The organism is Acinetobacter sp. 231_lipA, from assembly GCF_058243005.1.
The window spans coordinates 634387-865072 of the sequence record NZ_JBZAYU010000001.1 but is presented as its reverse complement, the minus strand read 5'-3'; the positions used below and the strand labels follow the sequence as shown (position 1 = coordinate 865072).

The window sequence follows — 230686 nt, the reverse complement described above, 5'->3', positions numbered from 1 at the left end:
TCATGTGCCTGCGCTGCACTTTCAACCGCACGTGTCGCTGTCGTTCCGACAGAAATGACTTTATTACCACGCGCTTTGGTTTGACGAATAAGCTCAACTGAATGCTCAGGAACATCACACCATTCACTGTGCATAATGTGATTGGCAATGTCATCGGTACGTACAGGCAGAAAGGTACCAGCACCCACGTGTAAAGTGACAAAGGTTTTCTGAATACCTTTGGCTTCAAGTTGATCCAACAGCTTTTGGTCGAAGTGTAAGCTTGCGGTAGGTGCAGCGACACTGGCTAACTTGGTTGGATCATTAAATACTGTTTGATAACGCTCGGTATCAATGGCTTCAGCTTCACGGTTGAAGTAGGGAGGGATCGGAAGTTGTCCGTATAATTCCAGCACCGTTAAAATTGGCTGGGAAAACTCCACAATAAATAAATTTTCATGACGACCTAGTATAGTGATTTTAACGGCATCTGGGCCAATAAAGAGCTCAGCGCCTGCTTTGGGTGTGTTACTAGCTTTGATGTGGCAGTGTGCAATAAATGCATCTTGCATGCGTTCTACCAGAACCTCGACAGCTCCACCGCTGGCACGTTTGCCTTTGAGGCGTGCTTTCATCACTTTGGTGTCATTTAAGACCAGTAAATCACCTGCATTGAGCAAATCTAAAATGTCGGTGAATTGAAAGTCATGATGCTGACCTTGAGCATCGAGGTGTAACAGTCGAGAAGCACTACGCGTGTCTAAAGGGTAACGGGCAATGAGTTCATCAGGGAGGTCGAAATTAAAATCAGAAAGTTGCATGATCGGAAAGCAGCGTCAAAATAAGGGAGGTCAAAATTGCGCTTAGTATATGCGTTTTTGCAGAAAAACGCTGAAATTGCACAAATATAAAGCTAAAAAATCAAATATGACTTAAAAATAGCCAATCACTATCAACTTGCGTTGACAAGTTTTTCAAAAAGTTTAATATACGCATCAACACCTTCCCGAGGTGGTGAAATTGGTAGACGCGGCGGACTCAAAATCCGCTGTCAGAGATGACGTGTCGGTTCGAGTCCGACCCTCGGGACCAAGATATTAAAAAACCCAAGCATATTCAGTCTTGGGTTTTTTATTGCCTGAAATTTAAGATTTGAATCAAATCGCCATAAAACATTACAGATGACTTAAAGCAATTGAATGTTTGTTGCGGGTTTGCTTAATTATGTCCTCATATGATGGACTCACAATTTTGTTTTAATCCTTCTGATAAATAACGAGTTTTCTAAAAAGAGAAAGTAGTCACAATATAAAATTCTGAAATAATTAATTTTTTTTTTAAATGCCACGCTTGTATTGTTGTATTTTTATATTGTTTTAATGTTGAAAATTTGCTAATAAATACAAGTAAATAATAGGTTTGTGCCGAAAATCACAAAAGATGAGGCAGAAATGGGTATTCAATTGCTAGATATCGGGTCTGATACAGAACAGTTAAGTGCTTGTCACTTATCTTTATTGTTGGGCGTGAACAGTAATGACAATAAAATTAAGAGCTTTCTCAAATTTGCGCGAAAAATTTTAGGTGCAGATGCCGCAATTTTAACGTTTAGCAATGAACCTTATAGTTGGTATGCGGGCAAACACGCATTCAATGCTTTTCAGTTACCCGCTGCAGCCAATTTTGCTACTCATTTTGAAGGGGAGATTGCGATTGATAGCCTGCATTCCCATTATCATCATCTTTCTCAGCAGGTGAGTGCTTTAGGGTTTAAACATCAGCGGATCATCGCATTGGATTTAAAGGTATCGGATAAATCTGTAGGGCAAGTGATTTTCTTTGATGAACAGTTGGACGCTTTTACGCAAGATGCTGTAGAAAATGTCTATGAACTGGCCTCTGGGTTTCTTAATCTGCTGCATTTACGCATGGAAAATGCGGAGCTCAAAGAGTTATATGAACAACAGGTGGCTATGAATGTCAGTAAAACCAAATTTTTCCAAATTATTGCACATGACTTAAGGGCGCCTTTTCATGGCTTAATTGGTTTCTCAGAAGTGTTGGCTGAAGAGCGCGAAAGTTTGGATGAGTCTGGTGTGCAAAGCATTGCAGATTATTTGCATGATACCGCGCAATCGACTTATAGCTTGTTAGAGAGCCTACTGAATTGGGCGATGGCAGAGGGCGGACGTTTTGTTTATCACCCCATCCATTACAAATTTAAGCAGTCCTCTCAAATTGTTTTTGATGTGTTGCATGCGTTGGCTATCAATAAAAATATTCAACTGATTGACCGTGTCCCCGATGATTTAAAAATTTTTGCAGATATCAATATGGTGACTTCAGTGATCCAAAACTTGGTCTCAAATGCACTGAAATTTACCCATATGCATGGCGAAGGTGTTGTGACGATTGATGCCAAACAGCGTGATGATTTTATCGATATCTACATTCAAGATACAGGTTTAGGTATGACCTTAGGGCAAATTGAATCTTTGTTTGAACCGAAACTAACCGTTAGTTTTAAGGGGACAGCTGGGGAGAAAGGTACGGGGCTAGGTCTGGTGTTGTGTAAGCGTTTTGTTGATTTGAATAAAGGTGAAATTTCAGTCACATCGAAAGAAGGTGTAGGTTCAACTTTTATCGTCAGCCTGCCCCGTTCGAACAGCGCACATTAAGCATTGTCACTCGAGACATCCCAGCAAGAATTTAGTGAATAATCATACTAGGACTTACGCAGTATTATTTATAGATTCTCTGTGGTAGCAGATGATTTTTATCGAGAATAAAGTCATCAATGAAGTCTTTGATGATTGGTCTAAATAATTTCTTCTGCCAACGATATACATTTTCAAAGATCCGCTCAAACTGGTTCTTTTGTATCTCGACGTAGGCCATCAAGGCTGAAAAAATATGATTCAAAATCAGTTTAGATCGTCTTACTTGAAACTTTTCAATATGACAAACCTGTTTAATCACTCGGTGATATTGTTCTATTTTCCAATGACTTGAATGTAATTCATGAAAACCCTCAAAGGACAATAAATCATCTTCATCTTGATGCACAATATAAAACCTCTGCTGTTCTTTTAACTGAGTCTTAAATAATTGTACAAAGCCAAAATCTTTGAGCCAGACCACTTGACCCTGATGGAAATTCGGCAATAAACGCAGTTGAAACCATTGTCCTTTTTCTGGGGAAACCTTACGGTTACAGTCGATACCAAACATAAATCGAATACCATGTTTTCTTATGGTTTTTAGATTTGCAATCGATGAATACCAACTATCACCTGTAATGAATTGAATCTTTGCACCCCAACTGAGTACTTCACTTAACATATCCATAAAGTAATCATTCTTGGTTTTACTTTCAGATTTGTCATAAATTCGGAAATTAATTGGAATATTTTGACCATTTTGATCTGTCGCATACAAGGTAATGAGATTAATACCCTTGACGGATCGGTGGTGTTTGCCTGACCAAAAATAGCTAACTAAGTCCATATGCTGACTATACGGTTTATCTAAAACAGTATCATCAATACTGACTATAAGTTTATTATTATCAATATGTTGAATTGCTTCCTGATATAGGTCGTGAGGTGTGTAGTCTTCACGCTCTAGAAAGCGATTTACACTATCATGCGAGATATTATAAGTCTCGGCAAGTTGTGTGCAGCTAATAGAGTTCGGTTCTGTCATGAGAAAGCCCATATAAATGGGTAGAGTACAAGTTGCTGTAGAAGCATGTTTAATTCGTCTGATCACAGATACTTTATAAAGTATTTTAATACTTTTTTGAATCCGTCAATGCGTAAGTCCTACATACTTTTCTTATAAAATAATTCACCTAATCTCATGATCTGCTGTTATAAATAACCAAAACAATGCGAAAGAGTCGATCATGAATGCTGAGCAATTGCAAAAGACATTGCGCGCAAGTCAATATGCGGAACAAGTCCTATCTATACATCAGGTTTATCTTGAACAAGATTATGCAATTGATCAATTTTCTCAGCCATTGACCACCGAACAAATTTTCGATGTCGTTCAAAACACCTTAAAAGACATCAGTGATGAAATCACGTGGATGCGCACCATCCGAATTTTACGTGCGCGTTTAATGTTTCGCTGGATTTGGCAGGATGCCAATCAATTGATCGATGTGATGACGCTAACGCGTGAGTTATCTGATTTTGCCGATGCAGCCATTTGTGTGGCAAAAGCGTTTGCCTTAGCACCATTGGTGGCTAAACATGGTCAGCCTGTGGGTTATAACCATAAAATTCAAGATTTAATTGTGGTCGCGATGGGGAAGCTCGGTGCACAAGAGCTGAATCTGTCCAGTGATATTGACTTGATTTTTGCTTTTGATGAACAAGGTGAAACTGATGGTCGTAAATGCATAGATGTACAACAGTTTTGCATTTTGTGGGGTCAGAAACTCATTTACTTGTTGGACCATATCACGGCTGATGGTTTTGTCTTCCGTGTGGATATGCGCTTACGTCCTTGGGGTGATGGTTCTGCACTGGCGATTAGTCATGCGGCGCTGGAGAAGTATTTAAGCCAGCATGGTCGCGAGTGGGAGCGCTATGCGTGGATCAAGGCGCGGATTGTAACAGGGGGCAAAGAGGGGGATGAGTTGTTGGACATGACTCGTCCTTTCGTGTTCCGTAAGTATGTCGATTACACCGCTTTTGAAGCCATGCGCGAAATGAAAGCCATGATTGAGCGTGAAGTATTACGCCGCAATATCGAAGATGATATTAAGCTGGGTGCGGGCGGTATTCGTGAAGTCGAATTTATTGTGCAGGTTTTTCAGCTAATTTATGGTGGGGCAAAATTAGAATTACAAGACCGTCAATGTTTAGTGAGCTTACATCATTTGGGCGAAGTGGGTTTGCTGGATGGGCAAGCGGTCAGTGAGCTGGAAGATGCCTACTTATTTCTGCGCCGTGTAGAGCATGCCATTCAAGCTCTGAATGATCAACAAACCCAGTCTTTGCCAACGGAACCAGAACTTAGACAAAGGATGATTGACACCTTGGGTTTTGTAAGCTGGGATGCATTTATTGAACATTTAAATCAAAAGCGCGCCAAAGTCATTTACCAGTTTGAGCATTTAATTAAAGAAAAAGAGCATGACCCTTTCGTAGAAAGTTTTAGTCAGTTAGAAGCGCGGTTAAATGAAGTCTTAGATGCGAATGCAAAAAATCTCATCCATGAATTTTGGAATGGTCATGCGCTAAAAAAGCTGCCTGCAAAAGCGGTGCAGCGTTTAAAAATGTTTTGGCCGCATTTGATTGAAGCGATTTTACAGTCAGATAAGCCGCAAGCCGCGCTGCTTCGCCTCATGCCTTTGGTTGAGTCGGTGATGCGACGCACCGTATATTTGGTCATGTTGATTGAGAGTAAAGGGGCTTTACAGCGCTTAGTGAAAATGGCAACCGTAAGTCCATGGATTTGTGAAGAATTGACCCATTATCCAGTGCTCTTGGATGAATTTTTGTCCATGGACTTTGAGCTGCCGCGCCGTCAAGATTTGGAAGATTCACTGCGTCAACAGTTGCTTCGCATTGAGCTTGATGACGTTGAGGATTTGATGCGTGTGCTGCGCCTATTTAAAAAATCCAATGTTTTGGCAGTTGCGGCTAGTGATGTCTTGGCTGAAAGTCCATTGATGAAAGTATCCGATGCTTTGACCGATATTGCAGAAGTTTCGGTCAGTACGACTTTAAATTTAGCCTATCAAATGACGGCAAAGAAACATGGTTATCCGCTCGATGTAGAAGGGCAGCGTTGTTCGATTGATCATTTGGCATTTGCTGTGGTGGGCTATGGCAAGGTTGGTGGGATTGAGCTGGGTTATGGCTCGGACTTAGATCTGGTCTTTATTCATTATATGGATGAGCAAGCCGATACCGATGGGCTGAAGTCGATCAGTGGATTCGAGTTTGCAATGCGTGTTGCGCAGAAATTTATGTCATTGATGACCACGCAGACCCTCGATGGTCGGGTTTATGAAATCGATACGCGTTTACGCCCATCGGGTGAAGCGGGGGTCTTGGTCACCAGTTTAAAAGCCTTTGAGCAATATCAGTTGAAAAATGCATGGGTCTGGGAGCATCAAGCATTGGTACGTGCTCGCTCGATTGCAGGTGAGCCAAGTTTGCGTGATAAATTTGAAGCATTGCGCTGTCGGATTTTGACGCAGCCACGAGATGAGGAAAATGTACGCGCAGAAGTGCTGAAGATGCGTCAAAAAATGAAAGACCATTTGGGTTCTTCTAAAGAACAACAAAAAGATGGAATTTTTCATTTAAAACAAGACGCAGGTGGTATCGTCGATATCGAATTTATGGCACAGTATGCTGTGTTGGCATGGAGCGGATCTCATCCAGATCTTGCCCATTATTCCGACAATGTACGAATCCTTGAAGACGCCGCAAAAGCCAGTTGCTTATCCAGTGACGATGCGACTGCATTGATTCAAGCTTATCTCAGTGAACGAGCCGAGAGCCACCGTTTAGCCCTTGCGAATCAATCCATGCAAGTAAATGCTGCGGACTGGCGCGATACCCGAGTGATCGTTTGCAAATTATGGCAAAGATTAATTGATCCAAGCTCAATCGTGAGCATTGGGTAACATGACTGTGTATATAAATTTGGAGTGTGTGTCATGAATTTGGCTGATCGTGATGGTTTTATTTGGCAAGATGGACAATTGGTTGACTGGCGTGAGGCAAAAACTCACGTATTAACACATACCTTGCACTACAGCATGGGTGTGTTTGAAGGTGTCCGTGCCTATGAAACACCGAATGGCACGGCTATTTTCCGTCTAAAAGAACACACTAAGCGTTTATTGAACTCTGCAAAAATTTATCAAATGAAAGTCCCATTTGATCAAGCAACACTAGAGCAAGCTCAAATTGATGTGGTTCGTGAAAATAAATTAGCGTCTTGCTACTTGCGTCCAATTATCTTTATTGGCTCGGAAAAATTAGGTATTGCTGCAACAGACAATACGATTCATGCAGTAGTAGCGGCATGGAGCTGGGGTGCATACCTCGGTGATGAAGCAATGGCGAAAGGTATTCGTGTGAAAACCTCATCATTTACCCATCACCATCCAAACGTGACGATGTGTAAAGCGAAAGCGTCAGGTAACTATACCTTGTCGATTTTGGCTCACCAAGAAGTAGCGCACTCAGGTTATGACGAAGCAATGTTGCTCGACCCTCAAGGTTATGTATGCCAAGGTTCTGGCGAAAACGTATTCTTGGTAAAAGATGGTGTTTTACATACGCCAGATATCGCGGGCGGTGCACTTGATGGCATTACGCGCCAGACCATTATTACGATTGCAAAAGACTTGGGCTATGACGTAGTTGAGCGTCGTATTACACGTGATGAATTCTACATTGCGGATGAAGCATTCTTTACAGGTACTGCTGCTGAAGTGACGCCTATTCGTGAATATGATGACCGTGAAATTGGTTCGGGTACACGTGGTCCAATCACTGAACAAATTCAAACCACATTCTTTAATGCAGTACAGGGTAAAGACCCGAAATATGCACACTGGCTAACTTATGTAAAATAAGTGGTTCGATGAAAAAAAAGGGCTCTTTGGAGCCCTTTTTTGTTTTCATTATTTAAAAAGATATATGGATTATATTTTATAGCATTTAATTGTTTATAAAGGATAGAATATTTTGAACTTTTAGTAAAAATAATATTCTTAAAGCATACATAATATAATTTAATTTGTTATTATTTGGTAAAAATGAGATGTATTTAAAATTCTTACCCATGATTAACAGTCTTATATATAAAGCAAAAGTATTTAGAACATTGTTTGTTTCTGATGAGAGATATTTAAAAAAGAGGTTTATTAATAAATTAGGGTATATGCCAAATTTTAATCAACCTGAAAGTTTTAATGAGAAAGTTACTGCACGAATGATTTTTGAAAGGAGTGCATTACATACCAAATTAGCTGATAAATCGGCAGTAAGAGAGTTGATTATAGATCGGATTGGAGAAAAACATCTGGTCCCACTTATAGGCACATATTGTGACTTTAAGAATATTGATTTTGATCAATTTCCAAGCCAGTTTGTTTTGAAATGTACCCACGACAGTGGAAGCGCTATTGTTTGTCGCGATAAAGGTACATTTGATGTTAATAGAGCGGAAAGTAAACTAAATAACAGTTTAAAAATGAATATGTACTACCGCAAGCGAGAGTGGCACTATAAAAATATTTCGCCGCTCATTTTGGCAGAGCATTATGTTGATTTATACCGTGATGCTAACACGCATGCCACCATTACAACATGTCGTGTTCATTGTTTTGAAGGGCAGCCTAAGTATGTTGAAGTTGATGTCCAAGGGCGTGATGGTACAGAATATTCAAATATTTATGATACCTCGTGGGTGTTACAGCCTTTCACCGTCGATTGTAAAGAGAATACACCAGAAGCGGTAGTAGAACCGTGCAAGATGCATAAAATGGTTGAGCTGTCTGAGCAGTTGTGTTTGGAATATGGTTATAGCCGAATTGACTTCCTGTTGTCACAAGATGAAGTGCTGTTTAGTGAAATTACATTGACCCCAAATGCTGGACGTATGGTTATTTCTCCTGTTGAGTGGGATGTAAAACTTGGAGAATTGTGGCGCTCTTAATCATATATTGATAAATATATGAAAAAAGTAGAATAAATAAATTATTTTTATAAGTGTAGAGTCATCATAGGATTATTTATGATGGCTCGGGTTGTTTTTGATTTAGTATTTCCCTTGAGTAATTTAAGCCAATGTTTTGTATGGGCTTAATAGTTTTTTGATATGTAATTTTTTAATAAAAGCCATTTCATAAACCTCATCGAGTATATATAAAAGTTATCCTATTGCTAAGATGTTACTATTTAAAAATAAGCTTCGTTTATTTAGTTGAAAATATTCAACCGAAGGATAGGTTTTTTCTACCTCAAAGAATTTGTATAGGTATAGGAGACAGTTTTGTGTTGGATGACGGTTTAGTAAGAAAAATTTTATGGTGTAACGATCTACAATTTAATTTAAATACATCTGTATTTAAAAACCCTAATTACACAGTAATTAGGGTTTTAATTTAGATTAGTTTAATTAGCGAGTGGCTTTTATTTAAATCTGATAAAAGTCACGATACCAATCTACAAATTGTTTCACACCATCTTCAACTGAAACAGAGGGTTTATACCCTACACTTTTTTCTAAAGCGCTGCTATCAGCGAAGGTATCAGGTACATCGCCTGCTTGAAGTGGGAGTAATTCTAAAATGGCTTCTTGGCCAACGGCTTTTTCAATTGCTTGAATATATTCGATGAGTCTCACAGGATTGTTATTGCCGATGTTGAATATACGGAAAGGCGCATTGCTGGTCGCTGGATCTGGGTGATTGCTGTCCCAATTTGGGTTGGCTTTAGCAATTTGATCACTTGAGCGAATCACGCCTTCAGCAATGTCTTCAATAAAGGTGAAATCGCGGGTGTGGTTCCCATGGTTAAATACAGGAATTGATTGACCCGCAATGATGTTTTTGGTGAACTTAAACAGCGCCATATCGGGACGTCCCCAAGGTCCATAGACCGTAAAGAAACGTAAGCCTGTGGTTGGCAATTGAAATAGGTGACTATAGCTATGCGCCATCAATTCATTTGCACGTTTTGTTGCTGCATAAAACTGAATAGGATGGTCTACGCCATGCTGTTCACTAAAAGGCATGGTGGTATTTGCACCATATACACTGCTGGTGCTGGCATAAGTCAGATGTGGTGTTTTCGCATAGCGGCAAGCTTCAATAATATTGGTAAAGCCAATAATATTGCTTTCTACATAACTCATTGGATTTTCAAGTGAGTAGCGCACGCCTGCTTGTGCAGCCAAGTGAATCACACGGTCAAACTGGTGTTGTTGAAAGCATTGATCAACTGCTGTTTTATCGGCAAGATTGGCTTGAATGAAGTCAAATTGGCCAGCACTTTGCTGAGCGGTTTGATGTAATAAGTCGATACGTGCTTGCTTAGAGGTGGATCAGGAAATTTGAACAACACTTATAAGTGATATTTTGCTCCCCAAATGATGTTATAAACATCAATATATGGAGTATTTTATGGCACGTAGACCAAGAAGAAATCATTCAAATGATTTTAAAGCTAAGGTAGCACTTGCTGCGATTAAAGCAGAAAAAACACTTGCTGAATTGAGTGCTGAATTTGATGTTCATCAAAACCAAATTATCGACTGGAAAAATCAACTGATTTCAGCTTCCTCGCAAGCTTTCGATCAATCAAAAGCTCCAACAGAACCACCCATCGATCTAAAAAAACTACATGCAAAAATCGGTGAGCAGGCATTAGAAATTGATTTTTTAGAAGGTGTGTTGAAGAAACTGGGCCGCTTCAACCACAAAAGTTAATCGATGACTCACTTCAGATTTCAGTATCTAAGCAAGCTCAGCTGCTGAAAGTCTCCCGTGGTTGTTATTACTATCGCCCAAAACCTGTGAGTGCATCAGATCTGAAGCTGATGCGCTGTATTGATGAATTACATATGCAATACCCTTTTGCAGGTAGCCGTATGATGCGTGATTTGTTGAATCGTCAAGGACATCATATAGGACGACGTCATACACGTACTTTAATGAAGAAAATGGGCATTAATGCGTTATATTGCAAACCAAATTTAAGCCAGGCTAATCAAGCTCACCGCAAATATCCATATCTGCTCAAAGGATTGGCTATTCAGCGCAGTAATCAAGTGTGGTCTACGGATATAACGTATATCCCTATGGCAAAAGGCTTTGTTTATTTATGTGCTGTGATTGATTGGCATAGCCGCAAGGTACTTGCGCATAGAGTATCGATTAGTATGGAGGTTACATTTTGCATAGAAACATTAAATGAAGCTATTGAAAAATATGGTCGACCTGAAATATTTAATACAGACCAAGGCAGTCAGTTTACCAGTGATGCATTTATTGATGTATTGAAATCAAATGACATCCAAATCAGCATGGATGGTAAAGGTCGATGGGTTGATAATGTGATGGTTGAACGATTATGGCGGAGCGTTAAATATGAAGAGGTGTATCTCAAAGCCTACAGCAATGTTTTGGATGCGAAGAAGCAATTAAACGCATATTTTGAATTTTATAATTTGAAACGACCTCATTCGAGTCTGGACAAAATGACTCCAGATGAGTTTTACTATGACCAGCTACCACAACAAAATAAGGTAGCTTAACTAGAGCAGAGTATCACTTATAAATAAGCTTTTAGTTGTTCAAACATGTGGGACCACCTCTCTTTAAAGCAGGATCATAATAATCATTCATATTGTCAAAACCGACAACATTATCACCACGTTCAAGTAGTTTTTTAGAGACATGAAAGCCGATAAAGCCTGCTGCGCCTGTTACTAAAACGTTCATTCATCGCCTCCAAAAATATCCCGGGTATAGATTTTATCCTCAACATCACTTAAATCTTGCGACTTGCGATTGGCGATGATGACATCACTTTGTTGTTTAAATTGTTCTAAATCATTAATCACTTTGGATTTGAAAAATTCATCTTCATTTAAGGTTGGTTCATAAACAATCACATCAATGCCTTTTGCTTTGATGCGTTTCATGACACCTTGAATCGCGGAGGCACGGAAGTTATCGGAGCCGCTTTTCATTACTAAACGATAAATACCGACAGTATTGGGATTTTTTGCAATGATAGAGTCTGCAATAAAGTCTTTACGGGTACTGTTAGAATCTACAATAGCCTGAATCAGGTTACTTGGCACTTGATTGTAGTTGGCAAGAAGTTGTTTTGTATCCTTTGGTAGACAATAGCCACCATAGCCAAACGATGGGTTGTTATAATGATTGCCAATGCGTTGATCTAAACATACGCCTTCAATAATTTGACGAGTGTCTAGACCGAAAGACTGGGCATAAGTATCGAGTTCATTAAAGTAAGCGACACGCATCGCGAGATAGGTGTTGGCAAATAACTTGATCGCTTCGGCTTCAGTTGAGTCAGTAAACAATACAGGACTGTCTTTTTTGATTGCACCTTCGATCAGCATATCTGCAAACAATTGAGCACGTTCTGACTTTTCACCAACAATAATCCGAGAGGGATAAAGGTTGTCATGCAGAGCCTTGCCTTCACGTAAGAACTCTGGGGAGAAGATCACATTGGCAGTGTTGTACTGGCTTTTGACTTTTTGCGTAAAGCCCACTGGCACGGTTGATTTGATAATCATCGTTGCCTGAGGATTAATCTCGACGACATCTCGAATAACACTTTCCACACTCTGCGTGTTGAAATAATTAGTTTGCACATCATAGTCGGTGGGTGTTGCAATGATGACAAAATCAGCGCCTCGATAGGCTTCATATTTGTCAGTTGTGGCACGAAAATTGAGCGGTTTTTCGCTTAAAAATGTTGATATATCTGTATCTTGAATCGGGGAGATTTTTTGATTCAACATGTCAACTTTCGTGTCGATGATGTCTAGTGCAATCACTTCATGGTGTTGTGAGAAGATCATGGCATTAGAAAGGCCGACGTAACCTGTGCCTGCAACTGCTATTTTCATATCAACCTGATTATATATTCTTCATATGAGGGCTTATGTGAATCCTGTAAAGGATTTATCTAAGCGATTTCGTATCATAGCACAAACTATTTTTGAGTATTATGAGGGCTTTGAAAAAGCCATACACTAACTTATTGCAAGAAATGTTATGATACAACGCAGAATGCTGGTGGATGATAGAACATGCAGGAAAACGTAAACGACTCGTTGTCAAAACAGGCTGAAACACAAACAGAACAAAACATTGTGTTATGCATGAAATGGGGCACCAAATATGGGGCCGAGTACGTCAATCGTTTATATAACATGGTGAAGCGTCACACCACGGTTGATTTTAAAATGGTTTGTCTAACAGATCGTACGGAAGGAATTGACCCTGCAATCGAATGTTTCCCCATTCCACCTTTAGCTCTTCCAGAGGGAAGTCCTGAACGAGGTTGGAATAAATTGTCTACATTCGAGCCAGACTTGTACGGTTTACAAGGTAATGCGCTCTTTTTAGATTTGGATGTGGTGATTGTTGACAATATTGACAGTTTTTTTACCCATCCTGGGGACTTCCTAATTATTCATGATTGGAAACGTCCTTGGCGGATTACAGGCAACAGCTCGGTTTACCGTTTTAAACTGGGCGCTTTCCCTGGGCTGATGCCTTATTTTCGGGAGCATTTTGATGAAATTCGTCAAAAATTCCGCAATGAGCAAGCTTATTTGTCTTGGTATGTCGATCAAGAGAAAAAACTTTCTTACTGGCCTGATAGTTGGTGTAAGAGCTACAAATATCACTGTTTGCAAAAAATTCCGTTGGCATACTTTAAACCGCCTGTAAAACCTGAAGGGGTTAAGGTCATTATTTTCCATGGTGAAATCAATCCACCTGATGCGATTAATGGTGGTGGTGGGAAATGGTATCGTTATGTATTGCCATCACAGTGGATTAAGGATGCGTGGCAATAAATGCCTATTAGACTCAGATTTTGAAGTGATCAAGTGAATGCAAAATATTGATATCGTGATTGCCTGGGTAGATGGCAATGATCTTGAATTAAAAAAGAAACGTCATAAATATCTGACTGGTGAAGATGCATCTGACGCAGTCAGTGCGACGCGCTTTGCCAGTAATAACGAAATTTATTATAACATCGCTTCCATTTTGAAATATGTACCGTTCTGTCGACATATCTATGTGGTGGCAGATAGTCAGCGTCCTGAGTTTATCGATGAATTTGCAGCGCAAGGTTTGTGCGCTGCCGATAAAATTCGTGTGGTTGATCACCGAGAAATTTTTAGAGGTTTTGAAGAGCATTTACCGACCTTCAATACCCGTTCCATTGAAAGTATGCTTTGGAATATTGAAGGCTTATCAGATTATTTTATTTATCTGAATGATGATTTCTTTTTTAATGCGCCTGCACAACTCGAAGACTTTTTAAAAGCGGAAAACTTGGTGATCTATGGGCATTGGCAGAATAGTTTTGCACTCAAGGCAAAGCTCAAATATCGTCAGCTGATGAGTCGCCAATTTGGAAAGTCAATTCAGCCGAAACATATGATTGCGCAGATGCTTGGTGCGGATGTTTTGGGATTCAATAAATTTTTTGAAATCCATCATTATCCACATATTGTAGATCGTCATGCATTAAAAGATTATTTGCTTGAGCATCCACAGCTTTTAGAAACACAGATCAAGTTTAAATTTCGTAGTGTAGAGCAGTTGAATCCAATTTCATTAATGAACCACATTAAGATTCAAAAACAGCAGGCGGAGTTGAAACCAGACCTAGAATTGGCCTATCTTAAAAATCAGGACAGTTTGAATAGTTTTATACAAGCGCTACATAATCCTGAGATTAAGTATGGCTGCATACAGAGTTTAGATCAGCTCGATAGTGATGCTGCGAATAAAATCAGTACTGCTATGCAGGAAAAATTAGCAGGCTATTTGCCCCATTCAGTTTTAGTTTAAAGGTTCATGATGAAAGTTGTTACTTATTTGATTAATTTGGACGGCAGTCAGGAACGACTTGAAAGAGCAACTCAGCAGCTGAATCAAGTCAACTGGCCTTTTGAACGTTTTTCTGCAGTCGATGGACGTGGTAAAGAGTTAACTGAATTTGCAAACTACGATGACCAAGGGGCGAACGACGTACTTGGCCGTAAACTGATGAATTCGGAGTTGGGCTGCTATTTAAGTCATTATGGCTGTGCACAAAAATTTTTAAGTACAGATGCTGATTATTTGGTGGTGCTTGAAGACGATATGAAGATTGATCAAGACTTTAAAAACAAGCTTGATGGTGTGATTGAGTATCTCGATCAGCATAAAGAGCTGGATTGGTATTTGATTAACATTGCAACCAAAAAGAAAAAGCTAGCTAAAGATATTACGAATGTTGAGGGTATGAGCTTATGGCATGCTTTTTATTTTCCTATTCGTGGTTTAGGTTTAGTGTGGTCACGTCAAGGTGCAGAAGCATTTATGCAAGCTGGGAGAAAAATGACCATGCCTGTCGATATTTTCTTTCAAACATGGCTCAGTAAAAATGGGAAGGGTTTAGGCGTGTGGCCTGCTTTAGTGAAACCTGCTGGCTTGGATAGTGATATCTTGGGCACTGTGGCAGCACAAGGTATTTCCCGTAAAGAAAAAGAAGGGCGTAGTCTTTCTCACGGCATCAAAAAACAAAAGCGGATGTGGCGTGATAAGTTTTATGCTGTGAAGCATTTGGTTGCATCGAAATAAGTAGTATCGATATGAAAAATATAGTCATTAGCTTAAAAACAGCCACAGCGCGTCGTGAGCACATCGTACAAGAGTTCGGCAAACAGAATGTGGGGTTTGAGTTTTTCGATGCGCTGACGCCTGATTTAGCACGTCCTTTAGCAGAAAAAATGCAGCTCAATATTCAGGATGAGTTTTTAAGTCCTGGTGAGTTGGCTTGTTTTATGAGTCATGTCTTGATTTGGCAAAAAATGGTAGATGAGCATATTCCTCATTTGGCTATTTTTGAAGATGATGTGTATTTGGGACAGGATGCTGACTATTTTCTCAGTAGCGACACTTGGATTCAGTCCAATTGGCAGATCATTAAACTTGAAGCATTTGCAAAAAAAATTCTACACGAACGCCAAGGCTTAGATTTAGGAAAACAGCGTCGTTTGTTTAAGCTAAAGGGAAGACATGTTGGGGCAGCAGGCTATATTCTCAGCTTAAATGCCGCACAATATTTGATGGCATTATTAAGAAAGGCTGAAATTAAAGAGCCGCTGGATCATCTGTTATTTGATCCGCAATATCATACGCAGGATATGAGTCTGTATCAGATGAAACCTGCTTTATGTATCCAGAGCTATTTATATGACCAAGCTCAAGAGCAGCAGTTTGGTAGTATACTGGAAAATGAGCGTGTGGAGCGTCGTCTAACTGAAAGTAAAGCACGTACTTTTGGTGAGAAATTAGCACGTGAATGGAAGCGATTAAATCAGCAATTACAGACTTCACGCTACAAGAAAACGATTGAGTTTAAATAATTTTAACCGCAGTCATGTACTGCGGCTAAATCATTTTATACTTATTTATAATACAACCAATTAACTGATTCAGCTTTGGTTTTTTGAATGCAATCTTTCATTGCATTCCATTTGTCCTTTCGTGACTGGTATTTTTTGATGTTGCTCAGCGCAATTACGCCATAGAGTCGTGCTTTGACCGTAGCTTTTTTTTCTAACTGATTCAAAATTTCATTAAATAAATCAGTCGGGTAGTGTTTATATGCGAACAGAATTTTAGATTTAAACCAGCGATGATAAAACGCATAATCTTTAAGTGGTTCACTTGAACCGCCTTTATGATAAATTTCTAATTCATTGATTTTGATTAAAGGATAATTTAGTTTTTTTACACGTAGACACAGGTCTTCATCTTCACAATACATAAAAAAGTCAGGATCAAAACCCGAGACCTGATCAAAGATGGACTTTGATATCAATACAGCTGCACCACAGAACCAAGTGGTTTGATTTTCATAACCCAAGTTTTGTTCAAACTCGTATCTTTTATATTCAGATGTATCTTTTTTATCATCATTGATTTGTCGAGTGGTGATGATGCCATAATTTTCATGTTGTTTTGAGTGTTCAAGCAATTGCTCTAAATAGCTTGTGCTTAACATTCTAAGGTCAGGATTCCCTATGAGTAGCTCTTTACCTTCGGCATGTGCGGCTGCGAGGTTCATTGCACGGCCAAAGCCAATATTGCGCTCAGAACCAATAATCTTAATATTGAGTCCCTGTAGTGTTGCATTTTTTCCAATCACTTCATTTAGTTGTGTATTTTGAACATTGTTTACAATAACGATTTCAAAGGCCTGACTATTAATAGATTGTTCTTTTAAATCAACCAGTAGGCTTTCTATGAAGGTCTCAGTATTATAATTAACAATAAGAATGGATAGTTGGATCATGATTAATCTATTTGAGAGGGAAGCAGTCATCGCCTGACTAGTATACAAGGGTTATTCGAAAAATCATGGTTCGGCTTTTGAAATTTTAAATACAGACAAATCTAAGTTGCATGAACACGATGTGTGTTGCATCAAAACTACATCTTCATGCACTAAAAGACTGTGTCCAAGTAACGTAGAGGAAATCAAAAAAACATCAATTGAAAGCCTGAAAAGAAAATAATACGTGAAACCATTTTGACAAGGATAGGTCGGGATTGAACATATGTTAGAATCGCGAAAATTTAATATTGAATAAGAAATTGAGGAGGGTGTGTGAGAATTCTCGTGACTGGCGGAGCAGGATTTATTGGATCTGCTGTAATTCGTCATATAATCCAAAACACCAATCATACTGTGTTGAATGTCGATAAGTTGACATATGCGGGTAACCTTGAGTCGCTTGCACTTGTTGAAAATAATGAAAGATATCAATTCAGCCATACAGATATTTGTAATCGTGAAGCATTAGATCATTTGTTCTGTGAGTTTATTCCTGATGCTGTTATGCATCTTGCAGCTGAGTCGCATGTGGACCGCTCTATTTCAGGCCCATTGGATTTTATTGAAACCAATATCATTGGTACATATCAGCTTTTGGAAGCGACGCGTAAGTACTGGCTCAGTTTGAGTAATGATGCAAAACAAAAATTTAGATTTCATCATATTTCGACCGATGAGGTTTATGGTGATTTAGAAGGGACTACGGATTTATTTACGGAAAAGACTTCTTACTCTCCAAGCTCACCTTATTCGGCATCTAAAGCGAGTTCAGATCATTTGGTACGTGCATGGCACCGTACCTATGGTTTGCCTGTGATTGTAACGAATTGCTCCAACAACTATGGCCCTTACCATTTCCCAGAAAAACTTATTCCCCTGATGATTTTAAATGCACTACAGGCTAAAGCTTTGCCTGTGTATGGCAATGGTCAGCAAATCCGTGACTGGCTCTTTGTTGAAGATCATGCACGTGCACTTTATAAAGTCGTTACAGAGGGCGTTGTGGGGGAAACCTATAATATTGGTGGTCACAATGAAAAAGCCAATATTGATGTGGTCCATAGTATTTGTGATTTACTTGAAGAGTTGGCGCCAAATAAACCTGAAGGGATTCAGCACTATAAAGACTTGATCACCTATGTTACAGATCGACCTGGTCATGATGTTCGATACGCGATTGATGCATCTAAAATTCAAAATGAATTAGGTTGGGTGCCAGAAGAATCATTTGAAACGGGTTTGCGTAAAACCGTTGAGTGGTATTTGAATAATCAGGAATGGGTCTCACACGTACAAAGTGGAGAGTATACATCTTGGTTAGAAAAACATTATCACGGTTAACGCATGAAAATTTTATTATTGGGTAAGAATGGTCAAGTAGGCTGGGAGTTGCAACGTTCCTTAGCACCGTTGGGGGAGCTGATAGCGCTTGATCGACATGGCTTAAATGAGTGGTCTGGGGATTTAAGTCTACCAGAAGATGTTGTTCAAACAATTTTAGCAATGCGACCTGATATTGTTGTGAATGCCAGCGCATATACAGCTGTTGATTTGGCAGAGACAGATCAGGTCACTGCTGATATCGTAAACCATATTGCGGTTCAAAAAATTGCCGAGGCATGTACCCAAATTAATGCATTATTTGTTCATTACTCGACCGATTATGTTTTTCATGGTGATGGGATTAGTGCCTTTACTGAGGATGATAATACGCAACCGATCAATACTTATGGTCAAACCAAAGTACTGGGCGAGCAAGCGATTGTAAATTCAGGTTGCAGACATTTAATTTTTAGAACATCTTGGGTATATGCAGCTAAAGGAAAAAACTTCCTTAAAACGATGTTGATGCTTGCTCAAAATAGAGAAGAACTCTCGGTGATTAATGATCAGATTGGTGCGCCGACATCGGCTGAACTGATTGCAGATGTCACTGCACAGATCATACCGCAAGTTCAATCCTCGCAAGCTAAGACTGGGATTTATCATTTGGTTGCAAGTGGAGAAACAAGCTGGTTTGGTTATGCCAAGTTTATTTTCAAACAGGCACAATTGTTGGGTGAAAACTTAGTGGTCAAACAGGTTCATCCTATTCCGACATCATCTTATCCGACACCAGCCAAACGACCACATAATTCAAGATTGAATAATCAAAAAATTCAAAATACATTTAACCTATATTTGCCTGATTGGCAGTTAGGTGTAGAAAGAACATTAGTGGAGATACTCAAGAAATGAGTTTAAAACGTAAAGGTATTATTCTTGCTGGAGGCTCAGGAACTCGTCTGCACCCTATTACGAAAGGGGTATCGAAGCAACTGTTGCCTATTTATGATAAGCCGATGATTTATTATCCTTTATCAGTGCTGATGTTGGCGGGGATAAAAGAGATTTTGATTATCTCAACACCAGAGGATTTACCAAACTTTGAGAAACTTTTAGGCGATGGTTCTCAATTTGGTATTGAGCTGAGTTATAAAGTTCAACCCTCTCCAGATGGCTTGGCTCAGGCATTCCTGATTGGGGAAGAGTTTATTGGTGATGATCATGTTTGCCTGATTTTAGGAGACAATATTTATTATGGTCAAAACTTTAGTAAACAGTTAAAAGCAGCGAGTGATCTTGATCATGGGGCAACAGTATTTGGCTACCATGTGACAGACCCAGAGCGCTTTGGTGTGGTTGAATTTGACCCTTCTGGTAAAGTTTTGAGTATCGAAGAAAAACCAACGCAGCCGAAATCGCCATATGCTGTAACTGGATTATATTTTTACGATAACCGCGTGGTTGAGTTTGCGAAACAAGTCAAACCCTCACATCGTGGAGAGTTAGAAATTACTGACATTAATAATGCCTACTTAAAAGATGGCTCCTTAAATGTTGAGCTGTTGGGGCGCGGTTTTGCATGGTTAGATACCGGTACACATGAATCGTTGTTAGAGGCTGGACAGTTTGTATACACGATTGAAAAACGTCAGTCGTTGAAAGTGGCTTGTCTCGAAGAAATTGGTTTTCAGCAAGGTTGGATTTCTCGAGAAAAGCTAACTGAAAGTGCTGAAGCGTTGAAAAAAACAGAATATGGGCAATATTTGTTTAAATTGTTGGAAGAGTCGAAGTGAAAGTAGAAACCACCAAAATTGAAGGTCTTTTGATTCTACATCCAAGTGTTTTTGGGGATGATCGTGGTTGGTTTATGGAAAGCTTCAACCAACAGCGATTTGAAACTGCATTAAAAGAGTTAAATTTACCCATTCCTACTTTTGTACAGGATAATCACTCGCTTTCGCAAAAAGGAGTGTTACGTGGGTTGCATTTTCAACGTGAACCCTATGCACAAGGCAAACTTGTACGTGTGGTACAAGGCAAAGTGTGGGATGTTGCGGTTGACATTCGACCTGAGTCAAAGACTTATGGTGAATGGGTTGGTGTAGAGCTGAGTGCAGAAAATAAAACTATGTTCTGGATTCCTGAAGGTTTTGCGCATGGATTTGTCGCACTGGAAGATAATACTCAATTTTTGTATAAAACCACGAACTATTATCATAAAGAAAGTGAAGGTGCGATCCTTTGGAAGGATCCTACTTTAGCAATTGGTTGGCCTTTAGAGGGCATAGAAGAAGTTTTGGTGAGTGATAAAGATAAAGAAGCTGATTATTTATTTAATTTTTTGGATATATAAGTGGTGGTTCTAGTTCGTAGAAAAATTGGAATCAAACTAAGAGAGAGGCTCTAACCATTAGTTAGAGCTTTTTTATAATAATTGTTTATGTACTTGAAAGGCTATTTGACGTAATGAATTTTTTAGTTGTTGGTGCAGGGTTTAGTGGGGCTATTGTTGCACGAGCTTTAGCACAAAAGGATTGCTATGTAACGGTAATAGATCAGCGTTCACATATTGCAGGTAATTGTTTTACAAGGCGTGATAGTGCTACTCAGGTGATGGAGCATGTTTATGGTCCTCATATTTTTCATACAAATAATGAAAGGGGGCATATTTAAATCAGCATGGAAGTTTTAAACAATATGTTAATCGCGTAAAAACAACATATAAAAATCAAGTTTATTCTTTACCTATAAATTTACATACTATTAATCAGTTTTATAACCAATCTTTTTCCCCATTGGAGGCTGTGGAATGGATAAAGTCTATTGCTGATAAAAGCATAGATGAGCCAAAAAACTTTGAAGAGCAAGCACTAAAATTTATAGGTAAAGATTTATATGCAGCTTTTTTTAAGGGCTATACCAAAAAGCAATGGGGATGTGATCCAATTCAGCTTCCAGCAAGTATATTAAAACGATTACCTGTAAGATTTAATTACGATGATAATTATTTTTCTCATAAATATCAGGGGATCCCGGAAGATGGATATACACCAATTGTTCAATCTATTTTAGATCACGAAAATATTAAAGTTCGGTTAAACACTCATTTTAAAAAAGAGCTTGTATCCGGATTTGACCATATTATTTGGACTGGACAGTTGGATCAGTGGTTTAATTTTAGTGAAGGTCGTTTGGGTTACAGAACATTAGACTTTAAAAAGTATGAGTCTGAAGGTGATTTTCAAGGAGTAGCTGTAATGAATTATGGTGATGAAGAAATACCATATACTCGGATTTCTGAACATAAGCATTTTACACCTTGGGAATCACATCATAAAACCATATATTTTAAAGAATTTAGTAGGAATTGTGAGGAAGGGGATATTCCATATTATCCAATTCGATTAGTAAATGATAAGCAGCTTTTAAAAAAATATATAGAAAAAGCACATCAAGAACAGGGTGTAACTTTTGTTGGTCGGTTGGGAACTTATCGTTATATGGATATGGATGTTACTATTGAAGAGGCACTAAATGTTTCAGATAGTATTTTGAATGATATTATGAATAAAAAAGCCATCTCTAGTTTTTATCACGACGAAGTTTTCTAATATGAAAAAAATAGAAGTTTATGTGGCTACTCACAAGGAGTATATATTCTCTGAAAATCATATATATAAACCAATTCATGTGGGTAAAGAATTAAGTAGCATAGAGTTGAATATTCTTTCTGATAATGTGGGGGATAATATTTCTAGATTAAATAAAAGTTTTTGTGAGTTAACTGCATTGTATTGGATGTGGAAAAATAGTGATGCAGATATATTAGGTTTAGTTCATTATAGACGATATTTTTATGGAACATTTAGGTTTAACAAAGAATATATTTTTGATGCTACAGATCTGAAATTTTTTAATGGAATTAATGTTATTGTTGCGATTAAAGAAAAGTTTTATAAAAAGACAACAGGCTTTGTTGCACAAACCTAGCCTATAAGGTTTATTCAGTCCTATAATTTCAAAATGAATAAACCTACTCCTAAAACTTATCGTACAACCAACTGGTCTTCCTATAATCGCGCTCTCATTAATTGGGGCAACATTTCCATTTGGTTTGATCCAAACACTCAGTGGTATGCACAACCACAAAACAAGCAAGGTCGAAATCAAACTTACTCCGATACGGCTATTCAATGCTGTTTAATGATCAAATCTTTATTTAGACTCTCTTTACGCATGGTCACAGGTTTTGTTCAAAGTCTGATTAAACTTTGTGGATTAAATTGGACCGCACCAGATTACAGTACGCTTTGTCGAAGACAAAAACATATTGATATTGCGATTAGCTATCAAAAAAGTAGTGATGGGCTACATCTACTCGTCGACTCAACTGGCTTAAAGTTTCTAGGTGAAGGTGAGTGGAAACGTAAGAAACATGGACCTGAATATCGTCGCCAATGGCGTAAGCTTCATATTGGCATCGATGCTGAAACCTTGCAAATACGTGCAGTACAGCTTACTACAAATAATGTGAGCGATTCGCAAGTACTCGGTGATTTACTTGCTCAAATTCCCTTAGATGAACGAATTGATTCGGTCTATACCGATGGTGCTTATGACACGAAGCACTGCAGACAAGTCATTCTAGATCGAGATGCACATGCGCTCATTCCGCCAAGAAAAAATGCAAAACCATGGAAAGATCAGAAATTGAGATCTTTAGAGCGGAATGAGTTACTGAAAACAGTTAAACGTTTAGGAAGAACGCTTTGGAAAAAATGGTCTGGTTATCATCGTCGAAGTTTAGTTGAAACCAAGATGCATTGCATCAAACTATTAGGTGATAAATTAACAGCAAGGAGTTTTTCTAGTCAGGTGAATGAGATTCATGCACGCATAGCCGTATTGAACAAATTTACAGAATTAGGTCGTCCTCATACCCAAGTTGTCACTTGAATTCTGTTCAAATGAGCAGAGTGTTATCTTTTAAATCTTTGTGCAACAAAGCCTGTTGAAATTACTTCTTCATGATTATTTTTCGTAAAGGAGCATCAATACAAATTGAAAAAAATAACTTCAATAATAGTTTTATGGAGACGGCTAGTTTTAGATGAGCTGGGCATGCTTTCATAGTGCGTAATGTTGTTGGTATAATATCTTTATAGTGACGTTTTCTAATAGCTAAAGAAGAGTTTCTACTAATTTCTTTAAATAGATGTTTTTGATTATTTTTTCGGATAGAGCGATACTCTTTAATTTGAGGTAGAGTATCCCAGTAATTAGCCATTTCCAACCTAAATTCAATTACTTGATTTCGAATGCTGGTATTACCTTGATGTTTTTTTGCTTTGGCAATTACGCTTAATTCATGATATCTAAAAAAATTAAGCTCTTTGGCATAGAAGAATATATCTCCTTGAGCAGCTATTTTGCTCCAAATAGCCCAATCACCAATTAATTTAAGATTTGGATTGGCACCATTAACTGATAAATATGTCTCTTTCTTAAAAACCACTGCACTTGCATTAGGTATGGTGTTTTTCACGATTAGAAATTCATTAATATAATCTAAACCATTAATTATAAAGTCTTTCTCAAACTTTTTAGAATTGAGGTTGTCTGTATAATCTTTCCATGTGCCAGTAATATTACCCTGACTATCCATCCGATGGGATTGGCTATACGCTAAAACAAGATTTGGATTCTGTTGAAAAGGTTCAACTAAGGTTTCTAAAAAGCTAAGATCTGCAGCATCATCAGATTCAGCAATCCAAATCAGTTCACCTTGAGCCAATGCCATACCTTTATTCCATTGATGAAAGGTAGAGCCTGAGTTTTTTTCATTGATGATGCAGTGCGATACTTTGGGATGGTCTTTATATGAGAGTAGGATTTCCGCACTTTCATCTGGAGAAACGTCATCCAATAAAATAAGTTCAAAATTTTGATAGGTTTGATTTAATATGCTCTCTATGCGTTGTTTTAAATACGGAGCATGGTTATAACAGGGAACAATAACACTAACAAACATATAGATATTCAACCAAATCGTCTAAAAATAGGAAATTATTCTTTATCCGCATTTCCTTTCAAGACCATATAAATTAAGCCGACAAAAATGACAAAAGCACCCGCAAGGCTACTTACACAGAAAAAGACAATGCGGTCATAGGTTGTTAAATTAAATAATTGATTGTCTAAAATATAGCGCATGAAAAACCACTGTACGATTGCAAAAACAATTAGCACAATACCACGACGACGGACTTCAGGACGCATAGCCATTTGGTTGCTCACAACTTATCTAAAACAGTGCGCTATTATGCCACTGCTGAGAATTGATCTCAAATGAATAAAAGTATTCTATTCAGGCCGTTAGGAAATAGCATACATTATTGCTTTCAAACTGCTTGAGATCACGTGTTTGTTTGTGAAGCCTACTTAGGTGGCTGTATCCGATAAGCATTGATATTGCCATAACAATTTCTAAAACGTCTATAGGACCAAATATATTGTTCAGGTGCTTGGTTAATCATGTCTTGCATGGCAAGATTTAAACTGTCCACCGACAGCTGTAAATCTGTCGATAAAATATCTTGAGCTAATTCTGTACAGTACACATCAAAACTCGCTGCGTCAGTATTACGAATACAACTTAATCCAATCACATTGCATTGTGTTTTAGCCGCCATTTTAGAGACCAGTGTCGTGGACAAAGTATTCTGCTGGAAAAAATATGAATAAATACCCCCACTCGGTTTTGGCAAATGATCTGGTAAAACAACAGTTAACCCACCTTGCTTGAGGTGTTTAAAAATCTGACGAATCCCTGTTTCATCAGTGGGGACAAGGGTGGCATTAAACTTCTGACGCGCCTCTAAAATATAGCGGTTCACCCCTTTAGTTTTATAGGGTTTATACATAATCATTGGTTGCGTATAGACATTTAACCATGCATTTAATAGCTCCCAACAGCCAAAATGCGGAATGACCACAATCACGCCTTTTTTATTGGCTAAAGCCTCGGTTAGAACAGATTGACCATGAATATTTTTCAATAAATCTAAGTTGTATTGTGGTGGCATTCCCCAACATTTTAAAAATTCAATATAGGTCTGACACTGGCTTTGAATACTGAGATGAACGCGTTTCTGGAGTGTTATTGGGTCGAGTTCAGGGTAGGCCAACTGCAGATTAATAGTGGTGATACGCTTGATTGAAGAGTCACTATAGTAAAGCAGGTGTGCAATTCCGCGTGCGATGCATTGTAAAAAGGACAATGGAAAAAGTGAGATGACTTTAAGTAGATAATAAATAGCCATATTTTGACTCAGAAATCTTTTGAAAAGATGAGATGAGAGAAAATTTTGCAAAGAGACTTAAAAATCTAAGATAGATAGAATCAAAAAAAAGATGAGCGTCTTAAGAACAAAATAAATGAATAAATCAACAGAATGATTTAGTGCAAGAACTGCTGCAATAAAATATAGACTATCGTGACCAACTGTAAGTGTGATAGATCAAAAGTTCAAAGGAAATTTTGGAAAATTTGAAGCGAAAAATTGGATCTACGGGGGAGACCTTTTTGCCTTAAATAAAAAAACCCTGCGCATGGCAGGGTTTCTTTAATCAAAATTTAAAGATTATTTCGTTTCTTCAGCTTTTGGTTTTTCACGTAAGCGAATACCTAAATCACGTAGTTGATTTGATTCAACTGGTGCAGGTGCTTGCGTTAATGGACATTCAGCAGTTTTGGTTTTCGGGAATGCAATCACATCACGAATAGACGCACCACCCGTCATGAGCATGACTAAACGGTCTAGACCGAATGCTAAACCACCATGCGGAGGAGCACCGTAACGTAATGCATTGAGTAAGAAGCTGAATTTCTCTTCTGCTTCTTCTTCACCAATACCTAAAGCTTCAAAAATTGCTTTTTGCATTTCTAGGTTATGAATACGCAGTGAACCACCACCAATTTCAGTACCGTTTAACACCATGTCATAAGCCACAGAAAGCGCAGCACCTGGGTTATTTTTCACATCTTCAACGCTTGATTTAGGCAGTGTGAATGGGTGGTGAACAGAAGTCCATTTGCCATCATCTGTTTCTTCAAACATTGGGAAGTCAACCACCCAAAGCGGTGCCCATTCGCAAGTCGACATTTTCAAGTCATGACCGACTTTAATACGTAAAGCACCCATGGCATCGTTCACAACTTTAGCTTTGTCTGCACCAAAGAACACGATATCGCCATTTTCTGCGCCAACACGTTTCAAGAGATCAAGCACGATTGGCTCGATGAATTTCACGATTGGAGATTGTAAACCTTCGATACCTTTTTCAAGCTCGTTTACTTTAATGTACGCTAAACCTTTTGCACCGTAGATGCCGACAAATTTCGTGTATTCATCAATTTGGCTACGTGGTAAAGAACCTGCACCTGGAACACGTAATGCAACGATACGGCCCTTAGGATCTTTAGCTGGACCCGCGAATACTTTGAATTCAACTTCTTGCATCAGGTCTGCGACGTCAACCAATTTCAAAGGAATACGTAAGTCTGGTTTGTCCGATGCATAGTCACGCATAGCATCTGTATAGGTCATGCGTGGGAATTTATCGAATTGAACATCAAGAAGTTCTTTGAACATCTTAACGGTCAAGGTTTCCATTAAATCCATGATGTCATCGTCACTCATGAACGATGTTTCAACGTCGATTTGGGTGAATTCAGGTTGACGGTCTGCACGTAAGTCTTCATCACGGAAACATTTTGCGATTTGGTAGTAACGATCGATACCACCCACCATCAACAATTGTTTGAATAATTGTGGTGATTGTGGAAGTGCGTAGAAGCTACCATTTGAAACACGGCTTGGCACTAAGTAGTCACGTGCACCTTCAGGCGTTGCACGGGTTAAAATCGGGGTTTCGACGTCTAAGAAACCATTGTCTTCGAAATAGTTACGAATGAGGTTGGTTAGTTTTGAACGGAAACGTAAACGATCTAGCATTTCAGGACGACGGATGTCCAAGAAACGGTATTTCAAACGAATTTCTTCAGAAATATTGGTGTTGTCGTCATTCAATGGGAACGGCGGAGTTTCTGATGCAGCAAGAACTTCGATTTCTTTACCTAAAACTTCGATTTGACCGCTCACCATATTGGCATTTTCTGTGCCTGCATAGCGGCGACGTACACGACCTGTAATTTTTAATACGAATTCTGAACGTACTTTGTCTGCAGTTGCGAATGCTTCAGGAGTGTCTGGGTCAATAACCACTTGCACAAGACCATCACGGTCACGCATATCAAGGAAGATGACACCACCGTGGTCACGGCGACGGTGTACCCAACCGCAGAGGGTTACTGTTTCATCAATTTGAGCTTCGGTTAAAGAACCGCAGTAATGAGTTCGCATCATGGCGTTAAAAATCCAACTATATGGCTAAAGGTAGCGAATACGTAAACAGCGTACCGCCAGAAATAAAGGTAGGATTATGCCTCTTTGGGCATTGACTCTCAAGGTATAGCTTAAAAAAGGCATGAAATAGCATTTAAGCGTTGGTCTAAATTCAGCCTAAACGATAGTCTCGATCTAAAAATAAAAACAGAATGCAGCCAAAGATTAGAATTAGCAAAGCGACTTGGCTAAACTCATTAATACTTCGCCCCGTAAAATAATACAGGTCTGACTGCCACACTTGCGTGGGGATATAACGTGCATAGTCCCAAACACTGACTAAACCGCCCAAAAGGCTCAGTATGAACAGCCCCAGCGCAAAGCGTTTGATTTTTAAACTCACTGGAAAATGTTGCTGATAGGTTTGGTAATAGCGCCAACCCATCCACGCCAACAAGGGCAAAGCCAGTGCCGATGTGCCAATTTGTAAAATGCGGTGTAGCGGATAGCCGTGCCCTAACAAAGAGATCTTTTGGCTTAAAAATGCATGTCCAAACAAGGTGCGGAAGTCAGCATGGGTGAGTCCGTCCCATAACAGATGCGTTGCTGTACCCAGCAGGATCGCGAGAATAACGGCCACAGAAAATTTAAAAAAACGTAGCATACTGCTGAGCCTTAATTCATGCTGAATGCCTAAAAAACGATAAAAACAGGGCCGTAATAGCACGTACCACAAGACACAAAAACTGAGTCCAATCCAAAGATCAGGATGAATCAGTGAAGTCCAGTAGTGGGTAGTATTTGAATTGGCTTGTGTAAACAGTCGATAAAGATCAGGGGTCATACTGCCAATAGCAATGGCAGCAATCGGTAAACGGTCACCACTGAGTTTGGCTAAAGGGGGCGCGAGAACGGCATGTGAAATGGTAAAGGGCATTGATCTGTTGGCGTTGGCATCGACTTAGATGGATAGGGCAGTTTATCTTTTTTCTAGGATTGGAATGTTTTTTATTGCAATGAATTTGAAATGTTATATTATAACAATATTAAAAAATTGTACGCTTGAGTGAGTTCCATGGCTTTCCATAAAAATTTGATAACGCTCTCTATTTTGGCGGTGGTCACACCTGCCGTTTTTGCAGATGATACAACAACACAACAACTTGAAACGTTGACCAGCCAAGCACATCCACTCGTTCAGACCGCTGCTGATTTTGCAGTAGCTGATCAGGTTATCGAGCAAAAAAGCTTAAAAGAACGTGCACCGACCATCGGGGATGCTTTGGCAGATGAGTTGGGGGTGTATTCAAATCAATATGGTTCAGGTTCAAGCCGCCCCGTGATTCGTGGTCAAGATGGCCCTCGCGTGAAGGTCTTACAACATGCTTCAGAAACAGCCGATGTCTCGACTTTATCGCCAGACCATGCCGTGACGGTCGATCCGATTTTGGCCAAGCAAATTGAAATCATCCGTGGTCCTTCAACCCTTTTATACAGTGCAGGCACCGTGGGCGGTTTGGTCAATGTCACCGATCAAAAAATTCCAACCAGCATGCCTGAAAAAGGTCTAGAAGGTACGGCGGGATTACGCTACAACTCTGGCAGTGATGAAAAGTTGGCCAGTGCTGGGGCGACGGTTGCTTTGGGCAGTCAGTTTGCTCTACGGGTTTGTAACTGCTAATTGAAATCTACTTATTTCTATACTATTATATACAACATGAGTAAATATGTAAGCATTAGCGTTGCAGCTAAAACATTAGGTGTTTCCATTCAAACATTAAGGCGTTGGGATGAAGAAGGCACTTTGGTTGCAGATCGAACCCCTAAAAATCATAGACGATATGATCTGAGTAAGATCACGCCTGAGCAAATACACAAGCCCGATAGTCAACTTCAAAGGAAAACCATTGCATACGCAAGGGTATCGAGTCATGACCAAAAAGAAGATTTAATTCGACAGCAACAAGTTCTTGAAATGTACTGTGCAAATCAAGGTTGGACGTTTGAATTAATCTCCGATCTTGGTTCGGGTATGAACTATAGAAAAAAAGGCTTAAATAAGCTGCTAGAAGCAATCATGAATGATGAAATCGGACGTTTGGTTTTAACGCATAAAGATCGCTTATTGCGGTTTGGTGCTGAGTTGGTTTTTGCCTTATGTGAAGCTAAAAGCGTGGAGATCGTCATTCTTAATAAGGGTGAAAATTTGTCTTTTGAGGAAGAACTTGCTCAAGATGTTTTGGAAATCATTACAGTGTTTTCGGCAAGATTATATGGTAGTCGTAGTAAGAAAAACCAAAAGTTAATACAGGCAGTCAAAGACGCACTATGAGCCGATTCATACGAGGGCATGTAATTCAATTACTGCCAAATAATAAGCAAGCAAGTCATTTCGATCAATGAGCCGATTCATACGAGGGCATGTAATCCAATTACTGCCAAATAATAAGCAAGCAAGTCATTTCGCTCAAGCGAGTGGTGTTGCTCGTTTGTCGTATAATTGGGCTTTAAAAGAATGGCAACGTCAATATAAAGCAGATAAGGAATATAGAGATCAGTGTGACTATTATGGCGTTCAGGTGGATAAAAAACTTCTAAATAAACCATCCGAAGCTAAAATAAGAAAGCACTTAAACTCGTTCAAGCGTGAGAAATACCCTTTCATGCTTAAAGTGACCAAATGTGCGCCACAACTTGCGATTAAGCAATTGGGTAGTTCATTTGATCGTTTTTTTAATGGTCAATCCAAATATCCAAAGCCTAGAAAAAAAGGCGTAGATGATCGCTTCTCATTATCAAATGACCAATTCAGCATTAAAGATAGAAAAATTAGTATCCCAAACTTGGGTTGGGTAAAAATGACTGAGGATTTGCGTTATCAAGGAAAAATATTATCAGCGAAAATATTTAAACAGGGTGGTAAGTGGTTTGCTTCGATTGCTGTTGAATTAAATCAGCCTGAGAAACTTCACCCCAAAACAGGTTTATCTGTTGGTATTGATTTAGGTGTTTCCAGTCTTGCCACTTTATCTAATGGCGAGGTTGTTCCATCAAGTGCGCCACTAAAGAAACAGCTTGCCAAGTTAAGACGACTTGCTAAGTCTTTTAGCCGTAAAAAGAAAGGTAGTCAAAACAGAGAAAAAGCGAAAACCAAGCTCTCTCGTTTGCACTACAAAATATCATGCTTGAGAAAAAACAATCTTCATCAAGTCACATCTGATTTAGTTAAGCGATTCGATCTGATTGCGATTGAGGATTTAAATGTGAAAGGTATGGTACAAAACCGTAAGCTCTCAAGAGCCATATCGGATATGGGCTTTTATGAGTTCAAGCGACAGTTGATTTACAAGGCTAAACAGCATGGCAAATCAATACTTTCTGTTGGACGATTCTTTCCAAGCAGCAAGATGTGTTCGAATTGTGGTGAATTAAACCAAAACCTGACACTTGCAATGCGTGAGTGGCGATGTTCATGTAACACCCTGCATCACAGGGATATTAATGCTGCCATCAATATTCTAAAACATGCAGATAAAGAATTGGTGGCTACATAAGCCACCAATGGCGGTGAGTTACACCGTGACAGCCTATGGAATTGAGGTAATCCCAAGCGCAATAGCAATTGGTTCTTGATGATGAAGTAGGAATTAAACATTAAACCCACGTAAGTAGGTTTAAGTAGGTTTTAAATAACGGTTGAAGGTTCAAAGCGTGAAGCGAATGACTATATTGCACCGAACTATTTCCATGAGCATGAAGGTGAACTCGAAAAAGAACGTCGTGTCGGAAATACCTTTGCCAAAGGCGAAACTGTCAGCGTTGGTGGTTCATGGATTGGTGAGCGTGGTTTTGCGGGTATTGCCTATACCAACCGTCAAGATCAATACGGTTTACCTGGGCACAGCCATGAATATGAGAGCTGTCATCCGCATGAGGATCATTTGCACTGTGACGGGAGCGATAATCATGGACATACGGATGAACATGATCACTCAGGACACGAACATGCGCATGACGAACATGAGACAGGGCCTTGGGTTGACTTAAAGTCGGAGCGTTATGACTTCCGTACAGAAATTTTAAATCCGATTGCAGGATTTGAGAAGTTACGTGCCCATGCCAGTTATACCGACTACCAACATGATGAAATTGAAGGTGATAGCGTTGCAACTACCTTTAAAAGTAAAGGTTATGATGCGCGTCTAGAAATGGTGCATCAGCCGATTGCGGATTGGGAAGGTGTGGTTGGCGTACAGTACAATCAACAAAAACTAGATATCACGGGTGAAGAGTCTATTTTAGAACCGACCAAGACGCAAAAGTGGAGCGTGTTTGGTTTAGAACACAAGCAGTGGAATGACTTCCATTTTGAGTTAGGGGCACGTGTCGATCAGCAGACCATTGATATTGAGTCAGATCGAAAAGACTATGATGATTATGCCGTGTCTTATTCGGGTGCTGTGAATTGGATGTTTGCACCGAACTATAAACTGTCTTTGGTCGGGTCACATCAAGAGCGTTTACCTTTGGCGCAAGAGCTTTATGCCGATGGTAAGCATCTTGCAACCAATACCTATGAGCGTGGCAATGAAAATCTCGATGTCGAAAAGTCTAATAACCTAGAGTTAGGTTTCCATTACGATACGGATAAAATTGATTATCACGTTCATATTTACCACAACTGGTATGACAACTACATTTATGCTCAAACTGCCTACCTTTACGAAAACTTCCGTCTAGTGGACTACACCCAAGACAAAGCGCGTTTTTATGGGACTGAAGCAGAAGCCTCTTATGCCATCAATGATGTTTATAAAATGAGTGTCTTTGGTGACTATGTACGTGGCAAAATTGACAATGAAAATGCTCCACGGGTGCCTGCTGGCCGTTTAGGAACAAAAGTGAATGCGAACTTTAGTGGCACGTGGTCAGGAACAGCAGAGTACTACCATGTGTTTGAGCAAGATCGAATTGCAAGCTATGAGACCGAAACCGAGGGCTATAACATGGTGAATCTGGGCTTGGCGTATAATGGTCAGTATATGCAGGGCAATGATTATCGCGTGTATTTCAAAGTCAATAACCTCTTAGATGAGACGGTTTATTCGCATACTTCTTTCTTATCGACCATTCCACAAGTGGGGCGTAACTTCACGGTCGGACTCGACTTTAGTTTCTAAGGTGCTATTTCAAGCTTCAACCCAACCTCTCCTTAAATGAGAGTTTAGGGAGAGGTTGCCAAAACATTGACAACAGAAATCCTCTTGAAAAATCAAACAATAAAACCTAGTCTGAGTATATTGGATTAGGTTTTTTGTTATGCGTATCTTTCGAAAATTACATCAAAAGCTCAACTGGACATCGACCCGTTATGTCGGTGTCGTGGTGGGTTTATTGGCTCTGACTTATTTAACGTCTGCAGTTTACCATAGCGTTAAACCACTGCCTGATGGGCTGGACTATACTGGCAAGTTACGTCATGCCGATGTCAAATTTATTGCAGATCAAACCTACATCGATGTACAAGGCAAACAGCAACAAGATCATCATATTTTCAACGCAGTGTTTAAACTGATTGAAGATGCACAAACCACGATTGTGTTGGATATGTTCTTGTTTAATGATGAAGTGGGGACATCTCAAGCATCACAACGTGCTTTGACTCGTCAGCTAACCGATGCGTTGATTGTCAAGCGAAGCTTGCATCCGAATATTGGAATCAAAGTCATTACTGACCCGATTAACTCGGTATATGGTGGGCTATTACCTGAGCATTACCGTAAGTTACGTCAGGCAGGCGTGGATGTAATTGAAACCGATTTACGTCCGCTCCGCGCATCGAATCCCATTTGGTCTGGTTTTTGGTATATCTGTTGTCAAAACGCAGGCAATAATCCCGACGGTGGGTGGTTAAGAAACCCGTTTGGGGATGAAAAAATCACTCTACGTAGTTATCTCAACTTATTTAACTTTAAAGCCAATCACCGCAAAACTTTGGTGGTCGATACCGTTGAAGGTTGGAAAACCTTGGTCACATCGGCGAATCCACATGATGGAAGTTCGCGACATTCCAATGTAGCGCTGTTGGTGACAGGCAATACCGCAATTGATGTGTTGAAAACAGAGCAAACTGTGGCTCACATGTCTCAGGGCGATGTACCGATGGTGATTTTGGGCGAAATTGCAGGAAATCCATCGCAGCCTCAGGTGCAGGTGCTGACTGAAAAAGCAATCCTAGATGCAACCCTCAATTTGTTGAATACAGCAAAAGCCAATGATCAGATTGATTTGGCGATGTTCTATTTATCTGAGCGTCAAATTATCAATGCTTTAAAAGATGCGCAGAATCGCGGTGTTAAACTTCGGATTTTACTCGACCCAAATAAAGATGCATTTGGTCGTCAAAAGAATGGAATCCCCAACCGTCAAGTTGCGTCTGAGCTTAACGATGCCGGTATTACAGTGCGGTGGTGTAATACTCAAGGAGAGCAGTGTCATAGCAAAATGATTTTAAAACGCCATGCACAAGAAGCAGAGCTCATTTTAGGTTCAGCGAATTTTACCGCACGGAATTTGAAGAATTATAACTTAGAGACCAATTTGCGTGTGATTGGCCAGTCTAATGCAGCGGTGTTTACAGATGCACAGCAATATTTTGATGGGGCATGGTCGAACTTAAATGGTCGTCAAATGAGTGTGGGCTATGAGCAATATAAAGATGAGTCAAAACTCAAATATGGGCTATACCGCTTTATGGAGTGGAGTGGTTTATCGACGTTTTAGAGATTTTTTTCCTTGTTAGAAAAGGCGTAGCACAGCTAGGTAAGAGAAAAACTAAAATAGAAAAAGCGCAATATGCGCTTTTTTTATTTGGACTTACTGTTCAGGATTCGGCGGGATGATTTGATCCAAATCTTTATCGGTCATCTTATCGAGTTCATGTAGATCGGTTTTGATTTTCCATTTTTCGGCATCATCCACTGGGCTCGGTAGACGTGCTTCTAACCAGTCACAAATGACATCGGGTGGAAAATCAGGATGGTTACACTGAATGACCCATGCCAAGAATTGCTTGGCTTCACCATTCATATACGGCGGTGGTGACACAGGTAAAAACTGCGTCGGTAGGCGCTCATTTCTAGAAATATAGTTCAGTACATGTCCCAGCTCTTGTACCGTTTGCCATGCCAAAGGATGATCTACATCAATTTGAAACTTAAACCACCATGCACTTTTTCCATCTGTGCCATAAGCATCAATCAGATTTTTTTGAATACTGGGCACTTTTGCAAAATATTCATAGAGTCGATCAAAACTTAATTCAGCCACGATTGTTCATCCAATACATTTATAAACAAAGATTAATTATAAACTGAAAACTCATGCATTTTTTGCTTTTCAAAGAAATCCTGCTTCAAACCTTATAGCGGTGATAATGGCTAGTGATCTAAAATTGATAACTTGTACATTTTTTATCCATAAAATAGGTTTAAAATAATAATATTCACCTCAGTGGAGGAAGAAGATGATGAAATATTTAAAAATAATCTATGGAATAAGTTTACTCAGCTTATTTCCTGCACTGAGTTTTGCTCAACCAGCGACGCGTTATTATGGAAAACCGCTGACTTCGCAAACGCAGCGTTTCCCAACCTATGCTGGGCCGTATCAAGGAGCAATGCCCAGACCTACATCACCGCCTCAAATTGAGCCCCCTCATCACAGACCACCTCCGCACCATCCACCACATGGCGGATATCCGATGCGACCAGGTGTGAGTATTATTTACCGAGCACCCAGCTACTCAACCTATAGTCAGGAAACCAATAGCTATGTGTATGGGGATGGCGACTCCAGTATTGAAAGCCGTGATTATGTGTTGATTACCGATTGGCGACGTTTGGGATTGCCAGACCCACCTGAAGGCATGCACTGGATCTATGAAAATGGACGTTACGCTTTAGAACCTGATTCAAAATAAATGAATCTTTGGCTGATACAAAAAACCCTCCTTTGTTTAGACGGAGGGTTTTTTAGTGGTCAATAAAGAATTAAGCGAGTTCATCATCTTGTGGGCGTGGTGTTTTCCCTTCAGGTAAAGGCTTGTCGGCATGTTTATCCCGAATTACTGAAGGATAATTCCACGATGCATAACGCACCACCAAAATTGCAATCGCCATAATTAAAATTGAACCCGTAATAATCACCAAATCCATATCCGCTTTGTGGTCATGCTGGATATCGGAAATTAAAAGTCGGGTGAGCGCAGTGATGGCGATATAAATTAAAAAGCGGACAGGCATGTGGTTGGTTTTAAAATAGATACCGACCATTGCACCCAGTTCGAGGTAGATGAATAACAATAAAATATCATCAATCGAGGCATATTGTTTAATGGTCAGGATCTCATAAACGGTATGTCCTGCCGACCAAATCACCATACAGCCAATAATAAATAAAGCCACATAGTGAAAGCTTTCTACTGCAGTATTGCCCAGTTTATCGAGGAGGGTTTCTATTTTCTCTATTTTAGGGTCACGGTTAGTCATGGCTGCCTCCTGATATGTTGATGGTGGTTTATTGCATCATAAGCAAATTTCATGCACATGACGTATAAAAGCAAAAATAAAGCTGAGTAATAAAAAAACGCCTGATGAAGCAGGCGTTTTTTTATTCAGTCATTAAGCGATTAAGCTTGGCTGGTGAAGTAGTCTTCAGAGAAGTTCATTACCACTTCTGCACCCGCTTTCACTTTGGTAATGCGTAAAGCCAATTCTGGCAAAATACGTTGTACAAAATACAGTGCCAATGACAATTTGTTTTGATAGAACTCGCCCTCTTTTTGCTTAGCGGCATTGGCAATGCGCGCAAACATATAGGCAAAGCTGAGTAGGCCGACTGCATGTAAGTAATCTACTGCTGCAGCATTCGGGAACTCTGCACTTTCAGCAGCACGTTCAAGGATATACTTGGTCACTTCTTCCACTTCAGTTGCCGCATCGAGTGTTGCATCTTTAATGAAGTTTAGGTCCGCATCTAAGCTGTTAGCAAAATCGCGGATTTCAGTAATGTAGTCTGCGATGAATGCACCACCACATTTAATGGTTTTACGACCAATTAAATCTTGAGACTGAACGCCGTTGGTGCCTTCATAGATTTGTGCAATACGTAAGTCACGTACACATTGCTCCATGCCCCATTCACGAATATAACCATGTCCACCGAAGACCATTTGTGCATCTAAAGTTGCTTGGAATGCTGTGTCGGTTAAATACGCTTTTGCAATAGGGGTTAACAATGCAACACGGTCATTGGCTGCTTTCACCGCTTCAGGGTCTGTTGAGAACTTAGTGATATCCAGTTGCTGACCCACGTAAACTGCAAATGCACGAGATGCTTCATTGTTCGCACGTGCATTCAGCAACATACGACGCACATCACCATGAACTAAAATGCTGTCCGCAGGTTTAGCTGGCGATTGAACACCCGACGCGCTACGACCTTGTAGACGGTCTGTCGCGTACTGTGCCGCATTTTGGTAAGCAAATTCAGATGCGCCTAAACCTTGAATACCCATCGACAAACGTTCGTAGTTCATCATCACGAACATAGCCGCAAGGCCTTCATTTTCTTTACCCACCAAGTAACCTTTGGCACCGTCAAAGTTCATTACACAAGTCGCAGACGCTTTGATCCCCATTTTGTGTTCAATTGAACCTGGACCTGCCGCATTACGCTCGCCTACAGAACCATCTGCATTCACTAGGAATTTAGGCACGATGAATAATGAAATACCACGAGAACCCGCAGGTGCATCAGGAGTTTTTGCCAAAACCAAGTGAATGATATTTTCAGCTAAGTCGTGGTCACCGCCAGTAATAAAGATTTTGGTCCCTGTAATGTTATAGGTGCCGTCTTCGTTACGTTCAGCTTTAGTTTTGATAATGCCTAAATCTGTACCTGCATGTGGCTCGGTTAAACACATGGTCCCAGACCATTCGCCTGAGTAAATTTTAGGCAAATAGGTTTCTTTTTGTTCTTGTGATGCATAGCTGTTTAGTGCCATACCTGCACCGACAGAAAGAAGCGGGTAGAGCATGAATGATGGGTTGGTTGCGAACAGCATTTCATCTGCAAGAACCGTCAGCATTTTTGGCATGCCTTGACCGCCCCATTCTTCATCAGCCGCTAAGCCAATCCATCCGCCTTCAGCATATTGCTTAAACGCTTCTTTAAAACCAGCAGGTGTAGTCACTGCGCCGTTGCTAAAAGTTGCGCCTTCTTCATCACCTGTACGGTTTAAAGGCAGGGTTACGTTTTGCGCAAATTTAGCCATTTCTTCGAGGATCGCTTCAGCCGTCGCACTGTCTACATGAGTTAGATTTTCATTAGACTGCCAGAACTGATCTGCATTGAAAACTTCATTGAGGATAAATTTCATATCCGCAAGTGGGGCATTATAAATTGGCATGTTCGTTCACCTGTTTATTGTTTGAATCTCTGTAGACTTAGGACAGCTTAATTAACAACGGAGAGTGTTGTTAAATGACCCAAGCGAAATAACGCTCTATTTATAAAGAAAAAGGACCGCCAAAGCTATGACTGTCCTTTTTCATTTCTGTACTCAAGAGTACAACTATTTCGAATATCGAATTAGTTATTAATTACTTAGAATGCAAAGTGCTCTGCATCTAATGCGAGTAATGGTTCTACGCCACCAGCAATCACATCAACGTGTGAGCGAATACGTGGCAAGATCTTCTTGAAGTAGAAGCGAGCAGTCGTTACTTTTGCATTGTAGAAGTCAACGTCAGTGGTGCCTTCAGCTAGTTTCTCCTGAGCAACCAATGCCATACGAGCCCATAGGTAAGCAAGCGTTACATAGCCAGAGAAATACATGTAATCAACTGCAGCTGCACCAACTTCATCAGGGTTTTGCATTGCGCGCATACCGATTTGCATCGTGATATCGCCCCACTCTTTGTTTGCAGCAGCTAAAGGTGCAACAAATTCTTGCATTGCTGCGTTGTCTTTGTTCGCTTCAACAAATTTATGGATGATCTTAGTGAAGTCTTTTAACATTGCACCTTGAGTTTGCAATACTTTACGACCTAACAAGTCAAGTGCTTGGATTTCAGTAGTACCTTCGTATAAGCAAGCAATACGTGTATCACGTACGATTTGCTCCATACCGTGCTCAGAAATAAAGCCATGGCCACCAAAGATTTGAACCCCATGATTTGCAGATTCGTAACCAGTTTCAGTTAAGAATGCTTTTGCAATAGGGGTGAGTAAAGACAAGATGTTGTCAGAGAATTTACGATCTTCTTCAGTTGCACCTTGTTCAACGATATCTGCGTGTAGACACAACAGATACACTAGTGCGCGACCACCTTCTGCAAATGCTTTCTGGGTCAACAGCATGTTACGTACCGCAGGATGCACAATGATTGGATCGGCTTCTTTTTCAGGCGCTTTAGGACCAGAAAGTGAACGCATTGCTAAACGATCTTTCGCATATGCTAAAGCACCTTGGAAAGAACCTTCAGATGCAGCAAGACCTTGAACAGCAGTACCAATACGTGCGGTGTTCATGAAAGTGAACATGCAGTTTAAGCCACGGTTTTCTGGTCCGATCAAGTAACCTTTTGCTTTATCAAAGTTGATCACACAAGTTGCGTTACCATGGATACCCATTTTGTGTTCGATCGAACCACAACGTACAGCATTGCGCTCGCCAACTGAACCGTCAGCATTTACAAGGAACTTAGGTACGATGAAGAGCGAAATACCTTTAGTGCCTTTAGGCGCCCCAGGCAAACGCGCCAATACGATATGGATAATGTTATCCGCCATGTCGTGTTCACCGGCAGAAATAAAGATTTTCTCGCCAGTGATTGCATAGCTGCCATCTGCTTGAGGTTCTGCTTTAGAACGGATAATCCCTAAGTCTGAACCTGCGTGCGATTCGGTTAAACACATGGTACCTGTCCAAACACCAGATACTAGGTTGGGTAAATAAGTTGCTTTTTGTTCATCTGAACCGTGATGTTCTAAAGTACGTACCGCACCATGAGAAAGACCAGGGTACATACCCCAAGCCCAGTTGGCAGTACCAACCATTTCAGAAATCACGTTTCCTAAAGAAACAGGTAGACCTTGACCGCCATATTGCTCTTCAGCAGAAAGAGACGGGAAGCCAAGTTCGATGTATTTTTGATACGCTTCTTTAAAACCAGTAGGAGTCGTTACAACACCGTCATTCCAAGTACAACCTTCGCGGTCGCCACTTTGGTTGATTGGAGACAATTCGTTTTCACAGAAATCTGCCGCAGCTTCTAAATATTGGTCAACCAATTCACGGCTTACGGTTTCCTGAAATGCAGGCAATTTAGAATAGTGTTCTTCTGCATTCAATAGCTCATGCAGTACGAATTGCATATCACGTAAGGGCGCTTTGTATTGTGGCATATCGGTTTCCTCAATACTGGTTTAACCAGCTTATAATCCTAATAAACATAAAAACGTGTCTTCTTTGACACGGATTGGAATAACTTAATCGTGCAACATCTTCTAATTTGGTACAAGCGGTTCGGGTGCTTTTCTTGGTGACTGTAAAGTCAAATAAATATTATTCAAAATCGCTAAGTGCACTGAGTGTAAACAGTTTTGCTGCTTTTGGCATGACATAAATAGTCAAAAAGCGTAAAAAGTTATGTCCAATAAAAAAGGCGCAATTTGCGCCTTTTTTATCTATTTATGCTTTTTAGAGTGGCTTAAGCGGCCTTATTCGGTGCTGAAACAGGGGATTTAGGCTGGAAGTGAACGATACATTTGCCATCTACTGTTTGTGTGCCGACTTTTAACTGCACGGCTTTACCATCAGTTTGACCTTGGCAGGCTTTGGTCGCAGTTTGTTGACGCGCTTGACGTTCAGCTAAACGTTGATCGTATTGCTGGGTTAACTCAGCACGTTTCGCATCGGTTAGTGGTTCGCCGCGTTGCATATGCATGCCACGGAATTCACCACGATCGGCTTGATCACCACGCATTGGGCGATGTTCACCACGTTTCATTTCATCACGGTTCGGTTTAAATGAAATCGCACATGTGCCTTCTAGTGTTTGCTCACCTGCTTTGACTTGGACTGCTGAACCAACTGCTTTGCCATCGCAGGCTTTTTTAATGTCTTGCATTACCTGTTTGCGTTCAGTACGCATTTTTTCAAACTGTTCGCGTTGTTCAGGTGTCATGTGACGGTCTTTTTGATAATGACCATGCATATGTTGCGACTGCTCCATATCTTTTGGTGCTTGGGTGGATTGACAGGCAGTCAACGCACCTACAGATAAAACGCTGGCAGTGGCTAAAGCAATTTTTGTCATCTTATTCATTCTACAATTCCCCCATACAAGAGCATGTGATTTTGGATGATTAAAGATTAAATAATAAAGATGTAGAAACAATGGAGAGTTTTTTGATGCAGTGTTCTATACAATAACAAGGCAAAAGAATGACCGAGAGATTGCTTTTGAAGATTCGCCGCGTACCGATTGCTTTACGCTTATTCCTCACTGTATTGCTGACCACTTTGGTGATTACCACGGTGAGTTTAGGTGTGCTGCATTGGACGATGCAAAAGAATTTTGCCAAATATGTGGCGGACGTGGAAATGCAAAAGCTCGATCATCTGATTGATAACTTAGCAGGCGTTTATAGCACTTATCATGACTGGGGTAATGCCATTCAAGCACAAATTTTGCAGATTGAAGGACATGCCGCGCCAGATGATTATGACCGTCTCTCTCGTTGGTGGTTACGTCGCCAGTACGACATTGCTCTGCAACAGCGTTATTTTAAAGAGAATACCAAAACCTTACTCAGTGATGTCTCTACCACTGAATTCAAACATGAAAAACAGATTTTAACCGAACAAGAACTGCAAGCTTTGGAGGAAAATTTACCTTCTGAGTTTCAACCCTTTGAAGGTTTAAAGTTCCCGCTCAGCGCCAATCAAAATGTTTTTCGTCCAGATCGTAAAAAAGAAGAGATTGAACAAGAGAGCAAACAAAACACAGGCAAAAAACAGTTTATTTCCACGCCTGACCGTTTAGGTCTTAGCTCGCGTTTGTCTTTATACGATACGCAGCGTCAGTTTGTGGTCGGTGAACCTTCGGATGATCAAGTTTCTTTCCGTCCTATTGTAGTGAATAACCAAGTGGTGGGCTACTTGGGGCTGAAACCAGTTCTCGATCAAGATGATGCGTTGAGTATCAACTTCTTTAGTAACCAAAAACGTTATTTATTGCTGGTCTATGGTTTAACCGTTTTTGCTAGTTTAATTGCTGCACTGTTACTTGCGACTTATTTTAAGACGCCAATTCAACGTTTATTGAATGGTACGCGTGAATTAACCAAGGGTAATTTTCAGCATCAAGTTAAAGTGAATCGAAACGATGAGCTGGGTGATTTATCCAATGAACTGAACCAACTGGCCGTGATTTTAGATCAACATGAAATTTCACGTCGTCAATGGGTATCGGATACTTCGCATGAGTTGAAAACCCCGCTGGCTGTGTTGCAAGCGCAAATTGAAGCGATGCAAGATGGAATTCGAAAACCAACGCCTGAACATTTTGAGGCCATGTTACGCCAAGTGACCAGTTTGAAAAAACTCACGCATGACTTGGCCGATTTGGCACAAGCGGAAGCACAGCAATTAAACTGTTACTTTGCAACCGTGAACCCGTGGGCGGTGATTGAGCAAGAAGTGGAAAACTTTAAGCCCAAATTTGAACAAGCCCTTTTAAGCATTAGTGTCGAAGGTGAGGGCGCCGAGTTACAACTTGATATTGACCGCTTTAAGCAAATCATGGTCAATTTGTTGGGTAATAGCATTCGTTATACTGAAGCCGGTGGACAGGTTCGTATTCATACTGAACAGTCCGCAACAGATTGGACGGTCTATGTCGATGACAGTCCATATGGTTTAACTGATGAGCAACTGGCACGACTCGGTGAGCGTTTCTATCGAGTCGATGACTCGCGTACGCGGAGCACAGGTGGTACAGGTTTAGGTTTGGCTTTATCGGCTAAACTGGCTCAGGCTTTGGGCGGCGAATTGAGTTTTGATCATTCGCCTTTGGGTGGTTTACGTTGCAAGTTAACGTTCCCAAAAAAATGAAACACAAAAGGAAGTATGTATGAAACATATTATGCTGGTTGAAGATGAAGTAGAACTTGCACAATTGGTCCGCGATTATCTTGAAGCAGCGGGCTTTGAAGTCAGTATGTTTCACGATGGTCAGGACGCATTTGATAGCTTTACGCAGCGTAAACCGAGTCTGATGATTTTAGACTTAATGGTGCCTCGTATGGATGGCTTGACCATTTGCCGTAAAGTCCGTGAACAGTCGGATTTGCCGATTATTATGGTCACTGCACGTACGGAAGAAATCGACCGCGTGCTTGGCTTGAACATGGGTGCAGACGACTATGTGTGTAAACCCTTTAGCCCAAAAGAATTGGTAGCGCGTGTCCAAGCCGTGTTACGTCGTTTAGAGCGTAAAGCTGAGCCTGAAGATCAGTCTTTGTTCCGTATGGATAAAGCGCAACAACGCATTTGGTATCAACAAAAGCCTTTAAACTTAACGCCGACCGAGTTTCGTTTACTGGAGTTGTTTTTAGAGCATGTGGGTCAAGTCTATTCACGTGCACAGCTACTGGATCATATCAACCCAGACAGCTTTGAAGTAGCTGACCGTGTGATTGATAGCCATATTAAGAACTTACGTCGTAAGATTTCGGATGCAGCTGAAACAGGCAACCGTCATGAATGGGTTCAGGCGGTATATGGGGTAGGCTACCGTTTTGAATATCCTGAAGATTAATTCAGTTTTCTGAACGATAAAAAAGCGGATAAGCTGAGGTTTATCCGCTTTTTTTATGGGATTCAAGCAAAGGCGGCAATCAAAATCAGCAGTTCACTTAAATCTCCAACTGGTGAAATGAAACCGAGTAATCTGCGATTTTAAAGGGCAAGACTGGTTGATCGTCTGTGCAAGCGGTACAATTCATTTTTTTATCAGATGAGCATGTGTTTTGAGCAGCGAGACGCCTAAACTTCAGCGCCGTTTAAAGAACCGCCATATTCAATTGATCGCCATGGGTGGTGCAATTGGCACAGGGTTGTTCTTAGGTTCAGCACATATTATTGAGTCTGCTGGCCCATCGATTATTTTGGGTTATATGATTGGCGGTTTGATTGCATTTTTAATTATGCGTCAGCTCGGTGAGATGATTGTGCATGAGCCAGTGACAGGTTCATTCAGCTACTTTGCCTTTAAATATTGGGGGCGGTTTTCAGGCTTTTTAACGGGCTGGAACTACTGGGTACTGTATATCTTGGTGGTGATGACTGAACTGACCGCGATTGGCAAGTATGTGAATTACTGGTGGCCACATATTCCTGCGTGGGTCTCGGTGCTGGTGTTTTTTGTGGTGATCACACTGGCCAATCTTGCCAATGTCAAACTGTATGCGGAGTCTGAGTTTTGGCTGTCGATGATTAAAGTTGTGGCGATTATCGCCATGATCATCTTCGGGGTTTATCTGTTGTTGACGGCTGATGTCGGTTCAACCGCATCTGTCACGAACTTATGGGCACATGGCGGGTTTTTCCCACATGGTTTTGAAGGCTTGTTTTATATGCTGGCCTTTATGATGTTTGCCTTTGGCGGCATTGAGCTGATCAGTATGGCGGCTGCGGAAACCGAAGATCCTGAAAAGAACATTCCAAAAGCCGTCAATCAAACGGTGATTCGGGTTTTCCTGTTCTATATTTGCTCGCTGGCGATTCTTTTGTCTTTAGTGCCTTGGAATCAATTGGATTTGGGTGGCTTAGATAAAAGTCCATTTGTGCTTATTTTTAAGCAAATTGGCATTGATTGGGCAGCGCATTTACTGAATTTTATTATTCTGACTGCATCGGTTTCTGTTTGTAATAGTGGGATGTATGCCAATAGTCGCATGCTTTTAGGTCTGGCAGAACAAGGCAATGCCCCGCAAGTTTTTAAGCAGGTTAATCGACAAGGGACACCGATTGCGGCTGTTTTATTTTCAGCATTACTGATTTTTGGTTGCGTGCTGTTGAATTACTTTTTGCCTGAAAAAGCGCTCAGTTATCTGATTTATATTGTGGTCAGCGCGGCGGTGTTGAATTGGATGATGATCAGTTTGATCCATCTTAAATTTAGACAGAGTATGAAAAAGCAGGGCATTCAAACTAAGTTTCCAGCGTTATTTGCACCGTTTAGCAATTATTTTGTTTTAGTGTTTATGCTGATGATTTTATATATCATGTGGAATCAAGGTTTTATGCTTTCCGTGTTGATGCTTCCTGTGTGGATCCTCGTGTTATTTGTTTTATTTAAAACATTGAAAGCGAAGAAGAGTTAAAGCGCAGGTGATGATGTTGAAAAGGACTCAATATGAGTCCTTTTTTTATAGGATTTTTGATATTTTAGGATTTAGCTTGATATATAAATGATAAATATTTCCAGTCAGCTTTTAGTTTGTTTTTTAACTTTTTCTTTGGTCAAAATAAACAAGTCATCATTCAAATAAGCGAAGCGCTCTGCTAACCATTCATGGGTGTCAGTTAGGGCTTGATTGTAAAAGTGAGGCCCAAATTCCTCGACAATAAAGTCAAATAAAAATTGAGCGGGGAAATTTCCAAGATCTAACTCAAGCTCTTTCATCGCGTATTTCTTTAATGCATAAATCAATTGTTCACGTGTAAATTCATCAAACTGAACGATCTGCTTATTAGTCATGGGGGGAATCTCAAAATATAATCTGAAAGAATTACATCTGTTATAAAGTATTTATTCAATCCGAGAGCGTCCTAGTATGACGTTCATCATCATTTTTAGTTAGGTTGTGTGGAGAGTGAGCGACTTGCATACTCCATCTTTTCGGATTGATATGTATAGATAATTAAATAGGCAAAATCGAGAAAGAGTGATTGTATTTCCAACAGATTGAAGTACTGAGCTATAAAGTTGCTTTTAAATCACGCAAAAAGTAATTTTTAGGAGTAAGGCTCAGTTTTAGTCATCCTGAAAACTATCCACAATTTCTGCGGATAATTTTGGGGGTAAGTCTAATTAAGCTTATTTTTCTATGTACGTTTTGGCTTACACTAATTCAAGCGGATTGCGTCTAGGTCAGCTCTGAAATATTTTATATGATGCAGTCATAGAGAACAGGAAGTTCCAAAACATAAAACAAAAATGATAAGTTCAACACTAGGATGTGAGGTACGACAGGAGTTATACCTAGCTAACCAATACGAAAAAGCCCGACAGGATGTTGGGCTTTTTTTTATCATCTATAAATGTCTCATTTCACTTTTCGTTTCGAATTTTGGGTTCCAAATGGGCAATACGTAGAAAACGTCGAAAAGCTGCTCAGCAGAGACAATATACGTTCAAATCCATGACCTGTTTGATGTGGTGATAGGGTTGAGCTTTAGGAAATGTAATAGGAATAATTAAAATTTTTTTTCATTCAATAAATATTTAGGTGATGGCTTTAAGCGCAGCGATTCGCTGTCTTTGTAGTTTATTCAGCTTGGATACCACGAGCTCATAAGAGCTGTGTACTAGATCAATGGCTAAATCAGGATCTAAGTCTTCATCCTCATAAATTGAAATCCAATGTTTTTTATTCATATGCCAACCTGCATGAATATACGGATAAATATCACGTAACATCGCGCCGTGGTCAGGCGTGACTTTTAAGTTACTTAAAGCTGTCCCACTTAAAGATGAATTGAGCAAAAACATTTTATCCATGACTTTATAGACATCACAGCCTTCACCAAAGGGCTGACTACACGTCACTTCAGGTAGGGCAAGTGCAGCTTTTGCAGCAATAAGGTGTAAGGACATGGTGATCATCACTCAGTGGGCGAAGCCCTATAGATATTGTTCAATTTATCCACAGTTTAAGCCAAATGCTTAAGAGGAACAACTCACTATCACCTCTGGAACATCGGTTGGTAAAGGTGCTAAATCCTCAGCCTTCTCTAGTGCTACATTCCGCTCAAACGGGTGGCTGAGGAGGTCAAATAAGCGTTCGACTTCTGAGTAATCATTGCGCTCAGCCAGTTCAATCGCTTTTTGTGCCATGTGATTGCGTAGGATATAAACTGGATTGGCTTGTTGCATGGCTGCATCGAGTTCTGCCGTGTCTTGATTTGCACGAATTTGTTCATACTGAGCGAGGAAAATTTCAAACTGACGACGGTCAAGGCAGTCATCTTTAATCATTTCATATTGTTGATTCTGCAAACGCGTAAAGCTTTGTGTGTAGTCGAGCTGTTCGGTTTGTAGAATCCGTAAGAAAGTCATGGCACAGTCAAAACTCTCAGTGTGAAAATGAGGTAAGCCCATTTTCTGACTTAAACCCAGTTTGTAGTGCTCCAAGAACGTGGGTTCATAGTGCTCTAAGCAATCTGCAAGGTCCTGCTTCCATTGTTCTTTGTCATAGTCTTGCGGACAAAGCGGAATCAGGTTGTTCAACCATGTCCATAAGTTCCAGTGTCCAATGCTCGGCTGCTGCTGATAGGTATAGCGGCCTTGATAGTCAGAGTGATTGTTAATCCAATTCGGGCGGAAGCGTTCCATAAAGCCATAAGGGCCAAAATCGAGGGTTAAGCCTGTAATGTTTAAATTATCGGTATTCATCACCCCATGTGCGAAGCCGACCAGTTGCCATTTGGCAATCATTACTGCTGTCCGTTGAATCACTTGGGTTGCAAATGCCAAAACAGGTTGCTCTGCCTCTAAACACTCAGGGTAATGCCATGCGATGCATTTTTGGGTAAATTCGTCGAGTAAATCAGGTTGGTACTGGTTGATCCACTCAAAATGTCCCAAGCGAATATGACAGTCTGAGGTACGTAACATCATTGCACCGAGTTCCAATTTTTCCCGCTGCACGCCTTGAGCCGACGAGGTAAAGCCCACCGCGTTGCTTGAAGCCACGCCTAAACTATTCAGCGCATGTCCAGCCAAGTACTCTCGAATGACGGAACGAAGTACCGCACGACCATCTCCCATTCGCGAGTAAGGAGTAGAGCCTGCGCCCTTTAAATGCAGGTCAATGGTTTGCCCATGTTGATCGAGAATCTGTGCGATCAATAAACCCCGACCGTCACCGAGCTGTCCTGCCCACTGACCAAATTGATGTCCTGCATAGACCATTGCCAATGGTTCAAACTCACTAAAGGTTTTTTGTCCGCTACAAATCTCTACCCAAGACTGTTTGTCGGCTTCAGACCATTGCAACTGTTCTGCTAAAGCGGCATTGAAATGACCTGCTTTTGCCCCTTTTAGTGGCAAGGGCTGTTGATGGTGATAAAGCTTTGATGGAAGAAGGGAGTAGCGTGAATTGAACTGCATAGTGAAGGATCACAAGGGATAAGCCATGACCCCATCAATATAGCAAAGTTTTAGTGTTAAGACATATATCCAACTGTTTTAGTCAACTATAAACAGCTTGGCACCCTTTGAGGTGGACGAGCGATGGGCTTCAGCTTGATCTGCAACTTGGTAACTCATGCCAGCTGTGAGGGTAAAAGTTCGACCATCATCTAGTTCGGTGTGTAGTTCGCCTTCTAAGCACAACAGAATATGCCCTTTAGAACACCAGTGGTCGGCCAAATAGTTCTCAGAATACTCGACCATACGCACGCGAATCGCGTCAAATTGCTGAGTATGCCATAGGGCATAACCCTGATCACCTGTGTGGCGGGTGGTTGGTATCTCGGCCCAGTTGGTGATACCGAAAGGAATGTTGTTAATATCCATGCTGTTATCCTTTATGAACTGCTAAAAAAAGCCCCTTGCGGAGCTTTCTTTTGAAATGGTGAATCAGAGATCAATTATTGTGAAACAGGCGCTTTTTTAATGCTACGCATCAAGGTGGTCAAGGTTTGACGGTGATGACCTAAGCGCTGTTCGACTAACTGAAACTCAATTTTGAGCTTTTCATCCATTTGATGGATTTTTTCAGCCACTGCTGTTTTCTTGGCTTGAATTTCTTGTTCTTTCAATTTTGCCCAGTCATTCAAGGTTTGGGTAAAAGCATCATATTCCTGTGCAATACGAGCTTTCGCAGAGCTGATGTCATCACTGACATTGAGACCATGAACTTCTAAGTCTTGCTCAGCATATTTAAACTTCATCGCAAGTTCAGCTTTTTTAATATTGAAGCTCGGAATACGACGTAAGTTTTTAGCTAAACCCAGTTTTGAGCATGACCAAATCAACCATTTAGTTGGGTCATATTGCCACCATTTCACACCATTACGGTAGTCGTATTGGAAAATGTGGTGGTAGTTATGATAACCCTCACCCCAAGTCGCAATAGCTAACCAGAAGTTGTCACGTGCGGTATTTTCGTCGGTATACGGACGTTTGCCCCACATGTGGCATAAAGAGTTAATGAAGAACGTGACGTGGTGGCTGAGGATTAAACGCATTAATCCGCCCAACAATAACACGCCCCATAAGTCGCCTACAGCCCAACCGATTGGTAATAAAATACCCATGTGGACGCTAATCACTAAAGGAACATAGTATTTGTGTTGGAACATCACCAATTTGTCATTGAGCAAATCGGGTGCATTTTTAAAGTCCGGTTCTGCTGATGGATAGTCTCGAAGCATCCAACCCATGTGGGCATACCAAAAACCATTGTTAATCGAGTAGGGATCTTTCTCGATATCATCGACATGGCGGTGGTGGGTACGGTGACCTGAACTCCAAAATAAAATACTGTTTTGCACGGCAAAGGTACCCATAATCATCAAAATGATTTTTAAAGGTAAGCTTGCTTCATAAGCACGGTGTGCCCATAAGCGGTGATAGCCAGCGGTAATACCTAAGCTACTAACACCCAGTAATACAAACATACTGATCCAAGCGGCTAAGCTGAAATCATGCTGAAAGGCATATAAGGGAATTGCAATCACAGCCACAATCGGAAGAAAAACCAATGCAAAAATTGCAACCCAGTTAAATGGGGCTTTGGGTAGGGGAGCATTCATCTCCAACAGCACTCCTGAAACCTTGGGAGGTATAAATGGAAGGTCAATCCATTACTTTTTGCATGGATTAAGCTACAGCATATTAGCATGAGCGAACCTTGGTTCACTAGCATTATTGTACAGATGTATTGTACTAAACAGTAACAGAATACGAATGTTTAGATATCGAAATTACCGAAGCATTTCTAGGCTTTATCGTAGCAGAGCGATCAATATGAAAAATCAATATTTTCAGTGTCACTACTCATGTAAAACTCAAGTCAGTCGTTGGCTTGTTCAATGTGCATCTGCCAAATGTTGTAGCATCATTTTAGGAAAATCGGTAATTAATCCATCAATGCCACAGTCACGTAAATGTTTGGCGCGTTCGATGTCATTCACTGTCCAAACACTAATGGCTAAATTCGCTTGTTGTGTGGCTTTTAACAAGTCATCGGTTGCCAGTTGGTTCATCCAGCCGATTTGGCAACAGTCGTATTTGAGCGCTTGTTCAATCGCAAGATGTTGAATATCGTCTTCAATCAATAAGCCACGTTTAAATGTTGAGTGTTGATCTTGGAGTGCTTGTAGGATTTTAAGATCAAAACTGGTGATGACCGCACTGTGTTCAAAGCCTCTAAGTTGCTGTGTGAGATGTTGTGTTAGTCGTTCCGCTTCAGCTTGTGTTTGCACGGCTTTGACTTCAACTTCAAGATGTTCGAAGTCCTGCATAATCTGGAGTGCTTGTCGTAGTGTTGGGGTACTTTGCTTTTCCCAGTCTAGCCAAATATGTGCTTGGTTATAGCTATCAAGTTCTGTGCTATTTAATGGGTAGAGCGCTTGGTCGATACCGGTAGTTCGGAGCATGTTGTCATCATGCATAATGATCAGCTCATGGTCTTTGAGCTGACGAACATCAAATTCAACCGCACGTATGCCCAGATCATGAATATATTGAAAACCGCCGAGTGTATTTTCTGGGGCTTCGCCACGTGCACCACGATGTCCGATGATTCTCATATTGAACCTGATCTATATACGTCTTTTGAGTGATTGTAGCGCTAAAAATATCTGATTGGGATAGATTCTAAGGCAGAGATATTAGATATGCGTAAATGCGATTCGTAATGGTTTTTGGCAGAATTGAATTTGAATGAAATGCTTCTGTGATATTCACGATCAGAGATGGCTGTGGGCGAGTTTTACGATTGGCAAATGGTTTGGGATACTTTTCCTGAAAGAAATGTAAGCTAAGAAAGCCTTCCAGTGAATTGATCACTGCAAGACTCCGAAAAAATCTATTTCGTTCTAAAAACTTAGAAACATTTAAATAGTTTCATTGATATTTTTTTGCCAAAGTACTTCTGAGCCACCTTCAGCACGCTGCAAAGCACGGGATGCAACAAAAAGCCAGTCGGATAAACGATTGAGCAACTGTAGTGCGGTGCTTTGAATATTTTGATCACGAGTGTGCACTGACATTAAGCTACGTTCAGCTCGGCGGCATACTGAACGAGCTTGGTGTGCATAGCTACATGCTAAAGAACCCGAAGGTAAGATAAATTCTTTCAGCATGGGTAAGTCTTCATTCATACAGTCAATTTCTTGTTCAAGAAACTCAATAGAAACAGGTTGGAGCAAATGATAGTTTGGAATACACACTTCACCGCCTAAGTCGAAAAGCCAATGTTGAATGAGGCTTAAGCTTTTATCCCATCTCGCTTTGTCTGTGATTTGGCTTGCGGTAATTTGAGCACGAAGCACACCAATGGTTGAATTGAGCTCATCGACATCACCAAGTGCGGTAATTCTTAGATCATCTTTAGTTACACGTGATCCATCGCCCAGACCTGTGGTGCCTGAGTCGCCAGTACGGGTATAAATTTTACTTAAACGGTGGCCCATAATATTTCCTAGGTTTAAATGAAAAAAAGGATAATGCCGGTCAAAACATTATCCATAAACTGCGCTGTTTTTAAATTTTTTTGAGTCTTTAAGTTAAATTAATAACGGAAAGTGACTCCTGCGGAAGCTAGGCGGCCACCGTTGATGTACCAATCTGTTGCAGATCGAGATACTTGGTGGTACTGATTATCCCAAAGGTTTTGAATGTTGGTAAAGACTTTTACATTTGGATTAATATTCCAAAAGGCGTTGAAATCCATCGTCGCATAGCCAGGTACTTGAATAGGATTTGCAGTATTTGATGCGTTTGATTTTGAACGAGCAATCGCTGAAATATTGATACCGTAGATAGAGTTCTCTAAACCAGTTGTTAGGGTAACAGTATTTTTTGGTCTGTAAGCTATTTCTAACCCAGTTTCTTTATTTTCAGTTTTTACATAGGCATATTGAGTTGAAATGAAGTAATCATCTTGTTGCCATTTTAGACCTAATTCACCACCTTTAAATGTGGCTTTATTAACGTTTAAGTTTTGATAAACAGGAAAAGTTGTTACCCAATCACCATCACAGGTTGCGATACATTGAGATGAAATTAAATTCTTAACTTCATTTTGATAAAGTGAAACATTTGCAAGTAAATTTTGATTCAATTGATAGTCAGCACCAACTTCATAAGAAGTACTTTCCTCTGGTTTTAAATCAATATTCCCCCCCCATTGTGAGTACATTTCATTTAGGGTTGGTGCGCGAAATGCACTCCCAATATTCGCATAAACACTTGCATTTGTTAAGAAGTGATAGCGAACAGCAGCTTGTCCAACAGTATGATTGCCAAAGCGCTCATTGTCTTCTAAACGGACACCAAATTGCGTATCAAATTGTTCATTTTTAAATTGGTGTTGTAGGTAATAGCCCATGCTATCAACACTCTGATCACCTTTTAAAATTGTATTGGTTTGATAATTTGCATCCGTATATGTTGCACCAACTAAGATATTTTGATTTGGAGTGAATTTCCATTTTAGGTTTAAATCAGATTCATTATTTTCTGTATCATAACGTGAACCATAAGAGGGTACATTTTGCTTATCTTGCGCATTTGAATAACGTGCATTTACGATTAAATCAGGCAAAATATTGTAGGCAAGCTTTGCATTAATGACACGATTCTCAAATTGGCGTTGAGCTGTATTGCTAATATAATTATTAGTGAAAATATTGGTTCCCTTATTTTCACTAATCGAAGCAGAAGCATCTATTGTATTTTCTTGATAAAAACCGACTTTGGCGTGATAGCCCTTTTGGTCATAACTAGCTTTTTCATTTTTAGGTTGGCTTTCTAGAATGCGTGTGCCATCACTTTCTAAGCGTTGACCACCGATTTTTGCATAAAAACCTTGATCGGTAACTAAATTGGCATTTGCAATTGTTTTATAAGTATTATTTTCCCCATAAATTCCAGTTAAATCTGCACCTGTTTTCTCAGGTTTTTTTGAAATTAATTGGACTACACCACCAATCGCATCACTACCATATTGTACAGATGCAGGCCCTTTTAAGATTTCAACTTGTTGAACATCAGTTGTATCTAAAAATGCAGGATAGAGTGGGGCAAGTTCATTTTGACTGTTTAAGCGGGCACCATCTTTAAGAACCAAAGTATGAACTGATTTGGCGCCGCGAAGTGAAATCTCAGAAATTTGTCCTAAGCCACCGCTTTGTTTTATATAAATCGATGGATCTCTTTGAATTACATCAGATATATTTAATAAGGGGTTTTGTTCAATGGTTTTTTCATCAATCACAGAAATACGTGCAGGAACATTTTCAATCTTTTCTTCAGAACGTGATGCAGTAACAACCAATGTTTCTAAAGAGGCATTCACAATATTCGTGTTGTCTTGTGCAGATACAGACGTAGAGAAACCCATCGCAATAGCGATTGCGCCCACTAAAGCTGTAGGCTGACATAAATTTGACATGCTGGCTCCATACATTCACCCCCCGTGAATGATTGAGTTAAATGGCGCAATAAGCAGGTCTCCGGACTTAAATATAAATATTGCGAACAATATTGGTATATCCATCTTCCCACACGAGTGCAGTGATGTAAGTGCAAATACTTATAAAGATATACGTTTCGTTTTACCGTTGCGGGGGCAGTGTTGGATTTGCACCAACTTCCCTAAAGCATAAATGCTCAGACTTATTGCATTTGGGCGCAGTATACGGTTTGTATGCGAATTAAACAATCGATGTAAAGATTTTTCAGGATGAACTTTACGCAAGGTGAAAAAATTGCATTACAATGATTCGCCCAGATATTTATAGATCAGCTATAAATAGGGCTGAGCCAGAGTCATAACCTATGCGAACCCGTGCCAAAATTTGTGGAATTACCCGTAGCCAAGATATTCAAGCTGTGGTCAATGCTGGGGCTGATGCGATTGGTTTTGTATTTTTCAGGCCTAGTCCACGCAATGTAAGTGCAGATCAAGCTAAAGAATTGATTCAACACGTGCCTGCCTATGTGCAAACTGTTGGGCTTTTTGTGAATGCCACTGCGGATGACATTGCCGATGTGTTAAAACAAGTGGCGCTGGATATCATTCAGTTTCATGGTGATGAAACACCAGAAGACTGTCAGGCGATTGCGGCACAAGTGGAACGTCGTTGGTATAAAGCCATTCAAGTGAAACCTGAACTGGATGTGGTGGCAGAAGTTCAACGCTTTCAACAGGCAGGGGCAAGTGCAGTATTGTTAGATGCATGGCATCCTGAACTGAAAGGGGGAACAGGACATAGTTTTGACTGGTCGCAATTCCCCAAACTGGATATTCCTTTAATTTTAGCTGGCGGTTTAACCCCAGATAATGTTGAAGACGCTATAAAGACGACTGGGGCTTATGCTGTAGATGTCAGCGGAGGCGTCGAATCCGCTAAAGGTATAAAAGACCAACAACTTATAGAAAACTTCATGCAAGGAGTCCATCGTGGATCAGCAAAGTAATGTGATTGACTATACCCAATACCCAGATGAACGTGGGCATTTTGGTATCCATGGCGGACGTTTTGTGTCAGAAACTCTAATGGCTGCATTAGAAGACTTAGAAAAGCTCTATTTCCGTATGAAGGATGATGAGCAGTTTCTGGCAGAATTCGACCGTGACCTCGCCTACTATGTAGGTCGTCCTAGTCCTTTATATTATGCTGAGCGATGGTCGAAAGAGTTGGGTGGTGCGCAAATTTATTTAAAGCGTGAAGACCTGAATCATACAGGTTCACATAAAGTGAACAACACCATTGGTCAGGCTTTATTGGCAAAACTGTCAGGTAAAAAACGCATTATTGCTGAAACTGGCGCAGGTCAGCACGGTGTCGCAACGGCAACCATCGCAGCGCGTTTAGGTCTTGAGTGTGTGGTGTTCATGGGTGCTGAAGACGTGAAACGTCAAGCCATGAATGTGTATCGTATGCGTTTGTTAGGTGCAACAGTTGTGCCTGTAGAAAGCGGTTCAAAGACATTGAAAGATGCTATGAACGAAGCGATGCGTGACTGGGTAACTAATGTTGACTCAACTTACTATGTGATTGGTACAGTTGCAGGCCCGCACCCATATCCACAATTGGTTCGTGACTTCCAGTCAATTATTGGTCGTGAAGCTCGTAAACAAATTCAAGAGCAAGCAGGACGTTTACCTGATGCTTTAGTGGCATGTGTGGGTGGTGGTTCAAATGCAATGGGCTTGTTCTATCCATTTTTGAATGATGCTGATGTGAAAATGTATGGTGTTGAAGCTGCGGGTTATGGTATTGAAACTGGTAAACACTCTGCACCATTGAATGCAGGTCATGTAGGAGTTTTACACGGTAACCGTACTTATTTGATGTCGGATGAACAAGGTCAAATCATTGAAACGCATTCGATTTCAGCAGGCTTGGATTATCCAGGTGTAGGCCCTGAGCATAGTTTCCTTAAAGATATGCATCGTGTTGAATATGTGCCGATCAATGACAATGAAGCTTTACAAGGTTTCCGTGATTTGACTCATATTGAAGGGATTATTCCGGCATTGGAAAGTTCTCATGCGATGGCTTATGTCACTAAACTTGCGCCAACGATGTCTAAGGATCAAATTATTATTGCGACAGTTTCTGGTCGTGGGGATAAAGATTTGATGACTGTGGCACGTATTGATGGCGTGGAAATGGTTGAGATGTAATTCACAATGACTATTGAATAAAGCTCCTTTTGGGGCTTTATTTTTGTTGATTAATTGATGGAGAGGATATGGAAATTAAGGAGGGATTTGGTTTTAAAGAAATCATTTTAGAAAATGTGGATGAATTTATTGAACTCATTAGACCAGACAAAAAAAATATCAATCAATACTTAGAAAGTGTGAATGGTAAATTTATTTATCGCGGTCAAGCAGATTCAAATTGGGAATTAGAGCCTAGTTTATTCCGACATTCACCTGCAGACCAAATTTTATCAAACACATTTGATGGACTTTGTTTTATGTATTGGGTACGTTTAAAGGAATTTATAAACGGCTGTGATTTAAATTCATCAAAAATTCCTTTCGATTCCAAAGCTTTAAGAGATAATCATTTTAACGAGTTCGATAGTGCAGTTGTCTTTAAAACTAAGGCATGGCCGCATGCTGAATTGTATGAGTTAATCGCTTTTGCCCAGCATTATGGTGTATGGACAGAGTTTTTAGATTGGACAAAAAGTCCGTTGGTTGCATGTTACTTCGCTGCTTCTCAAGCTATCAAACAACCATCATTTGATGATCTATTGTCGGTTTGGATATTTGATACCGAAAAGGAAAATTTACTGAGCAATGGTACTGAAAAAAACTTTGAAATTATTGAAGTTCCTAAAAGTGCTAATCAAAATATATCTTCTCAACTGGGTTGTTTTACTTTAGTTCGTCAAAACTTGGTTAGAGGAACAGCATTAACTTTTGAACAGAAACCTAAAAGAATTAAACAGCTTAAATTATTAAATGAGCTGGTTGCTGATAAAAAGATACAAGCATTATTAAAAATTTCTTTACCCCAAAAATATGCTGCTGAACTTTTACAATATTGTTCAGTTTATTCAATCAATGCCGCTACTATTTTTAGAGGAATTGAGGGGGCGGCAATTTATGCTAAAGAAAGCTTTGATATTGAAGCATTTAGAAGAAAAGTAACTTCATCAATTTAAAGGAAATAGAATGCCCAACCTATTTATGGTTATGCTAGGTGGTCGTCATGCACGTGCCAATACCGAAGTCCATGATGTTGTGTTTGCTGTCGCTGACAGTTTAGAAGACAGTTACCCGCAACTTAAACATGCATGGTTTGGTGAACAAAAAGGCTTACATATAGATGCTTGGGCAAGGCTAAATGGTGTTGAAAGTCGAGGGAAAAAATACCAAATACAGTTTAGTGATGCTCAGCCTCAAGTCACAGATGAAAAATTGTGGCTCATAAATTTAGGTGGCTATGACACACGTGAATTTGGGGAGTTGCATCGTTATGTACTCGTTGTTGCTCCACATGCAGCGGAAGCCAAACAACTTGGCAAACAACATTTTGATCAAAAGTGGAAAAAGCAACATACAGATCGTGTTTTAGACGTCGATGACTGTATTGCGATTGATTGCATACATGGACGTTATGTGGCTTTGGTTGAAGCTGAGTTTGATGCAAACATCTGGCAAAATACATATCTGATGTTAAATTAAGTTTGGATCATTCTTAATTTTTAAGTGGTGTCTTCAAACGAAAGAGAGTAGGTTTAGCGAACAATTTGATGAAAAAACAAACTAAATACTTTTCACCTTTAAAATTATAGGCATAATATGCTTAGGGATATTAATTAACTTTTGCTTAAGGATAAAGCATCAATGGATTTGATTCAGTCCAACGGACAACCACATTATGGTCGGTTTAGCGAACTTCCAAAAACCATTGATTTAAATAAGTATCAGTATAAAACCCCATATGGTGAAGTGCTCACTGGCTGGCGGAAAAAGCTAAAATATAAGAAATTTAAGTTTTGTAGCATTCAACATGAACACTACACCATTGGTTTAGCGATTGCTGATATTGCTTGGGCTGGACACGGTTTCGTTTATATTTACGATCATCTTAAAAATGAAGTACTTGAATGGAACGCCGTGAATTTTCTGGCGCGTAAAACCGTTTTAGATGAACAGCCTTTGTATAACCAGAGTGTGTTTGCAAATTCACCGTTTCAAATTGAAATTCAGCATGCCAATGGGGTGCGCTATGTTCAAGTCACCAAGTATGGTGAGATTAAGCTGAGTGCCCGAATTTTCTGCGCAGGCACTGATCCATTGAGTATGTGTAGTCCAACAGGGATTAATGGTTGGACTTATACCCATAAACTGACCACCTTAGCGTGTGAGGGTTTTTTTACCAATAAAGCGGGGCAGATCATTCAGTTTAATGAGCGGACCTTGGCTGCGCTAGATGACACCTGTGGCTTCCTCCGACCGGAAACAGCTTGGTTTTGGCTCTCTTGTAGTTTTTGGGATGCACAGGGTAAGCGTATTGGTCTGAACTTAGCCTCTGGTGTGAATGAAAGTTTTGGCAATGAAAACTGTCTGTGGATGAATGGAAAGCTCTATACCGTGAGTGATGTTCTATTCCAAATGGAAGAAGAAGGGCGTTGGAGCATTCGCTCGTTAGATGAACGCTTAAATTTAACTGTGACCACGGGTTGGCGCCGTTTTGAAAACCTAAATTTGCGTCTTGTGGGCAGTCAGTTTAGTCAATGGCAAGCCAAGATTAGCGGTACGATTCAGCAGGGTGATCAAGAGATTGTATTGCTAAATGAATATGGATTGCTCGAACAGCACTATGCAAAGTGGTAAAAGACCTGTGATAAAAAACCGGCATCATGCCGGTTTTTCTTTTGCCTTTATTTATTAAAACGACTAATTTGCTCCAATGCTGCTTGAACATGAGCATAGTTTGGCTCTTGATCTGACATTGGCTGATTCTTTTTATCTAAGATTTCGAACTGCCCAACAGCCCCCACTTCTAAGATGTTTTTAGGGGTAACAATGCCATATTTACTATAGCTTGAGGTTAAAATCCAATCACGTTGAATTTGTGGTCCCAACAAATCTTCACCCACTGAATAGTCGTGAATTTTTGTGGTTACACCCAAATAGTTTTTCATGAGTGTAGGAACAATATCTTGATGGCTAGTTAAAACGTGGTTATTCCATAGCGCATCAGTTTGTATCTTCGGACCAATGATTGCAAAGGGAACTTTGACTTGAGGGTCGGTAAAGTTACCATTATGTCCCCAGAAGTTTTGAAGATTATCATTCACTTCTTGCCCGTGGTCGCCAGTAATGATGACCAACGTGTTCTCTGCATCACCTGTTTCTTTGAGTTTATCTAAAACTTGTTTCACAATGCTGTCGACGTAGTGCACACTAGTTTTATAACGATTCATCATTAATGAACGATCAGAATCATTACTTAACTTGAGATAATTGACTTCATCCAGCATTGGTTTGTACTGGTGTGGATAGTCTTTAGGAAAGCTGTATCCGTGTGGAGAGTCATAAAATAAAAATGAAAAGGTTGGTTTGTTTCGATCTCTTTTTTCATACCATTTTAACCAATCTTGCGTTAATTCTTCATCAAGACCACCTGCCACTTTGCCAGAAGAACCAATACGTAAATTTGGCACTTTTGAAAACGCGGTTTCATGGAATTCAGGGTTGGTTAATTTGGCAGCAGCAAATAAACCCAGTTGATAATTCAGTGCTTGCAAACGGTCAATAAATACTGGACTTTGGCGGTTCACAATCATGCCATGCCAGTAAGTACCAGGAATACCATAGAACATCCCAAAAATACCTGTGCGTGTGGCATTTCCTGTTGAATAGTGTTGATTAAAAATCTTTCCGTTCTGCGCATAATTCCACAAGTTTGGTGAGTTGTCTGCATTAAATGTGTCTGCACGCCAAGAATCAATCACGATAAACATAATATTGGTGGGTTGCTTTGGAGCTTCTCCAACAATCGGCGTCAGCGGATAATTCAGGTCACTTTTACGTTCTAAAGACATAGCCTTTTGTTTTTCTAAGGCTTCTTCATCAATCCAGCCGTACTTTTTCATGGTTTTATTCGAGGTCATCGGATAAAACATCGGTAAATAGCGTTGTGTCATGGTTACTGGTTGATACACATGTGCTGCAGCCCAAACGTGAATACCATTACTTAAAAGTAAAGCAACAAACACTAAGCCTGTAAACTTTTTACCAATGCTCCATGAAAAAGTGGGTAATTTTTTCTCTAAGAATCGGATCAAGTAAAATTGTGCTGCAAAAATACAGGCAATCGCAGCAATGACCATCAGCCATGTTGAGATTGAGAAACTCACAACCTGACCTGACATCACCAGTTCCAGCATGACGGTATTGATATGGAAACGGTACTGTGCGTAAACAAAGGTATCTATGATCAGTGCAATGAGTGCCAAGCTAGCAATACTTGCTTGCGTAATATGACGTAGCGTATTGGGTAGAAATAAGCTCGGAATCAAGATCAAGCCAATCAATGAAGCAAGCACAGTCATGTGCGAGAATGTTCCAGTAAATAAGAAACTGAATCCCAATAAATCTGTTGGAAACTCAGATAAATACAGGAAATATCTGCAAGCAATAAGCATCGAGATCACTGCATTGACCATGATCAAATAACCAAGAACGCGGAGTTTGAATTTAAACGACATTTTTAACTTCGGATGTAATCGGACATACAAATTCAACTTCATATACCCATGTTTTAAGATGGCGTATGATACCTAAACTCATCCAAAGTGTATATTTGTTGCGCTTACTGAATTATTTCCCAGCTTGCCAAAAAGCTTCACCCGCTAAAATCGGATCATGACTTTCTGCTAGGGTGTCGATCCAAACTTTATACTGAGCAATCACAGGATGTTGATTGGGATGAAAGTCTTTCTTAAACCAATCGAGATATTGACCACGCATCCGAGACAGTATCCCTTTTTCCCCAAAGAACCATGGCAGCCCTTTACGCATCATTTGCAAGCGCTGAATACGGTTAAAGCCATCATGTTTGAGCATGACATCTGCACGATAGGTGGTGAAACCAAACATCATCACCGTGGTAAAGGCCAATGCAAATAGACGCGTCGCTTCAGGCACATGTCCGACTTGTTTCATCACATCAAACGCGACATCGCGGTGTTCCATTTCTTCAATTGCATGCCATGCAAATAAAGCACGTACATAGGGGTGGGCCTCAGCCAACGTGGCTTTATGGCTATAAAAAGTTTCGGCCATCAGTGCGGTTAAATGTTCTGCCGCAGCCGTCATGGCAATGTTGTATTGCGGCGAGCGTTTGCTTAATTCGAACTTGAAGATTTTATTTAAACGCTGAATAAACTGATCGACAGGCATGCCTTGTTCTCGCATGACCTGATTCATTTTGTCATGGGCAATGCCATGCTGTGCTTCCTGCTTAATAAAATCGCTTACACGAGCCGCTAAGCTTGGGTCTGTAATTTGGTCCCGAAACAAACGCACGCTTTGAATAAAATAGCGTTCTCCATCGGGGAAAGTGAGGCTGAGTGCATCGAACATGCGCGTAAGGAATGGGTCGCCGCCAAACCAAAAACGGGGCACTTCATCGAGCTTAAAATTAAGTTGAGTTCGCACAATCGGTTCAACAGGGGTTGTAACAATGGCATTCATTTTGTTTTACTTCATTTGCCTTGGATGATTGCAGTATGTCGGAGAAAATGCAGTTTGTTTTGACAGATATTGCCATTTTTTATACATTTTACGCCAATGTGAAAATATCGCATGTCAAATAGTGGGTGGGCTATCATGCAAGAGTTACAAATCCCCAATGGTTATTTTCAGCTCTGGAATATGTATCTCATAGAGCAAGGAATTGATTTTCATCAACTCGGTTTTTTAGCGCAATATCAGTATGAATTAGAGCATGTATTACAACTGCCAATCGATACCCAATCACCATTTTCGTTCTTTCAAACGATTTTACAACTGACGCGAGAGCAATTGGATTGTCCTCAGTTGATTATGGAGATGGCAAAATTTATTCAACCTGAGCATTTTGGTGTTTTGGGCTATATGGCCACACGCAGTAATAGCGTGGCTGAAGCACTGAGTTATGTGATGCGTTTTAGTCGTTTGGTGATTGATGGTGCAGAAGTTAGTCCCATGCAGATGCAGCAAAGGGGCAATGAAATTTGGCTGACTTGGCCTTTTCTCAATGAGAAATATGCTTCACTGAATGAAATGACCATGGCATCTATTGTGCATTTGGCCAAGAAAATTTTCCCCGATCAATTACAAATCTTAAAAATCCAAATGGCGCATCCAGCCCAGATGGCACAGTATCATTATCTAAAATTTTATGGTTGTGAAGTGAGCTTTAATCAAGCCTGCTATGCCTATGTGATGAGTGTGGACAGTTTGACTTTAAAATCGGGTTTTGCTGATCCTTCCTTAACGCAGCTTTTACTGAAACAAGCAGAGGTAGCAATTGCCCTCAAGCCTCGTTATGAGAGCGTATTACAACAGATTCATAGCGCCGTGGCTGATTATCTTAAAGCACATGCGGAAGCTCCTAAAATTGAACAGATTGCTAATGAATTACACCTGTCAACGCGGACCTTACAACGCCAGTTGCAAGACTGGGATAGTTCATTTAAGCGGGTACTTGAGTCAGAGCGCATGAAACGATGTGAATATCTCTTACAACAAGGTTTGAGTTTAACTGAAATCGCCTTACAACTCGGCTATTCGGGACAGTCTGCTTTAGCGCGTGCCTATAAACAGCACAGTGGACAGACATTATTACAGTTGAAACGACAACTGAAATAACAGCTGGCATAAAAAAAGCGCCTTTGGGGAGGCGCTGAAATGTATGCAATGATCAGACTGATTTCAGTCGTGGAAAACGGAATGCAATCGCAAGGATGGCAAAAATTGCCAGTATCCAACAGTAGTAAATGCTGCCGATGAGTTCAACTGGCGAAAGCTTTGCAATTGAGCAGGCCAATAGAAGCTGTGCACCATAGGGAATAAGCCCTTGTACAACACATGAAAAGATGTCGAGCAAAGCGGCTGCACGTTTGGGGTCTACGCCATATTCTTTCGCGACTTCACGTGCCATATCTCCCGATAAAATAATCGCTACAGTATTGTTGGCCACAAAAATGTTGGAGAAAACCACCAAAAAGCTCAATCCGATTTCACCTGCGCGCTCACGATCCACTTTAAATAAACGGGTGAGGCTGTAAATGCGTTGAATAAGCCAGTCGAGACCACCTTCTTTTTGCATAATGGTCGAAAGACCGCCCAAGAACATCGACAGTAAAGCGACTTCAAACATACCGACAAAACCATCATAGATGGCTGTGTTGAGTTGAATGACCGTAAATTCTGGCTGTGTAATCAGTCCCATCACCCCAGAGAGCACTACACCGACTGTAAGTACCGCAAGCACGTGTAAACGACTGAATGCGAGGAAAAATACCACCACATAGGGTAATACTAGCCAAGGATTAAAGTCTTTCGACTGAACGGTTTCGGTTTGGTGAATACTAAAGACATAAATCGCGATTGTGATTAAAGCCGCAGGTACTGCAATCCAGACATTGACGCGAAACTTGTCTCGAAGTTGAACTTTTTGACTGGTGGTGGCTGCAATGGTGGTATCCGAAATCATCGATAGGTTATCACCAAACATCGCACCGCCCACGACCGCACCTATGGCATAGACAGCAGCAATATCGGTGGCTTGAGAGAAACCAAAGGCAATCGGTGCACAGGCCGCAATGGTGCCCATCGAGGTGCCCATTGCTGTTGCAATGAACGCTGAAATAATAAATAGCATCGGTAACACAAAGGCGGGTGGAATTGCAGACAAGCCCATTTGTACTGTGGCTTCAACACTACCAATGGCGTTGGTGGTACTGGCAAATGCACCTGCCAGCATGAACACCATAAACATTAAGATGAGGTTCGGGTGACTTGCACCGCGCAGAAAGGTTTCGATGCCTTGATTCAGCTCACCGCGGTAAATCAACACCGCCAAGATAATGGCAGGAATGGCCGCAACAGGCGCTTTCATTTGATAGAACGCAAACTCGGTTCCAATCACAGAATGGTAAATACCACTGCCTAAGAAAATGGCTAAAAAAACAATAAGCGGTAACAGCGCAAGCGCACGTGCTTGCACTAAACCTGAGTTATCGGTGGTCATAGGAGATAGGGAAATGAAAGAATGTGCGTAGTATAATGCAGGTTTTGCTATTTCATAAAACTTTAAATGTAAAAGCTAAACCGCCTATTTTTATCATTTTTTTTCAAATAAAAATAAGTTTATCTAAAACTTAGACATTTTGGTATTTCCTAAAATTAGGCATCTTTGATCATTGAGAAAAAAACCGAAATATCAGTAAATGGTGCTTTACGGTTGTTCTGAAAATATTTGACGAAAAATGAATTGGAATGCGAACGCGATGTGCTCTATTCAATGAGTAAAAAATAGCGTTACAATGCAGCGTCTTGTATTTTTACAAAGCCAACTCCTCAGTAGTTTTAATTTTAAACAAGTTAAGGAAAGCACAACCCTATGTCACGTTTAGCCACTCGTTTTGGACAGCTTAAATCTCAACAGCGTAAAGCTTTGGTTTCTTATGTTATGGCTGGTGACCCTCATCCACAGGTAACAGTTCCTTTGTTACATCAGATGGTCGAGGCGGGTGTAGATGTGATTGAACTCGGTCTTCCATTTTCAGACCCTATGGCAGATGGTCCTGTGATTGCCCTTGCAGCAGAACGCGCATTGGCAGGTGGCACCAATACCTTAGACGCTTTGAATATGGTCAAAGAGTTCCGTCAAAAGGATCAAGAGACCCCAGTCGTATTAATGGGTTATCTGAATCCTGTTGAAGTCATTGGTTATGAAAAGTTTGTATCGACTGCGCATGCATGTGGTGTCGATGGCATTCTACTGGTGGACTTACCACCAGAAGAAGCAGCAGAGCTTGATGTTGTATTGAAGCAATTTGATATGGATCAAATCTTTTTACTAGCGCCAACGTCAACGGACGAACGCATTAAACATGTGGTGAAACAGGCGAGTGGTTTCATCTATTACGTGTCTTTAAAAGGGGTCACAGGTGCAGCAACTTTAGACGTTGCTGAAGCTGCAAACCGAATTGCGAAAATTAAAGCAGAAACAGATATTCCTGTCGGTGTTGGTTTTGGGATCAGTGATGCGACATCTGCCAAAGCAATGGGCGGAGTGGCTGATGCTGTGATTGTTGGTAGTGCTTTTGTTAAGCAATTTGCAAGCTTAGCACCAGAACAAGCCGTGGTTGAAACGGTTAATAAAGTCAAGGAGCTTCGAGCAGCGCTCGATGAGTTAGTATGAGTCAAGATGTTAAATCAGGGAAAATCCTAAGCCCATCGACGCCATGGACTGAACGTGGTGTACCCGGTATTCAAGTACCTGATGAGCAAACCTCACTCAAGGCGACGTTTACAGAACCAACGATTGAATGCCCTGAGTGCCATGCACTTGTTACACGTACTGCAATGTCATTTAACGCGTATGTTTGCCCACAGTGTGATGAACATTTGCGTATGAAAGCCCGTGATCGTTTGAATTGGTTCTTTGATCAAGTGCAAACAGAATTGGGACAAGAATTTAAAGCCAAAGATCCGTTGAAATTTGTCGACTCAAAGCCATATCCAGCGCGTATGAGTGAAGCACAGACCAAAACAGGTGAAACTGAAGCCTTGGTCGTGATGCAAGGTTTACTCAAAGGTATTCCTTTGGTTGCCTGTGCCTTTGAATTTGACTTCATGGGTGGTTCAATGGGTACGGTTGTTGGTGACCGTTTTGTGCAAGCGGCTGAAAAAGCCATTGCGGACAAGCAACCTCTGATTTGCTTTGCTGCTTCAGGCGGTGCGCGTATGCAAGAAGGCATGTTGTCTTTGATGCAAATGGCGCGTACTTCAGCGGCCATCCAAAAAATGAAAGATGCTGGCTTACCTTATTTGGTGGTGTTGACCCATCCTGTTTATGGTGGTGTAACCGCATCTTTAGCAATGCTCGGTGATGTACATATTGCAGAGCCGAAAGCGATGATTGGTTTTGCGGGTAAACGTGTCATTGAACAAACTGTGCGTGAAAAGCTGGAAGAGCCGTTCCAACGTGCGGAATACTTGCTTGATCATGGTGTAATCGATCAAATTGTTCACCGTCACGCATTACGTGATACAGTTTATCGTATTGTCGCGAAACTGATGAATTTGTCTTGAACACAGCACCACTTGCAACAGACTCTTTAGAAACATGGCTCGATTATTGGGGCCATGTTCATGTTACGGGGATTGATTTAGGATTGGAACGGGTCATTCCTGTAGCTGAAAAGCTCGGTGTAACGCGTCCCGATGCCAAAGTTTTAACTGTAGCGGGAACCAATGGAAAAGGTTCGACCACCACCACACTGGCTGCCATTTTAAATGCGCAAGGCTATAAGGTGGGACTGTATCAGTCACCACATATTTACCGTTTTAATGAACGGGTTAAATTGCGTGGTGTAGAGGTCGATAACCAAAGCTTGGTCGATGCTTTTGTACAAGTGGATCAAGCGCGCCGTGATTGTAGTTTAAGCCTCTCGTTCTTTGAGGCGACCACACTCGCGGCTTTTGTCATTTTTAAAGACCAAGCATGTGATGTTTGGGTCCTTGAAGTCGGTCTGGGCGGTCGCTTAGATGTGGTCAACGTGATTGAACCCGATGTTGCGGTGATCACCAATATTGGTTTAGACCATACTGACTGGCTGGGCGATACCATTGAAAAGATTGCCTTTGAAAAGGCAGGCATTATCCGTCCCAATATTCCTGTGGTGTTTGGCGGCTTACAACAAATCCCTCAAGCGATTATCGATAAAGCGGATGCTTGTGCTGCAAAACTTTATGCAGTGAATCGTGACTATTTTTATCAACGCAGTGAGCATGGTCAGTCATGGATGTTTGCATCCAGCGGCACCACTTTAAATTTACCTCTCGGCACATTGGCGGTTGAGAATATTTCAACAGCTGTTGCTGCTGTTTTATTGAGTGGTTTAACTGTCACTCAAGCGGCTATTTCTGAAGGAATTCAAAATGCAAAATTGCAAGGTCGTTTTGAAATTCGCCAAATACAGAACAAAACGGTAATTTTTGATGCAGGGCATAACCCGCATGGTGTTGCTTTTTTATTAAATCAATTGCGAAATTTCCTAAAATACAATAAACAGTACACTGAAGTAGTCAGTGTTTTCTCGATGTTGGCAGATAAAGATGTGAAATCTGTCACAGAGTTATTGAAAGATTCCATACAAATGTGGAAAATTGCGGCATTAACTGTCCCGCGTGCAGCTCCAATTGAACAATTGGATCAAGCGCTGCAAGGGCAACATGTGCAGCACTTTGACAGTGTGAAATTGGCTTTTAAATCAGCGCTCGACGAAACAAAGAATAATCAGCTGATTTTGGTATGTGGTTCATTTCATACCTTAGAAGCGGTATGGGAGTATTTGGAAGAATGTCAATGAATAGCAAACAACGTTGGATGGGTGGCGTTGTTTTATTAGGTGGTGGTGTCCTTTTGGCGGCATTACTGCTTAAAGGCAAAGAAGAAATACATCAAAATAATATTAAAGCACCAGAGCTAGTCACACAAAATGTGCAACGCAATGCTGAAGGTGAGTTGGTTCAACTTCAGCCGTTAACGGTTGATGTTGAAACAGAAAAGCGTTTACTGGAACAACAACGTGTAGCACGTGAAAAATCGGTTGCTGAACAAGAAGCTCGTGCGGCGGAATTTTTAGCAATGCAACAGCAAGCCGAAGCAGATGCTGCACGTAAAGCAGCAGAAGAATATGCTGCGTTGAATGCGCACCGTAATGCTGCACAGCAAAGCTCGGACAACATTCCACCAGAATTGGTTGAAGATGAAAAAGCCAAGCAACTGCGAATTGCTGCGGACAAAGCGGCTGAAGTAAAGAAGTTGGAACAGCAAAAGCTGCAAGCGCGTACTGAAGCTGAAAAAGCAGCGGCTACAAAAAAACTGGCTGAGCAAAAAGCCTTAGCAGAAAAGCAAGCACTTGAAGATAAAGCTAAGCGAGAAGCTGAGGCTAAACGTAAAGCAGAAGACGAGCGTAAGGCTGAAGCGAAAAAAGAAGCCGAACGTAAAGCAGATGCTGAGAAAAAAGCGGAAGACAAACGTAAGGCAGATGAAAAGCGTAAAGCTGATGAAGCCAAGAAAAAGGCGGAAGCTGAAAAAGCACGTGATTTGCTTGAACATGGCGATAAGCAGTGGATGGTACAGGTGGCATTGGCTGCCAATGAAGCCAATGCGGATGCACTGGCGGCTAAGCTTCGTGCCAAGGGCTATAAGGTCACTAAAAGTCCAACCTCTAAAGGCGTACGGATTATGGTGGGGCCATCCAAAGACCGTGATACTGCCGATGCAGCCCGCAAGAAGATTACTTCAGATGCGAGCCTCGGCATGAAGTCCGCATGGGTGATTGACTGGGTTCCACTCGACAAACGCTAAAATTGGGTTCAACCTAATTGCCTTCACTAAGATGGATTCAACAGTTGCTGTTGAATCCATTTTATATTTGCAGGGCTGAATAATGGCTCGATATTTTGCCAAATTGGATGAAAACCATAACCGCCATGTTTCATCTCAGCCAAGGCATCAGCGGTAGACCAGTTTTGAAAAATAATGCGATACATAGCCACACTGGCGCCTGTACGGTCTGAGCCATGGTAGCAATGCAGTAAAACTTTTTGCTGGTTTTGCTCCGCATGTTGAATTTGTTGCATCACCTTTAACAAATCGTCTCGGTCAATCGCCCATGTATGAATCGGGATATGCACCAGTTTAAACCCTTGGTTGGACAGTTTTTTCAGGTCTTGATTACGTGAGCGTAAATTAATAATCACATCAATTTCTTGTGCCTTTAAACTCTGAACTAAATCTTGATCGGGTTGCTCACTACGAAAAACGGTTTCACTGATTTGATAGAAATTATGCGCAGGTTGGATAGACTGTCCCCAGTGTTGTGGACGCTCTGTCTCGGGCAGCGCAGGCGTAGTCATACAGCCAGAAACACTGATACACAGAGAAAGCATAACAAGATATTTGGTCATAGGATCAGGCTCTGATGGTGTGAAAGTTCAACCGGATCATGCGCGCAAAAGATTTCGATACGTGGTTCCGACTGTGCCAATTGTTGAATTTTATGCAGGTTGCTTAAACGTTGTGCATTATCTTCGGCAAAAAATACTTCCAAGGCATTTAAGCTGCGAAGTTTGTTTTGGGGATTGAGTTCTAGGTGGGAGTAGTAGGCATCTCCGCAGAAGAGTTTCCAACCCTGTTGGGTTTTAATGGCAATGCCACAGTGACCTTCAGTATGCCCAAACAGTGGAATCAAAAGAATCTCATTATGAAATAAGTCAAACCCTTGCACTTGAGTCAAATTAAACCATGCGTCGCCGTGAATCGGCTCAATAAAGTGCCAATGGCGATGCTGCTGAAATTGTTGTGTTTTATAACGGGCTTTATTTTTGAATGATTTCAGGTTTTGTGCCGCATTATATTCGTTAGACAGGATATGTACTGTTGCATTGGGAAAGTCGGAAATACCCCCCGCATGGTCAAAATCCAGATGTGAAACCAAAATGTGTTTGACATCCTTTGGGCTAAAGCCAAGTTTTTGGATTTGTGCAATGGCTGTTAATTCTAAGTTTTGTTCAATTTTTCCAATTCGAGCCACCAACTGCCCCAAACGCTGTTTGGTGTGTAGATAGTCCTGTATGCCTAAGCCCGTATCAATCAGCACCAGCCCTTGATCTGTTTCAACCAAAAGACAATGGCACACGACCTTAGCTTGAAAACCTTTTTGACCAAAGAGTGGGGCACACACTGGACACATGGTGCCGCAATGTAAATGGTGAATGTTATAGATCATAAAGTCATTTTTATCGTATTGTTTTGACTGTTATAGCGGAAGATTTTAGTTTTAACAGTTTGATTTTGTTAAAGAGTCATGCATGCCTGCTTTAAGCGGAAAAAAGCCTGTCGATTGACAGGCTTTCAAAAGTTCAAACCCGGCTCGTCATTGGAGTTTGAAACGATCATACAAGGTGACTCAGAGCGTATTTTTATGGGTTAGTCTCCTCTTTTGATTGCTTGAAGTTCGGGCCCCATTTTGTTTTCAATGGAGCTGCTCGGTCAAAACCTCGGGCTTCACTTGTCTGCTGCCACAGCAGAATATTTTATCTTTGCTCAGGCTGTGGAGTCAGGCGTAAATACGGGGTAACTGCTTTATAACCTTTCGGAAAGCGCTGTGCGATTTCAGCTTCATCTTTGAGTGACGGCACAATCACCACATCTTCGCCTTGTTGCCAGTTCGCAGGAGTTGCAACTTTGTGGTGATCGGTCAGTTGCAGTGAGTCAATCACGCGTAAGATTTCATGGAAATTACGACCAGTCGATGCAGGATAAGTGATAATCAAACGGACTTTTTTGTTTGGATCGATAATCACTAAAGAGCGAACTGTTAATGTTTCACTGGCATTAGGATGGATAAAACCATATAGCTCAGACACTTTACGGTCTTGGTCGGCAATGATCGGGAAATTCACCGTGGTATTTTGGGTTGCATTGATGTCTTTAATCCAACCTAGATGTGACTCAACATCATCGACCGAGAGAGCAATGGCTTTTACCCCACGTTTTTCAAATTCATCTTTGAGTTTTGCGGTAAAGCCAAGCTCGGTGGTACATACTGGCGTGTAGTCAGCAGGATGTGAAAACAGTACTCCCCAGCTATCGCCTAAAAATTGATAAAAATCGATTTTGCCTTCGCTCGAAGCCTGTTGAAAGTTGGGTGCGATGTCGCCTAAACGTAAACTCATGTTGAACCTCAAATTATCTTTATGTCTATGGGATGAACATCACTATGGCGCAATTTCTTTTGCATGAAAAATAGTGTTTTATTATTTATTTATACAAAATATTCATAATTGGTCGGATAGCTGTTATGTATTTGGGGATGCCAAAGATGACCTCATTGTTGCTCTAGAGACCGTTTATTTGCATATTTGGTAACGGTGTTTAGACGAGATTTTTTCTGCTTCTGTGAAGTGTATCGCTCTATAGAATTGATTGCGCATTCGATCGGTTTATGATTGGATATAATTCTTTTCATCATTGATTTATAGTTGTTTTTTAAAGCAATTTCACAAAGTATAAAAAACTTGAGTATTAGAACAATGAAAAAAATAGGGATAGCCCTGACTTTAGTGTTATGGGGACTGGAAGTAACCCATGCGCAGAATGGTGGGCAATTGAAACAAGCCCAAGTCAGTACTGCTCGTCAAACGCCACAACAAATTACAGATCAATATCTAGCGTCTCAAAAAAGCCTCAAACAGCGTAAAGCCACCCTTTCACAGGCTCTCGAGCGAGAGTTAGCTCAAGGTCAGAATACGAATAATATTTATCAAGTTGCTTGTGTACAGCTTGTTCCGATTCTTACCGCAATGCGAGTCAATGATGAACAACTCTTGGGTTTTCTACAGAGCATGAATCCAAGTCAGTCCAATAATGGGGTGAAAGCCTCGCTGCGGAAAAATCAAGCGCTTGAAAGCAAAACCTTGAATAACTGCAAACAATTAAAGTCGCTACTTTAAAAAGACTGTTGAATCCTGATGAGTTCGGATGAAATCTCTATGTCGGCTGTTTAAAATTTGTTACATTAGTTTGCCTTAGATTCGACGGGCTAGAAACAATGAATAGATTTTTTAAATGGTTTTGTGTAAAGCCCTTGTACTTCAAATTTCTAGCACCATAATAACGACTAAGAAAACATATTCATTTGACAAGCAAGATTTAGAGAGTCTATTCATGTTGGCAAGTCTGATCGGAGGAATCTTCGGTACCAAAAATGAGCGCGAACTCAAACGCATGCGTAAAATCGTAGACAAGATTAATGCGCTCGAGCCGACGATATCCGCTCTTGGCGATGCAGACTTATCTGCAAAAACTGAAGAATTTAAACAACGATATAACAAGGGCGAAAGCCTCGATAAATTACTCCCGGAAGCATTTGCCGTCTGCCGTGAAGCAGCTAAGCGTGTCATGGGCATGCGTCATTATGATGTACAGTTGATTGGTGGTATTACCTTACACGAAGGTAAAATTGCAGAGATGCGTACAGGTGAAGGTAAAACCCTAATGGGTACCTTGGCGTGTTATTTAAACGCGATTAGTGCTCAAGGTGTTCACGTCATTACCGTGAATGACTATTTGGCACAGCGTGATGCTGAATTAAACCGTCCGCTCTTTGAATTTTTGGGTTTAAGCATCGGGATTATCTATTCCATGCAAGATCCAACAGAGAAAGCTGAAGCCTATCGTGCCGATATTACCTACGGTACCAACAACGAATTTGGCTTTGACTATCTACGTGACAACATGGTGTTCTCGCTTGCTGAGAAAAAACAACGTGGTTTGATCTATGCCATCATAGATGAAGTCGATTCGATCTTAATTGATGAAGCACGTACGCCGTTGATTATTTCAGGTCAAAGTGATGACTCTTCACAGTTGTATGCTGCAATCAATAGCATTCCACCCAAACTGCATGCGCAGAAAGAAGAAAAAGTCGCGGATGGCGGGCATTTCTGGATTGATGAAAAACAACGTTCTGTTGAAATGACAGAAATTGGTTTTGAAACGGTTGAAAATGAACTGATTGAGATGGGCTTGTTGGCTGAAGGTGAAAGTCTATATTCATCGACCAACCTGAACTTGGTTCACCATGTGACTGCTGCCATTCGTGCGCATTACTTATATCAACGCAATGTGCACTACATCATCAATGATGGTGAAGTGATCATTGTCGATGAAAACACAGGACGTACCATGCCAGGTCGTCGCTGGTCAGAAGGTTTACACCAAGCAGTTGAAGCAAAAGAAGGCTTAGAAATCCAGCCTGAAAACCAAACGCTTGCAACCACAACCTTCCAAAACTATTTCCGTCTATACAAAAAGCTTTCGGGTATGACCGGTACTGCCGATACTGAAGCTGCGGAAATGAAAGAAATTTATGGTCTAGACGTGGTGATCATTCCGACGCATCGTCCAATGATTCGTCTCGACCAAAACGATTTAATCTATTTAAATCGTAATGGTAAATACAACGCGATTATTCAAGAAATTCAACGCGTGCATGAGTCTGGTGTAGCCCCAATTTTGATTGGTACTGCAACGATTGAAGCGTCTGAGATTCTTTCTGATAAATTGCGTGATGCAGGCATTCAGCATGAAGTGTTGAACGCAAAACAACACGAACGTGAAGCGGATATTATTGCGCAAGCGGGTGCACCGCGAGCAGTAACCATTGCAACCAACATGGCAGGTCGTGGTACAGACATTCTGCTCGGTGGTAACTGGAAAGCTTTACTGGCAAAAATTGAAAACCCAACTGCTGAAGACGAAGCGCGCTTAAAAGCCGAATGGGAACAAAACCATGAAATGGTATTGAGTTCGGGTGGCTTACACATCATTGGTTCTGAGCGTCATGAATCACGTCGTATTGATAACCAGCTTCGTGGTCGTGCAGGTCGTCAGGGTGACCCAGGTGTGTCACGTTTCTACTTGTCACTTGAAGATGACTTAATGCGTATCTTTGCGGGTGATCGTGTTGTGGGCATGATGCGTGCGATGGGCTTACAAGAAGACGAAGCCATTGAGCATAAAATGGTGTCACGTTCGATTGAAAATGCGCAGCGTAAAGTTGAAGCACGTAACTTCGATATTCGTAAGAACTTATTGAAATACGATGACGTCAACAACGAACAGCGTAAAATTATTTACTCTCAACGTGATGAGGTTTTGGCCGAAAGCACATTGCAAGATTATATCGAAGAGATGCAACGTGATGTGATGCAAGGCGTGATTTCTAACTATATTCCACCTGAGTCAATTCATGATCAATGGGATATTGACGGGCTTGAAAAAGCGTTACGTGAAGACCTCGCGATTGATTTGCCAATCAATCAATGGTTGGAAGATGACCGTCGTTTAGATGAAGAATCTTTGGTTGAACGTATTACTGATGAAGTGGTACAGCGCTACCGTAGCCGCCGTGAGCAAATGGGCGATGAAACAGCAGTTATGCTGGAGCGTCACTTCATGTTGAACTCGCTGGATCGTCACTGGAAAGATCACTTGGCAGCGATGGATTATTTACGTCAAGGCATTCACTTACGTGGTTATGCACAGAAAAATCCTGAGCAAGAATACAAAAAAGAAGCGTATAACTTATTTGTAAATATGTTGGCGATTATCAAATCGGATGTTGTAACTGACTTATCTCGCGTACATGTACCAATGGCTGAAGAGCTGGCTGAAATGGAAGCTCAAAAGCAAGCTCAAGCTGAAGCGATGCAATTGAACTTGTCGCATGCCGACTTTGATGGTTTGTTGACCGATGATCAAAGCCAATTCGCAGAAGTAGATGCACAGTACGAGCCAGTCGAAGAGTTTGCGGCACCTGCGAGTCGTAACGCGCCTTGCCCATGTGGTTCAGGTCTAAAATATAAACAGTGCCACGGTAAAATCTAAACTGTGAACGAGTGAAAAAGCAGAACTTCGGTTCTGCTTTTTATTGATATGACTAAAAAATTGACGTTAAGATCAGTCCAAATACGATTCTGATTACAGTTAAAGCGTTGCATAATGTGAATAGCATTTGCAGTGTTAGGCATTAAATGCTATTTAGTTGCTCATCATCTAAACCTCTAAAGTGGAAAGACAATGAAAAAAGTATTAAAACCAATCATGATTGCAGCTTTAGCGCTTCCAACTTTTGCATTTGCAGATACCACTACCGCAGCTAAAGTTCAACAAGCACGCGGTGCAACCACAGCACCTGCGGCACAAGCCAATGGTAATATTACGGTACAAAGTCCGCGTACAGGTATTCGCTATACCTTTGCCAATCCAAATCAACGCCCAGTGGTTCTGCAAACGGCTGCTATTGCTCCTGTAAATGCAGCAACGGTGAACCGTATTGTGGCTTCAAACCCAGCGCTTTCTCCTGTAAGTCAAGAAAATGCTAAACAAGCGCTTTTGTCTAGCTCAGCACAGCTTGCTTCAAATTAATCAAATGCTGCTGCATAAAACCAATCTTCGGATTGGTTTTTTTATCCATTGGAGCGTAAAACCTCGGGGTTTAGCCCATAGGTATCTACACAATTTCCGAGCTTTGCGTTAAATTGAAGAGCATGCTCTTCAATTTAACATCTCTGGTCTGGATCAGCGTCTTGTCAAACGTTATAACAGCCTTGTAAAACTCAATATGAATCCTCTTGCTTCACTTGCTCCCGCAATCAAAGACCTGGCCTCTACCCAAAAGTCGAGTTTCTCAACTACACAGGCTGTTTGGCGATTCCTGAATAATAATAAAATCTCTTTTAGTCAATTAAACCAGCTGATTAAGCTTCTTGCATGCGAACAGATCAAGACATCACCGCATCAGTATGCATTAATCGTTCATGACTAGTCTCAACTGCAGTATGTGAAGCACAGTCATAAGGTTCAGCGTCTTCAAAGAACAGAGGCGAATTCAGGCTATGAATTGCAAAGCAGTTTACTTGTCGATGCGTCATCAGGGCTCCCAATTGCGCCATTAGCTCAGACGCTAACAGATGCATCCGGCTGTTATTCCACATTCAGTGAACAATACAGCGAGCGCAAGTCCCATTTGGACTCACTCGCAGAACAAATCAAAACGATTGAACAGTATCCGATTGAGAAAACAAAAGTCCATATCATTGACCGTGAAGGAGACTCGATTGCCCACTTGAGGGAAATCAGCAGCCATGGTTTCAAATGGTTGATTCGGGCCAAAGAAAGCCATCGGATTGAGCATCAAACGGAAACCTACAAAGTTGCAGAAGTCGCAGAAAAAGTAGTAACTCAGCAAGTTAAGCCGATTGCTTATAAAGGAAACAGGCATATGCTGCATGTTGGAGAAACCGATATTCGGATAACGCGTGCAGCAAAGCCGAAGAGAAAAGATGATTTAGGCCAACGGGTTGCTCCCCAGCCAGGCAAGGCAGTTACAGCCAGATTAATTGTTGCTGTGGTGAAAGATGCTCAAGGTAAAACAGTCGCGAGATGGTCGCTGATCAGCAATGTTTCTTCAGAGATTGATGCGGTAGAATTAACCACCTGGTATTACTGGCGCTGGACAATTGAGTGCTATTTCAAGCTTCTGAAGCAGGCAGGCCATGACGTTGAATCATGGCTTCAGACCACACCTGCAGCGATTTTAAGACGGCTCCTCTTTCAGGCCGACAGCAGAAGAGAGGTAAGTTGGAAAGTGCACCTGCAATATTGGCAGGACTTTCGATTTTACTGAACACTCTTCAACTGCTCTCAGAATATTCAATAGATGAACTGAATGAAATCGCAACAATTGCATTAGGTACATCAAGATGTGTAGATACCTATGGGTTTAGCCCGAGGATATAAGCGAGTGGCGTAAGCCATTAATGCGGTGTTTGCTGTTGTTGAATATATTGTTTAACAATTCCAATTGGCGCACCGCCACATGAAGCAGCGAAGTAACTAGGCGACCACAAAGCACTGCCCCATAGCTTGTTTTTAATTTCAGGGTGTTTGGTTCTTACAATGCGACTTGAAGCACCCTTTAAACTATTCACTAAGCTAGAAATTGCTATTTTAGGTGGATAATTCACAAGCAAATGAACATGATCGTGTTCACCATCAAACTCTACCAACTCGGCTTCAAAGTCTAAGCAGATACGCTCAAACACTTCACGCATTGTTTCAAGCATTGCTTTGGTAAAAACATCTCTACGGTATTTAGCCACAAAGACTAAATGTACATGCATATTAAAAACACAGTGGCGACCTGTTCTAATCTCTTGACTATTGCTCATAGACCAAATATATTTTAATCATGAAAACACTTAAATTACGCATAAAAGACAAACATTACAAGGTACTAGACCAACTCGCATCGGAAGTAAATTTTGTTTGGAATTATGTGAATGATTTAGGATTTAAACATCTAAAAAGAAAAGGTGAATTTCTTTCAGCTTACGATATTGCTAAATACACGAAAGGCACATCTAAAGAATGCAATCTGCATAGTCAAACTGTTCAAGCGATAACAGAAGAATTGGTTACTCGAAGAAAGCAGTTTAAAAAAGCAAAGCTAAAATGGCGGGTGAGTAATAAGAAGTCTGCAAGACGTTCTTTGGGTTGGATACCGTTCAAAAAGGTTGCAATCAAATATGCTGATGGCTACGTGCAGTATGGCAAGCATCAATTCAAGCTATGGGATAGCTATGGACTATCAAAATACAACGTCAAAACAGGCTCATTTGTAGAAGACAGTCGTGGACGTTGGTATGTTTGTTTAGTTGTTGATAAGACAAAACAAGTTAAATCAAAGGGTAATACCTCAATCGGTATAGATTTGGGCTTAAAAGACCTTGCAACCTGTTCAGATGGCGTAAAGCTCAAAGCCCCTCAAATCTATCGGCAATACGAACAAAAACTTGGCATTGCTCAACGTGCTAGAAATAAAAAGCGTGTTAAAGCGATTCATGCCAAGATTAGAAACATACGTCAAAATACGCTACATCAATTCAGTCATAAATTGGTGAATAAACATGCAGCCATCTTCGTTGGTAATGTGAATGCAAAGGCATTAGCACGGACTAAACTAGCGAAGTCTGTATTAGATGCAAGTTGGACAACACTTAGAACCATGCTCAAGTATAAATGCGAGAACGCAAGTGTATGGTATAAAGAAGTCAATGAAGCCTATACCACCCAAACTTGTTCGAGCTGTGGCTCACGCTGTAGTAGTCCGAAAGGTAGAACGGGACTTGGAATAAGAGAATGGCAGTGCATGGAATGCGGTACATTCCATGATAGGGATATAAATTCCGCACTGAATATTCTTGCGCTCGGACATGAGCGTCTAGCAGTAGGAATCCCCGTCCTTTAGGTCGCGGAGGATGTCAAGTCAAAAATGAGTGTGCATTGAAAAGTTAAAGCAAACAAAGTCTTCTGCTCGATTTTTTCTGAAAATTCTAATAAGCTGTGTTTTTTCTAACAAATGAATTGGACGTTTAAAATGCCAGTAGGTGACGTATCAATGCCACAAATGCACGTGGTGAAAGGGGTAAGAATCGGAACGGCTGAAGCTTATGTGCGCTATCAGAACCGACGTGATCTTGTCATTTTCGAATTTGCTGAAGGAACGAATGTTGCGGGTGTTTTCACTCAAAATGCGTTCTGTGCAGCGCCCGTGCATGTGTCTAAAGCGCACTTACAAGTGGCGAATCCGCGCTACCTCATTATTAACACTGGCAATGCCAATGCAGGTACAGGCAAGACAGGCATGCTGAATGCTGAGCGTACTTGTGCAAAATTGGCTGAGCTTGCCGGTGTGCAAGCAACGGAAGTGTTACCGTTTTCAACAGGGGTGATTGGTGAACAATTGCCGTTGGAGCGTTTGTTAAATGGTTTACAGCCTGCATTAAATAGTTTGCGTGCTGATGCTTGGGGTGCTGCTGCTACTGGGATTATGACCACAGACACCACACCAAAAGGTGCATCTGAGCAATTCGAATTGGATGGCATCACGTATACCATGACGGGTATTTCTAAGGGTGCAGGCATGATTCGTCCCAATATGGCAACGATGTTGGGCTATGTAGCAACCGATGCACCTATCAGCCACGAGTTGGTTCAGCAACTGTTGAGCGAAACGGTCAATGTTTCTTTCAACCGAATTACCATTGATGGTGATACTTCAACCAATGACTCCTGTATCTTTGCAGCTACGGGTCAAGCGGGTGGTGTTGAAATTAGCTCAACCCAAGATCCACGCTATACCGTAGTGCTAGATGTACTCACGCGTATGATGAAACGTCTTGCACAACTGATTGTACGTGATGGTGAAGGTGCAACTAAGTTTATTACGGTTGCTGTTGAAGGTGGGTATGACACGCAAGAATGCTGTGATATTGCTTATAGTATTGCACATTCACCTTTGGTTAAAACTGCGATTTTTGCGTCAGATCCGAACTGGGGACGTATCTTGGCTGCGATTGGTTATGCTGGGGTTAAGAATTTAGATGTTGAAAAAATTCAAGTTTGGTTAGATGATGTGCAAATCTGTAAGGATGGTGGTGCGGCTGCCGATTACACGGAAGCGGAAGGTGCTCGTGTAATGTCACAAGCTGAAATGACCATTCGTGTAGATCTAGGACGCGGGGCAGCGAAAGACACAGTGTATACCTGTGACTTATCTTATGACTATGTGAAGATTAATGCGGATTATCGCTCTTAATCTTAACGAGTTTAAAAAAAGCCTCCTTTGGAGGCTTTTTTAGCATAAGAACTTTTGAATGATTGGTCAAAAGCCGAGAAGCCATTTGACCAATAAATTAAGTGCGGGACTTGCTTGCCGACAAGCATGAAGGGATGAATGAATGATGAACAATGCGACCAATTTAATTGCCAATGACGCAAAATCAATTGTACAGGCGCATTTGGACCGTTTGGGTGAAACCAAAGACTCCAAGCTCAGTGAAGAAGTGAAGCAAGAAAAATTTGCTTTAATTTTAGCCGAGTTGAAAAAGCGTGATGCAGTATTGGTAGCGCACTACTATTGCGATCCTGAAGTGCAGGAATTGGCCGAGTTAAGTGGTGGCTGTGTTTCTGATTCATTGGAAATGGCCCGTTTTGGTCGTGATCATCCAGCATCGACCTTGGTGGTGGCGGGCGTTAAATTTATGGGGGAAACCTCAAAAATTTTATCACCGAATAAAACCATTCTGATGCCCACTTTAGAGGCTACATGTTCTTTAGATTTGGGTTGCCCTGTTGAAGAATTTAGTCAGTTTTGTGATGCCCATCCAGACCATACAGTAGTGGTCTATGCCAACACTTCAGCAGCCGTTAAAGCCCGTGCCGATTGGGTGGTGACCTCAAGCTGTGCAGTCGAAATTATTGAGCATTTAGACAGTTTGGGTGAAAAAATTATTTGGGCACCTGATCAGCATTTAGGCCGTTATATCCAAAAGAAAACAGGCGCTGACATGTTGCTTTGGGATGGTGCATGTATTGTGCATGAAGAATTCCGTGCACGTGGCATCGCGCAAATGAAGGCGCTGTATCCTGATGCTGCGGTACTGGTACATCCTGAGTCGCCTGAGTCAGTGGTGGATGTTGCTGATGCTGTTGGAAGTACTTCACAGCTGATTAAAGCTGCACAAGCCTTACCCAATGAGCGACTGATTGTGGCAACCGATCGGGGTATTTTCTACAAAATGCAACAAGCGGTGCCCAACAAAATTTTGGTTGAAGCACCAACAGCCGGAGAGGGTGCAACCTGTCGTTCTTGTGCACACTGCCCGTGGATGGCAATGAATGAGCTGGATGGTATTTTAGAGGTATTACAGCGTGGCGATCAGGAAATATTCGTAGATCCTGCACTTGCTGAGCGTGCGAAATTACCTTTAGATCGCATGTTGGATTTTAGTGCATCGCTAAAACGTTAAAATTTGTATAAAAAATGCCTGAAACGCTTGATTAATATACATTTGACGTGATTTTTTTATTTTTTTTAAATATAGGTGTTGACGTTATCAAGCGTCACGCCTAGAATGCACACCGTACCGAACGAGATGTTCGATACAAAAGCTGAGATGAATCGGAGCATAGCACAGCCTGGTAGTGCACCTGGTTTGGGACCAGGGGGTCGTAGGTTCGAATCCTACTGCTCCGACCAATTCTTCAAGGCAAGGTTATCCATAATACCTCGTATTATTGGTCATGCGCCTGTAGCTCAGTTGGATAGAGCATCCGCCTTCTAAGCGGATGGTCACAGGTTCGAATCCTGTCAGGCGCGCCATTAGGTAGCTTGGTATTAAGAACCGACACGTTATGGTGGATGTAGCTCAGTTGGTAGAGCCCTGGATTGTGATTCCAGTTGTCGCGGGTTCGAATCCCGTCATTCACCCCAACTTTAAAAAGTTGAAATCGGAGCATAGCACAGCCTGGTAGTGCACCTGGTTTGGGACCAGGGGGTCGTAGGTTCGAATCCTACTGCTCCGACCATTTCTTGAAATGGTCAAGATAAAGATGCCGCGTTGAGCGGTTTTTTTATGCCTGAAATTTAGTAAAGTGCATAAAAAAGCCTTCGTGACGAAGGCTAAAGGTAAGCGTCCGCTGAACACACCTTATGAATTCGTCCTATAAGCCTTAATTTAGTCCTCACTTAAAAACAAGTGGGAACTTAAATTTATGACTACAAATAACCAGACATCCATCGCATCTCTTACGATAAAACGAAGAACATATAGTGCTGAATTTAAACAGCAGATCGTTCAGGCGTGTAAAGCATCGGAGGTTTCAATTGCTTCGGTCGCTTTGCAACATGGATTGAATACACATCTTGTATCCAAATGGATTCGCTTAATTGATGCTAAGCCAGGGAATGATCGCTCACTACTACCGAATAAACCTGCATTTATTGCCTTATCTTGCTCTGCACCATTAGATCCTACTCCTACTGACATGTTAACGGTTCAAATTACTTTACCCCACTCAAAAGCAGAAATTGGCTTGAAATGGCAAGTATCAGAAATATCTGCTTTAGCAGAATTACTCAAGGCACTTACAACATGATCCGTATCGATGAAATCTGGTTGTCTACTCAGCCCATGGACATGCGTGCAGGTATGGATACGGCCATGGCTCAGGTGGTGAGAGCCTTTGGCTACATCAAACCGCATTGTGCTTACCTGTTCTGTAATAAACGTGGCCATCGCATGAAAGTGCTGGTACATGATGGACTGGGCATCTGGCTGTGTGCCCGGCGGTTGGAACAGGGAAAATTTCACTGGGCTAAAGTTCACCAGGGTGAAAGTGTAGCCCTCAGCCCAGAACAGTTACAGGCACTGATCCAGGGTTTGCCTTGGCAGCGCATTGGACGACAGCAGGTGGTGACGATGCTCTAAACTAGCTTGGTCCATTCTGCTATAGTCAAACTACTTTATTATTCATACAAGATTCGAAAAAAACTCGAAATAACTCATCGACTGAGTCGATCAACCATTCTTTACGCTTACGTTTAACCCATGCCCACATGTGTTCTATAGGATTTAAATCAGGGCTGTATGCAGGAAGCCAAAGAATTTTATGCCCTTGTTGTTCCAATAACTCCTGAATATCTGCTCTTTTATGAAATGCTGCATTATCCATAACCACTACACTATTTTCTGGTAATGCCGGTATGAGGAATTGCTCAATCCAAAAATGAAAAACATCTGAATTGATTTTGCAGTCAAATAAACCGACTGAAAATAACTTACCCTCATGGATTGCTCCAATGGCATTGGTCTGATTCTTTAATTGCCAATTATATTGCCATAAACAGGGTACTCCTTTTCGTGAGTAGCCATGAGGTCTATAATCATGTGACTTAAAACCACTTTCATCCAGATAAATAATCGGATGGTTTTTTTCTAATTCATTCACTTGCAGAATAAATTTATCCCTAAGCTTTGTATCTGCTTTAGGATGGCTTAACGTCTTTTTTTAACTGTAATATTTAAGCGCTTTAATGCAGCACCAATAGATGAAACACCACAATTAAAACGTGCAGCACGTTCATATTGATAAGCATCAGGATACTTTTCAACATCTTCACGTAAAGCATCATCGTTAATTTTAGAAGGTTTACGTACACGAGTTTTTTTAATCTCTATACGTTTCTTCCATTCAACAATGGTATTTTTATTAATTTCAAATTGTGCAGCTACCGCTCGAATAGAATAACCTTCCTCAAGCTTAGCTAAAATTTTACGTCTAAAATGTTCTGAATAACTCATTGCACCATTGTATTGGTTTTATAATGATTTGACTATATTCTCCAAACGTTCTATTTCCTCTGCGTCATGACCTCAGGCATACTGCGGTCATGAATACGCTGCCTGATTTAAGCCAACTGACCCATGAACAACTGCTGGAATTTACCCGGCAGTTGGCAATGCAGCATCAGTCTTTGGCACAATCAAATCAAGAATTAGAAAAATCAAACCAGCAATTGGATGCCAAAGTTCAACATCTTTCCATTCTCACGCAAAAATACGAGCATGAGCTCGCACTATTTAAACAGCACAAATTTGGCAGTAAAAACGAACATCTCACCGCAAAACAAATCCATCTGTGGGATGAAGCGGTCGAAGAAGATATTGCCGCTGTTGATCTGGAACTGGAACGGCTGAATGCAGATAAAACTGATGCAGCGACACACAAAGCCACAGTCAACAAACCTAAACGTCGACTGCTGCCCGATCATCTACACACCATCCGTATCGAGCATGAACCAACATCAACCCAATGTGCTTGTGGCTGCACCTTGCGTCGTATCGGCGAAGATATCAGTGAAAAACTACATTTCAGACCGGCACAGTTCTATAAGGAACAGCATGTGCGTGGCAAATGGGTCTGTGATCAGTGTGACACACTGACTCAGCAAGCGATGCCCGCCTATGTGATTGATAAAGGCATTGCCAGTCCTGAACTGCTTAGCCATGTGTTGGTCTCGAAATACGCAGATCATTTACCGCTGTACCGTCAACGTCTGATCTATCAGCGGGCGGGAATCGAGCTTTCTAGATCAACTTTATCTGACTGGATAGGTCGCTGCGGTGTAGAACTGGAACCTCTGGCCAATGCTTTAAAAGAGGTGGTGCTGCAACAGCGGGTGATCCATGCCGATGAAACACCAGTCACCATCATGCGGATGAGTGATGATGAGAAAAAACCGAAGAAAGGTTATGTCTGGGCCTATGCAACAACCCAATATAATCCAATTCAAGCCGTGATTTATGACTTTCAGGATAGTCGTTCAGGCCAGCATGCTGAAGCGTTCCTGAAAGACTGGCAGGGCCATCTGGTCTGTGATGATTACAGTGGTTATAAAGCACGCTTTAAATCAGGCCAAGTCATTGAGGTGGGCTGCATGGCGCATGCTCGTCGTAAATTCCATGAACTGCATGTGACCAAGAAAAGTCAGGTCGCTGAACAGGCCTTAGTGCTGATTCAGAAACTGTATGCCATAGAAGCAGAACTCAGGAGAAAGACCGATGGTACAGCAGAACAGCGCCGCGAATACCGACAACAGCATAGTCAACCGGTGATGCAACAACTGTATGAATGGCTCAACCAGCATCAACTGACGGTGCCATCGAGTTCTCCAACCGCCAAGGCCATCAATTACACTCTGAAGCGTTGGCCAGCTTTAAGCCGCTATCTGGATGATGGCAATCTACCGATTTGCAATAATTGGGTGGAAGTGCGACACGAAGTCGCTTAATGAAGTTGTTCCCCCCTGCGGGAACCACCCGTGTCACCGGGTGAATCTAGAAGGCTGAATAAAGAGCGCCTTCAACAATGTAACGAGGCACCGCAAGGTGCGGGGTATCAATCGTGAGAGGCGTACCCTTCTGGCAGCCATAGCCGGACAAGGGCTAGATAATCGGTATGGTGAACACATGTGAATCTGCGTAACGATCGTTAAGTTGAACGAGCGGAAATGGCTGATACGCTCGAACCAAAACGGTAATGGAGGTGGGAATTGCGTCTTTCGACTACGCATTCGTGACCCATACGCCTCCCGGTCGATAGCAGGCACCTAAGCCGATGTACTTCAGTAAGCGGAACGTGGAAATCCCGTATTACTCCCATTGGGAAAGCAGTTTGCAAAAACTGCCCATGGTGATGCGGGCGAAGGAACGAGGAAAAAGCGAATGCCAGTCTGTAATGGGTTGGATAGAGGTTGAAACATTACCCCACGCGAAAGCGGGCTGACGTCCTTATGGTCTCTCATCACAAGAGAGTGTGTAGAACCCTTTTAATGGAGGGAGAGCAAATGAATGCAGCAGTATCAGCGTGTGCACCTTCCAGCACATCGTGGGACAGCATCGATTGGATTGCTGTACAGCGTCATGTCAGAGGGCTGCAAGCGCGTATTGTGAAGGCGGTACAAGACGGCAGGCATAACAAGGCGAAAGCTTTGCAATGGCTGCTGACTCACTCGTTTAGTGGCAAAGCATTGGCCGTCAAACGAGTGTCTGAAAACAAAGGCAAAAACACGGCTGGGGTCGACAAGGTGACTTGGAATACACCCAAGGCCAAGACCGGTGCGATGATGTCGTTGAAGAGGCGAGGTTACACGCCCCTTCCGCTTCGGAGAGTCCTTATTCCGAAGAAAAATGGCAAGATGAGACCTCTTGGGATACCCACGATGAAATGCCGGGCCATGCAGGCGCTCCATCTGCTGGCTTTGGAACCCATCGCGGAGACCATCGCTGATCGGAACTCTTATGGGTTCAGACCGCAACGCTCAACCGCGGATGCTGCAGCACAGTGCTTTGGTGTGCTGTCAAGAAAAGTAAGTGCGGAGTGGGTGCTAGAGGGTGACATTCAAGGCTGTTTCGACAATATCAGCCATGACTGGATGATCGCCAACCTTCCAATGGACAAGGTGATTCTACGGAAATGGCTCAAAGCCGGTTACGTCTACCAAAGCAAGCTGTTTCCCAGTCTTTCCGGAACACCGCAAGGAGGTATTATCTCCCCGGTGCTGGCCAACATGACCTTGGACGGACTGGAAACGATGCTGGCGAAGAGGTTCTCTAACGCCAAATGGACAGGCAAAAAGCTGCAACTGGTACGGTATGCGGATGATTTCATCATCACGGGGTATTCTAAAGAGTGGCTCGAAAATGAAGTTCGTCCTGCCGTGGTTGAATTTCTGGCGCAGCGCGGTCTCGTGCTCTCTCAGGAAAAGACCAAAATCACGCACATAGGGAACGGGTTCGATTTTCTTGGCTGGAACGTACGTAAGTACAACGGCAAGCTACTGATCAAGCCGTCAAAGGCAAACATCAGCGCTCATCTTGACAAGCTGCGAGCATTAATCAATGCAAACAAAGCGACACGACAGGCCACTTTGATCGGTTTGCTCAACCCGATTCTAAGGGGTTGGGCCAACTATCACAGTCATGTCGTTGCCAAGAAGGTTTTCAACCAGGTAGACAACGCAGTGTGGGAAATGCTCTGGCGATGGGCTGTACGTCGCCACCCTCGCAAGACACTCCGATGGGTCAAAGATCGGTATTTCAAAGTACAAGGAGCGCGTCGATGGGTGTTCTCATGTGATGAACAGTCCGCCGATGGTCGGAAGCGACAATACACATTAGTGTCTGCCTCGGACACGCCAATTGTGCGACATATCAAGATCAAGGCTGCTGCTAACCCTCATGACCCCGCATGGGATGAGTACTTCGAATCCCGATGGGGTAAAAGAATGCTGGTCTCCGCAAAGGGGCGAGCCAAGCTGTATCGGGTGTGGCTAAAACAAGGTGGTCGCTGCTGCGCCTGTCTTAAACCAGTCACCAAAGATACACCATGGCACAGCCGTCATATTGTGAAGCTAAGTCATGGTGGAACGGATGCAGTTGCTAATCTTGAGATTTACCATCTGTATTGTCCGAGGAGTGTTCAGTTTGCCAATGTCAACGATGTATAACCGGGTGCCGAATGGCGCCTTAGCAGAGGCTTGAGCCGTGTGCTGGGAAACTCGCATGCACGGTTCTTAGGGGGTTGGACGTAGGTAACTGCGTCTGACTACCCGACAACCAGGTGCGGCCTTGGGCGTTGGGACGTAAGAACTGGTTATTTGCAGGTTCGCTGCGTAGTGGTCAGCGAGCGGCAAACATCATGACTTTAATCCAGTCAGCAAAGCTGAATGGGTTGGATCCGTATGCCTATTTAAGTGATGTGCTGAAAAGATTGCCGACCCATAAAGTGACCCAAATAGAAGAATTGCTACCACACCGCTGGAAATCCAACTCAAATTAAAAAATAGACATGGGGTTCAGCGGACGCTTACGGCTAAAGATAAAACATAAATGCTTAAGGAATAATAATAATATTCACACGACGATTCAGCGCTCGATTTTCCTTGCTGCTATTTTCTACCAGAGGTTGTGATGCACCGCGACCCATGCTCTGAATATTTTGAGTTTTAAACCCTGTTTCGATAAAAATCTGGCTAACTGTTGATGCGCGTTTCTTCGAGAGTATTTGGTTGTAGCTTGGGTCACCAATATTGTCTGTATGTCCAACCACTTTAATTTTATTTAAATTGTATTGCTGTAGCTGTTTAGAAAGCGCTTCGAGTGCGGATTTTTGAGAGGCTTGAATATAGTCAAACCGCTTATTTACCCATACACTCGTTAAAGAAACGACTAAAAAGCTTATCTATTGAGTTAACCAACCATTTTTTCCTTTTTGCTTTCACCCATGCCCACATTTTTTCAATAGGATTAAGGTCAGGACTATAAGGTGGTAACCAAAGTATTTGATGCCCATGTTGGCTTAATAGATCTTGTATATCTTGTCATTTATGGAAGGCTGCATTGTCCATGACAATTACACTATTCGAGGGTAATTCTGGTAATAAAAACTTATCTACCCAAAAATGAAATACATCCGAATTTACTTTGCTATCAAATAAACCCACTGCAAATAATTTACCCTCATGGATTGCTCCTATTGCATTGGTTTGATTTTTTAATTGCCAATTATATGTTCCATAACAAGGAGTTCCCTGTTTTGAATAACCATGAGGTCTATGTTCATGAGATTTAAATCCACTTTCATCAAGATAGATGATCGGATGTTGACATCTTAATCGGTTTAAATCTTTTAAATACTGCTCTCTGAGTTCTGTTTTTGCTTTCGGGTGCCGTAAGGTCTTTTTTTAACTGTAATATTTAGACGCTTGAGCGCATCTCCAATTGTAGAAGTACCACAACCAAAACGAGCAGCGCGTTCATATTGATAATCATCAGGATATTGCTCAACATCTGCACGTAAGGCATCATCATCAACTTTAGATGGTTTTCTTGGTCGAGTTCTTTTTATTTCGATTCGCTTTTTCCATTCGACAATTGTATTTTTATTAAGGCTCTAGACTAACATATCTATTCTGCTAGTCTAGAGCCTTATTAATTTCGAAGTGCTGAGCAACCGCTCGGATAGATTGACCTTCTTCAAGCTTGGCTAATATTTTCTTTCTAAAATGTATTGGATAACTCATATCAGTATTGTATTGGTTTTTTGGCGTGCGGACTATATCGGATTGCTCAAATCCAAACAATAATTTTCAGGCAGTCTCAGCGTCCAGCCTTCTTCGTTCAGGGTAAAGCCTTGTTTCTTCAGCATGCGTGTTTGCTTATAGTTGAGGTACCCTAAACTCAGGCAGTCAGATAAAGCAGTGATAAGCATAAATTTGCAAACATGTTTTAACATGAGGGTTCCTGATCAGGATTTATGCAAGGTGTGATATACCACCCTTGAGCTAAGTTTTTGGCTTTATACATGGCATTGTCTGCTTCAGCAATCAAATCTTCAGGCGTTGTTGCACATTTTGAGAAAGCAACGCCAATACTGAAACTAAAATGAATCTGTTGTTGATCAAAAGACAACGGGGCTTTACTGCATTCGATTAAATGCTTGCAAATTAGTTCTAAATGATCATAGTGTTTGATATTACGAAGCAGAATTGCAAACTCATCACCACCTAATCGTGCTACCACATCGTGGCTTCTGACATTCTTTTTTAAGCGTTGAGCCATTTCTTTGAGCACGGCATCACCTGCTAAGTGCCCATAAACATCATTAATGTTTTTAAAGTTATAGGACTTACGCAGTATTATTTATAGATTCTCTGTGGTAGCAGATGATTTTTATCGAGAATAAAGTCATCAATGAAGTTTTTGATCATTGGTCTAAATAACTTCTTCTGCCAACGATATACATTTTCAAAGATCCGCTCAAACTGGTTCTTTTGTATCTCAACGTAGGCCATCAAGGCTGAAAAAATATGATTCGAAATCAGTTTAGATCGTCTTACTTGAAACTTTTCAATATGACAAACCTGTTTAATCACTCGGTGATATTGTTCTATTTTCCAATGACTTGAATGTAATTCATGAAAACCCTCAAAGGACAATAAATCATCTTCATCTTGATGCACAATATAAAACCTCTGCTGTTCTTTTAACTGAGTCTTAAATAATTGTACAAAGCCAAAATCTTTGAGCCAGACCACTTGACCCTGATGGAAATTTGGCAATAAACGCAGTTGAAACCATTGTCCTTTTTCTGGGGAAACCTTACGGTTACAGTCGATACCAAACATAAATCGAATACCATATTTTCTTATGGTTTTTAGATTTGCAGTCGATGAATACCAACTATCACCTGTAATAAATTGAATCTTTGCACCCCAACTGAGTACTTCACTTAACATATCCATAAAGTAATCATTCTTGGTTTTACTTTCAGATTTGTCATAAATTCGGAAATTAATTGGAATATTTTGACCATTTTGATCTGTCGCATACAAGGTAATGAGATTAATACCCTTGACGGATCGGTGGTGTTTGCCTGACCAAAAATAGCTAACTAAGTCCATATGTTGACTATATGGTTTATCTAAAACAGTATCATCAATACTGACTATAAGTTTATTATTATCAATATGTTGAATTGCTTCTTGATATAGGTCGTGAGGTGTGTAGTCTTCACGCTCTAGAAAGCGATTTACACTATCATGCGAGATGTTATAAGTCTCGGCAAGTTGTGTGCAGCTAATAGAGTTCGGTTCTGTCATGAGAAAGCCCATATAAATGGGTAGTGTACAAGTTGCTGTAGAAGCATGTTTAATTCGTCTGATCACAGATACTTTATAAAGTATTTTAATACTTTTTTGAATCCGTCAATGCGTAAGTCCTAAGTTATTGTTGTCGATAAAAAAGAGAGCTGTCTGGTTTTTCTCGGGGTGCTCAAATTGATTGAACAAAATATTGTAAAAATAATGACGATTCGGGAGTTTAGTTAACTGATCATGCAACGCTTGATGTGATAACTGAGAGTTTTCGCTTTGTAGTTTTTCATTGGTACGCTGCACTTTATCTAATAAATTATTAAATGCACCACTGATGACGCGAAATTCATAAATGGGAGATGATGGAAGACGTGCTTGATATTGAGTATCAAGATTAAGGCTTTCAACGGTATTGACCATGGGTTGAATCGAGTGCATCAGTTTTTGATAGGTTGAATGTACCAACCACAACATAATCAACAGGATGACAAAAATTCCAACGGAGAGACAAATCAAAAGCTGAAAGAAAAAGCTCATGAGTTGGGTAGCACTTCCGTAAATGATCAATGTCCCGTACTGGTTGTTTTGATGTTTAATGGTGCGTGTCACAGGGTGTTTAAAGAAGACCTTATCAAACAGATTTTCCATCCAGGCAAACTCAGGTGTTGGTTTGTATGCTTCGGCCAGTGGTTTCCCTTGTAGGTTGATAACTTTAATAACGCGAATTGGATATTGCTGAATATGATTGTTCAGTGTTTGCTGTAGCGTAATACGATCATTGAAAATGACAGCAGGTTGAATTTGCTCACTTAAGGTTGCGCTAAAAATATTGAGGCTTTGTTTGGCATAGGTATTGATGGTGTAGATGGAAATTACCACGAAAATTAAACTACAAATTCCAAGAGTAAGAGCAAAAATCAGCAATTGAGACTGACTAAAAATTTTTTGTAGGGAGGTATTAGAGCTTTTACGAAACACTGACTTAAGGCTCCGTAGATTTTGCTAATAAGACACGTGGATCTACACGCGCTTGGGATTGGGACAGGTTGGCCAAGTTTACCTTAAAGGAAGTTCGTGTTTTGTTTTGATATAAGCAAAATGCGCTGCCTAATTCGCATTCAGTATTGTTGGAGCTGAAAGTCAGTGGAGCATCTTTTAAGCTATTTCTCTGTACACGACAAAAATAGATAACTCATTGAAATAATGTCATAATAATTGTTTTCTAACGACGAATACTATGACACATCTCAATGAGTTATATCTTATCTTAAACAAATATCTAAAATGGAACAAGTCACATTTAAAGTGCTTTGCGCTCATCATGCTTGTGATTATTTTAAAGCAAACATGTAATCTTTCTTCTGCATCTAAAGCCTTGCCCATCAAGTGCTTACCACAATCATTTTATCGACGTATGCAGCGCTTCTTTGCAGGTCAGTATTTTGATTATCGTCAAATTTCTCAGTTGATTTTCAATATGTTTTCATTCGACCAAGTGCAACTGACTTTAGATAGAACCAATTGGAAATGGGGAAAACGAAATATTAATATCCTGATGCTCGCAATCGTTTATCGTGGAATAGCGATACCTATCCTTTGGACATTGCTTAATAAACGTGGAAATTCAGATACGAAAGAGCGCATTGCTTTGATTCAACGCTTTATAGCCATTTTTGGTAAAGACCGTATTGTGAATGTGTTCGCAGACAGAGAGTTTATCGGTGAGCAGTGGTTTACATGGTTAATTGAACAAGACATCAACTTCTGCATTCGTGTTAAAAAAACTTCATTGTCACCAATCATTTAGGAAAGAATCATAAAATTAGTGATTTATTTCGCCATCTTAAAGTTGGTCAAATTGAATGTCGTAAACGACGGATTTTGGTTGGTCGGGTGAAACTATATATAAGTGCACTACAGTTAGAAAATGGAGAGCTTTTACTCGTCGTTTCTCCTCAGTTTAATGCCAATGCTATTCAGGATTATGCATTACGCTGGGAAATTGAAACCTTATTCAGTTGTCTCAAAGGACGCGGGTTTAATCTTGAAAATACGCGCTTGACAGACCCTAGACGAGTGAAAAAATTGATTGCGGTGTTAGCTATAAGCTTCTGTTGGTGTTACTTAACGGGTGAATGGCAACATGATCAAAAAAAAGTGATAAAAATAAAGAAGCATGGACGACTCTCAATGAGTTTATTTCGCTATGGTTTAGACTATGTTCAAATGGCGATTCAGCGTTTAATTGGTTTTGGGAAAAAAGAAGAGTTTAAGGAAATTTTGGCAATTTTAAGAAGGCAGAACCCTGATAGGATAAGGGTTCTGTGAAATTTGTCGTGTACAGAGAAGCTATTTATAATATTTTGCTCTTGACGTGGCGTGTAGGTTGAGAAAAAAACAGCATTACACATAACCTTATTCAATTCAGACAAACTGACCGCTTGAATTTGATACGCACTTTCGAGTTGCTGATTCACTTGAATGAACTGATTGGATAATTGGTTGTTATTTAAAATGCATAAAGAAATGGGATTGGGGGTATTCCAACGTACATAGCTCAAAATCGTCAATGTGGTTGCAGGGAGATTTAATTGTGGTTGTGCCTGCACCTGAGAAATCATTAAGCAGGACAAGAGGGTTAAATAAATTTTGTATTTAAAAGCTGTCATTATTCATTTTGCTTGGCAGCGAAAGTGAGCTTATTTTAACGAAAAATAAACAGTGATGGTTAAAATTGCTTTAATAATCGACAAAAATCACATTTTTGACCAAAAAATATGCGCTTGAAATAAAATAATAGAAAAAGTTGTTGCAAGGGATTAGAAATGCTGTAGAATGCACATCCATCGGCGGTGATGTTGATTAAAACTTGTTAAGAAACAAGGATTTAGCCCAAGTGGTAGAATCTGAGAGTCTTGAATAAGTTTAAAAATAATTAACAAAACCAGTTGACTTCTTCTTGAAAGAGAGTAGTATAGCCGACCTAGCTTGCTGATGACGAATCAGCAAGAAGATCATTAAGAGATTATGAAGAACAACTTGTGTGGATTTTTACTAATTGATCGATCGAAAATATTTCATTGATTGATGGTAAAAATTACTCGAAGTTTATTTGAGAAATATTTGTCAGAAAATTGATGAGCCAAGATTTGTAGCCATAAGCTACTAATGATTTTTAACTGAAGAGTTTGATCATGGCTCAGATTGAACGCTGGCGGCAGGCTTAACACATGCAAGTCGAGCGGGGAAGTATAGCTTGCTATACGACCTAGCGGCGGACGGGTGAGTAATGCTTAGGAATCTGCCTATTAGTGGGGGACAACATTCCGAAAGGAATGCTAATACCGCATACGCCCTACGGGGGAAAGCAGGGGATCTTCGGACCTTGCGCTAATAGATGAGCCTAAGTCAGATTAGCTAGTTGGTGGGGTAAAGGCCTACCAAGGCGACGATCTGTAGCGGGTCTGAGAGGATGATCCGCCACACTGGGACTGAGACACGGCCCAGACTCCTACGGGAGGCAGCAGTGGGGAATATTGGACAATGGGCGAAAGCCTGATCCAGCCATGCCGCGTGTGTGAAGAAGGCCTTTTGGTTGTAAAGCACTTTAAGCGAGGAGGAGGCTACTTGGATTAATACTCTAGGATAGTGGACGTTACTCGCAGAATAAGCACCGGCTAACTCTGTGCCAGCAGCCGCGGTAATACAGAGGGTGCGAGCGTTAATCGGATTTACTGGGCGTAAAGCGTGCGTAGGCGGCTTTTTAAGTCGGATGTGAAATCCCTGAGCTTAACTTAGGAATTGCATTCGATACTGGGAAGCTAGAGTATGGGAGAGGATGGTAGAATTCCAGGTGTAGCGGTGAAATGCGTAGAGATCTGGAGGAATACCGATGGCGAAGGCAGCCATCTGGCCTAATACTGACGCTGAGGTACGAAAGCATGGGGAGCAAACAGGATTAGATACCCTGGTAGTCCATGCCGTAAACGATGTCTACTAGCCGTTGGGGCCTTTGAGGCTTTAGTGGCGCAGCTAACGCGATAAGTAGACCGCCTGGGGAGTACGGTCGCAAGACTAAAACTCAAATGAATTGACGGGGGCCCGCACAAGCGGTGGAGCATGTGGTTTAATTCGATGCAACGCGAAGAACCTTACCTGGTCTTGACATAGTAAGAACTTTCCAGAGATGGATTGGTGCCTTCGGGAACTTACATACAGGTGCTGCATGGCTGTCGTCAGCTCGTGTCGTGAGATGTTGGGTTAAGTCCCGCAACGAGCGCAACCCTTTTCCTTATTTGCCAGCGGGTTAAGCCGGGAACTTTAAGGATACTGCCAGTGACAAACTGGAGGAAGGCGGGGACGACGTCAAGTCATCATGGCCCTTACGACCAGGGCTACACACGTGCTACAATGGTCGGTACAAAGGGTTGCTACCTAGCGATAGGATGCTAATCTCAAAAAGCCGATCGTAGTCCGGATTGGAGTCTGCAACTCGACTCCATGAAGTCGGAATCGCTAGTAATCGCGGATCAGAATGCCGCGGTGAATACGTTCCCGGGCCTTGTACACACCGCCCGTCACACCATGGGAATTTGTTGCACCAGAAGTAGGTAGTCTAACCGCAAGGAGGACGCTTACCACGGTGTGGCCGATGACTGGGGTGAAGTCGTAACAAGGTAGCCGTAGGGGAACCTGCGGCTGGATCACCTCCTTAACGAAAGATTGACGATTGGTAAGAATCCACAACAAGTTGTTCTTCATGACGATGTATCTGAGGGTCTGTAGCTCAGTTGGTTAGAGCACACGCTTGATAAGCGTGGGGTCACAAGTTCAAGTCTTGTCAGACCCACCAAATCTGACTAACAAGCATTGTTAAATGCTGAATACAGAAAAACAGAGACATTGACTTATTGATAAGCTGGGGACTTAGCTTAGTTGGTAGAGCGCCTGCTTTGCACGCAGGAGGTCAGGAGTTCGACTCTCCTAGTCTCCACCATATATTGTTCATCAATATATAAGCTAAGTAGTTAGATTATAGAAATTAGTAAGAAGTAGACATTAGTTTGCATTTTATTAACTTCTGTGATTTATCACAGTTTCCTGACCTGACGAAGGCTGGAAAAATCATTAACAGAATATATTTGAGTTGAAATAATTTGTTCATACTCGTTTTTAAGATCGACATTAACAGTGATTTATTACTGATTGATGAAGATTGAAGAAATGAGTTACTAGCGAAATTAACTGAATCAAGCGTTTTGGTATGTGAATTGAATTGAAGCTGTACAGTGTTTAAGTACACAGAACAACAAACTGTAAGGAAGTGATGAGAAATCATCATAGACTGTCTTAATCCTACTTGTAGGGATTAACGACTGTTTGGGGTTGTATAGTCAAGTAATTAAGTGCATGTGGTGGATGCCTTGGCAGTCAGAGGCGATGAAAGACGTAATAGCCTGCGATAAGCTCCGGGGAGGCGGCAAATATCCTGTGATCCGGAGATTTCTGAATGGGGAAACCCACCTGTCATAAGGCAGGTATCGTATGATGAATACATAGTCATACGAGGCGAACGAGGGGAAGTGAAACATCTCAGTACCCTTAGGAAAAGAAATCAATTGAGATTCCCTCAGTAGCGGCGAGCGAACGGGGAAAAGCCCATTAAGTCATATCAGTTTTAGTGGAATGCTCTGGGAAGTGCAACCATAGTGGGTGATAGTCCTGTACACGAAAGGGCTGATATGATGATGTCGAGTAGGGCGGGGCACGTGAAACCTTGTCTGAATATGGGGGGACCATCCTCCAAGGCTAAATACTCCTGACTGACCGATAGTGAACCAGTACCGTGAGGGAAAGGCGAAAAGAACCCCTGTGAGGGGAGTGAAATAGATCCTGAAACCGCATGCATACAAGCAGTGGGAGCCGACATGTTCGGTGACTGCGTACCTTTTGTATAATGGGTCAGCGACTTACATTCAGTAGCGAGGTTAACCGCATAGGGGAGCCGTAGAGAAATCGAGTCTTAATAGGGCGTTTAGTTGCTGGGTGTAGACCCGAAACCGGGTGATCTATCCATGAGCAGGTTGAAGGTTGGGTAACACTAACTGGAGGACCGAACCCACTGTCGTTGAAAAGCCAGGGGATGACTTGTGGATAGGGGTGAAAGGCTAATCAAACTCGGTGATAGCTGGTTCTCCCCGAAAGCTATTTAGGTAGCGCCTCGGACGAATACCATTGGGGGTAGAGCACTGTTTCGGCTAGGGGGTCATCCCGACTTACCAAACCGATGCAAACTCCGAATACCAATGAGTACTATCCGGGAGACAGACTGCGGGTGCTAACGTCCGTAGTCAAGAGGAAAACAATCCAGACCGCCAGCTAAGGCCCCAAAATTATAGTTAAGTGGGAAACGATGTGGGAAGGCATAGACAGCTAGGAGGTTGGCTTAGAAGCAGCCACCCTTTAAAGAAAGCGTAATAGCTCACTAGTCGAGTCGGCCTGCGCGGAAGATGTAACGGGGCTAAAACTATATGCCGAAGCTGCGGATTTGCAATTTATTGCAAGTGGTAGGGGAGCGTTCTGTAAGCCGATGAAGGTGTATTGAGAAGTATGCTGGAGGTATCAGAAGTGCGAATGCTGACGTGAGTAACGACAATGCGAGTGAAAAACTCGCACGCTGAAAGACCAAGGGTTCCAGTCCAACGTTAATCGGGGCTGGGTGAGTCGACCCCTAAGGCGAGGCCGAGAGGCGTAGTCGATGGGAAATTGGTTAATATTCCAATACTTCTATGTAATGCGATGAGAGGACGGAGAAGGTTAAGTCAGCCTGGCGTTGGTTGTCCAGGTGGAAGGTTGTAGGCATGTATCTTAGGCAAATCCGGGGTACTGTATGCTGAGAACTGATAGCAAGCTGTACTTGTACAGTGAAGTGGCTGATACCATGCTTCCAGGAAAAGTCTCTAAGCTTCAGTTACATAGGAATCGTACCCGAAACCGACACAGGTGGTCAGGTCGAGTAGACCAAAGCGCTTGAGAGAACTCTGCTGAAGGAACTAGGCAAAATGGTACCGTAACTTCGGGAGAAGGTACGCTGCCGACGGTGATAGGATTTACTCCTTGAGCTATTGGCAGCCACAGAAACCAGGCCCCTGCAACTGTTTATTAAAAACATAGCACTCTGCAAACACGAAAGTGGACGTATAGGGTGTGATGCCTGCCCGGTGCTGGAAGGTTAATTGATGGGGTTAGCGTAAGCGAAGCTCTTGATCGAAGCCCCAGTAAACGGCGGCCGTAACTATAACGGTCCTAAGGTAGCGAAATTCCTTGTCGGGTAAGTTCCGACCTGCACGAATGGCATAATGATGGGGGCGCTGTCTCCAGCAGAGACTCAGTGAAATCGAATTCGCCGTGAAGATGCGGTGTACCCGCGGCTAGACGGAAAGACCCCGTGAACCTTTACTGCAGCTTGACATTGAACTTTGATCTTACTTGTGTAGGATAGGTGGGAGGCTTTGAAACCGAGACGCTAGTTTCGGTGGAGCCAATCTTGAAATACCACCCTGGTAATATTGAGGTTCTAACTCTGTCCCGTTATCCGGGACGAGGACCATGTCTGGTGGGTAGTTTGACTGGGGCGGTCTCCTCCTAAAGAGTAACGGAGGAGTACGAAGGTGCGCTCAGCGTGGTCGGAAATCACGCGTAGAGTATAAAGGCAAAAGCGCGCTTAACTGCGAGACCCACAAGTCGAGCAGGTACGAAAGTAGGTCTTAGTGATCCGGTGGTTCTGTATGGAAGGGCCATCGCTCAACGGATAAAAGGTACTCTGGGGATAACAGGCTGATACCGCCCAAGAGTTCATATCGACGGCGGTGTTTGGCACCTCGATGTCGGCTCATCTCATCCTGGGGCTGAAGCAGGTCCCAAGGGTATGGCTGTTCGCCATTTAAAGAGGTACGCGAGCTGGGTTTAGAACGTCGTGAGACAGTTCGGTCCCTATCTACCGTGGGCGTTGGAAATTTGAGAGGATCTGCTCCTAGTACGAGAGGACCAGAGTGGACGAACCTCTGGTGTACCGGTTGTGACGCCAGTCGCATCGCCGGGTAGCTATGTTCGGAAGGGATAACCGCTGAAAGCATCTAAGCGGGAAGCCTACCTCAAGATAAGATTTCCCTAGGACTTTATGTCCTCTAAAGAGCCGTTGAAGACTACGACGTTGATAGGTTGGATGTGGAAGCATAGTGATATGTGAAGCTGACCAATACTAATTGCTCGTGAGGCTTGACTATACAACACCCAAACAGTTGGTGTTGTGGTTCAAATCACTGCAAACAACTTGATTTAGTTATAAAGCTAGATAAAATATCCAACTCAAATATACCTGTTAATAACTCATTTGATGAAAGTTAGGCACGAAGAGCACTGCTCTGAGGTTAGACCCAACGAATAGTCATAAACAGTTGTGCTGGCGACAATAGCAAGAGTGAACCACCTGATCCCTTCCCGAACTCAGAAGTGAAACCTCTTAGCGCTGATGGTAGTGTGGAGTTATCCATGTGAGAGTAAGTCATCGCCAGCTCATTAATTCAAATCCCCCTAACTTAATAGTTAGGGGGATTTTTTTATGCAAGGAATGGTAAATAATAAAAAATAAACGAATCAATCGTCTAATTGAGATATATAGTCAAATCATTATAAAACCAATACAATGGTGCAATGAGTTATTCAGAACATTTTAGACGTAAAATTTTAGCTAAGCTTGAGGAAGGTTATTCTATTCGAGCGGTAGCTGCACAATTTGAAATTAATAAAAATACCATTGTTGAATGGAAGAAACGTATAGAGATTAAAAAAACTCGTGTACGTAAACCTTCTAAAATTAACGATGATGCTTTACGTGAAGATGTTGAAAAGTATCCTGATGCTTATCAATATGAACGTGCTGCACGTTTTAATTGTGGTGTTTCATCTATTGGTGCTGCATTAAAGCGCTTAAATATTACAGTTAAAAAAAGACGTTAAGCCATCCTAAAGCAGATACAAAGCTTAGGGATAAATTTATTCTGCAAGTGAATGAATTAGAAAAAAACCATCCGATTATTTATCTGGATGAAAGTGGTTTTAAGTCACATGATTATAGACCTCATGGCTACTCACGAAAAGGAGTACCCTGTTTATGGCAATATAATTGGCAATTAAAGAATCAGACCAATGCCATTGGAGCAATCCATGAGGGTAAGTTATTTTCAGTCGGTTTATTTGACTGCAAAATCAATTCAGATGTTTTTCATTTTTGGATTGAGCAATTCCTCATACCGGCATTACCAGAAAATAGTGTAGTGGTTATGGATAATGCAGCATTTCATAAAAGAGCAGATATTCAGGAGTTATTGGAACAACAAGGGCATAAAATTCTTTGGCTTCCTGCATACAGCCCTGATTTAAATCCTATAGAACACATGTGGGCATGGGTTAAACGTAAGCGTAAAGAATGGTTAATCGACTCAGTCGATGAGTTATTTCGATTTTTTTTCGAATCCTGTATGAATAATAAAGTAGTTTGACTATAACTTGTTGTTTAACAAGTGGGTTTAATTATATGGACGTCGTCAAAAAATTATCAATATAAATAAATGTAACAAAAAAAGATGAATAAATGTACGACTGAATCCGAGGCTTTTAGTCAGTTTTCGCTACAGATTATGTGATTAATTTTGTGTATTTTAAAAGGAGTGTGATAAAGTTCATTGTTATTTGAAAAAGTGTTTAATTTATTTACTATTGTAACGAAATGTAAATTTTACCATTTGGACAAATAAAAGCAAAAAATAAATTGATTTTTTTGATTTATAACGATGAAATATATAATTATTTTTCATTAAAAAATAAAGGGATGCGTAAAATGAGTGCATCCCTTGGGAATTAGAAAAACATTTGACTTGCTGCGCAATAAAGTCCCCATAAAATAACAATAGCCACAGCAGGCTCAATCAGTTTTGCCCATGTTGGCGTTGGATTTTGCTCTACTACCTGTGTGTGTAGCTGATCTGAGTGGTCTGTTGTGTGTTGATTAACCATTTGATTAAACTCCTTCATCGTCTCTTCTAATGATAGCTCTTCTTCAGGCTTTGGTTTAGAGCCAATCAGTTCTGTTAGCTCACTTGTTGTCCAAACCCAGTCATCAGCCAGACCTGAGAGGTGCTCAATTTGACCGACAAGCAGCTCACGAATTCCATGTTCACCAAAGTTCCCCGTGACATCAAGTTGTTTGAGTTCAGCAAGCTGAAGATCTAACATGGTGGTCAGGCTATGCTCTAAGTCTGGCTTCGCTAACAGTGATTGATTTTGCGGAGACGTGGTGAGGTGTCTTGCAAGTTCTTGAATATAGAGATGATCTTGGGTTTGAATCTCATGATAGAGCTTGGTGCCATCTTGACGCATCAAGGTGATGAGTTTTCCAAGCGAGAGAGTGTTGGCCTCAGAAATATATTGAAGTCGCTCCTCGTCTGAATATTGAATCAGAAGCTCAGGCTTTTGAATTTTAATCTGCTCTGCAAAATATTGTACTAAATCAAAAGCCATATAATTACTCCATTTTATTAATCTAATAATCTTAAACTTGGTTTTTTCTTAGCGGGTTCAGTTTTTTCTTGATTGTCTGATTTTAAAGCATTTTGCTCACTTTGGGTATGATTGTCATACTCACTTGGATCGAAGAATAAGCCCTGTCCATTTTCACGGGCATAAATGCCTATCACAGCATTAAGTGGGACATAAATATCACGAGATACGCCACCAAAACGTGCTGAGAATGTAATCGCATCGTTGCTCATATGTAGCGCATGTACGGCATGAGGGACAATGTTTAAGACAATTTGGCCATCTTGAATAAACTGTTCAGGAACGAGAGTATTGGGCTGGGTTGCATCGACCAATAAATGCGGTGTTAATTGGTTATCACAAATCCATTCATAAATGGCGCGAGCTAAATATGGACGAGTCGGCGTAAGGTTTAATTCTTGATCAGACATAATGTTCTCTACGGCTGTTTAAATTCAGATTGATAATGGTTTTTCTCCTGCAAAGTTAAAGACTTTAAAAATGCAGGACGACTAAAAATACGTTGACAATATAAATAGATTGGGCGGCATTGCTGTTTCGGTAAATGCACGCCCATGCTGTTTAAGCGTAGAAAGATAGGCGCAAGCATGCAATCTAAAATACTAAAGCTTTCCGACATGAAATAGGGGAAATGCTGGAACAATGGTGTTAAGGAAATGAGCGTATCTTTCAGTTTTTTTTGTGCTTTCAGTTTTGCTTGTTCATCGAGTGTATCTGGATGTCGCAGCATCATATCGGCAAGCTTTAACCAATCTTGTTCAAAGCGCCAAATATACTGCCGCTGTTCCGCACGAGGCATAGGTGCATCGGCATAGAGCTTGTTTTGACGATAACGATCGTCTAAATACTCAGAGATGATATTGGCATTAAATAGTTTTAAATCATTTTCAATCAACGTCGGTAGCTGATTATAAGGGTTTAAGCTAGCGAGATCTTCATCATCTGCATCACTTAAAACCAAATGGTATTTGATTTGCTTCTCTGCAAGTACATAACGAATCCAATGGGAGCGAAAATCATCTGCATGGCTATACAGCGTAATTCCTTGAAGCGGAGTAGTTTCGACAGACATATTTCAAGAAACTAGGTGAAGTGAATCGGTTAGAATACTAAAAATAGCCAATAAAATCATCTTAACTTTAATATGCTTATACAATAGAACAACTTGGAATAAATGAAAAAGAAGGATAGAACCATGCAGCTTTGGCTCAGAACCACCCAGTCGATCGCAGTTATTATACTAATGACTTCCATTTCAAGTAGTTATGCTCAAAATCAAGATGCAGCCGAACAAGTAGATGTAGCGCAGCAGAATGCTGAATATGCAGCTTGTATTGCCGATGAAGCCTGTGATGTTGCTACTTCTGTATCTGAGGATTAGATGTATGGCGGCATTCAGCAACAATATACAGTAAAAGGCTGTAAGGTCACTGTTTATAATGATGGGCCTGTGAAAATGGTCGATGAGAAAACCGACGAGCCGTGTAATGCACCACTTCCCAAAGATCATCAATTATCAAAATAAGCTGGAATATGCAACTAGAGGCATGTATAGTCAAATCATTATAAAACTAATACAAATAAGTCGATGAATTATTTCGAGTTTTTTTCGAATCCTGTATGAATAATAAAGTAGTTTGACTATAGTAAGAATAGAGCAGGAAACTTATACTTAAAACTTGAAAATGACGCATAAAAAAAGCCTTGGATAAACCAAGGCTTTTTTGTCCGATTCGGTAAACGAATTAACGTTTAGAGAATTGAGGACGTTTACGAGCTTTACGCAAACCAAGTTTCTTACGTTCAACTTCACGAGCATCACGAGTAACGAAACCAGCTTGACGAAGAGCAGGTTTAAGTGTTTCGTCAGAAGCGATCAACGCACGAGTAATACCGTGACGGATAGCGCCAGCTTGACCACCGATACCACCACCAGCAACAGTGATGTAAAGGTCATACTTTTCAGTAACTTCAAGAAGCTCTAAAGGTTGACGAACAACCATACGAGCAGTTTCACGACCGAAGTATTGCTCAAGAGTACGGTTGTTAATTACGAGCTTGCCTGTACCAGCTGACAAGAAAACACGTGCAGTTGCGGTCTTACGGCGACCTGTACCATAATTAGTAGCCATGTGCTGTATCCCTTAGATGTCCAAAACTTGTGGCTGTTGAGCAGCGTGTGGATGCTCTGTACCTGCATACACTTTCATTTTCTTGATCATTGCATAACCAAGAGGACCTTTTGGTAACATACCTTTAACAGCTTTTTCTAAAACTGCTTCAGGTTTGTGAGCGATTAACTTTTCAAAGTTAGTCTCACGGATACCACCAGGGAAGCCAGTGTGGCGATAGTATTTTTTATCAAGCGCTTTTTTACCAGTCACTTGAATTTCTTCAGCATTGATTACAACGATATAATCGCCAGTGTCAACGTGAGGAGTATAAGAAGTCTTGTGCTTACCACGTAGACGACGAGCGATTTCAGTCGCAAGGCGACCTAAAGTTTTGCCAGAAGCATCAACAACGTACCAGTCGTGTTGAACTTCAGCAGGCTTAGCGCTGAGAGTTTTCATTAAACCACTACCTATTATAGTTGGTTTGGACTATGGAATCTGTCCAAACAAAAGGAGACGCGATTCTAAACGAAGTTGCTCAGAATCACAAATGAAAATATAAAATTTCAAGAGCAGTATTTTAAGATATTTCCCAGTATAAAGGAAGAGATCAAAGTTTATTCTTTTTAAAAAAAACACAAAAGAGTTCAAATTTTAAAATGAGGAAACAGCGATATTGAACTTGATGACTTCACTGAATGAAATGCGGGATCATCAGCATAGAACCATTTTAAAATAACGGATAATACAGGAGTTACGACTCGCAATTTCTTTGCTCATGTTTTATATGTTTAAGGCTTTATTTTTTCTTTGAAAGTCGGTGGAATGTGAAAACAGGATAAGTGAGGATTTAAATATAAAAGAATAGGTTCAAGTTGAGTACGGTGAATGCGGAGATACTGGGTGAGACGTTGTATAATAGTCAAAACGCATTTTACTTGAGTTGATTATGCTGCCTTTATATGTCACCAGTGGTGAACCTGCTGGGATTGGTCCAGATATTTGTTTAAGCCTTGCTGCTCGTATAGATGAGCGTCCGATCGTGGTCCTTGGTGATATGAACTTGCTACGTACACGTGCAGCATGTTTGGGATTAGACATTGAACTGATTGAATATTCAGGGCAAGAAGCATCATCAACTCAGGGGCAACTTTATGTTGAGCATGTACCGTTAAGCGAAGCTGTTGTAATGGGTAAGCTCAATTCTCAAAATGCGCCTTATGTCTTAGAGCAGCTACGACGTTCGGCCGATTATGCCATGGCAGGTAAAAGTGTAGGTGTTGCAACTGCACCTGTACAAAAGTCAGTTATCAATGATGCTGGGATTCACTTTAGTGGACACACCGAATACTACCAAGAGTTTGCTGGAGTTGAACGTGTGGTGATGATGCTCGCAACCAAGACGTTGCGTGTCGCGCTGGCTACTACACATTTGCCATTAAGAGCTGTACCTGATGCGATTACCAAAAAACGATTGCATCAAGTGATTGATATTTTAATTCAGGACTTAAAAAGCAAATTCAAAAAAGAGCATCCCCACATTTTAGTGTGTGGCTTAAACCCACATGCAGGGGAGGATGGTTATTTGGGTATGGAAGAAATTGAGGTGATTAACCCTGTGCTGGAAAGCTACCGTACTCAAGGCATAAATATCAGCCTGAGCCTACCTGCCGACACCTTATTTACCCCAGAAAACTTAAAAGATGCCGATGCTGTTTTGGCGATGTATCACGATCAGGGCTTACCTGTGTTAAAATCGCAAGGGTTTGGTGAAGCTATTAATATTACTTTGGGCTTACCGTTTATTCGTACCTCAGTTGATCATGGCACAGCTCTGTCCCTCGCAGGCACAGGTCTTGCGAAAAGCTCAAGCTTACAGGTCGCTGTTGATTTAGCATTAGAATTAGCTCGTCATTAAATAGCACAATCATAATTTTATAGGACTTACGCATTGACGGATTCAAAAAAGTATTAAAATACTAGACTTCCGTCATAAATCAAAAAATGTACAATTTGTTTGATCTTAAATTAATCAGTAAAATTATTTAATTCAATGGATAATCCTTGGATGAAATTCAAAGATATTCAAAAATTATCAGACGTTAATTTTCGTAGGCTTACCGGTGTTAGTTGGGCTACATTTAACCTCATGTTGGCCGAGCTAAATAAGCATTTACCTGGTCATATTGGTAAAGGACGACCGCATAAATTACCGTTGGAAGATCGTTTGCTCTTATGTATAGAATATTGGAGAGAATATCGAACATTTTTCCATCTTGGTATGAGTTACGGTGTATCTGAAACGAGTGCAATTCGTATCACACGTGTTATTGAAGATACCTTAATCGGTTCTGGAAAATTTAACTTGCCAAAACAACTTCCTAATCGAGATGAAGTGGATTGGGAAGTTGTTGTGATTGATGCCACTGAAATATTAGTTCAACGTCCAAAAAAAACAGAAGAAATGGTATAGCGGTAAAAAAAAGCGACATACCTTTAAATTTCAGCTATCTATGCACTATACAACAGGTGAAATACTGAGTGTATGTGGAAGTCATGGAAGCATGCATGATTTTAAAATATTTAAAAAAAGCATGAGGAAATTAAAATTTAAGCCCTTTTTTATCGTTGATAAGGGGTATTTAGGGATAAAGAAATTGGGTTTTGGATGCCTCATGCCATCTAAAGCAAAGAAAACTGAAAAACTAGATTCTGAATTAAAAAAGTTAAATAGAGAGATTGGTCGTAGACGAATTCAAGTAGAGCATGTATTTGGAAGGATGAAATGTTTTAAGATTTTATCTTGTGTATATAGAAATCGTCGTAAAAGATTAAACCTGCGGTTTAATTTACTTGCTGGCATATACAATTTAGATTGGGTGAAAGATAAACAATTAAATTGATTGAAAAATGATTTATGAAGGAAGTCTACTTTATAAAGTATCTGTGATCAGACGAATTAAAAATGCTTCTACAGCAACTTGTACACTACCCATTTATATGGGCTTTCTCATGACAGAACCGAACTCTATTAGCTGCACACAACTTGCCGAGACTTATAACATCTCGCATGATAGTGTAAATCGCTTTCTAGAGCGTGAAGACTACACACCTCACGACCTATATCAAGAAGCAATTCAACATATTGATAATAATAAACTTATAGTCAGTATTGATGATACTGTTTTAGATAAACCATATAGTCAGCATATGGACTTAGTTAGCTATTTTTGGTCAGGCAAACACCACCGATCCGTCAAGGGTATTAATCTCATTACCTTGTATGCGACAGATCAAAATGGTCAAAATATTCCAATTAATTTCCGAATTTATGACAAATCTGAAAGTAAAACCAAGAATGATTACTTTATGGATATGTTAAGTGAAGTACTCAGTTGGGGTGCAAAGATTCAATTCATTACAGGTGATAGTTGGTATTCATCGATTGCAAATCTAAAAACCATAAGAAAACATGGTATTCGATTTATGTTTGGTATAGTCAAACTACTTTATTATCCATACAGGATTCGAAAAAAAAACTCGAAATAATTCATCGACTTATTTGTATTAGTTTTATAATGATTTGACTATATCGACTGTAACCGTAAGGTTTCCCTTGAAAAAGGACAATGGTTTCAACTGCGTTTATTGCCGAATTTCCATCAGGGTCAAGTGGTCTGGCTCAAAGATTTTGGCTTTGTACAATTATTTAAGACTCAGTTAAAAGAACAGCAGAGGTTTTATATTGTGCATCAAGATGAAGATGATTTATTGTCCTTTGAGGGTTTTCATGAATTACATTCAAGTCATTGGAAAATAGAACAATATCACCGAGTGATTAAACAGGTTTGTCATATTGAAAAGTTTCAAGTAAGACGATCTAAACTGATTTCGAATCATATTTTTTCAGCCTTGATGGCCTACGTTGAGATACAAAAGAACCAGTTTGAGCGGATCTTTGAAAATGTATATTATTGGCAGAAGAAATTATTTAGACCAATGATCAAAAACTTCATTGATGACTTTATAATGTGGTTCTAGGATTTTAGACCACGCCTATAAGTGATAATCTACTCCCCAATAAGCATGGGAAATGCTTGTTTTTGGAGTCAACCATGACACGAAGAAAACGTCGTAATCATTCAGCAGAGTTTAAAGTTAAAGTTGCTCTCGCAGCAATTAAAGGCGACCACACACTCGCTGAACTTTCTACTCAATTCGATTTACATCAAAACCAAATCATCGATTGGAAAAATCAACTGCTTGAGCAATCAGTCAATATTTTTTCACGACCAACAGCACAACAAGAACCAGAGATTGACCTCAAAGCTCTACATGCCAAGATAGGACATCAGGCATTGCAAATTGATTTTTTAGAAGGTGCGCTCAGAAAAATAGGGCAGCTGAGCGGCAAAAAATGATCGATAAGACCCATCAACTTTCGGTACGACAACAATCGCAATTGATTCAAATCAATCGCAGTACGTTGTATTACAAGCCCAAAGAGATTTCATCAACTGATTTGAGTTGGATGCGTCTAATCGATGAAATTCATCTCGACTACCCATTTATGGGCAGTCGAATGATACGAGATATGCTACAGCGTCAAGGACATCAAATAGGTCGGCGTAAAGTCCGACGTTTAATGCGCTTGATGGGAATACATGCCTTGTATCCAAAACCCAATACCAGTAAGCCTAATCTTGCACACCGTATTTTCCCATATCTGTTGAAAAACATGGTCATCGATCACTCTAATCAAGTCTGGTGTACAGATATAAGTGTGCCGCAGCAAGCGGCGTAAGAGATGAGGGTATGGCCCCTCGCTATCGGCTTGCAGGAGCAGGTAGCAAACCACCATAAGCGGCTTGGATCAAAAGTCCCGGTCTTGAGCGTTATGGAAAAGGCGTTGTAAAGGCGTCAGGTAAGAATTAGGAAGGCGAACACCAGTGAACTGCCGTTCAAGTGTCGAAAGTACTCAAATGACATCAAAACCGGGGATGGATGTTGCCCCGCGATCAGTTTGGCCGTTACCTGCTTACGGGCCATTCGGTGTCCGGCGTAGAGGCAGCGCGATCCTAATTCAGGCTTTTACGTTGAACTGCGGGAACCTTCGGTTGCGATGTCAAGCGAAAGGTACAAGCTCAAAAGGCAAGGCCGATAATAGCAATGCGTCACCAAGGGGCGGAGCAGCTCGTAGTAGTGTTGAAGTTACTGTAATGGTAATGGAGCGAAGGGGCTGCATTATCCAGGTCTGCGGTCTTGTCAACTGCACAAGCAGGAGGAACAAGGCTTTATGACCAAACCATTTAACATTCCTAAAGCGTTAATTTGGGAGGCATTCAAGAAAGTCAAAGAGAATGGCGGTGCTGCAGGCATCGATCATGAATCTATTGAGCAATTCGAACACCACTTAAAAGGCAACCTGTATAAACTATGGAATCGACTTTGTTCAGGCAGTTATTTTCCACCGCCAGTCAAAGGTGTTCCGATTCCAAAGAAATCAGGTGGGGTACGTATGTTAGGCATTCCAACAGTAGCGGATCGAGTAGCACAAACAGCTGTCAAGCTTATATTGGAGCCACAGATTGATCCTCTATTTTCATCCAAACTCTTATGGATATCGTCCAGGGCGTTCTGCCCATGATGCGATAGCTGTGGTGAGACGACGAAGTTGGGAGTATGACTGGGTTGTGGAATTTGATATCAAAGGTCTATTTGATAACATTGACCATAATCTACTCATGCGTGCACTTAAGAAACACTGCGAAATTCCATGGATTCTTCTCTATGTAGAACGCTGGTTAAAAGCACCTATGCAAAATGTAGATGGTCAAGTTTTAGAAAGGAATCACGGCACACCGCAAGGTGGAGTTATCAGTCCTCTATTGGCTAATTTATTTATGCATTATGCTTTTGACATGTGGATTACCAAGAATCTTGTGAGTGTAAGATTCTGCCGCTATGCGGATGATGGAGTAATTCATTGCCGAAGTTTATCTCAAGCCAAACTTGTTTTACAAAAGATTGGTGCACGATTTCGTGAATGTGGACTCGAATTGCATCCAGATAAGACAAAGATTGTTTATTGCCAAGATGTGAATCGTCGCCAAGCATATCCAGATGTTCAATTTACTTTTCTCGGATACACGTTTAGGCCCCGTAAGGCTGTGGACAAGTATAAAAGAGTTTATGTAAATTTCTCTCCTGCAGTCAGTCGTGATGCACTTAAAACAATGCGACAGACTATTCGGAAATGGCATCTACATCTGATGTGTAATCGCGAATTAAGTGATTTATCTGCAATATTTAATCCAATTCTTCAAGGTTGGCAGCAGTACTATGGTCGATTCCATGGTTCAGCAATGTCAGCGATCTGGCAACACATGAATGCTTATCTTATACGCTGGATGAGGCGTAAGTATAAAAACTTGGCCCGTCATAAAAGACGGGCTAGATATGCCTTAGGGCGACTTGCGCGTGATTTTCCAAATGCCTTTGTGCACTGGAAAATGGGATGTTTACCATCGGTTGGATAATGGGAGCCGGATGAGCTGAGAGGTTCACGTCCGGTTCTGCGAGGGGCTAAGGGTGAGATTCCCTTGGTCTACTCACCCGTACATTCCTATGGCTAAAGGCTTTGTCTATCTGTGTGCAATTATAGATTGGCATAGTCGTAAAGTACTGGCTCATCGTGTATCGATCAGTATGGAAACAGGCTTTTGCATAGATGCGTTGCAAGAAGCAATTGTGAAATATGGTTGTCCTGAGGTGTTTAATACAGACCAAGGCAGTCAATTCACAAGCGAGGCATTTTTGAATGAGTTAAAATTGCGAAATATCCGTATCAGTATGGATGGGAAAGGACGATGGATGGATAATGTAATGATTGAGCGTTTATGGCGCAGCGTGAAGCATGAGGAAGTCTATTTGAAGGCTTACGATACGGTTAAACAAGCGAAACAATCAATTGCTGAATATTTGGATTTTTATAACATGATACGTCCTCATTCAAGTTTGAATAAGGCAACACCGGATGAATTTTATGATCAACATTTACTAAAAGTAATGGCAGCATAATTTAAATATTTAGAGCGGATTTATCACTTATAAAACTGAATTGAGTGGTCTAATTAACGGAACCACATTATTATTCTCGATAAAAATCATCTGCTACCACAGAGAGTCTATAAATAACAGTGCGTAAGTCCTATTTTAATAAATTTTATATCAATAAGAGGTTTATCATGTCGATGCTTCTTCACAAGAAGCAGCAGATAAAAACGCCATCGGTGATGAGGAACATAAGCATTGTATCTGTTGTGTGTATGACAAGTATTTTATCGGCTTGTACGAGTATGGCTACAGACAAAAGTCTTTGTGAATTAAAAGTCTTATCACTGTTAATTCCGAGGCAGTCTGAAGAAGCTGTTCAATCGGGTTATATGGAATCAATACGTGCCTTAAAGCAGAGCCAAGAAAAATTAAATCAAACGATGGCTTTAGTACGGCGGATTCAAGCGGCAAGTGCAACAGTATAAAAACCAGCCATAACTTCACTCGGTGTATACCAACCTAGTGTTTTTCTAGGACGATGGTTGAGTGCAAATTCTATCTGCTCTATTTGTTCGTTTGACACGCCATCAAACGATGATGATTTTGGCAGATATTGACGGATTAAACCATTCGTATTTTCATTTCTAGCTCGCTGAATAGACTTGTAAGGATCAGCAAAATACGTCTCTATGCCAGCATCAGTAATTCTTTTGTGTTCGGAAAATTCTTTGCCATTATCAAATGTCACACTATAAGCATGGCTCATTTGTAAACGATCTAATGCACAAGTAATCGTTTGAGAGGATGCTCTTGTTGGCCCTAAATGAACAATATGTACATACAGGCTCTTTCGATCAACGAGAGTCAATAAAGCACCTTTATGATGTTTACCAATCACCGTGTCACCTTCGAAATCTCCTAAACGTTGTCGTTGATCAATGACCTGGTGTCGGCAGTGAATACTTGTTTTATCAATGATTTGACCCCTACGATCCGTGTTTTTGTAACCGCGTTTTCGATATTTCTTCTGATGCCTTAAATGTAGATGAAGTTTACCGCCTTTTGATTTATCTTGATAAATGTACTGGTAAATCCACTCATGTGAAGGTACATCCAGCCAACCGCGTTGTGTTAAAGCACCTGAAATTTGTTCGGGTGACCAGTCCAAACCAATCAAATAATCAATATAGTCAAACTACTTTATTATTCATACAAGATTCGAAAAAAATCGAAATAACTCATCGACTGAGTCGATTAACCATTCTTTACGCTTACGTTTAACCCATGCCCACATGTGTTCTATAGGATTTAAATCAGGGCTGTATGCAGGAAGCCAAAGAATTTTATGCCCTTGTTGTTCCAATAACTCCTGAATATCTGCTCTTTTATGAAATGCTGCATTATCCATAACCACTACACTATTTTCTGGTAATGCCGGTATGAGGAATTGCTCAATCCAAAAATGAAAAACATCTGAATTGATTTTGCAGTCAAATAAACCGACTGAAAATAACTTACCCTCATGGATTGCTCCAATGGCATTGGTCTGATTCTTTAATTGCCAATTATATTGCCATAAACAGGGTACTCCTTTTCGTGAGTAGCCATGAGGTCTATAATCATGTGACTTAAAACCACTTTCATCCAGATAAATAATCGGATGGTTTTTTTCTAATTCATTCACTTGCAGAATAAATTTATCCCTAAGCTTTGTATCTGCTTTAGGATGGCTTAACGTCTTTTTTTAACTGTAATATTTAAGCGCTTTAATGCAGCACCAATAGATGAAACACCACAATTAAAACGTGCAGCACGTTCATATTGATAAGCATCAGGATACTTTTCAACATCTTCACGTAAAGCATCATCGTTAATTTTAGAAGGTTTACGTACACGAGTTTTTTTAATCTCTATACGTTTCTTCCATTCAACAATGGTATTTTTATTAATTTCAAATTGTGCAGCTACCGCTCGAATAGAATAACCTTCCTCAAGCTTAGCTAAAATTTTACGTCTAAAATGTTCTGAATAACTCATTGCACCATTGTATTGGTTTTATAATGATTTGACTATATAAGCGAAGGCAAATGCTGTCATTGATGATGAAGGACGGTACCGTCTTTGACTTGCAAATTTAGCTGCCTGTTGAGCTCTATATCCACGTTGCCCAGTATTTCTTTTTAATTCACGGTAGATGGTTGATCGTGAACGTCCTAATTCCCGAGCAAGGGTAGCGATTGAACTTTTACTTTTCAAAGTAGCATAAATTTCGTATCTTTCATCTTGAGAAAGTTGGGTGTATTTCTTCATTGTGTGCTTTCCAATTACGAGTTGAAAAAGTCTAATGATTCTATGAATATACCTAACTTTTTCAACTAACTACAAATGTGTTGCACTTGGGATTTGAATCTGCGTACAAAAAAATGAACCGAATGATAGCGCTTTAGCTAATCTGCTTAAGGATGGTCAAATGATCAATAAGAACATTGATATTATTGCGAATAACCAACGTCATTTGAATAGTTTATATGATTACAAACTCGTTGTTTTTGAAAAGATTCCAGGTATTCAGGCTGAATATAATTTATTGACCGATATGATGGCACGCCAAAATTATCCTTCAGATCAAGTGATCATCGCAAAAAATCAAGTTTTCATAGCTGAAAGAATATTACGTTCAATCAATAGTTTATCTGAAATTAATGAGTTTTCTTCAGACAGTATGGAAGATTTTTTAGCTGATTTTGATGTATTCAATACTTATCTTCAGGCACAGCTTAATGGTAATGCTGAATTGGGTGTTAAGCGTGTCAATGATGCAAAAATGCGTGAAGGCCTGCTTTCAATTCAAGAAGATATTCAGATAATTTTAGAATCGAAAGCATTTAATTTACTGCAAAAACGTGAGCCTTTAGAGAGTACATATCAAGCAGCAAGAGAAAATGCAAAAATCTCTGATGACATGTTTATCAAATTGAATCGATTAGAAAGAACTCGACAATAGCGTGTATAGATTTGCTAAATTGATATCTAGGTTGAAAATGATTGGGGCGAAGGTCTTAGATTTTACTTCAAGTATTTTTAAAAGATTCATTTAAGGTCTAAAAAATGAAAACATACAGACGCTGTTTTGGCGATGTATCACGATCAGGGCTTACCTGTGTTAAAATCGCAAGGGTTTGGTGAAGCCATTAATATTACTTTGGGCTTACCGTTTATTCGTACCTCAGTCGATCATCGCACAGCTCTCTCCCTCGCAGGCACTGGTCTTGCGAAAAGCTCAAGCTTACAGGTCGCTGTTGATTTAGCGTTAGAATTAGCTCGTCACTAATGTTCAGTGATTAACTCACGTTGGAAAATTTTATGTATCAAATTAATGCCTTAAACCCTAAAGATGAAGGGCACCATACGCGGAAGCGTTTTGGGCAAAACTTCTTACATGACCAACGTGTGATTGCCAAGATTGTACGTTCAGTTGCACCACGTTCAGGTGATAACATTGTGGAAATTGGGCCGGGTTTGGCAGCCTTAACCTCTCCGTTGATTGGCGAGTGTGACGCACTCACGGTGGTCGAATTAGACCGTGATTTGGCGGCAGGTTTGCCAGGGCGTGTGCCACATCCTGAACGTTTAACCATTATTGAAACTGATGCACTGAAGTACGACTTCACCAATTTATTTGAAGATGGTCGTCCTTTACGGGTTGTGGGTAATTTGCCGTATAACATTTCGACGCCACTTTTGTTTCACCTCTTGGAGTTTGGTGACAAAGTTAAAGACATGCACTTTATGCTACAAAAAGAAGTGGTTGACCGTATTACGGCTTCTCCAAATAGCAAAGAATATGGTCGTTTGTCGGTGATGATTCAGTATTTCTGTAAACCTACGTTCTTGTTTGAAGTACCACCGGGTTCATTTAACCCGCCACCAAAAGTGACTTCTGCGGTGTTCCGTCTAGAGCCGTATGCTGTTAAGCCTATTGTGGCAAAAAATGAAAAAGCCTTGGCACGTTTGGTCTCGCACGTCTTTACCCAGCGTCGTAAAACTTTGCGTAATAGCTTAAAAGGCATGTTGGTTGAAGATGGTTTTGAACAAGCGGGTGTTGATCCGATGGCACGTCCAGAGACTTTAACACTGGCTCAATTTGTGGCATTAGCAGATCAAATGGTGACTTAAGGTGACAGGTGCAGAGATTCGATACAATTATGTCATTGGTGATGTGCAGGGTTGTTTTGAAGCACTAAAAGCCTTGCTAAAGACTATTCAGTTTGATCCTGACCAAGATTTTATTTGGTTTGCTGGGGATTTGGTTGCCCGTGGTGAAAACTCATTGGGTGCTTTACGCTTTATTAAAAAATTAGTAGAGCGTAATGCGGCTGCAATAGTTTTAGGCAATCATGATTTAACTTTGCTGGCGGCTGCACGTGGCATTAAAGCAATTAAAGACAAAGATAACATTCGTGATGTAATTGATGCGATTGATAGTGATGATTTGATTGATTGGCTACGGAAACAACCCCTGTGTGTGTTTCCAAATGCAACCACGGTTCTGACGCATGCGGGCATTCCAACCAATTGGACAGCGGAACAAACTGCTGCTTTAGCCGCAGAAGTTGAGGCGGTCATTGCAGCGGATGATTTTGATGTTGTGGATGCCTTTTTAAAAGAAATGTATGGTAAAGAGCCCACGTTGTGGTCGGATGAACTAACGGGACACGCACGTTTACGTTGTATCGTGAATTATTTGACCCGTATGCGTTTAACCGATAGTACAGGGCGTTTGGAGTTTAGTTTTAAAGACTCACTCAGTGACCCAATGCCAGAAGGCTTCAAACCATGGTTTGAATTTGCTTCACAAGCAGCGCAAACCCATAAAGTTGTGTTTGGTCACTGGGCAGCTTTACAAGGTAAAACCATTTCGGATTCGATTCAAAATGTAGATGGCGGTTGTGTTTGGGGGCATCAATTAATGGCTTACCGTTTAGAAGATGAGGCCTTATTTGCAGTTGATAATCCAGTTCAATAGCACATGCATTAAAAAAGCCACGAACTTCGTGGCTTTTTTATTCTTAGTCGATTCTTAACCAGGTTTGGTTACGACCTAAAGCAGAAACACCGATGTATGCACGTAGAGAAAGACGCTTTCCTGTGGCATTCAGTTTCATTTTCGCATCATAAAGTTTGCCAGACAAAGGATCAATCACACGACCTTTTTCATAATTATTGGTGCCGTCGACATGCTTTAAGCCTTTAATAATGTCCATACCTAAAATTGGTTTATTGGTATATGGCGTAGGGCAATTCACACAAGTTTCTTTTGGGGTATAACCTGGGCGTGGTGTAATTTTTACAATTTTTCCAGTATAAGTATTATTCGATTCTTTACGAATTTCGATAATGGCTTTTGGCGAGCCTGACTTATCATCAATTTGTTGCCATGTCCCTGTTAAGTCCTGTGCAAATGCTCCCCCGCAAAGCATGGACAATGTTAATCCCGCGATAAAAAACTTACTTTTCATATAAGGTTCTCTATAGTTTCACAAAAAGATATCCAAGACACAAAAAAATAAACAGTTTGCACAAGGCAAACTGTTTTGTGTTTAGATATGAGTTAGACAGTTGCCTTTAAAAATTGAAAAATCATACATGTTTAGCTGAAACTCTTTTATTCATTGAATTTGAAACAATCAGACTAAGTTTGATGCAATGTATGAGTGACTCAGGTGGTCTACAAAATCTAAAATGAATCGATCAAATGATTGCGTAGACCAAGCCTGTTCAGTAATAGAACTTAGATTATTCTCGAATCCACGTTTGACTACGACCTAGAGCCGATATGCCCACGTATCCTCGCAAGGTTAAGCGTTTGCCATTCGAACTGAGTTTTGCTTTACAGCTATAAATATTACCAGACAGTGGATCAATGATTTTTCCACCCGCGTAATTGGTATCACCGCTGTGTTTCAAACCTTTCATCACATCAATGCCTAAAATAGGCTTATTGGTATACGGCGCAGGGCAATTAATACACGTTTCTTTTGGTGTGTAACCCGGACGAGGCGTCACTTTAACGATCTTAGCGGTATAGGTCCCATTTGATTCTTGGCGAATCTCAAGGATGGCTTTTGACGCCCCAGTTTTGTCATCAATATTTTTCCAAGTGCCGCTAATATCTTCAGCGAAAGCTGTACTACCCATAACGGTTGTAGCGAATGCGATTGCAAGTGTCAATTTGCTCATGAACAAAATCCTTTTATCATTTAATCAACGACAAACTCATCTTAAGTCGATTTTTTAAACAATACAATTGTTTATGTGAGGAACGTATCACATTTTTTGCAAGTATAGAATAAACAACGGTAACCAGATTGCTGTAAATACCGCATTGACAGCCATTCCAAAGGCTGCATAACGTCCAGCAATACTTCCCCGTTGCCATGCTTGAGCTGTACCGATGGCATGAGCTGCAAGACCTAGCGCTAAGCCCGATGCTCGTTCGTCATTAATGTGTTTGAGGATCACTGGCGAAAATGCAGCACCAATCACACCGGATAAAATCACGATTAAAATTGCCAGACTCACAGGGGCTTGCAGCAGTGTTGCAATGTTAATCGCAATTGGTGTTGTGACTGCGCGCGTGGCAAATGCCATAATGGTAGGGTCAGACAAATGTAATAGATAAGCCAGTCCCATCGGCAGTCCGACCGCACTGATACTGGCAAAGACTAAGATGCCCACCACTGCTTTGAGGGGGAGGTCATCATAGCGCATAGCAGCCAATGGAATAGCTAATGCGACCGTCACATAACCGAGCAGATGGTTAAACACTGGATTTACCTGTGCCATATATTGCTCATACGGAATGTTTAAAAACAACAGCAGGGCAATCACAAAGCACATGCCAAAAACAATCACGGGAATTTGTGGCAGTTTTTTGTTGAGTGGCTTTGCCAGTAAGTAGGCAACGAGGGTTAGGAAAAAACCGAAAATAATGGGAATCATGTGCACACTCCTAAAGCCATTTCTTAGACATTTTTGCGTAAACCCACAGTGGAATTAGTGTGCTGACAAATAGCACCACCAAAAACATTGGGATTTCACTGCCTAAATGGGTCATCATCAGCAGGGAGCCTGCACTGATAGGTAGAAAAGCAAAGGCACTTTCTTTCATGATTTTATTGTTGGTATCCACCAAACGTGCTGGAATTTTATGAAATTTTCTCCAACCCAAAAGGACGATTAATAAACTAATCAGTCCAATTAAATTGCCCAGTTCAGGATGTCCAAAACGTCCAGTGATCCACACAGCCGCTTCACGAAAGATGATGATCAGGGCAACCGTGCCGATCCATGCTTTCCAATCAACAGTTTTTATCCATTCCATTTTGTTCTGTCATTAACATTTTACTTATCACGTTTTAACCGATTTAGCTTTTGATTTCAAATTCTTCGAGTTCACGATGAAATTGTTTTGCTTTCAAACCTAAAATTTCATTAATCGGTAAATGTGCTTGTTTAATCAATTGTTCAAGTTTATGTGGTGCAATATACACTTGTAGGTGTAGGTTGCCCTCATCATCATAATTTTCAGATTGAATCACATTTAGGGCGTACAGTTGATTACGCAATTTTCCATAGGCAGGTTTGAGCAGGACATCAAAATTTTGAATTTGGCCCATCAAGCACTCTTGGACCGCTTGGCGTAGTAGATCAAATCCTTCGCCTGTATGTGCTGAGACATAGACACGCTCAGGTACATTGGGTTTAGCGTAAATGATTTTGGCTTGTTCGCCACTTTGATCGATCTTGTTATACACCCGTAGGATTGGAATATCTGCGCCAATTTCTTTGAGCACTTTTTCAACAGCTTCAATTTGTTCCATATGGTCTGGACTGCTCGAATCAATCACATGCAACAGCAAACTGGCTTCTAATGTTTCCTCTAGCGTCGCTTTAAACGATTCCACTAAAGCATGCGCAAGATTACGCACAAAACCAACCGTGTCTGCTAGGACAAGCGGGCCAATACCGTCCCATTCCAAACGTCTTAAGGTTGGATCTAAGGTTGCAAATAATTGATCTGCGGCATAAACATCAGATTTGGCAAGGGTGTTAAACAGGGTCGATTTGCCCGCATTGGTATAACCAACCAAAGAAACGGTTGGAATCGCGGCTTTTTGACGTGCAGCACGCCCTTGGATACGGGTCTGACGGACTTTTTCTAATTTATCTTTAAGTTGTCCAACACGGACACGAAGTAAACGACGGTCAGTTTCGAGTTGCGTTTCACCTGGACCACGGAGTCCAATCCCGCCTTTTTGGCTATCGAGGCTAATGCCTGTACCGACCAGTCGAGAAGACAAGTGATCCAATTGAGCCAATTCGACTTGAAGTTTCCCTTCATGGGTACGGGCACGTTGTGCAAAGATATCTAGAATAAGGCGTGTACGGTCAATGACGCGGCACTTGATAATGCGACTCAGATTACGTTCCTGACTAGGGGTTAGGGCATGGTCAATAATCACCAGTGTGGCTTCAAGCTCCTCAACACGAGCAGCAATTTCTTCTGCTTTGCCTGAACCAATGAAATATTTAGCATCGGGTTTGAATCTTTGAGCGTGAACATGCTCCAGAATTTCTGCACCTGCCGACTTAGCAAGCAAGCGAAATTCTTCTGCATCAAGGTCTTCCAGAATATGGATGGCAACACTGACTAAAATGGTTTTTTCGCCACCTTGCTTCTGCTCAAAATATTCCACTAAATTCGATCTCACATTGAAAACTCTAGTGTAGATGAATTTGTTGAGATTGAGCGAAATAGTTATGCTGTTGCCTTACATTGAGCGAAATAAGTGAACCAAAAGCAGCAAGGTGCCAAAGTATAAAATACTGAGCCCTATAATAAATTTCAGTGCCTGAACAGGATTTAACGGCGGAGCTGGAGGATTCATTTGATCGTTCATGTGCGCACCATGTTTTGTTATTTCGATTGATTTATTTTAATTAATTTGTTTAAACGATTAAAATTGAAAATAATCATCTGGTCCTTCGGTTTTTATGATCAATGCAAGTTAGTTAAGATCAGTATAGAATGAGCCGAAATCAATGATTAAATGTTGAATGAAGCTGTGCCAAGTGAACCGTCTATGCAATCGAATACTGAAATAAAAACAACATCAATAAAAGGTGTCTCTAAGCTTTTTCTGTATGGTAAAAAGCTGGCTTCAGGGCTTGGCGCCGTGTCCGAAGGGTTTTATTTGGTCTATCGACATGGCTTGTATAAAGACGTTAACAATCCACAAAATACCCGTTACGTGCAGTATTTCTGTCGTCGACTGTGCAAGGTTTTTAACATTGATGTTCATGTCCACGGGGATATTCCACGTAAGCCTGCCCTTTGGGTCAGCAATCATATTTCATGGTTAGATGTCGCGGTTTTAGGCTCAGGCGCACGAGTTTTCTTTTTGGCCAAGGCTGAAATTGAAAAATGGCCTGTGTTTGGCAAATTGGCAAAAAGTGGTGGAACCTTGTTTATTCAACGTGGTTCAGGCGATTCCATCAAAATTCGAGAGCAAATTACAGCGTTTTTAAAACAAGATATTCCTGTGTTGTTTTTCCCTGAAGCGACCACGACCGATGGTTCTAAAGTGAAAAAAGTTCATGGACGTATATTAGGCGCAGCAATTGAGGCCCAGCGTGATGTGCAAATTTGTTTGATTTGCTATGTGAATCAACAAGGCGGACTTGACCAAGTCTCTCCGTTTATCGGTAACATTAGTTTTGCCGAGCATGTTAAAAAAGTACTAGAAATGCCACAAGTCACGGCACATTTAGTTGCGCTCCCGGCCATTTGTACCGCAGGACATACGGTTGAGAGTTTAACGGCATTGGTCCAACAAAAAATGGTGCAAGGTTTGGCTGATTTACATCAGAAAGTTTTGAAGTCCCAGCCCAACATGCAACAAGCTTGAAGGCTTACATAAAGCCTTCAATCGGGAGCCAAGAGACGACTTTGAGACCAGCACGTTTGAACCAATTCATTTTGGGTTCAGTGGTATAGGTTTTGGTAGAGCCATCAGCTTGTTTGATTTGCCAGTTAATGTTTTTGTTTGCATCTAGGACCAGCTTATAGGCATATTTACTGAGGTTTTGGTCCATGGTGTAGTGTACCGCTTTGGCCAGCGGTGGACTGTTCAGTAAAACCCCAATTTCTGTATTTAAGTTGGCAGAGCGGGGATCAAAATTAAATGAACCAATAAAAACCTGTTTCTCATCAATGGCCATGAGTTTGGCATGCAGACTCGAGCGGCTTAATCCTTTGATGCTGACTTTGGCTTTTTTCGAAATTTCTTCATTGTTTTCGTTTAGGGCTTCGGCCGCAGGCGTGGCTAAAAACTCATAGAGTTGAACACCGCTTTCCAGCAAGTCTTCACGATATTTTCCATAGAAAGCATGCACCAGCGGCACATCATTGGCTTTAAATGAGTTGGTCAGTACGCGAACTTGAATGTCACTCTGTGCTAGGTTGGCCAGATGTTTTTTGCCTTTACGCTCAGGTACAAAATAGGCTGAAATAATGTCGATGCTTTCTAGTGGCTTTTCTAAATGGGTTTGCAACTGGAAGTTTAAATGTTCTTCTTTTTTTGCCCGTGATTTGATTTTACTCGGTGAGTCTTTGACCACTTCGGCTTTGACCCAATCGAATTGGATACTATCATTTAACCAGTGTTCAAAGGCTTGCGAACGATTGGCTAGATCGAGATAATTTTGGACGGTCACTTCCTGATAGTGCTGCGCTAACTGGGTTTTTAAACCTTCATAACGTAAGCTGTAATGGTTGGCGTTGACAATTTGACGCACTGGAAAGGCATAATCGTCATTCCAGTATTCATCGAAAGAATGCACAATTTCATCTGAGGCAGAGCCGACCAACATTACATCAACATCGGAAAACTGATAACTGTCGCTGACGTTATAATATTGATTGCTCATGTTGCGCCCACCAATCAACGAAATTTGATTATCGGCAATGAAGCTTTTGTTGTGCATACGACGGTTGATGCGTTTTAGATTTAAGACCATATCCATCGCACGATAGTGACGGAAGCGGTAGGGGTTATACAGTTTGATGTCGATATTGGCGTGTTGATCGAGCGCCAAATAAATGCCTTCCATTTTCTTGGCATTGTTATCATCGATTAGTAAACGAACTTTCACCCCGCGATCAGCGGCTTTCAAAATAGAATAAAGCGCTAAAGAACCAATACGATCGTTGTCCCAAATATAGTATTGTAGATCTAAGGTCTTTTCTGCCTTATCAATGAGATGGATACGTGCGGCCAATGCTTCGAGTGGATTATAGAGAACATGGAAACCTGTAAGGCCTGGATTTTGTTCACGTAAAGGCAGTACGATTTTGCCTAAACTGGTTTGATCGGTTGGCAAATCAAAGGCATAGACGGGCGTCTGCGGTATCTGTTTAGGTAAGGTATTACACGCGGGAACAGTCAAAACCATACAGCTCAGCAACAACAATTTGGCATTTTGCTGAGTCGAAGATGAACGGAATGAAGTTTGTTTTGCTAAGCCGTGAGGTTTTTCCATCATCATAAAGTCTATAAATTTGGTTTGAGTATAATTCTGAGCTGTGAAAAGATAAACAGAAGATTATGTGTTCTTGATGAACAAATTGTGAGTAAAAGTCTATGATCAATACACACTCCGTCGTGTTCTATTTTTATATTGCGATGGCCTTGCTTGCAGGGTGGGCGGTGTATCAGGCATGGATCAGTCAAACCAATACGGAGACGATTCATCCGTTTAAAGCCTTTGTGCATTTATTGGCTTTTTATCTTTCGTATTTACTCATTCCTTTGTTTTTCTTTAGCATATACGCAGGTTTTCAGGGCTATTATTCATGGCATGAAGCTATTTTTGTATTTTTGGTCAGTGGTATATTGTGCTATGCACGTTTCATTGAACCACATTTTGTGCATGTCAAAACCACTCAATATCAAATTCAAAAAGATTATAAATTACTCAAACCCGTCCGTATCGCCTTAATTGCCGATTTACATATTGGTCTATTTTCAGGGCATGAGCGGCAGCTGAAAACCATTGTCAAACGAGTCAATGAGCAAAAGCCTGATTTGGTGGTGGTTGCAGGGGATTGGACTTATGAACCCGAAAATAAACTGGCAAAAGAGTTAGAGGTGTTAAAGCAAATCAATGCACCTGTCTATTCAGTGAATGGTAACCATGACGAACAATATCCTGGACCACCAATTCAAAATTTATTAAGACATGCTTTGAAGGTCAACAATGTCATTGATATTGAAGGTCAGATTGTGGAATTCGAAGAATTTCGTCTGATGGGTGTTGGGGATTTGTGGGCAGGTAAGGCAGATATGCGTTTTATGCCGCATTTACCGCGAGACAAACCTTGGGTGATTTTGTCGCATAATCCTGACACGGTCGATATGGTACCTGCTTTACCCAGTCGTCCTTTAATGCTTTCAGGTCATACGCATGGTGGTCAAGTTGAGCTGCCATGGCTTACAGATTATGTGATGAAGAAGGTGTCTATATTAGGACACAAAAAAGGTTTGTACCGACATGAACATGCGGATGTGTTTGTCACGGTTGGAACAGGCATGGTGGGTGTGCCGTTTCGTTTTCGTGTACCACCGACCATCGATATTATTGAACTGATTTAAGTTGGGCTTAGAACCAATAAAAAATAAAGCTTAAAACCAAAATGACCACAGCCAAGATAATCCAAAGGTTGTGGTTTTTTGTATGGAGCTCTTGTAGGTCTTGCATAGTATCGAGGTTATTCACTGCTGGGCTATGCGGGCTTTGTGGCTGTTGTTGTGTAAAGCTCCGTCCTTCAGACACAAGGGAGCTGTGGTGTCTTAATTCAGCGGTTGATATGCGTTGTTGTTGGTGTCGTTTATGGCGATACATGCTTTTTAGTGCAGCATCATGCCGCTTCGTGAGTTCAGTCACGATCTCTTGTGCATCATCGTATTGAAAAGCGGTATGTGTGGCGATGTATTGAATGGCTTGAATAATTTTATTTTCTTCAACTAATACGATGACATCAAGGAGTTGTTCATTGGTGAGTTGTTGTATTTTTTCATCCATTTTTCGATCCTATTCATCTGTATCTCTCTCTATTTATGAAGTAAAACGACAGATTTTAAATATGGTTTTTGTAGCGTTTGTTAAAGCATTGGTATAAAAAAACCAGCATCACTGTGCTGGTTTTTAGACATCAAATTCAGGGTTAAATTTGATTATTTACATCATCATTTTTAGTTTCACGAATCATTAAGAACGCACATAAAGACAGAAGCGATGCCGCTGTGAGGTAGTAACCTACTGCGTGTAAACCATAGGTGGTTGCAAGCTTGGTGGCAATGAGAGGTGCAAATGAAGCCCCAAAGATCCCCGCAAGGTTAAAGGTTAGTGCTGAACCTGTATAACGAACGGATATTGGAAAAATTTCAGAGAGCACAGTACCAATTGGTCCATAGGTTAAACCCATGATGGATAAACCAATACACAGGAACAAGAACACAACAAGGGTATTGCCTGATTCCAACATGCTTGAGAATACTAAACCAAATAATGCCGCAGCAATACAGACTGCAATAGAGGTGGTTTTACGACCAAATTTTTCCGCAAAAACCGCCGACAAGGGGATGAATGCAGCAAAGCAGAGGGTTGCGACCAGTTGAAGTTGTAAGAACTGTTCACGGGTGTAACCGAGCTGTTTGGTACCCCATTGTAAAGCGAATACGGTTGTGAGGTAGAACACCACAAAAGTGCAGATGGCTGCAATGGTACCTAAAATCAACATGCCCCAGTGCTTGGTGATCACTTCTTTAAATGGAATGTTAACTTCTTTTTGCTTGTCTAAAACTTTCTGGAACGCGGGGGTTTCATGGAGTTGTAAACGAATCCACAGACCTACAATCACCAGTAAAGCACTTGAGATAAAGGGAATACGCCAGCCCCAAGTCATGAACGCCTCTTCAGTCATAAAATGACCCAGCGTTAAGAATGAACCAGTTGCTAAGATAAAGCCAATCGGCGCGCCCAGTTGGGGAAACATGCCATACCAAGCACGTTTACCTTCAGGTGCATTTTCCGTGGCAAGCAATACAGCACCCGACCATTCACCACCTAAGCCGAGTCCTTGACCTAAACGACACAGCGCAAGCAGTAATGGCGCGGCAATTCCAATTTGTGCATAGGTGGGTAATAAGCCGATACACACGGTTGAAAGTCCCATGGTCAGCAAAGCTGCAACCAAGGTCGCCTTTCGGCCGATACGATCACCTAAATGTCCAAACAGTGCAGCACCAATCGGGCGTGCAATAAAGGCAATCGCAAAGGTTGCTAATGACTGAATTGTAGCGGTCATCGGGTCGGTACTTGCTGGAAAGAACAAATACGGAAAAATGATGACTGCAGCAGTCGCATAAATATAAAAATCGAAGAATTCGATTGTGGTACCTACGAGACTGGCTGTAAGTACGCGAAATTTTGAGTTTACAGGCTGCTGTTTTTCAGCAACAGCAGTATTTAATGACGCCATGGTAGACCTTACACTTAAAAAATAGTCGAACTGAGTTTTAAAAGCGTCATCTTTTTAAAAAAGGCGTAATTTTTTAAAAAAATACGAATGTTCCTCGGGCAGACTGCGGAATTAGGGTTACTAAAAAATGTAGTGTGCGCGGGTTATATCACGTAAAGATAGATGGACAGGAAATGTGATCCTGCACCAATCAATACAAAAATATGCCAGATAGCGTGCGTATATCTTACCTTTTTTAGCGCATAAAACAATGCACCGATGGTATAGGAAAGTCCACCAATGATTAAAAAAGTCAAAGCAGGTTTAGATAAAAAGCGTTGCATATCATCCATTACCAGCACAGCCAGCCATCCCATGAGCAGATAAGCAATCAGTGAAATTTTTTCAAAGCGATGAATGAAAACTAACTTGAATAGTGTACCAATGATTGCAATCACCCAAAGTGCAATGAGTAGGTAATGGGCTTTTTGTGTGGGCAGTGCAATAGACAAAAATGGAGTGTAGGTGCCCGCAATCAGATAATAAATGGCAGTGTGATCTAATTTTTTATACCAGCCGCGACGCTCTGGAGATTCGGCAAAATGATACAAGCTTGATGCGGCAAATAATAAAAATAGGCTCAAAGCATAGACCCACAGCCCGATCCACTGCGCTGTTTCTAAGTAAGATCCTTTGATAATCAATAAAATACCCGCTATGAGTGCAAGACCTGCACCAATAGCATGGCTAATAAAGTTGATTTTTTCTTCAACTGGATCGTAGTTTACAACAGGGCGAGCGCTCATAAGTCATGTGCATTTTTATAAAATATACAACTGTATCGTAATTCAAATTTGCATTTAGCGTAAGACGCTTTAAAATTTAATCGCAATTCTTTTTTTGGTTTCTATTATGACCGTTTCGGTATCGTCCTTTGCACAAGAGCAGCAATTCCTTCAGGCCTTTCAGCAAGCGCTTGAATCTCAAAGTTTTGATCGGATGATTCTGAGTCAATATCAGGGTGAACTAGAGCAACTCGAGAAGATGACTTTTCGAGTCGTCATGTTGCAAGGACAGCCTGTATTGAGCTGTTTATATCGCCATAAAACCCAAGATGTCACCAAAAATTATTCATTAGACATAGCACTTGAAACGGTAGCTGCACTGTTGGCGCGGTGTAAACAAGCCAATTTGATGACGACTGAACAAGAGTGGCAACTGAAGAAGAACAAGAAGAAAGCCATGCTGACGCAAAGTAAAAATAAAACGGCAGCCAAAGCTTTTGAGCAGCAAGGTCATGACCGTGTCAAACAGCGTTTTGTCGATCAAGACAGTTATTTCTTACAGCCTCTAGGCATTACCGATGCAAAATCGCACATCATTCCCAGTATGGCGCGTAAGTGGAAGCAGATTAATAAGTTTGTCGAAATTTTCTCAGGGGCATTAAGTCATATTCAGCTGCCTGAACAACTGCGCGTGGTCGATTTTGGCTCAGGAAAGGGCTACTTAACCTTTGCTTTGTATGATTATTTGCTAAAGCAAGATCTGAATCCTTTTGTGACTGGGGTTGAGCTAAACAGCAAGATGGTAGAATTCTGTCAGGAGGTTGCGAACAAGTCGGAGTTTCAGCAACTTGATTTTTTTCAGGGCGATGTTCGGACGTACCAACCTGAACGCCTCGATGTGATGATTGCGCTGCATGCGTGCGATGTCGCGACTGACTTTGCGATCCATACGGGTATTCGTTTAAATGCTGAAATGATCATGTGCGCGCCGTGTTGTCATAAAGAATTACGCCCACAGCTGAAAGCTCCGCTCGTGTTACAACCGATGTTGCAGTTTGGCATTCATGCGGGACAGCAAGCTGAAATGCTGACGGATACTATTCGTGCCTTATTACTCAAAGCCTATGGCTATGAAACCAAAGTGTTTGAGTTTGTAGCACTTGAGCATACCAGCAAGAACAAAATGATTTTGGCAACCAAGCGTAAGGACTATCAAGCGCCCGATGTTGCTGTCTTGGCACAAATTCAAGCCTTGAAAGAGATGTATGGTATTCAAAAGCACTCACTGGAATTGCTGTTGAATGATCAATGGGATCAGCAAGATGTAGGCTGTAAATGCTGATTTGAACATCACCTTTTAGTGCAATGACTAATACAGAGATGATTTATAGGGAAATGAAAATGCCGAGCTTGAGAATTACACACGGAACATGGGAAGAGTTGCAACATGCTGCGAAAATGATTCGTGAGCAGGTCTTTATTCAAGAGCAAAACATTGCTGCTGAAGATGAATGGGATGAGCAAGATGAAATCGCAGTTCATTTTGTGGTCTATGAACAAGATCAAGCCATCGCCACCGCACGACTTTTGCAAAATCATAGTATTGGTCGTGTTGCAGTTTTGAAGTCACATCGTGGTTTGGGCGTAGGCAAAGTTCTGATGCAGGCGGTGATTGCATATGCTCAACAGCAACAGCGTCCATTTTTAGTCTTATCCTCTCAAGTACATGCGCAAGCGTTTTATCAGGCTTTGGGCTTTATGCAAGAGGGTGAGGAGTATTTGGATTGTGGTATTCCGCATATCCATATGCGTTTATCATCCATAAAAAAGCCCTGATCTTTCAGGGCTTTTTTATTAGTCACAGCATATTAGTGACCATGTTCAGACGACATTTTCGCGTGTTCATCGGCATTCATACTGTGCTCATCAGCGGTTGCATGTTCTGTGGTATCTTCAGAAGCTGCTTGAGCTCTTGCTTCACGCGCTTCTTTATCCGCTTGTGCTTTGGCCATGGCTTCTTCAGACATCGCAGGCGCATTTTTAAAGGCATGTTGCTGAGAGTTTTGCTGCGTTTGCTGACTTGGCATATAGTCAGGCTCATTGGTAATCGCAAGGTAGAAGATACCTAAGAAAATCCCACTTAAAATGAAAGCAATGATCAGTGCTTTCCAACCCCATGGTGATTTTTCAGGAGAAGTATTGTCAGTCATGTGCAACAGCCCAATTGAATAAAAATAAATCTAAAACTATGTAACTTTATAACACAAAAAACTGCGTCGGGCTTGAAAAGAATGCACTAAAATAAGTCAAAATTAGATGCTGAATCAGCAGGTTAATTTTGTTGTGTGCTGAGAGCGCAAAAAAGGGATCTGCCGATCCCTTTTTTAAGGTGGAAGTTTTAGCGAATCTGACCTGATGGCACCGATTCAACCAGACGTTGTGGTGCCTTAAAACGCTCACCGTATTTCGCTTCAAGTTCATTGGCACGTTGTACAGCTTGGTCTAAACCATATTGATTTAAAAACTGAATCGCTCCACCTGTCCACGGCGCAAAACCAATCCCAAAGATCGAACCGATATTGGCATCAATGACAGACTCAAGGACATTTTCCTCATAACAACGTAAGGTATCTAGCGATTGTACAAACAAGAAACGGTCAATCATTTCTTGTTCAGAAATATCTACATCTTTCTTCCAATGGTTCAACCCCTCCCAAAGAAGTTTTTTGCCACCTTCTGGATAATCATAGAAACCTGCACCAGCAGCTTTACCTTTACGGTCAAAAGTATGAATCATGGTTTGAATCACATCATCTGCACCTGAACGTGGTAAATCTTTACCCTCAGCCTGCAATGCTTTACGTGTTTCATTGGCAACATGCTCAGAAAGTGTTAATGCAACTTCATCTTGAATGGCTAATGGGCCAACGGGCATGCCTGCTTTGAGTGCAGCCATTTCAATACGAGCTGGGTGTACACCTTCATGCAGTAAACGTAAACCTTCTTGAACAAAAGTACCAAATACACGACTGGTGAAGAAACCACGGCTATCATTCACAACAATCGGAATTTTGCCAATTTGCTGTACATAGTCATATGCTTTTGCCAAAGTTTCAGCAGAAGTGTTTTTACCTTTAATAATTTCAACCAATTGCATTTTATCGACTGGACTAAAGAAATGCAGACCAATGAAGTTTGCTTGATCCTTCGATGCATTTGCCAAACCAGTAATTGGTAATGTCGAGGTATTTGAAGCCATCACACCACCTTCTACAAGGAATGCTTCGGCTTCTTGGGTAACTTTCGCTTTGAGTTCTTGATTTTCAAATACCGCTTCGATTATTAAATCACAGCCTTTTAAATCTTCCGCAGATGCTGTTGCAGTAATTAAGCTTAAAATCTGATCACACTTTTCAGCAGTCATACGACCTTGCGATACTTTTTTATCGAGTAATTTTTGGCTATAGGCTTTACCTTTTTCTGCATTTTCTACAGAAACATCTTTCAGTACAACGGGAACCCCTTTGATTGCTGTAGAGTAAGCAATACCTGCTCCCATCATACCTGCACCAAGTACACCGACTTTGCTTGCTTGCCATTTTGCAATGTCTTTAGGACGACTCGCACCTGCCTTAATTGCATTCATTCCATGCCAAAAAGTACCGATCATGTTTTTTGAAACTTGACCTGTTGCAAGATAAGTAAAATAACGTGATTCAATAGTCAGCGCTGTATCTACATCCACTTGCGCACCTTCAACGGCAGCCGCCATGATTGCTTCAGGTGCAGGATAGCAACCTTTAGTTTTATCACGGAGCATCGCTGGAGCAATTGCCAGCATTTGCGCAACCGCAGGTATTTTTGGATCACCACCCGGAATTTTATAACCTTTTACATCAAACGGTTGTTGCGACTTTGGATGTTCTTTTACCCAAGCGATGGCTTTATCCATCAACTCTTCAGGTGTTTCCGCAATGTCTTGAATTAAACCTAGAGATTTTGCTTTATCCACACCAAACTGCTTACCTTCCATTAAGAATGGAAAAGCATTTTGTAAGCCTAAAAGGCGTACCATACGCACGATACCACCACCACCCGGCAGTAGACCTAAAGTCACTTCAGGCAAACCAAACTTCGTTTTAGGATCATTCAATGCAATACGTGCATGACAACCTAAAGCGATTTCCCAACCACCACCTAAAGCTGTACCATTCAATGCTGCAACGACAGGAACACCTAGAGTTTCGATATAGCGAAACTCTGCTTTCATTTTCTGAATCATTTCAAAAAATGGAGTGGCATCTTCCAAACGAGCTTGAATCAACTCATCTAAATCGCCGCCTGCAAAGAAAGTTTTTTTCGCTGAACGAAAAATAATACCTGTAATAGAAGTTTCAGATTTCAGTTTAGAAACAATATTTTCCAAAGCTACACGAAAATCTGCATTCATAGTGTTTGCTGATTGATTCGGAGAATCTAAAGTTAGAATAATAATGCCATCGTCATTTTTTAAATATTGAATTGCGCTCATAAAGTTTTTATCCAAATGATTTTTTGAACTTGAAATGTATACTTCTGCATAGTTGTATGAATATTCAGCATCGCAGAGTCATTCCAAATTTATTTTAATTTCGGGTTTAACCTTCGGTTCGACCTACTTTTGTTTCGGCAAAAGTAGGCAAAACCATTGTCATACGCAAAACCTGTTTTAATGACTATTCCTATCGAAAGGATTGCAAAAACATTAGATTCAAAAAATGGGTAGGTTGCGTATGACTGATTTGTGTATCAAATGCTCAATAAAATTTAGGTGGTTATACCAACTCAATAATGGTCGCAATCCCCATGCCACCACCTACACATAATGTTGCCAAACCACGCTTTTTGCCTTGGCGTTCTAACTCATCCAGTAAAGTTCCGAGAATCATTGCACCCGTCGCACCCAATGGATGTCCCATCGCAATTGCACCACCATTCACATTGACTTTTTCAGCAGGAACTTTTAATTCCGTCATAAAACGCATCACCACAGATGCAAAAGCCTCATTGACTTCAAATAGATCAATATCATCAATGGTTAAACCAGCTTTTGCCAACGCTTTACGCGCAGCAGGCGCAGGCCCTGTTAGCATAATGGTTGGATCAGAACCCACCAATGCGGTCGCCAATACTTTGGCACGTGGTTTTAAACCTTGTTCTTTGACTGCTTTTTCAGAAGCCAGCAATACAAGTGCTGCACCATCCACAATACCCGATGAGTTTCCTGCGTGATGTACATGGTTAATTTTTTGCGCTTCTGGATATTGTTGTAATGCAATCGCATCAAAACCCATTGCGCCCATCATTTCAAAACTTGGATTGAGTTTTGCCAAACCTTCAGCTGTTGTTGACGGTTTGATAAATTCATCTTGATCTAAAATGGTCACGCCTGCTTTGTCTTTAATAGCAATCACTGATTGATTGAAATAACCCGCAGCTTGTGCTGCTGCCGCTTTACGCTGTGAATTAGCTGCAAATGCGTCGACATCTGAACGTGTATAACCATCCAATGTTGCAATTAAATCTGCGCCAATCCCTTGCGGAACAAAGTGTGATTTTAAATTGGTTTCAGGGTCTAATGCCCACGGGCCACCATCTGAACCCATTGCAATACGTGACATTGACTCAACACCACCCGCAACAACCACATCTTCCCAACCTGAACGTACTTTTTGCGCAGCCATGTTTACGGCTTCTAAACCTGATGCACAAAAACGGTTAATTTGCACACCTGCAACATCATTGTCCCAACCCGCTGCGATTGCCGCAGTTTTTGCAATATCACCACCTTGGTCTGCAATTGGAGTAACACACCCTAAGACAATATCGTCTACTTTAGAGGTATCTAAATGATGGCGATCTTTGAGCTCATTCAATAATGTTGTCAGTAAAGTAATTGGCTTCACTTCATGCAATGAACCATCTTTCTTTCCTTTTCCGCGTGGTGTGCGAATGGCGTCAATGATATAAGCCTCGCTCATAGCTGTTCCTTTTTATGACTTTTAAGTTGTTATGCATTTGAGTGTACAAATTAATGGCCGTGATGCAATGACTAGAACGGGTCAGGTCAGATGAGTCTTTTTGCCAATAGACTGAAGATTGGGGCATAAAAAAACCCAAGATCGAAATCTTGGGTTTAGCAATGTGCCGAACCGTCGTCAAACTAGAAAATTAGTGATAGCCGTGTAGTTGGCGATATAAACCGGGTGTAACTCCAGTCCATTTTTTAAAGGCACGGTGGAAGGTACTGGTTTCACTAAAGCCCACTTGTTGTGCCACATCTTCTAAAGTCAAACCTGGGTTCAATAGTAGGTGGATTGCGGCATCACGACGTAATGCATCTTTCACGCCTTGGTAACTTTTACCTTCAGCAGCTAAGCGGCGACGCAGCGTTTGTGGAGATAAATACAGCATAGAAGCCACATCATTCAGAGTTGGCATTTCCTCACCAATTTGACTCTTCAATACATCACGAATACGTGAAGTGAGTGAGTTGGTGTTTTTAAATTTCACCAGCAACTGTGCCGGAGCGGCTTTTAAGAACTCTTCTAAGGTTTCTTCATTTTGACGAATTGGTAAGTCCAAATAATCCGCGGCAAAAGTGATTTCGGTACGCGGCATGTCGAACTGCATCACAGGTGCGAAGAACAGGGCATCGTACTCATCTGCATGAGTCGGACGTTCATAACCAAAGTGTACACGTTCTAGTGGTAAACGACGTTCAATCAACCAAGACGCGAGACCGTGCCAAATCATCAGCATACTTTCGGTAATGAAGTGATCTGGATCCATCGATTTCGGAATCTGAGGAACAAGACGAGCTTCGTGCTTGTCGCGTTCTAAGGTCACCGACCACTCATCACCAAACAATTTATAAAACTGTGAAGACAGTTCTAAAGCATCACCTAAGGTTTTGGCATGAATAATCAACTGACACATGATGGCAAACGTACCTAAACGACGTGGTTGCTTATCGAAGCCAACATGTTCGTCTTGGGTCACCATCCATAACATTTTAACGAAGCGAGTATATTGTTCTGGAGAAATACGGGCTTTAGGTTGACGCAGCAGTTCTGCCTCAATCCCTACGTGAGAAAGTAATGTTTCGACATCCATGCCGAGACGTTTTACGCCAGTTAAAGCCGCATTGACGAAATGGATACTAATGGTATCACGGCTCATATTTAATCCTTCAGTCTCTTTTATATTCACTTGCGTTTGACCTAAATGACGCTAAAAAAAGTATTTTAGGCAATTTACACTAAAGTTTTTTGCCTTTTTACATGTTAAATTGCCGAAATGATCAAGGTAAATGGCTGAACATGACATTGTTTTGTTGCTTTTATATTTCTAAAATAGCTAAAAAATCAACATAAAAAGAGAAAATAAACATGGATATGGCATTGAAAGGATTGAAAGTTCTCGATTTTTCTACACTTTTACCCGGACCTTTTGCAACAATGTACTTAGCCGACCTAGGTGCAGAAGTGATCCACATCGAGTCTCCAACCCGCCCCGATCTGATCCGTTTAATGCCACCTTATGCCAATGGACAGGCCACCGCACATAGTTATCTCAACCGAAATAAGCATGCTGTCGCGCTGGATTTGAAAGATCCTGCCAATATTGAACTGATCAAATCGAAAATTTCAGACTATGACATTGTGATTGAACAATTCCGTCCAGGTGTGATGCAAAGATTGGGACTCGACTATCAGACCTTATCTGAAATTAATCCACGCTTGATCTATTGTTCCATTACGGGTTATGGGCAAACAGGGGGGTATCAAAATAAAGCAGGACACGATATCAACTATGTGGCTTTGTCAGGGATCGCGGGACATAGCGGGCGACAGCACAGTGGACCACCACCAATGGGGATTCAAATTGCGGATATTGCTGGAGGCTCTTTGCATAGCGTGATTGGAATTTTAGCGGCAGTAATTGAAAGGCAGCGGAGTGGTTTGGGGCAGTGTATTGATATTTCTATGACCGACTGTGTGGTAGGGCTCAGTAGCATGGCCGCAGCTGCGAGCTTAGCAGGACAGGAAAAACAAGGGCCTGAGCAAAGCTATCTCAATGGTGCGACTTTTTATGACTATTATGAAACGCAAGATGGGCGTTATTTATCGATTGGGAGTTTAGAGCCACAGTTTTTACATGGGCTGGCACAAATTTTAGAATTGCCGATTGTGGCTGAAAAAGGAGCCTCATTGGCAACCGAAGACCGTCAGGTGGTGAAACAAGCAATAAAAGACAAAATTAAAACCCAAGATTTTGCCACGTGGAACACAATTTTTCAGCAGCAAGATGTCTGCGTTGAGCCTGTATTAAAGTTGGATGAAGCACTCGATTCGCAGTTAGCAAAAGATCGTGCATGGGTGGTTTCTGTACCTTTACAAGAGGGGAGTACAAAAAGCGAACAACAATTAGCTTGTCCAATTAAGTTTTCACGTTCAAAAATAAGATATGAATTTATAGGCAAACCGCTCGGTTTTGATTCCTTATAAATATCATATAGTGATAATTTGAATATATTTAAAACAAAAAAACGTCATAAAATGGGTTTTTATACAAATAAAGCGTATCATATCGATTAGTTGTAATTTTGTAAGAAAGGTCACCAATTATGAATAAATGTAAAAGAAGTTGGTGTTTTAACCTCAGTCTCTTAGCGCTCAGTTGCTGCTTTCAAAGTGTGTATGCTGCAAATGCCTTTGAGGCAGAAAGCCCTTGGATGCTGGGTGACTGGAATGGTCAGCGCAGCGCATTGCAGCAAAAAGGCTACGACTTTAGCTTTGGTTATACGGGTGAAATGGCAACGTTGCTCGATGCCTCGCATTCTTCAAGTCATGGTACCGAATATGCAGACCAGTTTGCATTTGGTACACACTTCGATTTAGACAAGATTTTGGGTTGGCAGGATACTGAGGCTCAAATCACCATTACCGAACGCAATGGGCGTTCACTTTCTCAAACATCCGATGCTTTAGATGGACATTTAAGTTCCACTCAAGAAGTGTGGGGACGTGGACAGACGTGGCGTTTAACGGATTTGTGGATTAAGAAAAAGTTCATGGATCAAAAGTTAGACATCAAAGTTGGTCGTTTTGGTGAAGGTGAAGACTTCAACAGTTTCGACTGTGATTTCCAAAACCTTGCGCTCTGTGGCTCTCAAGTTGGTAACTGGGTCGGTGACCAGTGGTACAACTGGCCTGTCAGCCAATGGGCTGCGCGAGTCAAATATAACCTTCGGCCAGACCTGTATGCACAAGTCGGGGTGTATGAATATAACCCTGAAAACTTAGAACGTGGCAAAGGCTGGAACTTAAGTACTGACGGTTCGCAGGGGGCCATTATTCCTGCTGAAGTGGTGTGGCAACCTGCTGTAGGTATAAATAAGTTACCTGGTGAATATCGTGCGGGTTATTACTACAGTTCTGCAGATGCCACAGATATTCAAAACCCACAGCAAACCTCACATAAACAAGGCGGCTGGGTTGTTGCCAAGCAGCAACTCACAGCACATCACGGTGATGCTGCGCGTGGTTTAACAGGTTTTGTGAATCTCACACTACATGATTCAGATACCAATACGGTTCGCGATATGCAGAACATTGGTTTGGTCTATAAAGGTGCTTTTGATGCTCGCCCTCAAGACGAAATCGCGATTGGCTTAGCCCGTATTAATATCAATGATGATGTCAATGACGCGAATATTGTCAATAACAGCGTTGATACCCGTGGCTTACAAAGTGAAGAATATGATGCCGAGATTTACTACGGTATACATGCAGCTAACTGGTTAACCATTCGTCCCAATATCCAATATATCCGCCATGTAGGCGCGTATAAAAATGGTGAAAATGCATGGGTCGGCGGAATTAAATTCCAGACCGCATTTTAGTTTTTAGATCGATAAGTATTTGTCCAACAAGGTTGATAAATACTTTTTACGGTTGTTTAAAGCATAAAACTGTTCGAAATAAGTCGTTCGGACAGATACTTAAAATCTAAAAACTGTCTAGGTGCTCATATCGATATTGAAACGATATGGGCTTTTAACAGAATCTAAGAAAAAGGTGGTCAATATGAGTACTCCGTCTTCAGGTTCAGGACTTAAAACTTTTACAGCTGTGATTGCTGTGATCTTTGGTTTAGTCCTGCTGATAGGAGGGATTTATCTTGCAGTGCTTGGTGGGTCTTGGTACTACATCATTGCAGGTTTACTCTTCATCGCGACTGCAGTTCTACTGCAAAAATTAAAAAGTACGGCATTAATCGTTTATGCGTTGTTGGTCTTGGGTACAGTGGTTTGGGGCTTATGGGAAGTGGGTTCAGACTTCTTTGCCTTGGCGCCACGTTTAGATATCCTTGGTTTATTTGGCTTATGGTTACTCATTCCTGCTGTCACACGTGGTTTTGACAACGTAAAAAGTGCAAAACTGGTTTTAACAGGTTCACTGGCAATTACTATTGCCGTGATGATTTTTGCTGTGTTTAATGACCCTCAAGAAATTCGAGGTGAATTAAGTAGCAAGCAGCCTGCAACCGCACAGTCCATTCCGGGTGTTGCTGATGGCGACTGGCCTGCATATGGCCGTACTCAATCTGGCTTGCGCTATTCTCCTTTAACGCAAATTAATTCTGAGAATGTTAAAGATTTAAAAGTTGCTTGGACCTATAACACAGGCGACTTTAAAACAGAAAATGACTCTGGTGAAACCACCAATCAGGTCACTCCAATTAAAATTGGGGACAATATGTATATCTGTACCACGCACCAAAAACTGGTTGCACTTGACCCAGCTACAGGGAAGGCGAAATGGACTTTTGATCCTAAGCTCAAAGCGGACAATACTTTTCAGCATTTAACCTGTCGTGGTGTGTCTTATTATGATGCGAACAATACGGCTGGTTTTGAAGCCAGCTTGCAGAATAAAAAGTCATCGTCTGCGCTATGTCCACGTAAAGTAATCCTACCTGTGAATGATGGCCGTTTAGTTGCCATCAACGCTGATACTGGTGAGCGTTGTACTGACTTTGGTAAAAATGGTGAAGTCGATTTACAAAAAGATATGCCGTTCCCTTATCCAGGCGGTTATATCCCAACGTCGCCACCTGTGGTCACAGGAACGACGATTATTATTGCGGGTTCAACCACAGATAACTATTCAACTGAAGAACCTTCAGGTGTGATCCGTGGTTATGATGTGAATACGGGTGCATTGTTGTGGGTCTTTGACACAGGTGCAGAAGATCCGAACGCGATTCCAGCTCCGGGTCAAAAGTATGTTCAAAACTCACCAAATGCATGGGCCCCATTAGCCTATGATGCAGCTTTGGATATCGTTTACATTCCAACGGGTGTGGGTACGCCAGATATTTGGGGTGGTAACCGTACTGAGTTGCATGAGCGTTATGCCAACTCAATGCTGGCACTGAATGCCTCAACAGGTAAGTTGGTGTGGAATTTCCAAACCACGCATCATGATTTGTGGGATATGGATGTACCATCACAACCGACATTGACGGACATTAAAGATAAGTCAGGCAAAATGGTTCCTGCCATTTACGTATTAACGAAAACAGGGAATGCCTTTGTTCTAGACCGTCGTACTGGTGCAGCCATTGTTCCAATTACGGAAAAACCTGTACCACAAACAGTGAAACGTGGGCCGCAAACCAAAGGTGAGCGTTACTCTGCGACACAACCTTTCTCAGACTTTGACCTTGCGCCAAAAGAGAAACTGACGGATAAGCAAATGTGGGGCGCAACCATGTTTGACCAGTTAATGTGCCGTGTGTCTTTCCACAAACTGAATTATGACGGTATTTATACCCCACCTTCAGAAAATGGAACTTTGGTTTTCCCAGGCAACTTGGGTGTATTTGAATGGGGCGGTATGTCCGTTAACCCTGATCGTCAAATTGCGGTGATGAATCCAATCGGTTTACCGTTTGTATCTCGACTCATTCCAGCCGATCCAAACCGTCCGAAAACAGCCAAAGGTGCAGGCACCGAAGCGGGTGTACAACCGATGTATGGTGTGCCTTACGGTGTAGAGATCAGTGCGTTCTTGTCTCCATTTGGTTTGCCATGTAAACAGCCTGCTTGGGGCTTTGTGGCGGGTGTAGATTTAAATACCCATGAAGTTGCATGGAAGCGTCGCATTGGTACGATCCGTGATAGCTTACCAGGAATTCAATTACCACCATTTAAAATGGGGGTGCCTATGCTTGGTGGTTCAATCTCAACTGCGGGGAATGTGATGTTTGTCGGTGGTACGCAGGATAATTATATCCGTGCCATCAACGTGACCAATGGTGATGAACTTTGGAAAGGTCGTCTACCAGCAGGTGGTCAAGCAACACCAATGACCTATGAAGCCAATGGCAAACAGTATGTGGTCATTATGGCGGGTGGTCATGGTTCATTTGGTACTAAGATGGGAGATGCTTTGGTGGCGTATGCCTTACCCGATGCAAAATAATCGTCTGTAGTTATTTAAACTTTAAAATAGCCTGATTCGTCAGGCTATTTTTATATGCAGTCGGTTTAAAAGGGCAAAGTGACGAGGAGGAAAGAATAGAAAAATTGAGTTCTACCCAGATAAGCCGAGTTTAAAATTCACGTGATAGCAATGAATGGGTTAGTGTGTATGTGATAGGCTGAACGGAGTTAGCTGAATAATGTATAAGTATCTAATAAAAAATACTTTAATCAGAAAAAACCTTTAGGATTAGGGACAAACAGTACATCTACTTATCCTTATCAATAAAACAGCTATGAAATATGTAAAAAACGCATTTTGTTGATAGTTTAAATCTCGTTATGCTGTCAGCCGTTATAATGAAACTACTAGCTGTACGCCATGTATTTATATACTGATTTCGATCAGCAACTGATCAATGAACGTGTTGCACAGTTCCGTGACCAAACGGAACGTTATTTAGCTGGAAAACTCACTGAAGATGAGTACCGCCCATTACGTCTTCAAAACGGTCTCTATGTACAACGCTATGCGCCAATGTTACGTATTGCTGTGCCTTATGGCTTAATGAACTCAACGCAATTGCGCAAAGTTGCAGAACTTGCAACTGAGTTTGACCGTGGTTATGCACACGTTTCAACGCGTCAGAATATTCAGTTTAACTGGCCTGCGCTAGAAAATGTCCCAGACATGCTTCAAGAGCTAGCTTCTGTACAAATGCATGCAATCCAAACTTCGGGTAACTGTATTCGTAACACCACCACAGACCAATATGCTGGTGTGGTTGCAGGTGAAGTGGCTGACCCACGTCCAACGTGTGAATTGATCCGTCAATGGTCAACCTTCCACCCAGAGTTTGCTTTCTTGCCACGTAAGTTCAAGATTGCTGTATCAGCACTTGAAGAAACCGATCGTGCAGCGACCTCATTCCATGATATTGGAGTGTATATTGTTAAAAATGCATCAGGTGAGATCGGCTATAAAATTAAAGTCGGTGGTGGCTTAGGTCGTACCCCTGTGATTGGTAGTTTCATTCGTGACTTCTTGCCACGTGAAGACCTGATTGCTTATTTAGAAGCAGTGCTGCGTGTTTATAACTTACACGGTCGTCGTGATAACAAATACAAAGCACGTATTAAGATTTTGGTGAAAGCGTTAACTCCTCAAGTCTTTGCTGAAAAAGTCGAAGCTGAGTTTGAGCACACCATTAAAACTTTAAAAATTCAGCCTGAAATTTTGCAGAAATTAGACGAAGAATTTATGCCGTTTGATTATCAAGATTATGCAGATGAAGATTTTTCTGAACAGTTTGCTGCACATCCAAAATTCAAACAGTGGTTCAATATCAACACCAATGCTCACAAAGTGAAGGGCTACCGTATTGTAACGATTTCGTTGAAACGTACGGGTATTGCACCGGGTGACGTGACCACGGAAGAGATGAATTTGATTGCAGACCTTGCAGACAAATACACCTTTGGTGAACTGCGGACCACGCATGAGCAAAATATTTCTTTGGTGGATGTTCCGCAGAAAGATTTGTTTGAATTGTGGACTATTCTAGAGAAAAACAATTTAGCTCGTGCGCACATTGGTTTCTTAACCGACATTATTTGCTGCCCAGGCGGTGACTTCTGTTCACTGGCAAATGCGAAATCAATTCCTATTTCAGAAGCGATTTCACGTCGTTTTGATGACTTAGATACCATTTATAACCTTGGCAAACTGGATCTGAATATTTCAGGTTGTATGAATGCATGTGGTCATCACCATGTGGGCAACATTGGTATTCTAGGTGTAGACAAAAAAGGCGCTGAATTCTACCAAATCACTTTGGGTGGTAATGCTGATCATGATGCTTCAATTGGTGACATTTTAGGCCCTTCATTTGCAGCTGAAGTTGTGCCAGACATCGTTGAAGAAATTTTAAATACCTATCTTGACCTTCGTGCTGAGGGTGAAGAATTCATTGATACTTATCGCCGTGTGGGCATTCAACCCTTTAAGGAGCGTGCATATGCTTAATCTAGCACTACAAGTCCTCTCTAAAGATGGCTCGATTGCAGACAATACTTATCAGGTGATTGGTGAAGATGGTGTTTTACCGCAAGGTGATGTGGTTTTAACGGTTGAGCAGTTAGATCAATTGGCTCAAGTTTCAGGTAAAAAAGCACTCCTTGTTACAGTTGATGCCTCTCCTGAAACGCATGAGTTCCCTTTAGATCAGCTAGATGCCATCTTTATTGATTTTGCGGGCTTTAACGATGGTCGTGGCTATTCATTTGCAGCACTATTACGTCGCCAAGGTTTTCAAGGTGAATTACGCGCAACAGGTGATGTGTTTAAAGATGTCTTGAACTACATGAAACGTTCAGGCTTTGATACCTTTGTCATTAAAGAAGGTAAAGACATTCTTGAGGCTGCTGCGGGTTTAAATGATTTTAGAAATCCATATCAAGCATCAACAGCCGTTGCTCAAGCCAGCTATCAAACAGGCGCTTAAATTTTCAAGTGAATAAAAAGCTGGACTTCGGTTCAGCTTTTTTGTATTTATACGCAGCATTTTTGATGAACAAATTAAAGAAAAAGAATCAGGTAAATTAGACATGATGGCACTTTTTGCAAAAATTAATCCCGGTGTCATTTGGTTACTTATTGCTATTGCTACAGATGTGCTTTCGACTTTTTATTCCGCAAAAGGTAATGGCTTGGTCAATAAATTGGATCAAGGCATTGCACTGGTGCTTTACATGATTTCTTTTGCGTGTGCCGCCTATGCCTTAAAATTTATGCAAGCGGGAATTTTATATGTGCTGTGGTCTGGCATTGGTGTCATTGCCACAGCACTTCTTGCTAAAGCATTTTTAGGGCAGAACATCGATTTGGCTGGATGGCTCGGTATCGGTTTTATTACCGTGGGACTCACTATTATTGCGCAATTTTCAAATATTGATGTTTAAAAAGAAGACGCATTTATCCTTCTTCTAATTGGCAATTCACCATCCATTTAATTCCAAACTGATCGGTAAATGCACCATAGAGTGCGCCCCAAAATGTTTTCTCTAAAGGCATTTCTATTTTTCCATTGACTGAAAGTGCATCAAATAAGCGTTTAGCATCGGCTTGTTCATGGGCATCTAAGTTAATGGAAATATAGTGGTTGTTGCCTACAGTAAAGACGGTATTGCTTTGAGCACAAAACTGATCGTTGGTATCCGAAGCCATCAAAATCGTGCTGGCATTGATGAGAAGTGAAACATGCATGATTTTTTGTTGGTCAGCTTCGGAAAGGGCGAATGAACTTTCATCTGAAGGTAAGTCTCCATAACGCATGAACGTTGCAAACTCTCCACCAAAGACAGACTTGTAAAAATTAAAAGCGGCTTCAGTTTGACCATCAAAGTTGAGGTAGTGATTCAGTTGCATTGTCTTATCCTTGTTGTTTTTTTCGTCGTTATTTTAACAAGTCGTTGAGATCGGCCCTAATACAATCTTGTAATAAAAAATCCCTCGCAGTCGAGGGATTTTCATAAATGTCGCTTTTATATCAGCTAATTATCCAATGTTTTATTGTATAAAATATGTCAATAAAAGAGGGTTGCTTGCATCTTAAAGTAATTCAATCGCTACAGCAGTCGCTTCACCACCGCCGATGCATAGTGCCGCAATCCCTTTTTTACCATCTGTACGTTTAAGCGCATGAATCAAAGTCAGGATAATACGTGAACCAGTTGAACCGACAGGGTGACCCAATGCGCAAGCTCCACCATTGATGTTCACTTTTGCTGGATCAAGTTTGAAGTCATCGATTGGACACATAGTTACCATCGCAAAAGCTTCATTGATTTCCCAAAGATCTACGTCCTGTGCATTCCAACCTGTTTTCTTAAGCACTTTTTCAATTGCACCGACTGGTGCAATGGTGAACTCTGATGGATGTTGTGAGTTCGATGCATAAGCCACAATTTTGGCTAATGGTGCTAAACCTTTGCTCGATGCATTTTCTGCTGAAGTTAAAACTAGTGCGGATGCACCATCCGAGATTGAACTTGCATTTGCTGCAGTGATGGTGCCATCTTTAGCAAAAGCAGGGCGAAGGCTTGGAATTTTTGCAATATTGGCATTGAACGGTTGTTCATCTTTATCAACGACAACATCACCTTTGCGAGATGAAACTGTCACAGGCACGATTTCATCTGCAAAGTAACCTTCGTTGACCGCTGTTTGTGCGCGCTCTAAAGAGCGAATCGCGAAGGCATCCATTTGCTCACGCGTATAGCCACGAGTATTGGCCATATCTTGTGCAAAAGAACCCATTAATCGACCTGTTTCTGCATCTTCTAAGCCATCAAGGAACATGTGGTCTTTGACATCGCCATGCCCCATACGGTAGCCTGCGCGTGCTTTGGTTAAAATATAAGGAGCATTGGTCATCGACTCCATGCCACCTGCAACCACGATATTTGCTGAACCTGCTTTGATCATGTCTGCTGCTTGCATTACCGCTTTCATGCCAGAACCACAGAGTTTATTGATGGTCACGGCACCTGTTGAATCAGGTAAACCTGCTTGGCGCATCGCTTGACGTGCAGGGCCTTGTTTTAAACCCGCAGGTAGAACACAGCCCATGATTACTTCTTCTACATCGTTTGCGTGTAGGCCAGCACGAGCAATCGCTTCTTTAATCGTTACAGCACCGAGCTCTGGAGCGGTTACACTGGCTAAACTGCCTTGAAAACCGCCCATTGCTGTACGAGCACCATTCACAATTACGATGTCTGTCATTTTCTTCTCCGAATCACTTATACGTTTTGTTGGAAACTTAAGCAGTATATGCAAATTTGCTAGCGAGAAAAGCTGAAAACGTGATTATGGACTCATGGGTCTAGTTACAGGCATCGAGGGGTTCAGTCCGGGTCTGCCCCATTTTGCTCATGACTAATTTAAAGTGATCCTGATTTTGCATAGAGCAATAATAGAAAGTTCCATTTGAGCCAAGGGGGAGGCCATTTTCAGCTTTGAAGCTTAAAGATGGAAGACTGAGTGCGCCACGCCAATCAAGATTGCCATATTTGAGCTGCTGTTGTTCTGTCCGAATAATCGTTTCGCTGGTATCTACTCGTCGGTTTTTATTATTATCGATAAATACAATAAAGCCCATGTTCCACTGATGATTTTGGCATTGAACGAGGTCTTGACTTGGGCAAATGGTGATATTTTGACGTTGCAGGTTGGCCATATTTTTGGCTGCCTGAATACTATTTCGTAATGTATACAGTGTTTTGCTGCGCTCTTGTGAGGCCATATACTGATGAAAGTGAGGAAGTGCGATTGTACAAATGATCAGAATAATGCTAATAGTGATCATGAGTTCGAATAAAGTGAACCCTTTTTTATTGATAAAAAACATATGGTTATCCAGTTTTGTTGTTATAGAGCTATTTTTTATTTATTAAAGCTTTGTTTATCAAACAAATTTTATCTCTGTACACGACAAATTTCATAGGATCCTTGTCCTATCAGGCTTTTTCTTTCTTAAAATTGCTAGCACTTTCTTAAATTCTTCTTTTTTTCCAAAACCAATCAAACGTAGAATAGCCATTTGAACATAGTCCAAACCGTAGCGAAATAAACTTACTGAAAGTCGTCCATGCTTCTTTATTTTTATCGCTTTTTTTCGATCATGTTGCCATTCACCTGTTAAATAGCACCAACAGAAACCGATAGCTAGCACTGCTATCAATTTCTTGACTCGTCCAGGGTCTGTTAAACGAGTATTTTCAAGATTGAATCCACGTCCTTTGAGACAACTAAATAAGGTTTCGATTTCCCAGCGTAATGCATAATCACGAATAGCAGAAGCATTAAACATAGGAGAAACAACAAGTAAAAGTTCTCCATCTTCTAATCGTAGCGCACTAATATACAGTTTCACTCGACCAACCCAAATACGTCGTTTACGACATTCAGTTTGACCAACTTGAAGATGACGAAATAAATCACTAATTTTATGATTCTTGGCTAAGTGATTGGTCACAATAAAGTTTTTTTAACACGTATACAGAAGTTAATGTCATTTTCAATTAACCATGTAAACCATTTCTCACCGATAAATTCTCTGTCTGCGAACAGAGATGGATCCGTAAATTTGAACAACTCCTATAAGTGATATTCTGCTCCTCAAATGATGTTATAAACATCAATATATGGAGTATTTTATGGCACGTAGACCAAGAAGAAATCATTCAAATGATTTTAAAGCTAAGGTAGCACTTGCTGCGATTAAAGCAGAAAAAACACTTGCTGAATTGAGTGCTGAATTTGATGTTCATCAAAACCAAATTATCGACTGGAAAAATCAACTGATTTCAGCTTCCTCGCAAGCTTTCGATCAATCAAAAGCTCCAACAGAACCACCCATCGATCTAAAAAAACTACATGCAAAAATCGGTGAGCAGGCATTAGAAATTGATTTTTTAGAAGGTGTGTTGAAGAAACTGGGCCGCTTCAACCACAAAAGTTAATCGACGACTCACTTCAGATTTCAGTATCTAAGCAAGCTAAGCTGCTGAAAGTCTCCCGTGGTTGTTATTACTATCGCCCAAAACCTGTGAGTGCATCAGATCTGAAGCTGATGCGATGTATTGATGAATTACATATGCAATATCCTTTTGCAGGCAGTCGTATGATGCGTGATTTGTTGAATCGTCAAGGACATCATATAGGACGACGTCATACACGTACTTTAATGAAGAAAATGGGTATTCAGGCGTTATATTGCAAACCAAATTTAAGCCAGGCTAATCAAGCTCACCGTAAATATCCATATCTGCTCAAAGGGTTGGCTATTCAGCGCAGTAATCAAGTGTGGTCTACGGATATAACGTATATCCCTATGGCAAAAGGCTTTGTTTATTTATGTGCTGTGATTGATTGGCATAGCCGCAAGGTACTTGCGCATAGGGTATCGATTAGTATGGAGGTGGATTTTTGTATTTCGGCTTTAAATGAAGCGATTGAAAAATATGGTCGACCTGAAATATTTAATACAGACCAAGGCAGCCAGTTTACCAGTGATGCATTTATTGATGTATTGAAATCAAATGGCATTCAAATCAGTATGGATGGTAAAGGTCGATGGGTAGATAATGTGATGGTTGAACGATTATGGCGGAGCGTTAAATATGAAGAGGTGTATCTCAAAGCTTATAGCAGTGTCACAGATGCGAAAAAGCAATTAAGTGCATATTTTGAGTTTTATAATTTGAAACGACCTCATTCGAGTCTAGACAAAATGACACCAAATGAGTTTTACTATGATCAGCTACCCCAACAAAACAAGGTGGCTTAACTAGAGCGGAATATCACTTATAAATACGCTTTTAGTTGTTCAAACAAGTGGGACCACCTCTGAACACATTCACAATACGGTCTTTACCAAAAATAGAGATAAAGCGTTGAATCAAAGCAATACGCTCTTTTGTATCTGAATTTCCACGTTTATTGAGCAATGTCCAAACAATAGGTATCGCTATTCCACGATAGACGATGGCTAACATCAAGATATTGATATCTCGTTTTCCCCATTTCCAATTGGTTCTATCTAAAGTCAGTTGCACTTTGTCGAATGAAAATATATTGAAAATTAACTGAGAAATTTGACGATAATCAAAATACTGACCTGCAAAGAAGCGTTGTATACGTCGATAAAATGATTGTGGTAAGCACTTGATGGGTAAGGCTTTAGATGCAGAAGAAAGATTACATGTCTGTTTTACAATTAATGCAATCATAATCAGTGTAAAACATTTTACATGTGACTTGTTCCACTTTAGATATTTGTTTAAGATGAGATGTAACTCATTGAAATGTGTCATCATATTCGTCGTCAGAAAACAAGTATTATGCCATTATTTCAATGAGTTATCTTTTTTTGTCGTGTACAAAGAAATTTTATACATAATTAGTAGTACTCAACTTGTTTAAAAAGCTGTTAAAATGTAATACAAGTGAAAATAAGCTATTCGCAAGTAAAAATTGAGTAAAAAATTACCGAATTACAACGGAAATTGTAAGTAATTTTGTCAATAATTTACTTGATTAAAGTTATCAAGCACTTGGAAAAAAAATAAAGTGTTTGTATGATTCATTGCGAATAGCTTAAAAATAAAACTGGGGTATAAAAAAGCCTATCTCAGAATGGTTAAATAATTTTAAGCTTAAGCTTGAAAAACAATTGTTATCTCTGGAGGATAAATCCATGAAAATGAGTCGTATTGCATTAGCAATGCTCGTAGCTGCTCCTTTAGCTGCTGCAAACGCGGGCGTAACTGTTACTCCATTAATGCTTGGTTACACTTTCCAAGACACTCAACATAATAATGGTGGTGATCATTTGACTGATTCAGCTCAAATGGATGATGACCTATTTGTTGGTGCTGCACTTGGTGTAGAGCTTACTCCTTGGTTAGGTTTTGAAGCGGAATACAACCAAGTTAAAGGTGACATGGTTGACCAAGCGAATGCTGAATACAAGCAAACGCAAATCAACGGTAATTTCTATGCTACTTCTGACTTGATTACTAAAAACTACGACAGCAAAATCAAGCCATATGTACTTTTAGGTGCTGGTCACTACAAATACGAGTTTGATAACGATCTAGGTCGTGCTGGTCGTGGCCTTAAAGAAGAAGGTACTTTAGGTAATGCTGGTTTCGGTGCTTTCTGGCGCTTGAACGATGCTTTGTCTCTACGTACTGAAGCTCGTGCTACTTACAACATCGATGAAGATTTCTGGAACTACACAGCACTTGCTGGTCTTAACGTAGTTCTTGGTGGTCACTTGAAACCTGCTGCTCCAGTAGTAGAAGTTGCTCCAGTTGAGCCAGTTGCTCCAGTTGAACCACAAGAGTTAACTGAAGACCTTAACATGGAACTTCGTGTGTTCTTTGATACAAACAAATCAAACATCAAAGACCAATACAAGCCAGAAATCGCTAAAGTTGCTGAGAAGTTAGTTGAATATCCAAACGCTACTGCTCGCATCGAAGGTCACACAGACAACACTGGTCCACGTGCATTGAACGAACGTTTATCTTTAGCTCGTGCTAACTCTGTTAAATCGTCTCTAGTAAACGAATACAACGTTGATCCAGCTCGTTTGTCTACTCAAGGTTTCGCTTGGGACCAACCGATTGCTGACAACAACACTAAAGAAGGCCGTGCTATGAACCGTCGTGTATTCGCGACAATTTCTGGCAGCCGTACAGTTCAAGCTCAATAATCTGAGTTTTAACTAAAAAACGACTCTTCGGAGTCGTTTTTTTATGTCTAAAATAATGAAATTTATGTTAACTCACATCGTTGAAAATAAACTCGAGCTCAATGCAAGAGCCTTTAAGGCTTACGGTGGTCATGGTTAGCTACGTATAGGATATTAAATATAGTTAGAAGTATTTAATTTTAGAGGATGAATATAAGAAGAATGAAAAGTGGATTTCCGTCACTCATGCTTCACTACATCGATAATAATTTTGCCTTAAGAGTGAATGGATATTTCTAGTTGTTGATTTTTATAAAGATTTGTTTGCTAGCGAGATAATATTTCTGGCTTGATATTTAGGGGCTAGGAATTTGAGAGAGATCAGTGCTCAATAAGCCGTTTTATTTAGTTATGGCGGTGCGAATTGAGAGGCTAAATTTTTACTACCTAAATATGTAAATTGTTCATCGCGCAAGTGAACGGATGCTAGTTACAGAATATTAACTAAGTTTAGGATGGATCCGAGTCATAACTATCGATTCTATGTAACTTCAATAATTGACCTGTCTTATTGAAAATTGCGTTATTAATTTATGCTTTACGGCTTTAGTAAATGAATAAATGATAATAAAAAAACAGCCCGAAGGCTGTTTTTTTATTATGAAAGAATTTTATTCGCGATCAGGATTCATTGGACTGACATCCATTTCTTGGTAAGAAACCAGCTTGGTTTTGTATTTCCATTTATAGCCTAGCCAAATTGCCAAGAATAAGAAAATACCAATATAGGTCGATAAAACAGAAAGCCATTCGCCATCAAGCACCGCTTGGTAGTTTTGGCCTAAAACCACAATGGCACACAGAATAAAGGCAAACCACGGGGCAAAGGGAAAGAATTTCGCACGATAAGCTAAGTCTTCAACCTTATGACCTTGGGCAACATAGCCTTTACGGAAACGATAGTGTGAAACAGCAATCCCTAACCAAACAATAAAGCCACACATACCTGACATGTTGAGCAGCCAGTTGAAGACTTGTTCTTCGCCAATGAAAGTAGTTAAGAAACAGAGAGCAGCAATTGCTGTTGTCGCATAAAGCGCATTCATGGGTACGCCGCGAGGGTCTAATTTGGCAAACACTTTAGGTGCACTGCCATTTTGGGCCATATTAAACAGCATACGCGTCGATGAATACATCCCTGAGTTGCCTGCCGATAGAATCGCGGTTAAAATCACAGCATTCATCACGCTGGCTGCAAAGGCAAACCCCGCTTTTTCATAGAGTAAGGTAAATGGAGAGAGTGCAATATTCTCTGATGAAGCTGCTTGTAGCAGAAGTGGATCATCATATGAAATGAGTGTGCCGATAATGAAAATACACACCACATAAAACAGTAGAATACGCCAAAAAATCTGTTTGATGGCAATCGGAATCGTCTTTTGTGGATCTTTCGATTCGCCTGCAGCAACACCGACCATCTCGGTACCCTGAAACGAGAACCCTGCAATCATCGCCACACCAATCAGTGCAGATAAGCCACCAACGAAGGGTGCTTCACCTTTGGTCCAGTTCGCAAAAGTTGCGACACCTGGAGTCATCATGATTTTAGCAATCATGAAAATACCAATGATGATAAAAACAATGATGGCAAGGACTTTGACCAAGGAAAAGAAGAATTCACTTTCACCAAAGCCTTTGACTGTCAGTGCATTGATCCCAAAGACAACGGCTAAGAAGAGAGCACTCCAGTAGAAACCGGGCAGGTCGGGAAACCAGAATTTCATGATGAATTGGACTGCAACCAATTCAAATGCAACCGTAATGGCCCAGTTATACCAATAGTTCCAGCCAAGGGCGAAACCAAAACCACCTTCAACATACTTGGTGCCATAGGTAAAAAATGCACCGGATGTTGGGTTATGTGTTGCCAACTCACCCAGACTGGTCATGAGAAAGTAAATCATCACACCAATTAAGCAGTAGGCCAATAACGCCCCGCCAGGGCCAGCATTTGCAATGGTTGCACCTGAGGCAAGGAATAAACCTGTACCAATTGAACCACCAATGGCGATCATATTCAGATGGCGAGCTCCAAGCTTCCGCTTGAGTTGAGCTGGTTGAGTCGTTTCGCTCATCATTGTTCCTTAAGATTTCTTTTGTGTGCTGGCAAACAGCACTTTAAAGCCTTGTTGATCGGCTTTGGTTGTACATTGGCCAAAACTTTGCTCAATGAGTAATGGATAATTCAGAAAGCGGTTGGCAACAATCCACAACTCGCCATCCGATTTAAGATGGCGACGGGATGTTTTGCATAAATTTTCGCTGGCATTGTAATCTGTATGAATGCCTTGATGGAATGGGGGGTTACTGACGATTGCGTGTAAAAACAGAGGAGCATCCTCAATTCCGTGTACCGCTTTAATCTCAAGTTGTTCTGGTAAAAGGTTATTTTTCTCAAAAGTCATTTTTGTTGAAGCTAATGCAAAGGCATCGACATCGAGTGCAAAAATGCGATTTTTCGGATTTAACTTGGCTAAATAAGCACTGATCACGCCTGCACCACAGCCAAAGTCTGCAATTTTTCCAGAAGTGACCTGTGAAAGATGAGGCAATAACACGGCTGTACCCACGTCCAGACGATTTTGACTAAATACACCCGGTAATGCGCAAATCTGTAATTCACCTTTCGGGGTTGGTACAGTGTAGTGTTGTGCCCAATCGGCCAAAGGTTTTGCCGTTACGGTTTTTTCGGTGACCAGTTGCCACATTTGACAATGTCGAGCACTGTCTAATTTGAGGGTTTTACCAAAAGGTTGTAGCTGTTTAGACGCGCGTTCTACACCACCTTTCTTTTCACCAACTAAAAAGATCGATGCGCCTACGGCCAAACGACTGACCAGTTGGTGTAGCACATAGTTAAGTAGTTCTTTTGATTTTGGAACAAAAACAATGGCTTGATCAAAAGCGGCATCAGGCAAATCTGTGCCAAAATGTACCGAGCTTTGTTGAGCCTCAAAATATTGTAATTCGTTAAGATTCCATGTCCAAAAATGTGGTTCTACAGTACCAATTAGCTGTGTGTTTAATTCGTCACACGGTGCATTGACCAGTAAAACTGAACCAGAGAGAAATTCCTGCTGGCGAAGAACAACTTCACTTCGTGGATCCATTTTATATACTCCATTGTAAAAACGATGCCCAGACAGTGCTGGGCAAAGTGCATACTGAAATGAACAATTATTTCTTCGTTTCAGGAAGAATAATATTTAATAACAAGGCTGCAATACCACCTGTCGCAACACCAGAGCTAAAGATGTTACGGAATAATTCAGGTAAGTGTTCCAAAATTTGTGGAACTTGTGCAACACCTAAACCGAGTGCCAATGAAATGGCAATAATCAGTAGTGCGCGGCGGTCAAGATGAATACCTGACAGAATGTTAATTCCAGAGGCTGCTACAGCTCCAAACATCACCATCACAGCGCCGCCTAAAACAGCTTGAGGCACTGCCTGAATCACACCTGCAACAGCAGGGAGTAAACCTAGAATCACCAATAACGCAGCAATCCAAATGCCGACATAACGGCTCGCAACGCCAGTAAGCTGAATCACGCCATTATTTTGTGCAAAGACCGAACTAGGAAAGGTATTGAAAATACCAGCAAGGAAAGAGTTTGCACCATTCACCAAGACACCGCCTTTAATACGCTCCATCCATGTTGCACCATCGACAGGTTGGTTAGAGAGTTTAGAGGTTGCTGTAATATCACCAATTGCTTCTAAAGACGTCACTAAATAGATGAAGGCCATTGGAATAAACAAGCTCCAAGAGAAGCTGAGTCCAAAATGCATTGGCGTCGGGACTTGGATTAAAGGTGCGTCTTTAAGACCAGAAAAATCCAGATGTCCCATAAAGCCAGCAAGGGCATATCCCGCAACCAAGGCAATCAGGATTGCTGAACTTTTTACCCAAGTAATACGGATACGGTTCAACAAGATAATCAAGCCGAGCACTGTACACGACATAATTAAGTTATCGCTATTGGCAAACGTATTGTTCGACATGGCTTGATAGCCACCACCCATGCTGATCAGCCCTTCTTTAATAAGAGTCAAACCAATCAATAACACCACAATGCCTGTTACCAATGGGGTAATGAGCATTTTAACCCAAGGCAGAATACGTGACACGCCCATTTCAATAAATGAACCTGCGATTACCACACCAAAAATTGCAGCCATGACGGATTCTACTGGAGTACCTGCAGCAACCATGGCAGAGCCGATTCCAATAATCGGGCCGATAAAGTTAAAACTGGTGCCCTGAACAATCAATAAGCCTGCACCAAAAGGTCCAACTTTTTTACATTGTAAGAAGGTTGCAATCCCTGAAATGACCAAAGACATGGATAAAATCATGTTGGTGTCTTCTTTCGACACACCAAGCGCTAGACAGATGAGTAAGCCTGGAGTAACAATTGGGACAATAATTGCAAGGAGATGTTGAAATGCAGCAAGAAAAGCAATGATTGGGCGAGGGCGGTCGTTTAAACCATAGACCAAATCGAGTTGATCTGTTTGATTGGGAGAGAGATTTTGATCAGACATATGTCAAAGGGTGTTAGCAAGGTGGCGCTATTCTAATCGCTTTACACAGCTTTACAAAATTAATTACACACCACTTATCAAAAAAAATGAGTCTGTCAATAAACTGTCACTACTAAATTCTATTATTTTTCTGTATAATTTGCCCTCAAACTTTAGGCGTATCGAATTTACATGTCAGATATCAAAACTCTCCGCAACATTGCCATCATTGCGCACGTTGACCACGGTAAAACCACTCTAGTAGACAAACTTTTACAGCAATCAGGTGCACTTGGCGATCGTGCAGGCGAGATTGAGCGTGTCATGGATTCAGGCGCGATTGAAAGTGAACGTGGTATTACCATTCTTGCAAAAAACACTGCAATCAAATGGTTAGATGCACGTACCAATACAGAATACCGTATTAACATCGTCGACACCCCAGGACACGCAGACTTCGGTGGTGAAGTTGAACGTGTAATGTCGATGGTTGACTGTGTACTTCTTCTTGTTGACTCTCAAGAAGGCCCAATGCCACAAACTCGTTTCGTAACGCAAAAAGCGTTCGCACGTGGTTTGAAGCCAATCGTAATTATCAACAAAGTCGACAAGCCAAGCGCGCGTCCAGATTGGGTTATTGATCAAGTATTTGATTTGTTTGATAACCTTGGTGGTTCTGACGAACAGTTAGACTTCCCAGTTGTTTACGCTTCAGGTCTTCGTGGTGTTGCTGGTCCATCTCCAGAAGAATTAGCGGAAGATATGACGCCGTTGTTCCAAACAATTGTAGACATTGTTGAACCACCAGCAGTCGATGTTGATGGTCCATTCCAAATGCAGATTTCATCACTTGACTATAACAGCTTCGTTGGTGTTATCGGTGTTGGTCGTATTCAACGTGGTTCTGTAAAATTAAACACACCAGTAACTGTGATTGATAAAGACGGTAAGACACGTAACGGTCGTATCTTAAAAATCATGGGTTACCATGGTTTAGAGCGTGTTGATGTTGAATCTGCTCAAGCAGGCGATATCGTGTGTATCACAGGTATTGATGAACTTCATATTTCTGACACCATTTGTGATCCGAAAAATGTTGAAGCTTTACCAGCATTGTCTGTAGATGAACCTACAGTAACCATGACTTTCCAAGTAAACAACTCTCCGTTTGCGGGTAAAGAAGGTAAATTTGTTACTTCACGTAATATCCGTGAACGTTTAGACCGCGAATTAATTCACAACGTTGCGCTTCGTGTTGAAGATACTGATAGTCCTGATAGCTTTAAAGTATCAGGTCGTGGTGAACTTCACCTTTCAGTTCTTATTGAAAACATGCGTCGTGAAGGCTTCGAGATGGGCGTATCTCGCCCACAAGTAATCTTGAAAGAAGTTGATGGCGAAAAGCAAGAGCCATACGAAAACGTAACATTTGACGTTGAAGAACAGCACCAAGGTTCTGTAATGGAACAAATGGGTCACCGTAAAGGCGAAATGACGAATATGGAAGTTGACGGTAAAGGCCGTATCCGTATTGAAGCAACTGTTCCTTCACGTGGCTTAATTGGTTTCCGTTCAGAATTCTTGACCATGACTTCTGGTACAGGAATCATGACTTCAAGCTTCTCGCATTACGGTCCAATGAAACAAGGTACTGTTGCGAAACGTCAAAACGGTGTGTTGATTTCTATGGTTCAGGGTACTTGCCTTGGCTATGCATTGTTCACATTGCAAGACCGTGGTCGTCTATTTGCTAAACCTCAGTTAGAAGTTTACGAAGGTATGATCATTGGTATTAACTCTCGTTCAGATGACATGACCGTTAACCCAACTAAAGCAAAACAGTTAACAAACGTACGTGCTTCTGGTACTGATGATGCGTTGACTCTTGTTCCTGCTGTTGAATATACGCTTGAACAAGCGCTTGAATTCATTGAAGATGATGAATTAGTTGAAGTAACACCTAAGTCAATTCGTATCCGTAAGCGTTACTTGACTGAAAACGAACGTAAACGTAACCGTTCTGGTAAATAAGTTTTAAAAATGATGTTGTCCCATGCGGGGCCGCGACATTTAAAAATGCCATCAATTTATTGATGGCATTTTTTTGTTTAAAATTAGCAAACAAATATATAAAAGCAGATGATTTCCGAGTAAATTACGTGGAAATGAAGCTATAAAATTAATGTATACTTCGTCACATAAATTAAAGTCAAAAAATAACTGGAGATTTAGATGAGTATTGTTCAAGAATTCCGCGAATTTGCGGTAAAAGGCAACATGATTGATTTGGCTGTCGGTGTAATCATCGGTGGTGCATTTGGTAAAATTGTCGATTCATTGGTGAAAGACATCATCATGCCATTGATCACGGTTGTGACTGGTGGTGGTGTAGATTTCACACAGAAATTCTTTGTTTTGGGGGACAACCCAAATAATTTACAGTCTTTAGATGAGTTGACCAAAGCTGGGGTGAACGTCCTGACTTATGGTAACTTCCTTACGATTTTAATTAACTTCATCATTTTGGCATGGGTGGTGTTCTTAATGGTGAAAATGATTAATCGTATGCGCCGTAAACAAGAAGAAGCAGCGCCAGAACCAGCAGCAACGCCAGAAGATATCGAGTTACTACGTGAAATTCGTGATGAATTGAAAAAACGTCAGTAATCGAACGGTTAAAATAAAACGGCACATCAAGTGCCGTTTTTTATGTCTGAGACTTATCGAAAGACTGGTTTTTGTACAATTTTGACTTTATGATGCGCGCTGATTGAATAGCTGTGGTGATGTCGAATGAACCAATTATTTGTCTATGGGACACTTCGTCCCAATCATGAAAATGCCCATCTTTTAGAGCGTATAGGTGGAACATGGCAAAAAGGCTATGTGCATGGCGTGGTACATATTTTGGATTGGGGACCCGACAAAGGCTTATTCGCCATTGTTTTAGATCCGCAAGCAGCAGCAGTTGAAGGATATTTTTTTAGCAGTGAAAAATTAACCGAACATTGGGATGCGTTGGATGAGTTTGAAGGGATACAGTATCAACGGGTGAGGGTACAAGGGACGTTGGAGTCTGGCGAACGCGTTGATGCTTGGACATATGAGATGAAAGAGGCTTAATCAAATACAGTGTTCGTGATGTGTTTAGGCTTAAACACATCACACAACGAACATCCTTTTAAAAATCCATACGGAATTTAATTTCTAGTAAATGAAAACCAAATTGGCTCTTGATGGGACCATGTAGTACTTTTTCAGCAGCACTAAAGACCAATTTATCAATCACAGGCACTAGTTGGCCTTTTTTGACTTCACCCAGTTCACCACCGCGCTTAGCTGAATTACAGGTGGAATATTGCTTGGCAATTTTGGCGAAATCGGCGCCATCGTGGATTTTCTTTTTCAGTTGTTCAGCGAGGTCTTTGTCTTTGACCAAAATATGACGAACAATGGCTGTTTTCATTTGGTTTTTCCTCGAGCTATGGCTTTGGGCTTAGGTTGCACTTTTTTCAGCGGTTGGCATTCGGGACAAAACACAGAAGCTCGCTGTCCCAGTTTAATGTTTTCAAGCGTGGTCTCACAGTTCACACACATTTCACCTGCTCGACCATAAGCCAATAAAGTTTGTTGAAAGTAACCATTTTCACCCATCGCATTGGAATAGTCCCGCAGGGTAGAACCACCTAAATCGATGGCCTGCTGCAAAATACGTTTAATTTCGACCACCAATTTTTCAATTTGGCTGGGTGTTAAACTAGACGCCACTTGCGCAGGGTGTATGCCCAAATTAAACAAACTCTCTGTGGCATAGATATTTCCGACACCAACCACCACATGATTATCCATGATTGCAACTTTTATGCCGACCTGTTTGTTTTTCAACTTTTGACTTAAATATTCAGCGCTAAAATCAGTACTCAGCGGTTCAGGCCCAAGGGTATCGATTAACTTGGTTTGCGAATATTCATCCAGCCATAAAATACAGCCGAAGCGGCGCGGATCATGGTAGCGTAGCTCGACATCTTGAAAACGAATAATCAAATGATCGTGTTTACGCAGGGTTTCACCCACCTCACAAATACGGAAACTACCAGACATACCCAAATGCCAAAGCATCGTGTCTTGTTCAAAAATGGCCAAAATGTATTTAGAACGGCGTTTGAGTTGAATTAAACGCTGCCCCACCAGTTTGTTGAGATCGGCGGGAATCGGCCAGCGCAGGCTCGACTGGCGAACTTCAACACTGAGTACTTGTTGATCTAATAACGGCACTAGACTGGCTTTGGTGGTTTCAACTTCGGGTAATTCTGGCATGGCAACATGAGATGATAAAACTTGAGGCTAATATTGCGGTGTACACGCAAGATTGCAAGTGATTTCAACGAGAGGCTTGCCTTTAGCACATTTGTACGGAGCTAGAGTGCAAGTGCGATAAGGAATCATCCTCCTTAAATTACACTCTTGAATTGAGTGAAAACTGCTATGAATCACCCAAATCCAATCTTCTATTTATAGCTGTGGAGGATATTGATAACTTTTTTTTGACTTAATGATAAAAATTTTGCTGAGATCTTTGTTTAGAAATTATGTACTTTTCATTAAATTTTTCATTTAAATGAAATGGATTGTTCTTCATTTTAGTTTGGGGCTTGGGTTTTATGCGACAGTTTTCTTTCTCTTTATTTGCAACAGCAATGTGTGCCTGGGCGACAGTGAGTCATGCGGAACAGATGATGGATGTACAGGGTCAGTATTTGTTTGGTGACTGGCAGGGAAAACGAACTGAATTGGCGCAAAAAGGCATTAAGTTTGAAGCCAATGCTTTAACAGATACCAACTATTTGGCGGATGGCGGGCATAATGCAGGTGCAAGCCCAAGTACCGCTTCGCAGTTTTGGTTAGGTACACAATTTGATTTAGAAAAGCTAGCCGGCTGGGAAGGGGTCACCATTCGTTTTGTTGCGACTGCGCGTCAAGGACAAAGTACCTCAATTCGAGATTTGCAAGATCCTTCTGCACCGCAATTAGCCAATGTACAAGCCACCTATGGCCGTGGAAACCAAGACAGCCGTTTGTCAGAGCTTTCGATTGAAAAGCGTTTTAAAGAACAAGGGCTCAGTGTCAAAGTTGGGCGACTGGGTTTAGGTTCTGATTTTGATGTGATGGCGTGTGATTTTGTTAGTAATGCCTTTTGTGCCGCACAAATGGGGAAATGGCAGGGCAATATCTGGATGAATACGCCGGTTTCACAATGGGGCGGTCGCATTAAATATCAACTGACCCCTGAAGTGACAACTCAAGTGGGTGTTTATGAATTCAATCCAGATAATGGCAATGGCAAAGCCGAGGGACAAGGTTGGAGCCTAGACACAGAACATGCCGACGGTGTGACTATTCCAGTAGAAGTGATTTGGACACCGAAAGCACTATTGAATGGTTTGGCGGGGAGCTATCGGGTTGGTGGGATATATAACACCGCAGATGATCCAAATAACCAATATGATGTGGCTTATGGCAAAGGTGTGGTTGGCGAAGACCGGACATTTGCAGGATGGATTGCCATCGAACAGCAACTGACTTCAACGGGTGCAGGGCGCCAAGGTTTGCATAGTTTTGCCAACTTTACATGGCATGACCGCATCACCAATAAAGTAGACAACTCACAGCAAGTGGGGCTGAAATATATTGGGGTATTTGAGCAGCATCCGACGGATATTTTAGGTTTGGGAGTGAATCGTGTACATCTGAATGAGCGATTTACTGCGGGTAAAGCACAGTATGATGCGAGCGCAGAATACAATATTGAACTGAACTATAGCTATAACGCTACGCCGTGGTTAATGTTACGTCCCAACATTCAGTATGTGATCAACTCAGGTTCAAGCCATGTGGTGGATAATGCATTAGTCTTGGGGCTTGGAAGCCGCATTACTTTCTAAATGGATAGCCATAAAAGTACAAAGGTTTGACAGCAGATTTGCACTTTTAGCGTTGAATGCAAGGCACTTTATTTGTTATAGATCATAGTGAGTACAGGGAGAGCTGTGATGCCATTATTATTTCAACCCATTCAATTTGGGGATTTAAACTTAACAAATAAAATCGTGATTGCGCCGATGTGCCAATACTCAGCCAATGATGCGGGTGAGCTGAGCTATTGGCATGAGCAACAATGGGCCAATTATGCTTTGTCAGGTGCGGGCTTGTGTATTGTTGAGGCAACAGCCGTACAAGCTGTAGGACGAATCAGTTTTGCGGATTTAGGGCTGTGGAATGATTTGCAACGTGCACAAATGAAGGCCTTGCTTCAAAAAGTCAAAACACTTTCACCAATGCCTTTTGCCATTCAACTGGCACATGCGGGGCGTAAAGCATCGACCGATCGTCCTTGGTCAGGAAAAGGTCAGATCAAACCGAATGAACCGCATGGTTGGCAAACGGTTTCTGCCAGTGATGTCCCCTTTAAGCCCGAAGAGCATGCACCACATGCTTTAAGTGTGACGGAGATGCAAGACATCATCGAAGACTTTGCCAGTGCTGCAGTACGCGCAGTAGATGCAGGTTTTGAGCTGATCGAACTACATGCAGCCCATGGCTATTTGTTGCATCAGTTCATGTCACCGCTGTCGAACCGACGTACCGATGAATATGGTGGAAGTTTTGAAAACCGTATTCGATTTACCTTAGAGGTCTTCCAAGCCATTAAACAAGCTGTTCCTGAAAATTATCCCGTAGGTATACGTTTATCTGCAACTGATTGGATGGAGTCGACTGCAACAGAAAGTTGGGATATTGATTCAACGGTTGGGCTATCGAAAGCGTTAGAGCAACTCGGTGCGGCTTATATTCATGTTTCAAGTGGTGGCTTGCATGTGGAACAAGACATTCAGATTAAGCCCAAGTATCAAGTGCCTTTTGCCCATGCAGTGAAACAAGCGGTGAAAATTCCAGTCATTGCGGTGGGCTTGATTACAGAAGCTAAGCAGGCTGAACATATTTTAGAAGCGCAAGAAGCCGATGCAATTGGTCTGGCGCGTGCCATGTTGTATGACCCACGATGGCCGTGGCATGCCGCTGCAGAACTGGGTGGGAAAGTCTCTATCGCACCGCAGTATTTACGGTGTCAGCCACATGGGATCAAAGATTTGTTTTCTGCGTTCTAATCGCATAAGCATTTTGCTTCGTCCATTGGTCTTTAAAAATATTTCAACTGAGTAAAGGTGTATTCTAGGATAGGTCTTTACTTACATCATCTGGAAAAGGAACAGCTTGAATGATTTTTTCGGTAATTTTTCCAGTATTTTTCCTGCTCTTCCTCGGTTTTGCATCTGTCAAAATCCAGTTGCTCGCTAAAGAGCAAATGACTGCAATCAGTGCTTTTGTCATCAAAATTGCGTTACCTGCTTTATTGTTGCACGCCTTAGCTTCAAAAGATTTGCATGAAATTTGGTATCCCTCTTATTTTTATGTTTATGCAGCTGTGACCTTTGGCTTATTTATTACGGCTTTTATTTTAGGTCAAAAGCTATTTAAGAATCACTTTACCCATGCTGCAGTTTTTTCACTGGGTGCATCCATGTCCAATACGGGGTTATTGGGAGCAGCAATTTTGACGCTGCTGATGGGAAGTGAAGCGATGATTTATATTTCATTGGTGGTGATCATTGAAAGTGTATTTCTTGTACCGCTGATGCTCACTCTGGCAGAAATAGGGCGACAAAGACAAGCCAATTTAGCCTCCATTTTAAAAACTACATTTCTTACGCTACTTAAAAATCCACTGTTCTTGTCGGTGATGCTTGGTATGAGTTGTGCGATTTTCGAACTTCAAATTCCACATTTAATCGACCAAGTGTTTGCGATGTTAGGCCAGACCGCTGCACCTTTAGCGCTCTTTATTATTGGTGGGGGAATGGTCGGGCTAACCATTCAATCGTTTAACCTGCAAACGGTTTATCTGGTGGTATCTAAAAATATTTGTATGCCACTCTTGGTTTATTTAGGGCTGACCTATTTGACTGCATTGGACCCAAAGATGATTTATGCAGGGACCTTGATTGCAGCTTTACCGATGCCCTCTCTATTTGGAATTTTTGGGCAAGTGTATGGCTTAAATGAAAAAGCACTCACCCCATTGATGATCAGCACGCTATTGAGTTTTGTGGTGGTCAGTGTCTTGATTGGTCTTTGGTGGTGAAAAAATACTCTCAATTGAGAGTATTTTTTTGAAGAAGAGATTTATTTTTTGACCGCAGCTGTTGCAGCAGGGGCTTTGGCTTGATCGGCAATCATTTTATCAACCATCGCCAAAGACTCTTTGGCCTGTGGCACATTTTCCTTGGCTAAAGCGGTAAAAATTTTCTTCGCTTCAGGCAAGTTCTGCGGAATGATATTGCCATTAGCAAACATATTGCCTACGGCCATCAGTGCAGGAATATAGCCTTTTTTGGCTAAGCCTTGAATGCTGTTGAGGCCTTTTTGAATGGGTGCTTCTTGTTTGTTTTTAAAGCCTGTGCTGATGTCGTACAAGGCTTGTGCATGAATGGCTTGATAGTTGCCTTTTTTCACCAAAGGCTCAAGTTTCTTAAGGGCTAACTTTTCAGACTCTGGTTTATTTTCAGAAAATAACAGCACGGCATATTCAACGGTTGCATCATCAAAGCCTAGTTTAGATGCGGCTTCAAAGTGTTGTTTGGCTTTGTTGATGTCTTGAGGCAAGCCTAAAGTACCTGTGACATAGTTTTTCGCAAGCACATAATGCGCAACAGGGTAGCCTTTGTTTGCAGCATCTTGATAGAGCTGAATGGCTTTCTTCTCATTCTTCGCTGTGCCTTGGCCAGTCTGAGTCAAATAAGCCAAGTTATACATGGCTTGTGGGTTGCCAGACTTTGCCAGTTTTTCTAAAGCTTGATATGCCCCTGTCATATTGTTGGCTTTAACCATTTCCTCAATCTTGGCAAATTCGGGGTTGGTGGTATCTTGAGTGGTAGCTGCAAGTGCAAGCTGGCTAGTGAGTGCAATTAAGCTTGCAAGTACGATTTTCTTCATGTTTTATAAACCTTTTTCTTACACATAAGTCCATCTATGTGTGTATTTGTTTTGAGTCATTTCACATCATAAGTTGAATTGTGTGAATGTAAATATCTGAATTGTGTCTTGGTCTTACAAATTTCCGTTGATTGTATTGATCGGTATATATTTTTCCAATACAAACCGCGTGCTGTGCAGTGGAAAATCTGAAACGTGTTATTGGTAGTTGTAGCTGATGGCTTCGGGTTTTATTAGGATTCTGGCTTAGATTCTGTTTAAATAGCGCTGAAAATGAGTAGTGAGTTCAGCATGTTTATTAAGTCAATTAAGAGAAATTATTTAAAAGTTTTGGCCGATGAGTCGATTCCAGACGGCGAGAAAATTGATGCCTTATTGATGAAATTGGGTGGTGAGTTTTTAGTGAGCAAAGATGACCGCGTGTATATCTTTGAAAAAGACGGTGTGACCGCAAAATTTGATGCTAAACATGCACGAGATTTTTCATTTAAAGACTATCTCTGCAAAGACATGAATAAGCTGTTTCATGATTTTTGATGTTTAATATTCATTGAAGATGAGTGAACTATTAAATAAGGCTCTAAAAAGGTTTACGTCCTTGGATGAGCCTTTAGCCCAAGTACTGATGCTTGCTTTAGACTTCTAAAGCAATATTTTATATGTTCTGTTTATAGCCACAGACCGAAAATGAAGGCTTTAGTCCACTGTAAAGGCGCTTGCAGTGGATAGGCAAAAGATAATATAAAATAATAATTTATATATGAAGAGCCTATACGCTTTTCTAGCAAAAGCGTTTGACTATCTGCTCATCATTCAAGTTATATCCTATAAAAAAGATGCTGTATTTCATAAGATGAATCGAGACGTCTCTAAAATGATAAAAATATTCTCAATCTTATTCATATGCTTAATTAGTTCAATGGCAGTTTTAGCGGGGCAGCCAAATCTTGTGCCTCATCAAATCAACTTGAAAAATGGGAAGCGCTTTTCTCTCAATCTGCCAGAAAATTACGTCATCATTCCTGCGGCTGAGGGCTTAAAACGTGTTCGTTTTTTTAGCAAAGCACCTGACGGTAGAATGTTTGTAACGGACATGCATGATTTAACCGACAATAAAAAAGGCATCGTTTATATTTTGGATGAATGGAATGCTGAAACAGGAAAATTCGGCAAAATTATTCCTTATATGACAGGTCTGAAAAATCCAAATTCAGTCCAGTTTTATACCGATTCTTCAGGGCAAGATTGGTTATATTTGGCTGAAACGCATCAGCTCACCCGACGAAAATTCACCCAAGATGAGATTAAACCCACGGACAAAACCGAAGTTTTAGCGACTTTTCCTGATTATGGTTTAAGTTATAAATATGGTGGCTGGCATCTAACACGAACCATTGCAGTAGGTGGGAACGGTAAAATTTATGTTTCAGTCGGCTCAAGTTGTAATGCTTGTACCGAGAAAGAGAAAGTTAGAGCGACAGTTTTAGAAATGAACCCCGATGGTTCTGAACAAAAGATTTATGCCACAGGCTTACGCAATGCAGTCGGTTTGAAATGGGTGGGTAAATTTTTATTTGCTACCAATCAAGGTGCGGACCATTTGGGTAAACATAAACCTGATGAAACTTTTTATGCACTCAAGCGTGATGCAGATTATGGTTGGCCATCTTGTTATTCGTCGAATGGTAAAATTTTAGCAGATCCAAAATTTAAACGTCCAACTGGATGTAAAAATGTACCGTCTCCGTACGCCTATTTTCCTGCGCATTCGTCTGCACTAGGCTTTGACTACTTTGATGATCCAGATACGGATGACACCATTAAAAATTCTTTTTTAGTGGCTCTGCATGGTTCTACGGATGCCACAATTGGTCATGGTTATAAAATTGTGATTATGCGTAAAAGGAAAAAACTTGAAACCTTTATGGATGGTTTTTTAGTGGGGAATAAGGTGAATGGTCGACCTGCGGATATTTACCGTATAGATGCAAATTCCTTTTATTTTTCAGATGATAAGGCTGGTGTGGTTTATTATGTGAGGAAGAAAGGGCCTTCATCATTCTAAGTTAAAAAAAGCCTCCAAAACCAAGAATAAGTTTTGGAGGCTCATTTATTATAACAGCATAAAATTTAAAGACTTAAGCAGGTCTTGCCACATCACCATTTAAGCGTTCTGGTAAGTCTAAAACTGTCACATCCAGTTCGCTCAAAGACTCAGGACGTGCCACCACCAACGCTACATAACCGCCATCAATCGCAGCGCTATTCACCACTTGAATACCTTTATTCAACTGTTCAGCTTGCGCAGGCGCACTGCCTGTACCCTGAATTAAATGCAACCATGCTTTGGGTTTGGCTTTAAACCATAAACGCGCAATCACTTCCTGACCCAAGTAACAGCCTTTGTCATAGTGCACGCCTTCACGTTGGTGTAAACGAAGCTCTTGGGGTTGAAACACATGCTCAATGGCTTGGTCGATAAACGCTTCACCATGGGTAATGGCTTGCACTTGCCATGCAGCAATATCGGTAGGCTCAGCAGAAAAGGTGGTGCGGTCTTGCGTGAAGGTTGGAAAAACTGAACCCATAGGTTCAAGTTTCATTTTAGAGAAAGCACCAAACTTTTTAATGTGTTTAGCAAACTCTTCCGACTGGTCTTGTGTGGTGACAATTTCAAAATGCTCAGGGTTACGTTTTGTTAGCCATAAACCAAAGTGGATACGGCCTTTCAAGTCACAAATGGCGGTGTATTGCGTTGTATTTTCAGCTAAAGCTTCAACGTTGACCGTCACTTGGCCTTGTAAAAATTTGAGTGCATCTACACCAATTAAAGTGAAAGAGGAGAAAGCTAGATCGCTCATGAATTGCTCGCCTATCTTAAAATCTAATACTAAAGAATTAGGGCTATTTTCCGCTATTTTTCAGAAAAAATCATATTTAGAGTAAATATTTAAAAGTTAATGTAACCAAATATTTCAAAAACCCCTGTTTTTATATCTAAGTTAATGAAATATAAACGGTTTGGGAAATGGGTTTTCGACAGTGTAGTATGCCTAGCAGACAAAGATGAATTGTCTAGTAAAGAAAGACAGTGAAGAAAAATGAAACACCAAAGGCAGGAACGCTATGAACAATAATCACCGCAAACCACTGCAAGGCACCCAGCTAGAATACTTTGATGTGCGAGAAGCCGTTGAACAGATTCAGCCAGGCGCTTATGCAAAACTTCCATACACTTCAAAAGTATTGGCTGAACAGTTAGTGCGTCGTTGTGATCCTGCCATTTTGGAGCAGTCACTGAAAGAACTGATTTTCTCAAAACAAGATCACGATTTCCCTTGGTATCCAGCTCGCGTCGTCTGTCATGACATCCTTGGACAAACAGCATTGGTAGACCTTGCGGGTTTACGTGATGCGATTGCAGACCAAGGTGGCGACCCATCGAAAGTGAATCCTGTGGTGCCAACACAGTTGATTGTCGATCACTCTCTTGCTGTGGAATACGGTGGTTTTGACCCAGACGCCTTTGAGAAAAACCGTGCCATTGAAGACCGTCGTAACGAAGACCGTTTCCACTTCATCGAATGGACCAAGACCGCTTTTGAAAATGTCGATGTGATTCCAGCGGGTAACGGCATCATGCACCAAATCAACTTGGAGAAAATGTCTCCTGTGGTGCAAAGTCGTGAAGGCGTGGCATTCCCAGATACTTGTGTCGGTACAGACTCACATACGCCACATACCGATGCACTCGGTGTCATTTCGATTGGTGTCGGTGGTTTAGAAGCTGAAAATGTAATGTTAGGCCGTGCGTCTTGGATGCGTCTTCCAGACATTATCGGTGTTGAATTTGTTGGACAACGTCAAGCGGGTATTACTGCAACCGATATCGTTTTAGCATTGACTGAGTTTTTGCGTAAAGAACGTGTCGTTGGTGCATATTTAGAGTTCTTTGGTGAAGGTGCAGACAGCATGTCAGTGGGGGATCGTGCCACGATTTCCAATATGACACCTGAATATGGCGCAACTGCGGCAATGTTCTATATCGACCAAAACACCATTGACTACTTAACCCTGACAGGTCGTGAAGCTGAGCAAGTTGCACTGGTTGAAAACTATGCCAAAGAAATTGGTCTTTGGGCATCGGATATGAAACAAGCAGAATATCCACGTGTACTTCGCTTCGATCTTTCAACAGTAACACGTAATATTGCAGGCCCATCAAACCCACATGCCCGTGTTTCTACTGCGGATTTAAAAGAAAAAGGCATAGCAGGTGTGGTTGAAAACCGTACCGATGGTCTAATGCCTGATGGTGCTGTGATTATTGCTGCCATTACTTCATGTACCAATACATCAAACCCACGTAACACAGTTGCAGCAGGTTTATTGGCACGTAAAGCCAATGAATTGGGCTTAACCCGTAAACCTTGGGTGAAATCATCATTTGCACCGGGTTCTAAAGCAGCGGCTTTATATCTTGAAGAAGCAGGCGTATTGGACGATTTAGAGAAACTAGGTTTTGGGATCGTGGCGTATGCATGTACGACATGTAACGGTATGTCAGGTGCGTTAGGCCCTAAACTGCAACAAGAAATTATTGATCGTGACTTATATGCAACAGCGGTGCTTTCAGGTAACCGTAACTTCGATGGTCGTATTCATCCTTATGCAAAACAAGCATTCTTGGCATCACCTCCGCTGGTTGTAGCGTATGCGATTGCAGGAACCATTCGTTTTGATATCGAAAAAGATGCATTAGGAAACGACAAAGACGGTCATCCAATTTACCTGAAAGACATTTGGCCATCAGATGAAGAAATTGATGCATTGGTCAAAGAAGCGGTAAAACCTGAACAGTTCCGTAAAGTGTACATTCCAATGTTTGACTTGGGTGTAACGGAAAAAGCGGCAAGTCCTTTATATGACTGGCGTCCACAAAGTACTTATATTCGCCGTCCGCCGTATTGGGAAGGGGCTTTGGCTGCACCTCGTACACTGGCAAATATGCGGCCGCTTGCGATCTTGCCTGACAACATCACTACAGATCATTTGTCACCATCGAATGCAATTATGATGGATTCGGCAGCAGGTGAGTACCTACACAAAATGGGTGTACCTGAGGAAGACTTTAACTCCTATGCAACGCACCGTGGTGACCACTTGACTGCACAACGTGCAACATTTGCTAACCCGAAACTGTTTAATGAAATGGTGGTTCGTGCGGATGGCACCATTAAGCAAGGTTCGAAAGCACGTGTTGAGCCTGAAGGCGAAGTGATGCGTATGTGGGAAGCGATTGAAACTTATATGAATCGTAAGCAACCTCTTATCATTATTGCAGGTAAAGACTATGGTCAGGGTTCTAGCCGTGACTGGGCTGCAAAAGGTGTGCGTCTTGCTGGTGTTGAAGCGATTGTGGCGGAAGGTTTTGAGCGTATTCACCGTACCAATTTAGTCGGTATGGGGGTGTTACCGCTTGAGTTTAAAGCGGGGACTGACCGTAAAACTTTAGGTTTAGATGGTACTGAACTGTATAGCGTGATTGGTAATATTGCGCCGCGTTCGACGTTAACTTTAGTTATTGAACGTGCGACAGAAGATGGTAAGAGTGAAATTGTTGAAGTGCCTGTCACTTGCCGTTTAGACACGGAAGAAGAAGTGTCTGTATATGAAGCGGGTGGTGTATTGCAACGCTTTGCGCAAGATTTCTTGGAAGGGAATGTGGCTTAAAAATTTAAGCCTGAACTAATTGATTTTGTTGTAAAAAGACCCTACATTTATGTGGGGTTTTTAAATTAAATAAGTTATGAAAGTTATATATACAGAAGAGATAAGCACAAATTATAGTGGAATTTTTTTAGCAAAAGATAATTATCGTACTGGGCATAACCAGCCTTGGGATGATTTTGATTATAAAGTAAAGTTTAAGATTTATTATAAAAGTGATAAACAAGATGGCGAACAACTTTTGGGTTTTGTGAGAGTACTTAAATCAGGTAATAAAAATACTTTTGAATATTTTAAGAAGCAGGGTACTAAACTTGATGAAGAAAATTATGATGTTAGTGATCTTCTTGATGAAAGTATGATTAGTTTACCTCTAGAAGTAAATTTTTATAAAAAAATAAGAGTGTTGCTTGATAGTGATGAAGATAAAATTAATGACTTTTTAAGCTCCATTAGAGATGCTAGTTATTTTATTGAGGAGGAAAAAGATTTTTCTAAATTTGGTGGTTACTCTAGTTCATTAATGAGAGAGGGATCAGCTTCTGAAGCAATTATTAAAAAAGGTTACCAACTTTCAATAGGAAGATCACTAGATAATTTAAAATTCAATGTGACTATTGAGCTTGATGAAAATAAATTTGATAACCTTATTTTGGATTTTGATATTGAAAGAGAATATGGCGAAAGAAATATAAATCTATTAATTGGACGAAATGGTTCAGGGAAAACTTATATAATTGATCAATTGATAAGAACTATTTTGGGAATTGAGTCAAAAAAAATTGATTATCCATATTTCAATAAGGTTTTGGTTTCTGCTTTTTCTCCATTTGAAAATTTTTTAACTGCTAATGAGATCGGTGAATTATATAAATTAAAAAATACTAATGGAACCCCAAAAAGAAGTACTAGAAATAAGAGGATTCCTGTAAATAAGTATAATTATATCGGTTTTAGGAATGAATATAATAAATTTGATAAAGATTATCCGAAAAGGAGAAGTGTTGATGCTATTTTGAATATTATTAAATATGATAAGGATAATCTATGGTGGGGGGAGGTGAATAAAAGAGAACTATTAAAGGATACTTTAAAGTTAAGTATAGATTTTGATGATATTTTTATTATCAATAAAAAAAGTGAATATATCTCAATTGATGAATTAGGTGAAGTAGATTCTGGTCAGTTAGATAAAAATAAGGGGCTTTTTTTTAAGAAAAATGATGATTGTTTGGCTTTAAGCTCAGGTCAGGAAATTTACTCTTATTTGATTCCAATATTAATAAGTGAGATCGAAAGTGAGACGCTCTTATTAATAGATGAGCCAGAGCTGTATTTACACCCAGGGCTTGAGTTGGGGTTAATGAAAATGCTAAAGAAATTATTAAAAGCATTTAAATCTTTCGCAGTAATTGCAACACATTCAAGTATTATTACTCGTGAAGTTGATAGAGAAGCTGTTAATATATTAAAGAGAGAAGGGAATTACACAACAATCACCTTACCTAGCATTCAAACATACGGTTCAGATATAGAAAGTATTATTTCTGAGATTTTTGAGGATGATCTGGAAAGCAAGATTTATGAGCATGTTATTGATGATTTAATAGAGGATGATAATGAGTTAAATGTCAATCAAATTAATGAGGAGTTTGGCGATGCAGGTTTGATTTACTTTATTAGTAAAAATCGTAATGAAAAGATAGAGTTTGAAGATTAGTATGGATTTTTTAAATAGTTTTGTTGATAATGGCGATGAATGGTGGATTAGTGCAACTCATCCTGATTCGACAAAAGAAAATAAAGATAAATTAATTGGATTAAAGTCTAATATTTTTGAGAATTATTTGATTTATGAAAGAATAATATCGATTTATATAGAAAACCCTGAAATTCCTAGTTTTGTAAATACTGAAAATAAAGATATCCTATTGGATTATTATAATAATCCTCCTGTAAAGCTTAAAGGTAAATTAGTTAATAGAAGAAATAATAGTCTTAATGTATGTCCATACTGTGGAAAATTTGTGAGACCAAATACACTAGATCATTTTATGCCTAAAGAGGATTTTTCTCATTATTCAATATTTCAGAATAATTTGGTACCACAGTGTAGGAAATGTGCAAGTATAAAAGGTAAAAAATACTTTGATTCCTCTAAAGGATGTTTGTTTATACACCCCTTTTATAGTGATATTTTATCAAAAATAAAGTTTAAGATAAGTTTGTCTTTTGATTCATCTATAAATTTAATTAAGGTCGATGATATCAAACTGGAAGCATCTAATCTGACAACTGTAGAAAAGGTAAGAGTTAAAAACCATTTTGGGATATTAAATGTAAAGTCTAGAATTTCTTCTTATTGTTTGAATGAATTCAAAGAGTTGAGAAGGAAATCAAAAAAGAATAACTTTCCATTAGATGTATTGATTTCGGGTAAAATCTGTATCAATAATATGAATCGTTCGGATTGGTGTACAGCTTTTTACGAGTCATTGAACAATTGTAATGAGGCGAAGAGCTTTCTTAATAGGGTCTGTTGACATTTCAAGTATAGAATTTACCCGATAAAGGTAGCCAAATAAATATACAAGCTAATGCAACTGCCCCCTCATAGCTACACTTTAGCTTATCATATCGTGTTGCTATTCCTCTGAACTGCTTTAACCTACAAAATGCATTCTCAACTAAGTGTCTGATTTTATATAAATACCAATCCATATGATCATTATTTGACTGAGTATTTGATTTTCTTGGAATATTCGCTTTAGTTTTTTTCACAGATATTTGTTCTCTTAATGATTCAGAGTCATATCCTTTGTCTGCACAACATACTTCCGTTTCACTCAAATCAAGTTTTTCAATCATTTTGGGAGCAATCTTGACATCATGTATCGTTCCATCGGAGATAATAATTTCGATTGGATTGCCATCCGCATCAACAGCTAAGTGTATTTTAGAACTATTTCCACCAATGCTTTTAGAAATATCCTGATCTTTTATTCCAGCAGAATGTTGGTGTGCCCGAACATGACTAGCATCAATAAAAACCCATTCCATATCAGCATTTGAAGAAATTAATTTAAATATTTTCATTAACTTATCATTTTTACACCAACGATTATATTTTTTAAAGATTGAGTTATACGAACCAAATTCTTTAGGCAAATCACGCCATGGGCAGCCTGTTCTTATTCTATAAAGTATTGCTTCGACAAAATTTCTCAAATTAGATTTGAAATAGATATCAAAATTTCGGAAAATAGAAAGTAACTTAGACCAGTGTTGATCATTCAGCATTGTACGAGGCATAGCGAGAAGTAAATTTGGTTTGGCGATTAAATTTTACTTTCTCGCTATTTTTTTGAACAGAAAATGTCAACAGGCTCTAGTTTAATGCCTACAGCTCAAGTTGTAAATCGTATATTAGCACCTGACGATATAGAATGCTTTGACTTTGATTAAAATACTATATTGATATGTATTTAATCATTACTAAACAATAATTTGACAGGGAAAAAGTTAATTTTATTCTGTATTTGACTCCAATGGTCACAAAATAGACTCTACAATCTCAAAAGCTTGTCTATACTCTGTTCACCATTTCTAAAACACATGGAGAACAAAAATGGTAACTGCTGGCGAAAAACCTGGAACAGGCTTCTATTTTTGTGTTCAATGCGGACACCGCACTTATTTAGAAATTGGTACAGACCGTTTACCCCCGTGTACCAAATGCCTTGGCCATCAATTTAACAACAAGATTGCCTAAGCGGCACACTGCAAACAGTTATCCACTGTTTTAAATCAAGCCCTGTCATTAGATAGGGCTTTTTATTTGCTGGAAGAAAGGTTTTGGAAGCGGTTAGCACTGATACTATGACTCAAATGTATCTCAGCTTAAACGAATGCACTTATGATTCAACGCTCTAGAGACAACAATATAAGCTACTGACAGCACTTTCATGACTAAATTTTATTTAGCTTAGCTATTTTTGAAATACATCATTTCTTACTTTTATGACGTCATCATTTGTCAAAATGATCAATAGACATCCATCATAAAATGCATATACTAGGGATACCATTTTCTAAACATATGGAGAACAAAAATGGTTACTGCTGGCGAAAAACCTGGAACAGGCTTCTATTTTTGTGTTCAATGCGGACACCGCGTCTACTTAGAAATTGGTACAGATCGTTTACCCCCGTGTACCAAATGCCAAGGCAATCAATTTAACAATAAGAATGCCTAAGCCAAAGATTTAACAGTTACCCACTGTTTTAAAGAAAAGCCCTATCACCCGATAGGGCTTTTTGCTAAGTTATAAAAAAGATAAAAACATCCCAACTTAGGCCACACAGGAAAAGCACATGGAAACCATATTAGGACTTTGTATCGGTATTGGCTTAAGTGCGGCCTGTGGCTTTCGTGTCTTTGTCCCACTTTTGGTCATGAGCCTTGCATCTATTATGGGATGGTTCGAACCCATGCAAGGTTTTGAATGGTTAAGCATGCCATCGGTGTGTATCGCCTTAGCCATTGCAACTGTCTGTGAAATCGCAGCTTATTACATACCTTGGGTCGACAACGCTTTGGACACCATTGCAACGCCAGCCGCGATGGTCGCAGGAACACTCACCACTATGGCAGTCAGTAGCGGGGAAATGTCGCAGTTTGCCAGTTGGGCCGCCGCAATTATTGTCGGTGGCGGAACAGCAGGCGCCGTGCAAATGAGTACCGTTGCTGTCCGAGGAGTTTCAACCGCAACGACAGGTGGGGTTGCCAACCCACTGGTATCTACAGTGGAGTGGGTAGGTGCCGTTTTACTGTCCGTACTGTCACTACTGGTTCCAGTCTTGGTGGTGATTGTGGGTATTATTTTAGCGATTTGGGCCGTGCGTTGGTTTAAACGTAAAAAACAAGAAAGTATCAGCACCCCTTTATAGTCTCGGCAGTTTTCTTATGGCGTTGCTGGATCTCTAAATTTAAAAAATAGAGTGGCTAATTTTTCGGTTATATGGGCATCAATTCCTCTATGTTGATATGACTTAAAGGTCAGTTTCACTTTTAAAATAATGATTGATTTTCATACGGCATCCGTTTAATTTTATAAATACATACTTTTTGTATGGTTTTATTTGTGGTTGAACTTTATAAAAATTATTCGGGGAACTGTAAATGATAAAATTTATTGTAAATGAACAGTCTAGTGAAAAAGGCATCCATCATATTCACAATGCATCCTTAGGCTGTGCAGACTTACCCAGCTCGGAGGATCAAATTCTGATTGGATATTTTGCCAATTATGAGCTGGCTTATAAGCGGGCAAGAATGAACTGGCCCAGAGAAAAAATCGAAGGTTGTGACAAGTGTTGTTTCAAGTAATCAAAAACAAAAAAGCTCTGCAAATTATGCAGAGCTTTTCATTGTTGGATATGGATGCTCTATTTTTAAGCATTACAACATTAATGAATTTCAACTCGGGTCGTGACCTTAATTTTTCGACATTCTCGGTCAGCTTCGACTAAAGCGCGGATTTTAAAGTCAGAAAATCGAACCATTCTGTTTTGCATAGCAAACTGTTCAGGTGTTTTAATTTCTAAGCACTGAAAAGGACGCAGATTTTTTAGGATGTGCTTCTGTTTATCCGTCATGTTCTGTGTCGATAAGTACACATAGCCTTTGGTGGTTTTTAACAATACTTCATGTGGCTGTGCTTCAGTTGAGCTGGTGACTTTGACGATATGTGTTTTTAACATTTTGCATGCACTGAGGGAAAGCGCAAGACACAGCATCAATAGGGTAGTTTTGGTTTTCATGATGAAGCGTATTTGAATGGTCTTTCTTCACTTTAGCCGAAAGTTTTCAACGGCAGCAATCAAAATATGACACTGATACGGTCATCTGTTTTTAATTGCAGAGCATTCTACAAATAGGCTTCTGATAAATGCTAATCTGTAGCACAGATGCCAAAAATGAAGCATTCATTAGCGCGCTCTTTTACCTACTTTATTTAAAAAATTAACAAAACTATGAAAAAACAGTTCATTCAAACTTCTCTAATGTTCGCTGCAATGTTGGGTATATCCGCCAATCTGTGTGCGGAAAACTTAAGTGCTGAGAACATTCAGCGTCAAAAAGCCACCAGCCAATACAAAGCTTACCTTCCCGCAAAATATACGGTGTTTGAGGTCGTGCAAGGGGACTTAAACAAAGATGGTTTAAAAGATGTGGTTTTAATCGTCAAAGGTACAGATCCGAAACAATGGGTCACCGATGAATACCGCGGAAAACTAGATCGCAACCGCCGTGGTGTGATCGTGCTGTTGAATACAAAAGGGCGCTACCAAAAAGTCGTTCAGAACCTGTCACTGTTTTCTTCAGAAAATGAAGATGGCGGTGTGTACTTTGCGCCTGAGTTGATGCCCTCTATCGAAAAAGGCCTGTTAAAACTACATTATGCCCATGGTCGTTATGGATATTGGGCCTATCAGTTCCGTTTAGAGGGGCGTGATATGCGTCTGATTGGCTATGACAGCTCCGATAATTTCGGCCCTTATGTGAACAGCGAAACCAGTGTCAATTTTCTCACCGCAAAGAAGCTAGTCAGAGAAAATCTCAACAAAGACCTTGATAGCGACCCTAAATTTAAAGAAACATGGAGCAAAGTGAATGTTGCTCCAATGTATTTGAGCAAAATTCAGGACATCGATGCTCTGAGTTTTGAATAGTGTTGGCTTAGTTTTTGCTAACTTATATTTCAAAATGCACTTTTATGAGTGACGTGAGCCTAGGGCATCAGTCACATGACTGCTTGATCATGTATAGGGGAAAGCGATGGAAAGTAAAGAACTGGCTTTGAGTGTTGAAGAGAAACCTAAGCTGAGTACAGCTGCTCATTTGATGGCAGGCTGGCCTTTGTTTTTAGTGATGATTGGTGGTGCAATCGGTGGAGCCTTAGCTGTGGTTGCGTATGTGATTAACCGAAAAATTTATCTGTCTCAGCTCAGCAATATGCAAAAGGTGCTTGCCAATTTACTCTGTGGTATGTCCGCGATCAGTTTGTGGTGGTTTATTGCAACTTGGTTGCAAGGTTATATGGGGACTTAAGCGTTCTGAAATGATGGTGTAAAAAATGATAGAAGTTCATTTTTATGCGATGAAATAGATGATTCAAGTGTCATTATGAATGTTTTTATCAAATCTAGTTGTGTTTAGGGAAATATTTTTCATCATTGCTTGAAATCAGCCAATCTTCGGAAATTCATCCCGCACCAATTTGCTTAATATAGCGTTTAAGGGCACAGGAATCGAAAAGAGTAGTTTGCGACTCGTTATCTATCAGATCAGCGTCGTACTTACCCACAAGGTCTCGATTCGGCTTAGGACGCTATAGATTATCCATTTATAGGCAAAAGTTTAGAACTTACCCAGTTTTAATCGTTGAAGTTATCTCCTGATCCCTAGAAACTAAACGTTAAAAACAACACGATAAAAGACACGTCCATTCAAATATTTTCTTCCATTTTAAGCGTCTATATTGCCCTGAATTTATCCAAATATTTGCTCTAACTGTGCCCAGACAAATTGGCGCTTTGGTTTGCGAAAACGGCTTTAAAAAAATTGCGATTTGATAACATTGGAATGCTTAGAGTTCTGCTATAACCATTAAAAGTCTGATAAAAAATATGGAACAACAATGAAAATATATGTCACCAGCATCATGGTCGATAGCCAAGAAAAAGCCTGTCAGTTTTATACAGAAAAACTCGGTTTTAAAGTCAAACATGATGTACCTGTGGGGGAGTATCGCTGGCTGACCTTGGTTTCACCCGAAAGTCCTGAAGGTATTGAACTGCTACTGGAGCCTGATGCACATCCTGCGGCACAGCCGTTTAAAGCTGCAATTAAAGCAGACCTGATTCCCTATACTTCTTTTCAAGTGGATGACCTCGATGCGGAATATGAGCGACTCAAAAACTTAGGGGTGCGCTTTACCAGTGAACCGATGCGGGCAGGAAAAGTCAAAGTTGCAGTCTTTGATGATACCTGCGGGAATCTCATTCAGTTGATGCAGGTCTGTGCAGGAAGTTGAATTTCTCATCTGTGATGCAGCAAAGAAATAAAATCCTGAGAAAAACGCTTTTATGTGAGAAAAAAATCATAAATACGCTGCATTTGGGAAAATATTTTTTAGATAACCTAAAAGCCAAGATTTTTTTCCAAAAATAGCTAAAAAGACTTTATCTTCGGGAAACAATCCCGCCCTTGGATTGTTAAATTATATCTCAAGGGTGTGACGGGATCGAAAAGAGTAGCATGCTACCAGTGGCGCAAAACGCGTGAGTAGTACTTACCCAAAAGGTCTTGATTCGGCTTAGGACGCTATAAATCAAAAGTTTATAGGCTATAAGATCATCACTTACAAAGTTATGATAGTTGAAGTAAACAACATGTTTTCCCAGACACCCTAAAAAATTTGAACTCGAATAAAATATAAATCAAAAAAATAAATTTTTAGGACTTACGCATTGACGGATTCAAAAAAGTATTAAAATACTTTATAAAGTATCTGTGATCAGACGAATTAAACATGCTTCTACAGCAACTTGTACTCTACCCATTTATATGGGCTTTCTCATGACAGAACCGAACTCTATTAGCTGCACACAACTTGCCGAGACTTATAATATCTCGCATGATAGTGTAAATCGCTTTCTAGAGCGTGAAGACTACACACCTCACGACCTATATCAGGAAGCAATTCAACATATTGATAATAATAAACTTATAGTCAGTATTGATGATACTGTTTTAGATAAACCGTATAGTCAGCATATGGACTTAGTTAGCTATTTTTGGTCAGGCAAACACCACCGATCCGTCAAGGGTATTAATCTCATTACCTTGTATGCGACAGATCAAAATGGTCAAAATATTCCAATTAATTTCCGAATTTATGACAAATCTGAAAGTAAAACCAAGAATGATTACTTTATGGATATGTTAAGTGAAGTACTCAGTTGGGGTGCAAAGATTCAATTCATTACAGGTGATAGTTGGTATTCATCGATTGCAAATCTAAAAACCATAAGAAAACATGGTATTCGATTTATGTTTGGTATCGACTGTAACCGTAAGGTTTCCCCAGAAAAAGGACAATGGTTTCAACTGCGTTTATTGCCGAATTTCCATCAGGGTCAAGTGGTCTGGCTCAAAGATTTTGGCTTTGTACAATTATTTAAGACTCAGTTAAAAGAACAGCAGAGGTTTTATATTGTGCATCAAGATGAAGATGATTTATTGTCCTTTGAGGGTTTTCATGAATTACATTCAAGTCATTGGAAAATAGAACAATATCACCGAGTGATTAAACAGGTTTGTCATATTGAAAAGTTTCAAGTAAGACGATCTAAACTGATTTTGAATCATATTTTTTCAGCCTTGATGGCCTACGTCGAGATACAAAAGAACCAGTTTGAGCGGATCTTTGAAAATGTATATCGTTGGCAGAAGAAATTATTTAGACCAATCATCAAAGACTTCATTGATGACTTTATTCTCGATAAAAATCATCTGCTACCACAGAGAATCTATAAATAATACTGCGTAAGTCCTAATTTTAATATTTCCCGCGAAAATCGAAAAATCCTGCTGTTGTAGTTTCACTTACATTATTTTATTTTAGGCTTTCAATCGAATTAGCCCTGCTAAAAAGCTGGCTTTATATAGGGTGATGGACGCCTAGGATTAAGGCTGTTTTCTATATTTTGTCAATGATTGACAGCAGAAACACAGCTTGCTATTTTTCGCGCTCGCTTTTGTATGCTGTTATTCCCATGGCTCTAAATGACAACTTTATTTATTCACCGCCCCAAGAAGACTTGGTGATCGTTTATGAAGACGATGATTTGGTGGTGATTGAAAAGCCTGCGGGCTTGTTGTCTGTGCCGGGACGTTTACCAGAACACCAAGACAGTGCTTATTTAAGGGTTTTAGCGCAGTACCCACATGCCAAAATTACCCATCGTTTAGATATGGCGACCTCGGGAATTTTAATGTTTGCCAAGCACCGCGATGCCGAAGTCGCCGTCAGCAAAATGTTCCAAGCCCGCACGGTGGATAAACACTATATTGCTTTAGTTCAAGGTCAGTTGGATGCTGAAGGCAGTGTTGAAGTACCGCTGATTACTGACTGGGAAAATCGACCACGGCAGATTGTGCACTTTGAACTGGGTAAGCCTGCAAAAACGCTTTATCAAGCTCTTAGCTATGACATTGAGACCGATATTACGCGAGTTTTACTGACCCCGATTACGGGGCGTTCACATCAACTCCGTGTACATATGCAATATATTGGGCATCCAATTACTGGAGATAAGTTGTATCACCCTGAGCCGATACGAAGTCCATTAAAACGTATGGCTTTACATGCCAGTTTTCTCGCCTTTCAGCAGCCTTTAAGTGGAAAAGCGGTTGCGATTCATGGAAGCGTGCCATTCTAACTGTGTCACACTTTATTTTAATTTTGAGAAATACTTAAAATTTGGGATATCGGGCAGTTTAAAAAACCGTTAGCGTAAGTTGTGTAAGCGTACTTTTATCCAGTGTGCTTATCTTTGTGGAAATTAACATTTGAGTTTGGCTTTTTGGCCATGGTCACGACTGATTGAAATTGAATGAAAATAGGTTTGTCTGTTCCAAGGCTTACTGTTTGAGTTTCATTTGTTCTTACAGCTGAGTCTTTAAAATAAAAATGACATTCCCGTAGGGAGATAGGCCATGCTTTATGTATTCGCTGTCATTATGGTTCTGCTGTGTGCTGTTATATGCGGGCAAAAAATACACAGCCTTGCCCAAAAAAAGAAGATTGAATCCTTAGAAAGCAATTTAGAGCGCAGTCGAAACAGTTTAGAAGTTTATGAACAGCAGCAAAGTGAATTACAACATCGGCTGACCAGTTTAAGAATTGAGCTTGGAACACTTAGACAACGCAATGAAACCTTGAGTACTTACCAAGAAATTATTGATGTCGAACACTATGTTATTGAACGGCACAACCAAGTTGAATTGTTTGCTGAAACGGTCAAATTTGATGCTGAACAAATGCTCAAACAATGTCGGCAGTACATTGAAAAAGTACATCACTTCTTAGCGGAATATGAATGTAAAGCCAAAGAAGTTACCATGCAGCGCGCCAGAGAAAAACTGGGCGCTTTTTTTCACATGGCTGAAGAACGACAACATCTGGCTGAAATATCGAAGGCACTACACCATAAAATTGAAACCTACAGCCAGAGTTATCAACTACCTTCGGAGCAGTTATTAGATGAACTCATTGAAGGCTATGGGAAAACGGATGCGGCCGGCCATTTACAAAAAGTCCGGCAACAAGTGATTCGTGCGGTTGAGCAAAATGAAGTTGTGACCTGTGCCTTTATGGATGAACATCGACGACTATCTGTGATGGTCTTGGTTTCACAGTTATTTAACACGAAAGCAGATTTTTATTTGCAACGTGTGAGTAAAGACAATCTTGGTCTTTTGATCCAAGCTTTGCAGGATGACTTTACCCTTATCAATCACTATGGTGCGGCTTTTGGTCATACTCAGATACAAGACAGTTATCTAGCCCTACGCTTAGAAGAACTCAAATTTGCGGCCTTATTAGAAAGCTTAAAAAGCAGTGATTTACAGTTTCAAGCGGACATTTTAGTTGAGCATCGGGTTTTACAATAACGCGGCAAAGTCTACGTGAAATAAAGTCCAAACAACCTTCGAAAAATCAGATGTAACTGCTATAAAAATGAGCAAAATATGCTATGTTGAAGTCACTATTTTGTCACTTGCCAACGATATATTGGCTAAAAAGATAACAAGGACATACGCATGACACGTGATTATGAATTATATCCAGATGATGATAATGGAAATGTACTTTGGCAAATGGCTGAGGATGGCGACGACCTGTCTGAACCGCATGAAATAGAATATTCGATTGCCTTTCAAGAGCAGTCACAAGCAGAAAAGTGTGCGCTGTATTTATTACAAGAAGAGCAAAAAATCACTTTGTTTGTCGATGAAGAAAGTGACGTATCTGAGTGGATTATTACCATTTACGTGTATATGGAACCTGAGTATTCAGATATTGTTGACTTAGAACAATGGTTTACTAAAATTGCAGAACAGTTTGGTGGCGAATATGATGGCTGGGGCTGTATGGCCTATGTCTATGACGACGAAGATGATGAGGACTATGAGCAAGGTCAGGCCTAAAAAATGGTCAAATTTAGAGCATGTTGAAAAACATGCTTTTTTTGTTGGTGGGTAGAAAAAGGCAGCAGGCCGCGTTTGGCTTGTCTAAAAATATGCACAAAAAAAAATACAGTATGTGGGTTTGAGCGTTCTAAACTAAATCTGAATATTTGAAAAGAACGAGAAAAATCATGTCAAATAGTGTTCAATTACACCGCGTATTTAGTGCGCCCGTCGAGCGCGTCTATCGTGCTTTTAGCACCGCAGATGCTTTAGTGAAGTGGATGGCACCACATGGCTTTACCGCACATGTAGATCAATTCGATCTGCGAGAAGGTGGTCAATTTCGCATGTTTTTTACTAACTTCAGTACAGGCATGCAGCATTCATTTCATGGTACTTATCATGAAATCGTTGAAAACAGCTTATTACGCTATACCGATGAGTTCGATGTACCTGAACTAGCAGGAAAAATTGAAGTACGTGTTGAGTTTAAAGAAGTATCTGTCGGTACAGAGGTTCATATTACGCAGTCTGGTTTACCCGATGTGATTCCTGTCGATGGCTGTTATCTGGGCTGGCAAGAGTCATTGCAACTCTTGGCTTTTTTAGTGAATCCAGACATTCCCGATGAATAGTGCTTCGTCATTGTTGAACAATAGAATAAGTTGCACAAAAGAATAAAAGGAGTTCTGCATGCCAATACGCATGAAGCGAATTTATGCGCCTATCGAGGCTGAGGATGGCAAACGGATTTTGGTTGATCGGCTATGGCCGAGAGGGGTATCAAAACTTGAGGCCAAAATAGATGAATGGCCAAAAATTCTCACACCATCCAATGAACTACGGAAATGGTATTACCAAGACATGGTGGCACACTGGGATGAGTTTAAAGTCCGTTATATGAAAGAACTGGAAGCACATCCCGCCGAGTTGAATGATTTGCGCCAACTGGCAGTGCGTGAGCAGATCACGTTACTCACCGCAGCCAAAGAAGAACAGCATAACCATGTGGTGATTTTGAAGCAGTGCTTAGAGTAAAAATAAGCGTTGAGGTGACGTCATTACAGCTAAAACTTATATTTTCGTAAGCGTTATTTTATCAATCCCGTGACAAGGCTAAAGCCATAAAATAAATAGGTGATTCGCATCGTTTTCGTCTGAAAAATGCTATATTGGCGTTTTGAGCAATGTGAATTGCTTATTTTTTTTATTTTTGAGGTTTTTATGTCTTTACCCAACTGCCCAAAATGCCAGTCCGAATATACCTATGAAGATGGTGACTTGCTGATCTGCCCTGAATGTTCAAACGAATGGAAAGAGGGAGAAGCAACTGAAGAAGTGGTGGCAATTAAAGATGCCAACGGCAACTCACTTGCTGACGGAGACACGGTAACGGTGATTAAAGATTTAAAAATTAAAGGTTCGTCATCGGTGGTGAAAGTCGGAACCAAAGTGAAAAATATTCGTTTACTGCCAGATGCCGCAGATGGTCATGACATTGACTGTAAGATTGACGGTGTCGGTGCGATGAAACTGAAATCTGAGTATGTGAAAAAAGCCTAATCCGCTGAGTTTGTAGTTCGAGATTAAAACGGAGTCAATTAGACTCCGTTTTTGTTTTTTGGCCATTTTGAAAAGACATTAAGCGTTGAAACACTAGCACAGCATGCTATAAAGATAAAAACCTGTTGAAGAATACGCTATGCCACATATCCACCTTGAATATTCAGACAATATCGACACCCTTGAAGTTAAGCCGATATTATTGGCTCTAAACCAAGCTTTGTTGGATGGTCAGTTTGTACAATCGGGCAACGACATCAAAAGTCGTGCTATTCGACAGTCCGATTTTGTGATTGGGGTAGATGGAGATGCGCAGGCTTATTTGCATGCCAAAGTGTCTTTATTAAGCGGACGAGATGAAGCCACCAAGTGCGCCATTTCGAGCCAGTTACTTAAAACCTTGCAGCAAAACTTTACCGCTCCTCAGGATTTAACGGTACAAATTTGTGTAGAAATTATTGAAATGCCAAAAAGCAGTTATAGCAAATTGGTATTAAAAGCATAAAATTATGAAGAGTTCCAAACCGTTTATTGGGCCGATATCACGTGTCATTTAAACGGTTTGAGGCTGTCATGCGTTATTCATATAGAGCTGTTATTTTATAAAAATAAAATCTGGCTGGTAGTAAATGCACTTTTTTTTATAAAAGAAGTCATTTATATTTTATGAAATTGGATGATTTTTTATTCGTTTCGGTGGATCTACAATCACTTTAAAATAACAATAGGTGAGCTTATGTCAGGATGGTACGAAGTAAGTCAGGCAAATGATGGCCAATATCGTTTTGTTTTAAAAGCGGGAAATGGCGAGGTCATTTTGACCAGTGAACTGTATAAAGCAAAGGCGTCAGCACATAATGGAATTGAGTCGGTGCAAAAAAATAGCCCCGATGATACGCGTTATGAACGCTTAGAAGCCAAGAATGGCAAACCTTATTTTAACTTAAAGGCTGCCAATCATCAGATTATTGGTACCAGTCAGTTTTATGCCAGTGAGCAATCCCGAGATAAAGGCATTGAATCGGTCAAAAACAATGGTTCAAGTACCACGATTAAGGATTTGACGACTTAAGATTAGATTACATATTTTGCTTGTTTTAAGAATTGAAGAAAACCGCGTGTTTGCTATGGATGGCGCACGCGTTTTTTTATGCAGTTTGATTTGTAGCGTGGGAGTGCGATGTGGATTTTCGATTAGTTGGAGATGAGCATGCAGGGCATGAAATTATCTTCAAACTCAAACAATGGGATGATGTCATTTGTAAAATGGATGTACAAAATATCATTCGTCTTTGTCAGAGTGATGTCAGCTTGTTTGATATTGGGTTTGAGCTGCAAGGTGTGCAAGCCTATCAAGAATTGTGGAGACGATATGCCCCATTTTTTCAGGGGGAAATCAAAGTGTTCAGGCGTAACATCAATATTTTTAGTCGTGACGGTTTAGCTTTTTTACATTGTTATTCTAAATTGGATCATGCCAGTGGCGTTGCAACCCCAGAGATTCCTTGGTGCAGAACCACGCTATGTTTTCAAAAAACGGCAGGTGAGTGGTTGGTTGCCCATCAGCATATTTCGGTGCCTGTGGACTTTGAAACTAAAATGTCAAAGCCGATTTATTTTCCAGACTGAGTTCGACTAAAGCTTTGGCTTGGGTACAGGTTGAGCCACCTCCGTTTTACTGGGCTATGTTTGAATGACAACATGAACAACTTAAGAAGAAGGTATCTATGGCATTTCAAGACTTTTACCGACTGAGTTCTCATGCGGTGCTAACCAATGATGCAGGACAGGTTTTATTACTGAAAGCCAATTATGCCGATCAGGCTTGGGGGCTGCCCGGTGGAGCCTTGGATATGGGAGAAACCATTCATCAGGCTTTGCTGCGTGAGTGCCAAGAAGAACTCGGTTGTCAGGTTCAGATCGATTATTTGTCGGGTGTGTATTTTCATTCGGCAGTGACCTCACATGCATTTATTTTTAGATGTCATTTGGCTGCATCTGCTGAGATCAGCCTCAGTGATGAACATACGGCTTATGCTTGGTTTGATCTAGATCAGCTGTCGAAGGTACAACGGATTCGCGTTGAAGATTGTTTAAATTACACAGGTATAGTGCAAAGCCGCAGTTTTTGAGTGCAAGATTAAGATTCCTCTGAAGTGGAGTGAGTGCATATGTTGAATAATAAGATCATAAAACGAAATAGTCCCATTATTGGTGTGTTGCTGATGAGTGCCTTGAGCCAGTGGACTCATGCTGAAACGGGTAACTATTTTATGCATAAAGACTGGGAACTTGCCTGTGATAATACGGGCATGTGCCGTGCGGTAGGGTATCAAAGTGATGCTCAGTTTGGTCATCCAGTTTCATTGTTGATTTCTCGTCCAGCAGGTGCAGGCAGTGCGGTGCTCAGCCAAATTCAAGTGGCTGAGGAATTTACACAGGATACTGAAGCCAATTTAAACGTAGGAGGAACATCTCTGGGGAGCCTGACCATCGATGCCAAGAAAAGTACTGCGAAACTGTCCAGTGCTCAAAGTGCGCTGTTGTTAAAGGCTTTGGTGGGCGCAGAAGATATTCGTCTCACGACTCAAGCACAGCAATGGCAAATTTCAACCGCTGGGGCAAATGCTGTTTTGCTCAAAATGGATGATATACAAAAGCGTGTAAATACACCGAACGCGGTATATCAAAAAGGCAATCAGTCTGAGCAAAATGTTTTACAGCCCAAAGCCATCCCTAAAATTGGTATTACGGGATACCGACCTGCGGTTGCCAGTCACTTTGCCGTGGACAGTAAAAATGCCCATCAACTCTTTAAAAAGTTAAAAGCAAAAACAGATCAACAAGACTGTCCAAATTTATATGAAGTACGGTTTTTTGAGGAAGATCGGGTTTCAGTCTATCCGCTGAATGCAGAGCAAGTGGTGGTTCAAGTGCCATGTTGGCGTGGAGCGTACAATGAAGGTCTAGGCTACTGGGTTATGGACAAAGCATTGCAAAAGATTCAGCAGCAAGTCACGACATCAGGCTCAAGTTTTAGTGAGGCGCAAATTTTCTCAGAGCAAAAAGGTCGGGGTATCGCAGACTGTGGTATTCGTTCCGAGTGGGCTTGGAATGGAAAGGCTTTTGTCCTCAGTTATCAGGCACAATCGCAGCAATGTAAAGGTTTTGCGGGTGGTGCATGGAACTTACCCACTTATGTCGCGATCGTTGCGCGAACGGATTAAGTCGCGCTTGCGTTTAGTTTAAGGATAATGTCATCCAGCGGCTTGATACGCTTGACTTCATCCCAGAGGGCTTTGGCTTCAGGATAGTGTTTAGACATCATGCCAAGCCATTGCTTATAACGTCCGACCATATTCATTTCTTTTTTATACACCCCGTTTAAGAAACGGATTTGTAAGGTCAGTAGCTCATTCCATGTGAGCAGAGGTGTATCGATATTTTGACGAATACACTGAGTCAAATCGGGGGTAGTCACGGCACCACGTCCAATCATTAAATCTTCACAGCCAGATTCTAAGCGACACTGTTTCGCGTCTGCATTGTTCCAAATTTCACCATTGGCAATCACATTGATCTTCAATGCTTCACGAATCGGGCGGAGCTGATCCCAAAAAGCGGGTGGAGTATAACCATCGGCTTTGGTACGTGCATGCACCGTAACCCAAGCCGCACCAGCATCCTCAATGGCATGAGCATTGTCCAACATAAAATGTCGGTCCATATAACCCAAGCGCATTTTCGCAGAAACAGGAATGTGTTCAGGAACCGCATCACGTACTGCTTTGACCAGTTCATGTACCACTTCAGGCTCATCTAAAAGCACCGAGCCACCACGGTGACGGTTCACGGTTTTGGCTGGACAGCCAAAGTTCATATCAATGGCAGGCGCACCGAGTTTCACCGCACGGATGGCATTGGCAGCCAACATTTCAGGGTCATTGCCCAAAAACTGCACATGCACGGGTGTTCCTGCCGCCGTTTTTCCGCCATTGAGTAATTCAGGGCAATACTGGTGGTAAATATGATCGGGTAACACCGAATTGGTCACACGGATAAACTCGGTCACACACCAGTCGAAGCTACCTACAGACGTGAGAACATCACGCATGATTGGGTCGGTTAAGCCTTCCATTGGTGCAAGAATGAGTTTCACAGCGGTGTCACCAGTCAAATAGAAAAACGGTGTTATACGCAAATCCGATCACGCTGTCTAGTCTAATCCGTTTGGGTTAAATCGAAATAGTTTTCAATCTGTGTCTCCTCGATAAAGGCATCATCATGCGAAACTAAAATAACCGCCCCTGTAAAATCGCGTATAGCCTGTGCCAACAGTTGTCTTGAGTTGATGTCGAGATGATTTTCGGGTTCGTCCAGTAGCAGTAAGTCCACAGGCTGTGCTGCGAGACTGATACACAGTAAAGCAACTTTGAGTTGTTCACCGCCACTGAGTAGTGAGATGGGAAGCAGAGCTTTATCTCGACGAATTCGAAGTTGCCCCAATTGATTCCGACACGCCTCATCGGACAAAGACGGATTCAATAACTGTAAATTGTGTACCGCATTCAGTTCTGGATTCAGTAGGCTAAAGTTTTGATCTAAATATAACGATGCTCCTCGCTTGACAATGTCTCCCGATTGAATATGACTATAATTTTGAATGTCACGAAGTAAGGTCGACTTACCTGAACCATTTTGGCCGCGCAGTTGGATTTTTTCTCCGCTATGTAAGGCAAAAGAAATAGGGAAGATAGAGAGTGCTGCTAAAACCACTTCTTTTAAACGAAGAATTTCACCAGTTTGTTTAGGTTGAAAATGGAAATCAAACTTTTGTGACTTAATCTGTTCTAGTTGCTGCTGTTTGTTTTTGAGCTCATCTTGCACTTGTTCCTTTTGGCGAAGTTGTTGCTGCGCGACTCCCGATAAGGTTTGACTCGCACGTTCTTTTTTAAAGTCGAGTAGGATTTTGGCTTGAGAACCAGAGCTTCGTAATTTCTGCCCAGACTTTTGCTTTTTCTGGGCTTTCATGCGCTGTTCATGCTGTTGGATTTGTAATTGTTTGAGTTCGCTTTTCTCTTGCGAGATATTGTGTTGTAGTGCCTGCTGTTGTTGCTCTGTGTGTGACTGATACTCGGCATAGTTGCAACGGAAGTGTTGCAAGCCAAAATCATTTAAAACATAGGTATTGGAGATTTGATTTAACAATGTGCGGTCGTGGCTAATGACTAAACAGCCCGCAGGATGCTGAAGTATTTTTTGACTTAACCATGCACGACTTGTATGGTCTAAGTGATTACTGGGCTCATCAAGAAGTAAATAATGCCCAGTTTGTAAAAAAAGGAGACACAGTGCCAGTTTAGTTTTCTGACCTTCACTGAGTTGAGAAACCGAGCTAGATAGATCTGTAGGTAAGTTGGCACTTTCCAGTAATTTCAGCCACTCAGTGGGTTGATGCCATGCATGTTCGACGCGGTCATAGTCTTCAAAGCTCGCAGTCGATTGTTCAATACGTTGAAAACTTGCATGTAAGTCAGCAATGTTAAGGGCTTCGGCAAGTGTACAGTTGCTTAAACGCTCGAGCTGACTTAAGTAGGAAAATGGCATATGCCAAATCACTTCGCCACTCGCATAATTTGGCATGTACGCTTGAGTGAGTAGGGATATTAATATTGATTTGCCTTGACCATTGCGTCCGATCAGAGCTGAACATTGGGCAGCGGGCAATTCAAAGTTTAAATGCTGAAAAAGTGGTTCATGAGCAAATTGAACGCTGAGATTTTTTACAGTACAGGCCTGTTGGGTCATTAAAGACTCCTTTATACAGGACATACAAAATAAATTTTTATAGAGATATAGAGTAGTAAATAAGTTTATTTTGCACGTCAGAAAACACATAAATTAGATTTGACGGAAAATAAGACTTACTTCATTGGCGTTACTCTAAATTGGAAGAAGGGGGGTAAATATTTAGCTAGTATAACAGATGGATAAAAAACGATCCATTTCATTATCTTTCTTATGCACTTAAGGTTTATCGATCAGTGCTATAGGCCACATACTAATCGAAGCTTCCTGTAGATGTGAATACAACCCGCACGATTGGTTAAGTGAGGCTTTTGTGAGTGCGTGGATGAGTTTTACAGTGCTGCTATATGTTTTTAGTGGGGATGAGAAGCAATAGATAACTAAAATATTGTAGGGTGGTTGGGGGAGTTTTTAGTGTTATGTTACATAAGCTCTATTCTGTAAACTTTATGGAAAATTATTAATTTTGTTCATATTTGTTAGAATTTTTATAGTATCCATATAAGTGTGAATGTAAGTATATTCATAACAAATTTTTTCCCCTTGCTTTATTTCTCCAGAGTATTTTATGTTCTGATGCACATCAAATTCAGGATCAAAATTAAATTTATCTATTTCCTTTTGATTATTCTGTATTACAAAATACTCCTGACTAAATCTAGCTTTTGTTGACTTAATGCCCAACAAGTAGCCACAATTTTTAATTTTATTTGTTGAGTTTATTGCAGAATCTAATTGTTTTTTATGAAAAAAATCGCTGCAAACCCATGTGATTAAAGTGAATGCAAATGCTACAAAGAAAAATTTCATTATAAGTTTAATTTTCCTAAAGTTAACATAAAATACTTTATCGACCTAAAATCATTTCCAATACAAACTTAGATCCGATAAAACCGACAGCCAACAAGAAGAATCCAATTAAGGTAAAACGAATCGCTTTTTGACCGCGCCAACCAAAACGGTAATGTCCGATGAGTAAAGCCCCATACACAAACCAAGAAATAATACTAAAAGCGGTTTTATGTGCCAGATGTTGGGCAAAAAAGTTATCGATAGTAAAGAAACCAAACACCAACGCCACGGTTAGTAAAAGAAAACCCGTTTTAATTAAGTCAAACAGTAAAGACTCCATCGCTTGAAAAGAGGGCAGTAAGTTAACCCAAAAGCGTTTCTTCTGTTTGTTCTTTAACTCACGATCTTGGAACCATAAAATCACGGCTTGTATGGTCGCCATGAGTAGCACCGCATAGGCCGACAGCGATAAAATAATATGAATATCTAAACCCAATGAGCGCTGTTCAATAAATTGAGTGGACTGGCTAAAGGCAAAACCTAAAATGAGTCCTGTAGCAGCCACAGGAATGCCAATCAGGTTCAAAGCTAGAATTGGACGATAAGTGCTATAGAGTAGACTAAGTAACAACATGAGCCCAGATGTAAATGACATTAAGACAAAAACGTCATAATTCACCCCCATCGGCGTGAGCATGTCATGGTACAAAACAGTTGCATGTAGTAATAAGCCTAAGCCTAAAATAATGCCAATAAACCAATGGTTTGGATCACGTTTAGCCATTAATTTGAGGAACAAATACCAAAAAGAGGTGGTATAAGCGACTAATGCTAAGATGGTGTAAACCAAGGGCAGGCTAATCATGTCAAACCTTTTTCAGGATGATGAATATTCATTTATATAAATTCGGTGCGAACTACAGTATCCTATAGCATTCTATGCATAAATTTTCTATTTTAAGAAAGATTTTTTTGCAACTAGCAATTTTAAGCGGATTTTGCAATGTTTGATACCTTAACGGAACGACTCACGCAGAGTTTAAGAAATGTTACTGGCTCTGGGCAGCTAACCGAAGACAATATTAAAGATACCCTACGTGAAGTACGTATGGCACTTCTTGAAGCCGATGTTGCACTTCCTGTAACTCGTGAATTTATCGCGAAAGTTAAGGAAGAGGCGTTGGGTCAAGAAGTCATGAATCAATTATCGCCGGGCCAAGCATTTGTTAAAATCGTGCATGACGAATTAACAAAAATGATGGGCGAGGCAAATGAAAGCCTTGATCTTGCAGCAAAACCTCCTGTTGTAGTCCTACTCGCGGGTTTACAAGGTGCAGGTAAAACAACAACTGCTGCAAAACTTGCTCGCTTCTTACAAGAACGCCAAAAGAAAAAAGTCGCGATGGTATCTGCCGACGTTTACCGTCCAGCAGCAATTAAACAGCTACAAACTGTTGCAGGTGAAGTTGGCGCGATTTTCTTTGAATCGAGTGCTGACGAAAAACCAATTACCATTGCAACGCGTGCAATTGAACAAGCCAAAATTCAGTTTGCGGATGTCTTGATTGTCGATACAGCAGGTCGTCTACACGTAGACGATGAAATGATGGACGAGATCAAAGAGCTTCATGCGGCGATTAAGCCAACTGAAACTTTGTTCGTGGTCGATGCAATGACCGGTCAGGATGCGGCAAATACAGCCAAAGCCTTCAATGATGCACTGCCATTAACGGGTGTGATTCTGACCAAAACTGATGGTGATGCGCGCGGTGGTGCGGCGCTCTCAGTACGTGCAATCACAGGTAAGCCAATCAAATTCTTAGGTATGGGTGAAAAGCTCGATGCCTTAGAGCCATTCCATCCTGAACGTGTTGCACAGCGTATCTTGGGTATGGGTGACGTACTTTCTTTGGTCGAAGAGCTTGAACGTAAAGTCGACAAAGAAAAAGCCGAAAAAATGGCGAAAAAACTGCAAAAAGGTGGCAGCTTCAACTTTGAAGATATGCTAATGCAGTTTGAGCAAATGAATAAAATGGGCGGCATGATGGGCTTCTTGGATAAGTTGCCTGGCATGAGCAATGCAGGGATTCAAGATGCGTTGGCGCAAGCGAACCCTGAAAAGCAAGTGAAAAAGATGGAAGCGATTATCCAATCGATGACCATCAAAGAGCGCCGCAATCCAGATCTGATGAACCCAAGCCGTAAAAAGCGCATTGCAGCCGGCTGTGGTATGGATGTCGTTGAAGTCAATAAGTTGATTAAACAACATGCGCAAATGGCGAAAATGATGAAGAAATTTGCCAATCCATCGGGTATGGCAAAAATGATGAAATCACTAAGCGGTATGCAAAAACAGTTTGGTGGTGGCGGCGGAATGGGACCATTATTTGGTGGGAACGATAAGAAGTAATCTGCTTCTTACCATTTCAGAAAAAGGCGCGTTGAGCGCCTTTTTTATGTTGTTTTGTGAGTCATGGAAAATATTATGTGTATTTTCAATACCCTCAATCAATAACAAAAACGCACTGTTTATGGCTTGAAAGTTGCGTAAAATTTATTCTTTTCAAACATTATAATAAGAAGTTGAAAATGAATGGATCAAAACAACATATCTATATTGTGCATGGCTATCAAGCATCGCCCAATGACCATTGGTTTCCGTGGCTAAGTCAAAAACTCAGCCAGATGGATCTGCATGCTGAAGTAAAACGTTTAGTGCTCCCGCACAGCGATGCACCACATTTCGAAGAATGGCAACAGGCTTTGGCCCTGCAAATGACCGCTTTGGATGAAAATACCATCATCATTGCGCATAGTTTGGGGTGTCTAGCAGCTTTACATTATCTCAGTAGTAGACTGCGTGAACGTCGAATCAAAGCGATCTTCTGTATTGCGGGCTTTAAAGCGGCTTTAACAACCTTACCTGAGTTAAGTGGCTTTATTGCGCAAGCGAAGTTGGACAGCGGTATACTCCACTCTCACATCGCTTCACGTGTGGTTATGTTTTCCAATAATGACCCTTATGTTCCACCTCCTTTGGCACTTACCTTTGGGCACTTCTTGAGTGCAGAGGTACTGGAGGTGAAACGTGCAGGGCATTTTATGCGTGAAAATGGCTATGCTGAATTTGAGCTACTGCTCAATACCTTAAAACCCCTTTTACAACAACAGGCGGTGGCTCAGGGGTGATGTTGAGTATAATATTGCAGCCCTTTAAGTAATAAATCATTTTCAATGCATGGTGCATACTCTGCCAAATAGCGTGCAAATACAGGTGCATCACCGCCAGTTAAAATCAGTTGGCGTGGAGATTGTTGCAAGACTTTTTCAATGGTACTGACCAAGCCGAGCAGAATCCCATGATGCACTGCGTCGATGGTATTACGGCCAGGACCGAGTTCATCAAAAGCCGCATCTGGAATTTTAATGCCTTTGGTGTTTTGGATCAGCGAGTCTCGTTGTAAGTAGAGATTGGGTAAAATATAGCCGCCTAAATGCTGTAAACCATCTGCCAAGTCGATGGTCAGCGCCGTACCACAGCTAATCACACAATAGTTCTGCTCTGGATTACGTGCGACAGCCAGCACTTGCAACCAACGGTCAATTCCGAGTTGTTCGGGCTGTTCATAGCCGCATTGTAAGCCAGCATAGTTGGCCTGTACTTGAGCAAAGGTGATCGGCACATTTAAACTTTTTAAAAGTCTACGGATTCGGTCATTATTTTTTTTGTCCTGAACCGAAGAAACACCAATCTGTTGGATGTTTAAGTTTTTAAAATGCTGAATTAGACCTAAAAGCAAATCGGCAGGGGACTGTAAATGTAACTCAGCCCCTTGTTCCAAAATTTGATCTTCCTGCGTAATCCAATACTTCAGACGAGTATTACCAATATCTAACCATAAATTTTTCATGATGATGCTCAATCATTTAAACAGGGGTCACTGGGCGTAAACGGCCTTGATAAAAGTTTTCAACACCATTGGTGGTCAGAATTTGTACCGCACCATCATCTTGAATGCCTAAGAATTGGCCTTGAGACAGACCTTTCATATGTTCAAATTCGACCTGTTGCTGCATAAAGGCTGCGTAATGATTGAAACGAGAAGCCAGATTTGCACTGTTATGGGTGAACCATAGGCCTGCTTGTTGAATCGCTAGATATAGTTCCGCCATTAAGCGAATGCGATCTGCTTGGGCTAAACCCAGCTGTTCAAGTGAGCTGGTGGCTTGATCAAGCTGGGTATCTTCGACTTGGTTGATATTGATACCAACCCCAATAATAGCTTGGTGGCTCGACAGTGGTTCAACTAAAATGCCGCCCCATTTACCTTGAGTACTGTAAAGGTCATTTGGCCATTTCACTTGCAGAGCAAGGCCTTGCAAACTCGGCATTTGCAAGATATTTAACGCAATTTCTAAAGCCAAGCGCCCATCTATAGGTGTTTTGGTCTGTAGCAATGTGCTTAAATAGATGTTTCCTTCAGGAGAAACCCATTGTCGTTGACGCTGTCCACGACCTTGAGTTTGTCGTGTACTGCAGACCAAAACGCTCTGAATCCCTTTTTGCGCAATTTCACGCACATCATCATTGGTGGATGTGGTAACTGGCTTAAGCAATAAAACTTCAGGAAGTTGCTGTGCTTCAGCGAGAAGCTGTTGTAATTGGCGTGTCTCTAAATCCATATGAATCTGAGAAAAGTGAAAAATGATCATGGAGTTAATCATATATTTACTGATTGGCGCAATCGCTGGTTTTGCTGCAGGGCTATTTGGGGTCGGTGGTGGACTCATTATCATCCCGATTTTATATGTGGTTTTTACTCATCTGAACTATGACCCGAGTGTCATTATGCATATGGCGGTTGGCACATCACTGGCGACCATTATTGTCACGTCAATGAGTTCCGTGAGTGCGCATCATAAACGTGGAGCCGTGTTGTGGCCTGTGTTTCGCAATTTGGCTCCAGGTCTAGTCATGGGTGCTTTTTTAGGTGCGGGCATTGCAGACTATATGTCGGGACATGGCTTACAGTTGCTGATCGGTTTTTTTGCGGTGTGGGTGGCGTACAAAATGTTTAGTGGCGCACATGTTGAGGTCGATCCATCACGTCAGTTACCGTCTACAGGCAAACAGTTATTTGTCGGTGCAGGCATTGGTGTGGCTTCTGCGATCTTTGGCATTGGTGGGGGAAGTTTGACGGTGCCGTACTTAAACCGTCATGGTGTGGTTATGCAAAAAGCGGTGGCGACGTCTGCGGCTTGTGGTTTACCAATTGCAGTGGCTGGAGCTATAGGTTTTATGTGGTTCGGGCATCAGGCTGAGGTCAACGTACCAAATACCATTGGTTATATTCATGTCTATGCTTTTTTGGGGATTGCGGTCATGAGTTTTATCACCGCGAAGTTTGGTGCGAAAGTAGCGCATCTTTTATCGCCTGCGATGTTGAAAAAGTGTTTTGCTGGTTTGTTGGTGGTAGTTGGTTTATATTTTATTTATCAAGGTTTTAGTTCTTAATTTCTTTGACAATGTTGTGTGCGTTGCTGTTGATTGGCATTATAGACGGTAAAATTGTTAGACAATGACATAGTGTTTAGCGTTTAAGATCGGGTAAAACCTAAAAATAGGTCACTAAAGACCATGGATTGCATCTTATAAAAACAAGTTAGGAACAGTATGCAAGCACATGATACAGAGAGTTTGTCCGAACAAATTGCCAAGCACATCAGTGAACAAATCATTCGCGGTGAGTTGGTCGAAAGTGAGCGCATACAAGAATTACGTATTGCCGCTGAACTGGATGTGAGTCGCGGCTCGGTGCGTGAGGCCTTGTTACTGCTTGAACGTACACATCTGATTGAAATCTACCCGCGTCGCGGCGCTATAGTCTCTGAAATGTCCGCTCAGCAAGTGCGCGCCTTGTTTGACACCAGCAGTCTGCTATTGGGGCAAATTGTGCAACGCATTGCGGAAACATGGCGCAGCTATGAAGCGGAACGTTTACAGCTGTTATTGGATGAGTTGGGGAATCAACTGAAACAGGGCAGTATCGAAAAATTTTATGATTTGATTTTTGAAGGATTGGCGCGCCAGCATGAAATGGTGGGCAATGCTTATTTGATGAAGTTTTACCAAGAATTGTTACCCTCGATACGTCGGAGCTATTTTTTAACCTTAAATACTTCGCGTAGAGAGTTACAAGAATCTTATGATTTATTTAAACTGGTGACTGATGCTGTTTTAATCAGAAAATCACAACAAGCTACTTTATTTATGGAAGATTTTTGTCGACACTTACGTAACTTGGTGTTGGAATCTCTGACCCGAATGAAACAAATTGAACTTGCGTGGGCGAGACGCTCACGACGTTAGTCAGGACATTATGCGTTTAAGCAGTTTAAAACTTTCCGGCTTCAAATCTTTTGCCGACAGTACCACATTACACTTTAAAGATAACCGCACCGCAGTCGTTGGGCCGAACGGTTGTGGCAAATCCAATGTGATCGATGCTATTCGCTGGGTCATGGGCGAATCCAGTGCGCGTCAGTTGCGTGGTGGCAGTATGCAGGATGTCATTTTTACAGGCACGGCAAAGCGCAAACCTGTCAGTGTCGCCAGTGTAGAACTGCGTTTTGACAACACTTATGGCAAGTTAGGTGGTAGCTATAATGCCTATACCGAACTGGCGGTTAAACGTCAGGTCAACCGAGATGGCAAGTCTGAATACTTTTTAAATGGTACCAAGTGCCGTCGTCGGGACATTACAGATATATTCTTGGGCACAGGTTTAGGGCCACGTTCTTATTCGATTATTGAACAAGGCATGATCAACCGTTTGGTCGATGCAAAACCTGAAGAAATGCGGGTTTTTATTGAGGAAGCCGCAGGGGTTTCGCGTTATCAAGCACGTCGCCGTGAAACTTTATTACATTTGGATCACACCACGCAAAATTTATCGCGTTTAGAAGATATTGCCTCCGAATTAAGATCACAGTTAAAAACTTTAAAACGTCAGGCTGAAACCGCGATTCAGTATAAAACACTGGAAAGCCAAATTCGCACCATTAAAGTTGAAATTTTATCTTTTCAATGTGAACAAAGCAGCCGTTTACAACAAGAATATACGCTGCACATGAATGATTTGGGCGATCAGTTCAAGTTAGTCCGTTCAGAGTTAACCACTTTAGAGCATGATTTGACGTCAACCAGTGAGCTATTTCAACGTCTGATTCAGCAGTCCACGCCCCTACAGAGTGAGTGGCAACAGGCAGAGAAAAAGCTGGCTGAGTTGAAAATGACTTTGGAACAAAAGCAGAGCTTGTTCCAGCAAAATACGACGACTTTGGCACAGCTTGAACAGCAGAAGGCACAAACCAAAGAACGTATGCAGTTGATTGAGTTACAACTGGAAAGTTTGCACGAACAAAATGAGCTTCATACCGAACAGTTACAACAGCAAGAAAGTCAAAACCAACAGCAAAGCCAAGGCTTAACGGATTTAAAAGCACAGCAGCAACAGCTGCTTCAACAGTTTGAACAAGTCAAAAGTTTGGTTGAAAAGCAACAGCAACAAAAAACGCAAATGTTGGCGCAAAGTGAACAGTTGGCCAAAAACATTTTACGTTTTGAACAACAAAAGCAAATTTTAGAGCAGCAAGCGGCGCAAATTCAAAACCAAAGCCAGTTGGATGCGATAGACCAATTGTTGCATGCCAAGCAAGACGCTGAGGCACAGCAGTTACAACGTGAGCAAAGTATCATTGAGGTGCAGTTACAGCTGGATGATTTGCGTATTCAGCACCAAGCTGCTCAAACTGAGTTGAATCAGCACAAAGCAGATATACAGGTCTTAAGTGCAGAACAGAAACATCTAAAGCAGCTATTGGTCAAAGTCAGCGCCTTAAAAAATAGTGATCATCCACAGTTGATGCACGTGCTGAAGCTTAAAGATGCGGCTAAAACCCATGCCGTGCTGGTCGAAAAATTCTTAGCCAAATGGCTTTCAGCGCATTGTTTAGACAACAGCGATGCATTCACCGATGCCGTTGCACGTCAGTTAACGCCTCAGCCGCATGTTGAACTGATCGAAATTGCAGGTTGCGATAGCCTAGCCAGTTGGATTGAATCGCCGCAATCCTCTTTGTGGCAGCAGGTGGGTGTGACTACCAACTTAAAACAAGCCCTAGCGCTGCAAAAGCAATTGAAAGATGGTCAGTCTCTTCTGAGTTTAGACGGTTACCATGTCGGCGTGGACTGGGTGATTGGTTTGGATTATGACGAAGCAAGCCAAGCTGGACAGGGTGCGTTAAGCCATCGGATTCGTTTAGATGAAATTGAACAGACCCTTGCTGAAAAAACGGGACTTCTGACTCAGCTTGAAACGAAAACCACAGAGCTTCGTACTCAAGTCCAAGCGGTGGATGAGCAGTTAAAAGCGGATCAACACCTGTTAAAAAAAGAAGTTCAAGCGACGCAGCAGATTGATTTGAATATTGCCAAAGTGCAAAGTACTAACCAAGCCTTTGAAGTGCAAAAGCAACAATTGGCCAATCAACTGGCGCAGCTAGACAGTCAGCTTGAAGAAGATGCCATGCAAAAAGATGATCTGGAGATTGATCTGCATGCATTGAATATTAAGCTAGAGCAAAACTTGCCAAACTATAAAACCATGCAGTTCCAAGTGGAGTCATTGACTGAGCAACTGGATGATAGCCAGCAGCAGGCACAGCAGGTTTGGCAGGCGCTTGAAATGGTGCGTCGTCAGGCGGTCCAAACCACACAGCAGATTGAACTGTTAGAAAAAGACAGTACTTTCTTAAAGGCGCAGTATCAGCAAATATTGTCACAGATGGAGCAGGCCAAAAAGTTTATTGACCCTGTACAACTTGAGCTGCCTGCATTGGAAAGCCAGTTTAGCGAACAAGCACAGATTACTGAAAAGCTGCAAAAGACATGGTCTGAATGGCAAGTTGAACTGAATGCAGTACAAGAGCGCCAGCAAAGTTTGACCGAACACCGTCATCAACAGCAACAACAAGATGAAAAGCTGAGAACCCAGTTAGAAGAGAAGCGTTTGGCGTGGCAAGCGGCAAAGTCAGACTTACAACATTATTCTGAACAGCTGAAAGAGATGAATGTTGAAGCTATTGAGGGTTTGAACATTGAGATCAGTAACCATCAACAAGTTTTAGAAAAAGCACAGCAACAGTTTGAGAAATTGGGCGCAGTGAATTTGGCGGCTTCAGAAGAATATGAAGAAGTGTCTAAACGTTTTGAAGAGTTGAGCCATCAAATTCAGGATTTGGAAAATACTGTTGAGCAGTTGCGTGCTGCAATGAAAAGTATTGATCAAGAAACCCGTAAACTGTTCATGAGCACTTTTGATCGGGTCAATACCGAACTACAAGATCTGTTCCCGAAAGTTTTCAATGGTGGAGAAGCGAGTCTGACTTTGGAAGATGACTGGCAATCTGGGGTTAAGCTCATGGCCCGTCCGCCAGGCAAACGCAATAGCTCATTGGCGCTACTTTCAGGGGGAGAAAAAGCCCTGACAGCATTGGCCTTGGTGTTTGCGATTTTCCGGCTCAATCCATCGCCATTTTGTGTTTTGGATGAAGTTGATGCGCCTTTGGATGATGCGAACGTGGGAAGATTTTGTAATCTTGTAAAAGAGCTTTCTGAACAGGTGCAATTCATTTACATTACCCATAATAAACTCGCAATGACGATGGCGACCGACTTGTTAGGTGTTACGATGCCTGAACCGGGAACATCAAAATTAGTGACTGTAAATTTAGAACAGGCAAAAGAATACGGTTTAGTCGCGGAGGCCTAATAAGATGGAATACACAACAATTATTGGTATCGTCATAGCAGTGATCATTATGCTGTTTGGGGTTCGAATGATTTTTCGAAAGCCGGCAGATGCAGCGCCTTCACTTGAGTCCGCATTGCATATCGATGCTGACAGTCAAAAACCGATTATCCCGCGTCACGTACGTGACCAACTGCAAACGGCATCAGTTGAAGAGGCTGAACGTAAAGAGCCGACTTTAAACGAAAGCTCTGTAGAAGAGACACTGCCTGAAAAAGCCGAACCGAAAGCTTTGGATGCAGATAGTGTGCTCGAAAGCAGCAACACGGAACCAAGTTTGGATGTATCAGCTGAGGTAGAAAATAAAGCAGTAGACTTAGTCGCTCCTGAAAATGCAGTAGCAGATGCAACGGAATTAACGACTGAAAGTGCAAGCTCCTCGCTTATTGATGACCAAGCAAAAGCGGATAAAGCTGAATTTAGTTTAAATGCCAACGTCGAAAAAGCTGAAATTTCAGAGTTTGACGATGAAAGCAGCATTTTAGATGCACATTTGTATGAGCAAAAAATTGTCGATGATGAAAGTGCCTTAGCCACAGCAGAGTCGTTTATTGCCCTGAATGTTTATCCTGAACGTCGTGCATTGTCTGGTGAGAAAACTTTAAAAGTTTTAATGAAGTATGGTTTACGTTTTGGCGAAATGTCGTGTTTCCATCGTTATAACGAAGATGGAACCAAGTTACTGTTCTCTGTGTTGCAGATTACTGATACAGGTATGGATGGTTTTGACTTGGAAAATTTGTCGACCGATCCAATTAAAGGCTTGGCATTTTTCTTGGCTTTACCACACCGCGATGTCCAAAATGCCTTTGACACCATGGACAGTATTTCACGTTTAATTGCTCGTGAAATCGATGGAACGGTTTATGACCAAAACAACCAAGAGTTCACGCCACAACTGCGTGAGCATTGGCGCCACTTGGCGATTGATTATCGTGCTGGACAAGCAATCGATGCTTAATCTGATTGAAAGCAACGGTAACGATTTCTATAATAGACAGTAGAAATACAATTTTTAGGGCGGAACAAAGACCGCCCTTTTTTATGGTGAAATTATGACTCAAACTTCGACTGTCGTTGCGCAAATGCGTCAACTGATCCAAATTTTGGCACAGCATAATCATGCTTATTATGTGATGGATCAGCCGACCATTTTAGACAGTGAATATGATCAGCTCTTTCATCAACTGAAAGCTTTAGAAGAACAATACCCTGAGTATATTCAGCCGGATAGCCCGATCAATAAAGTGGGCGGTAAACCTTTGGCGAAGTTTACGAGCGTGACCCATGTGGTACCGATGCTGTCTTTAGGCAATGTGTTTAATCAAGAAGAACTCTTTGCTTTTGCACGCCGTGCAGAAGAACGGTTGCCGAATCAAACGATTCAATATGATGTCGAACTGAAGTTTGATGGTCTTGCCATTTCACTGTGGTATGAACAAGGTGTGCTGGTGCGTGGAGTGACACGTGGTGATGGTGAGACAGGGGAAGACATTACTCAAAATGTCAAAACCATTCGGAACTTGCCGAAGGTGTTGAGTACAGATCAGGGTGAAGTACCTACGTTACTGGAAGTTCGTGGCGAAGTTTTGATGCCTAAAGCAGGTTTTGAAAAGCTCAATGCAGAAAATGAAGCCAAAGGTGAGAAGACTTTTGCCAACCCACGTAATGCCGCGGCGGGAAGTTTACGTCAGTTAGACCCGAATATTGCGGCTTCGCGTCCACTCGCATTTTATGCTTATGGTATTGCGCAGTGTGAACCCAATCATGGTCAAAGCACCATGTCGGAAAGTCTAGAGTGGTTGCAACAGTTTGGTTTTGCAGTTGGTGAGCGTCATTTTGTCTGCGATAGTATTCAAGAAGTTCAAGCGGTTTATGAACAAATCAATGCGGAACGACCACAATTGAGTGTGGAAATTGACGGCATGGTGATTAAGGTTAACAGCCTCAAACAACAGCAACAGCTCGGTTTTTTAAGTCGTGAACCGCGTTGGGCAACGGCTTATAAATTCCCTGCGGTAGCTGCGCTCACCACGGTTGAAAATATTGACTGGCAAGTGGGGCGTACAGGTACACTCACACCTGTGGCGCGTTTGAATCCTGTTGCTGTGGGCGGCGTGACCGTTTCAAATGTGACCTTGCATAATATTGGGGAAATTCACCGTTTAGATGTTAGAATTGGCGATACTGTCAGTGTTTACCGTAGTGGTGATGTGATTCCCAAAGTGGAAAAAGTATGGTCTGAGTTCCGTCCTATCGATGCGACTGAAGTTGAACTCCCGAGCCAATGCCCCGTGTGTGAATCGCCAGTGGTGATGCCCGAAGGTGAAGCTTTAGCACGTTGCTCAGGTGGTTTGTATTGTGCCGCACAGCGTATTGAGGCGATTCGCCACTTCGTGTCACGTAAAGCGCTTGATATTGAAGGTTTGGGGGATCGTTGGGTCGAATCATTGTTACATCTTGATCTGCTTAAAGATGTGGCTGATATTTATCACCTACACGAGCACCGACAAAAGCTATTAACCATTGAAAAAATGGGTGAGAAGTCCGTTCAGAACTTGATTGATTCGATTGAAAATAGTAAGAAAACCACTTTGGCTGCATTTATTTATGCACTAGGGATTCGTGGAGTGGGTGAAACCACAGCACGTATGTTGGCCAATACTTTCCAAACTTTAGATGCGCTACGTGTCGCAGACATTGAAGCTTTAAAGAAAACTCCAGATGTAGGGGATATCACGGCGGAGTGGATTGTCGATTTTTTCCAAGCACCGCATAACCTTGAAGTTTTAGACCGATTATTGGCGGCAGGTATTCATTGGGACGCGCCTGTGGCACCAAGTCGACAACCTTTAAATGGTGAAAGTTGGGTCGTGACAGGGACACTCAGTACGATGGGGCGTGATGAAGCAACACAGCTCCTACAAGCACTGGGCGCACGTGTGAGTGGTAGTGTGTCGAGTAAAACAAAGTGTGTCGTTGCAGGTGAAAAAGCAGGTTCAAAGCTGGATAAAGCGGAGAAGCTTGGTATTGCTGTGATCAATGAAGCTGAGTTTATTCAACTGATGAAAGATTATGGTCAGTTAGAGGCTTAGATTGTTGACTCAGGTTAAATCAGAAATATGATACTTGGGAACGTCATCTGCAACCTGCGTGGTGTAAGTAAGATAATGTTTCTGCGACATATTTCTGATACATCAAAAAGTGGTCAGGTTTTGCAGATGAGCATGGTTTTGCCTACTTTTGCCGAAACAAAAGTAGGGCCAGCTGCAGGCTAATGATGAAATGGGGTGAGAACTTGATAAGACTCCGCCAAGATCATTGCTTTTCAATGAGCTGGAGAAATATTTAAGTCAAACTTAGGTTGTTTATTTCAAGGAATATATTGCTTGATGACACCGTCATCGAGCAATTGTTGAAAGTGCTCAACCAAGCTTTCTTTGACATCTCGATACTCTAAACCCAATTCTTTTTGGCTCTTGTTCGCATCAAAATAAATGGGATAACCCATATTCAATTCAACAAACTCGCGGCTAAATCCAATGAATGGACCAATCACCTTAAAAGCTGCTTTAGGAAGTTCATTTCGTGGAAATGGAAACTTCCAACCAAAATGTGCTTTAAGCAATTGACCGATTTCAAGCAGACTTAAAGTTCCACCACTTACAATGTAACGACCCGTTGCTTCTGGGTTGAATGCTGCTTGTAAGTGAGCTTCAGCAACATCTTGAACATCGACTACACCATTCCACATAGGTGGGACACCAGCTAAAGTCAAACCATTGGTAAACTGTTGTAAGACCTCAATTGAGCCTGACTGCGTATTTGGTGTCAATGAACGACCAAAGACCAATGCTGGGTTAATGCAAACCAATTGCCAGCGGTTTTGTGCATCTGCCATTTCCCAAGCTTTACGCTCAGCCATCACTTTAGAATATGGATAAGGCTGATGAGTCTCAGAACTGCTGGTGTTCCAGTGACTTTCATTAAAAGTATTGTGGTCTGTTTTTAAAATATCAATGGCATCGCCATAGGTCGAAGCAATACTCGAAGTGACAATGACGCGTTTAACAGACTCGGTTTCATTGACGGTGTTTAAGACATTTTCTGTGCCCAAAACAGCAGGTTCAATGATGTCTTTCACTGCATCTTTATAGTTAGTAACGACGAAAGGAGAGGCCATATGAAAGACAATTTCACAGCCTTGCATCGCTTCTTTAAAGGAATTTGGCTCGAGCAAATTGGCTTTAAAGAGTTTCAGTGTTCCAGCACTGCTGTCTGCAATTTTAGATAAATGCGCGAAGCTTTGGGTTTTGTTCAAGTCACGTACAGTGGCATGAACGGTATACCCTTGGGTTAATAATTTTTGAATCACCCAACTGGCAATATAACCCGATGCACCTGTAACCAGTACCGGTGCTTGTGTTGCTAAGTTTGTCATAGATTCCCCATTGTTGTTTTAAGTATTGGCTTAGTGTAAACGTGAATGCCATGAAAGTCTTTGCCTATGGGGTGAACAGGTGTCTGACTTATGCGTCATTTTATAATACTGCACCAAACTGTATTGAAATTGAGCGAGTAAAACGTATTTTTTAGCAGTAATCTTAAATTTGTATTTTAGATCATATAGATAAGTCAAATGATAAAATACAATAAATAATGATAATTATTTTACATATAATAATAATTCTCATTAAAAATAAGCGTTGTTTAAAATGAAATCCTTCTCTAAGAAAATTCTTGCAAGCTCTGTTGGGCTTTTGATGATGGGTGGAGGCTGTTTATAGCTTGCTTTTGCAGAGGAGGTTTCAGTTTTACCTGCCTTAAAATCAGAAGCGCAATCACAACAAGGCTATGCCGATGGTAAATTGGCGAAGGCAGCTGACTTGGGTGCTTTAGGGAATAAGTCAACGATTGATACGCCATTTACGGTTTCTACTTATACAGAGCAACTGATTCGTGATCAACAAGCATCTACAGTGGGGGAAGTTTTAGAAAATGATGCCAGTATTCGTGCGACGACCAATCAAGGTCATTTAAACGAAAACTTCCAAATTCGTGGTTTTAGTGTCGGCTATGACGATATGGCTTACAACGGGTTATACGCTGTAGCTCCTATGGGACGTATACCAACAGATTTACTAGAATCGGTAACAGTATTGAAAGGACCGAATGCTTTGGTTGCAGGTATGGCACCAGCAGGAAGCGTTGGCGGAGTAGTGATTGCGAATTCTAAACGTGCCGACCAAGATCTAACACGTATTTCGACGTCATTAGAAGATGAGAGTTATTATAAAACCAATGTAGATGTTTCTCGTCGTTTTGGTGACCAAAACCAATTTGGAGTTCGTGTAAACGGCACATATGGAGACGGTGAGCATCTTATTGAAGGTATGGATGACCGTTTAGCACTGGGTTCGATTGCAGCGGACTATACGACCGATAAATTAAAACTAAACTTTGATGCTTATGCCATTCGTGAAAACCGTGATAATGGTTCACCTGCAATGGTCTCTATGCAAAAAACAGGCGTAGTTGCCACACCAAAGGGTGATAATAATTACTTTGATCAAATTCATGGGGAAACCTATAGCCGTTATGCGGGCTTAAATGGTGAATATAAATTCACCCCTGATACCAAAGTTTTTGCAGGTGTGGGTTATGTTGAGAAAGGTTATTCGGGCCATATTTTTGGTACGCGTATGATCTTGCAGAACAGTGCAGGTGATGCAACTTCGCAGTACTATCGAGTCGCATCTAAAGAAAATAACCTAAGTGGTAATACGGGTATTGAAACTAAATTCAATACAGGCGCCATTAAACATACCCTTGGGTTACGTGCAGATTATGTGCATCGCGAATACGATCAACACTCTCGTGCGACCAGTTCATCATTTACAACGAATCTTTATAATCCTAACTCGAACGGGACAATGCCAACGACCTATCCAACAGTTGTACCTTATGAAGATGATAAATTCATGAGTTATACCTTGACGGATCAAATTTCAATGTTGGATGACAAATTTCAGTTGATTTTGGGTGCTCGTTATCAAGATATGCAGTTAGAAAGTCTCACTACAGATGTGAAATACGATGAAAATAAGCTTTCACCAAGTTTAGGCATCGTAATCAAACCGTTTGGAGAAAATTTATCTTTTTATGCAAGTTATGTTGAAGGTTTATCAAAAGCAGACTCAGTAACTTCTACCGCGGATGTGAATGAAGGAAAACTGTTTAAGCCTTACGAAACGAAGCAATATGAAGTGGGGACGAAGTATCAAGCTGGTTCTTGGTTAAATAGCTTGGCGCTTTATCAAATTGAAAAACCGACTCTGATCACAACAGCTTTGGCGACAGCGGTTAATGGTAATACACAGATCACTGAAGATGGTGGGGAAAGTCGATCACGTGGTATTGAATGGTCCTTCTCAGGGAGTTTCACAGAGGACTTAAGTCTACTGGGAAGCATGGCTTATATTGATGCTGAATATACAAAAGGTTCTACAAGCACCACTGATATTTCAGGCAATACGATTTATGGTGTACCAGACTTTACTGCCTCATTAGGTTTGGATTATGCCGTACCTGTGGTAGATGGTTTAAATGTTAATGCTCGGGCTAACTATGTTAGTGAACAATATTTAGATAGTTTGAATACCTATAAACTTCCTGACTATACTATTCTTGATGTTGGTGCGCGCTATAAAACAAAACTGGGTGGTGTAAACACGACTTTCTTAGCCAATGTAGATAACGTGACTAATAAAAAATACTGGGAAGGTGTGTTCAACTCTTACTATGCAACGGTTGGTGGTGCACGTACCTATAAACTTGGCGTCACTTTCGATTTCTAATTTTTATGATCAGCCCATTGCGATGCAGTGGGCTTTTTTATGTCTGAATGCTGTCTCATTTAAGTTGAACGCAATGATGAAATTTCTCGGTTTACTCCTGTGCTGTGGTGGTTGTGTGCTGCTGTATTTGACCCATCCTAACCAAACTTTTCTTAAACAGACTGTGGCGAAAAAGTATCGTTGGGTCGGGTGGATTGGTTTTGTTTTGGCATTGGTTCTTTTACTGGCGGTATTACCAAAACTGGTGGCGGTGTTGATGTGGTTACTGATGCCATTGGTGTTGTGGTCAGCACTACCATTTATTCCTTTATTACATGGGGCTTTGATGCATGAGGTTACTACGCGATCAAAAGATACAACCTGACTGGTGGACGAAAAGCTTTGCAGGAGCAGTTCTTGGACTCAGCCTAGCTTTCGCTTTAGCTGCATTAATCACAATGTGGGGACTGCAATCTGAGTATCGTAGTCTTGCTCCACAGTTAGGTATGTGGTCGATTCCATGGATTTGGCTACCACTCTTTTTCGTGGCCTATTTTATTCCACGCGGATGGCAGTCCATTGTGATTTATCTGTTTTTCAATGTTGTGGCTTACACACTCATATTTTGGCTCAGAGGGGAATAGGGCATGAAGGTACGTACAGATATTCTCCGACTGGCCAAAGAGTTACATACATGGGTGGGGATTTGTGCAGGCATTCTCTTGTTCATTTGCTTTTTTGCAGGTGGGCTGAGTATGTTTCAGCATGATTTGAGTAAGTGGGCAACGCCACCGCAACAAAGTTTAAATACGGTTGAATTCCATCAGTACAACGATCTGGTGTCACAGGTACAGCAGCACTATCCTGCAGCGCAAAAAAGCTTTCAGATCAATTTAAAATCCAAAGAGTTTCATTATGCCCCGATTCAGTGGCAACCTGCGCAAAGTCAAGTACATGATGATCATGCCTTTGATACCGATCAAAGCGCGATGTTGGCGACACTGAAACCAGATGGGACTTTACAGGTTGAACAAGAAAACTTATCTAAACTGGGTTGGTTGATTGAACAACTGCACGAAACGGCAGGCATTCCAGGGATGCTTGGGCATCATACACTCGGTGTTTATGTGATGGGTGTGGTATCCGTCTTATATTTTTTGGCGCTAATGACAGGTTTAATCATCCTCTTGCCAACGTTGGTCAAAGACTATTTTGCGATACGGCAAGGTAAGAACAAAAAACGTTTTTGGCTCGATGCGCACAATGTGATTGGCATTACCAGTTTACCGTTTCATATTTTGATAAGTGTGACGGTGATTGTTTTTGCATTTCATGATCTCTTTTATGATGGCTTGGGGCAGTTGGTGTCCAAAGGCAAACCATTGTTTGAACGTCCCGCTGCGGTGCAGATTGTAGATCCAGTTCCTCAACTGGATGTTGAAAAAATACTCTTACAGGTACAGCAACAAGCACAGGGCTATGAGGTCTCGTCTGTAAGCTTTAACAATCTAGACCAACCCGCCAAGGCATCGGCACGCGTGAGTTTATACAGCCCTGACCAGATGTTACGTGGTGATAACTTCGACGTGATGTTTTTCAATCCTTACCAGCCCGCACCCTATAGTACAGCCAATTTAAATACCCAAAGTTCTGGTCTAGATCAACTGATTCGATCGATGTTCAGTTTGCACTTTGGTAACTATGGCGGAGATTTTACCCGGTGGTTGTATTTGGCCTTGGGGCTGGGCGGAGCATTTTTATTTTACTCAGGTAATCTGTTATGGATTGAGTCTCGAGTGAAACGACAAAAAAATCCAAAGTTAGCACCACCTGCACAGCGTAAGGATGTGCAATTCATCGCAAACTTAACCATAGGCGCATGTTTGGGAACGGTCTTTGGCATTGTTATGAGTATGTTGATCGGGCGCTGGGCCTATGTACTCAGTCCTGAACTACACAGCATCAACGCATGGTTTATGTATATCTATTATGCGATTTTTATCTTCAGTTTAATGCTTAGCTTTCTACTGGGCGCAGCACGAGCATTACCAACGTTATTGCTGTCGATTGTGATTGTTTTACTGCTCATACCTTTGACTTCTGCTATAGCACTGCTCTTACCTGAGATTGGGCTATGGTCATCTTCTTCCTCTTTATGGTGGTTTGACGTCTTTGCTATTATTTTTGCAGGGTTATTTTTCCGTTTTTATCGCCAAGCTCAGGCCCGAGTCCAGTCCGCTGAAGTGGGTTCTCTTTGGTCCGTTGCACAAAAAAAATGAAAGATTGTACGCCGTTCTAAGGCTGAAATAAGAAGCATTTTTAATGGTTACAAAATGAAGCACAGGGCTGTTCAAGCCTAAAAAGCCTTTGCAAAAGGGATGAAGTTTTGCAAAGGCTTCTTTTATAACTATTATTTTGATGACTCATACTGCAAATGCGTATGTTTCTCATTTTAATTTTATAAAAATCATAAACTTACATAATTTATCTTTTGCAAAGTGAATTAAATGTGTCCATAATAGTTGCATTAGAGAATGGAGATTTTGAAAATGCGTGGCAATCCTGAAGTCGTAGACTACTTAAATATGTTGATCGGTGGAGAATTGGCTGCACGCGATCAATATCTCATTCATTCACGTATGTATGAAGATTGGGGTTTGAGCAAAATCTTTGAACGTATCGATCATGAAATGCAAGAAGAAGCACAACATGCAGATGCGATTATTCGCCGTGTTTTGTTTTTGGAAGGCACACCGAATATGCAACGTGATGACGTTGAAATTGGTGAAGATGTGGTTTCATGCTTAAAAGCAGATTTAAAGCTCGAATATCATGTACGTGAAAAATTAGCGCAAGGCGTAAAATTGTGTGAAGAAAAGGGTGATTACATTACCCGTGACATGTTACGTCAACAAATGTCAGATACCGAAGAAGACCATACCTATTGGTTAGAAAAACAATTACGTTTAATCGAATTGATTGGTCTGCAAAACTATATTCAATCTCAAATGTAAGAAATGCCGGCCACTTTATGTAAAGGTGGCATGTGTATTTACATACTGAGTAATCAAAAAGCCTTCGAATCAATCTTCGAAGGCTTTTTTATATCGGTTATTTTTTAGAGAATTTTTGAATATCTGCCAATACTTGTCCCGCATGGGTTTGGGTATTTACACTGCTGTAGTGATAGACCACTGTACCTTGTGGGTCAATCAGAAAGGTTTCACGTTTCGCAATTTTCGCGATGCCCAAGTTCCGCACGATGCCGAGTTGATTTGCCAGTTGATGATTGTGATCAGCCAAAATAGGGAAATTCAGTCCCAACTTTTTAGAAAATTTTTGATGTGACTGTACATCGTCCAAACTCACGCCTAAGACCACCGCATTATTTTTGCTAAATTGTGGGTAGAGTGCTTTGAACTGATTGGCTTCTTGGGTGCAGCCCGGCGAGTCATCTTTCGGATAAAAATATAACACTACCCATTTGCCTTGATATTGTTTGAGCTCATGCCATTTGGCATTTTGATCTTGTAACTTAAAACTCGGTGCGGGCTTGCCCACCCATTGTTTTTGGTCTGATGAAGCGCTTGAAAAAGCTGGTGCTGCATAAGTGGCGCTACTGATGGCACAGAAACTACCTAGCGAAAGTAAGCTAATCGTTGCCACTTGCATTATTTTCATGGTGTAGGCTGTCCAGAAATGTATTTCATTGATCTTAGCAAATTTTAAGGCACTAAAGTGCTGAGATTCTGGTGTCTAAATCTGAATTATTTATTTAAATTTACTGTTCATTCAAAGGGCTTGCTTTGCAACGGAGTCTGAGGTTTTATACTGTTTGAAATTTACAGTTTTAGAGTCTGCATTGAATCAACGTATTTTACTCATCACGGGCTGGGGTGGTGGGACCAAGTTACTACAACCTTTGGCTCATGCTTTGCAGCATAAAGGCCATTCGGTTGAGCTGATCAATATTTTTAATGGATTGGATACACTGGCGTTGCAGCAACATGTTGAACAAGCCAAAGATTTTGATGTCATTATCGGTTGGTCTTTGGGGGGGCAACTAGCGACTTTATTGGTCGCGGCTGTTGAACAGCAGTATCAACAGCAAAAAGTATTAATTACTCTAGCTTCAAATCCGTGCTTTGTGGCGCATGAAAACTGGATAACCGCGATGAGTCCAGCGACATTTAAAAGCTTTAAACAATCCTTCGAAGCAGATGCGATTGCAACCTTAAAGAAATTTGGATTTATGGTATGCCAAGGAACGGCAACTACCAAGCAAGATTTTTTGCAGTTGCAAAGTTTGATTCAGCCTCAGTCTTTAGATCTGCTAAAACAGGGACTCAATTGTTTAGAGCATTTAAATACGGTTGAGATCTTACACAATTATACGGGGCATCAACTCCATCTTCTGGCTAAACAAGATTTTTTAGTTAGCTACAAAGTCTTGGATAATTTAAAAGCTTTAGGTGCAACTTTTTTAGATACGATGCTTTTAAGTGGTTCACATGGACTTCCAGTTTTTCATGTCGATGAAGTAACTGACAAAATCTGCCAACATTTACAAAAAATGGATTAAACAATTCGCTGAGTGGTGAATATCGCAATTTCTTTTTGATGCGCGCAGGTTTAAGATCAGTCAAATTGAAATTTTGCTGTAACTGTAGACGATATGGAGTTAAGGATGACTGAGATCAATGCCAAATTGGATGGTGAGTTGGATGACTTAGCATTTGATCGGGAACATATTTGGCATCCTTATACCTCGATGACCAATCCACTCCCCACTTTTAAAGTCAAAAAAGCCTTTGGTTCAACCATTGAGTTAGATGATGGTCGTCAGCTGATTGATGGGATGTCTTCGTGGTGGTGCACTATACACGGCTATAACCACCCTGAACTGAATCAGGCCGTGACAGATCAGCTGCAAAACATGTCACATATTATGTTTGGTGGCTTTAGCCATGATCCCGCCATTCAACTGGGCAAATTACTGTTGCAAATCACCCCGCCAAGTTTAGATAAAATTTTCTATGCAGACTCGGGTTCTGTTGCGGTTGAAGTGGCGTTAAAAATGGCAGTTCAGTATTGGACTTCGCTTGGGAAACAAGACAAAACCAATTTTGTCACCCCGCGTTCGGGCTACCACGGTGACACGTGGAATGCGATGTCGGTCTGTGACCCTGTCACAGGGATGCATCAAATTTTTGGCTCAAGCTTACCCAATCGTATTTTTGTTCCTGCACCGCAAGTTGCCTTTGATGCAGCATGGGATCAGAAGGACATTCGTGAGCTTGAAAACACCTTAGCTGCACAGCATGAAAGTATCGCCGCGCTGATTATTGAGCCGATTGTTCAAGGTGCAGGAGGGATGCGTTTTTATCATCCTGAGTACTTACGACAGGCCAAATTGCTCTGTGAAAAATACGGTGTTTTACTGATTTTTGATGAAATTGCGACAGGTTTTGGGCGTACGGGGAAACTTTTTGCTTGGGAGCATGCACAGGTCGAACCTGACATTATGTGTATGGGTAAAGGTTTAACAGGCGGCTATATGACTTTGTCAGCAACCTTAACCACAAAGCATATTGCTGAAACCATCAGTCGAGGCGAAGCGGGCGTATTTATGCACGGCCCAACGTTTATGGCCAATCCCTTGGCGTGTGCAGTAGCGGCGAAAAGTACAGAACTCCTCATTTTACAAGATTGGCAAAGCAATATTCAACGCATTGAAACACAACTTCGTACCGCCTTGACCCCGTTGCAGTCACTTGAATATGTCCATGAAGTTCGTGTATTGGGGGCCATCGGTGTGGTTGAGCTGACGTTTAATGTGGATATGAAGACCTTACAACAGGAGTTTGTCCGCCGTGGTATTTGGGTGCGACCGTTTGGGAAGTTGGTTTATGTAATGCCCCCTTATGTGATTACCGCACAGGAACTCAAGACCTTGCTTGAGCAATTGGTTGAAGTGGTGGTGCAGATGCAGGAGCCTTTTGTATGAATCATGTAGAACATTTTGCAGCACAACTGGATGTACTTAAACAGCAAGGCAATTTGCGCCAGTTTACGTCCAATGTGCAGCAAGGGCGGATGATTCGAATTCATGATCATGAGATGTTGAATTTGGCATCGAATGACTATCTAGGATTGGCTGCAAATATCGAATTACGTGAACAGTTTTTCGATGAAACACCGAACGCACAGCGCTGGATGAGTTCAGCTTCTTCACGTTTATTGACGGGTAATTTTCCAGAATATGAACAGTTTGAGGCCAGCCTAAGTCAGGCTTTTCATGGTCGAGCGGCTTTGGTATTCAACAGTGGCTATCACATGAATATTGGTATTTTACCTGCGTTAGCGGACAGTAAAACTCTAATTCTGGCTGATAAATTAATCCATGCCAGCATGATTGATGGTATTCGTTTATCGACAGCGAAGTTGGTACGTTATCGCCATAATGACTTGGCACATTTGACTCAACTTTTACACAATTATCATACCGATGATACTTTTGAGCGAATCATTGTGGTGACGGAGTCCATTTTTAGTATGGATGGTGACGAAACCGATTTGGCTGAATTGGTCCGCATCAAAAAACAGTTTGAAAAAGTCATGCTCTATGTCGACGAAGCACATGGTATCGGTGTACGTGGTGAGCAAGGTTTGGGCTGTGCCGAGCAATATCAAGTGATTGATGAGATTGACTTTTTGGTTGGTGCTTTGGGTAAGGCTATGGCTTCAATCGGCGGCTATCTGATTTGTCATCCTGTGATTCGAGACTATCTGATCAATACGATGCGTCCATTGATTTTTAGTACGGCACAACCGCCGATCTGCATGGCGTGGAGCAACTTTATCTTGCAACAAGTCTTGCAGTTAAAGACAGCACGACAGCATTTACACAGTATCAGTCAGACCTTGCAGCAAGCGGTTCAGGCCAAAGGTTTTGCTTGTCCATCAACGTCTCAAATTGTCCCTGTGATCATCGGGGATTCAAGCAAAACGGTAGAGAAGGCAAAAGCTTTGCAACAATCGGGTTTTTATATTATGCCTGTACGACCACCGACTGTGCCGCAGCATAGTTCTAGACTACGTATTTCCTTGACCGCTCAAGTTCGCCATACTGATTTAGATCAGTTGATTCAGTTGTTGTGAGTGAGTCGTGAAGAATTTAGAGATTGATAAAGCACAAGTCGCATTGCGCTTTGCTCAGGCAGGACAAAGCTACAGTGAGCATGCGGTTGTGCAAAAGCAAATTGCACGCCAGCTTTTTGATTTAATACAAGGTTATACCACTAAAACGCAATTTGAGCGGGTATTTGAAATTGGCTGTGGTTCAGGCAATTTAAGCCATTTATTGCTGAAAGATTTCCAAATCCAGCACTATTTTTTGAATGACTTATATGCCGAGGTGCAGCAGCACTTTCAGAATTATTCGAATATAGACTGGTTATTAGGTGACATTGAACAGCTTGTTTTTCCAGCTCATTTAGAACTGATCGTATCGACCTCTGCACTGCAGTGGATGACGAATCTTGATGCTGTTTTTCAGAAAGCGAATGACAGTCTGCTTCCACAAGGGCTGTTTTGTTTTTCCACTTTTGGTGAGCGGAATTTACAAGAGATTAAGACCTTAACGGGGCAAGGTTTAGATTATATAAACCTCGATCAACTACGGGAAAAATTGCAAAATCAAGGCTTTGAAGTTCTGCATTTGTCTGAACAAATTGAGTACTTAGACTTTGCGACACCGAAACAGATACTACAACACTTAAAAGCCACAGGGGTTACGGCAACTGCCTCTAACTTCCGTTGGACCAAGCACTCCCTTGAACGCTTTTATCAAGATTATCAACAATTTTCACAACTCGATACATCAGGTCAGATTCATTATCGCCTAAGTTATCACCCTATTTATTGTATTGCACGGAGAATGCCATGACTGGATCAGTTTACTTTATCAGTGGAATCGATACAGGCATTGGGAAAACCTATACCACGGGCTACTTAGCCAAGCTTTGGAATGAGCAAGGCCAAAAAACCATTACCCAAAAGCTAGTGCAAACGGGCAATGTTGATGTTTCTGAAGACATTGAACAGCACCGTAAAATTATGGGTATGGGCTGGTTTCCTGAAGATGACAGTAAGCTGACCATGCCTGAAATTTTTAGTTATCCTGCATCGCCACATTTGGCGACTAAAATTGATGGTCGTGAGATTGATTTTGCAAAAATCGAGCGTGCTACTCAGCAGCTGGCTGAAAAATATGAGGTGGTGTTGTTAGAAGGTGCGGGTGGTTTAATGGTGCCTTTAACCACAGATTTGCTTAGCATTGACTATATTGCAGCCAAGCAACTGCCTGTCATTTTGGTAAGTTCGGGACGTTTGGGCAGTATTAACCATACTATTTTAAGTTTAGAAGCACTGAAAAGCCGTGGTTTAGAGCTTTATGCTTTAGCCTATAACTTAAATGATGAGTCACAAGATGAACTCATTTCTAAAGACACGGCGACCTATTTAAAAGCTTATTTGGCGACACATTTTCCGCAAGCATTGTGGATCGACATCCCCGTATTGAAGTAATCTTTTTACTTTTATTGTTTACATGTGAAAAAGAATAAAACTCATCCTCTTCCAAAGCGTGCATGATCATGCTGCATTTGGAGGATGAGTTGTTGTTAAATTTTGGAAAGTTTCAAGCCGAACTTCGCTCAAAGTAAAATGAAGTTTTTGATGTGGTGAAAATACTTTTTATGAATATCGACTAGAAAAATAATTCAAATGACATCAAAGAAGTAAAACGATACTGTGCGCAATGACAGAGGGATAGTTGTATGGCATCACGTTCATTATCTGGTGTGAATAAAGAACAGGTTTAAATTGCTGTCTACGGCCATTATGCTAAAAGAAATCGATGATTTACCTAAGTTATATCTGAAGCTGGGTCGTATAAATGGGATGGAACATTTTTCGACTTATGGTACAACATCCTAAGGAATTAGAAAAAAATAGGCGTGGCATGATATTCGCTTTGTTGCTGAGGTGAATATTTGCCCATGACCGTTTTTTAAATTTTGATAATTAAAATTTAATTTATAAAACATGGGTTTATGTTTTAAGTTTTTGTTAGTGTTGTCTGAAAAATAAAACACTGACATTGAACATGGATGGCATGAGATCACCTTGCTTAAAAAAAAGATGTGTATAGGTATGAACTTGAATTCAAAAAAACTGAAGCTTGCTGCTTTATCCCTTGCGATGGGTTTTGGCTTTTCTGCCTATGCAAAGTCGCCTGCAGATCCAAACAAAGTATTAAATATCGCTTATGAAGCGCCTGATGATGGTTTTGATACGGTTAAAACCTATAATTTTTATAGTGGTAGTATTGCCCAAGCCATTTTTGAACCACTTTTAAAATACGATTATTTGGCGCGCCCCGCTCAATTGGTTCCAAATACAGCAGTGGCGATGCCAAAAATAGAACAAGAGGGCAAAGTCTATATCTTTAAAATTCAGCCCAATATTTATTTTAGCAATGATGCGGCCTTCAAAGGCAAGCCGCGAGAGTTGGTGGCGCAGGATTATATTTATTCCATGATGCGGATTATGGACCCGAAAAACCGCTCACCGACCTATTCATTTATTGAAGGCAAAATTGTCGGTGGCGATGCTGCTGTTGCTCAAGCCAAGAAAACAGGCCAGTTTAATTATGATGCCGCGATTCCGGGTTTAAAAGCCCTCGATAAATACACACTACAAATCACATTAACCCGTCCTGACTATAATTTCCCGTATATCTTGGCTTATGCCACATTTAGCGGAACAGCGCGGGAAGTGGTGGAGTTTTATGGGGATCGAATCGCGCAACATCCCGTGGGGACAGGGCCTTATCAACTGAGCAAATATGTACCGCGGAGTCGTATTGAACTGGTGGCCAACCCGAAATATCGTGGTTTTACATGGAACTTTAAATCTACAGGTTCGAGTTGGGACAACCGTCTGGTTAAAGAAATGCAAGGCAAAAAAATGCCGAAAATTGGCAAAGTCAGCGTCAGTATTATTGAAGAAGAACAATCACGCTGGCTCGCGTTCAAATCAGGCCAACTCGATTTTGACAAACTGACTTCCAATGCGGTACCACGGGCATTAAATGGCAAACAACTCAAACCTGAACTGGTCAAGCAAGGCATTCAACATTTCCCCAATAAAGACGCTGAAATCACCTATACCATGTTTAATATGCAAGATCCTACAGTGGGCGGTTTTGGGCTTGAAAAAGTTGCATTAAGACGTGCGATTAGTCTAGCTTATAACCAAGCAGAAGCCATTAAACAACTGTATAAAGGGCAGGCGGTGAAGTCGGAGATGTTGGTGCCTGAGGGGGTACAAGGCTTTAATCCCAACTACCGAAGTAGCGTGGCCTATAACCCACTCTTGGCGAATAAATTACTGGATCGTTTCGGTTATAAAAAGGGGGGAGATGGTTACCGTCGGCTACCGAATGGTCAGCCTCTAACGCTTAAGTTTATGACTGAAAACAGTTCCAGTTCCGTGATTCAGTCTGAACTATGGAAGAAAAATTTAGATGCGATTGGTCTGCGTGCCGACTTTGTGGTGAGTAACTTTGCTGACAATTTAAAAGCAGCGATGCAATGTAAATATATGATTTGGGGCGGGGCTTGGATTGCCGATTATCCTGAAGGGGAAAACTTTGCCCAACTGCTGTATGGGCCCAATTCGGCACAGGGTAATCTCAGTTGCTACCAGTCCAAAGCCTATGATGCACTTTATACACAAGCGATGGCTTTACCACCGCCTCAGCGTTTGCCGTTTTATGAAAAACTCAGTCGTCAAATTGAAGCCGATAATCCATGGATTATTCATAACAGTCGCATTCGAAATTGGTTGTTACATCCACAAGTTCAGGGTTTTAAAGCACATCCGATGATGAATACCAATTGGCAATATCTTGATATTCAGCCTATAAAAAATAATTGAGATGTAGAACACAATGAGAGATCTAAATCAGAAATTGAAACGATGGGGTTTGGGAATTTTGGCAGGCAGCATTCTGCTGAGTAGTTCAGTTTCCAGTTTTGCGCAAAGTCCTGCCGACCCGAAAAAAGTTTTACGTTATGTTTTTCCTGTGGCTGAAACAGGCTTTGACCCTGCGGGCGTGCATGACTTGTACTCCGCCCATGTTAACGGTTCGATTTTTGAAACGTTGTTTACCTATGATTATTTGGCCTCACCTGCGAAATTGGTACCACGAACAGCTGTGGCTTTACCCGAGGTGAGCGCGGATGGATTGACCTATACCATTCGTTTGCAAAAGGGGATTTATTTTGCTGCAGACCCAGTGTTTAAAGGTAAAAAGCGTGAGCTGACCTCGGCTGATTATGTGTATACCTTTAAGCGTTTACTGGATCCGAGTTTGCATTCACCCAACAGTTGGCTGCTTGATGGGCGAATCTTAGGGATGGAGGCTTTGCTGAAACAAGCGCAGAAAACGGGAAAATTCAATTACGACCAATCTGTCGCTGGTTTACAAACACCAGACCGTTATACCTTGGTTATTCGCCTGACCAGCCCAGATCAGAACTTTCCAATGCTACTTGCGCATCAGCCTGCAGGTGCAGTTGCACGGGAAGTCATCGAAAAATATCGTGACAAAGCGGGTTTTGTTATGGGGCATCCAATAGGAACGGGGCCGTATATGCTCAGTCGTTGGACACCGGGTTCGCGGATCATTTTAAAGGCCAATCCTGATTTCCGAAGTTTTGTTTGGAACTTTAAAGCCAGTATGCCTGAGGACCAAAAGATCGTTAAAGCCATGCAAGGCAAAAAGATGCCACAAATTGGCGAGATTGATATTCAGATTATGGAAGAGGGGCAATCACGCTGGTTGTCCTTTATTAAAGATGAAGTGGATTTGTTTGCTTTGGATGGTGAGTTGACGGTTCAAGCCTTGCAAGATGGAAAACTAAAACCGGAATTGATCAAGAAAGGTGTACAGCTGTCACGGATCACCGATCCCTCTATTGACTATCATTATTGGAACATGCAAAACCCAGTAGTTGGTGGTTTGAGTAAAGATAAAATTGTTCTGCGCCGTGCCATGGCGATGGCGTTTTCAGCCGATAACTACATCAATATTTTACAAAAAGGCGATTCGCAAAAACTGCAAGCACCGATTCCAAGTGGTGTGGTGGGCTATGATCCCAATTATCGAAGCAGTATTCCTTACTCAGTCAAAGCGGCAAATTTATTGTTAGATCGTTATCACTATAAAGTCGCTGCGGATGGTTGGCGTACTCAGCCGAATGGGAAACCTTTGGTGATTGAGATGACGCTTTCGGGCAATAATTTACGCAGTCAACAACAGGCCGAGTTTTGGAAGAAAACCTTAGACAGCATTAAAATCAAAATGACCACCAAGTCGATGCCTTTTGCTGAAGCTTTGAAATTAGAAAAACAATGTAAAACCATGTTTAAAGCATCAGCATGGATTGCAGACTACCCAGATGCAGATAACTTTATGCAGCTGTTTTATGGCAAAAACATCAAGATTACCAACAATGGCTGCGTCAAAATTCCTGAATATGACCGCCTATATGAACAAGCCCAAAAGATGACACCAAGCCCAGAGCGCGATGCAATCTACGCCAAAATGTCGCGTCTGCTAGAGGTGTATATGCCTGTGCAGGTGATTGGTGCGCGTTATCGAAATATCTTGGCACAACCGCGTGTAATTGGTTTTAAAAAGCATCCCATACTGCCTGCAGAGTGGATGTATATCGATATTGATTTGAAGAAATAGAAATTAAACAAAACTGGAGTCATGATGAAAAAGCAACATTTTAAATTCACTGCATTGTGCATGTTGGGCCTAGGGATGAGTCAGATGGCTTTGGCGGAAACAGCACCGCGCCAAACATTACCCAGCTTTCAAGCCAAAGACATCCCTGCAATGTGTAATGCCAAAATTGCGGATGTGAAAAAGCAACTTAAAACGTTTGAAAATAAGCCCCTTAAAAACGAAACGGCAGCAGCACCTGTATTGGCTGAATGGGATCGTATTTTTGCATCATTTGAAGATTTTTACGGCCCGATTGGTCTGTATAGCAATGTTGACCCTGATGAAGCACTGCGTAAAGCGGCTGAAGACTGTGAAATTAAAATTAGCCAATTCCAAACTGATGTGTATCAAAATCCAAAGCTATATCAACAAATTAAGAAAATTAAAATTGCTGATCCGATTGAAGCCAAGTTCCGTGAAGATATTTTGGAAGGTTTTGAAAAAACAGGGATACAGCTTTCAGCAGATAAACAAGTACGTTTAAAAGCGATTTTTGATGAATTGGCAAAAGTTGAACAAGAGTATGCACGTAATGTACGTGATAATCCTGAAAAACTCGAATTTAGCCCAGATGAGCTAAAAGGCCTGCCACAAAGTTATATCGACGGCTTAAAGAAAAATGAAAAAGGTAATTATCTACTGGGGTTTGAGTATCCAGATTATCGTCCGTTTATGGAGTTGGCAGATAACGATGACGCACGTAAGCGTTATCAAATTGCATTTACCCGACGTGGTGGCGAGAAAAATTTAGCGCTGCTGAAGCAAGCGATGGACCTACGTTATGAGTTAGCACAACTGTTTGGCAAGTCTAGTTATGCCGAATGGGTACTGCAAAGCCGGATGGCGAAAACGCCTGAAACCGTGAATAAATTCTTGGCAGAGGTACATGCTACCGTAGCACCCCTAGAGAAAAAGGAAGTCCAAACTCTACGTGAGTTTAAAGCACAAAGTTTAAATATCCCTGTTGAGCAAGCCAGTATTGAGCGTTGGAGCGAAGCATATTGGAGTGAAAAATTACGCAAAGCCAAGTATCAGGTCGATCAAGAGCAACTACGTCAGTATTTTCCAACGCAAGCCTCTCAAGACTGGCTATTTTCCATTTCTGAAAACCTGTATGGCATCAAGTTTAAGCCTGCAAAAGTCGAGGTTTGGCAAGATGAAGTGGAATATTATGATGTGACCGATGCTAAAACAGGGCAACTGCTCGGCGGCTTATATATGGATAAATTTCCACGTAAAGGTAAATATGGACATGCTGCTGTGTGGGGTGTTTATGGCGGCAGTAGCCTAACTGGACGCAAACCGATTTCAGCACTGGTCACTAACTTTAACCGCAATGGTTTAAATAGCGATGAGTTAGAAACTTTTGTACATGAGTTTGGTCATGCGCTGCATGGCATTTTATCTAACACACGTTTTTCATCTCAGTCAGGAACTTCGGTTGAGCGAGACTTTGTCGAAGCACCGTCACAAATGTATGAAGAATGGGCTCGACGCAAAGAGACTTTGTCAAAGGTGGCAGACTACTGCAAACCTGACTGCCCACGCGTGGATGATGCGTTGATTGCCAAACTCAATGCCGTGCATAGTTATGGGCGTGGTTTGCATTATGCACGTCAGACGTTGTATGCACAGTATGACATGGCGCTACATGGTAGTGATGCACGAGAGGTTCAGCCCTTAAAGGTTTGGGAAAAAATGGAAGGGGAAACGGCCTTGGGCTATGTTCCAACCACCGAGTTTCCGGGGCAGTTTGGTCACATCATGGGTGGTTATCAAGTCGGTTATTACGGCTATATGTGGTCAGAAGTGATGGCGTTGGACATGCTTTCAGCCTTTGGTGATAACTTAAATAACCCTGAAGTGGGGCAGCACTATCGTCAAACCATTTTGTCCCAAGGTGGTCAAAAACCTGCCAAAGCATTGGTCAAAGACTTTTTGGGTCGTGAACCTGATAACAAAGCCTTTTTCGATGAAATTACCGGTCAACGGGTGAAATAAGGGGCATTTTTATGCTGGCATATATTATTCGTCGAATTTGGCAAATGATCCCGACCATGCTTGGGGTGGTTTTGCTGATTTTCTTCTTGTTTAACTGGGTCGGTGGTGATCCTGCCTATATTTTGGCAGGGAAAATGTCGAACCCTGAACAGATTGAAAATATCCGACAGCAGCTTGGGGTCGATCAGCCCTATTATGTGCAACTGTGGATTTTCATCAAACAGATTCTGACTTTTGATTATGGGCTGAGTTGGAGTACAGGGGAGTCAGTATCGCAAATCATCATGACACGACTTGGGCCTTCACTGACTTTGCTCATTCCACTGACGATCTTACAAACCATTATTTCTATTATTTTGGCTTTGGCGGTGGCAGCGGTGCGTGGCAGTTTAACGGATCGTATGGTGATGATGCTGTGTACGATTGGCATGTCGATCAGTATCTTGGTGTATATCATTGTTTTTCAGTATGTCTTTGCCTATCAGCTGAGCTGGTTTCCAGTACAAGGCTGGAGCGATAGCTTTAGTGAGAACCTGTTTAAGTATACTTTATTACCTATTCTGATCATGTTAGTGGTCAGTATTGCCCCGACTTTACGGTTGTATCGTAGTTTTGTTTTGGATGAAGTCAATCAAGACTATGTTCGTACTGCACGTGCCAAAGGGATGGGTGAACGGCGCATTTTAGGCGTGCATGTGCTACGTAATGCCTCAATCCCGATTATTACAGACGTGATGGCAAGTTTACCTGCTTTGTTGATTGGTGCATTTTTGATTGAGCGTTTCTTTGGTATTCCGGGCATTGGTCGTGAAGTAATTATTGCGGTAGAGCGTAGTGATTTTCCCGTAATTAAAGCCATTACCGTGTACGTTGCCCTCGCAACGATGTTTTTCAACTTGATTGCCGATTTGATTTATAAATGGGTCGATCCACGTGTACAGTTGAAGTAGGTGAATTATGCTCAGTGTTCTCACTAAAAGAAAACCAGATACTGCTGAACCTACAACAGCATCTACAGGGCTATGGCAACTCGCCATGCGCCGTTTAAAACGCGATCGAATCGCGATGTTTTCACTCCTAATCGTACTGTTTTATTTGGTGCTGTTAATTTTGTCATCCACAGGATTGATTGCAAAAGACTGGAATAAAGAAGTTGCGGTGAGTTATGCACCGCCTACGTTTATCGGTGCAGCAGCGATACCTGCTACGCAAAGTGAAGCACAAAAAGTCGAAGCGGCTGTGCCTGAAAACCCTGTTGATCCTTTAAAAGATGTCATTCGTGAGCTCAATGCAGAAATTGCTGCTGAACAAGGTGTGGGTGGTGCAATTGATTATTATGGGGTTGTTGATCCTTTAGCCGAAGATATGAAAGCGATTGACCAAGCGCTGGATGGTCATTTACTAGATCAACAAGCGGAACTCAAGCAAAGCCTGATTTTAGGTGCCGACAAATGGGGACAAAGTGTTTTACTGAAAACCATTAAAGGTGCAGAAACATCAATTATTGTTGGCTTAGTCGCAGCTTTTCTTGCTGTGGTGATTGGTACCGTTCTAGGTGCAATTTCGGGCTACTTTGGTGGCTGGGTCGATGATGTCTTGAACTGGTTTTATAACATTTTCACTTCGATTCCTTATTTGCTCTTGGTTTTAGCGATTGCCGCAGTACTACAACAAAAAGGCGTTTTATCGATTGTTTTGATTTTGGGTTTAACGGGGTGGACGGGAGTATATCGTTTAATTCGTGCCGAATATATGAAGCATACTTCGCGGGAATATGTGCTGGCGGCAAAAGCGATTGGAGTGAGTCATGGCCGACGTATCTTTGTGCATATATTTCCCAATGTCAGTCATATTGCACTGGTTCAAATGTCAATTTTAGTGGTGGCCTTTATTAAGTCAGAAGTGATTTTGAGCTTCCTAGGTTTTGGTGTCCCTGTTGGTGTGGTGTCATGGGGCAGTATGTTGAATGAAGCGCAAAGTGAACTGATTTTAGGCAAGTGGTGGCAGTTAGCGACCGCTTCGGTAGCAATGGCGGTTCTGGTCACTGCATTTTCAATGTTTACCGATGCACTGCGAGATGCATTAGACCCGAAACTGAAATAGGAGCATGAGAATGTCTGAACTTAATCATATGACAGCGCCAGCCTTACTTCAGGTGGAAAACTTGCGTGTCAGCTTTAAAAATGAAGAAAAGCAGTACATTGAAACAGTCAAAGGCATCAGTTTTAGTATTCCAGTGAATACCACTGTGGCCTTGGTTGGGGAGTCAGGTAGTGGGAAGTCGGTCACATCGCTAGCAACCATGGGGCTATTACCTACAGAAAGCAGTCAAATTGCTTCGGACAGTAAAATTCTGTTTGAGGGGCAAAACCTACTCGATTTAACGCGTCGTGAAATGCGGAAAAAGTGCGGTAAAGATATTGCCATGATTTTTCAAGAGCCGATGTCATCCTTAAATCCTGTGTTTACGGTAGGTTCACAAATTGCAGAAATTTTGCAGTTACATTTGGGCATGAGTCGTAAGCAGGCGCGTGTACGTGCTTTGGAACTCTTGATAGAAGTTGGGATTCCATCTCCTGAAACCAATATTGATGCTTATCCGGGGCAGTTGTCGGGTGGGCAGCAGCAGCGCGTCATGATTGCTATGGCAATTGCGTGTAAACCCAAACTATTGATTGCTGATGAACCGACAACAGCGCTGGATGTCACCATTCAAAAGCAAATTTTAGATTTGCTGGAGTCGTTGCGGAAGAAGCATCAAATGTCGATGCTGTTTATTACCCATGATTTGGCTTTGGTCGGGGAAATTGCCGATCAGGTAATCGTAATGCGGCATGGTCAAATTCGTGAACAAGGCAGGGTTAAAGATGTGCTTGAACGCCCTCAAGATGTCTATACCAAAGCGTTGTTACACTGCCGTCCACAATTGTCCAAACGTCCCATGCGTTTGCCCATGATCAGTGATTTCATGCAGCAAAAGGGTGATGACTATATTGAAACGCATACCATCGATGTCGAGTCACTTCAACAAAGATCTCGCGGCTTAACTGGCCAAGAAGAGATCATTTTAGATGTGCGAGACCTTAAAAAGTCATTTTATAGTCGTAAAGGATTATTCGGCAAAGAGGAGTTTCAAGCGGTCAAAGGCGTGAGTTTCCAACTGGCAAAAGGCAAGACTTTGGGCTTGGTGGGTGAGTCTGGTTCAGGGAAAACCACCATCGGATTATTGCTGATGCGCTTAAAGGCGGCGACGGGAGGAAAAGTGCTGTTTGAAGGTCAAGATATTTTGGCCATGTCAGAAAAAGAGTTTGCTCGGTATCAACGCAAGATTCAAATTATTTTCCAAAATCCCTATGCATCACTCAATCCACGTTTTACCGTCGGGCAGATTTTAATGGAGCCGATGCAAGTGCATGGGATCGGCGCGAATGATGCTGAACGTAAACAGATGGCTTTGGAACTGTTGGAGCGTGTGAGCTTACCTGCACAGGCTTTTTATCGTTATCCACACGAGTTTTCAGGCGGACAGCGTCAACGTATTGCGATTGCGCGCTGCCTAACTTTAAAACCTGAAATTTTGATTTGTGATGAGTCTGTTTCAGCGTTGGATGTTTCGGTACAAGCCCAAGTACTGAATTTGCTGCAAGATTTACAGGATGAATTTGGACTGAGTTATATCTTTATTTCACATGATTTATCAGTGGTGAAATATATTTCAGATCAAATCATGGTCATGAATCATGGTGATTTGGTGGAAATAGCCAATTCAGATGATTTGTACCAGTCTCCACAGCACGAATATACTAAACGCTTACTTAGCGCCATTCCGCAAAGTGTGGCATGAATGGGCTGCTGTTGGCGGGGGAATAAAAACGCTCAATAAGTTGGGCGTTTTTTATAAGGAGCTTGCAGTTTTTTCGTAAGCGTCCGCTGAACACATCTTATGAATTCGTCCTATAAGCCTTAATTTAGTCCTCACTTAAAAACAAGTGGGAACTTAAATTTATGACTACAAATAATCAGACATCCATCGCATCTCTTACGATAATACGAAGAACATATAGTGCTGAATTTAAACAGCAGATCGTTCAGGCGTGTAAAGCATCGGAGGTTTCAATTGCTTCGGTCGCTTTGCAACATGGATTGAATACACATCTTGTATCCAAATGGATTCGCTTAATTGATGCTAAGCCAGGGAATGATCGCTCACCCCTACCGAATAAACCTGCATTTATTGCCTTATCTTGCTCCGCACCATTAGATCCTATCCCTACTGGCATGTTAACGGTTCAAATTACTTTACCCCACTCAAAAGCAGAAATTGGCTTGAAATGGCAAGTATCAGAAATATCTGCTTTAGCAGAATTACTCAAGGCACTTACAACATGATCCGTATCGATGAAATCTGGTTGTCTACCCAGCCCATGGACATGCGTGCAGGTATGGATACGGCCATGGCTCAGGTGGTGAGAGCCTTTGGCTACATCAAACCGCATTGTGCTTACCTGTTCTGTAATAAACGTGGCCATCGCATGAAAGTGCTGGTACATGATGGACTGGGGATCTGGCTGTGTTCTCGGCGGTTGGAACAGGGCAAATTTCACTGGGCTAAAGTTCATCAGGGTGAAACCCTTGCACTCAGTCCAGAACAGTTACAGGCACTGATCCAGGGTTTGCCTTGGCAGCGCATTGGACGACAGCAAGTGGTCACAATGCTCTAAACTAGCTTGGTCCATTCTGCTATTCTCCAAACGTTCTATTTCATTCTTCTCATGACCTCAGGCATACTGCGGTCATGAATACACTGCCTGATTTAAGCCAACTGACCCATGAACAACTGCTGGAATTTACCCGGCAGTTGGCAATGCAGCATCAGTCTTTGGCACAATCAAATCAAGAATTAGAAAAATCAAACCAGCAATTGGATGCCAAAGTTCAACATCTTTCCATTCTCACGCAAAAATACGAGCATGAGCTCGCACTATTTAAACAGCACAAATTTGGCAGTAAAAACGAACATCTCACCGCAAAACAAATCCATCTGTGGGATGAAGCGGTCGAAGAAGATATTGCCGCTGTTGATCTGGAACTGGAACGGCTGAATGCAGATAAAACTGATGCAGCGACACACAAAGCCACAGTCAACAAACCTAAACGTCGACTGCTGCCCGATCATCTACACACCATCCGTATCGAGCATGAACCAACATCAACCCAATGTGCTTGTGGCTGCACCTTGCGTCGTATCGGCGAAGATATCAGTGAAAAACTACATTTCAGACCGGCACAGTTCTATAAGGAACAGCATGTGCGTGGCAAATGGGTCTGTGATCAGTGTGACACCCTGACTCAGCAAGCGATGCCCGCCTATGTGATTGATAAAGGTATTGCCAGTCCTGAACTACTGAGCCATGTGTTGGTCTCGAAATACGCAGATCATTTACCGCTGTACCGTCAACGTCTGATCTATCAGCGGGCGGGAATCGAGCTTTCTAGATCAACTTTATCTGACTGGATAGGTCGCTGCGGTGTAGAACTGGAACCTCTGGCCAATGCTTTAAAAGAGGTGGTGCTGCAACAGCGGGTGATCCATGCTGATGAAACGCCGGTCACCATCATGCGGATGAGTGATGATGAGAAAAAACCGAAGAAAGGTTATGTCTGGGCCTATGCAACAACCCAATATAATCCAATTCAAGCCGTGATTTATGACTTTCAGGATAGTCGTTCAGGCCAGCATGCTGAAGCGTTCCTGAAAGACTGGCAGGGCCATCTGGTCTGTGATGATTACAGTGGTTATAAAGCACGCTTTAAATCAGGCCAAGTCATTGAGGTGGGCTGCATGGCGCATGCTCGTCGTAAATTCCATGAACTGCATGTGACCAAGAAAAGTCAGGTCGCTGAACAGGCCTTAGTGCTGATTCAGAAACTGTATGCCATAGAAGCAGAACTCAGGAGAAAGACCGATGGTACAGCAGAACAGCGCCGCGAATACCGACAACAGCATAGTCAACCGGTGATGCAACAACTGTATGAATGGCTCAACCAGCATCAACTGACGGTGCCATCGAGTTCTCCAACCGCCAAGGCCATCAATTACACTCTGAAGCGTTGGCCAGCTTTAAGCCGCTATCTGGATGATGGCAATCTACCGATTTGCAATAATTGGGTGGAAAACCAGGTGCGGCCTTGGGCGTTGGGACGTAAGAACTGGTTATTTGCAGGTTCGCTGCGTAGTGGTCAGCGAGCGGCAAACATCATGACTTTAATCCAGTCAGCAAAGCTGAATGGGCTGGATCCGTATGCCTATTTAAGTGATGTGCTGAAAAGATTGCCGACCCATAAAGTGACCCAAATAGAAGAATTGCTACCACACCGCTGGAAATCCAACTCAAATTAAAAAATAGACATGGGGTTCAGCGGACGCTTACATTTTTTCTGATCTAGAACAGAAAGAGGGCTTATTGTGCAGTGTAAACACATATAAAAAGAGCCACTCGAAAGTGGCTCAAATTTGGACTTTAAAAATTAAAACTTCTTAAAGCTTTTATTTCCAAAAGGTTTACGTGGCGCATTTTCATCACGCGCGTCGCGTTGACCATAGGTGCCTTTGTTGCCAAAGTTCTCTGGACGGCTGTCACGTTGTGCATAGCCTGAGTTTTGGCGTGGTTCATGTTGACCATAACCAGTTTGTGCATTGTCCTGACGACGTTGGCTATGTCCATTTGGATTTTCACGGCGTTCACGATTGAAAGCTGGCTTCGCTTGTTGTTGGCCTTCATCTTCATTGTCACGGCGCTGTTGGCGTAAGAAACCACCACGACGCGCAGCCATTGGTTTTTCTTGCATACGTTCAGTACGACGTTTTGCCATGCCGTATAAACCAGTGCCTTGGCGCGGCTTTAGCTCAACCGCTTTGGTTAAGTTGTCGATGTCGTTTTTGTCCAACTCCATCCAACGCCCCGTACGTAATTCACGCGGTAAAATAACCGTGCCATAACGTGTACGGAGTAGACGGCTGACTTTTAAACCTTGCGATTCAAAAATACGACGTACTTCGCGGTTACGACCTTCTTTTACCACCACTTGATACCAACGGTTAATCCCTTCACCGCCAATTTCAGAGAATGACTCAAACTTTGCTGGGCCATCATCTAACACCACACCTTTGAGCATGTTGTTCTTAATTTGAGGCGTCACTTCACCCATAACACGTACAGCATACTCACGTTCAACTTCGTTTGATGGGTGCATCAAGCGATTCGCCAACTCACCATCGTTTGTAAATAGTAGTAAACCTGTTGAGTTAATATCCAGACGACCGACCATTACCCAACGATCATTCGCGATTGCAGGCAATTGCTCAAATACAGTTGGACGTGACTCAGGATCACTACGTGAACAAATTTCGCCTTCTGGTTTATAGTAAATCAGAACACGACGACGAATTTCATCTTCAATTTGGAACGATACTTTACGACCATCGATGCGAAGCTCATCACCTGGTTCAATACGTTCGCCTACTTGGGCAACTTGGCCGTTGACACTCACACGACCAGCGGCAATGACTTCTTCCATATAACGGCGAGAACCCAAACCAACTCGTGCGAGTACCTTTTGCAACTTTTCACTCATGACAGCATAACCTTAGAAATTATCATCAACAGTTCACCTATTTACGACTTCGGTGCATTCGCATCGAGCGCCATAAAAGCTTCCTTGGCATCCTGCAGGGGAGGCAACTGACCTAAAGAATTTAGGCCAAATGCATTTAAAAATTGGGGCGTCGTAACTAACAACGCAGGTCTTCCTGGGAGTTCACGAAAACCGGACTCTTTAATCCAGTTCCAATCAAATAACGTGCGTAACAGTTGACTGTTATTTGAGACTCCTCGAATTTGTTCTATATCTGCTCGAGTGACGGGTTGATGATAGGCAACCACGGCCAACATTTCGAGTAGCGATGGCGAGAGGCGAGTTGGTCGCTCTGGCCACGTTTGTGCAACGATTTGACGGTATTTTGCTCGAACCTGAAAACGAAAACCTTGAGCAGTTTCAATCAGTTCGATCGAACGACCATGTTGTAGCATGGCAAGTTGTTGTAAAAACTGGCGTAAATCTTGTTTGCTATATTGATTTTGGAACGATTCTTTCAATCGTGCAAGTGAAACAGGCGCATCACTGGCAAAAATAATCGCTTCTAACTGCATCAGTACTTCATGCAAGTTATCTTCGTTCGTTACAGGAGCGGTTTGTTCTAACATTATTTTTTGACTCCTTGTATCGAAAGCGGTGCTTCAATACCTGAACTCACAATTTGAATACGTTGCTGACGGGTTAACTCTAAAATGGCCATAAACGTCACGACCATGCCCATACGTCCTTGAATGGGACGCAGCAAAGATTCAAAAACTAAAACTTCACCTGAAGCGACTTTGCTTTCAATAAAAGCCATGCGCTCTTCAAGTAAAACAGGTTCTTGTGCAATTTGATGGGTGATCGGCTCAGGTCGGTTAAATACACAGAACAGTGCATCACGTAGCTGTTGCACATTATGACCGTCATTATTATCTAGAGTTTGGCCTAAGCTGACATTGGTTGAGAAGGTGTCTCGCTCTAATATAGGCATTTGCCCCAAGCGTTCAGCCGCTTGTTTAATCCGGAGATAAGTTTCTAAACGGTCAATCAGCTCTTGTTTTGGGTCTTTTTCAATTTGGATTGTATTGGGTGCTTTTGGCAATAGCAACCGTGACTTTAAATCAGCCAATAACGCGGCCATCACCATATAATCTGCTGTCAGCTCAATGTTCAGCGACTTCATGGCATCCATATAAGACAGGTATTGCGCTGCAATCGGGGCAATATCTAACTGTAATAAGTCGAAGCCATTTTTTTGAATCAGGTAAATCAGAAAGTCGAGTGGCCCTTCAAAATGCTCTAAAAGAATTTCAAATGCAGCAGGAGGAATATATAAATCCTCGGGGATGGAATCATGCCACTCATCCATAACACGGATTTGTGGAAGATCTTCCATGGCATTATGGACGGATTGATTCATTACAGTTATTGGCCACGCGAATTTTCAAAGGCATGATTATGTTTTTTCGAATCAGTACTTAGGAGAAAAAGTAGAGGTGATTTAAAAAATACATAATTTTAATAGCGCTTAGTGTAAAACAAATTGCGGTGTGAATACATGATTTCACCGACCAAATAACAAAAAAAGCTGCAAATAAATAGAGAGTATTTATTTGTGTGATGCCTTTTATCCACTGATGTCGTAGCTAAATTTGCAGAAATGGGGTGGGTTTGAGAGAACTTGGCACACTTAGGGCCTAGTCCTGTAGTTTGCAAAATAATCGATTTGCTACAGATAGGTAGATGGGTGATACAGATTTATTGAGATTAGAGTAGTGATGGACAACGCTTTAATTTTATAAATGGTTTGAATGAGTGAAGAGAGTAGCTGAAGCTCAAGTTAATGTCAGTTGACGCCAAAGAAAAGATTTACTCAGGTGCTTGTAGCGCAAATTCAATGATGCGCTGACAGCTGTCTTGTAGGCAGAGATTTTTGGGTTCGAGGAATTTGAAATATTGTTGGATGGTCGAGATCGGGAGGAAATAGCTGTACAGATTCTCTTCCCGCATAATGCAGTTGATTGAACTCGGGCTTTGCACCAAAGTCTCGGACTCAAGCGTCCAAGGACGCTGCACATATAAACTATGTTGCTCGGGAAATTGATTCAGATTGAGCAAAACCGTAAACAGGGTCATGTTGATCTCTTGAGAATGTGAGATTTAGTTTCCCTAGCGAATAAATGCAGCGCATCACTCAAATGCGCTGACATCACCAAGTCCACGGCGAATCACTTCAGGGTGATCACCTGATAAATCGACAATACTGGTGGTGCTTAATGTGCCCAGCCCGCTGTCGATAAACACATCAATTCGTTTTGACAGTTGCATTTCAATGTCATAGGGATCATCCAGCGGTTCTTCTTGATTCGGCAGGATTAATGTACTGGTTAGTAGCGGCTCGCCTAACTCTTTGAGTAACATTTGGCACACTGGGTTACTTGGAATACGTAAACCAATAGTTTTTTTCTTCGGATGCATCAAGCGTTTAGGCACTTCACTGGTTGCAGGCAAAATGAACGTCGTCACGGCTGGTGTATTATTTTTCAGTAAACGATACATAGCATTGTCCACTTTGGCATAAGTGGCAATATCGGACAGATCCGCGCAAATGATGGCATATTGATGTTTGGCCCCAAGGCCGCGAATTTGAGCAATCCGCTCCATGGCATTTTTATTCCCAATCTGGCAGCCAATGGCATAAGCGGCATCGGTCGGATACACCACCACATCGCCTGCGCGAATCCGTTCTACTGCTTGGCTGATTGAGCGTGCTTGAGGGTTATCAGGATGGACTCTTAAATGAAGCATCGTTTTTATCTCCTGATGGTTTTTTCAACATTATCGCGCTTTATCTCGGTGATGTTCAATGACCAAAATGTGAATCGTGTGAAATTTAGTCGAGCATTTCTCTTTGAAATTCATCGCTCTGTAATGTTTTGCCAGCACGAGTACATAGGCAAATACAGTCAATGAAGTGTTTCGCATCGCGCGGTAATTGGGCTTGGCCTGAAAAATAAGCCTGAACTTGAGCGAAAACATGGTCTTTGAAGCGGTTGCCGTCACCACCTTCACCAGTCAGATTGTCTAAGGAAACACGGAACTTCCGACCAAAAGCTGTGGCAAATAACCATTCAATGGCTTGCGGTTTAATTTCAACCTGCTCAAATAAAGCTTGTTGCTCAGCCGTACGACCATCGGGTGCATACCAGTAGCCTAAGTCGGGGAGTAGACGGCGTTGGTCTCCTGCGATGCTCCAATGGCTGATTTCATGCAAGGCGCTATTAAAAAAACCATGGGCAAATTGGATGCGTGCAGGGGTGCTGTCTATCGCGGGAAAATATTCAGGTTCAAAGTCACCTTTAACCAAGTTGACATTCAGGTGGGAAAACCAACGATTAAAGTGTAAGATGAGCCAATCAACTTGTTCTGCTTCTGTACACAAATTCTCCCACGTCGAGAGTTGCACTTGGCGGTTTGAAATGTCAGAATCGACAGTTGAAATTGTGCTCACAAGTGATGAAATACTCACTTCTGTTTGCGGCTGCAACAGATGCATGACTTAAGTTACCCAAATGGTCTGTCTAAATAAGTACAAAATTGTATCTTAATCTTTGACAGAGTACTGATGAATTTGTAGAATTGCCGCCTTAATTATGTCAGCAAATACCTTTCCGGCACAGATTGAGCCGTTTAAATGGGCCGAACAAGGCTTTACATGGTCAGGAACACTGCCATTGTCTCGCTTTGCTCGTATAGCCCGTGAAGCTGTTGGATCAATTGATGATCAATTGATTAACATAGACTGTAAGCTATCAATGGATGCGTATCATCGTATTGTATGGCTAGATGGTCACGTTGAAACGAACGTTCCAATGGAATGCCAGCGCTGTTTAGGCACGGTAAACATTGAACTCGTTTCAAATTTTCATCTAGCTCTAGTGGATGATGAGTCACTGATAGAGCGCTTGGATGAGGATGCTGATTTCATCGTCTTAGGTGAAAGTGAAGCAACGACGAAAGGTAGCTATGATGCGCCTGCGACGGCTGATTTACTGTCTCTGATAGAAGATGAATTGTTATTGTTGATGCCTTTGTCCGCTAAGCATGACGCTTGTGAACATAAGCACCAACCTGCCGTTGAAGAACTTGTTGAAGAAAAGCGGGATAATCCGTTTGATGTTTTGGCAAGTTTGAAGGGTAAACTTAACTAATTTTTGTGTTATACTCTTCCGTATAAGACAACTGAATTTGTTCTGATCCATATTTTTCGATTTGTAAGGAGCCATCATGGCCGTTCAGCAAAACCGTAAAAGTCGCTCTCGCCGTGACATGCGCCGTTCACATGACGCTTTAACCGAGAATGCATTAACTGTAGACCAAGCTACTGGCGAGATTCACCGTCGTCACCACGTATCTAAAGATGGTATCTACCGTGGTCGTCAATTATTCGCTAAAGCATCTGCTGAATAATTGTCGAAGCATTAAGCTTAAAGCTTAGTCGAAAAAAGGGGAGCGTAAAGCTCCCTTTTTTTGTTGTCGAATTTTTATCGCCGCTGTTTTTGTTGTATTTGGCAATTACATCGACCTAAATTAAGTGTTAAATTTTCGCTCCATAAACGAGAGCAAAGACAAGAAAGGACTTTTTTATGTCTGCGAAACAACTTGATCAAGTCGCTCAGGCAACAAAAACAGCTTTTGTATTTCCCGGTCAGGGTTCACAAAAGGTTGGCATGTTGGCTGAATTGGCAGAACAATTTGCCAGTGTTGAAGCAACATTTGCAGAAGCCTCTAAAGCGGTTGGATTCGATTTGTGGCACATTGCACAATCTGGTGAAGGTTTAGACCAAACTGAATTTACCCAACCTGTATTGTTAACTGCCAGCATTGCTTTGTGGCGTGTATGGTTAGAACTTGGTGGTGTTGCACCAAAGTATTTGGCGGGG

The 230686-nt window shown here is 41.3% G+C and carries 203 protein-coding genes, 7 tRNA genes, 3 rRNA genes, 22 pseudogenes and 1 riboswitch (2 of these 236 running past the window's edge); of the genes and pseudogenes, 145 read left to right on the top strand and 90 right to left on the bottom strand.

The window, feature by feature from the left end; genetic code table 11:
* Window positions 1-800: the 5' portion of a tRNA preQ1(34) S-adenosylmethionine ribosyltransferase-isomerase QueA gene (queA, locus tag AC4CUX_RS04380; RefSeq protein ID WP_010327520.1), read on the bottom strand. It extends 241 nt beyond the left edge of the window; the window shows 800 of its 1041 coding nt (coding positions 1-800); its start codon is at window positions 798-800; the stop codon falls past the left edge of the window.
* Window positions 801-984: 184 nt separating this feature from the next.
* On the opposite strand from queA, the gene AC4CUX_RS04375 reads away from it, so the two are divergent.
* Together AC4CUX_RS04375 and AC4CUX_RS04370 are read left to right on the top strand one after the other, a co-directional pair.
* Window positions 985-1071 (top strand) — tRNA-Leu (locus AC4CUX_RS04375).
* 359 nt (window positions 1072-1430) lie between these two features.
* Window positions 1431-2657: a sensor histidine kinase gene (locus tag AC4CUX_RS04370; RefSeq protein WP_490792617.1), complete on the top strand. Its 1227-nt coding sequence runs from the start codon at window positions 1431-1433 to the stop codon at window positions 2655-2657.
* 64 nt (window positions 2658-2721) lie between these two features.
* Here AC4CUX_RS04370 and AC4CUX_RS04365 read toward each other — a convergent pair whose 3' ends face one another.
* A complete protein-coding gene (locus AC4CUX_RS04365; RefSeq protein ID WP_081316814.1) occupies window positions 2722-3750 on the bottom strand; it encodes an IS701 family transposase in 1029 nt (342 codons plus the stop codon).
* A gap of 136 nt (window positions 3751-3886) precedes the next feature.
* On the opposite strand from AC4CUX_RS04365, the gene glnE reads away from it, so the two are divergent.
* The 3 genes from glnE (at window position 3887) to AC4CUX_RS04350 (ending at window position 8676) form a co-directional block, all read left to right on the top strand.
* Window positions 3887-6631 (top strand): bifunctional [glutamate--ammonia ligase]-adenylyl-L-tyrosine phosphorylase/[glutamate--ammonia-ligase] adenylyltransferase, encoded by a 2745-nt coding sequence (gene glnE, locus AC4CUX_RS04360; protein ID WP_010327518.1) that lies wholly within the window; start codon window positions 3887-3889, stop codon window positions 6629-6631.
* 33 nt (window positions 6632-6664) lie between these two features.
* A complete protein-coding gene (locus AC4CUX_RS04355; protein ID WP_087528050.1) occupies window positions 6665-7591 on the top strand; it encodes a branched-chain amino acid transaminase in 927 nt (308 codons plus the stop codon).
* A gap of 209 nt (window positions 7592-7800) precedes the next feature.
* Window positions 7801-8676 (top strand): ATP-grasp fold amidoligase family protein, encoded by an 876-nt coding sequence (locus AC4CUX_RS04350; protein WP_178928291.1) that lies wholly within the window; start codon window positions 7801-7803, stop codon window positions 8674-8676.
* A gap of 480 nt (window positions 8677-9156) precedes the next feature.
* On the opposite strand, the pseudogene AC4CUX_RS04345 reads toward AC4CUX_RS04350, so the two are convergent.
* A pseudogene (locus AC4CUX_RS04345) lies at window positions 9157-10056 on the bottom strand (NAD-dependent epimerase/dehydratase family protein); the annotation flags it as partial.
* 88 nt (window positions 10057-10144) lie between these two features.
* Between AC4CUX_RS04345 and AC4CUX_RS04340 the strand changes: the two are divergent.
* Window positions 10145-11277, top strand: a protein-coding gene (locus AC4CUX_RS04340) for an IS3 family transposase (protein WP_227555100.1) whose coding sequence is annotated in 2 segments (ribosomal slippage) — window positions 10145-10397 and window positions 10397-11277 — 1134 coding nt in all. Because the reading frame shifts where the segments join, the coding sequence is not laid out codon by codon here.
* Window positions 11278-11338: 61 nt separating this feature from the next.
* Here the strand turns inward: AC4CUX_RS04340 and AC4CUX_RS04335 are convergent.
* Window positions 11339-11464, bottom strand: a pseudogene (locus AC4CUX_RS04335) (NAD-dependent epimerase/dehydratase family protein); the annotation flags it as partial.
* Window positions 11461-12630: a nucleotide sugar dehydrogenase gene (locus AC4CUX_RS04330; protein WP_178928795.1), complete on the bottom strand. Its 1170-nt coding sequence runs from the start codon at window positions 12628-12630 to the stop codon at window positions 11461-11463. The gene AC4CUX_RS04330 and the pseudogene AC4CUX_RS04335, both read right to left, overlap by 4 nt.
* 183 nt (window positions 12631-12813) lie before the next feature.
* Here AC4CUX_RS04330 and AC4CUX_RS04325 point away from each other — a divergent pair, with 183 nt between their 5' ends.
* The 4 genes from AC4CUX_RS04325 to AC4CUX_RS04310 are packed head-to-tail and all read left to right on the top strand — an operon-like array spanning window position 12814 to window position 16158.
* Entirely contained in the window at window positions 12814-13587 is a 774-nt protein-coding gene (locus tag AC4CUX_RS04325; RefSeq protein WP_178928794.1) for a glycosyltransferase, read from the top strand.
* A gap of 37 nt (window positions 13588-13624) precedes the next feature.
* Window positions 13625-14596 carry a stealth family protein gene (locus AC4CUX_RS04320; protein ID WP_178928793.1) on the top strand — a complete coding sequence of 324 codons (972 nt, stop codon included), beginning with the start codon at window positions 13625-13627 and terminating at the stop codon, window positions 14594-14596.
* A gap of 9 nt (window positions 14597-14605) precedes the next feature.
* Window positions 14606-15370, top strand: a complete 765-nt coding sequence (locus AC4CUX_RS04315; protein WP_178928798.1) for a glycosyltransferase family 25 protein — start codon at window positions 14606-14608, stop codon at window positions 15368-15370.
* 11 nt (window positions 15371-15381) lie between these two features.
* Window positions 15382-16158 (top strand): glycosyltransferase family 25 protein, encoded by a 777-nt coding sequence (locus tag AC4CUX_RS04310; RefSeq protein WP_178928792.1) that lies wholly within the window; start codon window positions 15382-15384, stop codon window positions 16156-16158.
* Window positions 16159-16199: 41 nt separating this feature from the next.
* On the opposite strand, the gene AC4CUX_RS04305 is transcribed toward AC4CUX_RS04310, so the two are convergent.
* A complete protein-coding gene (locus tag AC4CUX_RS04305; RefSeq protein WP_490792213.1) occupies window positions 16200-17090 on the bottom strand; it encodes a glycosyltransferase family 2 protein in 891 nt (296 codons plus the stop codon).
* Window positions 17091-17405: 315 nt separating this feature from the next.
* Between AC4CUX_RS04305 and rfbB the strand changes: the two genes are divergently transcribed.
* From rfbB to AC4CUX_RS04265, 8 genes are all read left to right on the top strand, one after another.
* Complete coding sequence (gene rfbB / locus AC4CUX_RS04300) at window positions 17406-18473, top strand: dTDP-glucose 4,6-dehydratase (protein WP_490792212.1); 1068 nt, start codon at window positions 17406-17408, stop codon at window positions 18471-18473.
* Window positions 18474-18476: 3 nt separating this feature from the next.
* Window positions 18477-19370 (top strand): dTDP-4-dehydrorhamnose reductase, encoded by an 894-nt coding sequence (gene rfbD, locus AC4CUX_RS04295; protein ID WP_062031430.1) that lies wholly within the window; start codon window positions 18477-18479, stop codon window positions 19368-19370.
* Window positions 19367-20251 (top strand): glucose-1-phosphate thymidylyltransferase RfbA, encoded by an 885-nt coding sequence (rfbA, locus tag AC4CUX_RS04290; RefSeq protein ID WP_178928790.1) that lies wholly within the window; start codon window positions 19367-19369, stop codon window positions 20249-20251. Before rfbD ends, rfbA begins: the two co-directional genes overlap by 4 nt.
* Entirely contained in the window at window positions 20248-20811 is a 564-nt protein-coding gene (rfbC, locus tag AC4CUX_RS04285; protein ID WP_178928789.1) for a dTDP-4-dehydrorhamnose 3,5-epimerase, read from the top strand. The genes rfbA and rfbC overlap by 4 nt, the downstream gene beginning before the upstream one ends.
* A gap of 113 nt (window positions 20812-20924) precedes the next feature.
* Entirely contained in the window at window positions 20925-21131 is a 207-nt protein-coding gene (locus AC4CUX_RS04280) for an NAD(P)-binding protein (protein ID WP_490792211.1), read from the top strand.
* Between the two features lie 131 nt (window positions 21132-21262).
* Entirely contained in the window at window positions 21263-22069 is an 807-nt protein-coding gene (locus AC4CUX_RS04275) for a UDP-galactopyranose mutase (RefSeq protein WP_490792210.1), read from the top strand.
* Window position 22070: 1 nt separating this feature from the next.
* Window positions 22071-22448 carry a DUF4422 domain-containing protein gene (locus tag AC4CUX_RS04270; RefSeq protein ID WP_178928788.1) on the top strand — a complete coding sequence of 126 codons (378 nt, stop codon included), beginning with the start codon at window positions 22071-22073 and terminating at the stop codon, window positions 22446-22448.
* 33 nt (window positions 22449-22481) lie between these two features.
* A complete protein-coding gene (locus tag AC4CUX_RS04265; protein WP_490792209.1) occupies window positions 22482-23414 on the top strand; it encodes an IS5-like element ISAha2 family transposase in 933 nt (310 codons plus the stop codon).
* 61 nt (window positions 23415-23475) lie between these two features.
* Here the strand turns inward: AC4CUX_RS04265 and AC4CUX_RS04260 are convergent, their stop codons facing one another.
* From AC4CUX_RS04260 to AC4CUX_RS04240, 5 genes are all read right to left on the bottom strand, one after another.
* A complete protein-coding gene (locus AC4CUX_RS04260; protein ID WP_490792208.1) occupies window positions 23476-24489 on the bottom strand; it encodes a glycosyltransferase family 2 protein in 1014 nt (337 codons plus the stop codon).
* A gap of 35 nt (window positions 24490-24524) precedes the next feature.
* A complete protein-coding gene (locus AC4CUX_RS04255) occupies window positions 24525-24743 on the bottom strand; it encodes a hypothetical protein (RefSeq protein WP_004983573.1) in 219 nt (72 codons plus the stop codon).
* A 152-nt stretch (window positions 24744-24895) separates the two neighbouring features.
* The gene (locus tag AC4CUX_RS04250) at window positions 24896-25780 is read right to left on the bottom strand and encodes a lysophospholipid acyltransferase family protein (RefSeq protein WP_178928978.1); all 885 of its coding nucleotides are present in this window, start codon (window positions 25778-25780) and stop codon (window positions 24896-24898) included.
* A 321-nt stretch (window positions 25781-26101) separates the two neighbouring features.
* Window positions 26102-27886 (bottom strand): aspartate--tRNA ligase, encoded by a 1785-nt coding sequence (aspS, locus tag AC4CUX_RS04245; protein WP_005401682.1) that lies wholly within the window; start codon window positions 27884-27886, stop codon window positions 26102-26104.
* A gap of 151 nt (window positions 27887-28037) precedes the next feature.
* Window positions 28038-28802: a DUF4184 family protein gene (locus AC4CUX_RS04240; RefSeq protein ID WP_178928979.1), complete on the bottom strand. Its 765-nt coding sequence runs from the start codon at window positions 28800-28802 to the stop codon at window positions 28038-28040.
* Window positions 28803-28940: 138 nt separating this feature from the next.
* Here AC4CUX_RS04240 and AC4CUX_RS04235 point away from each other — a divergent pair.
* The 5 genes and pseudogenes from AC4CUX_RS04235 to AC4CUX_RS04215 form a co-directional block, all read left to right on the top strand.
* Window positions 28941-29534 (top strand): annotated as a pseudogene (locus AC4CUX_RS04235) (TonB-dependent receptor plug domain-containing protein); the annotation flags it as partial.
* Window positions 29535-29582: 48 nt separating this feature from the next.
* Window positions 29583-30197, top strand: a complete 615-nt coding sequence (locus tag AC4CUX_RS04230) for an IS607 family transposase (RefSeq protein WP_005402019.1) — start codon at window positions 29583-29585, stop codon at window positions 30195-30197.
* 67 nt (window positions 30198-30264) lie between these two features.
* Window positions 30265-31419, top strand: a complete 1155-nt coding sequence (locus AC4CUX_RS04225) for an RNA-guided endonuclease InsQ/TnpB family protein (RefSeq protein WP_005402020.1) — start codon at window positions 30265-30267, stop codon at window positions 31417-31419.
* Window positions 31420-31554: 135 nt separating this feature from the next.
* Window positions 31555-33045: pseudogene (locus AC4CUX_RS04220) on the top strand (TonB-dependent receptor domain-containing protein); the annotation flags it as partial.
* Window positions 33046-33184: 139 nt separating this feature from the next.
* Entirely contained in the window at window positions 33185-34648 is a 1464-nt protein-coding gene (locus AC4CUX_RS04215) for a phospholipase D family protein (RefSeq protein ID WP_178928484.1), read from the top strand.
* Between the two features lie 93 nt (window positions 34649-34741).
* Here the strand turns inward: AC4CUX_RS04215 and AC4CUX_RS04210 are convergent, their stop codons facing one another.
* Window positions 34742-35194: a hypothetical protein gene (locus tag AC4CUX_RS04210; protein WP_178928483.1), complete on the bottom strand. Its 453-nt coding sequence runs from the start codon at window positions 35192-35194 to the stop codon at window positions 34742-34744.
* Window positions 35195-35390: 196 nt separating this feature from the next.
* Here AC4CUX_RS04210 and AC4CUX_RS04205 point away from each other — a divergent pair, with 196 nt between their 5' ends.
* Window positions 35391-35846, top strand: coding sequence for an RcnB family protein (locus tag AC4CUX_RS04205; RefSeq protein WP_227518523.1), 456 nt, complete (start codon window positions 35391-35393; stop codon window positions 35844-35846).
* Between the two features lie 70 nt (window positions 35847-35916).
* Here AC4CUX_RS04205 and AC4CUX_RS04200 read toward each other — a convergent pair whose 3' ends face one another.
* The 4 genes from AC4CUX_RS04200 to AC4CUX_RS04185 form a co-directional block, all read right to left on the bottom strand.
* Window positions 35917-36414, bottom strand: coding sequence for a phosphate-starvation-inducible protein PsiE (locus AC4CUX_RS04200; protein WP_004983586.1), 498 nt, complete (start codon window positions 36412-36414; stop codon window positions 35917-35919).
* Window positions 36415-36554: 140 nt separating this feature from the next.
* The gene (locus tag AC4CUX_RS04195; protein ID WP_178928482.1) at window positions 36555-38336 is read right to left on the bottom strand and encodes an acyl-CoA dehydrogenase C-terminal domain-containing protein; all 1782 of its coding nucleotides are present in this window, start codon (window positions 38334-38336) and stop codon (window positions 36555-36557) included.
* 197 nt (window positions 38337-38533) lie between these two features.
* Window positions 38534-40336, bottom strand: coding sequence for an acyl-CoA dehydrogenase C-terminal domain-containing protein (locus AC4CUX_RS04190; protein WP_178928481.1), 1803 nt, complete (start codon window positions 40334-40336; stop codon window positions 38534-38536).
* A gap of 305 nt (window positions 40337-40641) precedes the next feature.
* Window positions 40642-41259 (bottom strand): hypothetical protein, encoded by a 618-nt coding sequence (locus AC4CUX_RS04185; protein WP_178928480.1) that lies wholly within the window; start codon window positions 41257-41259, stop codon window positions 40642-40644.
* A gap of 137 nt (window positions 41260-41396) precedes the next feature.
* Here AC4CUX_RS04185 and baeS point away from each other — a divergent pair, with 137 nt between their 5' ends.
* From baeS to AC4CUX_RS04170, 3 genes are all read left to right on the top strand, one after another.
* Window positions 41397-43049, top strand: coding sequence for a sensor histidine kinase efflux regulator BaeS (baeS, locus tag AC4CUX_RS04180; protein ID WP_490792616.1), 1653 nt, complete (start codon window positions 41397-41399; stop codon window positions 43047-43049).
* Window positions 43050-43068: 19 nt separating this feature from the next.
* Window positions 43069-43755 (top strand): response regulator, encoded by a 687-nt coding sequence (locus tag AC4CUX_RS04175; protein ID WP_004983596.1) that lies wholly within the window; start codon window positions 43069-43071, stop codon window positions 43753-43755.
* Window positions 43756-43966: 211 nt separating this feature from the next.
* A complete protein-coding gene (locus AC4CUX_RS04170; RefSeq protein WP_490792207.1) occupies window positions 43967-45322 on the top strand; it encodes an amino acid permease in 1356 nt (451 codons plus the stop codon).
* Window positions 45323-45426: 104 nt separating this feature from the next.
* On the opposite strand, the gene AC4CUX_RS04165 is transcribed toward AC4CUX_RS04170, so the two are convergent.
* The 8 genes from AC4CUX_RS04165 to AC4CUX_RS04130 form a co-directional block, all read right to left on the bottom strand.
* Window positions 45427-45699 (bottom strand): DUF2164 domain-containing protein, encoded by a 273-nt coding sequence (locus tag AC4CUX_RS04165; RefSeq protein ID WP_176538259.1) that lies wholly within the window; start codon window positions 45697-45699, stop codon window positions 45427-45429.
* A gap of 747 nt (window positions 45700-46446) precedes the next feature.
* Window positions 46447-46818: an MmcQ/YjbR family DNA-binding protein gene (locus tag AC4CUX_RS04160; protein WP_151836111.1), complete on the bottom strand. Its 372-nt coding sequence runs from the start codon at window positions 46816-46818 to the stop codon at window positions 46447-46449.
* Between the two features lie 69 nt (window positions 46819-46887).
* On the bottom strand, window positions 46888-48333 hold the full coding sequence (locus AC4CUX_RS04155) for a protein adenylyltransferase SelO (RefSeq protein WP_490792206.1): 1446 nt from the start codon (window positions 48331-48333) through the stop codon (window positions 46888-46890).
* Between the two features lie 78 nt (window positions 48334-48411).
* Window positions 48412-48741: a DHCW motif cupin fold protein gene (locus tag AC4CUX_RS04150; protein WP_151836109.1), complete on the bottom strand. Its 330-nt coding sequence runs from the start codon at window positions 48739-48741 to the stop codon at window positions 48412-48414.
* A 74-nt stretch (window positions 48742-48815) separates the two neighbouring features.
* Window positions 48816-49982 carry an acyl-CoA desaturase gene (locus tag AC4CUX_RS04145; protein ID WP_004697764.1) on the bottom strand — a complete coding sequence of 389 codons (1167 nt, stop codon included), beginning with the start codon at window positions 49980-49982 and terminating at the stop codon, window positions 48816-48818.
* A 276-nt stretch (window positions 49983-50258) separates the two neighbouring features.
* Window positions 50259-50981, bottom strand: a complete 723-nt coding sequence (locus tag AC4CUX_RS04140) for a glycerophosphodiester phosphodiesterase (RefSeq protein WP_490792205.1) — start codon at window positions 50979-50981, stop codon at window positions 50259-50261.
* A 306-nt stretch (window positions 50982-51287) separates the two neighbouring features.
* Window positions 51288-51866: a cob(I)yrinic acid a,c-diamide adenosyltransferase gene (locus AC4CUX_RS04135; RefSeq protein ID WP_176538256.1), complete on the bottom strand. Its 579-nt coding sequence runs from the start codon at window positions 51864-51866 to the stop codon at window positions 51288-51290.
* A 98-nt stretch (window positions 51867-51964) separates the two neighbouring features.
* On the bottom strand, window positions 51965-53848 hold the full coding sequence (locus AC4CUX_RS04130) for a TonB-dependent receptor plug domain-containing protein (protein WP_176538255.1): 1884 nt from the start codon (window positions 53846-53848) through the stop codon (window positions 51965-51967).
* A 35-nt stretch (window positions 53849-53883) separates the two neighbouring features.
* Window positions 53884-54091: riboswitch (cobalamin riboswitch) on the bottom strand.
* A 143-nt stretch (window positions 54092-54234) separates the two neighbouring features.
* On the opposite strand from AC4CUX_RS04130, the gene AC4CUX_RS04125 reads away from it, so the two are divergent.
* The 5 genes from AC4CUX_RS04125 to AC4CUX_RS04105 all read left to right on the top strand — a co-directional run bounded on the left by AC4CUX_RS04125 (window position 54235) and on the right by AC4CUX_RS04105 (window position 58762).
* A complete protein-coding gene (locus AC4CUX_RS04125; RefSeq protein WP_176538254.1) occupies window positions 54235-54876 on the top strand; it encodes a phosphoribosylanthranilate isomerase in 642 nt (213 codons plus the stop codon).
* A complete protein-coding gene (trpB, locus tag AC4CUX_RS04120; protein WP_086210407.1) occupies window positions 54860-56089 on the top strand; it encodes a tryptophan synthase subunit beta in 1230 nt (409 codons plus the stop codon). Before AC4CUX_RS04125 ends, trpB begins: the two co-directional genes overlap by 17 nt.
* Before the next feature lie 68 nt (window positions 56090-56157).
* On the top strand, window positions 56158-57084 hold the full coding sequence (locus tag AC4CUX_RS04115) for an FRG domain-containing protein (protein WP_078388460.1): 927 nt from the start codon (window positions 56158-56160) through the stop codon (window positions 57082-57084).
* 10 nt (window positions 57085-57094) lie between these two features.
* The gene (locus AC4CUX_RS04110) at window positions 57095-57607 is read left to right on the top strand and encodes a DUF1543 domain-containing protein (RefSeq protein WP_490792204.1); all 513 of its coding nucleotides are present in this window, start codon (window positions 57095-57097) and stop codon (window positions 57605-57607) included.
* 162 nt (window positions 57608-57769) lie between these two features.
* On the top strand, window positions 57770-58762 hold the full coding sequence (locus AC4CUX_RS04105) for a DUF2804 domain-containing protein (RefSeq protein ID WP_078388458.1): 993 nt from the start codon (window positions 57770-57772) through the stop codon (window positions 58760-58762).
* A 47-nt stretch (window positions 58763-58809) separates the two neighbouring features.
* Here the strand turns inward: AC4CUX_RS04105 and AC4CUX_RS04100 are convergent, their stop codons facing one another.
* Both AC4CUX_RS04100 and AC4CUX_RS04095 read right to left on the bottom strand, forming a co-directional pair.
* A complete protein-coding gene (locus AC4CUX_RS04100; RefSeq protein ID WP_171263835.1) occupies window positions 58810-60642 on the bottom strand; it encodes a DUF3413 domain-containing protein in 1833 nt (610 codons plus the stop codon).
* A 112-nt stretch (window positions 60643-60754) separates the two neighbouring features.
* Complete coding sequence (locus AC4CUX_RS04095) at window positions 60755-61630, bottom strand: metal-dependent hydrolase (protein WP_078388456.1); 876 nt, start codon at window positions 61628-61630, stop codon at window positions 60755-60757.
* A 135-nt stretch (window positions 61631-61765) separates the two neighbouring features.
* On the opposite strand from AC4CUX_RS04095, the gene AC4CUX_RS04090 reads away from it, so the two are divergent.
* Window positions 61766-62788, top strand: a complete 1023-nt coding sequence (locus AC4CUX_RS04090; RefSeq protein WP_078388455.1) for an AraC family transcriptional regulator — start codon at window positions 61766-61768, stop codon at window positions 62786-62788.
* Window positions 62789-62840: 52 nt separating this feature from the next.
* Here the strand turns inward: AC4CUX_RS04090 and AC4CUX_RS04085 are convergent, their stop codons facing one another.
* On the bottom strand, window positions 62841-64172 hold the full coding sequence (locus tag AC4CUX_RS04085; protein ID WP_490792203.1) for a Na+/H+ antiporter NhaC family protein: 1332 nt from the start codon (window positions 64170-64172) through the stop codon (window positions 62841-62843).
* A 372-nt stretch (window positions 64173-64544) separates the two neighbouring features.
* Between AC4CUX_RS04085 and trpA the strand changes: the two genes are divergently transcribed.
* Genes trpA through AC4CUX_RS04065 form a run of 4 tightly spaced genes read left to right on the top strand, consistent with a single transcriptional unit; the run spans window position 64545 to window position 68525 of the window.
* The gene (gene trpA / locus AC4CUX_RS04080) at window positions 64545-65348 is read left to right on the top strand and encodes a tryptophan synthase subunit alpha (protein ID WP_004983629.1); all 804 of its coding nucleotides are present in this window, start codon (window positions 64545-64547) and stop codon (window positions 65346-65348) included.
* Complete coding sequence (gene accD, locus AC4CUX_RS04075) at window positions 65345-66241, top strand: acetyl-CoA carboxylase, carboxyltransferase subunit beta (RefSeq protein WP_004697788.1); 897 nt, start codon at window positions 65345-65347, stop codon at window positions 66239-66241. Before trpA ends, accD begins: the two co-directional genes overlap by 4 nt.
* A complete protein-coding gene (gene folC, locus AC4CUX_RS04070) occupies window positions 66238-67521 on the top strand; it encodes a bifunctional tetrahydrofolate synthase/dihydrofolate synthase (protein WP_114837530.1) in 1284 nt (427 codons plus the stop codon). Before accD ends, folC begins: the two co-directional genes overlap by 4 nt.
* Entirely contained in the window at window positions 67512-68525 is a 1014-nt protein-coding gene (locus AC4CUX_RS04065; protein ID WP_373863460.1) for an SPOR domain-containing protein, read from the top strand. Before folC ends, AC4CUX_RS04065 begins: the two co-directional genes overlap by 10 nt.
* A gap of 26 nt (window positions 68526-68551) precedes the next feature.
* On the opposite strand, the gene AC4CUX_RS04060 is transcribed toward AC4CUX_RS04065, so the two are convergent.
* The 3 genes from AC4CUX_RS04060 to AC4CUX_RS04050 form a co-directional block, all read right to left on the bottom strand.
* On the bottom strand, window positions 68552-69127 hold the full coding sequence (locus AC4CUX_RS04060; protein ID WP_419381307.1) for a dual specificity protein phosphatase family protein: 576 nt from the start codon (window positions 69125-69127) through the stop codon (window positions 68552-68554).
* Window positions 69124-69948, bottom strand: coding sequence for an MBL fold metallo-hydrolase (locus AC4CUX_RS04055; RefSeq protein ID WP_114837868.1), 825 nt, complete (start codon window positions 69946-69948; stop codon window positions 69124-69126). The genes AC4CUX_RS04060 and AC4CUX_RS04055 overlap by 4 nt, the downstream gene beginning before the upstream one ends.
* 307 nt (window positions 69949-70255) lie before the next feature.
* On the bottom strand, window positions 70256-70897 hold the full coding sequence (locus tag AC4CUX_RS04050) for a peroxiredoxin (RefSeq protein WP_114837869.1): 642 nt from the start codon (window positions 70895-70897) through the stop codon (window positions 70256-70258).
* A 342-nt stretch (window positions 70898-71239) separates the two neighbouring features.
* Between AC4CUX_RS04050 and AC4CUX_RS04045 the strand changes: the two genes are divergently transcribed.
* From AC4CUX_RS04045 to AC4CUX_RS04030, 4 genes are all read left to right on the top strand, one after another.
* Window positions 71240-71674, top strand: a complete 435-nt coding sequence (locus AC4CUX_RS04045) for an ABC-three component system protein (protein WP_227557044.1) — start codon at window positions 71240-71242, stop codon at window positions 71672-71674.
* A 214-nt stretch (window positions 71675-71888) separates the two neighbouring features.
* Window positions 71889-74612, top strand: a complete 2724-nt coding sequence (secA, locus tag AC4CUX_RS04040; RefSeq protein WP_490792202.1) for a preprotein translocase subunit SecA — start codon at window positions 71889-71891, stop codon at window positions 74610-74612.
* Between the two features lie 192 nt (window positions 74613-74804).
* On the top strand, window positions 74805-75152 hold the full coding sequence (locus AC4CUX_RS04035; RefSeq protein WP_114837871.1) for a hypothetical protein: 348 nt from the start codon (window positions 74805-74807) through the stop codon (window positions 75150-75152).
* A 415-nt stretch (window positions 75153-75567) separates the two neighbouring features.
* Window positions 75568-76413, top strand: coding sequence for a transposase (locus tag AC4CUX_RS04030; protein WP_457807405.1), 846 nt, complete (start codon window positions 75568-75570; stop codon window positions 76411-76413).
* 130 nt (window positions 76414-76543) lie between these two features.
* On the opposite strand, the gene tnpA (AC4CUX_RS04025) is transcribed toward AC4CUX_RS04030, so the two are convergent.
* Window positions 76544-76957, bottom strand: a complete 414-nt coding sequence (gene tnpA, locus AC4CUX_RS04025; RefSeq protein WP_005402021.1) for an IS200/IS605 family transposase — start codon at window positions 76955-76957, stop codon at window positions 76544-76546.
* A 20-nt stretch (window positions 76958-76977) separates the two neighbouring features.
* Between tnpA (AC4CUX_RS04025) and AC4CUX_RS04020 the strand changes: the two genes are divergently transcribed.
* The 9 genes from AC4CUX_RS04020 (at window position 76978) to tnpB (AC4CUX_RS03980) (ending at window position 82060) form a co-directional block, all read left to right on the top strand.
* Complete coding sequence (locus AC4CUX_RS04020) at window positions 76978-78036, top strand: RNA-guided endonuclease InsQ/TnpB family protein (protein WP_005402022.1); 1059 nt, start codon at window positions 76978-76980, stop codon at window positions 78034-78036.
* Between the two features lie 129 nt (window positions 78037-78165).
* Complete coding sequence (gene argJ / locus AC4CUX_RS04015; RefSeq protein WP_114837919.1) at window positions 78166-79386, top strand: bifunctional glutamate N-acetyltransferase/amino-acid acetyltransferase ArgJ; 1221 nt, start codon at window positions 78166-78168, stop codon at window positions 79384-79386.
* A 145-nt stretch (window positions 79387-79531) separates the two neighbouring features.
* Window positions 79532-80599 carry a quinolinate synthase NadA gene (gene nadA / locus AC4CUX_RS04010; RefSeq protein WP_114837920.1) on the top strand — a complete coding sequence of 356 codons (1068 nt, stop codon included), beginning with the start codon at window positions 79532-79534 and terminating at the stop codon, window positions 80597-80599.
* Window positions 80600-80752: 153 nt separating this feature from the next.
* Window positions 80753-80829, top strand: a tRNA-Pro gene (locus AC4CUX_RS04005).
* 46 nt (window positions 80830-80875) lie between these two features.
* A tRNA-Arg gene (locus tag AC4CUX_RS04000) sits at window positions 80876-80952 on the top strand.
* Window positions 80953-80987: 35 nt separating this feature from the next.
* Window positions 80988-81063: transfer RNA gene (locus AC4CUX_RS03995), tRNA-His, on the top strand.
* 18 nt (window positions 81064-81081) lie between these two features.
* Window positions 81082-81158 (top strand) — tRNA-Pro (locus tag AC4CUX_RS03990).
* Window positions 81159-81344: 186 nt separating this feature from the next.
* Window positions 81345-81728, top strand: a complete 384-nt coding sequence (gene tnpA / locus AC4CUX_RS03985) for an IS66-like element accessory protein TnpA (RefSeq protein ID WP_490792201.1) — start codon at window positions 81345-81347, stop codon at window positions 81726-81728.
* A complete protein-coding gene (gene tnpB / locus AC4CUX_RS03980) occupies window positions 81725-82060 on the top strand; it encodes an IS66 family insertion sequence element accessory protein TnpB (protein WP_004642106.1) in 336 nt (111 codons plus the stop codon). The genes tnpA (AC4CUX_RS03985) and tnpB (AC4CUX_RS03980) overlap by 4 nt, the downstream gene beginning before the upstream one ends.
* 25 nt (window positions 82061-82085) lie before the next feature.
* Here the strand turns inward: tnpB (AC4CUX_RS03980) and AC4CUX_RS03975 are convergent, their stop codons facing one another.
* The gene (locus AC4CUX_RS03975) at window positions 82086-82580 is read right to left on the bottom strand and encodes an IS630 family transposase (protein ID WP_005402037.1); all 495 of its coding nucleotides are present in this window, start codon (window positions 82578-82580) and stop codon (window positions 82086-82088) included.
* Between the two features lie 47 nt (window positions 82581-82627).
* Window positions 82628-82933, bottom strand: coding sequence for an IS630 transposase-related protein (locus tag AC4CUX_RS03970; protein ID WP_000122230.1), 306 nt, complete (start codon window positions 82931-82933; stop codon window positions 82628-82630).
* Window positions 82934-83022: 89 nt separating this feature from the next.
* On the opposite strand from AC4CUX_RS03970, the pseudogene tnpC (AC4CUX_RS03965) reads away from it, so the two are divergent.
* From tnpC (AC4CUX_RS03965) to AC4CUX_RS03955, 3 genes and pseudogenes are all read left to right on the top strand, one after another.
* Window positions 83023-84402 (top strand): annotated as a pseudogene (gene tnpC, locus AC4CUX_RS03965) (IS66 family transposase); the annotation flags it as partial.
* A 576-nt stretch (window positions 84403-84978) separates the two neighbouring features.
* Window positions 84979-86640, top strand: coding sequence for a group II intron reverse transcriptase/maturase (gene ltrA, locus AC4CUX_RS03960; protein WP_005167203.1), 1662 nt, complete (start codon window positions 84979-84981; stop codon window positions 86638-86640).
* A 104-nt stretch (window positions 86641-86744) separates the two neighbouring features.
* A pseudogene (locus tag AC4CUX_RS03955) lies at window positions 86745-86972 on the top strand (transposase domain-containing protein); the annotation flags it as partial.
* A gap of 54 nt (window positions 86973-87026) precedes the next feature.
* Here AC4CUX_RS03955 and AC4CUX_RS03950 read toward each other — a convergent pair.
* From AC4CUX_RS03950 to AC4CUX_RS03920, 7 genes and pseudogenes are all read right to left on the bottom strand, one after another.
* A pseudogene (locus tag AC4CUX_RS03950) lies at window positions 87027-87317 on the bottom strand (OmpA family protein); the annotation flags it as partial.
* A gap of 13 nt (window positions 87318-87330) precedes the next feature.
* Window positions 87331-87786, bottom strand: a pseudogene (locus AC4CUX_RS03945) (IS630 family transposase).
* 35 nt (window positions 87787-87821) lie between these two features.
* Window positions 87822-88215 (bottom strand): annotated as a pseudogene (locus tag AC4CUX_RS03940) (IS630 transposase-related protein).
* A 205-nt stretch (window positions 88216-88420) separates the two neighbouring features.
* Window positions 88421-88813, bottom strand: a pseudogene (locus AC4CUX_RS03935) (GGDEF domain-containing protein); the annotation flags it as partial.
* A gap of 17 nt (window positions 88814-88830) precedes the next feature.
* On the bottom strand, window positions 88831-89859 hold the full coding sequence (locus AC4CUX_RS03930) for an IS701 family transposase (RefSeq protein WP_348887334.1): 1029 nt from the start codon (window positions 89857-89859) through the stop codon (window positions 88831-88833).
* Between the two features lie 39 nt (window positions 89860-89898).
* A complete protein-coding gene (locus AC4CUX_RS03925) occupies window positions 89899-90765 on the bottom strand; it encodes a CHASE sensor domain-containing protein (RefSeq protein WP_228254641.1) in 867 nt (288 codons plus the stop codon).
* Between the two features lie 4 nt (window positions 90766-90769).
* Window positions 90770-90931 carry a YfiR family protein gene (locus AC4CUX_RS03920; protein ID WP_490792615.1) on the bottom strand — a complete coding sequence of 54 codons (162 nt, stop codon included), beginning with the start codon at window positions 90929-90931 and terminating at the stop codon, window positions 90770-90772.
* Between the two features lie 93 nt (window positions 90932-91024).
* Here AC4CUX_RS03920 and AC4CUX_RS03915 point away from each other — a divergent pair.
* The 8 genes from AC4CUX_RS03915 (at window position 91025) to AC4CUX_RS03880 (ending at window position 99347) form a co-directional block, all read left to right on the top strand.
* A protein-coding gene (locus tag AC4CUX_RS03915) for an IS4-like element ISAba1 family transposase (protein ID WP_088631513.1) occupies window positions 91025-92115 on the top strand; the annotation gives its coding sequence in 2 pieces (ribosomal slippage) (window positions 91025-91565 and window positions 91565-92115; 1092 coding nt in all).
* A gap of 848 nt (window positions 92116-92963) precedes the next feature.
* Window positions 92964-94501 (top strand): 16S ribosomal RNA (locus AC4CUX_RS03910).
* A gap of 61 nt (window positions 94502-94562) precedes the next feature.
* Window positions 94563-94639, top strand: a tRNA-Ile gene (locus AC4CUX_RS03905).
* A gap of 68 nt (window positions 94640-94707) precedes the next feature.
* Window positions 94708-94783: transfer RNA gene (locus tag AC4CUX_RS03900), tRNA-Ala, on the top strand.
* A 395-nt stretch (window positions 94784-95178) separates the two neighbouring features.
* A 23S ribosomal RNA gene (locus AC4CUX_RS03895) occupies window positions 95179-98072 on the top strand.
* A gap of 175 nt (window positions 98073-98247) precedes the next feature.
* Window positions 98248-98362 (top strand): 5S ribosomal RNA (gene rrf, locus AC4CUX_RS03890).
* The 16S, 23S and 5S rRNA genes sit together here with 2 tRNA genes alongside, the layout of an rRNA operon.
* Before the next feature lie 137 nt (window positions 98363-98499).
* Window positions 98500-98805 carry an IS630 transposase-related protein gene (locus AC4CUX_RS03885; RefSeq protein WP_000122230.1) on the top strand — a complete coding sequence of 102 codons (306 nt, stop codon included), beginning with the start codon at window positions 98500-98502 and terminating at the stop codon, window positions 98803-98805.
* 47 nt (window positions 98806-98852) lie between these two features.
* Complete coding sequence (locus AC4CUX_RS03880; RefSeq protein WP_490792200.1) at window positions 98853-99347, top strand: IS630 family transposase; 495 nt, start codon at window positions 98853-98855, stop codon at window positions 99345-99347.
* 358 nt (window positions 99348-99705) lie between these two features.
* Here AC4CUX_RS03880 and AC4CUX_RS03875 read toward each other — a convergent pair whose 3' ends face one another.
* Genes AC4CUX_RS03875 through AC4CUX_RS03865 form a run of 3 tightly spaced genes read right to left on the bottom strand, consistent with a single transcriptional unit; the run spans window position 99706 to window position 101476 of the window.
* A complete protein-coding gene (locus tag AC4CUX_RS03875) occupies window positions 99706-100365 on the bottom strand; it encodes a hypothetical protein (RefSeq protein WP_114837880.1) in 660 nt (219 codons plus the stop codon).
* A 17-nt stretch (window positions 100366-100382) separates the two neighbouring features.
* The gene (locus AC4CUX_RS03870) at window positions 100383-100814 is read right to left on the bottom strand and encodes a ClpXP protease specificity-enhancing factor (protein ID WP_114837879.1); all 432 of its coding nucleotides are present in this window, start codon (window positions 100812-100814) and stop codon (window positions 100383-100385) included.
* 8 nt (window positions 100815-100822) lie between these two features.
* Complete coding sequence (locus AC4CUX_RS03865; protein ID WP_114837878.1) at window positions 100823-101476, bottom strand: glutathione S-transferase N-terminal domain-containing protein; 654 nt, start codon at window positions 101474-101476, stop codon at window positions 100823-100825.
* 102 nt (window positions 101477-101578) lie between these two features.
* Between AC4CUX_RS03865 and AC4CUX_RS03860 the strand changes: the two are divergent.
* A pseudogene (locus AC4CUX_RS03860) lies at window positions 101579-101929 on the top strand (hypothetical protein).
* A gap of 220 nt (window positions 101930-102149) precedes the next feature.
* On the opposite strand, the gene rpsI reads toward AC4CUX_RS03860, so the two are convergent.
* Window positions 102150-102536 (bottom strand): 30S ribosomal protein S9, encoded by a 387-nt coding sequence (gene rpsI, locus AC4CUX_RS03855; RefSeq protein WP_004695095.1) that lies wholly within the window; start codon window positions 102534-102536, stop codon window positions 102150-102152.
* Window positions 102537-102548: 12 nt separating this feature from the next.
* The gene (gene rplM, locus AC4CUX_RS03850) at window positions 102549-102977 is read right to left on the bottom strand and encodes a 50S ribosomal protein L13 (RefSeq protein WP_004695096.1); all 429 of its coding nucleotides are present in this window, start codon (window positions 102975-102977) and stop codon (window positions 102549-102551) included.
* 490 nt (window positions 102978-103467) lie between these two features.
* Between rplM and pdxA the strand changes: the two genes are divergently transcribed.
* The 8 genes and pseudogenes from pdxA (at window position 103468) to AC4CUX_RS03810 (ending at window position 110059) form a co-directional block, all read left to right on the top strand.
* Window positions 103468-104436, top strand: a complete 969-nt coding sequence (pdxA, locus tag AC4CUX_RS03845; protein WP_114837877.1) for a 4-hydroxythreonine-4-phosphate dehydrogenase PdxA — start codon at window positions 103468-103470, stop codon at window positions 104434-104436.
* A 150-nt stretch (window positions 104437-104586) separates the two neighbouring features.
* A complete protein-coding gene (locus AC4CUX_RS03840; protein ID WP_201952405.1) occupies window positions 104587-104991 on the top strand; it encodes a transposase family protein in 405 nt (134 codons plus the stop codon).
* Between the two features lie 37 nt (window positions 104992-105028).
* Window positions 105029-105421: pseudogene (locus AC4CUX_RS03835) on the top strand (transposase family protein); the annotation flags it as partial.
* A 43-nt stretch (window positions 105422-105464) separates the two neighbouring features.
* Window positions 105465-106559 (top strand): annotated as a pseudogene (locus tag AC4CUX_RS03830) (transposase).
* A gap of 74 nt (window positions 106560-106633) precedes the next feature.
* Window positions 106634-107301, top strand: a pseudogene (locus AC4CUX_RS03825) (IS3-like element ISAcsp5 family transposase); the annotation flags it as partial.
* A 513-nt stretch (window positions 107302-107814) separates the two neighbouring features.
* Window positions 107815-109057 (top strand): annotated as a pseudogene (gene ltrA, locus AC4CUX_RS03820) (group II intron reverse transcriptase/maturase).
* Window positions 109058-109121: 64 nt separating this feature from the next.
* Window positions 109122-109598: pseudogene (locus AC4CUX_RS03815) on the top strand (IS3 family transposase); the annotation flags it as partial.
* Window positions 109599-109846: 248 nt separating this feature from the next.
* Window positions 109847-110059 carry a hypothetical protein gene (locus tag AC4CUX_RS03810; protein WP_201952401.1) on the top strand — a complete coding sequence of 71 codons (213 nt, stop codon included), beginning with the start codon at window positions 109847-109849 and terminating at the stop codon, window positions 110057-110059.
* Here AC4CUX_RS03810 and AC4CUX_RS03805 read toward each other — a convergent pair.
* The 4 genes and pseudogenes from AC4CUX_RS03805 to AC4CUX_RS03790 all read right to left on the bottom strand — a co-directional run.
* A pseudogene (locus tag AC4CUX_RS03805) lies at window positions 110035-110769 on the bottom strand (IS30-like element IS18 family transposase); the annotation flags it as partial. The gene AC4CUX_RS03810 and the pseudogene AC4CUX_RS03805 sit on opposite strands and share 25 nt — an antisense overlap.
* 12 nt (window positions 110770-110781) lie before the next feature.
* The gene (locus AC4CUX_RS03800; protein ID WP_490792199.1) at window positions 110782-111258 is read right to left on the bottom strand and encodes an IS630 family transposase; all 477 of its coding nucleotides are present in this window, start codon (window positions 111256-111258) and stop codon (window positions 110782-110784) included.
* Window positions 111259-111305: 47 nt separating this feature from the next.
* On the bottom strand, window positions 111306-111611 hold the full coding sequence (locus AC4CUX_RS03795; protein ID WP_000122230.1) for an IS630 transposase-related protein: 306 nt from the start codon (window positions 111609-111611) through the stop codon (window positions 111306-111308).
* Between the two features lie 33 nt (window positions 111612-111644).
* Window positions 111645-111884, bottom strand: a pseudogene (locus AC4CUX_RS03790) (helix-turn-helix domain-containing protein); the annotation flags it as partial.
* A gap of 160 nt (window positions 111885-112044) precedes the next feature.
* Between AC4CUX_RS03790 and AC4CUX_RS03785 the strand changes: the two are divergent.
* From AC4CUX_RS03785 to AC4CUX_RS03770, 4 genes and pseudogenes are all read left to right on the top strand, one after another.
* Window positions 112045-112578 carry a hypothetical protein gene (locus AC4CUX_RS03785; protein WP_114837557.1) on the top strand — a complete coding sequence of 178 codons (534 nt, stop codon included), beginning with the start codon at window positions 112045-112047 and terminating at the stop codon, window positions 112576-112578.
* A 108-nt stretch (window positions 112579-112686) separates the two neighbouring features.
* Window positions 112687-112905: pseudogene (locus tag AC4CUX_RS03780) on the top strand (4-hydroxythreonine-4-phosphate dehydrogenase PdxA); the annotation flags it as partial.
* 32 nt (window positions 112906-112937) lie between these two features.
* Complete coding sequence (rsmA, locus tag AC4CUX_RS03775; RefSeq protein WP_114837558.1) at window positions 112938-113750, top strand: 16S rRNA (adenine(1518)-N(6)/adenine(1519)-N(6))-dimethyltransferase RsmA; 813 nt, start codon at window positions 112938-112940, stop codon at window positions 113748-113750.
* A gap of 1 nt (window position 113751) precedes the next feature.
* Entirely contained in the window at window positions 113752-114600 is an 849-nt protein-coding gene (locus AC4CUX_RS03770; protein WP_114837559.1) for a symmetrical bis(5'-nucleosyl)-tetraphosphatase, read from the top strand.
* A gap of 43 nt (window positions 114601-114643) precedes the next feature.
* Here AC4CUX_RS03770 and AC4CUX_RS03765 read toward each other — a convergent pair whose 3' ends face one another.
* The 5 genes from AC4CUX_RS03765 to hflX all read right to left on the bottom strand — a co-directional run bounded on the left by AC4CUX_RS03765 (window position 114644) and on the right by hflX (window position 118333).
* Window positions 114644-115093: a DUF2147 domain-containing protein gene (locus AC4CUX_RS03765; protein WP_004695101.1), complete on the bottom strand. Its 450-nt coding sequence runs from the start codon at window positions 115091-115093 to the stop codon at window positions 114644-114646.
* A 277-nt stretch (window positions 115094-115370) separates the two neighbouring features.
* The gene (locus tag AC4CUX_RS03760; RefSeq protein WP_490792198.1) at window positions 115371-115814 is read right to left on the bottom strand and encodes a DUF2147 domain-containing protein; all 444 of its coding nucleotides are present in this window, start codon (window positions 115812-115814) and stop codon (window positions 115371-115373) included.
* A gap of 87 nt (window positions 115815-115901) precedes the next feature.
* The gene (locus AC4CUX_RS03755; RefSeq protein ID WP_114837561.1) at window positions 115902-116576 is read right to left on the bottom strand and encodes an LrgB family protein; all 675 of its coding nucleotides are present in this window, start codon (window positions 116574-116576) and stop codon (window positions 115902-115904) included.
* 10 nt (window positions 116577-116586) lie between these two features.
* Window positions 116587-116958, bottom strand: coding sequence for a hypothetical protein (locus AC4CUX_RS03750; RefSeq protein ID WP_004695106.1), 372 nt, complete (start codon window positions 116956-116958; stop codon window positions 116587-116589).
* A gap of 43 nt (window positions 116959-117001) precedes the next feature.
* Window positions 117002-118333, bottom strand: a complete 1332-nt coding sequence (hflX, locus tag AC4CUX_RS03745; RefSeq protein ID WP_114837562.1) for a ribosome rescue GTPase HflX — start codon at window positions 118331-118333, stop codon at window positions 117002-117004.
* A gap of 387 nt (window positions 118334-118720) precedes the next feature.
* Here hflX and AC4CUX_RS03740 point away from each other — a divergent pair, with 387 nt between their 5' ends.
* Window positions 118721-119545 (top strand): lysophospholipid acyltransferase family protein, encoded by an 825-nt coding sequence (locus tag AC4CUX_RS03740; RefSeq protein ID WP_490792614.1) that lies wholly within the window; start codon window positions 118721-118723, stop codon window positions 119543-119545.
* 4 nt (window positions 119546-119549) lie between these two features.
* On the opposite strand, the gene AC4CUX_RS03735 is transcribed toward AC4CUX_RS03740, so the two are convergent.
* Complete coding sequence (locus AC4CUX_RS03735) at window positions 119550-121178, bottom strand: phospholipase D family protein (RefSeq protein ID WP_080543909.1); 1629 nt, start codon at window positions 121176-121178, stop codon at window positions 119550-119552.
* Window positions 121179-121279: 101 nt separating this feature from the next.
* Here AC4CUX_RS03735 and AC4CUX_RS03730 point away from each other — a divergent pair, with 101 nt between their 5' ends.
* A complete protein-coding gene (locus tag AC4CUX_RS03730) occupies window positions 121280-122290 on the top strand; it encodes a metallophosphoesterase (protein WP_114837563.1) in 1011 nt (336 codons plus the stop codon).
* A 7-nt stretch (window positions 122291-122297) separates the two neighbouring features.
* Here the strand turns inward: AC4CUX_RS03730 and AC4CUX_RS03725 are convergent, their stop codons facing one another.
* The 3 genes from AC4CUX_RS03725 to trhA form a co-directional block, all read right to left on the bottom strand.
* Window positions 122298-122720, bottom strand: coding sequence for a hypothetical protein (locus AC4CUX_RS03725; RefSeq protein WP_114837564.1), 423 nt, complete (start codon window positions 122718-122720; stop codon window positions 122298-122300).
* Between the two features lie 142 nt (window positions 122721-122862).
* Window positions 122863-124179 carry an MFS transporter gene (locus AC4CUX_RS03720; RefSeq protein WP_201952397.1) on the bottom strand — a complete coding sequence of 439 codons (1317 nt, stop codon included), beginning with the start codon at window positions 124177-124179 and terminating at the stop codon, window positions 122863-122865.
* Between the two features lie 143 nt (window positions 124180-124322).
* Window positions 124323-124964, bottom strand: coding sequence for a PAQR family membrane homeostasis protein TrhA (trhA, locus tag AC4CUX_RS03715; protein ID WP_004695126.1), 642 nt, complete (start codon window positions 124962-124964; stop codon window positions 124323-124325).
* Window positions 124965-125070: 106 nt separating this feature from the next.
* Here trhA and AC4CUX_RS03710 point away from each other — a divergent pair, with 106 nt between their 5' ends.
* On the top strand, window positions 125071-126285 hold the full coding sequence (locus tag AC4CUX_RS03710) for a class I SAM-dependent methyltransferase (RefSeq protein WP_201952395.1): 1215 nt from the start codon (window positions 125071-125073) through the stop codon (window positions 126283-126285).
* A 59-nt stretch (window positions 126286-126344) separates the two neighbouring features.
* On the top strand, window positions 126345-126779 hold the full coding sequence (locus tag AC4CUX_RS03705) for a GNAT family N-acetyltransferase (RefSeq protein WP_201952393.1): 435 nt from the start codon (window positions 126345-126347) through the stop codon (window positions 126777-126779).
* 32 nt (window positions 126780-126811) lie between these two features.
* On the opposite strand, the gene AC4CUX_RS03700 is transcribed toward AC4CUX_RS03705, so the two are convergent.
* The 4 genes from AC4CUX_RS03700 to AC4CUX_RS03685 all read right to left on the bottom strand — a co-directional run bounded on the left by AC4CUX_RS03700 (window position 126812) and on the right by AC4CUX_RS03685 (window position 132164).
* Window positions 126812-127153 (bottom strand): hypothetical protein, encoded by a 342-nt coding sequence (locus tag AC4CUX_RS03700; protein ID WP_087012476.1) that lies wholly within the window; start codon window positions 127151-127153, stop codon window positions 126812-126814.
* A 188-nt stretch (window positions 127154-127341) separates the two neighbouring features.
* Window positions 127342-129474 (bottom strand): 3-hydroxyacyl-CoA dehydrogenase NAD-binding domain-containing protein, encoded by a 2133-nt coding sequence (locus AC4CUX_RS03695; protein WP_419381112.1) that lies wholly within the window; start codon window positions 129472-129474, stop codon window positions 127342-127344.
* 283 nt (window positions 129475-129757) lie between these two features.
* Complete coding sequence (locus AC4CUX_RS03690) at window positions 129758-130963, bottom strand: acetyl-CoA C-acetyltransferase (protein ID WP_234955399.1); 1206 nt, start codon at window positions 130961-130963, stop codon at window positions 129758-129760.
* Between the two features lie 190 nt (window positions 130964-131153).
* Window positions 131154-132164: an AraC family transcriptional regulator gene (locus AC4CUX_RS03685; RefSeq protein WP_004695134.1), complete on the bottom strand. Its 1011-nt coding sequence runs from the start codon at window positions 132162-132164 to the stop codon at window positions 131154-131156.
* A 209-nt stretch (window positions 132165-132373) separates the two neighbouring features.
* Between AC4CUX_RS03685 and AC4CUX_RS03680 the strand changes: the two genes are divergently transcribed.
* From AC4CUX_RS03680 to AC4CUX_RS03655, 6 genes are all read left to right on the top strand, one after another.
* Window positions 132374-133492 carry a CaiB/BaiF CoA transferase family protein gene (locus AC4CUX_RS03680; protein ID WP_160362181.1) on the top strand — a complete coding sequence of 373 codons (1119 nt, stop codon included), beginning with the start codon at window positions 132374-132376 and terminating at the stop codon, window positions 133490-133492.
* A gap of 119 nt (window positions 133493-133611) precedes the next feature.
* Complete coding sequence (locus AC4CUX_RS03675; protein ID WP_234955401.1) at window positions 133612-134889, top strand: carbohydrate porin; 1278 nt, start codon at window positions 133612-133614, stop codon at window positions 134887-134889.
* A gap of 184 nt (window positions 134890-135073) precedes the next feature.
* Window positions 135074-137476 carry a glucose/quinate/shikimate family membrane-bound PQQ-dependent dehydrogenase gene (locus AC4CUX_RS03670; protein ID WP_490792197.1) on the top strand — a complete coding sequence of 801 codons (2403 nt, stop codon included), beginning with the start codon at window positions 135074-135076 and terminating at the stop codon, window positions 137474-137476.
* A gap of 381 nt (window positions 137477-137857) precedes the next feature.
* Window positions 137858-139501 (top strand): nitrite/sulfite reductase, encoded by a 1644-nt coding sequence (locus AC4CUX_RS03665; RefSeq protein WP_490792196.1) that lies wholly within the window; start codon window positions 137858-137860, stop codon window positions 139499-139501.
* Window positions 139494-139979: a DUF934 domain-containing protein gene (locus tag AC4CUX_RS03660; protein ID WP_114837210.1), complete on the top strand. Its 486-nt coding sequence runs from the start codon at window positions 139494-139496 to the stop codon at window positions 139977-139979. Before AC4CUX_RS03665 ends, AC4CUX_RS03660 begins: the two co-directional genes overlap by 8 nt.
* 103 nt (window positions 139980-140082) lie before the next feature.
* Window positions 140083-140436: a DMT family transporter gene (locus AC4CUX_RS03655; protein ID WP_005400248.1), complete on the top strand. Its 354-nt coding sequence runs from the start codon at window positions 140083-140085 to the stop codon at window positions 140434-140436.
* A 13-nt stretch (window positions 140437-140449) separates the two neighbouring features.
* Here the strand turns inward: AC4CUX_RS03655 and AC4CUX_RS03650 are convergent, their stop codons facing one another.
* The 4 genes and pseudogenes from AC4CUX_RS03650 to AC4CUX_RS03635 form a co-directional block, all read right to left on the bottom strand.
* Window positions 140450-140902 carry a VOC family protein gene (locus tag AC4CUX_RS03650; protein WP_178928402.1) on the bottom strand — a complete coding sequence of 151 codons (453 nt, stop codon included), beginning with the start codon at window positions 140900-140902 and terminating at the stop codon, window positions 140450-140452.
* 183 nt (window positions 140903-141085) lie between these two features.
* Window positions 141086-142261 carry a thiolase family protein gene (locus tag AC4CUX_RS03645; RefSeq protein ID WP_490792195.1) on the bottom strand — a complete coding sequence of 392 codons (1176 nt, stop codon included), beginning with the start codon at window positions 142259-142261 and terminating at the stop codon, window positions 141086-141088.
* Window positions 142262-142361: 100 nt separating this feature from the next.
* Window positions 142362-142886 carry a GspH/FimT family pseudopilin gene (locus AC4CUX_RS03640; protein ID WP_490792194.1) on the bottom strand — a complete coding sequence of 175 codons (525 nt, stop codon included), beginning with the start codon at window positions 142884-142886 and terminating at the stop codon, window positions 142362-142364.
* 90 nt (window positions 142887-142976) lie between these two features.
* Window positions 142977-143611: pseudogene (locus AC4CUX_RS03635) on the bottom strand (IS4 family transposase); the annotation flags it as partial.
* 83 nt (window positions 143612-143694) lie between these two features.
* Between AC4CUX_RS03635 and AC4CUX_RS03630 the strand changes: the two are divergent.
* A protein-coding gene (locus tag AC4CUX_RS03630; RefSeq protein WP_223155595.1) for an IS3-like element ISAba14 family transposase occupies window positions 143695-144827 on the top strand; the annotation gives its coding sequence in 2 pieces (ribosomal slippage) (window positions 143695-143947 and window positions 143947-144827; 1134 coding nt in all).
* A 61-nt stretch (window positions 144828-144888) separates the two neighbouring features.
* Here AC4CUX_RS03630 and AC4CUX_RS03625 read toward each other — a convergent pair.
* Window positions 144889-145353, bottom strand: a pseudogene (locus AC4CUX_RS03625) (IS4-like element ISAba33 family transposase); the annotation flags it as partial.
* Window positions 145354-145736: 383 nt separating this feature from the next.
* Here AC4CUX_RS03625 and omp38 point away from each other — a divergent pair.
* Window positions 145737-146759, top strand: a complete 1023-nt coding sequence (gene omp38, locus AC4CUX_RS03620) for an outer membrane protein Omp38 (protein WP_010327439.1) — start codon at window positions 145737-145739, stop codon at window positions 146757-146759.
* A gap of 650 nt (window positions 146760-147409) precedes the next feature.
* Here the strand turns inward: omp38 and AC4CUX_RS03615 are convergent.
* From AC4CUX_RS03615 to AC4CUX_RS03605, 3 genes are all read right to left on the bottom strand, one after another.
* The gene (locus AC4CUX_RS03615) at window positions 147410-148873 is read right to left on the bottom strand and encodes an amino acid permease (RefSeq protein WP_005400253.1); all 1464 of its coding nucleotides are present in this window, start codon (window positions 148871-148873) and stop codon (window positions 147410-147412) included.
* Between the two features lie 9 nt (window positions 148874-148882).
* A complete protein-coding gene (locus tag AC4CUX_RS03610; RefSeq protein WP_159153311.1) occupies window positions 148883-149908 on the bottom strand; it encodes a methyltransferase in 1026 nt (341 codons plus the stop codon).
* A gap of 67 nt (window positions 149909-149975) precedes the next feature.
* Window positions 149976-151346 carry a uracil-xanthine permease family protein gene (locus AC4CUX_RS03605; RefSeq protein WP_148825557.1) on the bottom strand — a complete coding sequence of 457 codons (1371 nt, stop codon included), beginning with the start codon at window positions 151344-151346 and terminating at the stop codon, window positions 149976-149978.
* Between the two features lie 171 nt (window positions 151347-151517).
* On the opposite strand from AC4CUX_RS03605, the gene typA reads away from it, so the two are divergent.
* The 3 genes from typA (at window position 151518) to AC4CUX_RS03590 (ending at window position 154448) form a co-directional block, all read left to right on the top strand.
* The gene (gene typA / locus AC4CUX_RS03600; RefSeq protein ID WP_010327435.1) at window positions 151518-153356 is read left to right on the top strand and encodes a translational GTPase TypA; all 1839 of its coding nucleotides are present in this window, start codon (window positions 151518-151520) and stop codon (window positions 153354-153356) included.
* Window positions 153357-153557: 201 nt separating this feature from the next.
* Window positions 153558-153992, top strand: coding sequence for a large conductance mechanosensitive channel protein MscL (mscL, locus tag AC4CUX_RS03595; protein WP_004695171.1), 435 nt, complete (start codon window positions 153558-153560; stop codon window positions 153990-153992).
* A gap of 126 nt (window positions 153993-154118) precedes the next feature.
* Entirely contained in the window at window positions 154119-154448 is a 330-nt protein-coding gene (locus AC4CUX_RS03590) for a gamma-glutamylcyclotransferase family protein (RefSeq protein WP_078426442.1), read from the top strand.
* 58 nt (window positions 154449-154506) lie between these two features.
* On the opposite strand, the gene AC4CUX_RS03585 is transcribed toward AC4CUX_RS03590, so the two are convergent.
* Both AC4CUX_RS03585 and mutM read right to left on the bottom strand, forming a co-directional pair.
* Window positions 154507-154791 (bottom strand): peptidylprolyl isomerase, encoded by a 285-nt coding sequence (locus AC4CUX_RS03585; RefSeq protein WP_004695176.1) that lies wholly within the window; start codon window positions 154789-154791, stop codon window positions 154507-154509.
* The gene (mutM, locus tag AC4CUX_RS03580) at window positions 154788-155642 is read right to left on the bottom strand and encodes a bifunctional DNA-formamidopyrimidine glycosylase/DNA-(apurinic or apyrimidinic site) lyase (protein WP_148825558.1); all 855 of its coding nucleotides are present in this window, start codon (window positions 155640-155642) and stop codon (window positions 154788-154790) included. Before mutM ends, AC4CUX_RS03585 begins: the two co-directional genes overlap by 4 nt.
* 344 nt (window positions 155643-155986) lie before the next feature.
* Between mutM and AC4CUX_RS03575 the strand changes: the two genes are divergently transcribed.
* The 3 genes from AC4CUX_RS03575 to AC4CUX_RS03565 all read left to right on the top strand — a co-directional run bounded on the left by AC4CUX_RS03575 (window position 155987) and on the right by AC4CUX_RS03565 (window position 159525).
* The gene (locus tag AC4CUX_RS03575; RefSeq protein ID WP_490747423.1) at window positions 155987-157267 is read left to right on the top strand and encodes a carbohydrate porin; all 1281 of its coding nucleotides are present in this window, start codon (window positions 155987-155989) and stop codon (window positions 157265-157267) included.
* 108 nt (window positions 157268-157375) lie between these two features.
* A complete protein-coding gene (locus AC4CUX_RS03570) occupies window positions 157376-158491 on the top strand; it encodes an NADH:flavin oxidoreductase/NADH oxidase (RefSeq protein ID WP_148825560.1) in 1116 nt (371 codons plus the stop codon).
* Between the two features lie 110 nt (window positions 158492-158601).
* The gene (locus tag AC4CUX_RS03565; RefSeq protein ID WP_234963493.1) at window positions 158602-159525 is read left to right on the top strand and encodes an AEC family transporter; all 924 of its coding nucleotides are present in this window, start codon (window positions 158602-158604) and stop codon (window positions 159523-159525) included.
* A 41-nt stretch (window positions 159526-159566) separates the two neighbouring features.
* Here AC4CUX_RS03565 and AC4CUX_RS03560 read toward each other — a convergent pair whose 3' ends face one another.
* On the bottom strand, window positions 159567-160376 hold the full coding sequence (locus AC4CUX_RS03560) for a tetratricopeptide repeat protein (RefSeq protein ID WP_490747424.1): 810 nt from the start codon (window positions 160374-160376) through the stop codon (window positions 159567-159569).
* A gap of 291 nt (window positions 160377-160667) precedes the next feature.
* Between AC4CUX_RS03560 and AC4CUX_RS03555 the strand changes: the two genes are divergently transcribed.
* Together AC4CUX_RS03555 and AC4CUX_RS03550 are read left to right on the top strand one after the other, a co-directional pair.
* Window positions 160668-160913, top strand: coding sequence for a hypothetical protein (locus AC4CUX_RS03555; protein WP_004695190.1), 246 nt, complete (start codon window positions 160668-160670; stop codon window positions 160911-160913).
* 337 nt (window positions 160914-161250) lie between these two features.
* Window positions 161251-162441 carry a PQQ-dependent sugar dehydrogenase gene (locus tag AC4CUX_RS03550; RefSeq protein ID WP_490792193.1) on the top strand — a complete coding sequence of 397 codons (1191 nt, stop codon included), beginning with the start codon at window positions 161251-161253 and terminating at the stop codon, window positions 162439-162441.
* Between the two features lie 73 nt (window positions 162442-162514).
* Here AC4CUX_RS03550 and ygfZ read toward each other — a convergent pair whose 3' ends face one another.
* Window positions 162515-163237, bottom strand: a complete 723-nt coding sequence (gene ygfZ, locus AC4CUX_RS03545; RefSeq protein WP_490747426.1) for a CAF17-like 4Fe-4S cluster assembly/insertion protein YgfZ — start codon at window positions 163235-163237, stop codon at window positions 162515-162517.
* A 265-nt stretch (window positions 163238-163502) separates the two neighbouring features.
* Between ygfZ and acnD the strand changes: the two genes are divergently transcribed.
* The 3 genes from acnD to AC4CUX_RS03530 all read left to right on the top strand — a co-directional run bounded on the left by acnD (window position 163503) and on the right by AC4CUX_RS03530 (window position 168649).
* Complete coding sequence (acnD, locus tag AC4CUX_RS03540; RefSeq protein WP_490792192.1) at window positions 163503-166109, top strand: Fe/S-dependent 2-methylisocitrate dehydratase AcnD; 2607 nt, start codon at window positions 163503-163505, stop codon at window positions 166107-166109.
* 76 nt (window positions 166110-166185) lie between these two features.
* Complete coding sequence (locus tag AC4CUX_RS03535; protein WP_490792191.1) at window positions 166186-167826, top strand: AAA family ATPase; 1641 nt, start codon at window positions 166186-166188, stop codon at window positions 167824-167826.
* A gap of 1 nt (window position 167827) precedes the next feature.
* Window positions 167828-168649, top strand: a complete 822-nt coding sequence (locus AC4CUX_RS03530; RefSeq protein WP_490792190.1) for an HNH endonuclease — start codon at window positions 167828-167830, stop codon at window positions 168647-168649.
* A 4-nt stretch (window positions 168650-168653) separates the two neighbouring features.
* Here the strand turns inward: AC4CUX_RS03530 and AC4CUX_RS03525 are convergent, their stop codons facing one another.
* Entirely contained in the window at window positions 168654-169418 is a 765-nt protein-coding gene (locus AC4CUX_RS03525; RefSeq protein WP_078426309.1) for an IS5 family transposase, read from the bottom strand.
* A gap of 316 nt (window positions 169419-169734) precedes the next feature.
* Here AC4CUX_RS03525 and AC4CUX_RS03520 point away from each other — a divergent pair, with 316 nt between their 5' ends.
* The 4 genes from AC4CUX_RS03520 to AC4CUX_RS03505 all read left to right on the top strand — a co-directional run bounded on the left by AC4CUX_RS03520 (window position 169735) and on the right by AC4CUX_RS03505 (window position 171495).
* On the top strand, window positions 169735-169878 hold the full coding sequence (locus AC4CUX_RS03520) for a zinc ribbon-containing protein (protein ID WP_332476704.1): 144 nt from the start codon (window positions 169735-169737) through the stop codon (window positions 169876-169878).
* Between the two features lie 340 nt (window positions 169879-170218).
* Window positions 170219-170362 carry a zinc ribbon-containing protein gene (locus AC4CUX_RS03515; RefSeq protein WP_004695201.1) on the top strand — a complete coding sequence of 48 codons (144 nt, stop codon included), beginning with the start codon at window positions 170219-170221 and terminating at the stop codon, window positions 170360-170362.
* A gap of 118 nt (window positions 170363-170480) precedes the next feature.
* On the top strand, window positions 170481-171056 hold the full coding sequence (locus tag AC4CUX_RS03510) for a DUF4126 domain-containing protein (RefSeq protein ID WP_279739207.1): 576 nt from the start codon (window positions 170481-170483) through the stop codon (window positions 171054-171056).
* A 232-nt stretch (window positions 171057-171288) separates the two neighbouring features.
* Window positions 171289-171495: a hypothetical protein gene (locus AC4CUX_RS03505; RefSeq protein ID WP_490747431.1), complete on the top strand. Its 207-nt coding sequence runs from the start codon at window positions 171289-171291 to the stop codon at window positions 171493-171495.
* An 80-nt stretch (window positions 171496-171575) separates the two neighbouring features.
* Here AC4CUX_RS03505 and AC4CUX_RS03500 read toward each other — a convergent pair whose 3' ends face one another.
* Window positions 171576-171929, bottom strand: coding sequence for a hypothetical protein (locus AC4CUX_RS03500; protein WP_490747432.1), 354 nt, complete (start codon window positions 171927-171929; stop codon window positions 171576-171578).
* Between the two features lie 255 nt (window positions 171930-172184).
* Between AC4CUX_RS03500 and AC4CUX_RS03495 the strand changes: the two genes are divergently transcribed.
* The 15 genes from AC4CUX_RS03495 (at window position 172185) to AC4CUX_RS03425 (ending at window position 183158) form a co-directional block, all read left to right on the top strand.
* Window positions 172185-172841 (top strand): hypothetical protein, encoded by a 657-nt coding sequence (locus tag AC4CUX_RS03495; protein WP_159153342.1) that lies wholly within the window; start codon window positions 172185-172187, stop codon window positions 172839-172841.
* Between the two features lie 106 nt (window positions 172842-172947).
* Window positions 172948-173220: a hypothetical protein gene (locus tag AC4CUX_RS03490; RefSeq protein WP_159153323.1), complete on the top strand. Its 273-nt coding sequence runs from the start codon at window positions 172948-172950 to the stop codon at window positions 173218-173220.
* A 589-nt stretch (window positions 173221-173809) separates the two neighbouring features.
* On the top strand, window positions 173810-174205 hold the full coding sequence (locus AC4CUX_RS03485) for a VOC family protein (protein WP_159153324.1): 396 nt from the start codon (window positions 173810-173812) through the stop codon (window positions 174203-174205).
* Between the two features lie 479 nt (window positions 174206-174684).
* On the top strand, window positions 174685-175713 hold the full coding sequence (locus tag AC4CUX_RS03480) for an IS701 family transposase (protein ID WP_081316814.1): 1029 nt from the start codon (window positions 174685-174687) through the stop codon (window positions 175711-175713).
* A 236-nt stretch (window positions 175714-175949) separates the two neighbouring features.
* Window positions 175950-176615, top strand: a complete 666-nt coding sequence (locus AC4CUX_RS03475) for an RluA family pseudouridine synthase (protein ID WP_490747434.1) — start codon at window positions 175950-175952, stop codon at window positions 176613-176615.
* A 277-nt stretch (window positions 176616-176892) separates the two neighbouring features.
* A complete protein-coding gene (locus AC4CUX_RS03470; protein ID WP_490747435.1) occupies window positions 176893-177849 on the top strand; it encodes an SNIPE associated domain-containing protein in 957 nt (318 codons plus the stop codon).
* Between the two features lie 150 nt (window positions 177850-177999).
* Window positions 178000-178386: a ribonuclease E inhibitor RraB gene (locus AC4CUX_RS03465; protein WP_004695219.1), complete on the top strand. Its 387-nt coding sequence runs from the start codon at window positions 178000-178002 to the stop codon at window positions 178384-178386.
* 170 nt (window positions 178387-178556) lie between these two features.
* A complete protein-coding gene (locus AC4CUX_RS03460; RefSeq protein ID WP_490747436.1) occupies window positions 178557-179003 on the top strand; it encodes an SRPBCC family protein in 447 nt (148 codons plus the stop codon).
* Window positions 179004-179061: 58 nt separating this feature from the next.
* Complete coding sequence (locus AC4CUX_RS03455) at window positions 179062-179406, top strand: DUF488 domain-containing protein (protein WP_490747437.1); 345 nt, start codon at window positions 179062-179064, stop codon at window positions 179404-179406.
* A gap of 186 nt (window positions 179407-179592) precedes the next feature.
* The gene (locus AC4CUX_RS03450; RefSeq protein WP_279043392.1) at window positions 179593-179931 is read left to right on the top strand and encodes a zinc ribbon domain-containing protein YjdM; all 339 of its coding nucleotides are present in this window, start codon (window positions 179593-179595) and stop codon (window positions 179929-179931) included.
* Window positions 179932-180070: 139 nt separating this feature from the next.
* Window positions 180071-180436 carry a 5-carboxymethyl-2-hydroxymuconate Delta-isomerase gene (locus tag AC4CUX_RS03445; protein ID WP_078389055.1) on the top strand — a complete coding sequence of 122 codons (366 nt, stop codon included), beginning with the start codon at window positions 180071-180073 and terminating at the stop codon, window positions 180434-180436.
* 231 nt (window positions 180437-180667) lie between these two features.
* Complete coding sequence (locus AC4CUX_RS03440; RefSeq protein ID WP_004695228.1) at window positions 180668-181003, top strand: YegP family protein; 336 nt, start codon at window positions 180668-180670, stop codon at window positions 181001-181003.
* Between the two features lie 110 nt (window positions 181004-181113).
* Window positions 181114-181560 carry a YybH family protein gene (locus tag AC4CUX_RS03435; RefSeq protein WP_490792189.1) on the top strand — a complete coding sequence of 149 codons (447 nt, stop codon included), beginning with the start codon at window positions 181114-181116 and terminating at the stop codon, window positions 181558-181560.
* A 98-nt stretch (window positions 181561-181658) separates the two neighbouring features.
* Window positions 181659-182063 (top strand): NUDIX hydrolase, encoded by a 405-nt coding sequence (locus tag AC4CUX_RS03430; protein ID WP_168158243.1) that lies wholly within the window; start codon window positions 181659-181661, stop codon window positions 182061-182063.
* A gap of 39 nt (window positions 182064-182102) precedes the next feature.
* The gene (locus AC4CUX_RS03425) at window positions 182103-183158 is read left to right on the top strand and encodes a DUF1176 domain-containing protein (RefSeq protein ID WP_490747438.1); all 1056 of its coding nucleotides are present in this window, start codon (window positions 182103-182105) and stop codon (window positions 183156-183158) included.
* Here the strand turns inward: AC4CUX_RS03425 and AC4CUX_RS03420 are convergent.
* The 4 genes from AC4CUX_RS03420 to AC4CUX_RS03405 all read right to left on the bottom strand — a co-directional run bounded on the left by AC4CUX_RS03420 (window position 183155) and on the right by AC4CUX_RS03405 (window position 187396).
* On the bottom strand, window positions 183155-184090 hold the full coding sequence (locus tag AC4CUX_RS03420; protein ID WP_490792188.1) for a tRNA dihydrouridine synthase: 936 nt from the start codon (window positions 184088-184090) through the stop codon (window positions 183155-183157). The genes AC4CUX_RS03425 and AC4CUX_RS03420 overlap by 4 nt on opposite strands.
* Window positions 184091-184152: 62 nt before the next feature.
* Entirely contained in the window at window positions 184153-185739 is a 1587-nt protein-coding gene (locus AC4CUX_RS03415) for an ATP-binding cassette domain-containing protein (protein ID WP_490792187.1), read from the bottom strand.
* A 447-nt stretch (window positions 185740-186186) separates the two neighbouring features.
* Window positions 186187-186549 carry a hypothetical protein gene (locus AC4CUX_RS03410; RefSeq protein WP_148825577.1) on the bottom strand — a complete coding sequence of 121 codons (363 nt, stop codon included), beginning with the start codon at window positions 186547-186549 and terminating at the stop codon, window positions 186187-186189.
* A gap of 37 nt (window positions 186550-186586) precedes the next feature.
* The gene (locus tag AC4CUX_RS03405) at window positions 186587-187396 is read right to left on the bottom strand and encodes a cytochrome C assembly family protein (RefSeq protein ID WP_010327405.1); all 810 of its coding nucleotides are present in this window, start codon (window positions 187394-187396) and stop codon (window positions 186587-186589) included.
* A 138-nt stretch (window positions 187397-187534) separates the two neighbouring features.
* Here AC4CUX_RS03405 and ffh point away from each other — a divergent pair, with 138 nt between their 5' ends.
* Together ffh and AC4CUX_RS03395 are read left to right on the top strand one after the other, a co-directional pair.
* Complete coding sequence (gene ffh, locus AC4CUX_RS03400; protein WP_490747441.1) at window positions 187535-188941, top strand: signal recognition particle protein; 1407 nt, start codon at window positions 187535-187537, stop codon at window positions 188939-188941.
* Window positions 188942-189120: 179 nt separating this feature from the next.
* Window positions 189121-189720 (top strand): RBBP9/YdeN family alpha/beta hydrolase, encoded by a 600-nt coding sequence (locus tag AC4CUX_RS03395; RefSeq protein WP_234304571.1) that lies wholly within the window; start codon window positions 189121-189123, stop codon window positions 189718-189720.
* Here AC4CUX_RS03395 and AC4CUX_RS03390 read toward each other — a convergent pair.
* Complete coding sequence (locus tag AC4CUX_RS03390; protein ID WP_234304572.1) at window positions 189711-190442, bottom strand: type III pantothenate kinase; 732 nt, start codon at window positions 190440-190442, stop codon at window positions 189711-189713. The two genes, AC4CUX_RS03395 and AC4CUX_RS03390, sit on opposite strands and share 10 nt — an antisense overlap.
* A gap of 16 nt (window positions 190443-190458) precedes the next feature.
* Complete coding sequence (locus tag AC4CUX_RS03385) at window positions 190459-191214, bottom strand: biotin--[acetyl-CoA-carboxylase] ligase (RefSeq protein WP_234956292.1); 756 nt, start codon at window positions 191212-191214, stop codon at window positions 190459-190461.
* 28 nt (window positions 191215-191242) lie between these two features.
* Here AC4CUX_RS03385 and AC4CUX_RS03380 point away from each other — a divergent pair, with 28 nt between their 5' ends.
* From AC4CUX_RS03380 to ligA, 5 genes are all read left to right on the top strand, one after another.
* Window positions 191243-192046 (top strand): sulfite exporter TauE/SafE family protein, encoded by an 804-nt coding sequence (locus AC4CUX_RS03380; RefSeq protein ID WP_234955445.1) that lies wholly within the window; start codon window positions 191243-191245, stop codon window positions 192044-192046.
* Window positions 192047-192205: 159 nt separating this feature from the next.
* Window positions 192206-192901, top strand: a complete 696-nt coding sequence (locus AC4CUX_RS03375; protein ID WP_490792186.1) for a GntR family transcriptional regulator — start codon at window positions 192206-192208, stop codon at window positions 192899-192901.
* Window positions 192902-192911: 10 nt separating this feature from the next.
* On the top strand, window positions 192912-196364 hold the full coding sequence (smc, locus tag AC4CUX_RS03370; protein ID WP_490792185.1) for a chromosome segregation protein SMC: 3453 nt from the start codon (window positions 192912-192914) through the stop codon (window positions 196362-196364).
* 4 nt (window positions 196365-196368) lie between these two features.
* A complete protein-coding gene (locus AC4CUX_RS03365) occupies window positions 196369-197364 on the top strand; it encodes a cell division protein ZipA C-terminal FtsZ-binding domain-containing protein (protein ID WP_490792184.1) in 996 nt (331 codons plus the stop codon).
* A 94-nt stretch (window positions 197365-197458) separates the two neighbouring features.
* On the top strand, window positions 197459-199498 hold the full coding sequence (gene ligA, locus AC4CUX_RS03360; protein WP_490792183.1) for an NAD-dependent DNA ligase LigA: 2040 nt from the start codon (window positions 197459-197461) through the stop codon (window positions 199496-199498).
* Between the two features lie 278 nt (window positions 199499-199776).
* Here the strand turns inward: ligA and AC4CUX_RS03355 are convergent, their stop codons facing one another.
* Entirely contained in the window at window positions 199777-200844 is a 1068-nt protein-coding gene (locus AC4CUX_RS03355) for an SDR family oxidoreductase (RefSeq protein ID WP_490747450.1), read from the bottom strand.
* Between the two features lie 274 nt (window positions 200845-201118).
* Between AC4CUX_RS03355 and AC4CUX_RS03350 the strand changes: the two are divergent.
* The 5 genes and pseudogenes from AC4CUX_RS03350 (at window position 201119) to ftn (ending at window position 206253) form a co-directional block, all read left to right on the top strand.
* Window positions 201119-203260, top strand: a pseudogene (locus AC4CUX_RS03350) (TonB-dependent receptor).
* Between the two features lie 73 nt (window positions 203261-203333).
* A complete protein-coding gene (locus AC4CUX_RS03345; protein WP_490747452.1) occupies window positions 203334-203624 on the top strand; it encodes a hypothetical protein in 291 nt (96 codons plus the stop codon).
* Window positions 203590-203883: a hypothetical protein gene (locus tag AC4CUX_RS03340; protein ID WP_058870177.1), complete on the top strand. Its 294-nt coding sequence runs from the start codon at window positions 203590-203592 to the stop codon at window positions 203881-203883. Before AC4CUX_RS03345 ends, AC4CUX_RS03340 begins: the two co-directional genes overlap by 35 nt.
* A gap of 3 nt (window positions 203884-203886) precedes the next feature.
* Window positions 203887-205518, top strand: coding sequence for a PepSY-associated TM helix domain-containing protein (locus tag AC4CUX_RS03335; RefSeq protein ID WP_490792182.1), 1632 nt, complete (start codon window positions 203887-203889; stop codon window positions 205516-205518).
* 270 nt (window positions 205519-205788) lie between these two features.
* Window positions 205789-206253 carry a heteropolymeric bacterioferritin subunit Ftn gene (gene ftn / locus AC4CUX_RS03330; RefSeq protein WP_004695301.1) on the top strand — a complete coding sequence of 155 codons (465 nt, stop codon included), beginning with the start codon at window positions 205789-205791 and terminating at the stop codon, window positions 206251-206253.
* A gap of 97 nt (window positions 206254-206350) precedes the next feature.
* On the opposite strand, the gene AC4CUX_RS03325 is transcribed toward ftn, so the two are convergent.
* Window positions 206351-206911, bottom strand: a complete 561-nt coding sequence (locus tag AC4CUX_RS03325; protein ID WP_376699556.1) for a peroxiredoxin — start codon at window positions 206909-206911, stop codon at window positions 206351-206353.
* Window positions 206912-207074: 163 nt separating this feature from the next.
* On the opposite strand from AC4CUX_RS03325, the gene AC4CUX_RS03320 reads away from it, so the two are divergent.
* From AC4CUX_RS03320 to tnpC (AC4CUX_RS03255), 14 genes are all read left to right on the top strand, one after another.
* The gene (locus AC4CUX_RS03320) at window positions 207075-207821 is read left to right on the top strand and encodes an alpha/beta hydrolase family protein (RefSeq protein WP_490747454.1); all 747 of its coding nucleotides are present in this window, start codon (window positions 207075-207077) and stop codon (window positions 207819-207821) included.
* Between the two features lie 105 nt (window positions 207822-207926).
* Window positions 207927-209246, top strand: a complete 1320-nt coding sequence (gene bioA, locus AC4CUX_RS03315) for an adenosylmethionine--8-amino-7-oxononanoate transaminase (RefSeq protein ID WP_490747455.1) — start codon at window positions 207927-207929, stop codon at window positions 209244-209246.
* The gene (locus tag AC4CUX_RS03310) at window positions 209243-210400 is read left to right on the top strand and encodes an 8-amino-7-oxononanoate synthase (RefSeq protein WP_490747456.1); all 1158 of its coding nucleotides are present in this window, start codon (window positions 209243-209245) and stop codon (window positions 210398-210400) included. The genes bioA and AC4CUX_RS03310 overlap by 4 nt, the downstream gene beginning before the upstream one ends.
* Before the next feature lie 7 nt (window positions 210401-210407).
* A complete protein-coding gene (bioC, locus tag AC4CUX_RS03305) occupies window positions 210408-211187 on the top strand; it encodes a malonyl-ACP O-methyltransferase BioC (protein WP_490747457.1) in 780 nt (259 codons plus the stop codon).
* Complete coding sequence (gene bioD / locus AC4CUX_RS03300; RefSeq protein WP_168158223.1) at window positions 211184-211828, top strand: dethiobiotin synthase; 645 nt, start codon at window positions 211184-211186, stop codon at window positions 211826-211828. Before bioC ends, bioD begins: the two co-directional genes overlap by 4 nt.
* Window positions 211829-212455: 627 nt before the next feature.
* A complete protein-coding gene (locus tag AC4CUX_RS03295) occupies window positions 212456-214243 on the top strand; it encodes an ABC transporter substrate-binding protein (RefSeq protein ID WP_490792181.1) in 1788 nt (595 codons plus the stop codon).
* Between the two features lie 13 nt (window positions 214244-214256).
* Window positions 214257-216065: an ABC transporter substrate-binding protein gene (locus AC4CUX_RS03290; protein WP_436905670.1), complete on the top strand. Its 1809-nt coding sequence runs from the start codon at window positions 214257-214259 to the stop codon at window positions 216063-216065.
* Between the two features lie 24 nt (window positions 216066-216089).
* Window positions 216090-218105, top strand: coding sequence for a M3 family metallopeptidase (locus AC4CUX_RS03285; RefSeq protein WP_490748059.1), 2016 nt, complete (start codon window positions 216090-216092; stop codon window positions 218103-218105).
* An 11-nt stretch (window positions 218106-218116) separates the two neighbouring features.
* A complete protein-coding gene (locus tag AC4CUX_RS03280) occupies window positions 218117-219055 on the top strand; it encodes an ABC transporter permease (protein WP_490747458.1) in 939 nt (312 codons plus the stop codon).
* 7 nt (window positions 219056-219062) lie between these two features.
* On the top strand, window positions 219063-220208 hold the full coding sequence (locus AC4CUX_RS03275; protein ID WP_436905672.1) for an ABC transporter permease: 1146 nt from the start codon (window positions 219063-219065) through the stop codon (window positions 220206-220208).
* A 10-nt stretch (window positions 220209-220218) separates the two neighbouring features.
* Complete coding sequence (locus AC4CUX_RS03270) at window positions 220219-221949, top strand: ABC transporter ATP-binding protein (RefSeq protein WP_490747459.1); 1731 nt, start codon at window positions 220219-220221, stop codon at window positions 221947-221949.
* A gap of 161 nt (window positions 221950-222110) precedes the next feature.
* Window positions 222111-222494, top strand: coding sequence for a transposase (locus tag AC4CUX_RS03265; protein ID WP_490792180.1), 384 nt, complete (start codon window positions 222111-222113; stop codon window positions 222492-222494).
* Window positions 222491-222826, top strand: a complete 336-nt coding sequence (gene tnpB / locus AC4CUX_RS03260; protein WP_004684362.1) for an IS66 family insertion sequence element accessory protein TnpB — start codon at window positions 222491-222493, stop codon at window positions 222824-222826. Before AC4CUX_RS03265 ends, tnpB (AC4CUX_RS03260) begins: the two co-directional genes overlap by 4 nt.
* 74 nt (window positions 222827-222900) lie before the next feature.
* Window positions 222901-224505, top strand: a complete 1605-nt coding sequence (gene tnpC, locus AC4CUX_RS03255; protein WP_205667426.1) for an IS66 family transposase — start codon at window positions 222901-222903, stop codon at window positions 224503-224505.
* 128 nt (window positions 224506-224633) lie between these two features.
* On the opposite strand, the gene rluB is transcribed toward tnpC (AC4CUX_RS03255), so the two are convergent.
* The 6 genes from rluB to AC4CUX_RS03225 all read right to left on the bottom strand — a co-directional run bounded on the left by rluB (window position 224634) and on the right by AC4CUX_RS03225 (window position 229299).
* Entirely contained in the window at window positions 224634-225740 is a 1107-nt protein-coding gene (gene rluB / locus AC4CUX_RS03250; protein WP_490792179.1) for a 23S rRNA pseudouridine(2605) synthase RluB, read from the bottom strand.
* 41 nt (window positions 225741-225781) lie between these two features.
* Window positions 225782-226369, bottom strand: coding sequence for an SMC-Scp complex subunit ScpB (scpB, locus tag AC4CUX_RS03245; RefSeq protein WP_010327370.1), 588 nt, complete (start codon window positions 226367-226369; stop codon window positions 225782-225784).
* Window positions 226369-227163, bottom strand: coding sequence for a segregation and condensation protein A (locus AC4CUX_RS03240; RefSeq protein WP_262471376.1), 795 nt, complete (start codon window positions 227161-227163; stop codon window positions 226369-226371). Before AC4CUX_RS03240 ends, scpB begins: the two co-directional genes overlap by 1 nt.
* A gap of 449 nt (window positions 227164-227612) precedes the next feature.
* The gene (locus AC4CUX_RS03235; protein ID WP_279739255.1) at window positions 227613-227879 is read right to left on the bottom strand and encodes a hypothetical protein; all 267 of its coding nucleotides are present in this window, start codon (window positions 227877-227879) and stop codon (window positions 227613-227615) included.
* A gap of 54 nt (window positions 227880-227933) precedes the next feature.
* Window positions 227934-228551: an L-threonylcarbamoyladenylate synthase gene (locus tag AC4CUX_RS03230; protein ID WP_004695345.1), complete on the bottom strand. Its 618-nt coding sequence runs from the start codon at window positions 228549-228551 to the stop codon at window positions 227934-227936.
* Between the two features lie 85 nt (window positions 228552-228636).
* On the bottom strand, window positions 228637-229299 hold the full coding sequence (locus tag AC4CUX_RS03225) for an elongation factor P hydroxylase (protein WP_058870158.1): 663 nt from the start codon (window positions 229297-229299) through the stop codon (window positions 228637-228639).
* Window positions 229300-229396: 97 nt separating this feature from the next.
* Here AC4CUX_RS03225 and AC4CUX_RS03220 point away from each other — a divergent pair, with 97 nt between their 5' ends.
* From AC4CUX_RS03220 to fabD, 3 genes are all read left to right on the top strand, one after another.
* The gene (locus AC4CUX_RS03220) at window positions 229397-229954 is read left to right on the top strand and encodes a YceD family protein (RefSeq protein WP_490792178.1); all 558 of its coding nucleotides are present in this window, start codon (window positions 229397-229399) and stop codon (window positions 229952-229954) included.
* A gap of 76 nt (window positions 229955-230030) precedes the next feature.
* Entirely contained in the window at window positions 230031-230213 is a 183-nt protein-coding gene (rpmF, locus tag AC4CUX_RS03215) for a 50S ribosomal protein L32 (RefSeq protein ID WP_004695348.1), read from the top strand.
* Window positions 230214-230389: 176 nt separating this feature from the next.
* On the top strand, window positions 230390-230686 hold the 5' portion of the coding sequence (gene fabD / locus AC4CUX_RS03210) for an ACP S-malonyltransferase (RefSeq protein ID WP_062034056.1). It continues 690 nt past the right edge of the window; only the first 297 of its 987 coding nucleotides appear in the window; its start codon is at window positions 230390-230392; the stop codon falls past the right edge of the window.

Bases quoted from the DNA above. Each gene is read 5' to 3' on its own strand.
- AC4CUX_RS03465 (WP_004695219.1), top strand. From the start codon at position 178,000: ATGACACGTGATTATGAATTATATCCAGATGATGATAATGGAAATGTA.
- AC4CUX_RS03840 (WP_201952405.1), top strand. From the start codon at position 104,587: ATGAAATTCAAAGATATTCAAAAATTATCAGACGTTAATTTTCGTAGG.
- AC4CUX_RS04130 (WP_176538255.1), bottom strand. From the start codon at position 53,848: ATGTCAAATTTATGTCAGCCTACAGCTTTAGTGGGCGCAATCGCTATT.
- AC4CUX_RS03375 (WP_490792186.1), top strand. From the start codon at position 192,206: ATGCAAGCACATGATACAGAGAGTTTGTCCGAACAAATTGCCAAGCAC.
- AC4CUX_RS04125 (WP_176538254.1), top strand. From the start codon at position 54,235: ATGCGAACCCGTGCCAAAATTTGTGGAATTACCCGTAGCCAAGATATT.
- acnD (WP_490792192.1), top strand. From the start codon at position 163,503: ATGAACAATAATCACCGCAAACCACTGCAAGGCACCCAGCTAGAATAC.
- AC4CUX_RS03485 (WP_159153324.1), top strand. From the start codon at position 173,810: ATGAAAATATATGTCACCAGCATCATGGTCGATAGCCAAGAAAAAGCC.
- AC4CUX_RS03705 (WP_201952393.1), top strand. From the start codon at position 126,345: ATGCCGAGCTTGAGAATTACACACGGAACATGGGAAGAGTTGCAACAT.
- AC4CUX_RS04185 (WP_178928480.1), bottom strand. From the start codon at position 41,259: ATGAATAAGATGACAAAAATTGCTTTAGCCACTGCCAGCGTTTTATCT.
- AC4CUX_RS03615 (WP_005400253.1), bottom strand. From the start codon at position 148,873: ATGAGCGAAACGACTCAACCAGCTCAACTCAAGCGGAAGCTTGGAGCT.
- AC4CUX_RS03725 (WP_114837564.1), bottom strand. From the start codon at position 122,720: ATGGATGAAAAAATACAACAACTCACCAATGAACAACTCCTTGATGTC.
- AC4CUX_RS04260 (WP_490792208.1), bottom strand. From the start codon at position 24,489: ATGTTTGTTAGTGTTATTGTTCCCTGTTATAACCATGCTCCGTATTTA.
- AC4CUX_RS03220 (WP_490792178.1), top strand. From the start codon at position 229,397: ATGTCAGCAAATACCTTTCCGGCACAGATTGAGCCGTTTAAATGGGCC.
- smc (WP_490792185.1), top strand. From the start codon at position 192,912: ATGCGTTTAAGCAGTTTAAAACTTTCCGGCTTCAAATCTTTTGCCGAC.
- AC4CUX_RS03605 (WP_148825557.1), bottom strand. From the start codon at position 151,346: ATGTCTGATCAAAATCTCTCTCCCAATCAAACAGATCAACTCGATTTG.
- AC4CUX_RS04280 (WP_490792211.1), top strand. From the start codon at position 20,925: ATGAATTTTTTAGTTGTTGGTGCAGGGTTTAGTGGGGCTATTGTTGCA.
- AC4CUX_RS03730 (WP_114837563.1), top strand. From the start codon at position 121,280: ATGATCAATACACACTCCGTCGTGTTCTATTTTTATATTGCGATGGCC.
- AC4CUX_RS03760 (WP_490792198.1), bottom strand. From the start codon at position 115,814: ATGAGCAAATTGACACTTGCAATCGCATTCGCTACAACCGTTATGGGT.
- AC4CUX_RS03610 (WP_159153311.1), bottom strand. From the start codon at position 149,908: ATGGATCCACGAAGTGAAGTTGTTCTTCGCCAGCAGGAATTTCTCTCT.
- AC4CUX_RS03365 (WP_490792184.1), top strand. From the start codon at position 196,369: ATGGAATACACAACAATTATTGGTATCGTCATAGCAGTGATCATTATG.
- AC4CUX_RS04325 (WP_178928794.1), top strand. From the start codon at position 12,814: ATGCAGGAAAACGTAAACGACTCGTTGTCAAAACAGGCTGAAACACAA.
- AC4CUX_RS04355 (WP_087528050.1), top strand. From the start codon at position 6,665: ATGAATTTGGCTGATCGTGATGGTTTTATTTGGCAAGATGGACAATTG.
- AC4CUX_RS04265 (WP_490792209.1), top strand. From the start codon at position 22,482: ATGAATAAACCTACTCCTAAAACTTATCGTACAACCAACTGGTCTTCC.
- AC4CUX_RS04350 (WP_178928291.1), top strand. From the start codon at position 7,801: ATGATTAACAGTCTTATATATAAAGCAAAAGTATTTAGAACATTGTTT.
- AC4CUX_RS04155 (WP_490792206.1), bottom strand. From the start codon at position 48,333: ATGCAGTTCAATTCACGCTACTCCCTTCTTCCATCAAAGCTTTATCAC.
- AC4CUX_RS04270 (WP_178928788.1), top strand. From the start codon at position 22,071: ATGAAAAAAATAGAAGTTTATGTGGCTACTCACAAGGAGTATATATTC.
- AC4CUX_RS03645 (WP_490792195.1), bottom strand. From the start codon at position 142,261: ATGACAGACATCGTAATTGTGAATGGTGCTCGTACAGCAATGGGCGGT.
- tnpB (WP_004642106.1), top strand. From the start codon at position 81,725: ATGATCCGTATCGATGAAATCTGGTTGTCTACTCAGCCCATGGACATG.
- AC4CUX_RS04065 (WP_373863460.1), top strand. From the start codon at position 67,512: ATGTCAATGAATAGCAAACAACGTTGGATGGGTGGCGTTGTTTTATTA.
- AC4CUX_RS03515 (WP_004695201.1), top strand. From the start codon at position 170,219: ATGGTTACTGCTGGCGAAAAACCTGGAACAGGCTTCTATTTTTGTGTT.
- rfbD (WP_062031430.1), top strand. From the start codon at position 18,477: ATGAAAATTTTATTATTGGGTAAGAATGGTCAAGTAGGCTGGGAGTTG.
- AC4CUX_RS03560 (WP_490747424.1), bottom strand. From the start codon at position 160,376: ATGAAGAAAATCGTACTTGCAAGCTTAATTGCACTCACTAGCCAGCTT.
- AC4CUX_RS04135 (WP_176538256.1), bottom strand. From the start codon at position 51,866: ATGGGCCACCGTTTAAGTAAAATTTATACCCGTACTGGCGACTCAGGC.
- AC4CUX_RS04160 (WP_151836111.1), bottom strand. From the start codon at position 46,818: ATGTCCTTACACCTTATTGCTGCAAAAGCTGCACTTGCCCTACCTGAA.
- AC4CUX_RS04330 (WP_178928795.1), bottom strand. From the start codon at position 12,630: ATGAAAATAGCAGTTGCAGGCACAGGTTACGTCGGCCTTTCTAATGCC.
- AC4CUX_RS03750 (WP_004695106.1), bottom strand. From the start codon at position 116,958: ATGGAATGGATAAAAACTGTTGATTGGAAAGCATGGATCGGCACGGTT.
- AC4CUX_RS03700 (WP_087012476.1), bottom strand. From the start codon at position 127,153: ATGACTGACAATACTTCTCCTGAAAAATCACCATGGGGTTGGAAAGCA.
- nadA (WP_114837920.1), top strand. From the start codon at position 79,532: ATGAACAATGCGACCAATTTAATTGCCAATGACGCAAAATCAATTGTA.
- AC4CUX_RS04100 (WP_171263835.1), bottom strand. From the start codon at position 60,642: ATGTCGTTTAAATTCAAACTCCGCGTTCTTGGTTATTTGATCATGGTC.
- omp38 (WP_010327439.1), top strand. From the start codon at position 145,737: ATGAAAATGAGTCGTATTGCATTAGCAATGCTCGTAGCTGCTCCTTTA.
- AC4CUX_RS04190 (WP_178928481.1), bottom strand. From the start codon at position 40,336: ATGCCACAATACAAAGCGCCCTTACGTGATATGCAATTCGTACTGCAT.
- AC4CUX_RS03660 (WP_114837210.1), top strand. From the start codon at position 139,494: ATGCTTAATCTAGCACTACAAGTCCTCTCTAAAGATGGCTCGATTGCA.
- AC4CUX_RS03650 (WP_178928402.1), bottom strand. From the start codon at position 140,902: ATGCAACTGAATCACTACCTCAACTTTGATGGTCAAACTGAAGCCGCT.
- AC4CUX_RS03290 (WP_436905670.1), top strand. From the start codon at position 214,257: ATGAGAGATCTAAATCAGAAATTGAAACGATGGGGTTTGGGAATTTTG.
- AC4CUX_RS03640 (WP_490792194.1), bottom strand. From the start codon at position 142,886: ATGTTTTTTATCAATAAAAAAGGGTTCACTTTATTCGAACTCATGATC.
- typA (WP_010327435.1), top strand. From the start codon at position 151,518: ATGTCAGATATCAAAACTCTCCGCAACATTGCCATCATTGCGCACGTT.
- AC4CUX_RS03225 (WP_058870158.1), bottom strand. From the start codon at position 229,299: ATGCATCTGTTGCAGCCGCAAACAGAAGTGAGTATTTCATCACTTGTG.
- mutM (WP_148825558.1), bottom strand. From the start codon at position 155,642: ATGCCAGAATTACCCGAAGTTGAAACCACCAAAGCCAGTCTAGTGCCG.
- AC4CUX_RS03525 (WP_078426309.1), bottom strand. From the start codon at position 169,418: ATGCCTCGTACAATGCTGAATGATCAACACTGGTCTAAGTTACTTTCT.
- AC4CUX_RS03455 (WP_490747437.1), top strand. From the start codon at position 179,062: ATGCCAATACGCATGAAGCGAATTTATGCGCCTATCGAGGCTGAGGAT.
- AC4CUX_RS03380 (WP_234955445.1), top strand. From the start codon at position 191,243: ATGGAGTTAATCATATATTTACTGATTGGCGCAATCGCTGGTTTTGCT.
- tnpA (WP_490792201.1), top strand. From the start codon at position 81,345: ATGACTACAAATAACCAGACATCCATCGCATCTCTTACGATAAAACGA.
- ffh (WP_490747441.1), top strand. From the start codon at position 187,535: ATGTTTGATACCTTAACGGAACGACTCACGCAGAGTTTAAGAAATGTT.
- AC4CUX_RS03970 (WP_000122230.1), bottom strand. From the start codon at position 82,933: ATGAGTTATTCAGAACATTTTAGACGTAAAATTTTAGCTAAGCTTGAG.
- AC4CUX_RS03720 (WP_201952397.1), bottom strand. From the start codon at position 124,179: ATGGCGTCATTAAATACTGCTGTTGCTGAAAAACAGCAGCCTGTAAAC.
- AC4CUX_RS04175 (WP_004983596.1), top strand. From the start codon at position 43,069: ATGAAACATATTATGCTGGTTGAAGATGAAGTAGAACTTGCACAATTG.
- AC4CUX_RS03685 (WP_004695134.1), bottom strand. From the start codon at position 132,164: ATGAGCCGTGATACCATTAGTATCCATTTCGTCAATGCGGCTTTAACT.
- AC4CUX_RS03450 (WP_279043392.1), top strand. From the start codon at position 179,593: ATGTCTTTACCCAACTGCCCAAAATGCCAGTCCGAATATACCTATGAA.
- AC4CUX_RS04090 (WP_078388455.1), top strand. From the start codon at position 61,766: ATGCAAGAGTTACAAATCCCCAATGGTTATTTTCAGCTCTGGAATATG.
- AC4CUX_RS03865 (WP_114837878.1), bottom strand. From the start codon at position 101,476: ATGTCTGTCGAAACTACTCCGCTTCAAGGAATTACGCTGTATAGCCAT.
- AC4CUX_RS04250 (WP_178928978.1), bottom strand. From the start codon at position 25,780: ATGGCTATTTATTATCTACTTAAAGTCATCTCACTTTTTCCATTGTCC.
- AC4CUX_RS03460 (WP_490747436.1), top strand. From the start codon at position 178,557: ATGTCAAATAGTGTTCAATTACACCGCGTATTTAGTGCGCCCGTCGAG.
- AC4CUX_RS03345 (WP_490747452.1), top strand. From the start codon at position 203,334: ATGATGAAATTTCTCGGTTTACTCCTGTGCTGTGGTGGTTGTGTGCTG.
- AC4CUX_RS03510 (WP_279739207.1), top strand. From the start codon at position 170,481: ATGGAAACCATATTAGGACTTTGTATCGGTATTGGCTTAAGTGCGGCC.
- mscL (WP_004695171.1), top strand. From the start codon at position 153,558: ATGAGTATTGTTCAAGAATTCCGCGAATTTGCGGTAAAAGGCAACATG.
- AC4CUX_RS03655 (WP_005400248.1), top strand. From the start codon at position 140,083: ATGATGGCACTTTTTGCAAAAATTAATCCCGGTGTCATTTGGTTACTT.
- AC4CUX_RS03665 (WP_490792196.1), top strand. From the start codon at position 137,858: ATGTATTTATATACTGATTTCGATCAGCAACTGATCAATGAACGTGTT.
- AC4CUX_RS03265 (WP_490792180.1), top strand. From the start codon at position 222,111: ATGACTACAAATAATCAGACATCCATCGCATCTCTTACGATAATACGA.
- AC4CUX_RS04215 (WP_178928484.1), top strand. From the start codon at position 33,185: ATGCGTATCTTTCGAAAATTACATCAAAAGCTCAACTGGACATCGACC.
- ftn (WP_004695301.1), top strand. From the start codon at position 205,789: ATGCGTGGCAATCCTGAAGTCGTAGACTACTTAAATATGTTGATCGGT.
- AC4CUX_RS03325 (WP_376699556.1), bottom strand. From the start codon at position 206,911: ATGCAAGTGGCAACGATTAGCTTACTTTCGCTAGGTAGTTTCTGTGCC.
- AC4CUX_RS03335 (WP_490792182.1), top strand. From the start codon at position 203,887: ATGAAGGTACGTACAGATATTCTCCGACTGGCCAAAGAGTTACATACA.
- AC4CUX_RS04240 (WP_178928979.1), bottom strand. From the start codon at position 28,802: ATGCCCTTTACCATTTCACATGCCGTTCTCGCGCCCCCTTTAGCCAAA.
- rpsI (WP_004695095.1), bottom strand. From the start codon at position 102,536: ATGGCTACTAATTATGGTACAGGTCGCCGTAAGACCGCAACTGCACGT.
- AC4CUX_RS03285 (WP_490748059.1), top strand. From the start codon at position 216,090: ATGAAAAAGCAACATTTTAAATTCACTGCATTGTGCATGTTGGGCCTA.
- AC4CUX_RS04230 (WP_005402019.1), top strand. From the start codon at position 29,583: ATGAGTAAATATGTAAGCATTAGCGTTGCAGCTAAAACATTAGGTGTT.
- AC4CUX_RS03590 (WP_078426442.1), top strand. From the start codon at position 154,119: ATGAACCAATTATTTGTCTATGGGACACTTCGTCCCAATCATGAAAAT.
- AC4CUX_RS03680 (WP_160362181.1), top strand. From the start codon at position 132,374: ATGGATATGGCATTGAAAGGATTGAAAGTTCTCGATTTTTCTACACTT.
- tnpC (WP_205667426.1), top strand. From the start codon at position 222,901: ATGAATACACTGCCTGATTTAAGCCAACTGACCCATGAACAACTGCTG.
- tnpB (WP_004684362.1), top strand. From the start codon at position 222,491: ATGATCCGTATCGATGAAATCTGGTTGTCTACCCAGCCCATGGACATG.
- AC4CUX_RS04055 (WP_114837868.1), bottom strand. From the start codon at position 69,948: ATGATCTATAACATTCACCATTTACATTGCGGCACCATGTGTCCAGTG.
- AC4CUX_RS04115 (WP_078388460.1), top strand. From the start codon at position 56,158: ATGGAAATTAAGGAGGGATTTGGTTTTAAAGAAATCATTTTAGAAAAT.
- AC4CUX_RS03495 (WP_159153342.1), top strand. From the start codon at position 172,185: ATGTTGGGTATATCCGCCAATCTGTGTGCGGAAAACTTAAGTGCTGAG.
- AC4CUX_RS04225 (WP_005402020.1), top strand. From the start codon at position 30,265: ATGAGCCGATTCATACGAGGGCATGTAATCCAATTACTGCCAAATAAT.
- AC4CUX_RS03395 (WP_234304571.1), top strand. From the start codon at position 189,121: ATGAATGGATCAAAACAACATATCTATATTGTGCATGGCTATCAAGCA.
- AC4CUX_RS03785 (WP_114837557.1), top strand. From the start codon at position 112,045: ATGATCAATAAGAACATTGATATTATTGCGAATAACCAACGTCATTTG.
- AC4CUX_RS03690 (WP_234955399.1), bottom strand. From the start codon at position 130,963: ATGAGCGAGGCTTATATCATTGACGCCATTCGCACACCACGCGGAAAA.
- AC4CUX_RS03475 (WP_490747434.1), top strand. From the start codon at position 175,950: ATGGCTCTAAATGACAACTTTATTTATTCACCGCCCCAAGAAGACTTG.
- AC4CUX_RS03670 (WP_490792197.1), top strand. From the start codon at position 135,074: ATGAGTACTCCGTCTTCAGGTTCAGGACTTAAAACTTTTACAGCTGTG.
- ygfZ (WP_490747426.1), bottom strand. From the start codon at position 163,237: ATGAGCGATCTAGCTTTCTCCTCTTTCACTTTAATTGGTGTAGATGCA.
- AC4CUX_RS04050 (WP_114837869.1), bottom strand. From the start codon at position 70,897: ATGAGTTTACGTTTAGGCGACATCGCACCCAACTTTCAACAGGCTTCG.
- accD (WP_004697788.1), top strand. From the start codon at position 65,345: ATGAGTCAAGATGTTAAATCAGGGAAAATCCTAAGCCCATCGACGCCA.
- glnE (WP_010327518.1), top strand. From the start codon at position 3,887: ATGAATGCTGAGCAATTGCAAAAGACATTGCGCGCAAGTCAATATGCG.
- AC4CUX_RS04205 (WP_227518523.1), top strand. From the start codon at position 35,391: ATGATGAAATATTTAAAAATAATCTATGGAATAAGTTTACTCAGCTTA.
- AC4CUX_RS03570 (WP_148825560.1), top strand. From the start codon at position 157,376: ATGCCATTATTATTTCAACCCATTCAATTTGGGGATTTAAACTTAACA.
- AC4CUX_RS03295 (WP_490792181.1), top strand. From the start codon at position 212,456: ATGAACTTGAATTCAAAAAAACTGAAGCTTGCTGCTTTATCCCTTGCG.
- AC4CUX_RS04315 (WP_178928798.1), top strand. From the start codon at position 14,606: ATGAAAGTTGTTACTTATTTGATTAATTTGGACGGCAGTCAGGAACGA.
- AC4CUX_RS04310 (WP_178928792.1), top strand. From the start codon at position 15,382: ATGAAAAATATAGTCATTAGCTTAAAAACAGCCACAGCGCGTCGTGAG.
- tnpA (WP_005402021.1), bottom strand. From the start codon at position 76,957: ATGAGCAATAGTCAAGAGATTAGAACAGGTCGCCACTGTGTTTTTAAT.
- AC4CUX_RS03875 (WP_114837880.1), bottom strand. From the start codon at position 100,365: ATGGCTTTTGATTTAGTACAATATTTTGCAGAGCAGATTAAAATTCAA.
- AC4CUX_RS03440 (WP_004695228.1), top strand. From the start codon at position 180,668: ATGTCAGGATGGTACGAAGTAAGTCAGGCAAATGATGGCCAATATCGT.
- AC4CUX_RS04305 (WP_490792213.1), bottom strand. From the start codon at position 17,090: ATGATCCAACTATCCATTCTTATTGTTAATTATAATACTGAGACCTTC.
- AC4CUX_RS03230 (WP_004695345.1), bottom strand. From the start codon at position 228,551: ATGCTTCATTTAAGAGTCCATCCTGATAACCCTCAAGCACGCTCAATC.
- AC4CUX_RS04085 (WP_490792203.1), bottom strand. From the start codon at position 64,172: ATGACCACCGATAACTCAGGTTTAGTGCAAGCACGTGCGCTTGCGCTG.
- AC4CUX_RS03535 (WP_490792191.1), top strand. From the start codon at position 166,186: ATGAAAGTTATATATACAGAAGAGATAAGCACAAATTATAGTGGAATT.
- trhA (WP_004695126.1), bottom strand. From the start codon at position 124,964: ATGAGCGCTCGCCCTGTTGTAAACTACGATCCAGTTGAAGAAAAAATC.
- secA (WP_490792202.1), top strand. From the start codon at position 71,889: ATGTTGGCAAGTCTGATCGGAGGAATCTTCGGTACCAAAAATGAGCGC.
- rpmF (WP_004695348.1), top strand. From the start codon at position 230,031: ATGGCCGTTCAGCAAAACCGTAAAAGTCGCTCTCGCCGTGACATGCGC.
- AC4CUX_RS04145 (WP_004697764.1), bottom strand. From the start codon at position 49,982: ATGAATGCTCCCCTACCCAAAGCCCCATTTAACTGGGTTGCAATTTTT.
- AC4CUX_RS04095 (WP_078388456.1), bottom strand. From the start codon at position 61,630: ATGAATGCCATTGTTACAACCCCTGTTGAACCGATTGTGCGAACTCAA.
- AC4CUX_RS04110 (WP_490792204.1), top strand. From the start codon at position 57,095: ATGCCCAACCTATTTATGGTTATGCTAGGTGGTCGTCATGCACGTGCC.
- AC4CUX_RS03710 (WP_201952395.1), top strand. From the start codon at position 125,071: ATGACCGTTTCGGTATCGTCCTTTGCACAAGAGCAGCAATTCCTTCAG.
- AC4CUX_RS03430 (WP_168158243.1), top strand. From the start codon at position 181,659: ATGGCATTTCAAGACTTTTACCGACTGAGTTCTCATGCGGTGCTAACC.
- AC4CUX_RS03500 (WP_490747432.1), bottom strand. From the start codon at position 171,929: ATGAAAACCAAAACTACCCTATTGATGCTGTGTCTTGCGCTTTCCCTC.
- bioD (WP_168158223.1), top strand. From the start codon at position 211,184: ATGACTGGATCAGTTTACTTTATCAGTGGAATCGATACAGGCATTGGG.
- AC4CUX_RS03355 (WP_490747450.1), bottom strand. From the start codon at position 200,844: ATGACAAACTTAGCAACACAAGCACCGGTACTGGTTACAGGTGCATCG.
- rfbA (WP_178928790.1), top strand. From the start codon at position 19,367: ATGAGTTTAAAACGTAAAGGTATTATTCTTGCTGGAGGCTCAGGAACT.
- AC4CUX_RS03530 (WP_490792190.1), top strand. From the start codon at position 167,828: ATGGATTTTTTAAATAGTTTTGTTGATAATGGCGATGAATGGTGGATT.
- AC4CUX_RS04195 (WP_178928482.1), bottom strand. From the start codon at position 38,336: ATGCCAATTTATAATGCCCCACTTGCGGATATGAAATTTATCCTCAAT.
- scpB (WP_010327370.1), bottom strand. From the start codon at position 226,369: ATGTTAGAACAAACCGCTCCTGTAACGAACGAAGATAACTTGCATGAA.
- AC4CUX_RS03410 (WP_148825577.1), bottom strand. From the start codon at position 186,549: ATGAAATTTTTCTTTGTAGCATTTGCATTCACTTTAATCACATGGGTT.
- AC4CUX_RS03550 (WP_490792193.1), top strand. From the start codon at position 161,251: ATGATAAAAATATTCTCAATCTTATTCATATGCTTAATTAGTTCAATG.
- AC4CUX_RS03425 (WP_490747438.1), top strand. From the start codon at position 182,103: ATGTTGAATAATAAGATCATAAAACGAAATAGTCCCATTATTGGTGTG.
- trpA (WP_004983629.1), top strand. From the start codon at position 64,545: ATGTCACGTTTAGCCACTCGTTTTGGACAGCTTAAATCTCAACAGCGT.
- AC4CUX_RS03870 (WP_114837879.1), bottom strand. From the start codon at position 100,814: ATGTCTGATCAAGAATTAAACCTTACGCCGACTCGTCCATATTTAGCT.
- rluB (WP_490792179.1), bottom strand. From the start codon at position 225,740: ATGAGTGAAAAGTTGCAAAAGGTACTCGCACGAGTTGGTTTGGGTTCT.
- AC4CUX_RS03505 (WP_490747431.1), top strand. From the start codon at position 171,289: ATGATAAAATTTATTGTAAATGAACAGTCTAGTGAAAAAGGCATCCAT.
- AC4CUX_RS04150 (WP_151836109.1), bottom strand. From the start codon at position 48,741: ATGGATATTAACAACATTCCTTTCGGTATCACCAACTGGGCCGAGATA.
- AC4CUX_RS04105 (WP_078388458.1), top strand. From the start codon at position 57,770: ATGGATTTGATTCAGTCCAACGGACAACCACATTATGGTCGGTTTAGC.
- AC4CUX_RS03470 (WP_490747435.1), top strand. From the start codon at position 176,893: ATGCTTTATGTATTCGCTGTCATTATGGTTCTGCTGTGTGCTGTTATA.
- rsmA (WP_114837558.1), top strand. From the start codon at position 112,938: ATGTATCAAATTAATGCCTTAAACCCTAAAGATGAAGGGCACCATACG.
- AC4CUX_RS03735 (WP_080543909.1), bottom strand. From the start codon at position 121,178: ATGGAAAAACCTCACGGCTTAGCAAAACAAACTTCATTCCGTTCATCT.
- AC4CUX_RS03340 (WP_058870177.1), top strand. From the start codon at position 203,590: ATGAGGTTACTACGCGATCAAAAGATACAACCTGACTGGTGGACGAAA.
- AC4CUX_RS03810 (WP_201952401.1), top strand. From the start codon at position 109,847: ATGACAAGTATTTTATCGGCTTGTACGAGTATGGCTACAGACAAAAGT.
- AC4CUX_RS03885 (WP_000122230.1), top strand. From the start codon at position 98,500: ATGAGTTATTCAGAACATTTTAGACGTAAAATTTTAGCTAAGCTTGAG.
- AC4CUX_RS03445 (WP_078389055.1), top strand. From the start codon at position 180,071: ATGCCACATATCCACCTTGAATATTCAGACAATATCGACACCCTTGAA.
- AC4CUX_RS03795 (WP_000122230.1), bottom strand. From the start codon at position 111,611: ATGAGTTATTCAGAACATTTTAGACGTAAAATTTTAGCTAAGCTTGAG.
- AC4CUX_RS03405 (WP_010327405.1), bottom strand. From the start codon at position 187,396: ATGATTAGCCTGCCCTTGGTTTACACCATCTTAGCATTAGTCGCTTAT.
- AC4CUX_RS03740 (WP_490792614.1), top strand. From the start codon at position 118,721: ATGCAATCGAATACTGAAATAAAAACAACATCAATAAAAGGTGTCTCT.
- AC4CUX_RS03270 (WP_490747459.1), top strand. From the start codon at position 220,219: ATGTCTGAACTTAATCATATGACAGCGCCAGCCTTACTTCAGGTGGAA.
- AC4CUX_RS03415 (WP_490792187.1), bottom strand. From the start codon at position 185,739: ATGACCCAACAGGCCTGTACTGTAAAAAATCTCAGCGTTCAATTTGCT.
- bioA (WP_490747455.1), top strand. From the start codon at position 207,927: ATGACTGAGATCAATGCCAAATTGGATGGTGAGTTGGATGACTTAGCA.
- AC4CUX_RS04060 (WP_419381307.1), bottom strand. From the start codon at position 69,127: ATGACCAAATATCTTGTTATGCTTTCTCTGTGTATCAGTGTTTCTGGC.
- AC4CUX_RS04320 (WP_178928793.1), top strand. From the start codon at position 13,625: ATGCAAAATATTGATATCGTGATTGCCTGGGTAGATGGCAATGATCTT.
- AC4CUX_RS03310 (WP_490747456.1), top strand. From the start codon at position 209,243: ATGAATCATGTAGAACATTTTGCAGCACAACTGGATGTACTTAAACAG.
- AC4CUX_RS03565 (WP_234963493.1), top strand. From the start codon at position 158,602: ATGATTTTTTCGGTAATTTTTCCAGTATTTTTCCTGCTCTTCCTCGGT.
- AC4CUX_RS04140 (WP_490792205.1), bottom strand. From the start codon at position 50,981: ATGAGAATCATCGGACATCGTGGTGCACGTGGCGAAGCCCCAGAAAAT.
- rplM (WP_004695096.1), bottom strand. From the start codon at position 102,977: ATGAAAACTCTCAGCGCTAAGCCTGCTGAAGTTCAACACGACTGGTAC.
- AC4CUX_RS03520 (WP_332476704.1), top strand. From the start codon at position 169,735: ATGGTAACTGCTGGCGAAAAACCTGGAACAGGCTTCTATTTTTGTGTT.
- AC4CUX_RS03575 (WP_490747423.1), top strand. From the start codon at position 155,987: ATGCGACAGTTTTCTTTCTCTTTATTTGCAACAGCAATGTGTGCCTGG.
- ltrA (WP_005167203.1), top strand. From the start codon at position 84,979: ATGAATGCAGCAGTATCAGCGTGTGCACCTTCCAGCACATCGTGGGAC.
- AC4CUX_RS03675 (WP_234955401.1), top strand. From the start codon at position 133,612: ATGAATAAATGTAAAAGAAGTTGGTGTTTTAACCTCAGTCTCTTAGCG.
- AC4CUX_RS03390 (WP_234304572.1), bottom strand. From the start codon at position 190,442: ATGAAAAATTTATGGTTAGATATTGGTAATACTCGTCTGAAGTATTGG.
- AC4CUX_RS03555 (WP_004695190.1), top strand. From the start codon at position 160,668: ATGTTTATTAAGTCAATTAAGAGAAATTATTTAAAAGTTTTGGCCGAT.
- AC4CUX_RS04165 (WP_176538259.1), bottom strand. From the start codon at position 45,699: ATGACTAATAAGCAGATCGTTCAGTTTGATGAATTTACACGTGAACAA.
- pdxA (WP_114837877.1), top strand. From the start codon at position 103,468: ATGCTGCCTTTATATGTCACCAGTGGTGAACCTGCTGGGATTGGTCCA.
- AC4CUX_RS03240 (WP_262471376.1), bottom strand. From the start codon at position 227,163: ATGAATCAATCCGTCCATAATGCCATGGAAGATCTTCCACAAATCCGT.
- ligA (WP_490792183.1), top strand. From the start codon at position 197,459: ATGACTCAAACTTCGACTGTCGTTGCGCAAATGCGTCAACTGATCCAA.
- AC4CUX_RS03280 (WP_490747458.1), top strand. From the start codon at position 218,117: ATGCTGGCATATATTATTCGTCGAATTTGGCAAATGATCCCGACCATG.
- AC4CUX_RS03275 (WP_436905672.1), top strand. From the start codon at position 219,063: ATGCTCAGTGTTCTCACTAAAAGAAAACCAGATACTGCTGAACCTACA.
- AC4CUX_RS03490 (WP_159153323.1), top strand. From the start codon at position 172,948: ATGGAAAGTAAAGAACTGGCTTTGAGTGTTGAAGAGAAACCTAAGCTG.
- AC4CUX_RS04020 (WP_005402022.1), top strand. From the start codon at position 76,978: ATGAAAACACTTAAATTACGCATAAAAGACAAACATTACAAGGTACTA.
- AC4CUX_RS04200 (WP_004983586.1), bottom strand. From the start codon at position 36,414: ATGACTAACCGTGACCCTAAAATAGAGAAAATAGAAACCCTCCTCGAT.
- AC4CUX_RS03235 (WP_279739255.1), bottom strand. From the start codon at position 227,879: ATGACCCTGTTTACGGTTTTGCTCAATCTGAATCAATTTCCCGAGCAA.
- AC4CUX_RS03585 (WP_004695176.1), bottom strand. From the start codon at position 154,791: ATGAAAACAGCCATTGTTCGTCATATTTTGGTCAAAGACAAAGACCTC.
- aspS (WP_005401682.1), bottom strand. From the start codon at position 27,886: ATGATGCGAACTCATTACTGCGGTTCTTTAACCGAAGCTCAAATTGAT.
- AC4CUX_RS03385 (WP_234956292.1), bottom strand. From the start codon at position 191,214: ATGGATTTAGAGACACGCCAATTACAACAGCTTCTCGCTGAAGCACAG.
- argJ (WP_114837919.1), top strand. From the start codon at position 78,166: ATGCCAGTAGGTGACGTATCAATGCCACAAATGCACGTGGTGAAAGGG.
- AC4CUX_RS03765 (WP_004695101.1), bottom strand. From the start codon at position 115,093: ATGAAAAGTAAGTTTTTTATCGCGGGATTAACATTGTCCATGCTTTGC.
- AC4CUX_RS04370 (WP_490792617.1), top strand. From the start codon at position 1,431: ATGGGTATTCAATTGCTAGATATCGGGTCTGATACAGAACAGTTAAGT.
- AC4CUX_RS04255 (WP_004983573.1), bottom strand. From the start codon at position 24,743: ATGGCTATGCGTCCTGAAGTCCGTCGTCGTGGTATTGTGCTAATTGTT.
- AC4CUX_RS03755 (WP_114837561.1), bottom strand. From the start codon at position 116,576: ATGATTCCCATTATTTTCGGTTTTTTCCTAACCCTCGTTGCCTACTTA.
- AC4CUX_RS03695 (WP_419381112.1), bottom strand. From the start codon at position 129,474: ATGAGCGCAATTCAATATTTAAAAAATGACGATGGCATTATTATTCTA.
- AC4CUX_RS04035 (WP_114837871.1), top strand. From the start codon at position 74,805: ATGAAAAAAGTATTAAAACCAATCATGATTGCAGCTTTAGCGCTTCCA.